Annotated in this window: 164 protein-coding genes and 1 pseudogene (1 of these 165 cut by a window edge); 119 read left to right on the forward strand and 46 right to left on the reverse strand. The window is 43.6% G+C overall.

Annotated elements, in window-relative coordinates:
* The 13 genes from AC1DE7_RS12965 to AC1DE7_RS13025 form a co-directional block, all read left to right on the forward strand.
* Positions 1-242 carry the 3' portion of a glycoside hydrolase family 43 protein gene (locus tag AC1DE7_RS12965; RefSeq protein WP_477534511.1) on the forward strand. It extends 1249 nt beyond the left edge of the window, so the window shows 242 of its 1491 coding nt (coding positions 1250-1491); the start codon falls outside the window, past its left edge; its stop codon occupies positions 240-242.
* Positions 243-394: 152 nt separating this feature from the next.
* Positions 395-940 (forward strand): GrpB family protein, encoded by a 546-nt coding sequence (locus tag AC1DE7_RS12970; protein WP_477534512.1) that lies wholly within the window; start codon positions 395-397, stop codon positions 938-940.
* A 41-nt stretch (positions 941-981) separates the two neighbouring features.
* Complete coding sequence (locus tag AC1DE7_RS12975; RefSeq protein WP_477534513.1) at positions 982-1404, forward strand: hypothetical protein; 423 nt, start codon at positions 982-984, stop codon at positions 1402-1404.
* A gap of 30 nt (positions 1405-1434) precedes the next feature.
* Entirely contained in the window at positions 1435-1956 is a 522-nt protein-coding gene (locus AC1DE7_RS12980; RefSeq protein WP_477534514.1) for a cysteine hydrolase family protein, read from the forward strand.
* 47 nt (positions 1957-2003) lie between these two features.
* Positions 2004-2438 (forward strand): hypothetical protein, encoded by a 435-nt coding sequence (locus AC1DE7_RS12985; protein ID WP_477534515.1) that lies wholly within the window; start codon positions 2004-2006, stop codon positions 2436-2438.
* Positions 2439-2450: 12 nt separating this feature from the next.
* Entirely contained in the window at positions 2451-2729 is a 279-nt protein-coding gene (locus AC1DE7_RS12990) for a hypothetical protein (RefSeq protein ID WP_036617151.1), read from the forward strand.
* A gap of 275 nt (positions 2730-3004) precedes the next feature.
* On the forward strand, positions 3005-3484 hold the full coding sequence (locus AC1DE7_RS12995; RefSeq protein WP_127549878.1) for a DinB family protein: 480 nt from the start codon (positions 3005-3007) through the stop codon (positions 3482-3484).
* Positions 3485-3526: 42 nt separating this feature from the next.
* Positions 3527-3955 carry a GNAT family N-acetyltransferase gene (locus tag AC1DE7_RS13000; protein ID WP_164783343.1) on the forward strand — a complete coding sequence of 143 codons (429 nt, stop codon included), beginning with the start codon at positions 3527-3529 and terminating at the stop codon, positions 3953-3955.
* Between the two features lie 33 nt (positions 3956-3988).
* On the forward strand, positions 3989-4861 hold the full coding sequence (locus AC1DE7_RS13005) for an aminoglycoside phosphotransferase family protein (RefSeq protein ID WP_127549880.1): 873 nt from the start codon (positions 3989-3991) through the stop codon (positions 4859-4861).
* 135 nt (positions 4862-4996) lie between these two features.
* Positions 4997-5344 carry a hypothetical protein gene (locus tag AC1DE7_RS13010; RefSeq protein WP_081746078.1) on the forward strand — a complete coding sequence of 116 codons (348 nt, stop codon included), beginning with the start codon at positions 4997-4999 and terminating at the stop codon, positions 5342-5344.
* 239 nt (positions 5345-5583) lie between these two features.
* Positions 5584-6585, forward strand: coding sequence for an endo-1,4-beta-xylanase (locus AC1DE7_RS13015; protein WP_101314526.1), 1002 nt, complete (start codon positions 5584-5586; stop codon positions 6583-6585).
* 199 nt (positions 6586-6784) lie between these two features.
* Entirely contained in the window at positions 6785-6955 is a 171-nt protein-coding gene (locus AC1DE7_RS13020) for a hypothetical protein (RefSeq protein ID WP_164783344.1), read from the forward strand.
* Between the two features lie 165 nt (positions 6956-7120).
* A complete protein-coding gene (locus tag AC1DE7_RS13025) occupies positions 7121-7939 on the forward strand; it encodes a purine-nucleoside phosphorylase (RefSeq protein ID WP_477534516.1) in 819 nt (272 codons plus the stop codon).
* A 117-nt stretch (positions 7940-8056) separates the two neighbouring features.
* Here the strand turns inward: AC1DE7_RS13025 and AC1DE7_RS13030 are convergent, their stop codons facing one another.
* Positions 8057-9133 (reverse strand): LacI family DNA-binding transcriptional regulator, encoded by a 1077-nt coding sequence (locus tag AC1DE7_RS13030; RefSeq protein WP_127549882.1) that lies wholly within the window; start codon positions 9131-9133, stop codon positions 8057-8059.
* 540 nt (positions 9134-9673) lie between these two features.
* On the opposite strand from AC1DE7_RS13030, the gene AC1DE7_RS13035 reads away from it, so the two are divergent.
* The 6 genes from AC1DE7_RS13035 to AC1DE7_RS13060 all read left to right on the forward strand — a co-directional run bounded on the left by AC1DE7_RS13035 (position 9674) and on the right by AC1DE7_RS13060 (position 16209).
* Positions 9674-10534: an ABC transporter permease gene (locus AC1DE7_RS13035; RefSeq protein WP_223200008.1), complete on the forward strand. Its 861-nt coding sequence runs from the start codon at positions 9674-9676 to the stop codon at positions 10532-10534.
* 16 nt (positions 10535-10550) lie between these two features.
* On the forward strand, positions 10551-11432 hold the full coding sequence (locus AC1DE7_RS13040; protein WP_036617174.1) for a carbohydrate ABC transporter permease: 882 nt from the start codon (positions 10551-10553) through the stop codon (positions 11430-11432).
* Positions 11433-11487: 55 nt separating this feature from the next.
* Positions 11488-13095: an ABC transporter substrate-binding protein gene (locus tag AC1DE7_RS13045; RefSeq protein ID WP_340984448.1), complete on the forward strand. Its 1608-nt coding sequence runs from the start codon at positions 11488-11490 to the stop codon at positions 13093-13095.
* 25 nt (positions 13096-13120) lie between these two features.
* Complete coding sequence (locus AC1DE7_RS13050; protein WP_477534517.1) at positions 13121-14593, forward strand: glycoside hydrolase family 32 protein; 1473 nt, start codon at positions 13121-13123, stop codon at positions 14591-14593.
* 28 nt (positions 14594-14621) lie between these two features.
* A complete protein-coding gene (locus tag AC1DE7_RS13055) occupies positions 14622-15521 on the forward strand; it encodes an ROK family protein (protein WP_477534594.1) in 900 nt (299 codons plus the stop codon).
* 244 nt (positions 15522-15765) lie between these two features.
* Complete coding sequence (locus AC1DE7_RS13060) at positions 15766-16209, forward strand: GNAT family N-acetyltransferase (RefSeq protein WP_477534518.1); 444 nt, start codon at positions 15766-15768, stop codon at positions 16207-16209.
* Between the two features lie 241 nt (positions 16210-16450).
* Here the strand turns inward: AC1DE7_RS13060 and AC1DE7_RS13065 are convergent, their stop codons facing one another.
* Positions 16451-17701 (reverse strand): MFS transporter, encoded by a 1251-nt coding sequence (locus tag AC1DE7_RS13065; protein WP_477534519.1) that lies wholly within the window; start codon positions 17699-17701, stop codon positions 16451-16453.
* A 56-nt stretch (positions 17702-17757) separates the two neighbouring features.
* A complete protein-coding gene (locus AC1DE7_RS13070; RefSeq protein ID WP_477534520.1) occupies positions 17758-18597 on the reverse strand; it encodes an ArsR/SmtB family transcription factor in 840 nt (279 codons plus the stop codon).
* A gap of 320 nt (positions 18598-18917) precedes the next feature.
* Here AC1DE7_RS13070 and AC1DE7_RS13075 point away from each other — a divergent pair, with 320 nt between their 5' ends.
* The 10 genes from AC1DE7_RS13075 to AC1DE7_RS13120 all read left to right on the forward strand — a co-directional run bounded on the left by AC1DE7_RS13075 (position 18918) and on the right by AC1DE7_RS13120 (position 31087).
* Complete coding sequence (locus AC1DE7_RS13075) at positions 18918-20114, forward strand: MFS transporter (RefSeq protein WP_477534521.1); 1197 nt, start codon at positions 18918-18920, stop codon at positions 20112-20114.
* Complete coding sequence (locus AC1DE7_RS13080; protein WP_477534522.1) at positions 20096-21418, forward strand: LLM class flavin-dependent oxidoreductase; 1323 nt, start codon at positions 20096-20098, stop codon at positions 21416-21418. The genes AC1DE7_RS13075 and AC1DE7_RS13080 overlap by 19 nt, the downstream gene beginning before the upstream one ends.
* A gap of 146 nt (positions 21419-21564) precedes the next feature.
* Entirely contained in the window at positions 21565-22392 is an 828-nt protein-coding gene (locus AC1DE7_RS13085) for a sugar phosphate isomerase/epimerase family protein (RefSeq protein ID WP_477534523.1), read from the forward strand.
* 159 nt (positions 22393-22551) lie between these two features.
* Entirely contained in the window at positions 22552-24690 is a 2139-nt protein-coding gene (locus AC1DE7_RS13090; protein WP_477534524.1) for an RCC1 domain-containing protein, read from the forward strand.
* 977 nt (positions 24691-25667) lie between these two features.
* Entirely contained in the window at positions 25668-26129 is a 462-nt protein-coding gene (locus AC1DE7_RS13095) for a helix-turn-helix transcriptional regulator (RefSeq protein ID WP_340984458.1), read from the forward strand.
* Between the two features lie 301 nt (positions 26130-26430).
* Complete coding sequence (locus AC1DE7_RS13100) at positions 26431-27378, forward strand: helix-turn-helix transcriptional regulator (protein ID WP_477534525.1); 948 nt, start codon at positions 26431-26433, stop codon at positions 27376-27378.
* Between the two features lie 67 nt (positions 27379-27445).
* A complete protein-coding gene (locus AC1DE7_RS13105) occupies positions 27446-27982 on the forward strand; it encodes a DinB family protein (RefSeq protein WP_477534526.1) in 537 nt (178 codons plus the stop codon).
* Positions 27983-28008: 26 nt separating this feature from the next.
* A complete protein-coding gene (locus AC1DE7_RS13110; protein WP_477534527.1) occupies positions 28009-28485 on the forward strand; it encodes an EVE domain-containing protein in 477 nt (158 codons plus the stop codon).
* A 768-nt stretch (positions 28486-29253) separates the two neighbouring features.
* Positions 29254-29994: a hypothetical protein gene (locus AC1DE7_RS13115; protein WP_477534528.1), complete on the forward strand. Its 741-nt coding sequence runs from the start codon at positions 29254-29256 to the stop codon at positions 29992-29994.
* Positions 29995-30493: 499 nt separating this feature from the next.
* Complete coding sequence (locus AC1DE7_RS13120) at positions 30494-31087, forward strand: YdeI/OmpD-associated family protein (RefSeq protein WP_315370892.1); 594 nt, start codon at positions 30494-30496, stop codon at positions 31085-31087.
* Between the two features lie 396 nt (positions 31088-31483).
* On the opposite strand, the gene AC1DE7_RS13125 is transcribed toward AC1DE7_RS13120, so the two are convergent.
* The 4 genes from AC1DE7_RS13125 to AC1DE7_RS13140 form a co-directional block, all read right to left on the reverse strand.
* On the reverse strand, positions 31484-32281 hold the full coding sequence (locus AC1DE7_RS13125; protein WP_477534529.1) for a hypothetical protein: 798 nt from the start codon (positions 32279-32281) through the stop codon (positions 31484-31486).
* 47 nt (positions 32282-32328) lie between these two features.
* On the reverse strand, positions 32329-33093 hold the full coding sequence (locus AC1DE7_RS13130; protein WP_477534530.1) for a hypothetical protein: 765 nt from the start codon (positions 33091-33093) through the stop codon (positions 32329-32331).
* A 135-nt stretch (positions 33094-33228) separates the two neighbouring features.
* The gene (locus AC1DE7_RS13135; RefSeq protein ID WP_477534531.1) at positions 33229-34479 is read right to left on the reverse strand and encodes a metal-dependent hydrolase family protein; all 1251 of its coding nucleotides are present in this window, start codon (positions 34477-34479) and stop codon (positions 33229-33231) included.
* Between the two features lie 452 nt (positions 34480-34931).
* On the reverse strand, positions 34932-35543 hold the full coding sequence (locus tag AC1DE7_RS13140; RefSeq protein ID WP_315371600.1) for a TetR/AcrR family transcriptional regulator: 612 nt from the start codon (positions 35541-35543) through the stop codon (positions 34932-34934).
* 197 nt (positions 35544-35740) lie between these two features.
* On the opposite strand from AC1DE7_RS13140, the gene AC1DE7_RS13145 reads away from it, so the two are divergent.
* The 9 genes and pseudogenes from AC1DE7_RS13145 to AC1DE7_RS13185 all read left to right on the forward strand — a co-directional run bounded on the left by AC1DE7_RS13145 (position 35741) and on the right by AC1DE7_RS13185 (position 47564).
* A complete protein-coding gene (locus AC1DE7_RS13145; protein WP_477534532.1) occupies positions 35741-38395 on the forward strand; it encodes an RHS repeat-associated core domain-containing protein in 2655 nt (884 codons plus the stop codon).
* A 35-nt stretch (positions 38396-38430) separates the two neighbouring features.
* On the forward strand, positions 38431-39060 hold the full coding sequence (locus AC1DE7_RS13150) for a hypothetical protein (RefSeq protein ID WP_282320521.1): 630 nt from the start codon (positions 38431-38433) through the stop codon (positions 39058-39060).
* A gap of 154 nt (positions 39061-39214) precedes the next feature.
* A pseudogene (locus AC1DE7_RS13155) lies at positions 39215-39352 on the forward strand (RHS repeat-associated core domain-containing protein); the annotation flags it as partial.
* A gap of 156 nt (positions 39353-39508) precedes the next feature.
* Positions 39509-39919 carry a PGAP1-like alpha/beta domain-containing protein gene (locus AC1DE7_RS13160; RefSeq protein WP_315371607.1) on the forward strand — a complete coding sequence of 137 codons (411 nt, stop codon included), beginning with the start codon at positions 39509-39511 and terminating at the stop codon, positions 39917-39919.
* A 32-nt stretch (positions 39920-39951) separates the two neighbouring features.
* Complete coding sequence (locus AC1DE7_RS13165) at positions 39952-40476, forward strand: hypothetical protein (RefSeq protein WP_315371604.1); 525 nt, start codon at positions 39952-39954, stop codon at positions 40474-40476.
* 93 nt (positions 40477-40569) lie between these two features.
* Positions 40570-40728: a hypothetical protein gene (locus tag AC1DE7_RS13170; RefSeq protein WP_477534533.1), complete on the forward strand. Its 159-nt coding sequence runs from the start codon at positions 40570-40572 to the stop codon at positions 40726-40728.
* A gap of 188 nt (positions 40729-40916) precedes the next feature.
* Complete coding sequence (locus AC1DE7_RS13175) at positions 40917-41954, forward strand: ROK family protein (RefSeq protein WP_315371605.1); 1038 nt, start codon at positions 40917-40919, stop codon at positions 41952-41954.
* A 307-nt stretch (positions 41955-42261) separates the two neighbouring features.
* A complete protein-coding gene (locus AC1DE7_RS13180; protein ID WP_315371608.1) occupies positions 42262-43461 on the forward strand; it encodes an MFS transporter in 1200 nt (399 codons plus the stop codon).
* Positions 43462-43775: 314 nt separating this feature from the next.
* The gene (locus tag AC1DE7_RS13185) at positions 43776-47564 is read left to right on the forward strand and encodes an S-layer homology domain-containing protein (RefSeq protein WP_477534534.1); all 3789 of its coding nucleotides are present in this window, start codon (positions 43776-43778) and stop codon (positions 47562-47564) included.
* A gap of 177 nt (positions 47565-47741) precedes the next feature.
* Here the strand turns inward: AC1DE7_RS13185 and AC1DE7_RS13190 are convergent, their stop codons facing one another.
* On the reverse strand, positions 47742-48347 hold the full coding sequence (locus AC1DE7_RS13190) for a DedA family protein (protein ID WP_477534535.1): 606 nt from the start codon (positions 48345-48347) through the stop codon (positions 47742-47744).
* Positions 48348-49054: 707 nt separating this feature from the next.
* Between AC1DE7_RS13190 and AC1DE7_RS13195 the strand changes: the two genes are divergently transcribed.
* From AC1DE7_RS13195 to AC1DE7_RS13210, 4 genes are all read left to right on the forward strand, one after another.
* On the forward strand, positions 49055-49357 hold the full coding sequence (locus AC1DE7_RS13195) for an AbrB/MazE/SpoVT family DNA-binding domain-containing protein (RefSeq protein WP_017687001.1): 303 nt from the start codon (positions 49055-49057) through the stop codon (positions 49355-49357).
* Positions 49354-49689, forward strand: coding sequence for a type II toxin-antitoxin system PemK/MazF family toxin (locus AC1DE7_RS13200; protein WP_405157717.1), 336 nt, complete (start codon positions 49354-49356; stop codon positions 49687-49689). The genes AC1DE7_RS13195 and AC1DE7_RS13200 overlap by 4 nt, the downstream gene beginning before the upstream one ends.
* A gap of 299 nt (positions 49690-49988) precedes the next feature.
* Entirely contained in the window at positions 49989-53156 is a 3168-nt protein-coding gene (locus AC1DE7_RS13205) for a GNAT family N-acetyltransferase (RefSeq protein ID WP_477534536.1), read from the forward strand.
* On the forward strand, positions 53143-54021 hold the full coding sequence (locus tag AC1DE7_RS13210; RefSeq protein WP_339186192.1) for an amidohydrolase family protein: 879 nt from the start codon (positions 53143-53145) through the stop codon (positions 54019-54021). The genes AC1DE7_RS13205 and AC1DE7_RS13210 overlap by 14 nt, the downstream gene beginning before the upstream one ends.
* Positions 54022-54198: 177 nt before the next feature.
* Here the strand turns inward: AC1DE7_RS13210 and AC1DE7_RS13215 are convergent, their stop codons facing one another.
* Entirely contained in the window at positions 54199-55155 is a 957-nt protein-coding gene (locus AC1DE7_RS13215) for a phosphotransferase family protein (RefSeq protein ID WP_477534537.1), read from the reverse strand.
* Positions 55156-55252: 97 nt separating this feature from the next.
* Here AC1DE7_RS13215 and AC1DE7_RS13220 point away from each other — a divergent pair, with 97 nt between their 5' ends.
* Positions 55253-56416 carry an iron-containing alcohol dehydrogenase gene (locus AC1DE7_RS13220; RefSeq protein ID WP_477534538.1) on the forward strand — a complete coding sequence of 388 codons (1164 nt, stop codon included), beginning with the start codon at positions 55253-55255 and terminating at the stop codon, positions 56414-56416.
* Between the two features lie 153 nt (positions 56417-56569).
* Here AC1DE7_RS13220 and AC1DE7_RS13225 read toward each other — a convergent pair whose 3' ends face one another.
* Positions 56570-56995, reverse strand: a complete 426-nt coding sequence (locus AC1DE7_RS13225; protein ID WP_477534539.1) for a hypothetical protein — start codon at positions 56993-56995, stop codon at positions 56570-56572.
* 276 nt (positions 56996-57271) lie between these two features.
* Here AC1DE7_RS13225 and AC1DE7_RS13230 point away from each other — a divergent pair, with 276 nt between their 5' ends.
* Positions 57272-59329, forward strand: a complete 2058-nt coding sequence (locus AC1DE7_RS13230) for a methyl-accepting chemotaxis protein (RefSeq protein ID WP_340984469.1) — start codon at positions 57272-57274, stop codon at positions 59327-59329.
* Positions 59330-59429: 100 nt separating this feature from the next.
* Here the strand turns inward: AC1DE7_RS13230 and AC1DE7_RS13235 are convergent, their stop codons facing one another.
* The 6 genes from AC1DE7_RS13235 to AC1DE7_RS13260 form a co-directional block, all read right to left on the reverse strand.
* On the reverse strand, positions 59430-59816 hold the full coding sequence (locus AC1DE7_RS13235; RefSeq protein WP_340984470.1) for a RidA family protein: 387 nt from the start codon (positions 59814-59816) through the stop codon (positions 59430-59432).
* Between the two features lie 19 nt (positions 59817-59835).
* On the reverse strand, positions 59836-61212 hold the full coding sequence (locus AC1DE7_RS13240) for an amidase (protein WP_405157713.1): 1377 nt from the start codon (positions 61210-61212) through the stop codon (positions 59836-59838).
* Positions 61213-61405: 193 nt separating this feature from the next.
* Complete coding sequence (locus tag AC1DE7_RS13245) at positions 61406-62437, reverse strand: ABC transporter substrate-binding protein (RefSeq protein ID WP_101314486.1); 1032 nt, start codon at positions 62435-62437, stop codon at positions 61406-61408.
* A 34-nt stretch (positions 62438-62471) separates the two neighbouring features.
* Positions 62472-63344: an ABC transporter permease gene (locus tag AC1DE7_RS13250; RefSeq protein ID WP_477534540.1), complete on the reverse strand. Its 873-nt coding sequence runs from the start codon at positions 63342-63344 to the stop codon at positions 62472-62474.
* Positions 63344-64120, reverse strand: coding sequence for an ABC transporter ATP-binding protein (locus AC1DE7_RS13255; protein ID WP_036617567.1), 777 nt, complete (start codon positions 64118-64120; stop codon positions 63344-63346). The genes AC1DE7_RS13250 and AC1DE7_RS13255 overlap by 1 nt, the downstream gene beginning before the upstream one ends.
* A gap of 242 nt (positions 64121-64362) precedes the next feature.
* A complete protein-coding gene (locus tag AC1DE7_RS13260) occupies positions 64363-66042 on the reverse strand; it encodes a PucR family transcriptional regulator (protein WP_340984473.1) in 1680 nt (559 codons plus the stop codon).
* A gap of 353 nt (positions 66043-66395) precedes the next feature.
* Here AC1DE7_RS13260 and AC1DE7_RS13265 point away from each other — a divergent pair, with 353 nt between their 5' ends.
* Positions 66396-67418, forward strand: coding sequence for a cysteine peptidase family C39 domain-containing protein (locus tag AC1DE7_RS13265; RefSeq protein ID WP_340984474.1), 1023 nt, complete (start codon positions 66396-66398; stop codon positions 67416-67418).
* A gap of 70 nt (positions 67419-67488) precedes the next feature.
* Here the strand turns inward: AC1DE7_RS13265 and AC1DE7_RS13270 are convergent, their stop codons facing one another.
* A complete protein-coding gene (locus AC1DE7_RS13270) occupies positions 67489-67752 on the reverse strand; it encodes an acyl carrier protein (RefSeq protein ID WP_340984476.1) in 264 nt (87 codons plus the stop codon).
* Complete coding sequence (locus AC1DE7_RS13275; protein ID WP_340984477.1) at positions 67749-68552, reverse strand: helix-turn-helix transcriptional regulator; 804 nt, start codon at positions 68550-68552, stop codon at positions 67749-67751. The genes AC1DE7_RS13270 and AC1DE7_RS13275 overlap by 4 nt, the downstream gene beginning before the upstream one ends.
* A gap of 326 nt (positions 68553-68878) precedes the next feature.
* Here AC1DE7_RS13275 and AC1DE7_RS13280 point away from each other — a divergent pair, with 326 nt between their 5' ends.
* The 19 genes from AC1DE7_RS13280 (at position 68879) to AC1DE7_RS13370 (ending at position 116772) form a co-directional block, all read left to right on the forward strand.
* Positions 68879-73330: an amino acid adenylation domain-containing protein gene (locus AC1DE7_RS13280; protein WP_477534541.1), complete on the forward strand. Its 4452-nt coding sequence runs from the start codon at positions 68879-68881 to the stop codon at positions 73328-73330.
* A gap of 30 nt (positions 73331-73360) precedes the next feature.
* A complete protein-coding gene (locus AC1DE7_RS13285; protein ID WP_477534542.1) occupies positions 73361-74830 on the forward strand; it encodes a serine hydrolase domain-containing protein in 1470 nt (489 codons plus the stop codon).
* A 38-nt stretch (positions 74831-74868) separates the two neighbouring features.
* Entirely contained in the window at positions 74869-75831 is a 963-nt protein-coding gene (locus tag AC1DE7_RS13290; protein WP_339283888.1) for a TauD/TfdA family dioxygenase, read from the forward strand.
* A 33-nt stretch (positions 75832-75864) separates the two neighbouring features.
* Positions 75865-76908 carry a guanitoxin biosynthesis L-enduracididine beta-hydroxylase GntD gene (gntD, locus tag AC1DE7_RS13295; RefSeq protein WP_477534543.1) on the forward strand — a complete coding sequence of 348 codons (1044 nt, stop codon included), beginning with the start codon at positions 75865-75867 and terminating at the stop codon, positions 76906-76908.
* The gene (locus AC1DE7_RS13300; RefSeq protein WP_477534544.1) at positions 76899-81272 is read left to right on the forward strand and encodes a MupA/Atu3671 family FMN-dependent luciferase-like monooxygenase; all 4374 of its coding nucleotides are present in this window, start codon (positions 76899-76901) and stop codon (positions 81270-81272) included. Before gntD ends, AC1DE7_RS13300 begins: the two co-directional genes overlap by 10 nt.
* Positions 81269-88918 carry an amino acid adenylation domain-containing protein gene (locus AC1DE7_RS13305; protein WP_477534545.1) on the forward strand — a complete coding sequence of 2550 codons (7650 nt, stop codon included), beginning with the start codon at positions 81269-81271 and terminating at the stop codon, positions 88916-88918. Before AC1DE7_RS13300 ends, AC1DE7_RS13305 begins: the two co-directional genes overlap by 4 nt.
* A gap of 101 nt (positions 88919-89019) precedes the next feature.
* Positions 89020-98358, forward strand: coding sequence for a non-ribosomal peptide synthetase (locus AC1DE7_RS13310; protein WP_477534546.1), 9339 nt, complete (start codon positions 89020-89022; stop codon positions 98356-98358).
* A 12-nt stretch (positions 98359-98370) separates the two neighbouring features.
* Positions 98371-100491 carry an HAD-IIIC family phosphatase gene (locus AC1DE7_RS13315; protein ID WP_477534547.1) on the forward strand — a complete coding sequence of 707 codons (2121 nt, stop codon included), beginning with the start codon at positions 98371-98373 and terminating at the stop codon, positions 100489-100491.
* Complete coding sequence (locus tag AC1DE7_RS13320) at positions 100484-101701, forward strand: ACP S-malonyltransferase (RefSeq protein WP_477534548.1); 1218 nt, start codon at positions 100484-100486, stop codon at positions 101699-101701. Before AC1DE7_RS13315 ends, AC1DE7_RS13320 begins: the two co-directional genes overlap by 8 nt.
* A gap of 25 nt (positions 101702-101726) precedes the next feature.
* The gene (locus tag AC1DE7_RS13325; RefSeq protein WP_477534549.1) at positions 101727-105200 is read left to right on the forward strand and encodes a condensation domain-containing protein; all 3474 of its coding nucleotides are present in this window, start codon (positions 101727-101729) and stop codon (positions 105198-105200) included.
* A gap of 110 nt (positions 105201-105310) precedes the next feature.
* Positions 105311-107176, forward strand: a complete 1866-nt coding sequence (asnB, locus tag AC1DE7_RS13330) for an asparagine synthase (glutamine-hydrolyzing) (RefSeq protein WP_477534550.1) — start codon at positions 105311-105313, stop codon at positions 107174-107176.
* 9 nt (positions 107177-107185) lie between these two features.
* Positions 107186-109045, forward strand: a complete 1860-nt coding sequence (locus tag AC1DE7_RS13335; RefSeq protein WP_477534551.1) for a non-ribosomal peptide synthetase — start codon at positions 107186-107188, stop codon at positions 109043-109045.
* A complete protein-coding gene (locus AC1DE7_RS13340) occupies positions 109017-110006 on the forward strand; it encodes a C39 family peptidase (protein WP_477534552.1) in 990 nt (329 codons plus the stop codon). Before AC1DE7_RS13335 ends, AC1DE7_RS13340 begins: the two co-directional genes overlap by 29 nt.
* The gene (locus AC1DE7_RS13345) at positions 109996-110736 is read left to right on the forward strand and encodes a thioesterase II family protein (protein ID WP_477534553.1); all 741 of its coding nucleotides are present in this window, start codon (positions 109996-109998) and stop codon (positions 110734-110736) included. Before AC1DE7_RS13340 ends, AC1DE7_RS13345 begins: the two co-directional genes overlap by 11 nt.
* Positions 110737-110738: 2 nt before the next feature.
* Complete coding sequence (locus AC1DE7_RS13350; RefSeq protein WP_127550003.1) at positions 110739-110993, forward strand: acyl carrier protein; 255 nt, start codon at positions 110739-110741, stop codon at positions 110991-110993.
* Positions 110994-111003: 10 nt separating this feature from the next.
* Positions 111004-112752: an ABC transporter ATP-binding protein gene (locus tag AC1DE7_RS13355; protein WP_282320543.1), complete on the forward strand. Its 1749-nt coding sequence runs from the start codon at positions 111004-111006 to the stop codon at positions 112750-112752.
* A gap of 12 nt (positions 112753-112764) precedes the next feature.
* Positions 112765-114486, forward strand: a complete 1722-nt coding sequence (locus tag AC1DE7_RS13360) for an ABC transporter ATP-binding protein (protein WP_477534554.1) — start codon at positions 112765-112767, stop codon at positions 114484-114486.
* A 493-nt stretch (positions 114487-114979) separates the two neighbouring features.
* Positions 114980-116368, forward strand: coding sequence for a glycoside hydrolase family 30 protein (locus AC1DE7_RS13365; RefSeq protein ID WP_340984496.1), 1389 nt, complete (start codon positions 114980-114982; stop codon positions 116366-116368).
* Positions 116368-116772, forward strand: a complete 405-nt coding sequence (locus tag AC1DE7_RS13370; protein WP_340984913.1) for an RICIN domain-containing protein — start codon at positions 116368-116370, stop codon at positions 116770-116772. Before AC1DE7_RS13365 ends, AC1DE7_RS13370 begins: the two co-directional genes overlap by 1 nt.
* A 130-nt stretch (positions 116773-116902) precedes the next feature.
* Here AC1DE7_RS13370 and solA read toward each other — a convergent pair whose 3' ends face one another.
* Complete coding sequence (gene solA, locus AC1DE7_RS13375) at positions 116903-118036, reverse strand: N-methyl-L-tryptophan oxidase (protein WP_340984914.1); 1134 nt, start codon at positions 118034-118036, stop codon at positions 116903-116905.
* Positions 118037-118167: 131 nt separating this feature from the next.
* Between solA and AC1DE7_RS13380 the strand changes: the two genes are divergently transcribed.
* The 6 genes from AC1DE7_RS13380 (at position 118168) to AC1DE7_RS13405 (ending at position 122805) form a co-directional block, all read left to right on the forward strand.
* Positions 118168-118725 (forward strand): GNAT family N-acetyltransferase, encoded by a 558-nt coding sequence (locus AC1DE7_RS13380; protein ID WP_340984497.1) that lies wholly within the window; start codon positions 118168-118170, stop codon positions 118723-118725.
* Positions 118726-118835: 110 nt separating this feature from the next.
* The gene (locus AC1DE7_RS13385) at positions 118836-119591 is read left to right on the forward strand and encodes an exodeoxyribonuclease III (protein WP_339283863.1); all 756 of its coding nucleotides are present in this window, start codon (positions 118836-118838) and stop codon (positions 119589-119591) included.
* 232 nt (positions 119592-119823) lie between these two features.
* On the forward strand, positions 119824-120807 hold the full coding sequence (locus AC1DE7_RS13390) for an alpha/beta hydrolase (protein WP_340984499.1): 984 nt from the start codon (positions 119824-119826) through the stop codon (positions 120805-120807).
* 47 nt (positions 120808-120854) lie between these two features.
* The gene (locus AC1DE7_RS13395; protein WP_340984500.1) at positions 120855-121001 is read left to right on the forward strand and encodes a hypothetical protein; all 147 of its coding nucleotides are present in this window, start codon (positions 120855-120857) and stop codon (positions 120999-121001) included.
* A 32-nt stretch (positions 121002-121033) separates the two neighbouring features.
* Entirely contained in the window at positions 121034-121615 is a 582-nt protein-coding gene (locus AC1DE7_RS13400) for a hypothetical protein (protein WP_340984501.1), read from the forward strand.
* A gap of 212 nt (positions 121616-121827) precedes the next feature.
* Positions 121828-122805: a diaminopimelate dehydrogenase gene (locus AC1DE7_RS13405; RefSeq protein ID WP_445744913.1), complete on the forward strand. Its 978-nt coding sequence runs from the start codon at positions 121828-121830 to the stop codon at positions 122803-122805.
* Between the two features lie 158 nt (positions 122806-122963).
* Here AC1DE7_RS13405 and AC1DE7_RS13410 read toward each other — a convergent pair whose 3' ends face one another.
* A complete protein-coding gene (locus AC1DE7_RS13410; protein ID WP_282320555.1) occupies positions 122964-123818 on the reverse strand; it encodes a pentapeptide repeat-containing protein in 855 nt (284 codons plus the stop codon).
* A gap of 155 nt (positions 123819-123973) precedes the next feature.
* Positions 123974-125359: an NADP-specific glutamate dehydrogenase gene (gene gdhA, locus AC1DE7_RS13415; RefSeq protein WP_174806476.1), complete on the reverse strand. Its 1386-nt coding sequence runs from the start codon at positions 125357-125359 to the stop codon at positions 123974-123976.
* Positions 125360-125747: 388 nt separating this feature from the next.
* Here gdhA and AC1DE7_RS13420 point away from each other — a divergent pair, with 388 nt between their 5' ends.
* The 5 genes from AC1DE7_RS13420 (at position 125748) to AC1DE7_RS13440 (ending at position 130219) form a co-directional block, all read left to right on the forward strand.
* A complete protein-coding gene (locus tag AC1DE7_RS13420; protein ID WP_051447473.1) occupies positions 125748-126221 on the forward strand; it encodes a GreA/GreB family elongation factor in 474 nt (157 codons plus the stop codon).
* Positions 126211-126717: a cation:proton antiporter regulatory subunit gene (locus tag AC1DE7_RS13425; protein WP_036617317.1), complete on the forward strand. Its 507-nt coding sequence runs from the start codon at positions 126211-126213 to the stop codon at positions 126715-126717. Before AC1DE7_RS13420 ends, AC1DE7_RS13425 begins: the two co-directional genes overlap by 11 nt.
* Before the next feature lie 3 nt (positions 126718-126720).
* On the forward strand, positions 126721-127926 hold the full coding sequence (locus tag AC1DE7_RS13430) for a cation:proton antiporter (RefSeq protein ID WP_076216431.1): 1206 nt from the start codon (positions 126721-126723) through the stop codon (positions 127924-127926).
* A 519-nt stretch (positions 127927-128445) separates the two neighbouring features.
* Positions 128446-129162: an expansin ExlX gene (gene exlX / locus AC1DE7_RS13435; RefSeq protein WP_036668609.1), complete on the forward strand. Its 717-nt coding sequence runs from the start codon at positions 128446-128448 to the stop codon at positions 129160-129162.
* A gap of 109 nt (positions 129163-129271) precedes the next feature.
* Positions 129272-130219, forward strand: coding sequence for an alpha/beta hydrolase (locus AC1DE7_RS13440; protein ID WP_340984504.1), 948 nt, complete (start codon positions 129272-129274; stop codon positions 130217-130219).
* 69 nt (positions 130220-130288) lie between these two features.
* Here the strand turns inward: AC1DE7_RS13440 and AC1DE7_RS13445 are convergent, their stop codons facing one another.
* On the reverse strand, positions 130289-131167 hold the full coding sequence (locus AC1DE7_RS13445) for a PhzF family phenazine biosynthesis protein (protein WP_340984505.1): 879 nt from the start codon (positions 131165-131167) through the stop codon (positions 130289-130291).
* Positions 131168-131362: 195 nt separating this feature from the next.
* Here AC1DE7_RS13445 and AC1DE7_RS13450 point away from each other — a divergent pair, with 195 nt between their 5' ends.
* Positions 131363-132289: an NADP-dependent oxidoreductase gene (locus AC1DE7_RS13450; protein WP_477534555.1), complete on the forward strand. Its 927-nt coding sequence runs from the start codon at positions 131363-131365 to the stop codon at positions 132287-132289.
* On the opposite strand, the gene AC1DE7_RS13455 is transcribed toward AC1DE7_RS13450, so the two are convergent.
* A complete protein-coding gene (locus AC1DE7_RS13455) occupies positions 132273-132908 on the reverse strand; it encodes a type 1 glutamine amidotransferase family protein (protein ID WP_477534595.1) in 636 nt (211 codons plus the stop codon). The two genes, AC1DE7_RS13450 and AC1DE7_RS13455, sit on opposite strands and share 17 nt — an antisense overlap.
* Before the next feature lie 200 nt (positions 132909-133108).
* Here AC1DE7_RS13455 and AC1DE7_RS13460 point away from each other — a divergent pair, with 200 nt between their 5' ends.
* The 3 genes from AC1DE7_RS13460 (at position 133109) to AC1DE7_RS13470 (ending at position 136268) form a co-directional block, all read left to right on the forward strand.
* On the forward strand, positions 133109-133846 hold the full coding sequence (locus tag AC1DE7_RS13460; RefSeq protein ID WP_477534556.1) for a cyclase family protein: 738 nt from the start codon (positions 133109-133111) through the stop codon (positions 133844-133846).
* 275 nt (positions 133847-134121) lie between these two features.
* Complete coding sequence (gene pyrH / locus AC1DE7_RS13465; protein WP_340984508.1) at positions 134122-134859, forward strand: UMP kinase; 738 nt, start codon at positions 134122-134124, stop codon at positions 134857-134859.
* A gap of 569 nt (positions 134860-135428) precedes the next feature.
* Positions 135429-136268 (forward strand): AraC family transcriptional regulator, encoded by an 840-nt coding sequence (locus AC1DE7_RS13470; protein ID WP_477534557.1) that lies wholly within the window; start codon positions 135429-135431, stop codon positions 136266-136268.
* A gap of 262 nt (positions 136269-136530) precedes the next feature.
* Here the strand turns inward: AC1DE7_RS13470 and AC1DE7_RS13475 are convergent, their stop codons facing one another.
* Positions 136531-137031, reverse strand: a complete 501-nt coding sequence (locus AC1DE7_RS13475; protein WP_340984509.1) for an AAA family ATPase — start codon at positions 137029-137031, stop codon at positions 136531-136533.
* Positions 137032-137262: 231 nt separating this feature from the next.
* Positions 137263-137463, reverse strand: coding sequence for a hypothetical protein (locus AC1DE7_RS13480; protein ID WP_026080945.1), 201 nt, complete (start codon positions 137461-137463; stop codon positions 137263-137265).
* Positions 137464-137673: 210 nt separating this feature from the next.
* On the opposite strand from AC1DE7_RS13480, the gene AC1DE7_RS13485 reads away from it, so the two are divergent.
* The 3 genes from AC1DE7_RS13485 to AC1DE7_RS13495 all read left to right on the forward strand — a co-directional run bounded on the left by AC1DE7_RS13485 (position 137674) and on the right by AC1DE7_RS13495 (position 140384).
* Complete coding sequence (locus tag AC1DE7_RS13485; protein ID WP_340984510.1) at positions 137674-138126, forward strand: hypothetical protein; 453 nt, start codon at positions 137674-137676, stop codon at positions 138124-138126.
* Positions 138127-138613: 487 nt separating this feature from the next.
* Entirely contained in the window at positions 138614-139681 is a 1068-nt protein-coding gene (locus AC1DE7_RS13490) for an ROK family protein (RefSeq protein WP_477534558.1), read from the forward strand.
* Between the two features lie 61 nt (positions 139682-139742).
* Positions 139743-140384: a sugar O-acetyltransferase gene (locus tag AC1DE7_RS13495; protein ID WP_340984512.1), complete on the forward strand. Its 642-nt coding sequence runs from the start codon at positions 139743-139745 to the stop codon at positions 140382-140384.
* Positions 140385-140445: 61 nt separating this feature from the next.
* Here the strand turns inward: AC1DE7_RS13495 and AC1DE7_RS13500 are convergent, their stop codons facing one another.
* The 3 genes from AC1DE7_RS13500 to AC1DE7_RS13510 form a co-directional block, all read right to left on the reverse strand.
* Positions 140446-142266, reverse strand: a complete 1821-nt coding sequence (locus AC1DE7_RS13500) for an ABC transporter substrate-binding protein (RefSeq protein ID WP_340984513.1) — start codon at positions 142264-142266, stop codon at positions 140446-140448.
* Positions 142267-142344: 78 nt separating this feature from the next.
* Positions 142345-143856, reverse strand: coding sequence for an ABC transporter permease (locus AC1DE7_RS13505; protein ID WP_076328215.1), 1512 nt, complete (start codon positions 143854-143856; stop codon positions 142345-142347).
* A gap of 36 nt (positions 143857-143892) precedes the next feature.
* Entirely contained in the window at positions 143893-145335 is a 1443-nt protein-coding gene (locus tag AC1DE7_RS13510; RefSeq protein WP_340984514.1) for an ABC transporter permease subunit, read from the reverse strand.
* Positions 145336-145485: 150 nt separating this feature from the next.
* Here AC1DE7_RS13510 and AC1DE7_RS13515 point away from each other — a divergent pair, with 150 nt between their 5' ends.
* Positions 145486-147237: an ABC transporter ATP-binding protein gene (locus AC1DE7_RS13515; RefSeq protein WP_036668695.1), complete on the forward strand. Its 1752-nt coding sequence runs from the start codon at positions 145486-145488 to the stop codon at positions 147235-147237.
* A 109-nt stretch (positions 147238-147346) separates the two neighbouring features.
* On the opposite strand, the gene AC1DE7_RS13520 is transcribed toward AC1DE7_RS13515, so the two are convergent.
* From AC1DE7_RS13520 to AC1DE7_RS13530, 3 genes are all read right to left on the reverse strand, one after another.
* Positions 147347-148126 carry a hypothetical protein gene (locus AC1DE7_RS13520; protein WP_340031002.1) on the reverse strand — a complete coding sequence of 260 codons (780 nt, stop codon included), beginning with the start codon at positions 148124-148126 and terminating at the stop codon, positions 147347-147349.
* 110 nt (positions 148127-148236) lie between these two features.
* On the reverse strand, positions 148237-148998 hold the full coding sequence (locus tag AC1DE7_RS13525) for a helix-turn-helix domain-containing protein (protein ID WP_477534559.1): 762 nt from the start codon (positions 148996-148998) through the stop codon (positions 148237-148239).
* Between the two features lie 26 nt (positions 148999-149024).
* A complete protein-coding gene (locus AC1DE7_RS13530; protein WP_477534560.1) occupies positions 149025-150089 on the reverse strand; it encodes a suppressor of fused domain protein in 1065 nt (354 codons plus the stop codon).
* A gap of 147 nt (positions 150090-150236) precedes the next feature.
* Here AC1DE7_RS13530 and AC1DE7_RS13535 point away from each other — a divergent pair, with 147 nt between their 5' ends.
* The 6 genes from AC1DE7_RS13535 to AC1DE7_RS13560 all read left to right on the forward strand — a co-directional run bounded on the left by AC1DE7_RS13535 (position 150237) and on the right by AC1DE7_RS13560 (position 158694).
* Positions 150237-150530 carry a hypothetical protein gene (locus AC1DE7_RS13535; protein ID WP_477534561.1) on the forward strand — a complete coding sequence of 98 codons (294 nt, stop codon included), beginning with the start codon at positions 150237-150239 and terminating at the stop codon, positions 150528-150530.
* A gap of 291 nt (positions 150531-150821) precedes the next feature.
* Positions 150822-152279, forward strand: a complete 1458-nt coding sequence (locus AC1DE7_RS13540) for a glycoside hydrolase family 1 protein (protein WP_036668687.1) — start codon at positions 150822-150824, stop codon at positions 152277-152279.
* Between the two features lie 150 nt (positions 152280-152429).
* Positions 152430-154097, forward strand: a complete 1668-nt coding sequence (locus tag AC1DE7_RS13545; RefSeq protein ID WP_477534562.1) for an S-layer homology domain-containing protein — start codon at positions 152430-152432, stop codon at positions 154095-154097.
* A 48-nt stretch (positions 154098-154145) separates the two neighbouring features.
* Positions 154146-155570 (forward strand): glycoside hydrolase family 1 protein, encoded by a 1425-nt coding sequence (locus AC1DE7_RS13550; protein WP_036617361.1) that lies wholly within the window; start codon positions 154146-154148, stop codon positions 155568-155570.
* A gap of 233 nt (positions 155571-155803) precedes the next feature.
* Positions 155804-156655, forward strand: coding sequence for a BglG family transcription antiterminator LicT (gene licT / locus AC1DE7_RS13555; protein WP_036617363.1), 852 nt, complete (start codon positions 155804-155806; stop codon positions 156653-156655).
* A 128-nt stretch (positions 156656-156783) separates the two neighbouring features.
* Positions 156784-158694: a beta-glucoside-specific PTS transporter subunit IIABC gene (locus AC1DE7_RS13560; RefSeq protein WP_477534563.1), complete on the forward strand. Its 1911-nt coding sequence runs from the start codon at positions 156784-156786 to the stop codon at positions 158692-158694.
* A gap of 72 nt (positions 158695-158766) precedes the next feature.
* Here AC1DE7_RS13560 and AC1DE7_RS13565 read toward each other — a convergent pair whose 3' ends face one another.
* A complete protein-coding gene (locus tag AC1DE7_RS13565; RefSeq protein ID WP_477534564.1) occupies positions 158767-159669 on the reverse strand; it encodes a LysR family transcriptional regulator in 903 nt (300 codons plus the stop codon).
* A gap of 184 nt (positions 159670-159853) precedes the next feature.
* Between AC1DE7_RS13565 and AC1DE7_RS13570 the strand changes: the two genes are divergently transcribed.
* Entirely contained in the window at positions 159854-160441 is a 588-nt protein-coding gene (locus AC1DE7_RS13570; protein WP_127550067.1) for an ankyrin repeat domain-containing protein, read from the forward strand.
* A gap of 49 nt (positions 160442-160490) precedes the next feature.
* Positions 160491-161834, forward strand: a complete 1344-nt coding sequence (locus tag AC1DE7_RS13575; protein ID WP_477534565.1) for a uracil/xanthine transporter — start codon at positions 160491-160493, stop codon at positions 161832-161834.
* Between the two features lie 73 nt (positions 161835-161907).
* Here the strand turns inward: AC1DE7_RS13575 and AC1DE7_RS13580 are convergent, their stop codons facing one another.
* Positions 161908-162285: a PilZ domain-containing protein gene (locus AC1DE7_RS13580; protein ID WP_036617371.1), complete on the reverse strand. Its 378-nt coding sequence runs from the start codon at positions 162283-162285 to the stop codon at positions 161908-161910.
* A gap of 188 nt (positions 162286-162473) precedes the next feature.
* On the opposite strand from AC1DE7_RS13580, the gene AC1DE7_RS13585 reads away from it, so the two are divergent.
* From AC1DE7_RS13585 to AC1DE7_RS13615, 7 genes are all read left to right on the forward strand, one after another.
* Positions 162474-162941 (forward strand): DUF6386 family protein, encoded by a 468-nt coding sequence (locus AC1DE7_RS13585; protein ID WP_477534566.1) that lies wholly within the window; start codon positions 162474-162476, stop codon positions 162939-162941.
* Positions 162942-162969: 28 nt separating this feature from the next.
* On the forward strand, positions 162970-163650 hold the full coding sequence (locus AC1DE7_RS13590) for a hypothetical protein (protein WP_477534567.1): 681 nt from the start codon (positions 162970-162972) through the stop codon (positions 163648-163650).
* 28 nt (positions 163651-163678) lie between these two features.
* Entirely contained in the window at positions 163679-164326 is a 648-nt protein-coding gene (locus tag AC1DE7_RS13595) for an SMI1/KNR4 family protein (protein WP_315371483.1), read from the forward strand.
* Between the two features lie 14 nt (positions 164327-164340).
* Complete coding sequence (locus tag AC1DE7_RS13600; RefSeq protein WP_315371484.1) at positions 164341-164667, forward strand: hypothetical protein; 327 nt, start codon at positions 164341-164343, stop codon at positions 164665-164667.
* Between the two features lie 36 nt (positions 164668-164703).
* Complete coding sequence (locus AC1DE7_RS13605) at positions 164704-165105, forward strand: hypothetical protein (protein WP_405157692.1); 402 nt, start codon at positions 164704-164706, stop codon at positions 165103-165105.
* 173 nt (positions 165106-165278) lie between these two features.
* On the forward strand, positions 165279-165827 hold the full coding sequence (locus AC1DE7_RS13610; RefSeq protein ID WP_477534568.1) for a sigma-70 family RNA polymerase sigma factor: 549 nt from the start codon (positions 165279-165281) through the stop codon (positions 165825-165827).
* Positions 165817-166959: a DUF4179 domain-containing protein gene (locus AC1DE7_RS13615; RefSeq protein WP_405157691.1), complete on the forward strand. Its 1143-nt coding sequence runs from the start codon at positions 165817-165819 to the stop codon at positions 166957-166959. Before AC1DE7_RS13610 ends, AC1DE7_RS13615 begins: the two co-directional genes overlap by 11 nt.
* A 123-nt stretch (positions 166960-167082) precedes the next feature.
* On the opposite strand, the gene AC1DE7_RS13620 is transcribed toward AC1DE7_RS13615, so the two are convergent.
* Positions 167083-169068 carry a beta-galactosidase gene (locus AC1DE7_RS13620; RefSeq protein ID WP_477534569.1) on the reverse strand — a complete coding sequence of 662 codons (1986 nt, stop codon included), beginning with the start codon at positions 169066-169068 and terminating at the stop codon, positions 167083-167085.
* A gap of 114 nt (positions 169069-169182) precedes the next feature.
* On the opposite strand from AC1DE7_RS13620, the gene AC1DE7_RS13625 reads away from it, so the two are divergent.
* The 4 genes from AC1DE7_RS13625 to AC1DE7_RS13640 all read left to right on the forward strand — a co-directional run bounded on the left by AC1DE7_RS13625 (position 169183) and on the right by AC1DE7_RS13640 (position 174545).
* Entirely contained in the window at positions 169183-170025 is an 843-nt protein-coding gene (locus AC1DE7_RS13625) for a helix-turn-helix domain-containing protein (RefSeq protein ID WP_477534570.1), read from the forward strand.
* Between the two features lie 290 nt (positions 170026-170315).
* Positions 170316-171359: a pectate lyase family protein gene (locus AC1DE7_RS13630; protein ID WP_036617386.1), complete on the forward strand. Its 1044-nt coding sequence runs from the start codon at positions 170316-170318 to the stop codon at positions 171357-171359.
* Positions 171360-171661: 302 nt separating this feature from the next.
* A complete protein-coding gene (locus AC1DE7_RS13635) occupies positions 171662-173140 on the forward strand; it encodes a methyl-accepting chemotaxis protein (protein ID WP_477534571.1) in 1479 nt (492 codons plus the stop codon).
* Positions 173141-173336: 196 nt separating this feature from the next.
* Positions 173337-174545 carry a GNAT family N-acetyltransferase gene (locus AC1DE7_RS13640; RefSeq protein WP_477534572.1) on the forward strand — a complete coding sequence of 403 codons (1209 nt, stop codon included), beginning with the start codon at positions 173337-173339 and terminating at the stop codon, positions 174543-174545.
* A 118-nt stretch (positions 174546-174663) separates the two neighbouring features.
* Here AC1DE7_RS13640 and AC1DE7_RS13645 read toward each other — a convergent pair whose 3' ends face one another.
* Positions 174664-175029, reverse strand: coding sequence for a VOC family protein (locus tag AC1DE7_RS13645; protein ID WP_076328197.1), 366 nt, complete (start codon positions 175027-175029; stop codon positions 174664-174666).
* 163 nt (positions 175030-175192) lie between these two features.
* A complete protein-coding gene (locus AC1DE7_RS13650; RefSeq protein WP_477534573.1) occupies positions 175193-176845 on the reverse strand; it encodes an alkaline phosphatase in 1653 nt (550 codons plus the stop codon).
* Positions 176846-177074: 229 nt separating this feature from the next.
* On the opposite strand from AC1DE7_RS13650, the gene AC1DE7_RS13655 reads away from it, so the two are divergent.
* The 3 genes from AC1DE7_RS13655 (at position 177075) to AC1DE7_RS13665 (ending at position 182316) form a co-directional block, all read left to right on the forward strand.
* Positions 177075-178988 carry a helix-turn-helix domain-containing protein gene (locus tag AC1DE7_RS13655; protein ID WP_477534574.1) on the forward strand — a complete coding sequence of 638 codons (1914 nt, stop codon included), beginning with the start codon at positions 177075-177077 and terminating at the stop codon, positions 178986-178988.
* 725 nt (positions 178989-179713) lie between these two features.
* Positions 179714-181957 (forward strand): carboxylesterase/lipase family protein, encoded by a 2244-nt coding sequence (locus AC1DE7_RS13660; protein WP_477534575.1) that lies wholly within the window; start codon positions 179714-179716, stop codon positions 181955-181957.
* Between the two features lie 146 nt (positions 181958-182103).
* On the forward strand, positions 182104-182316 hold the full coding sequence (locus AC1DE7_RS13665; RefSeq protein ID WP_036617403.1) for a hypothetical protein: 213 nt from the start codon (positions 182104-182106) through the stop codon (positions 182314-182316).
* Positions 182317-182450: 134 nt separating this feature from the next.
* Here AC1DE7_RS13665 and AC1DE7_RS13670 read toward each other — a convergent pair whose 3' ends face one another.
* Positions 182451-184037, reverse strand: coding sequence for a choice-of-anchor I domain-containing protein (locus AC1DE7_RS13670; RefSeq protein WP_477534576.1), 1587 nt, complete (start codon positions 184035-184037; stop codon positions 182451-182453).
* Positions 184038-184358: 321 nt separating this feature from the next.
* Between AC1DE7_RS13670 and AC1DE7_RS13675 the strand changes: the two genes are divergently transcribed.
* The 3 genes from AC1DE7_RS13675 (at position 184359) to AC1DE7_RS13685 (ending at position 187267) form a co-directional block, all read left to right on the forward strand.
* Positions 184359-185318 (forward strand): helix-turn-helix transcriptional regulator, encoded by a 960-nt coding sequence (locus AC1DE7_RS13675; protein ID WP_477534577.1) that lies wholly within the window; start codon positions 184359-184361, stop codon positions 185316-185318.
* Between the two features lie 110 nt (positions 185319-185428).
* Entirely contained in the window at positions 185429-186691 is a 1263-nt protein-coding gene (locus AC1DE7_RS13680) for an MFS transporter (RefSeq protein ID WP_477534578.1), read from the forward strand.
* Between the two features lie 132 nt (positions 186692-186823).
* Positions 186824-187267, forward strand: coding sequence for an Hsp20/alpha crystallin family protein (locus AC1DE7_RS13685; protein WP_036617413.1), 444 nt, complete (start codon positions 186824-186826; stop codon positions 187265-187267).
* Positions 187268-187389: 122 nt separating this feature from the next.
* Here the strand turns inward: AC1DE7_RS13685 and AC1DE7_RS13690 are convergent, their stop codons facing one another.
* The 3 genes from AC1DE7_RS13690 to AC1DE7_RS13700 are packed head-to-tail and all read right to left on the reverse strand — an operon-like array spanning position 187390 to position 189333.
* Positions 187390-188037: an Imm50 family immunity protein gene (locus AC1DE7_RS13690; RefSeq protein WP_430208231.1), complete on the reverse strand. Its 648-nt coding sequence runs from the start codon at positions 188035-188037 to the stop codon at positions 187390-187392.
* Positions 188038-188090: 53 nt separating this feature from the next.
* Positions 188091-188648, reverse strand: coding sequence for a DUF1697 domain-containing protein (locus AC1DE7_RS13695; RefSeq protein WP_477534579.1), 558 nt, complete (start codon positions 188646-188648; stop codon positions 188091-188093).
* Between the two features lie 34 nt (positions 188649-188682).
* Positions 188683-189333 (reverse strand): hypothetical protein, encoded by a 651-nt coding sequence (locus AC1DE7_RS13700; RefSeq protein WP_477534580.1) that lies wholly within the window; start codon positions 189331-189333, stop codon positions 188683-188685.
* Positions 189334-189667: 334 nt separating this feature from the next.
* Here AC1DE7_RS13700 and AC1DE7_RS13705 point away from each other — a divergent pair, with 334 nt between their 5' ends.
* Positions 189668-191302, forward strand: coding sequence for a DUF1593 domain-containing protein (locus AC1DE7_RS13705; RefSeq protein ID WP_477534581.1), 1635 nt, complete (start codon positions 189668-189670; stop codon positions 191300-191302).
* A gap of 85 nt (positions 191303-191387) precedes the next feature.
* On the opposite strand, the gene AC1DE7_RS13710 is transcribed toward AC1DE7_RS13705, so the two are convergent.
* Positions 191388-191951, reverse strand: coding sequence for a TetR/AcrR family transcriptional regulator (locus AC1DE7_RS13710; RefSeq protein ID WP_477534582.1), 564 nt, complete (start codon positions 191949-191951; stop codon positions 191388-191390).
* A complete protein-coding gene (locus AC1DE7_RS13715; RefSeq protein WP_477534583.1) occupies positions 191944-193158 on the reverse strand; it encodes an MFS transporter in 1215 nt (404 codons plus the stop codon). Before AC1DE7_RS13715 ends, AC1DE7_RS13710 begins: the two co-directional genes overlap by 8 nt.
* Positions 193159-193377: 219 nt before the next feature.
* Here AC1DE7_RS13715 and AC1DE7_RS13720 point away from each other — a divergent pair, with 219 nt between their 5' ends.
* Both AC1DE7_RS13720 and AC1DE7_RS13725 read left to right on the forward strand, forming a co-directional pair.
* On the forward strand, positions 193378-194184 hold the full coding sequence (locus AC1DE7_RS13720) for an alpha/beta fold hydrolase (protein ID WP_036617433.1): 807 nt from the start codon (positions 193378-193380) through the stop codon (positions 194182-194184).
* 25 nt (positions 194185-194209) lie between these two features.
* Positions 194210-195193 carry a sensor domain-containing diguanylate cyclase gene (locus tag AC1DE7_RS13725; RefSeq protein ID WP_477534584.1) on the forward strand — a complete coding sequence of 328 codons (984 nt, stop codon included), beginning with the start codon at positions 194210-194212 and terminating at the stop codon, positions 195191-195193.
* Positions 195194-195323: 130 nt separating this feature from the next.
* Here the strand turns inward: AC1DE7_RS13725 and AC1DE7_RS13730 are convergent, their stop codons facing one another.
* Positions 195324-196811, reverse strand: a complete 1488-nt coding sequence (locus AC1DE7_RS13730; RefSeq protein ID WP_477534585.1) for a right-handed parallel beta-helix repeat-containing protein — start codon at positions 196809-196811, stop codon at positions 195324-195326.
* Between the two features lie 102 nt (positions 196812-196913).
* Here AC1DE7_RS13730 and AC1DE7_RS13735 point away from each other — a divergent pair, with 102 nt between their 5' ends.
* Positions 196914-197570 (forward strand): DUF2625 domain-containing protein, encoded by a 657-nt coding sequence (locus AC1DE7_RS13735; protein WP_340387059.1) that lies wholly within the window; start codon positions 196914-196916, stop codon positions 197568-197570.
* A gap of 152 nt (positions 197571-197722) precedes the next feature.
* Here AC1DE7_RS13735 and AC1DE7_RS13740 read toward each other — a convergent pair whose 3' ends face one another.
* Positions 197723-199063, reverse strand: coding sequence for an MFS transporter (locus tag AC1DE7_RS13740; protein ID WP_340906282.1), 1341 nt, complete (start codon positions 199061-199063; stop codon positions 197723-197725).
* A 261-nt stretch (positions 199064-199324) separates the two neighbouring features.
* Here AC1DE7_RS13740 and AC1DE7_RS13745 point away from each other — a divergent pair, with 261 nt between their 5' ends.
* Entirely contained in the window at positions 199325-199708 is a 384-nt protein-coding gene (locus tag AC1DE7_RS13745) for a VOC family protein (protein ID WP_282320592.1), read from the forward strand.
* 63 nt (positions 199709-199771) lie between these two features.
* Here the strand turns inward: AC1DE7_RS13745 and AC1DE7_RS13750 are convergent, their stop codons facing one another.
* Positions 199772-202423, reverse strand: coding sequence for a cation-translocating P-type ATPase (locus tag AC1DE7_RS13750; protein WP_340984544.1), 2652 nt, complete (start codon positions 202421-202423; stop codon positions 199772-199774).
* Positions 202424-202732: 309 nt separating this feature from the next.
* Here AC1DE7_RS13750 and hcp point away from each other — a divergent pair, with 309 nt between their 5' ends.
* From hcp to AC1DE7_RS13780, 6 genes are all read left to right on the forward strand, one after another.
* On the forward strand, positions 202733-204025 hold the full coding sequence (gene hcp / locus AC1DE7_RS13755) for a hydroxylamine reductase (RefSeq protein WP_036617450.1): 1293 nt from the start codon (positions 202733-202735) through the stop codon (positions 204023-204025).
* A 297-nt stretch (positions 204026-204322) separates the two neighbouring features.
* Positions 204323-205732 carry a PTS transporter subunit EIIC gene (locus tag AC1DE7_RS13760; RefSeq protein WP_477534586.1) on the forward strand — a complete coding sequence of 470 codons (1410 nt, stop codon included), beginning with the start codon at positions 204323-204325 and terminating at the stop codon, positions 205730-205732.
* A gap of 226 nt (positions 205733-205958) precedes the next feature.
* Positions 205959-207584: a helix-turn-helix domain-containing protein gene (locus tag AC1DE7_RS13765; RefSeq protein WP_477534587.1), complete on the forward strand. Its 1626-nt coding sequence runs from the start codon at positions 205959-205961 to the stop codon at positions 207582-207584.
* 102 nt (positions 207585-207686) lie between these two features.
* Entirely contained in the window at positions 207687-208703 is a 1017-nt protein-coding gene (locus AC1DE7_RS13770) for an ABC transporter substrate-binding protein (RefSeq protein ID WP_036617457.1), read from the forward strand.
* On the forward strand, positions 208704-209735 hold the full coding sequence (locus tag AC1DE7_RS13775; protein ID WP_477534588.1) for an NAD(P)/FAD-dependent oxidoreductase: 1032 nt from the start codon (positions 208704-208706) through the stop codon (positions 209733-209735).
* A 173-nt stretch (positions 209736-209908) separates the two neighbouring features.
* Entirely contained in the window at positions 209909-210307 is a 399-nt protein-coding gene (locus tag AC1DE7_RS13780; protein WP_127550127.1) for a hypothetical protein, read from the forward strand.
* A gap of 420 nt (positions 210308-210727) precedes the next feature.
* Here the strand turns inward: AC1DE7_RS13780 and AC1DE7_RS13785 are convergent, their stop codons facing one another.
* Positions 210728-210838, reverse strand: coding sequence for a hypothetical protein (locus AC1DE7_RS13785; protein ID WP_477534596.1), 111 nt, complete (start codon positions 210836-210838; stop codon positions 210728-210730).
* Positions 210839-210851: the final 13 nt, after the last annotated feature.

The raw sequence follows: 210851 nt of genomic DNA on the forward strand, positions 1-210851 counted from the left end.
CGAGAGAACATGAAGTGGATCTGGGAAATAAACAGCATGCAACGCTGGTGATCCGCTCAAGCCAAGAACGCTACAGTTTCCTGTTTCAAACAGATGGTGAAGAGATTCTGCTGGGCACGGCACAGACGAGATACCTATCCTCGGAGGTGGCAGGAGGTTTTACAGGCGTACTTATTGGGTTATACGCGAGCGGGCAAGATACTTCAGCTGAGTTTACAAATTTCAAGTGTGATTATCATTAAGAAGTTAAGGGGAGGACCTAAGGGTTCTTCTCTTTTTTTAAAAAAGCTGCTGTTATCTATATGGCATCACTAAATAATCTACATGTAACAAAAGGTTAAAAGAACGTGTTATTTAAATATATAGCTTGATTGGATAACCAAGGAGGAGTTGTATGGAGGATCAATGGAGAATTGCAAAGTATGATCCGGCATGGCGTGATTTGTTTCTCGAAACGGGTTCGAAATTAAGAGAAGCGTTAGGAGAAAAGGCCGTGCGGATTGACCATGTTGGGTCCACTTCAATTGTTGGAATAGATGCCAAACCCATCATAGATATACAAATATCTGTTTCCCAGTATGAAAATTTGTTGGACTACAAACGTGAGATCGAAACCGTCGGATTTGTATTCAGAGCAGAAAATTCAGATAAAACTAAACGTTACTTTCGTGAAGAACCCGGAAGCAGAAGGATACATATACACGTTAGACAGGTAGGCAGTTTCTCCGAGCAGATGACCTTGCTGTTCAGAGACTATTTAAGGGAGCACCCAGAAGATTGTTTGAACTATGCGGAAGAAAAGCACAGACTCATGTCATTGTATAAAGATCAGCGTCCCAAATATGTTGAAGGAAAAGGACCAATGGTGTGGAGCATATTACAGAGAGCACATCGTTGGTCTCAAGAAATCGGATGGCAGCCGGCAAAATCTGACGCATGAGCACATCCAATGGATAGAGATAACTGTATTGGAGTGATGAGATGAACATGGGAAGAAAGCTGATGACAACCGTTCTAACCATCATTTGTTTTACTTTGGCTGCAAGTCTCATATCGATGAATGAAACCTACAGTTTTGATTTTTACATTCTTATTTATTCGATATACGCGACTCCCTTGATCCTGTTGATCGGGCTACCTTTATCGATATTGTTAGACTATCTGCTCAGCCGAATACAATTCCCTAATCATGTGTTGTATCTAAGTACGAGGATATTAGGCTATGCATGTGCTGGAGTTTTAGGCATGTATATTTATTATCTGGTCATGGGCGCAGGAGAAGCAATCTTGGATTTCAAAGAGACGTTAGTTCTGACCTTATTCGGCGTTCTTGCTGCTATTCTATTTGTACTGATTGATATGGGATTGGAAGTTTTGTTAAAGGTACGAAGAAGAAAGAGTTGAATTAAATTGATTTGTTAGGAGGAAAGCAAAATGACAACGCATTGTGCACTTCTAATCATTGACGTACAGCTAGTGATGTTTGATGAAGCAGATCCCGTATATCAGGGGGAACGATTGCTTCAGAAGATCCAGGTGTTAATTGCCAGGGCCCGTGAAGCAGGGCATTCCATCATATATATCCAACACTGCGAAGGGCCAGACAGTCCACTGGAACGAGGAACACAGGGGTGGGACATCCATCCGTCCATTGCACCTAGTGCTGGTGACCTTGTTATCGAAAAAGAGACACCGGATTCGTTTCACAAAACCGATCTGCATCTGAAATTGCAAGATAATGGCGTGAAGGAGTTAGTCCTTACGGGTATGCAGACTGAAGTATGTGTGGACACGACTTGCCGCAGAGCGTTCAGTCTGGGTTACACGGTCAATCTGGTTCAAGATGCGCACAGCACATGGAATTCAAAGACACTTCAAGCGGAGCAGATTATTGAACATCACAATACGGTACTGAGACTGTTTGCCAACGTGGTGGATACGGAGAATGCGCTGTAATGCTAGGAAAACGTAGGCGATTCTGGTTTTTCATAGGTGCGGCAATCATGTTTCTGTATTTTCTAATCACGAGTAACCCTGATCCAAATAAGCCGATTTCGAGAAATCAAGTGATAAGCACAGAGATGAGCATAGTCGTGTACACCAGGACAGGCGACGGTGGAGCACACGTTAGCATAGACAATGTTACGTTAAGTAAAGAGGACATTAGCCGTATAGTCGGTTGGCTGAATGCAGCCCCGGAAACAGCCAAAATACCAGTAGATGATGTCACAGGAAGTATTAGTGCAGGAATTGCTTTGAGATTAAAACATAACGCTGAAATTAAAATTCAATACAATCGGAAACAGATTATTGTATCCACAAAAAGCAGATTTAATAGAGATTCGAAATATATACTTGATCAGAAGGACTTAAGAGACTTTATGGATCAAAAGTTGGAAGGGACATATTTTGGTGAAGATACCGTTAGTGTTGAATAAGGGGGAGATGTATTGACGATTAACAAAAGAATAATGAATCTATCAGCCTGGCTTGCTGTATTAGCCATCCTATGTATTCCTGGAACTTTACATACTGAAGATGGACCGCTCCGAACAGAGTATGGTTTCCCGCTCCGATTCTTTACGGATTATCATTATGCTAATTCTGAGGGAACTATCTGGTTTATATCTGGTATCTATTTAAATGTACTTCTATATTTGTTCAATGTCCTGTTTATTTATGCAGGTATTCATGTAATCTTGTATATAAAAAAGAAATTAACTAAATAAATTGAACTGAATATTTACACGAAACGGAGAGGACAGAAAAAACCTGAAGAAGCGAAGTGTTCGCCTAAAAGCTTTCTGAAAGAAAGCTGCATCGGAAGCATAGGCTTATCCCCGGAGTTTCCCATTATAAAATGAATCAAAAAAATCTGGGGATAACAGCGATCGGAAGGTTGTTCTGTCATCGGAGTGGTAAGTGTAAATATTCGGAGGATACCTTTGCCAATACAGAATTGATCAAATCTCTATGAAAAACATCGATAAAGGGGAATATACCAATGGAAACATTCTTTCATTATAACTGGATGGTGCGTGAGCAATGGTATGTCTGGTGTGAAGATGTACCGCTTGAAGAATTGCTTCGGCCTCGTACGGGCGGAGTAGGCAACATATTACAAACATTATTTCATATCATTGATGTAGAGTGGAGCTGGCTTCAGCTGCTTCAGGGCAAACCGGATGATGCAGAAGATTTTGCAAACTACCAGAATCTTGAGGCGGTAAGGAGACTCGATCGCAAGTTACGTCCTGATGTGGAGGCATTTGTTACAGCCTGGGAGTCGAGTATGGAAAAAAGAGCTTATATTGATCATCGCTCAGCTGGCAAGGCCAGTACAGATTCATGGGGAGAAGTTATGCGACATGTGATCGCCCATGAGATTCACCATATGGGACAGCTGTCGGTATGGGCCAGAGAATTGGGCAAACAGCCAGTATCCGCTAATGTCATTGGCAAAGGCCTGATTATACCTGACTAACAAGGAGAGAGCGGCATGACATGAATGAACGGAGGAGAAGTGATGATTCATTGCAGGAGAGCTACGATTCAGGATGGCGAAGTGATGAGCCAATTATCCCATCAACTGGGTTATGTCAGCACAACTGAAGAAATCAAGGAGAGACTAACTCTTCTCTCTTCCTTACCAGACCATTATGTATGTGTGGCTGAGATTGATTCGAGGGTCGTAGGCTGGGGCCATGTACAGGGAAGACATTCCATTGAGAGTCCATCTTTTGCCGAGATTGGTGGACTAGTTGTGGATGGGATTCATCAAGGGATGGGGATTGGTAAGATAATCATGAGCGAATGCGAGGAATGGGCTCGGGTTAACGGCTTTGATAAGATTCGGGTACGTTGTAACGGAAAAAGGGAATCTGCACATCGGTTTTATATAGCTATCGGATATGAAGAGAAGAAATGGCAGAAGGTATTTGATAAACGATTATAATCTAATCTTGTGTATCATGGAAGGAGGAGAACGATGACGATTCAACTTAGCCAGGTGAATTGGGTAGAACTGGATGAACGTATTCAGCAGGTGATTAAACAGGAGTATCAGATCATTCCCTTGTCACCTGGACTAGAAGCAACTGTGATGAAAATCGAAATGGGAGATCAGCGGTACGTCTTGAAAGTCTGGGACAAGGATTCTAAACCGGATATCGCCAAACAATATCGATTATTGTCCAAGCTTTATCAAAGTGGAATTCGTGTTTCCAAACCCTACGGTTGGGGATTAGACGAGCAAGGGAATCAAGTGCTGTTAACGAGCTATGATGGAAAGCCGATTACCCAATTAACACAAACCAAACTGACACATTTGGCTGAGCGATTAATGGAGGTCCATCGTTATCCGGTGAATAAAGTGGGTACTGGAGAAGATGAAGAATACATATTCAGGTACGATTTTGTTCAATACTTTTTTCCTCAAATTGAGTTACATGACGATATAAATGATCTTCTGGCAAACTTGATCCAGCAGGTCCAGATCAGACAGGACCGCTTGATTCATGGCGATTATAATCTGGGAAACATTCTTGAGATGGACGACCAGTACACCATCATCGATTGGACTAATGGGCAGTATGGTGATCCAAGGTACGATATGGCATGGTCTGTGTTTCTGATCACCGTCTATAATGGGGATAGTTATGGCGAGATGTATCGCGCTCAATTTGCACGTTCTGCAAGTTATACGTACACGCTGGAAGAGGAGCAGGTTTTTGAAGCTGTAGCTTGTCTTCGCTGGATTCTGTTAAAGCGCGTTGGGGATGTCCCCATGGGGCCAGATGTAATGGAAAGGGTTCACAGCATGACTGTCCATAATCCGTATTTGAATGAACATCTGCTGTAATCGTAATACGGGGATACATAATGACGACAGTATACGATTAAGTAATAGAAAGACCACTTTTTTCAAATAAAATATACAGCCAGTCCTAAACTAGCGATCCTCGCATACCTATGATAGTAGAGGAGCGTGATTGATATGGAGCAGAAAGTGCAAACTTACTTTGAACTGAAACAGCAGCAAAAAGATATTGAGCAGCAGTTGTCTGTACTACGAGATGAGATTGTCGCGTATTGTGCGGAACAAGGGGTGTATGAGACGCAGGTTGGTGGTTACACCGTGAAAACAGTGCTTCAGAACCGGAAGGAATACGATGATCAGAAGCTGTATGCTTCTCTTCCAGACCCGGACATCTGGCGATTGTTGTCCAAGGTAGACAGCCATAAGCTAAAAAGCCTGATCAAGCTGAACATTCTGTCCGAGGAACAAATTAACCCGGCATGCACAGTGAAACAGGTGACCTTGTTACAGGTGGACAAGCTGTAAGGCTTCATATCTTCTTTGTATATGAGTTGAATTTAATTGAACAGCCCGATCACAAAACACCTTCCGAGAAATGTTCTGTTTAGATGAGCAGTCGGACATACGTGGAGGTGTTTTTGTTGTGCAAACAGGGCCGAGGATCATAAATAGTTAAATATGAGGGGGAAGAAGTATAATTTGTTCATTGTAAGCGTATTCAACAAACGATATGATGGATAAAAACTGGCAGGGAGGAATTGTAAATGCCAACTGAAATTCCATCATTACATGCTACGTACGCTAATACGTTCAAAATAGGTGCTGCTGTACATACCAGAATGTTGCAGTCCGAAGCGGATTTCATCGCCAAACACTTCAATAGTATCACGGCTGAAAATCAGATGAAATTCGAAGAAATTCACCCGGAAGAGGATCGTTATTCATTTGAGGCGGCGGATAAAATTGTTGATTTTGCTGTTGCCCAAGGGATTGGGGTGCGCGGACATACTTTGGTCTGGCATAATCAAACATCGAAATGGGTCTTTGAGGATACCTCAGGTGCTCCCGCTTCCAGAGAGCTGTTATTATCTCGCTTGAAGCAACATATTGATACGGTAGTAGGTCGGTATAAGGGGCAAATATATGCGTGGGATGTCGTTAATGAAGCTGTTGAAGATAAGACCGACCTGTTCATGCGGGACACGAAGTGGTTAGAGCTGGTGGGGGAAGATTATTTGCTGCAAGCGTTCAGTATGGCTCATGAAGCTGATCCAAATGCTCTTCTTTTCTATAATGACTACAATGAGACGGATCCGGTCAAACGGGAGAAGATCTACAATCTGGTTCGGTCTTTGCTGGACAAGGGAGCGCCTGTACACGGGATTGGGTTGCAGGGGCATTGGAATATTCATGGTCCTTCGATTGAGGAGATCCGAATGGCTATTGAGCGTTATGCTTCACTGGATGTGCAGTTGCATGTTACGGAGCTGGATATGTCCGTGTTTCGTCATGAGGATCGTCGAACGGACCTCACCGCGCCAACTTCGGAGATGGCTGAGCTACAGGAGCGTCGATATGAAGAAATCTTTAATTTGTTCCGTGAGTATAAATCATCCATTACCTCTGTGACGTTCTGGGGAGTAGCGGACAATTATACCTGGTTAGACCATTTTCCGGTACGCGGACGCAAAAATTGGCCCTTTGTTTTTGATCAGCAGTTGCAGCCAAAGGAATCATTTTGGCGTATCATTAACCCTATGTCCTGAACATCAGGGAAGTGGAGAGAATCGGTCACGATGTGGCCGATTTTTTGCTGTAGTCAATATAGATTATACAGTGCGGTTATCTCGTGCATGATTAGAGGCGTTGATTTGTATGGATGATAAAAATATGGTACTAAATGGGATTGTGTGATAGGGTTGAAGAAATGGTGAACCAAATTCTTTCCTGAAATGAGATGAGAAGATGGATTGCATCCGAAACTATTTAATTACTTTTGCCGGAAATTTTATATTTAGTTATTATATTTTTGAAGAAGGTACTTTTGCCAAACCGCTGATGTTTGCTACATTGATGCTGTTACTGATCATGACAATCGATTACATGAAAAGTAGAAACAAATATACATTGGATTAGGGTATGTCCATGTTTTTAAACGATTCTGGAGCATAGGGTCGTTTTTTTATTKTATATAGAACAGCTTCCATTTACATCATGACCATTGTTCATTACACTTGATGAGTAACACCTCATTAACTCAGTTTTTGTTAACTCAATTCAGATCATCAGGAGGATATCATTATGCATCAATCCGCACATATTCAGGAAGCAAGAGATTACATATTAAACCGAATCCATACCAAACCTGCCGTAGGCATGATTCTGGGTTCTGGACTGGGAGCGCTCGCGGACGAGATTGAAAATGCGACCGTTATCCCGTATACAGATATTCCGTATTTCGCTCAATCGGAGGCTATCGGCCATGCCAATGAATTGGTTATTGGTGAACTCATGGGCAAAACGGTTGTAGCGATGAAAGGCCGCCTTCATTATTATGAAGGTTTTACATTGGACGAAGTGACTTTCCCCGTTCGGATCATGAAGGCGCTGGGTGTCGAGCAATTGCTTATCACCAATGCGTGCGGAGCCATCAACACAAGCTTTGAGCCGGGTCAACTGATGCTCATTACAGATCATATTAACCTGGTAGGCAATAACCCTTTGATGGGACCGAATAATGCTGAACTGGGTGTTCGTTTTCCAGACTTATCACAGGTATACAATCGCGAACTGCGCAGCATTGCCCTTAAGGTTGCAGAAGAGCAGAATGTTGGCCTGCAGCAAGGTGTCTATGCATGGTGGAGTGGCCCGGCATATGAGACACCAGCGGAGATTCGCATGATTCGTACGATGGGTGCAGATGCAGTGGGTATGTCCACAGTACCTGAAGCCATTGTTGCCATTCATGGCGGTATGAAGGTGCTAGGCATTTCCTGTCTGACCAACATGGCCTGTGGTATTCTGGATCAGCCGTTAAGTCATGATGAAGTTATTGAAGTGGCTGCGCAAGTGAAAACAACCTTTATCGGACTTGTAAAAGGCATTTTGAAAGAGATCTAATCGCGAGATGATTTTTATCTAGGCCGCGATGGATAGGATAGAGTGCTCGTCCAACCCAATCGAAACCACAAAAAAACGTATGTTTCACGAGTTGTTACTCGTGAGACATACGTTTTTTTATTTTGCAGAACTATGAACCATCTGAGAATGATCGGCCATGATTGCTGGTGTGGACTCCCTGATGATGGGTTTGGTCACAATGTGGGAGATCTGATACGGCTGTGTCGGGCTATTAATCCGGGATAACAGCATCTCCGCAGTCTTAATGCCCATCTCATTGCTATAAATATGAACCGTCGTTAATGCTGGCTCAATAATTCGAGATTGGGGTGCATTATCGAATCCGCATATCGCAATATCCTGTGGCACAGCGACATTTCTGTCTTTTAACGCTCTAATCAGATCAACTGCTATAAAGTCATTAGCGCATACGTAAGCGGAAGGTAGGGAGGCCAGCTCTGCCACTCGCTGGTTCAACCATCCTGGCTTGGAGAAACACAGGCGATCATTATCTACGATGCAATGGGACAGGTCGACCTGCAACCCCGCCTCCAGCATAGCACGCTGATATCCAACCCATCGTTCATTAAAGCTCTTGCAGTGATTGTAATCTCCGACGAATCCAATACTTGTGTAGCCGCTCTCAATTAATTTTGTGGTTAACTGATAGATGCTATGTTCATTCTCCATGAGTAGCAGATCTGCTTTGAATTCGGGATAACATATGTTGGAAGCGCAATCGATAAAGATGGTGGGGATGCCCAGATCGGTAATCAATTGTGTATATTCCAGATCAAATAATTCAATGCAAATGATGCCGTCCACTTTGGCTATATCAAAATTGTTGGGAAGTGTAAGTGTATCTTGATCGTCTTCACGCACGATATGAATCGAGAGATTGTATCCCTCCGCACTAATTCTTTTCTCCAAACCACTGATTAACAACGAACCAAAGTGAGATGTATTAGGCAGGTTTTCAGTTAACAGGGCGATATTGCCCGGAGCCTTGGTTAGAACATGCTCATTGTCCATATAGGCAAACTGTTTATATTTAAGTTCAATTGCTTTTTTAATTACACGATTTCGGGTCTCATCCGGGATGTTTCCGCTATCATTTAATGCTTTGGAAGCCGTATTCCTGGAGATCCCCAAAGCATCAGCGATGTCTTGTATCGTGACTTTTTCCTTTGCCATCTAATGCTTCACCTCTAATCCTCAATAGTCATCCATATTCTTCTCTAAGTCAAATGTATAATAGAACGGGACAAATAGCAATCTCTGTTTTACAAATGCACAATTACATTTACATTTAGATAGTCGAATTCTATTTTCATAATTGTTCCAGAAGTTTTGTTAATTAGTGTAACAATGATAATCTATTACAGTCATGATATAGAAATATCTATGCGGGTATTAACGATTCAGTGCTGTATATATGCAAATTTAATCCTCTTTAGTTACATTAATGCAAAGATGAAATGATCAAATGCACAAATATTTTTTTACAAAACGTATTGACTAAATCCGTTGAAACCTGATAAATTGTAAATTATCAAATAGGCAATTGTAAATATTGAAAGCCCTTACTGAAAACAATTGTCAACTTCTAGAATGAACGGGGGTATCGTGTTGGATAACATAGCCGACAGCAAAAAGGGCGAAGGAAGGGTACTGAAAGTGAGGACGACAAGCGGTCATAGGTTACAGCAACTCAAAAAAAATTACTTTTTATATATGTTGCTTGCACCAGCCTTAATTTTGACTCTTATCTTCAAGTACATTCCGATGTACGGAGCCATCATTGCGTTTAAGGATTTCAGTCCGATCAAAGGCATCATGGGTAGTGATTGGGTAGGACTGAAGCATTTCGAGAAATTTATAGCTTCACCCAATTTCGATATCATTTTAATGAATACGCTTAAACTCAGCTTTTTGGGATTGATATTCAGTTTCCCGGTGCCCATTTTACTGGCACTCATGCTGAATCAGGTACGCAAAGCTGGCATCAAGAAAAATATTCAATTGTTTCTGTACGCACCCAATTTCATCTCGGTTGTTGTGGTTGTGGGTATGCTGTTCATCTTCCTCTCACCGACAGGGCCAATTAATCAATTAGCCACATGGATTACAGGTCAACCGATCATGTTCATGTCTGAACCGGAATATTTCCGCTGGATCTACATTTTGTCCGATATCTGGACCGGAGCGGGCTGGGCTTCCATCATATACGTCGCGGCTTTGGCCAATGTTGATCCGGAGCTTCACAATGCGGCTAATCTGGATGGAGCGAATCTCCTTCAGCGTATTCGCCACATTGACCTTCCAACGATTCGTCCGATTATGGCCATCGTCTTTATCCTTGCAGCTGGCGGGATTATGTCCATTGGATTTGAGAAGGCCTATCTGATGCAGACGTCCATGAACCTGCCTTCCTCCGAGATTATTGCCACGTATGTCTACAAGGTGGGACTACAGTCTGGAGATTACGCTTATTCTGCGGCAGTTGGATTGTTCAACTCGGTTATCAATGTGATTTTGCTGGTGACGGTGAACCTGATTGTGAAGAAATTGAATGAAGGCGAAGGCCTCTATTAGGAAAGGAGTATTATCCATGGTTGTTAAACACACGGGAATGGATCGGTTGATCCTCACACTCAATGCCATCTTTCTCACCTGTGCTGTACTGGTTGTGGTTGTTCCCCTGATTTATATTGTTATCGCCTCATTCATGGACCCCACGGTGTTACTGAATCGTGGACTGTCCTTTAATGTATCGGACTGGAGTCTGGACGGATATCAGATGATTTTGTCCAATCCAGCCATGATCCGGGGGTTTGCAAATGCGGTATTGTACTCGGTTTCCTTTGCACTGATCACCGTGACCGTATCCATATTTGCAGGTTATGCATTGTCAGATGATAGGCTCGCGGGACGTGGATTTTTCATGATTATCTTTATCATTACGATGTTCTTCGGCGGGGGATTAATCCCTACTTATCTACTCATACGTAATCTCGGCATGCTGGATACGGTGTGGGCGATCATCATCCCTGGAGCCGTTAACGTCTGGAACATCATTCTCTCCAGAACCTTTTTCAAAGGAGTCCCTCGAGAACTGAAAGAAGCTGCAAACGTGGATGGCGCTTCTGAGATGAAGATTTTCTTCCAGATCGTCATTCCGTTGTCGAAACCGATCATTTTTGTACTCGCACTTTATGCGTTCGTTGGGCAATGGAATTCCTATTTTGATGCAATGATCTATCTCGATAATCCGAACCTGCATCCGTTACAGCTCGTTCTGCGTTCCATTTTGATTCAGAATCAGGCTGCACCGGGCATGATCAGTGATCAGCTCGCGATGGCAGAACTGAAACGGCTCTCCGAGATGATTAAATACTCAGCGATTGTCATTTCGAGTCTGCCACTCATCATCATGTATCCGTTCTTCCAGAAGTATTTCGAAAAAGGTGTCATGGTCGGTTCCCTCAAATAGTGAACAGCCTGCGATACAGTAAGTTGATCCAATCCAACTCATGGAGGTCATTATTATGAAAAAAGTGAACAAATCCAGAAAAGCCGTTACAACGGCATCCATTTCCATGTTATCTGCAATGCTCTTTTTAACCGCCTGTGGCGGAGGTGGAGGCGGCGCGGCAAGTGAGGCGCAATCCCCTGATGGTAAGGTGACATTGAATTTTATAACACAGAGCTCTCCGCTGGCTCCCGCTGATCCAAACGACAAGTTGATTAACAAGCGACTCGAAGAGAAAACCAATGTGCATATCAACTGGAAGAACTATACGAGTGATGTGTTTGCAGAAAAAAGAAACCTGGCGGTTGCCAGCGGTGATTTGCCGGATGCCATTTTTGATGCAGGTTACGGGGATTATGATCTCCTGAAACTGGCGAAGGACGGGGCGATCATTCCACTTGAGGACATGATCGAACAACACATGCCCAATCTGAAAAAGGTGCTGGAGGAAGCTCCCGAATACAAGAGCATGATCACGGCTCCAGACGGACATATTTACTCATTCCCATGGATTGAAGAACTCGGAAGTGGCAAACAACGGATTCAGGCAGTGGATAACTTGCCCTGGATTAATGTGGAATGGTTGAACAAGCTTGGACTGAAGATGCCAACGACAACCGAAGAGCTGAAAGAAGTATTGATCGCGTTCAAAACTCAAGATCCAAACGGCAACGGTAAGGCCGACGAAATTCCGTTATCTTTCATTAACAAACCGGGCGGAGAAGATCTGACATTTCTCTTTGCGGCATTTGGACTCGGAGAGAACTGGGATCATACCGTGGTAACCAATGAAGGGAAAGTGGTCTTCACGGCAGCTGATGAAGGCTACAAGGAAGCGGTTAAATACATTCATGAGCTGGTTAAAGAAGGCCTCGTGGATGTCGAATCGTATCAGCAGGATTGGAACACGTATCTTGCGAAAGGCAAGGATAATAAGTACGGCATGTACTTCACATGGGATAAGGCTAACATTACAGGCATGAATGATACGTATGATGTTCTGCCTCCGGTTGCCGGGCCTAATGGAGAGGTCAATGTCACAAGAACAAACGGGATTGGGCTTGATCGTGGTCGCATGGTCATTACCAGCAGCAATAAAAACCTGGAATCCACAGCGAAGTGGGTAGACCAACTGTACGATCCGCTCCAATCTGTGCAGAACAACTGGGGTACCTATGGAGACGAGAGTCAGCAAAATATTTTTGAATTCGATGAAGCCAAAGGGATGCTGAAACATCTTCCGCTGGAGGGCTCTGCACCAGTTGAACTCAGACAAAAAACCAGTATCGCTGGACCATTGGCCATACTCGACAGTTATTATGACAAATACACAACCAAACCGGAAGATGCGGCTTGGCGGATGGAACTTCTCGACAAGGTTATGGTTCCACATATGAAAGCGGAGAACGTATATCCAAGTGTGTTCTTCTCCATTGATGAACTGGATCGCTTGTCCACGATTGAGACCGATCTCTTCGCCTACGTGTTACGTCTGCGTACAGAATGGTATCAGAACGGGAAAATAGATCAGGAATGGGATGCTTATTTGAAAGAGCTGGATCGCCTTGGATTGCAAGAATGGCTACAGATTAAACAAGCGGGATATGACCGTAATAACAAATAAAGAAAAGTACGGAGGAGAAACCATAATGTCGACAATTCTTAAACAAGATTACAGAAATGAATACCATTTTTCACCAAAAGAGAAGTGGATGAACGACCCAAACGGCATGGTGTTTTTCAATGGGGAGTATCACTTGTTCTATCAGCATCACCCACATGGAACTACATGGGGCCCCATGCATTGGGGCCATGCAGTGAGCAGGGACCTGATCTCCTGGGAGGAACTACCAATAGCTTTACTCCCCGATGAGAATGGCACTATATTCTCGGGAAGTGCCGTAGTGGATTGGAATAATACGACCGGATTCTTTGAGGGTGAGCCAGGATTGGTTGCTATTTTCACCCATCATCTTGAAGTTAAAAACCAAGATGCCATACAAACCCAGAGTCTGGCGTATAGCAAAGACAACGGCAGAACCTGGACTAAGTACGAGGGTAATCCGGTATTAAAGCATGAGTCCTTTGTTGATTTCCGTGATCCCAAAGTGTTCTGGCATGAGCAGACCAAGGAGTGGGTTATGATTATCGCTTGTGGTCAAACGGTATGTCTGTATCGTTCTCCCAATCTGAAGGATTGGACGCTAGGAAGTGAATTTGGAGCCGGGATTGGTTCACACGATGGCGTGTGGGAATGCCCCGACCTGTTCCCGCTTGCAGTAGATGGAGATTCAGGGCAGGAGAAATGGGTGATGCTCGTTAGCATCGGTGCAGATCCTGCTTTTATTGAAGGCTCAAGAACACAATATTTTACCGGAGATTTTGATGGAACTACATTTGTCCCAGACGAGGCATCCCAGACGATTCGCTGGATTGATTATGGTCGGGATAACTACGCAGGAGTTAGTTGGTCTGACGTTCCTGAGGAAGATGGAAGACGCCTCATTATCGGCTGGATGAGCAACTGGATGTATGCCAACCAGACGCCAACCAATGATTACCGTGGAGCAATGACCATTGCCCGGGAGTTGACACTGGAGACAAGAGCGGGAGAAGTTATATTGATTCAACGTCCTGCACGTGAACTTGAGCAAGCCCGTACGCCAGTATTGTCCCTACAGGATGCTTCGATTCAGCAAGTGAGTGAGCAGTTGAACGCATTGCAACTCGTGAACTATGAGATCCATGCAGAGTGGGCTCAGGATCAGACGTTCCATTTTGCACTAAGAAGCGGCGCAGATCACGAAACGGTCGTTGGTGTAGACTCGATCCGAAGTGAAGTGTACGTTGATCGTAGTCGATCGGGCATCGGCAATTTTCATGAACTTTTCCTGAGCTGTCATACAGCTGAGTTAAAAGAAGTGGATGGAAATCAAAGTTTGCGTATCTTTGTAGATCATTCATCTGTGGAGGTATTTGCAAATGATGGTCAGGCGGTTATTACGGATCTGATCTATCCGGATGCGGATTGCCAAGGCATCTCTGCTCATGCGGAAAATACAGATCTGGTCTTCTCTTCACTTCATATCTATGAGATATCATCAACCAAGGCTAAAGGTTAATTGTAATGAAGGAAAGGAGCCCAGAATGATGCGCATTGGAGCCATAGAAGCGGGCGGAACAAAGTTTGTATGTGGTGTAGGTAATGAACATGGACAGATTGAAGATCGGATCAGCTTTCCAACAGAACATCCGGAGACCACTCTTGCCAAGGTGATCGACTATTTCAGGGATAAAGATGTGGAAGCCATAGGGGTCGGCTCCTTTGGTCCGATTGATCTGCAACCGGATAGTCCCACCTATGGTTATATTACGACCACACCTAAGCCTGGGTGGGGAAACTGTAATGTGGTTGGAACCTTGAAGCATGAATTTTCGGTTCCTTTTGGATGGGATACGGATGTGAATGCTGCCGCGCTCGGTGAAGTGACTTGGGGAGCGGCTCAAGGGCTGGATAACTGTGTATATTACACGATTGGCACAGGAGTTGGTGTCGGACTTGTGGCAGGGGGCCAACGAGTCCACGGATTGTTACATCCCGAGGGTGGACATATTCGCACAAGACGCCATCCAGACGATCACTTTGCCGGATTATGCCCGTATCATGGCGATTGCCTGGAGGGTATGGCTGCAGGACCAGCCATTGAAGCCCGTTGGCAGATCCCTGGCAGTGAACTGCTGGCAGATCATCTGGCGTGGGAGATCGAATCCTTTTACATTGCGGAGTCGATTACTACGGCCATCTTGCTTCATTCGCCGCAGAAGATCATCCTGGGCGGTGGTGTGATGCAGCAAGATCATCTGTTTCCTATGATCCGGGAGCAGGTAGTGCGGAATCTCAATGGTTATGTAAATGCTGCCCCAATCACGCAACATATCGACCAATATATTGTGCAGCCCGGATTGGGCCAGCATGCAGGCCTATGTGGTGCGTTAGCATTGGGTCTGGAAGCATTACAACATGCGGCACAAGCTTCACATGTTTCATAGTTTTCTATAATAATCTACATCCCAGAAGGGATGGCTGCAGGTTCGCTTATTGGTATAAGCAAGACTGCACCGTCCTTTTTGGGCTTTTTTATTTTATTGAGGAGTTCAGTATGTTTGAAAAATATAGTGCGTTCTAAAATCCGATGTTGCTCAAGTGAGCTGCCAAAGGTATGATTTTTAGTGTTCTATAGTGCGATAAGACATTCAAAAATTAACGTGTCTCTAATGGAAAGGAATTCAACAAATGAACCCAATAACAATGCGTCAAGCTGTACAGGCAGACCAAGAGCAACTCGCTGATTTGCGAGCCTTGGTATTATACGATGATCTAACCAGACTGGGAAGGTACGATGATGTGAAGGTGCGTGAACGTTTCCGGAATACATTCAATCCTGCCCAGACACAGATTATTGAAGTGGAGGGTTCAATGGTAGGTTGTGTAGCGTTAAAGCCCAAGGCTGAGGCATATCTATTGGAACATTTTTACATACATCCCGATTATCAAGGCCAGAGAATAGGAACTCAGGTACTGAACATGCTGCTGGAACAGGATGAAGTTCAGGGGAAATGTGTTATTTTAAATGTTTTGCAGGGAAGCCCTGCTCGTCGATTGTATGAACGATTTGGATTTATATTGGACAGTGAAGATGAGGTCGATGTATTTATGTCGGTCCAAGTGCCGGAATAGTATGATTACCATACGTAATCAAGTTCACTTCATATTTACACGTTAATGGAGAGTATAGAAAAAAATATTAAGAAGCGAAGAGTTGGCTTTTATCTCACAATTACCTATGTCGGGATACCGATCCCGCATGTTTGGAAAGTGGGGATAGATGTTGTATCATGGCATGTTTGAAGTAAACTGCTATCGTTGTCACACGTCAAAAGCGTCGTTCCAATAAAAAGGGACGGCGCCTTTAGTGTTATTAACTACTTGTAATATGAACTTTATTGGATGGCTTATGTAGTAGAGTATCGAGGTCACCATTCAAATCTTTCAGATTCGGGAGAAATGAAGCAGCTATCGAACAAATGAAAGGAAGAAGACCTAAAGACAGAAATAGGAAGGGAAGGCCATAGACTTCTGCAACCGCTGCACCTGCAAAAGCGCCTACGGGTTGTAATCCTCCACCAATCAGAAAACGGATCGAATTAACCCGGCCTTGTAGAGAACTGGGCACAAGCGTACCGTGTAACGAAGAGCTTAGAGAACCGAAGAAAGGTCCGGCTGCTCCTGCAGCACATAAGGCAATAAGTGCAAATGGGTAACTCGGAAATAGTCCCAATAAAGCGTTGAAAAGCCCAATCACAGCTAAGCTGCACAGCATGACCGTGCGTCTTCTCTTGATTTCACCCATCCACGAGATAATAGCTAGTCCTGCTAGTGTGCCAAATGCAGAAGCGGTGGTCAGAGTGCCCATGGCGGCGGCATCCCGGTGAAGTACTTCGCGGACAAAAGGAATCATCATGGTCCAGATGGCTACGGAGGACATATTGCTGATCGAAACCATTACCATAATCGAGAGCATGGCTGGGAATCGCCGATAAAAAGAGAAGCCCTCTCCAATATCTCGGATATAAGCTTTGAGAGAAAAAGATGCTTGAGCTGCTGGTTTCTGCATTGTGGGCAGATAGAGCAGTGCGGTGATGGCTGCAATGTAGCAAATAGCGTTGATGCCAAGTGTTGGTAACGCTCCGGATGCAGCCGTTAGAGCTCCGGCAAAGGCAGGTCCCAGCAAGGCAGCGGCATTTCGACAACCATCGATCACTGCGAATGCCCGCAGAAGTTTGTGTTCGCCAGCTACACCTGGTACAACAGCCATGGCCGTTGGCATGAAGAGGGCGGAGCAGGCTCCGCTGAGTGCTGCGGCGAGAAACAGGTGCCAAAGTTGTAATTGGCCCGCAATACCCATACTCAGTGGCAACAAAAGAGCCAACAGTCGTACTGTAGCCAATCCGGCCATGAACCGTCCACGATGCAGTCGGTCGGACAGCGGTGATCCAAGTAGCCGGAAGACTACCTCAGGAATGCTGAAGCTTAGTGCCATAGCACCCATGGCTAGCTTAGAGGCAGTTAATTCATAAACAAGCCATTCCATGGCCAAAAGACCAAACACATCACCGAGAGAACTAAGAGTAACAGTAGCCAACAAACCGTAGTAACTTCGCTTCAGCATTAAGGTTCCTCCATATGATAGAATAGTGCAATTTGTGGAGAAGGAAATGCTTGAACTCAACCTTCAATATAAGCTCCAATCTGCCGTGGAAGGTTGTTTAGAGCTTCCAAGCGCAGGCTATATTCGGTGTTTTTGTAATCATAATGCACGATAATTAGCCCGGCTGCTCGCAAGGCTATTAGATGGTAATGCACCGTGCTCTTGGACAGTCCAACCTCACGGACAATTTCAGTGAAGGTCAGCTGTTTACCAGCCAGTAGTCTTAAGATGAACAGTCTGTTTTCATCGGACAGTGCCCGGGTTAGACGCAGTAACCCAGGGTCTGGTCGTCCTGGTTCTGTTGGAAGAATATCGCAAGAATAATTAGTGAAGATCATCTCGTCAAAGATCACTGAGGTGACAAATGGACGTGCATGATATTGAGGGATGAGGATTATTTTTTTTAGCGTATGGTTGGGATATATCCTCATGCCCTGTGTAGCTTGTTCATAGACCTCTTCGTCATTCGTCCCGTTCAGACTGGAACGTCTCGATTCAGCTTCCAAAAAGAGTCCCTCCATAATTGCCGGATTGATGTGCCCAAAATACTGAGTATCCCATTCTCGTAGCACTTCGGATATCCGACTGCGCAATTCGGACAGATTGGAGGGGACAGATAACTTAAAGCGAGCGGCGATGTCATACAATTGTCCTGAGGACAACTCTTCAAGCCAATTCAAAAAGCCATTCACCGAACGTTCCCCTGAACAGCTCCATATATATGGCGCAAGGCTGAAATTGTCTGTGGCTTTCATCGTATCTCGCATTTGTTGAAGTTTGGCTGGAGAGAATCGATCCTGTACATCACGAACCCACCGTTTCCCGGCATCCAGGTTAGTATGATTTTGTTTACTCATAAAAGCGCTCAGGGTGCTTACACATTCATAAATTGGCGCAAAATCAACTTCTACTATGTAGTTCATAAGAGTATAGTTCCTTTCTGGATTAGTTCTATATTTATAGAACAAGTAATTAGTTTTATATTATACGAACTTATTTGTTGTTTCAACATAAACTTTCCATGTTCATACCAAACATCCTATTTCCATAAAACCCATTCATTTAATTCTTGAATGGGTCTATTGAACTTTTCTATTATACTTTCCGATGACGTTACCCTAATATGGATAATAACCTACTTTTTATATAGGAATTATATAGTATGGAGAATGCCAAGATGCCACAATGGAAACGAAATCTGTATATTCTGTGGTTCGGCCTGTTTTTCAATCATATGGCGTACTCGCTGTCCGTCCCGTTCTTTCCTATATTCCTGCAAAATGATCTTGGTATACAGAGCGGTCTGGAAGCTTGGTCCGGTATTTCGATCTCCATCAGCTTTTTGATCAGCGGATTATGCGCACCCTTCTGGGGATCACTGGCTGATAAATATGGCAGCAAACTGATGCTAGTCCGTTCCGGAGTTGGGCTAGGCATTGCGCATCTGGCTAACTTCTTTGTTTACGATCCATATACGTTTATCGCGGTGAGGATCTTTCAGGGACTCATGGCTGGTTTTCATCCTGCCTCGATTACACTGATTGGCACCAATACTCCGGAGAAACACGTGGGTTATGCACTTGGCGTGATCTCCACGGCCAGCGCTGCAGGCGGGATTCTTGGTCCTCTTGCCGGTGGTGTGTTGAGTCACTGGATCGGACTGCGGGGATGCTTCATTGCATCAGCTGTCATTACGTTCCTCGCGGCTCTGATGGTCCTCGGTGTTAAGGAGTCACGCCAAGCTCGTACGATCGTGCCAACGAGGATCATAGGGGATTTGAAAAGAGCGGCTTCCACGCCGGGTTTGATGCGAATCTACGGTTTGATTCTCTTAGTCTCGACCTCTGTGCTCATCATCGAACCGGTGCTGACGCTCTATGTGGTCCAGATTGGCGGAGATGTTGGCAGTGCAACACTTAGTGCAGGGATTGTCTTCTCGGCGATTGGTGTGGCAACGGTCATTATGGGGCCGCGATGGGGGAAGATTGGTGGAAGGATCGGATACGAGAAAACCCTGTTTATTGGTCTGATCGGTGGCGGGATTGGTAGTCTGCTGCAAATGACAGCAACGAATCTGATTTATTTTGGTAGCCTGCGATTTGTTTATGGTCTATTCTTTGCCGCGGTTTATCCGGCGCTTAATGCGCTGATCATCAAATATGCTGATCACGATTTTCGTGGGAGGGCTGTCAGTCTGAGTCAGACGGCGAGTCAGTTCGGTATCGTGCTTGGACCGTTAATCGGTGGCTTTCTCGGTGGATGGATCGGCATTCCGTTTATTTTTCTATTCACAGGGATTGTATTGCTGGGAGCGGCTTGGGCAGTGTCATCACCACAACATAGGGAGGAATATATATGTCGCAACGACAATTGAAATTGGGAGCTAATCTGAACGGAGTGGGGAACAGCATTTCCTTTTGGCGTCACCCGGATATTCCCATTAACGCGAGCGTTAGTCTGGAGTTCTACAAAAAGCAGGTGCGTATCGCGGAAAAAGGCAAGTTCGATCTGCTCTTTATTGCAGATGGCCTCTTCATCAACGAGAAGTCCAATCCTCATTTTCTCAATCGCTTCGAACCTCTGACGCTTCTGTCCGCACTCGCCGGGGCAACTTCCCACATCGGGCTGGTTGCTACATTGTCTACTTCCTATAGTGAACCCTTCACGGTTGCGCGGCAATTTGCCTCGTTGGATCAATTAAGCGGTGGGAGAGCCGGATGGAATGTGGTTACTTCACCTCTGGAAGGTTCGGCACTGAACTTTGGCAAAGGCGAACATCCGAACCATGCGCTACGCTACGAAATTGCGGAAGAACATCTGAATGTGGTCAAAGGCCTTTGGGATTCCTGGGAGGACGATGCCTTTGTCGGAGACAAAGAACAGGGCGTATTCTTCGATCCTGCCAAGCTACATACGCTAAATCACAAAGGAACGCACTTCTCGGTACAGGGTCCGCTTAATGTGGGGCGTTCGAAGCAGGGGCATCCGGTGATTTTTCAGGCGGGCTCATCTGAATCTGGTAAAGATCTGGCCGCCCGATCGGCAGATGCCGTCTACACGGGACATGAGACACTGGAGGAAGCAAAGGAGTTCTACCACGATGTGAAAGCAAGAGCGGTGGCTTATGGACGCAAGGCAGAGGATATCCTGATCTTCCCGGGCATCGGCCCCATTGTGGGTAGAACAGCTGAAGAGGCGGAGCAGAAGTATCAGGAAATTGCCGAACTGGTGAGTATTGATCAGGCGTTGAACTATCTGGGGAGGTACTTCGATCATTATGACTTCTCCCAGCACGCGCTGGACGAACCTTTCCCCGAGATTGGGGAGATTGGCAGCAATAGCTTCCGCAGTACAACAGACAAGATCAAGCAGCAGGCGCGAGAACAAGGGCTGACCCTGCGCCAAGTGGCATTGCTGGCATCTACCCCACGTACATCGTTCATTGGTACACCGGATCAGATCGTAGATCGGATTCAGGAATGGTTTGAAGGCGAAGCGGCAGACGGATTCAATGTTCGTACCGTGGTACCCAATGGCTTGGAAGATTTCGTAGAGCTAGTTGTTCCAGTTCTGCAAGAACGGGGGCTGTTCCGTACGGAGTATGAACATGAGACGCTACGGGAGAATCTGGGTCTTAAGATCCCGCGTAATCGATATACATTAGAGCGTGTGAGATAGAGAAGCTAGAGCAGTAATGACGTTAATATAACGTTGTTGCGGCTCTTTTTTGATGGTTTCTTTTTCGGAGAGTACTGCTATTATAAAATGATAAAGAAAATGATACACAAGTTGCAATTCCAGACGAGTCACAGGAGGAGATTGAGATGATTAGAGGGTTAACGAATGCGGGACTGGGCAATATCGAGTCTGATGAACAATATATCATAGATGCGGCCAAGCACGGATTCGGATCTGTAGATTTGAATCCGCTCTCATTGATTGAAAAGTATGGCAAAGAACAGGCACAACATCTGCTGGAAAGCAATAAGGTGATCATCGGTTCATCGGGTCTGACGGTAGAGTGGCGGACGACAGATGAGCAATTTCGTGAGGGGTTGCAATCTTTGGTCGCTATGGCAGAAGCTTCTGCTTCGCTGGACTGTTACAGCTGTTGCACGTATATTTTACCCTCAACGGATCAACCGGCAGCGCAATTTATGGCAGCGGCTACGAAACGCTTGAGACTCTGCGCAGATATCTTGGATGCTTACGGGATTAAGTTGGGTCTGGAGTTTGTGGGATGCCACCATTTGCGCACGCAATGGAAAAATCCATTTATCTGGCGTGTGGAGGATACGCTGGACTGGATCGAGACCATCCATGCGCCAAATGTTGGCCTGCTCGTAGATTCCTATCACTGGCATACCAACGGTCTGGCGATGGAAGAACTGTTGAAGCTGAAAAAAGAACAGGTTGTTCATGTTCATATCAATGATGCCTATGATCTGCCTGTGGAAGAATTATTGGATTATGAGCGTTTGTATCCCGGCGAAGGGGTCATTGATCTGGGTGGATTTCTGAGAAATCTGCAGGCGATTGGCTACAATGGTGTGGTGGCTCAGGAAGTACTGGCCCCGGCATCGAATCTTGGTACGAATGAACTATTTGCCAAGTCGAAGGCTGGGTTCGATCAGGTGTTTGCCACACTTTAGTGTTAACAACTTCTGTTATCAGTGCACAAGCCATTCATATGTGTGCTGAATGACTTTTTGTTACTTTTGTAGGGGTGACAGAAATTTATGGATAGTAAAAATTACCTAGGACTGCTAGACTTGCATTATTAGTAATTTAGTACATATAAGGAGGATATAATGAAAAAGTTTTTAAAGGTTTGGTTAGTCTTAGTTCTAATTATTCTCACTGCAGCACCATCGTACACCCATGCAGCAACCTCTACTAATAAAATTCCAAAACTCCAAAAAATCATTTCATCGTCGGGTACTCAAGTGCTAACAGAAGAAGGAATTTTGATATCATGGGGTGGTTTTGGTAGTGACGAAGGTAGCAAGACGAACTATGCACAATACGTGTTACAAGGAATTAATCATATTGTAGACGTTTCTGTAGTGTACGGAGCGGCTATTGTGGTGACCCAGGACGGAACGGTATGGAAAGGAAGGGGAGTCGGGGAACTAACAGAGTATACTAAGGTGTATTCAGGAGATAAAACTCACTTCAGTGAAGATGAGAAGATTGTGCAAGTGGAGGCTACTCAAAATTATATCTATGCATTACGAAAAGATGGGCAGGTTCTGGCCTGGAAAAATTCTTATTCTGAACCAGAGTTACCCATGCTTATCCCTGGACTAGATCAGGTTAAAGATATCTTCGGGTCGTATTTCATTCGACAAGACGGTACGGTGTGGCATGTTATGCCTGGAACTTCTGTAGCAAGACAATACATAACAATAACGGATGTCAAAAAGGTAGATCAGTATGGATCTGTGTTCCTTAAAGAAGATGGCACTGTATGGACCAAGAGCGGGGACTCTGCTGTACAAATACAGCAGCTACCCAAAATTATGGACATCTCGAATTCATCTGATGCGAGTTTTGCTTTGGATGAATCTGGAAATATGTATGGTTGGGGGGACAATCGAACAGGTACATTAGGAGATGGGACAGCCAATCAAGCCACGGTTCCCAAGATTATCCTCAAGAATGTACGTTTGGTAAGTGAAGCAGACGGTGGACACATGGTTGTTCAAAAAGAGGATCTAAGTGTATGGGCTTGGGGATTTAATTATAGAGGTGGCCTTGGAATGGAGCTGCCCAACAAAAAGAAGAACTCACCTATCCCTGTTAAGGTTCCATTTCAGTGGCCAACTCTCAATGTATGGGATCAAAGCGTTCGTTTGAATTTAAATGGTAAAAATCTCTACTTTACGTCGAACAAACCTTATCTAACGATAAAACAGGAAGTTATGATCCCGTCGCTCGCTTTTGCCAAACAAGCAAAATGGGCTGCTTCTATCTCCAACGGTAAATTAAACATGAACGATTCTACCCATTCGTTATCTGTGACCAAAAGCAGTATGGTCGATGGCAAAGGGAATGTCCTTTCGTCAAATACCTCAGCGCAGTTCCGAAATGGGGAAGTCTATGTCCCCCTAAGAGTACTTTCTGAAGCATTCAATCTAACATTCAATTACTACTCATTCGATAGATCATATGGGATATATACTGCAAATTTTACTCAAAAGGATAATCTGGATGACTACGGTAAACTAATTAGAACAAAAGCTTTGCCTGCTAAAGCGTCAAAATATCCTTATGTTCTCGCGGGTATCCCTAATCAGTATTATGAGAAAGAATTTCCTAAGGCGAATTCTCTCAAAGGTTTGTCTTTGAATGCAGCGCAGCTCTACCGGTCAAAAGCCGTGGGACTTCCCATTGAGTTAACCAGTGATGACTTTGGGCGTTATGCCAATCATATTTCAAAGTACTATGAGCTATTGCTGAATACAGATTACCGCACCATCAATATGAATTGGGCACCAGCATTGGAAAGCCATGCTGGTGGTTCTACCAGCAAGATGGGTGATAAGACAGCCAGAGAGCTTCAGATGGAAGGGTATGTGAAATGGATTAAGAACAAGAAAGTGATTATTCAGGGAGATGTTCGTCCTGAACCAAGTATGGTGACATATCGTAATGGGGTATTGTATATGCGTACCTACATTCAATATGAGATTGTGCATGCCAATGCACCGAATGATTTGAAGCTTCGTAAGGATCGTGTTGTACAACTCATTTCTGCTCCTAAAGACAAGAAAATTGTAGGTAGCTATGCGATGTATATAGATGTTCCTTTAACTTCGGACCCTGTATTTAGCAATGGGAGTGCATGGGGCTCTTGGTCGAGTGGCTTGAAAGTGGACACGCGGTATAACGACATTATAAAAACGCCTTGGGAGAGTGTGTTCACGTTAACTATGTCTCCTGATTGATGAAGCATTAATTTCTAAGATTCTACAAGTACCTACGGACCCAGGACAACATTATCTTGGATGTTTCGTAGGTATTTCTCAATAACAGATACAAGTGGGAATCGCAAAGATAACGGCTAAGGTAAGTGATAGGTGATTTATAGTTTCCAAGGGAGGTGTGGGAACTTATATCGGAAACCCTGTTGGTTTTCTTTTCTCACATATATCCAAGGTGGTGGGACAGGGGTGCCTAGTGCTTTATACAAGATCGTTCCTTCATCGCTTACGGAATATACTTCGATACTATTCTGTATATCCTCCCACTTAACCTTACCTTGGTAAGACAGTGTCTGCCCTTGAACGACAACATGAGGTGCACCTGAAATGACTCTCTGCGTTATGTTGAGAACTCCAACCTTTTCTGAGGACAACATCACACATTCACTTATGAAAAGTATGATAATCAAAATGACTATGCTCACAATCCATCGCTTTTTTCTCATTTTGTGACCTCCACTACCTAGGGATCATTCCCTCATAGAGCAGTAAGATATTGTACGTTTAACCATAGCGTAATATCCTTTCCTTTTCCATGATAATGTACCATTAATCCACGAGCAAAACTCGAAATGGTTGACAAATGATGAAGGCCATTATGCGAAGGGATTTCAGATCTTATTACTTGTCTCAATCTTTTGGATAAGCATGAAAACTCAGTATCAATAACTAGGTATAATAGAGTGAAGTAATTTTGTTGTTGTAACTTTAACATTGCCGTTGGTTTCCTGTTTTTGTATGGGAACCCAGCGGCAATGTTATTTTAGGAAAGCAAAACGTGTATGTATTGTGTAATAGTATGGATTAATCCTTAAAAGGCACCCAAAGAGTTGAGGAATTTTAGAAAAATAGAATTCTATTTTCTAAAATTCCTTTATATGGACCCTATATTTGGTTTTAATTAACTTAGAAGTAAACAACAAAACAATGGTGGTGAGCAAATGACGAAGAATATATTGAGTGAAAAGTTAAAACAGTATCGTGAACAAAAAGAAATCACACAACAGGAACTTGCAGAGTTATTAGATGTTAGCGATAAATCCATCTCAAAATGGGAATTAGGAAATGGATATCCAAGCAAAAAAAACATGATGAAAATTGCTGATCTACTTGATGTTTCTTTGGAGGTTATGTTAATTGAGGAGAAGCAAGAGGAAAATAAATTCAAAAAAAGTTTGAAATATGGATTATTTAGTTACTGCATTATATTTGCCGTGACAATATTGATTAAAGGGTGGAGAGAGCAAGAGCGCTATCAAGATTTGTGGAGTGAGAATTTAAGTGAAGTGGTTAAATTAGTATTTATTACGTTCGGGCAAAACATATTTACTGCGTTAATTCCATCTATGATAATTGGTTTAGTTTTTTATTTTTATATCATTCCACGACAGGAAGTTGATTAAATGGATTGATGTTGAAAATGTAAGTGTAGTTGCAATCAATTGAGTAAAAGCAAGAGCTATCCGGGATAGGGGTGGCCTTGCTTTTATTTAAGGTTTAAATTAAGTAAGACAAGTAAATTGGGGTAAGTGGTTCTATATAATCCTTTGTAAACCAGAACAATCGACGGTTGGTACGCTCAAGGAGAAGGAGTCAACTTTTTATGACCGTATATCCAGATGGGATGATAAGGAACTGGAGCGTTTCACCACCATGTTAAGGCAGTTTAACGGTTTGGATGATGAAACGATGGGGGCTTAGAGAATGAACAAAACGGAGCGGCAGCTTGCGATTACGCTTGAATTGCAGCGAAGAAAGATGTTACGAGCAGAAGATTTAGCAGCTCAATTTGAGACAAGTGTACGTACGATATATCGAGATATTCAGGCATTAAGCGAAGCTGGCGTTCCGATCATGGGTGCTCCGGGTCATGGGTATTCTCTCATGGAAGGATATTTTCTGCCCCCGGTAAGCTTCACCGCAGAAGAAGCCGTATCCCTGCTCATGGGAGCTGATTTTATCGAACAGAGAATGGATACAGAATACGCGATGGAGGCTAAGTCGGCTCAACGAAAAATTGAAGCAATCTTACCAGAATCCGTTCGTAATGAATCCACACGTGTTCGGGAAACGATGCGACTGCTTCATACGGTTGAACCTTTAACCCGAGCGCGGGTGAAAACATACCTCAACCAGATACGTAGTGCCATTCTGGATCAACGTAAAATCAGCTTTATGTATCTGAAAAAAATGCCAGGAACGGATGGAAATCGGTATAACATGCGAGAGGTTTCACCCTATGGCCTCTCACTTGTTCAGGAGAATTGGATGTTAATTGCACGTTGTGATATGCGACAAGACATTCGTCATTTTCGTTTGTCACGCATGACTGAACTTTCCGTGCTGGAGGATCAATTCCTTTTGCCACCCGATTTTGATCTAAACAGTTATCGACCTCCTGACGACCGTAACGAACAAGTATTAATCAGAGCAAAACCTGAAATTGCTGACAAAGTTATGGAGGCCCTGCATTTTTATATGGATGCATTTGAGGAGCAAGAGCAAGGTGTCATTTTTCATTTTCGTGTCCGCTACCCGGAGGAAATCTTTCATTATTTACTTGGTTGGGGTGGAGATATCGAGGTCTTGGAGCCGGAGTCTTTACGCTTCCGAATGAAGGAAGTAGCCAAAAACATCTTAAAACACTACTGACATACACCTGTCAGTAGTGTTTTTTTATACTTTGATATATCACAGATCAAGAGGAGTGGGTTGAAGGATGAGAAGTACAACGGAAGTATTGAAATCATTTGAAAAGGCTGTAGAACGATATTTGGCAGAACTGAAAAATTTGGATATGTCTAGCTTACTTAAAAAACAAAGTGAAGAGGAATGGTCCATTGGACAGATGTATGTACATTTGATTCAATCAGCGCTTTTCATGCATCTGCATAATATTGAGCAGTGTTTGAGCAGCGGGGATTCAACATTAAACTCGGGTGAGGAAAAAACAGAACTGGGTAGGCAAGTGTTTGAATTAGGACAATTCCCTCCCGTTCCAATTAAGGTTCCTGCTTCCCCGCAGTATACCCCGCAACCACCCGAGAGCATGGAGTCCTTGATTGATGGGCTTCACATGGTCGTGGACCGGATGAGGAGTACAGAACCTCTTGTATACCAAGCATCGGTAAATAACAAAATACATCATCCAAGGCTTGGCGCTCTAAATGCTCAAGAGTGGTTTTTGTTGATAGAGATGCACTACAGACATCATTTTTTGCAATTAGACCGATTGAAATCGAATCTGGAAATGTAAATGAGAGAAGGGAATGGGATGTATCCATGAAACCAAATCAGGACAGCAGATATTGGGTTGGCGTTGTATCTGCTTCTCATGTAAATGTAGCCGTAGAGGGAGGGTTTGCGCAATTGTGCCATGGCAAGTCAGCACTGTTGCGACAGATGTCCGCGGGTGACTGGATGATATACTACTCTCCACGCACAGACATATCAACAGGCAAGCCACTTCAGGCTTTTACCGCTATTGGTCAAATTATCGACGACAGGATATACCAATATCAGATGTCGGAATCATTTGTACCCTTTCGCCGAGATCTTCGTTATCTTCCGTGTAAAGAAGTGAAGATCGCAACGTTGTTAGACCAACTCAGTTTTACACGCGGGAATCGCAATTGGGGGGTTCCGTTTCGTAAAGGTCACTTTGAAATTGGGGCTGAAGACTTCATGATGATAGCTTCCTCCATGTTGGAAGATGAGACACAGTCACTACTGGCTATTAGCTTAAGCCATAAATGTTAACCAAACCAAAAGGCCCATAGACAGTCTATGGACCTTTTTGCTTTATGCATAATCATAAAAAGCTCTGCGATCATTACGGATGTGTGAGACATCCATGAGTAACCGTTGTGTACATGTTATAAATAGTCGGTTTGACATCAACAGACCAATAGTGAGTGAGCGTAGGAGAATTTAAGAATGCACGACGAGCCGCTAATCATGCGGCTTTTTTTCGATTTCAATTGAAGAACCATAACTCTAAAGATGAAACTAAAACCATATCGGGCTTCTTATGGGAATTATCTACGTAAGAACATATTATTTAATATTTTATTACAAAATGTAACATTTTTTTTGGTTGGATATGGTAGATAGTTTTGAATAAAATATGGATTTGGATAATATTTGTAGTAAAATTGAGCAGTGTAAGTAGTAAGTATTTTGTCTTATTCGTATTTGCGATCGTATTATTCTATATCCCGACAGGAAGATCTTTAATTATTATTACACATCGGTTGCTTAAAACAAGTAGAGTGACTCCAACGTATTCTAGCTCTTGTAATAATTTGTCTGGTGTAATGAAAGGGCTGCAGTCTGACTATTATATGCAATCTATTGATGCTGAATTGAAGGCTTCTACATGTATCCAAATGCGTGGAGGTTGCAGGATCACCAAGCAGGATCTAACTCAACAGGATATGTTGATAGTGGATATGTAAATGGCTGGACCTAAAAAGCAGAATAAAGCGTTAGGTATATATACTGACTAAATAAGAGGAGGGTCTACCTGTGAAGAAAAAAACATTGGTTTCAATCCTCACCATAACACTGGTAGCTGCATCTGTGAGTGGCTACATGTACTTGAATGAACCATCTGTAGTTAGTGCTCAAAGCGATGTTGAAAGCGCAGCACTGAAGGCGACTCAGGGTAAGGTCGATTACATTAAAGAATCGTTTGAAGACGGGTCATACATCGTTCGCTACCGGGACCGTGTGAATTTGACAGAAATCACTGAGGAATACCGTGATAATCAGCTTCATAATAAATTGATTGTTGAAGATGGTGGTAAGAAAATCACTTCGTATGGTCGAGATTTCGAGACAGGGAAATTGGTGGGGAATACCTGGACCATGCCGGACAACATAGCTGCTGAAAATGAGAAGTTGCTACAGATCTCGCTCTTGGAGAATGCTAAAGAAGAATTACGGAGTCAGGATTGGACAGTACTGGAAGCAGCGGGCTCACAATCCCGTTCTGCTACACAGAGTAACGAGCAAAAAGCTGTTTCGGAGGATAACCTCCACAAGGAAGTTGTAACCATTGATGTAAATACGGGTTTACCGACAAAACGTGTGATTTATCAGAAAGACAAAAACGGTGAAATTGTAACTAGCTCTACCAAGACCGAAGAGTACAAGTACCTGGATTCCATGCCGATGAAGATCCAGAGTTTTGCTCCGGAAGAATCCGAAGAGATTAAAGAAATACCGGCGCCTGTAATTGAAGATAAGGTGCTTGAAGGTTCTTAAGATTTTCTGTTCCATCAACAAGTAGAATTAAATAAGACAGCCAGCCCCCGTACTTGGGAGCTGGCTGTCTTATTTCTTATCCGTAGCCGGAATTAACTTGATGGGATTTCAGATTGTTCTACGAGTTTATCAAACAGTTGTGGGTCCGTCTTTTTAAAGAATTGAAGTTGATCATCAGTTAGTTTGCACATAGTTCCTTTTGCTGAGTCATTATAAACATTGAAAAAGATAGTTGTTTAGTTGGGGAAAAGGGTTTTAGAATCAGGTCCGTTGCTCTCCATAAATAAGTAATCCCAAATAATTCAAACCAATTAATACGTCTTCTTCTTAAATCACTTTCTTTAATTATAGACCATCTAACAGGATGGTCCTTGTTGCTATTAAGGTTTAAATTCAAGTAGAAAAGTCAATAAAAGCTCTGTAAGCAACGCTGTACAATCTACTGAAAACCAGTACAATTGAACCTATAAGAACATGAGATAAAGAGAGGTATTTCTCCATGACGGATACAAGTGGGAATCGCAAAGTTGACGGTTATCTAAAGAAACTCAAAACGTGGAAGGAAGAGTCCACAAAGCTGAGAGAGATTATTCGGGATTTTGAACTGACAGAGGATATGAAATGGATGCATCCTTGTTACATGCTGGATGGAAAAAACATCGTTTTAATCCATGGATTCAAAGAATACGTGGCCATTCTGTTTTTCAAAGGTGCTCTGCTGAAGGATACACACGGCATTTTGGTCCAGCAAACGGAGAATGTACAGGCAGAACGCCAGCTTCGCTTCACCAGTCTGGAGCAGATTGTGGAGCAGGAGGCTATGATCAAAGCCTATATCCAGCAAGCGATTGAAGTGGAACAGGCCGGACTGCAAGTAGAAATGAAAAAAACTGCCGAATATAGCGTTCCCGAGGAACTTCAGCAACAGTTCGATGAGAATCCTGCTTTCCGAGATGCATTTGAAGCACTGACACCCGGACGTCAGCGGGCATATCTCTATTATTTCTCACAACCGAAGCAATCCAAGACAAAAGTGTCACGAATCGAGAAGTACATGCAGCCGATCCTGGAAGGTAAAGGATTGAATGATTAATCTTCCAAATTTCACTCATCCACGGTTCATCCTCTCTGCTGCTCCAAACCCTAACGAACCTGAGAAGATCTGTGATTTGTTACATTTCTTAACTTCACGAAAAGAGAAAATAGCGTGTCCTCGGTTCGTTAGAATAGAGTAAAGCCCAAAAAGGCTAATCCCTGTCATCCACATGATGTTGGGGAATGACCTTTTCGCTGATAGATCCTATATTGCACCGTAAACACGGACTGTGTCCTCCGCAATTTGATATAAGGACACCTTAGGATGTATTTGAAGCGATTATTCACCGAGCCGAGCGTACGGGGAAAAACATTTGAATTCTGCCGCCATTACTAGCACGAATTCATCCTCTCCCCGCTCTATGAAATAAGCCGAAAAAAGACACCATGTTTTTTAAGGTGCCTTCGAATCAAATTCATCTATATTTATAGGGATAAATGACTGAAATATAGTTTTTCTGGAAGATTTATAAAGTTGGTCTGCTTTTAATTCGAGATTTAAATTGGTGATCTTCTGTTGAATTAAATAGTCTTCAGGGATCTCAATGTGGAACTCATAAGTTTGGCTATCTGGTGTTTTTGAAATTGTCTTTTGTTCAATTAAAGTAGCTATTTTTTTTATAGACTCAGGGACTGAAAATTCGACCGTTGCTCCTTCAACATTTGTGAAATCAATAGTGTATATTAGGGTTCCATTAGTTTGTTTATAGTGTTTATTACGAATAAATATTTCCTTGTCGGCTGAAATCGTATCATCAGCAATTTGACCTTCGTAATAGTAGTCACCGATAGAAATTTTTATATTATTTTCTTGATCGTCTTTTAATACTACAGTATCAAAATGGTTAAATCGCTGATTAGAATTGAGAATAAGAATATGTTTGTCTTTAACTACGATATTCTCTTTACCAGAGATTTCAGTAACAAGGGCTCCATCAGAGAGTAACTCTATTCTATGGATATCTATAAAATCTATTGCATAAGGAAAATAAATGCTAAACTCTTTGGATTGAAAAAAATAGTTCTCTTCTTGAGAGAGTGTTTTTTCAAGTAACGTAATTCTTTTTTTGTATTCAGTTTGTACTTCTTCAATATTCTGAGTAGGATTTTCTAAAGGAACCGAAGAAGAATCATCTTGAGAACAGCCGTATAATAAAAATAAGAGTGAGCAACTAATTAGAATTTTTTTCATTCTGCCTCCAAATAACGAAGGGCGGCTTATGCCGCCCTTGTTTTTTATTAAATAGGGTTGGACCAGAGCCAAGTTTCAAAACCTCTGTAGTCAAATGATGACGCATTATACTGAGTATCCCACAATAATCCTTTATTTGTATATCGATAGTCTTCCTGAAGCACTCTGATAGCACTCTTTTGTTCATACACCCAACCGGCAGGAATTTTATACTTTTCTGTCAATGATTTCTCGAATTTTTGTCCAATTGTTCCAGACAGTTTAAATCCCACTACATCTTTAAAACCAAAATTCGTCTCACCACTTACTGTAATTGTAAATTCAGATTTAGTTGATAGCGTTCTCTCTACAGAACTTGCTGCAATATTGGAATAGCGATCCCAATCATAACTAGTGTAGTAATTTGCTTCAGCTACTTTGGTCCATGAATTTATCCCCATTGTCCCCACATCACCTGAACTAGGAACAGTAACTGGTTTCAAGTTTTTTCTTATGTTATCTTTTAGATCTTTTTCAGTAAGTAATTGTACCCCATCAATGAATTGTTTTCCACCTTTAAACTCTTCAACTGGTGGTCGATTGTTAACGGTGATTTCTGAATCTGAAGCAAGAACGGGAAGGGCTACCGACAAGGACATTACTGCGACTAAACTTAGAACTTTTATGATTTTTTTCCCAAACAAAAAATTACCTCCCAAAATATATTTAGATTCATATGTAATATTATTACTTTTATGGGTGGTTAGTATATAGTTATTAAGTACTAATTTTACCATATAATATGTTTTTTTACTATTTAATTTGATATTCACATGGATCGACGAGGGATGGTGGACATGCTACTCAGCATTATACTTATGAGAATGATGAGCTTGCTGATCCCAATAACCTGATTCAAAATGGAAAAACAATTAATTAATATACCAAGCATGATTTCACTCCTGAATTTACCAAACTGAGTTTAGAACATCGTCCACTTCTTTGATTCTTGTGACAGATGGTGTTTGAATTAGATTTCCTTTGACCATGACCATAGAGATGTCTGACAAGGCTTCGATATGTTCAAGCGGATTTTGCTCCATGATAATCAGATCGGCATGTTTCCCGATATCCACCGTCCCTGTAATATCGTCAACACCGAGGATCTTTGCATTGGTTTGGGTCACCATGTCGATGACCTGTTTGTTGTTCAGGTTGGCCTGTCTCATGTAGTGGTCCATCTCTCTCCACATATCATAGTGAGTCACGTAAGGCATAGCGGCATCGGTGCCAATCCCGATGGTGATGTCGTTTTCGATCGCTTGTTTTACACCTTTGAGCATGGAATCGTAGACGAGTCTGGAATTCTCTTTTACCGTTGTACTTACCTTCGTTACACTAGTATCCAGTGAAGCGGAGGGATAAGCGGCTTGCAGGGTGGGGATGAGTGCGGTGTAACCATTCAGGGCATTGGGATTATTTTTGTACAAATGAATGATTTCGTCGTCCATCTCCGAACCGTGCTCGATCGTATCAACCCCACCTTGTAACGCAACTCTTACGCCTTCCGTGCTCTCCACATGCGCTGCCACCCGCAAACCAATCTTATGTGCTTCGTTGCAGATCGCCGAAACTTCGTCCACCGTCATCTGTAAACGTCCAGCTTCGCCAACCATCTTCGCATCCGTCACGCCACCCGTCACACAGATTTTGATTAGATCCACGCCGTGTTTCACATTGATCCGCACATTTCTTCTGCCTTCCCATGGGGAGTCGCCCATCAGAGCGAGAAATGGAGCACCATGTCCGCCCGTGACACTTAGGAAAAATCCGGATACTAGCAAATTGGGACCGACAAAGTCACCGTTGTTAATCTCATCCCGTAGCTGGACATCGGTGTAAAAGAATTCACCCACACTGCACATCGTTGTTACACCCGCATGGAGTGCGGTCAGTGCATTGCGTTTCATGCGTTTTTTCAAAACGTTTCTGCCAAACTTGGTGTTCAATATCCGATCATAGGCAAACTGCAACATGCCTTCACTGACCGAGAGACTGAACGGTTTTCCATCTGCAAAGAGGTGTACGTGGGCATTGATCAGTCCAGGCATAATGTATTTTCCTGAGAGGTCGATGGTTGTGTAGTGACTAGGGATATGCAACTCGTGATCTCGGCCGATATCCTGGATAAGTCCTTGTTCATTGACGAGAATGGTCATGTTTTTTTTGCAGATTACGGTTCAGATCACCGTGGATCAGATGGACGTTTTTCAATGCGTAAGCGGTGTTCATGTTGTGTTCCTCCTTGGAATGGTGGGTGAGGCTATATAAGTTGAATAATGGGTATGTACACTTATCACTCCGATGACAGAACAACCTTCGGATCGCTGTTATCCCCAGATTTTTTTGATACCCTCTTATTAGGGGAAATCCGGTGATAAATGCGAACGCTTCGCTTCCTCTGGTTATTTCTGTCCTCTCCGTTATCGTGTAAATGTAGGTTCAACTTAAATAGTTTGGGAAATAGTAAATTACCAACTTAAAAATGAATGATTAATTCATTTTTGGATCAAAAAAATAGAGCGACTTAATGTTAGATATTTTTTTGTGTGCAAACCAAGTGAAAATGACCTGATCTGCACGCTTTGTCTACCTGTGATGAGATGGAGCGTTATTCGTTTAGACTCTTCATACCGTACAATCTGTATACATACAACGCTTCGAATATTTGCTTCCGGCTGTCCTCACTCATATCCCGCTTCAATAGATCCAAATTCATGTCGATCACGTTATGTGCGAGGATGTTCAGCAAGATCAAATTCTCCTCGGTACCAATCTCATACCGTTTATATTGGTTCTTGAGATAGGCCTTCTTGGTCTCGATCATCAGGTCGACAAGTTCATTCTTGGCGTTGGTGTAGATGGTTCCTTTATTCTTTTCAAAGATGATGACAATCTGATTCCGGTATTTACGTAACACATCCACTTGTTCCTGTAACAGCGCCGATTTTCGCTCGCTATCCGTTTCCTCGAACAAGGTCTGATTATCAAAGTGAATCGTCTCCACCAGTACATTTTTCAAATAATCCACCAGATCCGGCGGCACGACGGCGTAGAAGAGTTCTTTCTTGTTCTTGAAGTAAGTATAGATATTGCCCACGGAAATATTGATCTTATCCGCGATATCGCTCATCTTGGCATCCACATATCCTTTTTCAAAAAAGACTTTGAGCGCCGCGTATTCAATCTCTTTCCTGACTTCGTCTTTCTTGGATTGCACCATCGGGAACGACTCCTTAATAGTGAATGGTTGGTTCGTTATTAAGATAGACCTTTTTGAGGGGGGTGTCAAATGTGAAAATGTTGAGAATATTACATGAACGTTGGAAATTTCGTGTCAAGTAATAGAAGAGTTAATCATTACAACTCGAATTGACTCCCATACGAAAACTACTAGATTAGATGATAATGAGGTCAGCTATGATGATGTTAAACAATGAATTTTACAATGGATTCGGTAATGGAGTTCTACTAGGCCAACTTGACAATTTAGCAGGAAATGAACTTGTTCTGGCTCAGTATCATTATGATTCTATGTCTCGCCCGATATATGTTATTGATACTAGTGGGAATGTATCAACAGCAGCCTATGATAAATGGGGGAGGGCATTTGAATCTACAGATGCTTTTGGTAACCTGTACCGTACGGATTACGATATTATTGATCGGAAGAATACCTCTTATCTGGTTGCGGCCAGTGACGTTACCGCTTTCCGCGCTAACGCTCAGGACAGTCTGAAACGGAATGTACTTGAAACATTTAGTGATCAATGGGGGAGAGAGATCGCAAAGAAAGGATATCCGAATTGGCCGAATCGAAATGCCACAGTTGTTCAAGAGGATTACACTTATGATCATTTGGGTAATGTATTAACCTATGTGGATCCGAATCGGAATACAACACGTTATCAATATGACAGATTAAATCGACTAACTTCCGTACAGGATGCATTGAATCAAACAACGTCGTATAGCTATAATAAGCTCGGGCAGTTGCAGAGTACAACTCAAACTGACGGAACGAAGAGTTGGGTGACAAACAAAACTTATGATGAAACAGGACTTTTGAAAACAAGTACTGATCCAGGTGCTAATCAGGACGTATTTAATCGCAATAAGCTTGGACAAGTCTCTGTCCGCAAAAATCCCAACAATACTTCGATCTATTATTTGTATGATGAAACGGGTCGAAGTACGATGAAGATTGCAGGATCGAATACGATAAAAAATGTATATCAGTTCCGTAAATTTGGTCCATCACGTCAGGAAGAACAACGGAATGGTTCAAGTGTTATAACTACCTATAGTGATTACAGTATATATGGTGCGCAAAGGTATAAAGGGACGATATATGATGGTGTTGTCACAGTTGTACGACATGAGTATGACGATCAGAATAGATTGAAAAATATTGCTGATGCGTTTGATTATTTTACACACTACAAGTACGATAAGACACGAATTAGTAAAGTACAGACGAATGGAACATATCAGGTATCTGCAGCAGATAATGCCAATGCTCAGTATATCTATGAACCGGATGGTAAGATAAAGAGTATTATCTACCCGAGACTATCGGACGGTAGTGTGTTAACTACAGATAACCAATATGATGCTATTGGTCGGTTACTGAAAGTTACCAACAAGAAAGGTACTTCGGTACTATCTCAGTACCAGTACAGTTATGATAGTAATGGGAACATCACTTCTGTAACAGATGCATCAGGTATAACTGATTATAAATATGATAAGTTGGATCGGTTAATTCAGGTGAAACGTCCTACAGGTGAGACGATAGACTACACTTACGATGCCCGAGGTAATCGTAAGACACTAGTAGAAGATGATAGTTTATTGCAATTCGCTAGAGAACTGACGTATACATTTAACCTGTGGGATCAGCTAAAGACTATCACCGAAGGTAATGTGACCACTGAGTTCGAATATGAAATGCAAGGACTACGTCTATACAAGAAGACAACGACTGGAACGACAAATGGAACAGGGAATCAACCAGTAACAGAGAAAGTTCGTTACGCTTATAACAATAACGGACAGGTGATCTCAGAAGCTAATGAATCGAATCAGGCCATAGCCAGTTATGTATGGGGACCGGATAGGATGCTAGCAAAAAGAGATGCTAGCACGAACCAAAAGTATTATTATCTCTATAACGGACATGGCGATGTTGTACAGATTGTCAACGAGAACGGTACTAAAGTAAATAGCTACCAGTATGATGAATGGGGGAATATCCAGCAGCAGACAGAAGGGATTAAAAACTCATTCAAATATGCGGGTGAAATTCAGGATGAAGAGACAGGACTCTATTATCTGCGGGCGAGATATTATGATCCTGGGGTTGGACGGTTTATAAGCAAGGATACGTATGAAGGACAAATTACGAATCCGTTGAGCCAGAATTTGTATTCGTATGTTCATAATAATCCGTTGAAGTATGTAGATCCGAGTGGTCATAGGGTCTGGTTAATTCACGGAACGAATCTTTCGGGTGCCGAGCATCCAGAAGATACATGGACTCCGGATTTTGTGGAGTATGTGGAAGGACTTTTTAATGAGTCAAGTAAAAAGATGAAATGGACTGGTGGCAACTCAACTGGTGCTCGCTCAGAAGCGGCGAAGGATTTTGTGACAGAAGTATATGAATGGCATTCTAAAAACCCTGATGATCCAATAAGATTAGTTGGTCATAGCCATGGTGGGAATGTCGCCATCATGTTAGCTAATCTTTTAGATAAAAAAGGAATGAAAGTAGACACTTTGATTACAATAGCTACCCCAGTTAGGGGTTACAACTTAGACAAAAATACTTCCGTTGGCCAACACATTCATGTATACAATAAAAAGGACCAAATCCAGGTAAATGGAGGGCCTCTGTGGGCTTTGGGCGCTACTAAAGGGCGTACATTTAAAGGTGCCGAAAATGTGAGGGCCAAAGATGCTGAAAAGCCAGGCGTCTTTAGTCCGAACGGTGGACCTATTGATTCTCATTCGAGTATGCATAGCAACAAATCTATATGGGATAAATATATTAAACCGAAGTTGAAAAAGTAGAACTGAGCTGTCAATAATCAAAGAGGAGGGCGTGTATGGCAATATGGTTAAGGCTTTTAATCATAGTAATAATAATATTTAATGTTTCATCATTTGTATGGTTACTACTTGGTTCAACAGCCTATTTTCAACGAGAAATGGATATTGTTGGTACATTTTATTTATTAATCGTTGGTATTCCCGTTCTTTTGTTGGCTATATTATTTACTGTATTTCTCATTAAAGGAACTGTTCCAACAAGTGGAGTACACTACATTGGAATTTGTCTGGGGCTGATACTGTCATTAATACTCTCTGCCATCCTGATTCATGGTGTTAACTCCAGTGGGTGGGCAAAAGAGAAGTTAGAAAGCGATTCACCAAAGATTACGGCTGATGGTAAGTATGAATATCACATTGACTTAATTAATTTGTTTCAAAGGAACAGTAAAGCGCGTCTTTATCTAAGGAATGTAAGCACCGGAGAGGAAAAGTTTATCCCTATTAATATCCAGACACGCAAAATTAAAACTCTTGCGGTTGGTAAGGTTAACCATTGGGTATTACTTGAACCAACGGACATTGACTCTCAATATATTCTGTACACGACAAAAGACCTTGGTCGCTTGCCCGAAGAAAAATTCAAAATAGACATTTTAGCAGGAACATCAAGTGGAGTTAAATAAATTTCATTAACCACAATGCGAATAGATTTCGTGTTGTGGTTTTTCTTTCATCGGGGGGGCATGTATTTCCCACCTAGTGCCGAATGAATTAGGTGGCAATCTTAATAACCTATAACCTTAGAATACCAGTGCCACCGATGCTTCAATTTGTTGTACGCGCTGGTACAAAACGGCCGAAGGGCGGTTCATTAACGAGGATACTTATGAAGGGAAGATTACGAATCCGTTGAGTTTGAACTTGGATACGTATGTGCATAATAATCCGCTGATTTATGTAGACCCTAGTGGGCATAAAGTTTGGCTGATTCACGGTACTTTCTCAACCGGGGATACATGGACTCCGGATTTTGTGAAATATGTGGAAGGTCTATTTAATGAATCAAGTGAAAAGTTAAATTAGACAGGAAAGGACAGTACTGGTGCTCGTTCAGATGCGGCGGAAGAATCCATAAATAAAGTGTATGAATGGCACAGTAAAAATCCTGACGAACCTATTAGATTGGTAGGGCATAGTCACGGGGGGAATGTAGCTATCTTGTTAGCTAATCTTCTTGAGAAAAAGGGAAAGAAGGTCGAGATATTAATAACTGTAGCGACTCCAGTTAGGGAATATGAGCTTGATACAAAGGTTGGGCAACACATTCAAATGTATAACAACAGAGATTCCGTCCAAATGGATATGGGAGGAAAATGGTGGCGATTAGGGTTTGGTTCTACATCTACGAGGAAGTTTAAGGGTGCAGATAATGTGCGTGCGAAAGACGGAGAGACTGGCTCGAAAATTGAAGCACATTCTACGATGCATAGTAATGTAGACATATGGAAGAAGTACATCGAGCCAATATTAAAATTAAAATGAAAAAGATGTTTACATGAGAGAGGAGGGTTATTTTGGCGATCTGGTTAAAATTAATATTGATATTACTAATGATTTTTAATCTGTCATCATTGGTATGGTTTCTCCTCGGTTCTACAGCGTATTTCCAAAGAGGAATGGATATTATGGGAACAACCTATTTATGGGGAGCTGGTATTCCTGTACTATTAATTACGATTGTATTTACTATATTTCTTTTTAAAGGATGGATTCCAACGAGCAGGGGAGATTATATTGGAATTGGTGTGTGGATGGTATTATCCATTTTACTCTCTTTCGTATTGATTCAAAGTGTGAGTACTCACGGTTGGGCAAACGAAAAGATCAGTAGTGACTCATTGAAGATTACGTCGGACGGAAAGTATGAATATCGAGTAGACTTAATCAACTTATTTCAAAAAAACAGTCATGCTAGACTTTATCTTAAAGATGTCCATTCGGGGGAGGAAATATATATATCGACTGGGATTCAGACTCGTAAGATTGTAGGACTCGTGACATCCCTTCTTCCTCCGAAAGAGTCTTGTAATGGGAAATAATTTCACATTAAGAAGAATGTCTTTTTTGATTAACGAAACATAGACGATTATATCGATTAGCTAGTAACATGCAACAAACTCATCCTGGACGCCATGGACATTATCGCAAAGCAGGCAGGTGTGCTAGACATGGATACCGTGAAACAGGTAGCATATCACCTACATGCCATGGAACAGGATCTAAATCGAAAGTTATTTAAAGTCCGACTGGAGAAGAGCATCTTGGCAAATCAAATGAGCCAGTCTACATAAACCACCTTAACTAAAGGACAGTGCAGGATCATATATGGTGATCTTGAACTGTCCTTTTGCCTCTACATCCATACGGTTATTAAGCATTGACTTTCCTCCAAAATCCCCCTACACTTCAATTATTAAAATACTTTTAAAAACATTCATTGAATGGTTCGAAATGAACGAAAGGAGGCATATAACTTACCATGTTACCCACATCACACAACACCCAGCAGGTGAAGCGCATTAACGTTGAACTTGTGAAGAACACGCTCCGATCCATGGGCGTAGGCACGAAAGCTTCCATTGCGAACCTGACTAAACTCAGTGTGGCGACATGCGGCACAATCCTTAACGAATTACTCCAAACGGGTGAGATTATCGATCTGGGTCCAGACGAATCGAGTGGGGGAAGACCGGCGAGTCAATATCAATTCAATGCGGACTACGCCAGTGTGCTGTGCCTAATTATTCGAACAGAGGGCGGCATTCACTCAATCACACATACATATGCCAATCTGAACGGAGAGATGGCGGACGAACAGACGCTCATTTTGGAAGAAATTAATGTAACGGTGGTAGAGGATCTAATTGCGAACCTGATTGAACAACACCACAATGTGCAGGCGATTGGGATCGGTATACCTGGTGTGGCACACAACGGTGTTATTGGGATTTGCGATGTACCGGAACTGATGTATCAGCCACTCGGGCCAAGGCTTAAGGAGCAATATGAAGATGTAGAAGTGGTCATTGGCAACGACATGAACCTGACCGTCTACGGGCTGTATAACCAGCAGCAATTTGAGGAAGAGAAGAACTTTGCAGTGGTGACGTTTCCCGAGAATCATTTTCCGGGTGCAGGTTTTATCATTGACGGTCGTCCGCTGACCGGGAACACGCAATTTGGGGGTGAGGTGTCTTTCTTACCTTTTGGTGTGTCACGGGAAGAGCAACTGCGAATGTTGAAAACGACAGAAGGTTTGCAGGAACTCGTCGTACAAACGCTTGTATCCATCATCGCGATCATTAACCCGGCCACGATTGTAGTTACAGGGGATACGACGGACCCGGCTATGCGGGATGGCCTGACGCAAGGCTGTCTGAATCATCTGATTCCACAGGAGCATATGCCTGAGTTGATCATCCAAAGAGACACTCGGCGCGAATATGTGACTGGGCTGGTCGCGGTGACGCTGGAGAGCCTGACCTACCGCATTCAGGTGGTTGAGAAGCAGTGGTAAAGGAAAAAGGAGCTTTTACGAGTATTCTATTTTTAGGAATAAAGCTTAACCATGTTTCCTGCCTCAAATGTACAAATTATTGACACGATAACGTAGAGAGCAGAACCAATCTGAAGAACGCCTTTATCACTGTATTTTCACCTTTAGGAACAATTCAAAAAAATACAGGGATAACAGCGGTCGGAAGATGGTACTGCAATCGTAGTTATAACGTGCAATCATTTTCCTGAACACACTGGAGGAACTTATTTTGAATCAGCAAGCAGGTACGCAAGGGAACAAACGAAAGTTTAACAAGCTGTACGCCATGCAACTGGCAACGATCTTTCTGGGATTTATCGTATTTGGCATATCGGAAAATATTAAGGGGCCGGCCATCCCGCGCATTCAATTCGACTTTAATCTGGATGAGAAACAGCTCGGGACGTTATTGTCCCTGAATGCACTGGGGTACCTGATCGCATGCTCCTTCACGGCTATTCTGGTTCGCAAATGGGGTATCAAGGCGGTTAGCATCATTTCGTTTGCATCGATGATCCTCTCGGGTGTGTTCATTTATGTGTCTCATACCTATCCACTCTTTGCTTCATCATACTTCTTCATGTACATCGGTAACGGCATGCTGGAGATTGCTTTGGCGATTCTGGGTGCACGGATTTTTGTGAAAAACACAGGCACGATGATGAACCTGTCCCATTTCTTCTATGGGCTTAGTTCAACGGTAGCACCTTTGCTGGCGACAGGTGTCATGTCCTTGACGGTGTTTGGACACGAACTGGACTGGCGCGGCATGTACCTGGTGATGTTGTCACTCTGTCTGCTGCCGATCGTTGCGGCGCTGCGTAGCAAATTCCCGGGGGATGATCTTGCTCATGAAGATCGGACATCACTGAAGACGTTAACACGTGATCCAGCCCTATGGCTGATGGTGCTTATTCTTTCTTTTGGCGTGGTATCGGAGCTGGCGGTTGGGGGTTGGCTGGTTAATTTCCTGGAAAAAGCCTACACGTGGGACACGGTCAAAGCCTCCGGGTTATTATCTGCGTTCTTCCTCACGTTCTCGCTGGGACGCCTGCTGCTTGGACCATTGACGGACCGGATCGGATTTGTATTGTCACTGATTCTGTTCTCGGCTTTCTCGGGAGTATGTACGTTCGTAGCGCTTGCAGGGGGAGAGCGTCTTGCGATTTTCTTTGCGATATCTGGTGCGGGCATAGCGATGATCTATCCAACAGTTATGGCGTTTATCGCACGCAGATATCCGAATGGCAGTGACACCGCGATTACATTCACGGTTACCTTGATGGGGGTTGGTAGTGTCATCGGTAACTATGTGATTGGCTGGGTGATTGAGGGCGTGAAGAATTTGTACGGTTCAACGACTCAGTTGGGACTGCTGCGCGGACTTCAAGCGGGATATGGATTCATTGGTTTATGTGCTGTGATCTGTGCGGCATCTGGCGTAGTGTTGTATGTGTATTTGAAAAGACGACAGGAATTGATCTAGTTGATACGTAGCACCAAGCTTCATTAAGAACTCTTTAATAGCTCTTTCTCACCTGAACTATGGAGTGAGAAGGAGCTTTTTTTCAGTTTTTATTTTGCATATGAACGGGTATCAAATTAGCAAATGGTACGATATACACCTTCGATCGGATAATCTGAGCAAAAGTTACGGAACAGTTACTAGTTTACTTTAACAAGCTGAACATTTTGGAAATTAATATTGTTATAAGCTAAATTACATATTATGATGTATAGGTCTTTTGATTCAATATTATACAAAAATCAGGAGAAAAGACTTAATCATTAGGAGGCAATATGGATATTTCGAAAAAACTGGGTGTAGCAGCTATGGCAACGATAGCTCTTACGCTAAGCACGGCAATTCACTCCAACGTGTCGGCAGCATCCGATCCGTTCAAAGATGTTGCACAGGCATCGCCTTGGGCAAAGGGACTTATTCAAGAAGCTCAAGAGAAGATGTTCATGAATGGAGATCGTGAGGGTTATTTCCATCCCTTACAAGAGGTAACTCGTCAAGAAGCAGCAGTCGCGCTTGCCAAACTAATGGGCCTTCAATTAAGTAACAATGTGGTTTCTTCATTTACAGATGTTGCTCCTGGTTCATGGAGTGAAAGTGCGATTAATGCGGTACAAAAAGCAGGATGGATGAATGGAGATCGTAATGGAACATTTCGTCCTAAAGCAGTAATTACAAGAGAAGAATTAGCTTCCATTTTGGCCAGAGCTACACAAGTAGATGCAGTGGCAGTTCAAGAAGATGAGCTTCCAGCTATTAAGGATAATCAGAAAATATCCGCTTGGGCTAAAAACTCAGTTTCATCCGTTGTTTCATCAGGTTTGATGACAGGAAGTAATGGAAGCTTTCATCCACAGAAACCAGTACTTCGGCAGGAATTGGCAGCTATTTTAGTAAGAATGGATTCTAAGACTACAAGCAATAAACTTCAAACGATCAAGAAAATAGAAAATGGAATGGTGACGATTGGAAATACCAACTATAGTGTGACGGAAGCATTAAAACCACTTTTCTCGGAAAATAATGTAGCTGCACTTGCTAACGCGGAAGTTCGTGTTGAAACCGTAGATGATCGTATCACCAAGGTATTTGAACTAAAACTTCTTACGCCAGGTCAGGGAGCAGAATCGGGTAAAAAAGAGTTCTCAGGTAATACCATACTAGATGGCGGACAAGCAGTCATTGAAGGCAATGTAAAAGTTGCAGCTGACTACATAACGATTAAGAATATCAACATTAGTGGCGATATGGAAATTACGAAGGAACTCGAAAATGACTTTTACGCAGAGAAGATTACGGTAAAAGGTACAACATACGTTAAGGGCGGAGACGATAATACGGTCGTATTCGACCATTCGTCACTCCAAGGAATGAATATTACCAAGGAAGATGTTCGGGTAGAAGCAGTAAACAAAACGGTCGTTAAAGAAGTCCATATTGAGTCGAAGCTCTCCGGATTGTGGGGGGATGAATCCATTACATATGAGAGTGTAACTGTAGGAGAAGGTGTTCAAAATGCTTCTTTGTATGCCCGCATCCAGAACTTGGAGATCAATACAGGTAATAAAGAAACAACAATTTCTGGAACAGGTCATATCGAATCGGTGACCATTAAAGGTTCTGGCACAATTGCGCTACAAGGTACCGGCGTAATAGGGTCCGTAACGATTACAGATAGTGCCAGCCAAGTGTCACTCCCAGCTAACGGTTCCATTCAACGTCTAGTGCTTCCAGACGGAATAGCACCAGAGAGAGTGATTGCAAACTACGATAAAGTAAAAACACAGATCGCTACGATTAACGGAGCATCGAATCCAGCTTACGTACTCCCAAGTTCAGGAGGCGGTAATTCTTCCAATAGCGGAGGTAATGCGGGGAACTCCGGAGGAGGAACGCCCTCTAATCCGGGTACAACACCAACACCAACGAATCCGAACCCAATAGCATGGTATCCGTACACTTACAAGAGTTATCAAAACCGCACAGAAACTTCGGCTGATGGTTTGATGACCACGAACAAAACGGGTACGGTCTATTACATGGCTGTTCGTTCAGGTGATAATGTACGTCCTACAACTGAACAAGTGAAGAGTGGAATACTTCCTAATAACCTGCCTTCAACACATGGTGCGTTTTCTATAACCGCTAACCAACCTGTAACCTATAAAATTGAAGGCCTGGAACCGACCAAAGCATACAGCATGTATGCCATTTTCAAAAATGGAGAAACGGGTCAGGAAACGCAGCCAATGTTTATCCATTCCGTTATGAATTATATTGCGAACGACATTAGTGTACTTCCTTATGAGAATTCAAACTTAAGTCAGATTAGAATTCAGTTCACTGGTGTACTCACTCCTCCGGCCACAAGTACAACCAATCCGTCTGCCATCATTAAGGATGGTCATCTGCGAAACTATGGCTACGGATTTATTGAGATTAATTCAATAGATTGGGATCTAACCATTCCCGAAATGCCTATTATGAATCTAAATTTTGACCCTGTAACATTGGGAGATGGGACATCCTATCGGTTGGATTGGACCTATGTAAAAAATGCTTTAACGATTAAAAATACAGATGGAAATGGTTCCCGTTCGTTCGGCGGACATGGAAGTTACTCAGGTCCGGAAGTTGTTTCATTAATCACGAAGCAATTATTCATAGAAACGGGCAACATGATCGATCCTTTAAAGGGAGAAGCAGTCATGCGCATTCTTGGAGTGTATCCTTCTCCGTTGAAAGAGGAACTGGAATTGGTTGAATTCAATGGACAACATTATCAGAAAGCTCTGGCAGAAAAAGCAGGCCAATATACGACATTCAGTGATGTCAAACAGATTATTCATGCTACAAACCAGCAATATCCTGCTCCATCCAGCACTGAAGCCAGTGTGATCCGTAATATCAATAGTGCAGCAACCGTTTCTATTATGGAATCTTACCTGAAGAGATATGCATCCACATTAAATATTGATGCAACGGCATACAGCAATATGAATCAGGCTGCTCGAGCAGAAGTTGCCCAAACAATTATTAATAATCGAAGACTTCTGCCTGATAACAAATTCACGAGCCTTGAAGAAATTCGTACTACTTATGAACTTGCATACGTCAAGGCTGCTTCTATACCGATGAGCATTTCTTTTGTGGATACCGATACGGCTGCAGGCTTTATTGGGGGAGATATTAGATGGACTACAGGTACAGATGATAATTCAGTCATTTCTTATGAGATACTCTGGGGAGATGCTGGGCTAAGTCTTTCGAGCATTGCAACAATCGACAAGGATGAAGAGAATAGTTATACCTTACCACAAGGAACGGCTATTCCTTACGGATCGACTCAACTACTTGTACGAGCCGTGCTTCAAGATGGATCTCAAACAGCTCCAATATCCATTGCGATCAAAGATACATTGCCTTCGGCTCCTGAGGAACCAGCAATTAAAATCAATGATGAAAGAAATATACTGATTGATGCGAATTCAAGCATGGAGTTTTCGGTGGACGAAGCTCAATCTTGGATTTCATATAATGATGTAGATCCGCCGATTTTCCCTGGTGATGTATTTGTAAGAGTGCGTGTTAAAGCTGATTCAGCGAATCAAGTTCCAGCAGGGAACTGGTTAACAGTTAGTTTTGTAGATAATGTAAAAATGTATGTTGGTCATAATGATGCCAGTAATACGTTCTATACAGACCACATGACCTCAGCAATGGAGTATTCTGTGAATGACGGGGAAACGTGGACAACGTACAACGAAGAAAATCCACAACAATTTCCTGGGGATCTAACTGTTCTCGTTCGCGAGAGAGGCGGTCAATACTTGGAGGCTGCACCAGCTAAAAGCTTCACATTTACATCGGAAGTTCAGGTTTGGAAGTCAAATAATTCAATTATGGCTTCTTCATCGATACTTGAATACTCCAAGAATAATGGAGAATGGATTCCATTAATCAGCGAACAAACTGTTCCTTTCCAAACAGGAGATTCGGTTCGAGTCCGGGAAGCAGCACAATATCCTTTTCCGGCTGGCGAAGCAACGACATATAATTTCGAATAAATAGAAATATCAAAGGGAGAATCTCTAAACGATTCTACACCCAACAATCACAATAAAGCCCCGCTGATTTTTTAAATCAGCGGGGCTTTACATAACATATAAATTAGATGAGTTTTAGCATACGACTATTTCAAAAAAACATCAAACTGCACATCTCTTTTCCTTACTTCAACAAGACTATGACTTGTTCAAAGCCGTTCTTCTTTTCCAACGTTTCAAAAGCACGTAAAATCCAAAAGCACCTAAGAAAATCACCGCTGCCGGAACGATATAAGGTTTAATAATCTCATCCACATGCTCCCATTGAGAGCCTAATTTGAAGCCTAGGTAGATATACAATGAGGTGATCGGAAGCATGGCCAAGAAGGTAAAGATACTGAACTTAAACACATTCATTTTCGCCATTCCACATGGGATGGAGATCACGGTCCGAATGCCGGGTACAAAACGTCCATAGAATGCTACCCCGCTGCCATATTTCTCGAAGAACTTATCGGAAGCGTCCAGATGGTGGGGGCGAATCAAGAAATATTTGCCGAATTTTTCGACCATCGGTCTGCCGCCGTATCGTCCCAGGGCATACAACGTCAGAGGTCCAAACGTACCACCTACGGTACCAGCGAGTATAGCCAGCCAAAGCTTCATATCCCCAAGATACACCCAATATCCCGCCATGGGCAGTACAAGTTCAGCAGGTACGAATTCAAACGACAAGGCAATAACCAGACCTGCGTATGACAAATCTTTAAAAAAGAGTATAAATTGCGTGATCCATTCTGTCATGCTTTCCCTCCATGAATCTATCTTTTTTATATATAAAAGAAACACTCCTGTACAAAGAGTAACAATAGCGAATAGAGCTTGTCAAAGTTCACATGTATGTCCATTTCAGGGCACACTGCGGCAATATGTTTACCCATACATAAGGGTTGAATGAATTCATTGACACTTCATACGGAAGTGGGTACCGAAGCAATGATATCCTCTGAAAATGATTCCAATTATAGTATGATGAGACTATAACTGGCTTCTTCACCATCCTGTACATAAAGAGAAGGAGATCAGAACATGACCGTAACTTCGATTATCGACCAGATCCATATTATTGAATACGCCCCCTCTTACGCTGCTGTGCGCAAGACCGTGGAGGCCGGATGGCCGACGGGAGTGTGGTTTTGATTTCTTTGACTATACGTGGAAAAAGGGAGATGTCTCCCTGCGGGCTGCATTTGAAAAGTCGGGTCGCGGGCTGACTGCCCTCGAAACACCGGATTACGAAATCTCTACAGAGGTCGATGATCATGATCTGGTTTTCGGTTCCAGCTATAAGGTTCGCTATCGCATTAAGAACACTTCTGCGTCCGAACTGGCAGTCGAGATCAAGGCACATTATACAAGGGTAAGCTACCGAGGGACTATAGCTCCAATGTATCCTTTTATTGTTTCATGTATATCATATAGATATACAACTGTAGGGAGGTGAGGTATAATTGGAGCATCAATCAAACGAAAGGCGTGGGATTGCCATGACTACAGCCACACTTAGCAAATGGGGAAATAGCAGTGCAATTCGCATTCCTAACCAATTGCTTAAGCGTCTTAATCTGGAAGAAGGCTCGGAAATCGAGATTTTGGTGACAGAAGATAATGAATTGTTGTTGCGTCCAAAAACCAAGCCTGTAGAGTCCAATGAGGAACTACGTAACCATCTAAAGACTTTGCTCTCTAAAGTGAAACAGGATACAAGACATGAAGAAATAGACTTTGGTACTGAAGGGAACGAGTTACTTTGATTATTCCCAAACGAGGCGATCTGATATGGCTTGACTTTGATCCTCAAGCGGGTCACGAGCAAGCCGGGAGACGACCGACTATTGTTCTATCGGAACTTGAATTCAATGAAATAACGGGTTTTGCCGTTGTATGTCCCATAACGAGTCAAGCCAAGGATTATCCTTTTGAAGTTACACTACCAGAAGAGCTCCCATTTTCAGGTGTTGTTTTGACGGATCAGTTGAAGAGTCTTGATGTGCGGCAACGACGTATCCAAATTGCGGGGCATGCCGAACCAACCTCTGAATTTATGAAATCAGTTCTACGCAATGTCCGTTCTATATTGGCATAATTGAAAATTAGTAGCTGATCATATTCCTAAATCCACGTCTAACTAAAAGACGTGGATTTTTTCTTTCATGCCTAAATAGATTCGTCCATCCTTGACGCTTCTAACAAGAGCTTCCGAAAGGCACATATAAGTTGGAAAGAAAGATTTTTAATTCTCTGAAAATGCTTCCATTTATAGTATGATAAGACTATCGCTAGCTTCTTCAAACATGGCCTGTATTATCTCTGCGGCTATCGGGCAAAGGCCATATCGAAAGTTCACAAAGACCATCCTATAGATAAAGATAAGGAGATCCAAATATGACAGTAACTTCGATTATTGATCAAATCCATATTATTGAATACAATCCCTCTTACGCTGCCGCACTCGCGGATATGTGGAACCGTAGTAATGAAAGCTGGGGAGGTGGCACCAACCTTAGAACAGAGGAAACAGTTCGCCGGGAGATGGAGAGTTCGTCCAATCTTTATGTGTTTCTAGCCGTTCATGAGAAAGAGGTTGTTGGCTTCTGCAGTTTTGCCCATTACCGCTATGACGAGAGAGCGCTATATGTACCGCTACTTAACGTACGCCCCGACTATCACGGGTATAAGGTCGGACGTAATCTGATCCTGAATGCTGTGCGCAAGACCGTGGAGGCCGGATGGCCTCGCCTGGATCTGTTCACATGGGCAGGCAATACAAAGGCTGTACCGATGTACAAGAAATGCGGATTCTTCTGGGAGAAAAAAGATGATAATGTGCATCTGATGAATTTCATCCCTACCATTTTGCAGACCGAAGCACTCGCTCCTTATTTTGAGGAGTTGGATTGGTATGCAGACAGCACGCGTGAACTCGTGGTCGAGCCGGATGGCCGACGGGAGCGCGGTTTTGATTTCTTTGACTACACGTGGAAAAAGGGAGATGTTTCCCTGCGGGCTGAATTTGAAAAGTCGGGTCGCGGGCTGACTGCCCTCGAAACACCGGATTACGAAATCTCAACAGAAGTTGATGATCATGATCTGGTATTCGGTTCCAGCTATAAGGTTCGCTATCGCATTAAGAACAATTCTGCGTCCGAACTGGCGGTTGAGATCAAGGGTGAGGATAACAAAAACATTCGATTTGCGCTGGACATTGCACAAGCAGTCGCTCCGGGAGAAACCATCATCGTGGAAGGTGAGTTTCACCTTGATCCAATTACAGAGGAACAGAATACCAATAAGACTCATCCCGTGGTTGTCAGCACATGGTTGATCGGCGGTAAGAAAGCGGAGTTCAGGTTAGGTATTGCCCCGAAATTCCCGGCCAAAATCAAGACCGTTTTGCCTGTGAAGGAGCTCTATCCAGGCGTCTCGGCTGAGTTGGTTCTGAACGTGGAAAATAATGTGGATGCCGAAACGGAGTTCAGCTTGGACCTGCGAGAGGATGAATTCCTTGAATGGGCGGAGCGTTCGGTGCGCTTTACGGTGCCAGCCAAAGGTAAAATGTCTGTGCCAGTGCCTTTCACCTTGCGTTCGTATGGTCTCTATTCCCAAGAAGTTGAAGTGACGGCTGTCCCAGTGGGGAACCATGCGATCTCTTTTACAAGTAAACTTTCTGTACTGATGAAGGGAATCGAAGGGAAATATGGTGGGCAGATTGAGGATCAATGGGTGGCTGTGAATGGCGCATTCTCGCTCCATATGAACAAACATGATAATGTCATGTGGATTGAATACCCGGGCTCCCGTCATTCGTTCTGGTGGACTTATCCGAAGCTGGGTAAGCCGTTTGCCGAAGAGTTATCCAAGAAACAAGCAAAAGAAGTGAATATTTATCCCGAAGGGGAACGTCAGGTTCTTGAAGCACTGTATGACTCGGCGGATTTCCCTGGCTTGCAGATTAAGTCTGTGGTCAAGCTGTCTGCGAATGGAATCGCCGAATTCCACCATGAGGTTGAAAATACACGAGATACCGCCTGGGAAGAGGACCTGTATCTAATGAACAACTTTGGGTTCTATGGTAGCAGGTTAATCCTTCCTTATCAGGGGCGCTTCGTGGATATGGGGGATTCTTACGCTGGCGATCCGAACCATTGGAACAGTTCACAGATTACGGAAAACTGGCTGTTCTGTAAGGAGGAGTATGGTGCCAGCGGTATCTATTGGGACCCTTCTCTGAAGTTGCTTCGTCCGGAATACACGCTGGGGTTTCAGCATGAGCTTGGCCGTATTCCCGCAGGAGCCGTTGTGCGGACAAAAGCAACTGTATATGCTCTGAACACGTTTGCCAAATGGTCGGATTTCCGTGCGTTTGCACGGAAGCAGCGTAACCCGGTCATTCCGTTGCTGGACAGTCATCTGGATCTGACACTGAGTGAGGGGAATCCATTTGCCCCGGACGTGCTGCAAGCAACGTTGACTGAACACAAACTGGTTCCGCTTGCGGGCAAGCTGGAACTATATGTGCAGCAGGGTGGCAAACCGGAGGTTAGGGCCAATGCGAAGGAATTCAATCCGGAGCAGAATCTAAACTCAGCCAAGCTGACATTCTCACCAGACGAAGCGGACCGAGACCAGCACGTGAGTGGTTGGAAAGTTCGTGGGCTATACCGGGGCGAAGATCGGATTCAGGAGCGAACTGCCCTTTGGTTCCCGCAGAGCGGAACAGAGGTGAAGCAGATGATTGAAGAAGGTTCTGCTGGACCTTTGTACACTGTAGACAATGGAGTGTTGTCGATCGCTGTTGCTCCTGAATTCGGAAGTGTAGTACACTCCCTGAAATATGCAGGAGGAGAATGGCTGGATAGCTCATACCCTGAATCGGCTCCACGCTCGTGGTGGAATCCGTGGTACGGCGGACTGGGTGTGGGGGTTCCGGGCATGAATGGTTTCAGCCGTCAGTTGGAACAAAGAGTCGCTTCCTGGACTGAGCACAAGGATCAATACGGCAACGTCTGGAAGGGTATAAAGCTGACCACCCGGATTGAGAAGCATGAAGCGAATCGTGGAATCACGATCCACCAGCATTATCTGATGCTGCCCGGTGTTCCTGTGCTATGCACGCTGCTTGCCGTGACAAACGAAAGTGGCCTGACGCTGACGGATTACTCGCTTGCGGAGGAACGTTTCCTCCAGCCTTCATCTGTATTTGCGGAAGGTTGGATAGAGCAACCGGGTAAAGATCGATTCCCGCTGGGCAAGGTGGATGTGGGCCTGCCACTTGAAGATCTTTTGCGAGTAGGATCGGTTTCGCGTGAAAACATGCTACATGCGGTCCATCGTTACCCGAATCAGAGTGCGTGGGGGTTTGCTAATAATCAGGTGACGGGTCTGAACGTTCATCATCATCTGACACTCCAGCAGGGGGAGACGGTCTGGACGGAGCCGACATATCTGGTTCTGGGACAGATCCCGCTGAGTTCAGCGGATGTGCATGACCTTCTCAAACTGAATTTTACAACTTCTAACGATGAAAAGGAGGCTGCACATGTCGATCATTGATATTCACATTCATCTGTCGGACATCGACAGCTTTCACCGAACAGCGATCGATCTGTCTAAAGTGGAATACTCTGCCGCTGGTCTTAAAGCGGAGTTTGATAAAAACGACGTCATTATGGGTATCGGAATGGGGGTTACGGAGCAGACGAAGGGAGCGTTCCCGGATTCCAGTTCCCCTAACCCGATGGGACTTGATCTGGAAGAGAAGGTCCCATCATTCCTGATGGAATGTGTGGGGATCAATCCCAATGCGCTAGATGGTAAAAACGCTCAGGACGAGCTTGATCGGATTGAATCAAGACTGCAATCCCCTGAAGTAGCCGGAATCAAACTCTATGCCGGATACTATCATCACTATGTGTATGACAAAATCTATACTCCGGTCTATGAACTCGCAGCCAAGTACAACCTGCCTGTCGTGATTCATACGGGTGACACGTACTCCATGAATGGATTACTCAAATATTCGCATCCGTTGACGGTGGATGAATTAGCCTTACAGCAGCGCGGTGTGAACTTCATGATCTGTCATTTGGGTGATCCATGGGTGATGGATGCAGCTGAAGTGGTGGCGAAGAATCCTAACGTGTACGCGGATTTGTCTGGTCTTGTGGTGGGGGATCGGCCCCATTTTGAACGGTTCATGAACGAGCCTTTGTTCATGGATCATTTCCGCCGGGCCTTGGTCTATTCGGATCATTACGAGAAAATGCTGTTTGGCACCGACTGGCCGCTTGCGCCCATCGATCTGTATGCCGAATTTGTTCGCCGACTTGTACCGGAACAGCATCATGATAAAGTCTTCTATGAGAATGCCTTCGGGCTGTTTCCGCGTATTGGACAGCGGATTGCCGATCTGGGGTAGAACCTAAGTACCGAATTATTAATATCTGAGGGGACGTATAGCATGCCTGTCATGAAAGCATGAATCATGTGATGTTCATGCTTAATCCCTGTCACGTAAGCTCCTGCCACTGTGCTGGCAGGAGCTTTTTTGTCCAGGAGAACAAGGCATTCATCGTACGTCTAATCTGATGAGGGATTAGGAGAACAAAGGTTGAGTCACCATTTTCATATACCTTTTTAAGTCGTTTTCTGCATGTGGGTATTGTTCCCAAACCCCAAGGTTCCAACTCATATAACGGATGCCGAGATATCGGGATGCCAGAGAGAAGTACTTCTCGAATTGATGTTGTGAAATATCGTATCCGTGAGAACTTAGGGACTCCCGATAGATATCAACTTGTTTCAAATGTGTACAGCGCAGAGGGATATCAAAGAACAGGGAGCCATACCTTGCTTCCTCCCAATCGATAAAATAAACATCCTCATTGTTGTGTACCAATACATTGCCAGGATTCAGATCATTATGAATCATCGTATGTGTGTGCTCATCTTCGATGAGAATTTCAAGATCAGCTACAATATGACCTGCTACAGCTTCAATTTCCGAAATGAGCGGTGATCCAAATTCCTCAATGAATGATGGACGTTCTATGGCGGTGTTCCACAACGGTCTCCAGCGTCTTTCCATCATTTCGATGATATGAGATCGATCCACAATAGGTATCCATGGCAGTTCTTTTTTCGACCCCATATTCGTCCCATGTATGTAAGCCAGTGCTTGTAATTCTTTATTCTGAAGCAGGTCTATATCCAGATGACTATAATCGGTTTGGTAGTCCACATCCTGAATGCAGATCAGACTGCGATCTTGAGTATGAACTTCATTTGATAGACTATAGGGTACATTGGCTCCCTGTAAAAATAATCTGGACAAGGCAGAGTGTTCAATGAACGTGGCCTTCTTTGTTACGTAAGAAATATCCTTTTTCACTCCATTTATAAGGAATTCAATGTGATGTCGAAGCAATTCAACGGCTTGAGATCCGGCACCGATTGGGTTAGTTTTGATACTTAGAATGTGAATATCCGAGGATACATATTGATTAATGGTTTGTTTTATTAATTGTTGTAATGTGACAGACTCCATACTCATCTGTTATCTCCTTCTTGCCTGTATTTGTTTTTACGAATAAAGAGAACTATAATGGTGGATGCACAAAATTTCAGATTCCTTTGGAGGAACATACGTTATGAGATCTTTTCAGTTTTATAATCCGACCCGGCTGATTTTTGGCAAAGGGCAACTTCAAGCACTACAAACCGAAGTTCCAAAATACGGAAAGCGTATTTTGCTTGTATATGGTGGCGGAAGCATCAAACGTAGCGGGCTGTACGATCAGGTAATCAGCCAGTTGAATGAGATCGGAGCAGAGGTTACGGAACTGGCCGGTGTGGAACCTAACCCGCGTCTGTCTACGGTTCATAAGGGTGTAGAACTATGCAGAACACATAACATTGATCTGGTTCTTGCGGTTGGCGGCGGCAGTGTACTAGACTGCGGGAAAGCCATCGCAGTAGGAGCCAAATACGATGGAGACATGTGGGATGTTGTTGTGCGCGAAGCAACCCCGGAAGGCGGACTTCCACTGGGTACAATTCTAACGATGGCAGCGACAGGCTCCGAGATGAACAACGGTTCAGTAATAACCAATCAGGACACACAGGAAAAATGGGCATGGTTTAGCGAGTATTCTTTCCCGGCGTTCTCCATTCTTGATCCGGAGTACACATACACCGTGCCACTGGATCAGACTGTATACGGCATGGTGGACATGATGTCTCATGTGTTTGAACATTATTTCCATCTGGATACGAATACACCAGTTCAGCTTGGATTCTGTGAGACGATTCTTCGTACCGTCATTGATACGGCCCCTCGTCTGATTAAAGATCCAGAAAACTATGAACTGCGCGAAACCATTCTCTACTGCGGAACAATGGCGCTTAACGATGTCCTGAATATGGGTCTTGCCGGAGATTGGGCTTCTCACAATATAGAACATGCCGTGTCGGCCGTGTACGACATTCCGCATGGGGGTGGCCTTGCAATCCTCTTCCCACACTGGATGAAACATAATCTGGATGTGGATGTAGATCGATTCAAACGTTTGGCCGTTAATGTATTTGATATTAATCCTACTGGAAAGTCGGACAAACAAGTTGCTGAAGAAGGCATTGAAGCGCTGCGTACATTCTGGACTTCGATTGGTGCCCCTAGCCGTCTGGCGGACTATGACATCGACGACAGTCAGATTGATGTAATGGCTGATAAAGCGATGCGATTTGGTCCGTTCGGATTCTTCAAAAACTTGCAGCGTGAAGATGTAATACAAATTTATCAAGCTGCACTGTAATTGTAAATCTCACAATCACTTTGTATAATGAGTCACATTAAACAAGGACCTTCCTTTAATACTAAGGAACGTCCTTGTTTTTTTATTATGACATCATATCTTGTGCGCTCCACCGTTTATCTGGACTTCAATGTCATGTGATCCCTTTTCGAATTAATTCTTCGGTTCAACTACGGCTTCATTGACAGGGGTATCCTTTCGTTTCAGATACAACTTGCTTGGACGATGCAAGAGCACGATAAGCAGGGCAAAGAGATGAATCAGGGTGAACAGGTTACTCTCATTTGGAATGGAAACGAATAGCGCCAGACTCAGAAACGTCACGGTGAGCTTGAACTTTCTCTTGGTGATGAATATAACAGCAAGCAGGCTGGGACCGATGATAAACAACATTCTGGCTAAGATTACGCCAGAGGCGTAAGCCAGATCATCTCCTTTGCGTAAGAAACCCAGATAGGTCTCCATGTTCTGGTTGAAGTCAATGAGGAACACAATAAAGGACACAATCACGTAGATCAGTTTTACACTCAATAAAATGCGCACGACATTTAATAGCGTAGGTAATGCTGTTTTTGCCATATCACTTCTCCTATTCGACATTTAATAAAGTAGGCATTTTTGGATTCAATGCGTTGTCCCTCTTCCTGCATGATATGTATTTCATATATTATACGATGTTGATGTCATATTTTGTATTAACCCAAAGTCTTCATTTTCCAATCGTTTGCAGTGGCCTTTGACCTAGAATAACTGGGGAAACAGCTTACAGATTATTTGATATCGACCGATATAAAGTAGATACATAGAATTTGGACTTCATAATGATGAAAATGAAAATGGATGGTGAATGTAATCATGGTATTTAGCAAGGCAAGAGAACGCATGCGCAACATGTCGTTCAGAGTCAAACTGCCACTTATGATCAGTCTGCTGGTGTGTATCGTACTGGCGGTAACTGCAGTAGTATCCTACACTGTAGCGGCTGTCATCACACTCGACAAAAGCAAAGATGAGATTAAAGCAACCTCGGACCGGGTGGGGGCAGGTCTGTATGCTTCACTAAGTTTGGAAGAACAATCCACCTTTCTGATCACAACACATCGGACCTTCCAGGATCTGCTGGAGATTCGGAATACGGATGGACAGGAAGGGGAGAATTTTTTCTCGGAAAACAATGAACTGCTGGATAAGGCAAGTGGTATTCTCGCGGACAGTCTGGCAGGTATGGAAGGTAACAACAGTCTGATTTTGTTGGATCGAAATGGCATTATTATTGCAGCGAATGATCCGGCAGTTATCAAGGCAGAACGCGGAGATCGGGCATATTTCCAAGAAGCAATTCAGGGTAAAAACGTGATTAGTGAAGGGATTGTAGCCAAGTCCTCAGGACAACTAGGTACGGCTTTTGCCATGCCAATCTACAATGAGAGTCAAGAAGTACAGGGAGTGCTCGTATCAGCGGCATCCACCTCGTTCTTCGTTAATCAGCTACAAAATATCAATATAAATGATGAGGGAAAAGTGATCATTCTGGACCGTGTAGGTACGGTTATCTACGATTCAGCGGATGAGAAGTTGGCAGGCCAGAAGATGGAGTCCGGCGAATACCAATCATTGATAGATCTGGCTCCTGGCGCTGAACTACAGCAAGGGGATATTAGCACAGATGAGAAAGTGGCGTATTACTCCAAAATACCAAGATCAGACTGGACCGTCGTTGTTGAAGATAAACTGAGTGATGTGCAGAAACCTTTGCGTGCGATGGCAAAACAGATGTATATTGTTCTGTTTAGTGCTATTGCGGTTTCCGTCGTAGCGGGTATTCTGATCTCTTTGCTGGTAACCAGACCAATTACCAGACTAACTGTGTTGTTCAGACAGCTTGCTGACGGCGATCTGACGGTGCAGGCTCAAGGTAAATATAGCGGAGAATTCAAACAATTGGTGGACAGCTTCAATACCATGGCAGCAGGCAATAAACAGCTGATCTCCAGCATGAACCATTCCATCGGCATCCTGAAAACAAGTACATCCGAGCTGGAACAGTCCACTCAGCAAACTTCGACCACGATTGCCGAAACAACGACAACAGCATTTGAGATTTCACGAGCGATGGAGTCCCAGGCGAACGATACGGAAGCCATTGTGGACAAATTCATGAATGTTGGTAACAAGATTGCCAATGTGAATGGAATGTCGCAGGCAGTGAAGTTCAAGGCAGATGAAATTACGGATGCATTCAAAAATAATCATGAAGTTATTGATGCACTCATTGCGGTGAACGGCCAGAACGAGATTGAAGTTGGCAACATCTCCAAAATTACAGTGCAACTCGCCGAAAGCTCCTCGGGCATTCACCAGATTACAGGTACGATTGCCGAAATCGCAAATCAGACGAAATTACTTGCGTTGAATGCTTCGATCGAGGCGGCGAGAGCTGGTGATCAGGGACGTGGCTTCGCAGTCGTTGCTTCTGAGATTCGCAAGCTGGCAGAGCAGACGACAGCTCAATCGGAGGATATCAACCGAATTGTGATGCAGACCATTGATCACGTGGAGCAGAATAACCGAAGTGTTCAGGCTATTGAAGCGATTGCGGAACAGCATAAGAGCAGTGTTAGCCAGACCAAGGAGACATTCAATTTTGTCACCGAGAATATGAATGAGATGATGAGCCAGGTTCAGGCTATTGCCACGGAGATCGAATCCATTGAACGTGATAAGGATGACGTCATTGGAGCTGCACAGAACTTGTCCGCTTCGGGTGAAGAGGTGTCGGCTTCTGTTGAGGAAGTCACAGCAACAATGCAGGAACAGTCCGGCATGACGGAACATTTGACAGATATGGTGCAGAGAATCGATGGACTGACCAAACAACTGGCCGAAGAAGCATCTCGCTTTAAAACAAAATAGGAATACGAAAAGAAACCCGTTTTTCAAAAGAAAACCGGGTTTCTAGAACAAAAAGAGCACCTGTACCCATCTATGGCTACAGGTGCTCTTTGGTGATGTGTTACTCTCCTCGAATGGAAGGCGCATACGCCAGCACTTCCATTTCAATTAAATAAGGGCCTAACCCGCTGAATACGGTAATACGGGCGGGATAGGGCTGTTTAATCATCTGCGCATACACTTCGTTGTATTCGGGCTGATCCTCGACTCTGGCCAGATGAGTGGTTACCTTCACAATATGATCAAGTGTAAGTCCGGCTTCTTGCAGGATCACCTCAATATTACGAATGCACTGCTCAGTCTGCTCCTTAATGCCGCCGATAGGCTCAAGCGTCTGTGGATCAACGCCTACCTGACCTGCGACGTAGAGGAAATCTCCTGCGCGGACAGCATGGGAGAAAGGAAGCGGGAACTTGGGTGCTGCACTTGCATGTATGATGGTAGACATCGTAGCTGTCATTCCTTTCCTAATGAGTGTGTATGATTGGTGTTAACTGATGCCAGTTCGTAGCCTGCTGATAATGATGAGCAATGGACAACAAGCGGTCTTCTCTCATGAGTGGACCGGCAAGTTGCATGCCGATAGGCAATGGCTTCCCTGAGGTGGTATCAAACCCGATGGGTACGGTGATGGACGGTAGTCCTGTATTAGTAAACGGTCCGTTAAAAATCGGGCTCCCCGTCTTATAGCCATGTGGGGCCACATAGGGTGTTGATGGAGTCAATAACACATCCACTTCATCGAAAAGCATCATCATCTCGCTCCGGAATATCGTTCGGATGCGTTGTGCCTGCAAATAATCAACGGCACTCGTCTGGTAACCGAGTTCAAGCTGCTCCCGCATCGTGTGGCCGTAACGATCAGAGGCTTCCGCGAAGCGTTCCTGATGGAAGGCGGCAGCTTCTGCCCGCATAACCGTACGATGAGCAGCCATGGTCTCTTCCATATAAGAAGGCAGGTCAACTTTCTTCCATTGCATGCCCAGCTTCTCAAGCACAGCGATGGCCGACTCTACCGCTAACAAGATCGCCGGTTCATCGGTTTGGAAGAAGCTGCTCGGTAGCCCGACCATCATTTCTGAAATAGGATGCTCAAGAGCATTTGTTAAATCTGGCTTGCCATGAGGGAGCGTGAAGGGGTCAAGCTCATCTTGCCCGGCCATTGCTTCCAGAACGATTGCGTTATCTTGTGCCGATCGAGTGAAGGCGCCAATATGATCCAGGCTCCAACTGGCTGTGATGACACCATTACGGCTAACCCTGCCGTAAGTGGGTTTCATACAGGTTAATCCGTTGTAAGCTGCGGGTCTAAGCAGAGAGCCAAAGGTCTGTGTTCCGAGTGTGAAGGAAGCCATGCCAGCCGCTACTGCAGCGGCAGAGCCGGAGCTGGAACCGCCTGGGGTATGTTCTAAATTCCATGGGTTGCGGGTTGGCGGTTCTCCTCCCTGAAAGGCGTATTCCGTCGTTGTTGTCTTGCCGAGCAGGATAGCACCTGCAGCTTGCAACTTATTAATTACAGTTGCATTCGTTCCAGATACGAAGTCTGGAAAGGTACTTGATCCAGCCGAGGTGCGTATGCCAGCGGTATGGATAATGTCTTTGGCTCCATAGGGAATACCATGCAGAGGACCGAGATATTCGCCATTCATCAGTTTTTGTTCAGACTCTCTTGCGGCCTGCAAAGCCTGTTCGGCGGTGACTGTAACGAAGGCTTGCACAGCAGGCTCTACTTTCTCAATGCGATTCAAATAGGATTTTGTAAGCTCGACAGGCGATATCAACTTATTTTTAATCAGTGTTGCGGCTTCAGCAATCGTCAGCTCGTTAAGTGGTTTCGTAATCATCGCAGAGGCACGCTCCTATGCGGGGGATTGGGCCCTACTTCTTCTGGCAACTTGAAGTTTCGAATCAGCTCCAAGTCTGTTGTAAATAGGGCAAGCTCCTCGCTTGTAATAACTCCGTCCGCATATTTGGCGCTTTCTGTACGGCGGTGTGTGAGATAGTCATCCTGGTTCAGAGTAATCACCCTTTCTCTCTCTATTTGGTGGTGAAGCTTGAATCGATAATCTCCTCGTAAGCGAGGTCTTCCTTCAGATTGCCGATGAAGCGTTGCATATCGATTGCGGTCTCGAATGCTGATTCATTGATGAGTCCTTCCGCAGGATATACCTTGCTGTCGATCATGCGTTGTACCGCTTGCTCCACGACGTTTTTGTCCAAATTCGGGAATTCCTTCACGGCAACTGCTTTTGCGCCTTCAGGATTCGATTGAATGTAGTCCAGGGCTTGTTCAATAGAGGTGACAAAGCGCTGGGTGAGATCAGGATTCTTTTCAATGAAACTTGCGGTTGTATTCATCGTTGCAAAGGCAAAGTCAGGGTAATCCTTTGTGAAATCATGGACAATATGCAGTCCTTCTGCAATGCCTTGATCCAGCTGAGGTTCGTAAACGATAGCAATATCGGCTTTGCCAGCTAATACAGCACCAAGCTCGGAGCCATTCTGAACCTCGGTGATCGTCACATCCTTGTCGATATCGATGTTATTGTCAGCGAACAGCTTCCGCAGTAAGCTGTTCGAACTTGTAGGTGCCAAACCCACCACGATGGTTTTACCTTTGAAATCCGCTGTCGAGTTCACGGTTACTCCTTCTCGCGCAACTGCCCATACTGGAGCACTGCCGGATAGAAGGACCAGGGAGCGAGCATCTCCGCCCTTTGCATTAGCAAATGCGACATGCTCAGGACCGTGGAAGGAGAACGCCGACTCGCCTGAGATCACCGAAGACAATGCTGTTGGACCGCTTCCGGCAGCACGGATGGAAGATAGCTCAATGCGATTCTCCTTTAGAAAACCTTGGTTGTTCGCTACATACAAGGGAAGGTAGAGCAGGTTGTGATACACCTCGGAGACCATAATTTTGTCCACCTGCGTATTTGCTTGCCCCCCGCTATTAGATGCACCTGCACCACTCGCGGGTGTTGTGGAATTGCTTCCGCATGCACTGAGCAGTGTAGTCAAAATAACCGTCATCGCTGTTAGAAAAGCTATCTTTTTGAATGTACGCATTAGTCATCAGTCCCCTTTAATCGTTGTAGGTCAGCTATACAGATGTGGATTTGCTGCTGGTCTTGTTGTCATTCCATGGAAGGAGACGGGATTCAATATAACCGACACAGGTGTAGAGGAGCATGGCGACCAGCATAAGCATGAACACGCCGACCCATACGGCCGGAAGGTTGAACAGGTTACCTTCGACGAATACCATGTGTCCAAGTCCTTTATCTGAAGAGATGAATTCTCCACCTACAACAGACACCAATGCCAAACCGATATTGATCCGGAAGGCTGAGATGATCCATGGCAGAGAGGAAGGAACGATAATTTTGCGGAAAATTTGTGATTTCTTTGCACCGAAGGATTTCATCAGATTAATCTGGGATTCGTCGATTTGATGAGTCGCTTGGTAGGCGGATAATAGCGCTACGATAAATGTTGCTACGGAGGCCAGAGCAATCTTGGAGAAGATGCCTGAACCAAACCAGATGATAATCATGGGAGCAAGTGCGATCTTCGGAATACCGTTCATCGCTACAATGAATGGATCGAGCACACGGGCAACGGACTTGGAATACCACATGAGTAGTCCTGCCAATGAGCCAATTAAGCTTCCGGCTACAAAGCCGATAACGGTGGCATTTACCGTTGCAAACGCGTCTGTAAGCAGTTGTCCTGAGCTAGCCATGGTGATGGCGGCATCAATAATGGCGCTTGGTGATCCCATGAGGAATCCGTTAACGAGTTTCAAGCGAACAGCGGATTCCCAGATCACCAGGATGACTGCTACAATAATGAACCGCCACAGCATCGTCATCAGCCATTCTTTGGAGAAGGTGGACTGTCTGCGTTTACTCTTACTCTTCGTAACTCCAGCAGGCTTTCCAGCAAGAGTAACTTCAGGTGATGTGCCCTTCATTAGCTGATCCTCCCCATTTGGATATCAAGCTCTGACCAGATCGATTCAAAATACTGTTTGAACTTCTGGTCGGAGCGGGCTTTCAGTGCTGAGCCATATTGCGAGGCGAGACCAATGTCATACACCTGCTTCACAGTTGTTGGTCGTTTACTCATAACGGCAATGCGGTCGGAGATGGCGATGGCTTCCTCAATGTCATGCGTGATCAGGACGCCTGTCTTGCCCTCGGATTTCAGGATAGACAAGATCTCATCTTCCAGAATGAGTCTGGTCTGATAATCAAGTGCGGAGAAGGGTTCATCCAGTAATATAATATCGGGCTGGGTAACGAGGGTACGAATGAGGGCTACACGTTGGCGCATACCACCTGATAGTGTGGAGGGATAGGCTTCTGCGAATGAGGCCAGGCCATAGCGATCCAGATAATCCATGGCAATATCGCCGCGATCCTTTTTGGACATGCCCTTCACTTCCAAGCCTAACGTGACATTGTCCAGGATGCTTCTCCAAGGAAGTAACAGGTCCTTCTGCATCATATAACCGACATGTCCGGTGGTCTGATCGATCTCTTCGCCACAGACGATAACCTTGCCATTTGTTGGCTTAAGCAGACCTGCGATAATATTGAAAATCGTACTTTTGCCACAACCGCTCGGTCCCACGATACTAAAGAACTCCTGTTTCTTGATTTGCATCGAAACCTCAGCCAGGACCTGAATATCTTCTCCGGTTGCACTGACAAATGATTTGGATACGCCTTGTATCTGTATAGCCATGATAGGTAGCCCCTTTCCTACAGCCTGATGTTTTTTCGTTTCTTGATGTAATTTGATGTTAATTAACATGACATTAATGAATATATTCCTAATCATATAGACTGTTTGCATCATTGTCATTAGTTACTCTGAACATAAAAATAGAATTAAATCAGTTAAAATGCACAAATGAAGATTGAACATGAATTGAATATGAAAAGAAAAATTAAAGAACGTGTCATTAAATATGACACGTTCTCGATTTAAGACGTATGATTAGCTTCACTAGGGGCTGGATTAACATTCAAAAGGGACTCAAGTGCGAAGGCAAGTCGAAAGCGCAGGCTCTCCATCGGGTCTTTAATGTTCCTGCCAGTCAGTTTCTCGCATTTCTCCAATCTGTAGATCACTGTATTGCGATGTACGAAGAGCTCTTTCGCCGTATCAACGATCTGGCAATGATTCTCATAGAAGGAGGACAAGGTTTTCATCAGTTCGTTGCGCTCGTTTGGATCTCGGTCGTTGAAGGGTTTAAAGGTTTCTTGATGGAACTGCAGCATCTCATCGTGGGGAATCATGCGCAGCAGACGGCTTATATCCATGGTTTGATAGGAATGAGCGAAGCGGGTCTTTCGCATCTGATAGCCGGACTGGAGCGCCTTGACTGCTTCTTTATAGGAGAGTCCAATATCCAATACATTGGTGTAGGAATTACCTATGCCGAAGGATAGGCTGAGCTGCGACTCTGTATACAGATTGCTCGCCATCCGCTCAAGCTGCTGAACAACGGTGTGTTCGTCCCAAGACGATTCGGCCAAAAAGACGAGTATGCCGAACTGGTCGTTCTTAGTGAACATGACAAAGGAGAGATCCAATCTGGCGAATTCCTGTTTAATCAGCTCGTAATTAGCGTCTCGTTCCGAGATGAATCGCTCTTCCCCGGAGGAAGTAGAGTTCTGCTTAGGTATGCCCGCTAAGGATTCATCCTTTTTGGCGATGATCAGAACGGAACTTCCTTTGGCTTGTAACCCATATTTCTTGCCGCGATGCAGTGCTTCTTGTTCCGAACGAATGAAACCCTGAATGAGATCGGAGAAATATTCATTTTTGTAACGGCGGGAACGCTCTTTGACGGCTTGCTTCTTGGTTAACTCCAGGCCGATCACATTGACGGCTTGCTCCAGTGCCAGAGTGGAGAGCTTAGAGCTTGCGGAACTGTCATATAGTGCGATTAAATAGCCCTCGTGCCGATCCGTGAAAATGGGATGAAGCTCGGCGTGTCGATATTTATCAGTAGTAAGTAGACAGATCGAGATTGCGGTTTGGAAGGAAGGATGCTCATCTATAAATGTCAGTAAGGGGGCGGCGAGAGACTGGTCATCCAACTGTTGTACATAGTGGGAACTTGCCGTAATCTGTTTCTTCGAGCCAAGTAGAAGTACAGGTGAGGATAGCAACTGAGACAACGTATCTACGATGGATGGTATGCCTTTTCCCTGCATCACCATCGTGGAAAATTGTTTGTGAATAGATAAGGCGTAGTGTAGCTCATGGGTTTTGTTTTGAAGGATGGCACTGATCGAATGTTGAAATATTTCACCAAGTGTATTGTCTATCTCAGACAGTTCGATGATCGGGAAGCCCAGTCTGTCGGCTGTTTCAAGCAATTGCGGAGATAATTCAAGAGAGAAACGCTGTGTCTTGACAGCAAGCGCTGCACAACCAATTGCATGCATGTCTGTAATGAATCCAAGATGAGCATCAGGGCGGTCTTTCAGGATATAACCGTTTGTCAGCAGCATATCTCCCGACTTCAGGAATTGTACAATATCTGGTGCGTCCATAATATTAATCGATTGCACCAAGCGATCAAGGCCACGATGCCCGGCAATAACCTTTGCTTTGGAGAGAATGGGGATAGTCAATAACTGTTGCAGATCCATCTTCAACCCACTCGCTTTCATAATGATATGTTATAAAATCTAACATTAAGTGAGGTGGACGTAAAGAAGAGTTTGGATAAAGCGGCTAAAAGATAACGGATTTTAAGCACATTGTACAAAGTGCTGAGGATATTTTTTTGTAAATAAAATGTACGGTTTCGGTTTGAAAATTCTCTGGTAGTATAACTGCTCGAAATACGATGATGACAGATATCTAATGTGCTACACATGCGTTTTAGTTGTTCCACTATGAAAGCCTTTTCATTATAGAGTGAATTCTGATATGATAGAAAAAATTGGTCTAAATTAACTATTAAGTAATAAATCTAGCGATTTAAGAAAGGAAGATAAGGATGCCAACAGAAAAAGGATTACCGATTAAATATCCAATGATTACTTCACTTCCTGCGTTTGCAAACATGACTGCTATTCTTAGCACTCAAGAAGATGTTTTTTTTCCGTGGTTTTGTCATAATCATGTCCAGCTAGTAGCCTGGGAGACTCCAGAGGTTTACATACAATTTTATACGCCTGTTTTTAGAGAGTACTATCGATTATTTGAATTACACCACTATCATAAGAAGGTTTTAGTAAAGTGGTGTGACGATATAACACAGTTTATTATTGATGCAATTGATGAAGAAAATTATGTATATTTAAGCATAGATCAATACTACATTGCAGCCTATGATAATTTTGGAAAAGTGCATGCTCCGCATGATATGTTGATCTATGGATATAACAAAGAAAATCAAATGTTTTACGTAGCTGATTTTTTTAATTCCAAATATTCCTTCTCGACAGCAAGTTTTGATAGCGTTAATGAAGCATTTGTAAGTCCTCATTCTGAGGGAGAGTGGTTCAGAGGTGTTCAGCTTTTGCAATTCAATGAACGAAAAAGTGAATTCAAGTTAGATCTGGGTTATCTGATTAAACAGTTGCATGACTATATAAATGAAACTAAATCCTCTAACGATTATAAGTTGGTTGAAGAACCTGGCAAAGATACGGATGCTTGGGGAATAGGAGTTTATCGTTTTTTAAGAGAACATATTACAGAGACTGCTTTATTCGAATTTAGTCTGATTAGATCTCTCCATTTGCTCTTTGACCATAAGGAAGTGATGTTGAAAAGTTTGGTTTATCTCGATGAGAAAAAGTATATTACTAGATTGGATATTCATGAGAAGGCTTACAGAGAAATTAAACAGCTGTGCTTAATTCTTAGGAATTGGTGTATAAAGCACAGTATGTCAGAAACGACAAATGATATAGTGAAAATAGTTGAATTGATCGAGAAAATGGAGAAGCAGGAACGGTCGGCAGTTCAGGAACTGTTATCAGATCTTGAGGAAGTGAGATTAACCTATCTATAGTAGATTGAATTAAACGTATACCGATAACTACAAAGAAAGGTGAACTCTGTCATGCAGAGATCACCTTTCTTTATTGTTCATAATCAAACTCATTTAACTTCAACTGAATGATGTTGAGTATATTGGATAACGTGTTAAAGTTTTCGACTAACAACTCTTCATCATTAAAAGTGATATCAAAGTGTTCTTCTAACAGTACAATCAGTCTTATCACTTTAATGGAACATATTCCTAAGTCATTTAAATTATCTTGCACATCAATTACTTTGATGTTAGTAACCTGCAGGCACTGAGCGATCATTTTCGTAATGGTATCTTTGAGATTGTCGGTCAATGAGTTACACTCTCCCCTTCGTTACAGTTCATACGGATGAATCTCCGATATTCGGCTGGAGTACAAGAAAAGTGCTTCTTAAAAATACTCGAAAACTGAGAATTTGAAATATACCCGATGGCAGTCGTGAGTTCTTTGATATTCAGATTGGACGTTTTGAGAAGATCACAGGCACGTTTCATCCGGACTTGTTGTAAGTACCTCATAGGTGATACATCGAATATTTTAGAGAAACTATTGCTTAAATAAACTGGATTGCAATAGATTAATTCAGCAAGTAATTGTAACGTAAGTGGTTCTGCATAATGTTTGCGGATATAGCGATGTACCATAATCAAACGATTATCAATTGTTCCTGTCTGTGCTTTGGTATTCGCCTCATGAGAGCGCTTACTGAAATTGTCATGATTTGCTCGAAGAAGGGTTTCAATTTGCTCTTCTGTTTCAGCAATGTAGCGTCCGATTAACGGCCCGCATATTAATTTGGACAATTTGTTTATACTTCTCATTGTCTTAGAAGAAGCTTGGATGACCAAAGGATATTCTTCTAGGTCAGTAAACGAATGATTAAAAGTGATCTTGCGAATCTCTACATAAGAAGAACCTAAGTTCCGCAAACTGAAATTATTACCTATTAGTATGCTCATTTTATTTATAAGTAGCTCATTACCATCGTAAGATACGAAAGTCGAAGAAGGAACAATAATTGCGTAAGCTTGATGGTGTATAGAGGAACAAAATATTTCGGTCTTAGGCAAAAGATGTTCGACACTATATGCAGAAACCGTAACAAACTTCATACATGGGTACTCCTTTACAAGTTTAATAGACCTAAGAATCCGCAACATTATTCAAATTACATCTACATAATTTCAAATAATAATGGTAATTAATTGCCAATCATGGCGTGATATATAGATTAAAATAACATATCTTAAATTATGTATCCAATTTTACATAAAAGAAAAAAAAGCATTTTTTTTGAAAAAAGTTGGTTTATAATATCTCCTATAGAAGAAAAATGGGAGTTATTATTCCATTATAATCAATTTTACGACAAATAACACCATTATCTGATTATAATAACAAGTTATAATTAACAATCGTTTATAAATAAGGGGTGTTTATGTTGCTATATCCATTGTCTCATCCACAAAAAAGAGTATGGATCATAGAGAATATATATTCAAAGAGTTCTCTGTATAACTTGGGCGGCGCATTTTATTTCAAACAAGCGATGGATCTGACTTTACTGAAAGATAGCATTAAGGAACTGATTGATAACAATGCTAACTTGCGTATTCGTCTGAAGCGAAGTTCTAATAACGTATATCAATATGTTGATGAAACAGAACATGAAGTCTCCTTCATCGATTTTAGAGAGATACAGATAGATTCTGAAACGTGGTTTACCAATCACTTTAACGAACCTTTTGATTTGATTGAAAGTTCACTCTTTTGTTTTATCGTTTTTATTGATCAGTCTGGAAATGCCGGATGTTATTTTAAAGTGCATCATCTGATTGGCGATGGTTGGTCTGTGAAGCTAATCGCAGAGTCAGTCGTTGATATATATCAAAGCAAATTTTCTGGGAAAGAAGTTAAATCAGATCAATTATTATTTACTGATTATCTACATAGGGAAGAAAAATACAAGAACTCTTCGAGATTTTTAAAGGACAAAACCTTTTGGACGAAACGTTTCGAAGATTTGACCAAGGTTGCTCAAACGAAAAGCAGCGAGAACACGCAAGCTCGTAGGTTAACAACGATCATTGATGCTAACCGTTCAAACAGCATTAGGAACTATATCCAAAATCAAGCTATAACAAATGCAGCATTTTTCACTGGTGTATTGTTTCTTCACTTGTCCAAAATGGATAAGACAGAGGAACTCATATTGGGGACTCCTGTGTTTAATCGTTCTGGACGCAAGGAGAGGGCAAGCTTTGGGATGTATACCAGCACAATGCCCTTAAAAATGAACATTGATCCAGAAATTCAAAATTCGACATTTATGATTCAGGCCCACAAAGAACTAAATGATTGTTATTTTCATCAGAAATATCCTTACGATATTTTAATTGAAGATATTTTGCTCAAGCAACAAGGTAAGGATCAACTATTTCAACATTGTATCAATTACAGCAATGCAGCACTTCCTGAGCATTGTGCCGGAATTGACATTAAAACGTTGGACTTTTTCTCCGGTCATCAGATTTATTCACTTCAAGTTTTTGTTAAAGACTGGTACCAGGATGGGCATATCCGACTCGACTTTGAGTATAAGACGGACGACTATACAGACGCTCAGATTCAACACTTCTCATCTGTCTATCTATATTTGATAGAGCAGATCATCTTAGATAATGGAGCAAAGGTAAAAGATTTAAGAATTATGGAGCCAGAGCTTGAAAAAGAGATTATTCATCAATGGAATGATACTGAGGATCACCAGATAGAAGGAAATAGTATTGTTGAATTATTCTACAAGCAAGCGGCAATTCATCCAGGACGAATTGCGCTTGAGTACGGTGAGACCAGGTTGACATATGAGGAGCTTAATCTAAAATCCAATGCATTAGCACGTAACCTTTCAAGATATGGCATTGGATCAGAGAAGGTTGTAGCTATTATCTCAGAACATTCTCTGGAAGCCATTATAGCGATATGGGCTGTATTGAAGGCTGGAGCGGCATTTTTACCCATCGATCCTAAACTTCCTTCAAAAAGAAAAAGATATATGCTTGAAGATAGTAATGTTAGCGCTATCTTAACTAATTTAGGTGGAATTGATGAATATTGTAATAATATCAATGTGATTGATATTTCTTTAGAAACAACATATGAGGGAACAACAACAAATAATTTAACGGTTATTCCAGCCAAAAACCAACTTGCTTACATTATATATACTTCTGGCTCAACGGGTATTCCTAAAGGAGTCATGGTAGAACATGGTGGATTGTTTAATTACACGACGTGGGCTTGCTCAACATATGTGGACGAAATTGAAGTGTTTCCGGTCTATTCGTCATTTTCTTTTGATTTAACTTTAACTTCGATTTTTACACCGTTAATTTGCGGAAGCAAAGCTGTTATTTACAGTGAATCTGATAGTGGGTTTGTGTTGGATAAAGTCATAACGGATAACCAATCCACCGTAATTAAGCTTACTCCATCTCACCTAAGACTGCTGATTGAACATGGGCGATATGGAAATTCACTCAGAACGTTAATCGTTGGAGGGGAAGATTTAAAAGTACAGCTTGCCGAAAATGTGCTTGAAATGTTTGGCCAGGATATCAATATATTTAATGAATATGGGCCGACAGAGACTGTAGTGGGATGTATGATTTACCGATACGATAGTGCTACGGTTAGAGGCGGATCCGTAAGTATTGGTAAACCTATACAAAACACTCAAATTTATATTCTGGATGGTGAGTTACAACCGGTTCCTTTGTATACAAAAGGTGAAATGTTTGTTTCGGGAGCTGGTGTTGCTAGGGGGTATTTAAATCAAGGTGATTTAACAAATGAAAAGTTTCTACCTAATCCATTCGTACTCGGTCAAAGGATGTATAAAACGGGGGATATAGGTTATTACGTCGAAGACGGAAACTTATTTTATGTAGGCCGGGCAGACGATCAAGTGAAAATTAATGGTTATCGGATCGAAGTGTTAGAAATTGAAAATATCATGTGTGGACTTGAAGGCGTTAAAGAAGCGGTAGTAACGAAACATTCATTACCCAATGGCTCAGATATGCTGATTGCACATTTGGAGTTGCTAGAATCCATTTCTACTAATCAGTTAAAGAGATCGTTATCGCTTCTCTTGCCAAGTTATATGATTCCTTCGCATTTTGAGATAATGGAACGTTTACCTGTCACGACAAATGGAAAGATAAATCGTTCACAACTACCAATGCCTAAGTTATCACAGGGTGTTGAGAATCGCAGTGGCCCATCTGAAATGGCAAAACAGGTATTGAGAGCATTGGAAGAAATCTTAAAAACAGAAAATATATCTCTGGATGACAATTTCTTTTTTATCGGAGGGGACTCCATCAAAGCCATACAGGTTTCCTCTCTGCTTAACACGCAAGGAATTGAATTGAAGGCCAAAGATATACTTTTATTTCCAATTGTTGGAGAGCATGCTGAGATGGCAGAGAAGCGTGTTACTGAACAAACAACTCAACCAGCCCAGTGTAAGGGAAGTATTCCTCCTTCGCCGATCAATCAATGGTTTCTTAAAGGCAGTATAAGTAACAAGGATTATTACTTGCAATCCGTCCATATCAATCTTAAGGAAGATATTTCTTACAACCAATTTTGCCATGCTATTTCTCAATTGGTTGATGTTCATGATTCTTTGAGAATTACGATGGACAAAGAAACAATGCAGTTAAAATATCAAGATGTTTTTCCCTTGACATCCGTAATGAAATACATGGATCTACGCTTAGAAGAAGAGGGAGATTATCTGGAAAGTATGATCAAATACGATAAGGAGATCAAAGAGAGTATTTCAATGGATTCACCCTCCTTATTTTATTGCGTGTTTTACGATACTCCGCATGGTATTAAGGTATCGTTCATTGCACATCATCTGATTGTAGACGGAATATCGTGGAGAATTCTACTGGAGGATCTGGATTCATTGATTAGGGAGGGGGAACAATCTCATATTTCTCGGATATCCAAAGGAAGCTCTTATCAAGAATGGGCTGGTAAACTATTGGAATACGCTGAGAGTCCTGCTGCCAGGAAAGATAGAGAGTATTGGAGCAAAGTTGTTTCCATAATTCACTATATAGATTTAAAAGATAAGCTACAGACCGAACGATCTCACTCACCAAGTGTTCAGGAACAAAGGATAGTTCAAGAAAGTATAACAAAACTCATTATGTCCACGGTGAACAAAAATCTGCAAACAACATCAAAAGATTTAATTGTTGCAGCTGTTGTTCTCAGCATATGGGAGCTAACGAAGGAGAGCAACATCTCTGTAATGCTGGAAGGCCATGGCAGGGAAATGTTCGATCATACGCTCGACATTAATCGTACAGTCGGATGGTTCACCAGTTTGTTTCCCGTTAACTTCTTTGTTGAATCGGGAGATTTAACAGATCAGATTATTGCTATTTCCAATGAACTGAACAGTATACCTCTCAATGGAATGGGTTACGGAATACATTATTACTTAAAAGATGTATTAGGGGTGGAAGAGAGACGATTAGTCCGACTGAACTATCTTGGTGAGATGGACAATGGCCTTGCTGGTACGTGGTTTACACCCTCAGATACAAATACTAGCGCCGATGTTTGTCCCTACAATGATTTAAACTGTTTGCTGGACATCAATATTTATGTCATGAGTGGACAATTGTATATTCAAATCAACTATAAAGAAGATGATTTTTCTGTAAATACCATTCAACTATGGATGAATAAAATACAAAATAAACTAACAGAGATTTCTCTCATCCGTTCAGTTGTAAGCGACCCTATTGTAGATCTTACAGAACATAAATTAAACCAGGAGGACTTGGATGCATTATTTTCTTGATGAGCCAATAAAAAGAGAGAGGTTCTATATATGAAATTCCGTCGTATGTTTACCTTACTAATTCTAGTTGTATTTTTGAGTAATAACTATGTTGGGTATGCTGAATCCTCAACACATAATCTTGAAAAATCTATTGATATGTTTATTAATATGGAAATGGAAAAAATGAAAATTCCTGGATTAGCAGCTTCTATTGTTCAAGATAAGTTTGAATATAGTGCAGGTTATGGATTTCGTAGTTCTGGGAACAAAGCCGTTGATGAAAGGACGCTTTTTGAACTTGGTTCCAATTCCAAAGCTTTTACCGGGCTTGCATTACTCCACATGGTTAAACAGGGCAAGCTCAGCCTGGATGATAACGTAACAGAACATTTGCCTTGGTTCACGGCCGTTTTGGATGGCACCGAATCAGACATTAACATTCGGCAATTGTTACACCATACAAGCGGAATTCCTACTGATTCCATAACTCTAATCCCTGAAAGCAATGATGCTGATGCCTTGAAGCAAATGCTGATGGAAATGGTACCTGTACAACTTGTCAACAAGCCAGGACAAATGTTCGAATACGCAACCTTGAATTACGATATTATCGGTCTCATTGTTGCAGAAGTTTCGGGGATGAGTTACGAAGAATACATGATAGAAAATATATTCAATCCGTTGGGATTATTGAATACTTTTCCTAAGGCACAAGTTCAGTCAGAGGAAAATATGGCTTCTGGACATAAGTTAGGTTTTTTCGGCGCAGCATCCTATGACGGACCATCCTATCGCGGGAATACGCCTGCTGGATACATTGTGTCCAATGCTGAGGATATGCGTCAGTGGATGAAGATCCAATTGGGGATGGTCAATGTACCTGGTTTTGGTGAAGTCATTTTGGAATCACACATGAAGGATAGCACTCTGGAGGGGATACAAGAAGGAGCGCCATATGCCGCTGGATGGGAGATTTATTCATTTGAAGGTGAGCAACTTGAACATTCAGGAGCAAATCCGGGATTTTCATCTTACATGTTATTGAATAAAGGAAAAAAAATAGGGGTAACCGTGATGGCCAACCTGAATTCAGAGGCTGTATTTTCAATAGCTATGGGAATTGAGCAAATTTTATTAGGGAACACGCCGACTCCATCCGAAGTAGATCTATTTCTGATATTGAATAATGTGATGAGAGTGCTTCTTGTATTGAGCTTGCTTGTGATCGCGCTGTCATTATTCTTCTGTTCTCGAATGTATAAGGACAAGCATAGATCTTTCCAAAAACCATCCTTGAATGCGAGAATTAAACTGACGTTGTTATCTGTTGGATATGCAATTTTCACTGTGGCTATCTACTTATCTCCTACTGTTTTATATCACGGGTATCCCTGGAGTTTCCTGAGCGTTTGGGCTCCTTCAAGCTTGGTTGTGGGTGCAATCTTCATGGTCGTAGCTGCAGGGGGATGTTTCCTTTGCGGGGGATATAGCATTCTATTTCCAAAAAGAAAAGATTAAGTTCTCCAAAAACGTATGAAATCAGGAGGTTTATCATTATGAAAAGCATTGGTAATTCCATATTAAATTACACTGCAGGATCACTCTACACATATACTCCCACGGATACAGAAATCAAATTGAATCAATGGGTTACAGAGAACAAGAAGGAATTAGAAGAGGTATTGCTACAAAGAGGAGGCGTTTTGTTTCGGAATTTCCCCAAAGCATCGATCTCAGAGTTTAGTGAAATCACGCAAATCTTCAGTTCAGAATTGTTAGAGTATAAGGAACGATCTACACCACGAACTGAGGTTCAGGATAATATCTATACTTCCACTGAATATCCTAAGGACCAGTGTATACCTATGCATAATGAAAGCTCTTATTCAAAAGTATGGCCTATGAAGATATGGTTTTCTTGCCAGATCAATGCCGAGGTAGGTGGGGAAACGCCGATTGCAGACAGTAGAGAGTTATTGCAGAAGCTAGATGCATCCATAAAAAAACAATTTATCGAAAAGAAAGTAATGTATGTAAGGAATTTCGACGGTATCTTGGATTTGTCTTGGCAAAATGTTTTCCAGACAGAAGACCAAAAGATCGTAGAACAGTATTGTCAAAAAAATGGGATTGCATTCGAATGGATATCTAAAGATCATTTGCGGACGCGAACCGTTCGTGATTCAGTAGCCATTCACCCCCTCACTAAGGAAAAGGTTTGGTTCAATCAAGCTAATTTATTTCATGTCTCTAGTCTGCCTTTAGAAGCCAGAGAATGGCTTATAGAAGAACGGGGTTATGACAATCTTCCTCGCAATACGTATTTCGGAGATGGTAGCACAATTCCGGACTCTTTAATAGATGAAATCCAAGGACTGTACGAGGAGATCAGTATAGTCTTTCCATGGCAAGAGGGAGATGTCCTCATGTTGGACAATATGCTCATGGCGCACGGCAGAAAAACATTTAAGGGAGATAGAAAAATTGTCGTTGCGATGGCTGAACCCTATAACGTATAAATCCAGGACCTAATCAAAGGAGAGATGATAACAATGAACAGGTATGTTCTTTCGGCTAGTGAGCTCAATGAGATCTATGAACTCGTTGAATCTATTCCCGCAGACACGGATCTTGAGACGGATCGTTACTTAATGGAGGCAGGTCTATGGGGATATAATTTACCTTCTGAACTAAAGAAGAAATTAATTGATTTTAAACAATCGGAACAACAATCTCATCTCGTTATATCCGGATTCCCAGTTAATGATGATGATATCGGTCTGACACCCTCCCATTGGAGAGAACGGCCAGATCCTAAATTGACACGAAAGGTAGAAATCTTTTTTTCGTTATGTGGGTCAATTCTAGGAGATTTGTTTGGATGGGGGACCCAGCAACAAGGATATTACATTCACAATATACTTCCTGTAAAGGGAGATGAGAATGAGCAGTTGGGCTCAGGGAGTAATTCGTTACTTTGGTGGCATACAGAAGAAGCCTTTCATGAATATCGGGCTGATTATCTCGGTTTGTTTTGTTTACGGAATCCGGATTCAGTTGCAACAACTTATGCATCTATAGATATGTTAAATCTGGAAAAGAAGTACAAGGATGTTTTGTTTGAGCCTAGATTTTATATTTTGCCTGATGAATCTCACTTTAGCAAAAATAATGTGGGACAAGATTCATCAGAGATTTTTGATCAATTTGAAGCTAATTATTCATCGAAGCAGCCTTTATCTATTTTATTCGGTAACTACGACTCTCCCTATATAAGGCTAGACCCGTTTTTTATGGGAGTTATAGATGAGAAAGATGACTTAGCCAGAGAAGCTATGGCACATATCGTATCCCAGATAGAAGATTCAATTATGGATATTACACTGAAACCGGGAGACATGTTGTTTGTTGATAATTATCGTGCTGTCCATGGAAGAAAACCATTCAGCCCCAAATATGCGGGCAGAGATCGTTGGCTCAAACGAATCAATATTACACGAGACCTTCGAAAGTCGAGAGATAGTAGAAAGAGTGCTGAATCTAGGTTGATACAGCCTAAAATGAAAAATAATGTAGGTGTTTCAACATGGACATGAAGATTTCCAAGCAAAATGTGGAAGCGGTCACAGATCTATCCCCTCTGCAAGAAGGGATGCTTTTTGAGCATATGATTAATCCACAGCAGCATCATGTAATATACCATTATCACATCAAAGCTACATTCCTAGACGAAGAGATTCTTCGCAGGGCATTAGATCATGTAACAGTTCAAAATGACACGTTGAGAACAGTTTTTCGGTGGGAAAAAATAGAAAGACCTATACGTATAGTGTTAAAGGAGTATCATGTGCCGTTCCATTTCACCAATTTATGGAGTGGTCAACTCGGTTCTCAAGATCCACAAGGTGTTGATGAACTATTAGGGTCATTGCGCGAAAAAATTGATATTATGCATGCCCCTCTTCATATAGGTCTGTTAAAAACCTGTGAGGAAGAATGGCATATCGTCGTCGCATTTCATCATATTCTGATGGATGGTTGGTCCAATATGCTGTTTATGGAGCAATGGTTAGAAATATATAAACATCTGTTAAAAGACGACACCTATTCCGTAGTTCAAGAAAAAGCAAAATACAGCCAGTTCATTGAAGCCTTAAGACATACGAGCAGTCATTCGGAAAGCGTTTACTGGACGAGCTATTTAGATGGAGCAGTTAAGACCTCCTTATTTAAGAAACATAATCAGAATATAGATTCCTTCACAAACTACAAAATCAATCTTGGCGAAAATAATAAAGATTCGATTATGCATAACATTTCTACCATTCAAAGTACACTGGCCATGGCTGTTTATTCTACATGGGGAATCTTGCTTCAGAAATATGCACAAAGTGAAGATGTGCTGTTTGGGGTGGCTGTTTCCGGAAGAAATATGGAAGTCGAAGCTATTGATGAAACAATAGGACTTTTTATCAATACAATCCCTTTTAGGTTCAAACACAGTTCTGATACTAGCGTACAGCAGGTATTACAGGAGTGTGCCGGTCGCTTCCATGATGGCATTACATTTGAACACACACCTTTGACTCGAATTCATGAATGGTCAGGTTTTGGGAAGATAAATCGTTTGTTTGACACCGTTGTGGTCATTGAAAACTACCCTATGAATATAGAAAGTATGGAGAAAAATCATAACATTTCTATCCTGAATTATGAGGTTCATGAGACTAATCCATACGATATTACACTAACGGTTACGCCATCGGAAAGAGATGTTGAGTTTAATTTCAGCTACAATAGAGAGATTTTTGAAGATGAATTCATAAAAGGATTATCAGATCAGTTTATCCATATATTAAACCGAATGTTGAGCAACCCTCAGATGAAGTTGGAGAAGCTCTGGTATTTACCTGATGTGACAGCAGAGAATCTGGATCAGAAACCTTTATCAGACCTAGAGTCGATTCGTGCTTACAAGGAGAAAACACTAGATTTAATCTTCGATGAAATTTGCGTGGAGAAATCAGGGGATGTAGCGTTGGTATATAAGAACCATATTCTTACCTACGCAGAATTAAAAGTAAGGGTCGATTCATTTGCTAACTTCCTTCACAATCAATTGGATATTAGAGCAGATGACAGGGTAGGAATATGTTTACCACGTTCGGCTGAGTTAATTATTGCTATTTTGGGTGTGTTAAGAGCCGGTGCAGCTTATGTACCAATTGACCCGACATTGCCCGAAGAGCGCATTCAATACCTTGTTGAGGATAGTGGTATGATCGCCTTGGTAACGGATACAATCCCTGAAAATTATGACTTCCCCATGAGGCTTATTACATTAGAAGACTGGCATTTTTCTTCGAGTTCGAGTTCTATAATCATGGATTCAAGAATCCATGATGTCAGCTCACTAGCTTATGTCATCTATACGTCTGGTTCAACAGGAAAACCAAAAGGCGTTATGGTCGAGCACCGAAACGTTATTCAGTTTTTTGAGAGTTTAAATGATTACTTTAAACCGAGTACGAAGGATGCTTTACTATCGGTTACGACCGTTTCATTTGACATTTCCGTTCTGGAGTTGTTATGGACTTTATGTAACGGGATACAGGTTGTATTAAAAGTAGATGACCATGAACAATTTGAAAGTTACGACGCTTACTTAAATACGTCCCGCAAACTAGATTTCAGCCTCTACTTTTTTGGTAATGCGAATCGGGATAAGCAGCCTGAAAACGAGTATCAATTGTTACTTGAATCTTCCATTTTTGCAGATAAACATGATTTTGAAGCAGTATGGACGCCTGAACGTCACTTTCATGAGTTCGGTGGGAAGTTTCCTAATCCAGCGATAACCAGTGCTGCTATAGCAGCTGTCACTCAAAAAATCCATATTCGAGCGGGCAGCATTGTCTCCCCTTTACAAGACAGTTTGCATATCGCTGAAGACTGGGCCATGATTGACCAGCTTTCCTCTGGTCGAGTAGGAGTATCTTTTGCATCAGGATGGCATGTAGACGATTTTAGCTTGGCACCGGAACGATTTGAGAACAAAGAGGAACACATGTACAAACAAATAAAAGAAGTCAAAACATTATGGTGTGGTGGAGAGATTAGTAGAATCAATGGATTAGGTCAAACCACATCACTTCGTGTATATCCCAAGCCTGTTCAGGAAAACTTGCCGATCTGGATCACATCTGCAGGAAACCCAGATACATTTCAGAAGGCTGGGCAAATAGGTGCTAACGTACTTACACATCTACTAGGACAAGACTTGGAAACGTTAAGGAGTAATATCGATATTTACAGGAAATCCCTGTTGGAATCGGGATTTTCTCCAGATACAGGCAAGGTAACTCTGATGATCCATACTTACTTGGGTGATGAACTTGAGGAAGTAAAGAAAATAGTTAAAGAGCCGTTTTGTAACTATTTGCGTTCTAGTGCCGGACTTGTTCAAAGATTGATTGATAAACTCCACGAGGATTTTAACATTGAGTCAGAAGATGAAATGTATGAATTTGCTTTTGAACGATATTGGAATAAAGCAGCATTGTTTGGAACGGTAGAGACATGTCAAGTCATGGTAGACGAGCTTGTTCATATCGGAGTCAATGAAATTGCAAGCCTAATTGATTTTGGAATTGATTCTGTAAAAGTCTTGGAAGGGTTAGAACGATTAAACGAATTAAGGATGAAGAGTTTCAAAGAATACGAGAAGCTTCAAGTTCATAAGGAGAAGATGAGACCCATTAATTATTTTCAAACCACTCCTTCTCGGCTACAACATATTCTAAATGATTCATCCTCACACGAATTTTTAAAATCTCTGACAACAATCATTATTGGTGGGGAAGCATTTCCAGTGGAAATGTTCCACAAGCTCCGTCATATTACGGATGCCCGAATCGTAAATGCTTATGGCCCTACGGAGACAACGATCTGGTCGGCGTTATTGGATGTGGAGCAGAATAAGCGTGATTTTATACCGATCGGAAACCCATTACCCGGCGAAATGATCTATGTGGTGGATGAAAAACTCAGACCTTTGCCCCCTTACATTCAAGGTGAAATTGTAATTGGTGGAGGTGGGGTTTCGAGAGGTTACTTGAACAGAGAGCAACTAACGAACGAAAAATTTATTTACCTTCCTTCTGACCTGCGACAACAACAAGGAAAGTTCTTTAGAACTGGAGATCTTGGAGTCATACGGTCCGATGGATCGCTTGAATACCTCGGAAGAAAAGATAATCAAGTGAAAATTTCTGGATATCGCATCGAGTTGGAGGAAATAGAAGCTTTCATCCGTGCGATTGAGGGAGTTGTGAAAACCGTTGTGTTCGAAGGTGAATTCCAGGAAGGGTCAGATGCAGTGTTGCACGCCCTAATTGTTGTTCAACCACCTCTTAACAAAGAGTATATTCGTGAAATATTATATCGGCGGTTACCACGGTATATGGTTCCAAGGAACATTGTTCTCGTTGATGATATCCCCCTCAACACAAGTGGCAAAATTGATCGGGGTGCAGCAAAAAAAATGGATTTGCGGCAATTTTATGTGGAGGAAGAGAACGTTCTTCCCCAAAGTGAGGAAGAAATATTAGTCGCTGAAGTCTGGAAGCAGGTTCTTGCCCGTGATGAAATCAGTATTTCTGATGACTTTTTCTCACTCGGTGGAGATTCTATCAAAGCTATGCGCGTTGTAGCACTATTGAAGAAAAAAGATTATGAGATTGATGTGAAAGATATATTCCAACGCTCTACCATTAAAAGTCTCATTGCGAGCAAAAACAGTATTGGACGGAGTACGATACCTAGCGTAGATACTGGCAAAAAAGTGCCTTACAGCAAGCGGAGAAGTCATTATCAATATGGTCAATTAAATAATGAGCAATTGCAACAGGTGGAACATATCATTCAAGAAAATAAAAAAATGGGAGGTTCACATCCATGAGTGATGTTCAAAGAATAGATGTTGTCCCCCCAATACAGGCAGGATTGATGTTCCATCTTATTAACGATGAACATCCTGATGGGACATATGTTGAACAGTTTGTTGTTCAGATCGAGGGACTGTTCCAATACGATAAATTTATAGAGGCTTTGCACGGCATCACGAAACGCTGTGAAGTAATGCGAACTACTTTCTTACATGAAGATCTTGATCAAGTGGTAAGGATAATCAGGAAGGAAGGATTCACAAGAGTGAATCACATGGATGCTTCCAAACTGGAGGGAGACGATGTTGAAGACCTCTTATGTAAGCTGCTGGTTGAAGACCGTACAAAGCCTTTTGTGGTATCAGAAGAAGCGCCCATACGATTTTCTATCCTCTCGACCAGCGACAACTCATTTAAACTGATTTGTAGTTATCATCATATACTCATTGATGGTTATTCCTTCAAAATTTTGTTGAGGGATCTTTTGGTTAATTATGACAATGTGTTGCATGCCCGTGGAACGGATATCCAGCTGTTGGGTATGCCAGATGCCCATTTCATTCAATGGTTGAATGAGCAAGATTGGATGGGAGCATCCGATTATTGGAATTCTTATTTGGCCAATTACGATTCCAATTATTCAATTCCAAAGAGAAATTATCAAGATGTTATATCCGAGTATAAAGAATTGAAACTTGTAGTTGATCCAGAATTGTTCAAGAACTTAAAAACCGTTGCTGCTGCATATCGTGTAACGATTAACGTAGTGTTCCAAGGAATATGGGCAATGATGTTACAACGATACGCTAATTCGGAGGACGTTGTATACGGATTGGTCACTTCACTTAGAGATCCCGGAATTGAGAATATCGAACATGCCTTAGGGGTATTCTTAAACACGATTCCAATGCGAGTGATATCAACCTCAAATACAACTCTGGTAGATTTGCTTAGAAACATTCAAAATGACATGTTCAAATCGAGAGAGTTTTCATATTATCCGCTGCACCAAATCCAGGGGGAAAGCGAAATTTCTCAGGATTTAATTGATCACATCTTAATTTTTAATAATCATGGGGATATTCCTGCTGAGGATCAACTTTCTTTTGATCTGAACGATCAAATTACAGGAATGAATGTGAGTAATGTGACATTTGCTTCAAAATCACACTATCCATTAGAAATGATATTTGATATATATACTAACCATGCTGAGGTATCCATTATTTATGATCGTAACCGTTATGATTCGGAGTTGCTCAACTTGTTTAAAGGCCACTTCCTTCGAATTGTCCAATTGGTAGCTGACCAAAAAACGGAATTGATCAGAAATTTTGATATGTTGACTGCTGAGGAAAAAGGGAAGTTATTGAGTAGGCAGGAGCTTACTAGCATGCCGGAGTTCTCATCCGTTTTTCATATGTTTGAACAACAGGCTAATGCTCATCCTAATGAAACTGCTGTAGTCAGTATACAACGGACTATGACCTATAGAGAACTTCTAAGGGAATCAACCAATCTCTCCAATGAAATGATTTCAATGGGGTTGCCTAAGGGAACGGTAGTGGGTTTGTTGTTTGATCGTAATGAATGGTTCATCATTGGTGCTCTGGCAATATTAAGATCTAACTTACGTTATGTTCCTTTGGATCCGGAAGCGCCTGAAGATCGGAATCTATATATTATGCAGGATAGCGGTATTCAATTATTGCTTTCGGAGAAGAAACTATGGGAAGCACAAGACAGGAATTATGAAGGAATGAACTGTCTGTTTATTGACAAAGCTTCCCTTTCCGATTCGGACCAAAAACCGAGCGCTTTAACTTATCCAGTTCTGTCTGATGACGGAGCTTACATTATCTACACTTCCGGAACAACAGGAAGGCCCAAAGGGGTTGAGATGCAACATAAGAGTATTATCAACCTAGTAAGAGGTCTATCTCTTGAAATATATGCACCCTTTGAGAAGAAACTAAATGTGGCTCAGCTTGCGCCATTTTTCTTCGACCAATCCATAGAGGAGATTTTCGGTTCTTTATTGCTTGGTCACACCCTATTCGTTGCGACAAACGAAGAACGTTTGAATCAAGAGCAATTACTTCACTTCCTTGATAATCATGCAATTCAAATGATGAATGGCAGTCCAAGTTATATCAGATCTGTTCTTTTTGAAAACAAACAACCACGATTTTTGCGCCGCTTATTAATTGGTGGTGAAAAGGTGCCTCATCAGTTGCTGGAGGACTTGTTTCAATTATACGGGCAGGAAGATCTGGAAGTATTTAATGTATATGGTCCAACGGAATGTTGTGTGGATGCAACGTACTACAAAGTAAACCTGAATGAGATCAAGAGTTGGCAAACTACGCCTATCGGTAAACCAATGATGAATAAAACGGCATATATTCTGGACAAATATGATCGTTTGCAGCCAGTTGGCATTTCAGGAGAACTCGTAATTGGAGGAGAGGGCCTCTCCACGGGTTATATACGCTTGCCGGATATGAGCCGGTCCAGATTTGTGCCGAATCCTTTTTTGCATAATGAACAAATGTATCGTACAGGAGACCAAGCTAAATGGTTATCGAGCGGTTATATTGATTTTTTAGGCCGTAACGATCGAATGGTAAAGCTGCATGGTTATCGAATTGAATTGGAAGAAATCGAAAAATGTCTGTTATCTCATAGTGCTATAGAAGAAGTCGCTGTCTTATTGAAAGATACCGAAGATCGAAAATTTCTATGTGCATTTGTTGTTGTAACTGAGGCGAAAGAGATATTGGACCATGACTTGAAACTATGGGCCTCACGGACTTTACCTCCTTATATGGTGCCAACAAAAATAGTCTTTTTAGAGGAGTTTCCTCTCTCTGATCGTGGTAAGGTGGAACATCATCTACTAGAGCGAATGAATGTAACGGGTGGTAGTTCAGAACAAGTTACTCGAGATCCTGAAGTGATGAAAATCATTCATCTATGGGAGGGGATTTTTAAGTTTGAGGGCATTGGGCCACAGGATCACTTTTTCGAGCTTGGAGGGCATTCTCTATATGCGGCTAACTTCATTTCTAAGTTGAAAAAAGAGATGGGAATCAATGCAACACTCAAAGAGTTATTTCTATATCCTACACCCGCCGATTTTGCAAAATTAATCAAACACAAACTTGTTCAGGGTTCCTCTGTTGAAGAACTCGAACCGATGTTTGAAGCAACGTCTACGCAATATTCGTTGACACCTGCTCAGACACGTATGTTCCTAATGCACCAAATGAACATGAACAGTACAAAGTACAATATCTCTGGGAAATTTAGGATTAATAAACCGTTGGATACTAGTAGACTTCGGACTTGTTTTCATCGTTTGTTGAAAGAACACGAGATTCTAAGAACACGCTTTTCGATCGTGGATGGGACCATCATGGCAAGCATATTGCAGGAGTGGAATTTCAATGTACATGTGTGGCAATCTGAGCCAGCTGATGACGAATGGATAACAAGTTTTGATTTGAATGATGCTCCTTTGCTGCGAGTCTCTGTTTTTGAAGTAACCGAAGAGTGCTTTGACTTATTTATTGATATGCATCATATCATAACTGACGGCATATCAAACTTGAATTTAATCAATCAATTCATTCTTTTATATGATGGCGAGCCTGTAGAAGCAAATTACAGCTCTTATAAATATTATGCCTTATGGTTTGAAAGTTATATGAAATCGCAGAAATCTCGGGACGATCAGGCGTACTGGTATGGAAAACTAGAGGCTGAACGAACAGATTTCACTTTATTACCTGACTACTCAAGAACATCGGAACAAGATGGAAAAGCCGAGACTGTTTGGATTGAACTGAACGCTGCGATGACTGCTTCACTTCGAGAGTTGGCGAAGGGGCAAGACGCGACCTTATTTAGTGTATTGCTGGCCGCTTATAACGTGATGATATACAAGTATAACGGACAAGAAGATGTATTATTGGGTACAGCTGTGTCAGGACGGACTCAGCCCGGCTTTGAAGAAAGTGTGGGCTTATTTGTAAACACCATCGCTTTAAGGAATTACCCATCTGGTGGGAAGACATTTACCGATTTTTTGAATGAAGTAACGGATTCATTAATGAATGATCTTGAACACCAGGATTATCCGTTTGATCAGCTTGTTGACGATCTCTCAATCAAGAGGGAGCAATCCCGCAATCCTATTTTTGACGTCATGTTTATTATGCAGAATAGGACACATGCAGACAATCAAATGAATGAACATGATGATATTGTTGAACACGTCGTTGCGAGCGGTGATGCCAAATTCGACTTATTGATCGAAGTATTCGAACATACAGATGACATGTTAATCAAACTTGAGTTTAATAGCAGTCTGTATACAAAAAATACGATTGAAAAACACGGTGAATATCTCGTTCATTTAATTGCAGATATCTTGTCAAAACCTCATGAGAAACTTGCTAATCTTAACTTTATGAGACAAGTAGAGGTGGACGAGATCATTCAAGCGTTTGATCGTACACAGATGGAATTCCCTGTTGACAAGACGATTCAGCATCTTTTTGAACAACAGGTTGCAGCAGTACCTGACCATATTGCTGTTAACGATCAAGTTGAAGCGCTTACGTATCGTCAACTGAACGAACGTAGCAACCAAGTGGCCAATGCTTTACTAAACAGGGGCGTATCTGCTGGGCATTTCGTTGCCTTGCATATGGACAGATCTATCCATGCAATCGTCAGCATATTAGCCATCCTAAAGGTCGGGGCAGCATATGTACCCATTAATACGAAGTATTCCGATGATTTGATTCGGTACATTATGGAAGATTGCGGCGCAGAATTTGTTATCGCTGACTTACCATCTGACGTATGGGATGCACTCGATACATCCGGAAAGAAAATAAGCTTGAGTGATCTGGTTGAGATCTATGAGACCGGAGATACAACAAATCCGGGGATAGCCCTTACACCTGAACATCTCGCATACCTAATCTATACATCTGGAACTACAGGCAAGCCTAAAGGAGTTATGATCACGCACGCCAATATCGTTAGATTGTTTGAGAATGAAGCACCGTTCTTCCCATTTCATGAGCAGGAAGTCTGGACCCTTTTTCATGCATTGAGCTTTGATTACTCAGTATGGGAAATGTACGGGGCTCTTCTCAAAGGTGCCAGATTGGTCATTGTTCCAAACGAGGCTGTGTACGATAATCGTGAATTTTTGGAGTTGCTAATTCGGGAGAAGGTAACCGTGCTTAACCAGACCCCGGGAGCATTGTATGCATTAATTAAGGTCATTTTGGAGCAAGACGTGGATCTGCCTTTGAGATATGTTATTTCTTCAGCAGAAGCGGTTCACCCGATAAGATTGCTTGCTTTTCATGAAGCTTATCCCGAAATAAATATCTTAAATATTTACGGGATCACGGAAACAACCATTTTTACAACATATAAGGAACTTCGACATGAGGAGATGGCTAAGGATAATCGGAGTGTTGGAAGACCAATTCCTACTCTAAGCACGTATTTGCTGAATAAAGATGGACAGCTTTCTCCACAAGGTGGAATAGGCGAACTTTATGTGGGTGGGGCAGGTGTTGCAAGAGGTTATTTGAACCGAGAAGAACTGAACCAAGAGAGGTTCCTGGACAACCCATTCGCTGCGAACCAAAAAATGTACAGGTCCGGAGATTTAATGCGTATGTCGTCTGCGAAGGAGCTTGAGTATGTTGGTAGAATTGACGATCAAGTGAAAATAAGAGGATACCGCATAGAGTTATCAGACGTTGAAGAAAATTTAATGACGTATCCTGATATTGACGAAGCTTCGGTTCTGTCCCTGGGAGAACACCCAAATAACTACTTGTGTGCTTTTTATGTTTCACAGAGCCAGCTGCCAATCGAGGAGCTGAAAAGTCACCTTAACCAAAAACTTCCTTCTTATAGTGTGCCCTATAAATACGTACATCTAAATACCTTTCCCCTTACATTAAACGGGAAAATAGATCGTCGAAAGCTGATTGAGTTAGCCGAGCGTACGGAAGCGAATCCCAAAACTTTACCAAGGAACGAAATGGAAATGAAGATAGCCACGTATTGGTCTGTTCTCTTGGAGAAGCAAGGATTCGGGATTGAGGATGATTTCTTTGAATTAGGCGGAAATTCGTTACAAGCTATGCAGTTGGCGGATTATTTGCAGAAGAAATATCAGATCAACTTCACAATCAAAGATGTATTTGATAATCCAACGATTGTTTCGTTATCAAATGAAGTTGCTAAATCGGCCAGAAGGAATAGAGATGACCTTATAGCGACGAATGTAATTACCGGAGCTCGGTATCCATTATCTCTAGCCCAAAACAGAATTTTTCTACTGAGTCAACACCCTAATATCGGGATGTCATATAACATTGTAAGTAAGTTTGATTTGTTTGGGACATTTGACTTTTTACGCCTTGAATCTGCTCTCCAAACAATCATAGAGCGGCATTCCGTATTGCGTTATCGTTTTGGATATCACAAAGGCATGCCTGTGCAGTTTATGGGCGATTACGATAATTTCTTATACTGGTTTGATTCGACACTCGAAACGCGAGATCAGTTAATGGCTCAGTTATTGCAACCTTTCGATGTTGTTGGGGAAGAACCTCTCTTCTCAGCAGCAGTCATACGGATGGAGAATCATCATCATATATTGGTTATAAATATTCACCATCTGATCAGTGATGGAATCTCTATGGGGATTTTGGAACGTGAGCTGATGGCGTTGCTTAGGGGAGAAACATTGCCATCCATTGAATACCAGTATCATGATTATGTGATTTGGGAAACGGAGCGTTACAAGCGACAAATGTTGGACATTGACAAAAACTATTGGCTTACGACCTTCAGCGATTTTAAGCCTACTATCGCCTTGAATACAAATACTCATGTTCAGTCCTTTAGAGGCGGAGCGGTTTCATATAGCCTGCCCCAATCCCTCCTCGAAGACTTGGCAACTTTATCAAACGACAAGAAAACAACCTTATTTAATGTGCTGCTTACCTTATACAAATGTACCTTGCATTTACTATGGGGATCTGAGGACATCGTTGTAGGAACACCAGTCTCAGGAAGGGTGGACCAGGAATTTTCCGATACCATGGGTATGTTTGTTAATACATTACCTGTACGCAGCAAGCCACATGGAAGCATGAACTATAATGACTACTTGAATCACATAAAAATGGTTATGCAGGAGGCATTGAAACATCAGCTTTATCCGTTGGATAAGTTGGTGGAAGAGCTTGGGATTGCCACCGTTCCGGGACGATCACCTTTATTCCGTTTCATGTTTGCTTATGAAGTATGCCGGCCTTCTGTGTTCTACATTGACGAATTGAAGATCGTCGCTAATGAGACTATGGATGATGGAAGCGCCATGATGGATCTTTCATTTGTAATCCTGGAGAGCCCTACAGGGACGGAAATTCAGGTCGAATATGATACCTCCCAATTCAGCAAGGATATGGTCGAGTATATAGTTGAAACTTTCGTTGAGATTGCGGGCCAAGTTCGAGATGATCATGATATTAAATTGAATCAGATTAAAATTAGGCAGCAGAACGAGAGTGAAGGCGGATGGAATACGCAGCAGTTCGAGTTTGATTTTTGATCTACTGATCTACTGTAATTGTAACAGTCGTCGGCAATATGATTGTCGACGACTAATCAAATGGGAGAAAGCGAGGGATTATGGTGCCTACTGAAAAGAACATGGATGAAGCAAAACAGTTTTGGGAAAACGTGCTGGGGAACGAATCATATCCAGCTACAGATATAACCATGCGAGTACACCCGTACACCTTGTCAGAAGGACAAGGGATGGTTCGAAGAACGGTGGATCAACAGACAGCCGATCTTTTGAAACAAAGATGCAAGCATAATGATTCATTAATATTTACTTATCTTCTCACCATATGGAATACGATGTTCGGCCAGTATACAAGAAGCAGACGTATCGCTGTTGGTATTCCTAATATGAAATCTAATTACAGAATCCCTCAAGTGAGCCTGACATTACCTTACTTTCAAGACTTGAAGCCCGAGGCTAGTTTAAAAGAAATGTTGATTGAGACCAAGAGTAAACTGGATACTCTGTATGCACATGCTTCAATTCTTCCATTCGTTGAAGAAAATAATCAGCCTATGGACACACTGTACAATGTAATTATCGGCTATAAGCCTCTTCATGGAAGCCACATCATGGATAGTCTCTCACGACAGTATCCGATCGTTCTTTGGATGAGTAGCGCGTTGGACGAATTGGAAATAAGCGCAGCTTATCAAGCCGATTTTAGTGAAGAGCAAGTGCGAGTGATGTTGGGTCATTATGAACAACTACTTAGTAATTCACTTAAAGGTTCATCGGACGTCAAAATAAGTGAACTGTCAATGTTATCGCAGGAAGAACATACACAAATAGCTTACGTGTTCAACGAAAGAAAAATAGTGGAGGAACCAGAATTACCGCTACATAAGTTGTTTGAGGAGTATGCTCTTAGGTTTTCTCAGCGGAGAGCCGTACAAGATTCATATGAAGCATTAACTTACGAACAGCTGTCTGAACGCTCAGATCATATCGCTTATGCTTTGCTGGCTCAAGGCTTGAGACCAGGAGAGGTAGTTGCTTGTATCTGTGAACGATCTGTTAATACCATTTCCAGTTTGTTGGGGATACTGAAAGCGGGTGGCGTCTTCTTACCCATTGACCCGTCATCTCCAGCAGGAAGAATGGAATACATGTATAGAGATAGTGAGGCTAGAATGGCACTTGTCACGGCAACAATGGTTTCCAAAATGGAAAAATTTGAATCTGAGATCCTCGTCATAGAGGATGTAATACAGTTTGCTTATGAAAAAAATCAAGAATTCCCCTCTATTCCAATTCAGCAAGGTGCATGCATTGTATACACATCTGGAAGTACAGGAGAGCCGAAAGGCATTTTGTTCGAACATCAGATGTTACTGCATCACACTAGTGCTTTTGGTAAATATGTCGTTTCATACGAAGAACCTAAACATATTGGTTTGATTGCACCTTACTTTTTTGATGTTTTTTTGGAAGATGTATTCTATGGTTTGTTTAACGGACATACCCTCATTGTCATATCTGATGAAGCTCAACGAGACGGTAGATTATTAATGGAATACTTAGGTGATAACGAGGTTCATACATTGAATGCTACACCTACTCAGATTCGCATATTAATGTCTTCCCCCCCTCATTTATTTCAGAGGTCCCATGTAGAATTACTTTTAATTGGGGGAGAGCCCCTAAAGGAATCTTTAGTTCATGAGATTCGTGCAGTTTTTGGACAAACTGCACCAACCATTATCAATTGTTATGGACCAACAGAATGCTGCATTGATGTGACGGCTTATAACGTGGTTGAGACATCGGACTTACAGGGTGGCGCCATCCCTATAGGTAGACCTATCAAAAACGTAGGTGCATACATTCTTGGGTCGAACAATGAAATCTTGCCTGTTGGGGTGATAGGTGAACTCTGCTTTAGTGGAGACATATTGGCCAAAGGGTACATCGGAAAACCTACGGAATCTGACAGGGTCTTCATGCCTTCGCCATTTGTGTCAGGTGAAACATTGTACAAAACCGGTGATTTAGCGATGTGGCTCGCTGACGGTAACATTGTATTTATGAATCGGATGGATTCACAAGTCAAAGTCCGGGGTCATCGAGTCGAACTCAACGAAATTGAATGGGTTATTCAACAGCATAGCCAGGTTAAAGAAGCAGTGGTATTACATCAGAATGAGGAACTTTTTGCGTTCCTTGTTATGAAAGATGACTCTGCATTGATGGAGCTTGAAAAGGGAATTAAAGAAAAATTGCCATTATATATGCAACCTAAAAACTTTACCTTGTTAGAGTCTTTCCCCACAAATGCCAATGGAAAGTTGGATAAAAAGGCATTATATCCGTTGGTGAAATCAGAAGTTTCGGATAGTGGGCGTTCAGAACTCATAACAAATACCGAGAAAGTGCTTGGAACGATATGGAAGAATGTACTGGGTATCGAAACCGTAGGCAGAGAGGATCACTTCTTTGAGCGGGGTGGACATTCTCTAAGTGCAGCTGTATTGAGCGGTCAAATATATAAACAATTTCAGACAAATGTATCGATTAAACAATTGTTTGCGACACCTGAGCTGTATCATTTGGCCAAGTTTATTGATGACAGCGAAAAGGAGCAGAATACCCCAATATCGCCGGCTCCTGTGGCAGCGTTCTATCCATTATCGCTGGTCCAAGAGAGACTATTCACCTTACACTCAGCCCATCCTGACAGCACGGCATACAATATGCCAGGGATCATTGAAATAAAAGGTGCTTTGGATCGTCAGCAGTTGGATATGGCCTTGGAAAGAATAATTCAGAAGAATGAAATACTCCGAACCAAGTTTGAGGTGCATGATTACGAACCTGTTCAACGTATCTTGGATATTACCAAGTTCAGTTTAGACTGGCATCAGCTTAACTATGATAAGCTTCAATCTTTCATTGATTCATTTGTGAAGCCCTTCGATTTGGCGAATGCTCCGCTATTCAAGGTAAGTGTGGTCGAGTTGGATAAAGATTGGTTCTATGTACTGTTTGACATGCACCATATTATCGCAGATGGACGAACCTTCGAGATTTTAGTTCAAGAAATATTTGATTTTTATAATGGCACAGATGTTCCAGAAAAAACGATCCAATACAAAGACTTTGCATATTGGGAGAAAGAGCATACGAATAGCTCCGAGTACGTCCATTTGAAGGATTTCTGGATGAAATACATGGGTGGAGATCTTCCCCAATTGTCTTTACCTTATGATTATGATCGTAGCGAACATCAAACGTTCACAGGCTCCGTATGTTTCAAGGAGATCAAAGGCGAGACCGTACACATGCTTAAACAGCTTTCCAAGAAAAATGAGACCACGATGTTTATGAATATCCTTGCTGCTTACTATGTATTATTGAACAAATATTCAGGAGATCAGGAATTTATCGTAGGAACAACTTCATCTATACGCGATGATAGCAACCTGGATATGGTTATGGGACCGATGATTAATGCCATAGCTATCCGGCAAAATGTTGATCCCGAGATTGCCTTCTCGAAGTTGCTAGACCAGGTGAAGGAAAACGTGGTGAATGTATATGAGAATAAGAGCTATCCATTCCACCAACTGGTAGAGAACATTTCATTTGATCGGATGAACAATCAGAATCCTATATTTAATACCATGGTCATTATGCATCAGTTTAAGGAAGACTTTGATACCGTGGTCGAAGAGATGACGATCAAACCTGTAGCATTCGAAAATAAAATTTCAAAGATGGATCTTTCATTGGAGTTAACAGAACATCAAAATAGCATGACAATCTGCTTTGAATATAACACGCAGTTGTTTGCTCAAAGCACTATAGAAAGATTAGCCTATCATTTTGTTGAACTTTTAGATTGTATTGCGCAAAAACCTGATGAATGTATCAAAACATATAACCTTCTTTCTACAGATGAGCAAAATTGGCAAATCTACGAATTGAACCGTAACGAAGTTTCATTATCATTCGAGAAACCAATACATCATCTGATTAGAGAGCAGGCAAGGATAAATCCTGAACGAATTGCAATACGAGAAGGAAATGAAAACTGGAATTACCGGGAGCTGATGCAGCAAGCTGATGGTTTAACCAATAAATTGGTAATGAGGGGCGCTAGTGCTGGGAAAGTTGTCGGCATCATGATGGAAAGATCCTCTTCATTGATTGCAAGTATTTTGGCGGTGCTTCAAACGGGAGCAGCCTATTTACCAATAGATCCAATGTATCCTGAAGAGCGAATCAGTTACATTTTGGAAGATAGTCGATGTTTTGCATTAATTAGCGATAAACCTGTTGAGAAATTAGTAGGTGAGTGCAAATTCAACTTGGTTGTAAATTCAGAATCGGAACCTTTCGTGGAAACCCAGTGTGATGATACACCCGAAATTAGCATTCTCGAACCGGCGTACATCATTTATACATCAGGTTCTACTGGACAACCCAAAGGCGTAACGATTAGCCACCGGTCATTGTTGAATTATTCTTTATGGGCTGCCAAGGTGTATATAGGCGGAGAACAGGATGTAGCCTTCCCTTTATATTCTTCCATCGCTTTTGATTTGACGATCACCTCTTTATTTACACCATTGATCACAGGAAATAGCATCGTCGTATACAACGATCCACCCGAGGAGTCTCTCAAACGGATCATTCAGGATAACTTGGTCGATATTATCAAATTAACTCCGTCCCATCTGCGGCTAATGAAAGAAATGGAACTTGAGGGTAATCGCATTAAACGTTTCATTGTCGGGGGAGAAGCTCTGGAAACCAAGTTAGCTCGTGATATTGAGTCGATATATGGTAAGGGTACAATTAAAATATATAACGAATATGGCCCAACTGAAACAACCGTAGGTTGCATGATCTATGAGTTGGAGCCTGATTATGATTCACCATTCGTATCTATAGGTGTGCCAGCGGACAATACAAGGGTCTATGTTTTGGATAAGTATCTCAAGCCTTGTCCTTTAAGCGTGATTGGAGAATTGTACATCTCCGGTATGGGAGTTGGGATGGGGTATATTGGACAAGAAGAACTCACTAAAGAGCGCTTTATTCCAAATCCATTTGAGAACGGAGAATGGATGTATAGAACAGGAGATTTGGCCAAGTTAATGCCGGATGGCAATCTTGCATATGTGGGCAGGATAGATACCCAGGTCAAAGTAAGAGGATATCGTATTGAACTAGGCGAAGTGGAGCATTATTTGAATCAGAACCCAAACATTAAGGAGTCAGTAGTATTCGTTGAGAATGATTCTATTGGTGGATATGCATTAATAGCTTGTGTAGTACCAGCTAAATCGAACTCTCCCGATGGATTGAAAAACGTCGAAGAAGAGTTGCAATTGTATTTACCCCGGTACATGATACCGGACCAAATATATATTATGGATGAAATTCCGTACACTTTAAATGGAAAAGTGGATCGTAACGCTCTCGCCAAAAAACAGATTTCCACCAATCTTAAAACGAAGGAAAGCACAGATATCTCTGATCCAGAACGTATGGATACGTTGACAACGGCATTATCTGAGATGTGGACTCCTTTATTAAATGTTTCGGAGATAAGCATCAATGATAATTTCTTTGATCTAGGGGGGCACTCGCTTAAAGCAATCATGCTCCTTTCCAGAATCAAAAAGAAATTCGAAGTTGAGATTAGTTTGGAATCGTTCTTTGCCAATCCAACGATTGAGATGTTATCGGAACTTGTTGTGAGCCGCCAAAAACCAGTTATCCCAGCAATTAAACCTGTCGAGAACCAAGGTCATTACCCGTTGACATCTGCACAAGTGAGATTATATTTTCTTCAACAATTCAATAATGGAACCGTCTATAACATCGTTGAAAGCTTTGTTATTGAAGGTAACTTAGAGAAGGAAAAGTTCGAGTTTGCCTTGAGAAAAATGATTGAACGACACGAAATCTTACGAACCAGTTTTCATTTTACAGAACAAGATGGTTTGGTACAAATTGTTCATGATCCAGATCGTGTTCAACCACTTTTGGAATGGTGCAACTCGGCGTTGGATATCTCTGAATATGTACAACCGTTTGATTTATCTGCTGCGCCATTATTTAGAACAAGAGTGGTCCGATTGGGAATGGAGCGCCATGAAATAAAATTTGATTTCCATCATATTATTTTTGATGGCATTTCTATGGAATATTTCATCCGTGACTTTGTGAGTTTTTACAATGCAAAACATGAACTTCCTCCACTTAGCATTCAATATCGGGATTATTCCGTATGGCAGGAAGCGTTTTTACAAACGGAAACCTATGCTCAACAGGAGAAGTATTGGTTGGAACAATTGTCTGGAGAACTGCCTGTTCTTGCTTTTCCGACAGATTTTCCAAGGCCAATGGTAAAAAGTTTCAAAGGATCAGCTTTTCGATTCGAGGCAGATTCGTCCGTATCATCCCAGTTTTCACAGTTGTGTAAACGGAACGGAATTACATTATATATGGGACTGATTAGCCTCTTTGGATCGACCCTGTACCGCTACACTCAACAAGAAGATATTTTAATAGGGACACCTCTAGCTGGAAGAAAGCAACAGGAATTGGAAGGCCTTATAGGGATGTTTGTAAATACGACAGTACTTCGTCTTGCACCTTCAGGAGAAATGACCTTTACACAACTGATAGAAGCAGTCAAGAAAAATACTGTTCAGATGTTAGAGTACCAGGATGTTCCTTTTGAACAATTGGTTGAACGTCTCCATGTGGAGAGAGATACTTCGCGTAACCCCATTTTTGATGTTATGTTTGCTTTGCAAAATTATGATGATGGGGGCCTTGCAATTCAAGACTCCATAACGATTGTACCTATAAGTCCAGAAATGGAAAGTTCAAAATTTGATTTGACACTGTTTGCTTGGGAAGAGAATGAACAGATCTCGTTCTGTTTTGAATACAGTACTGATCTTTTCGAAGAACAAACGATTAAACGTCTCTCGACGCATTTTATCAATTTAATGCTCGATGTCATTGGACAGCCCAATGCGCCTATAGCACATTTAAATATGCTTGCAGATCATGAGAAGAGACATTTGAATGTGGATATTCGTTCTAGTTGGAAGGAAACCCAACCCATAACACTCTATCACTGGTTTGAACAGCAGTGTGAGCATACGCCAGAGGCTGTTGCATTAATTCACGATGACATTCAACTTACGTATTCCGAATTACATCGGCGTACTCAGACGGTGGCCGGAGCGCTTGCTTTAAAAGGAGCTGAAGCAGGGACGATTGTGGGTGTGATGATGGAGCGTTCCCCAGAAATGATTATCTCGATTCTGGCGGTGCTTCAAACGGGAGCAGCTTACTTGCCATTAGATCCCGAATATCCCGATCAACGTCTGCAATACATGCTGGATGATAGCATGACGGATGTGTTGATGACGGATAATCAAACCAACACAAAGATGCTTGCAGATTTTCAGGGACAGCGCTTTAACGTGCAGGATATCGAATACGATTATGTATCGGAGACTATTTCTGGAAGTTATCCGGACACCGAAGCATTAGCCTATGTCATCTATACTTCTGGATCAACAGGAAATCCAAAGGGAGTCAAGGTAAGCCATGCAGCCATTTGTAATACGCTGAAATGGAGAATAAACCATTATTCGTTTGGGTTAGGTGATAATACGCTTCAAGTACCTTCTTTATCCTTTGATAGTTCTGTAGAAGATATTTTCTGTGCATTATTGTCAGGAGCAACGTTGACATTAATGTCGTCGAAGGATCGATTGGATGTTACAGCACTAACTAAAATTGCAGAGCGACATAAAATTACTCATTTTCTGATGGTCCCTAGTATGTATGCCGCTATATTGGAAACTAAGCCGGATTTCAATTATCTTAAATCGGTAACTGTAGCTGGAGAATCAGTTCATGCGCATCTCGTAAACAATCATTTTGCATTATTCCCTGACGTGAGGTTGTTTAATGAATATGGGCCAACCGAATGCAGTGTTTGTACGACAGTTCATGAATTCAAGGCAGAAGATACACAAATTCGCATTGGAAAACCTATCGATAACATGGAAGTTTATATTCTGGATAACCATGAAAGAATAGTACCCATTGGAGTACCTGGAGAACTGTATATAACAGGAAAGGGCCTTTCCAAAGGTTATTTGAATGACGATGTAAAAACGAGTCAACGTTTTGTTCATGTAACCGAATTGCCAAATCAATTATTGTATCGTTCGGGTGACCGGGGGAGATGGTTATCAGATGGTACACTGGAATATTGGGGTAGAACTGACAATCAGGTGAAAATCAGGGGATATCGGGTTGAGCTTGAAGAGATTGAACGCAGTGCAATGCAGATGGACTGTGTTACACAAGCTGCTGCAGTAATGAAGAAAACCGATGACAGCCAACGTCTTGTTCTTTATGTCATCATGGATGCGAGCCAACCAATAGAAGATTCACAATTAAAGAAAGAACTTGCTCAGAAATTACCACCATTTATGACACCCGAAGATGTGATATTCCTGAATGAATTCCCTCGAACGGCTAATGGGAAGATTGATAAGTTGGAGTTGTCCTTGCGTGAGGATCTTACGGGTTTGATTGATCGTCCAATGGAGAATGAGTCGTTGAACCAAACGGAGGCTGTTTTGTTTGATGCATGGAACATTGTATTAAAACATCATCATATAAGCAGACATGACAACTTCTTTGAGGTTGGTGGTAACTCGCTCCTGCTAATACAGTTGCATGCCAGACTAAATGAAGCATTCTCGGGATTGTTGACGATTACGGATTATTTCACTTATCCAACCATTCGAGAAATGGCTCAATATCTGGATGACACAGTTACGGGTAAGGAAGGGTCCCGAACCAATGAGGCAAGCAGAGTTACTTTGGGAAGCGACCTTGCCGCTATGGGATTATCGGATGGAGCAATGTATCGGGTGATTTTGGCTGAGGAGAAAGTAAGTATTTTGAATGAAATGGCTAAAAGCATGGCTGTGGATATTCAAGATATTACGTTTGCTATTTGGGTATATACACTGAATCAGTATGCTCAATTGGAGAATATCTCCATTGATTTAGGGGTTTCCGAAGATTCTATCGTGCATTGTGATGTTCACTTGCCTGAATTTGAAAGCTTGGAGGAATTGGTGAGCTATCTCTATGAAAAAAGATATGATCCGAAGTCAAACAAACATGACTTTGAGATGCATTATCCAGATGGAGAAGCCAGTATTTTATATACATGGAAATCGTCCAGTTCCTTGTATCAAAAATACGATATTACATTGTTAGCACAAGAAAATGAAGAAGGACTAACCATTCAATTTATCGGCAGCTCCAGAATACGTGAGCAAACAATACAAGAGATTACCGAACTCTACGTCGCTATGATATCGGCTGTTTGTGACCAGGTTTCTAACAACACAACAGTTTGAGGAGGGGTTATATTGACAATTGCAGAAGAGAACACTCGTAAATTAGTGATTACATCGACTTTTGAATCGGACCCTATTGTGCCGCATATGGAATGGTGGGCAGAAAGAATGTTACCTTTCAAACTGAACGTTACGCTCCATAAGCAGCGGATGTTACCTGATTTGTTATACCCTAGAAGTCAGTTCATGAACTCATTCGATTATCGCGTTGTTTTTAATAGATTTGAGGATTGGATTCGTGACGATGACCACATGATGGAACCACAAAAATGTGAAAAGTTAGAGTATGCCTTTAAAGAAACATTAAATGCTATTGAGAGTGCCTCCCAAAAGGAGGCGCTCATCGTAGCCATCTTCCCTATATCCACCGAAGCAGGTTTAAGTAACACGCTATTTAGCTATATTACAGAGTTGAACCAACGATGGAGAAATGCTCTAAGTGGCATTTCCGGTGTTCACCTTGTGGATTTTGAACGCAGCCAAAAATTGTATGTCATTGAGAATCCGTTCGATTATGTCAAGGATAATCTGGCGCAGATGCCATTCTCCCAGTCGTTTGATGCAGTAATGGGGGCTTATCTCATAAGACAATTGCACGCTTTGAATAATCAGAAATTCAAAGTCATTGTGCTGGATTGTGATAATACCTTATGGGAAGGTATATGTGGTGAAAACCAGACAAATGTAGGAATAGATAAGCCGTTCCAATCACTTCAGCAGACCATGATTTCCAAAATGGAAGAAGGTATGCTCTTGTGCATAGCCAGCAAAAATAACGAATCAGATGTGTGGAATGTGTTCGAAAACCATAAGGATATGTTACTGCAAAAAAAACATTTCGTAAGTTGGAGGATTAACTGGAAGAGCAAGGCAGAAAATATTCGCGAGATTGCCCAAGAGTTGAACCTAGGAATGGACAGCATCATTTTCATAGATGATAGTCCACATGAGTGTTTAGAAGTTATGAATCAACTGCCTGAAGTTTTGACTCTAAAACTGCCAAAAGATAAAATGCAAATTCCTGCATTTTTATCCCATGTATGGGCATTAGACAAGTTGTTAATTACAAATGAAGACCGAAAACGCACCCAAATGCAGCTGACCAATGCACAGCGGAAAACATTGGAAACAAAGTCGCCGGAAGATTATATGAATGAACTGGGTCTCCAATTGTATATGGATGTGGCCGACTCTAGTATGATTCCAAGACTGGCACAATTGACTCAACGAACCAATCAATTCAACTCAACCATTATCCGAAGGTCGGAAAAGGAAATGTATGGATTGATGCAAGATCGGAATTATGTCTGTTGGGCGATTGAAGTTACAGACCGTTTTGGATCATACGGCCTTACGGGGTTAATCATTACGAAAATGATGCAAGAAGCATTGATTATTGATACCTTTTTGCTGAGTTGCCGAGTCCTTGGAAGAGGTGTTGAGGTTGCAGTATTCTCTTTGTTGAAAAAGTTTTGCTTGGAACGGCAACTAACCAAAATTGAACTTGTATTGATTAACGGAGATAAAAATAAGGCCATCCAACAATTTATACGAGATAACGATTGGATGGAACATGAGGTAGTGCACGAAGGAGAGCGAGTGATTACGATACCTGTGTCACGTATACCCGATGAAGTAAGCCATATCGTTTGTGTATATGGACAAGGTCTGGACGACGAATACTTGGAGAATGAAGAGCCAGCAAAGGAAACTGAAAGCAAAAGCGAGTGTATCGAATCTGTGGGTGAGTGGGATATATTCATTAATAATGAGAAGGAACTAACTCATGCTGAACAATATATCCCGCTCCTACATAGTCAACCAGCTGAGTTGAAATTTTTGCCTATGCAATCCAGGAGAGTAGAGCACGTTCAACAAGAGGGACTTTCTGAACTTGAAAAAATTGTGGAAAATGCCATATACAACGTTTGGGGAGAAAACGCCGTTTCTTGGAATGACAGACTTAATCTGAATAGTGAGGAAGTTTGGCATAAGTTTGCATTCCTATCTGAAATCTATCAAAAATTCGGTGTTGTCTTGCCAGAAGAAAAATGGGAAGAGTTCATCACGCGAGGTGATATCATCGATTTCCTCAAATTGGAATTGAGAGGAATGAACCCGTATTATGCATAAAACAATGATTCTTTTTCCCGGTCAAGGAGCACAGTTTACCGGTATGGGGAGAGCCCTTTATGACCATTACCCCATTATAAAAAGGACATTTGATGAAGCAAGTGATATCCTGGATTTTTCAGTGTCTAATCTATGTTTTAGTGGAACGTCAGAACAATTAAAGAGAACAATAAATGCCCAAATTGCTATTTTTGTGTTAAGTGTCGCAGCATACCGTCAACTTCAGAACATGCATCAATTGGCTCCCGAAATTATGGGGGGCCATAGTTTAGGAGAGTATTCTGCACTTGCATCTTCTGGAGCCGCATCGTTCGAAGACTTACTTCGCGTTGTACATTATCGCGCGCAAGTCATGGAGGAAGTAGCCGACTCGGGGAACGGAGCCATGTTTGCCTTAGAGTACGAAGTAAAAGACTTGCAGCATATTGAACAGGAGTGCGCTGATTTACGTTTAAACGATATGCAGATTTGGATTGGGGCGTACAATTCGGATAATCAGATTGTGCTGACAGGTAAGAGAAGTGATCTTATGAGTGCAGAGACGAAATGGAAAGAGAGAGGTTATAAGGTAATTCCTCTTCAGGTTTCCGGTGCTTTTCACAGTCCGTTGATGCACGAGGCAGGAGAACTTCTTGGAAGGCGTTTAAGAACAGTAGAATGGAGCCCTCCACGATGCACAATTATCTCTAATGTAACGGGTCAAGCTTATACGGGCGCTGATTGTATCGTGGAAAACTTGGAAATGCAACTGACCAGACCTGTGTTATGGACAAAATCGATGGAAACGGCCATTAGGCATGGTGTTACACACCTAACGAGTATGCCGCCTAAAAATATTTTTCAGAAGATGCTTCAATATATCGAAGGTGTAAACGTACATGCACTATCGAGCGTGGATGATTTCGAAAATTATCAAAAGAATGATGAATCAGAGATTTATAATCATCTATTGTCTATTGCAGCTGGTACTCGGAATTACAATAAAGATGTAGCTGAATATGATCGGACAGTTGTGCGAGCATACAAAGAGTTAGAGGCCATAAAATACAGCTTTTCAAGTGCACCGGGAACTGCTGAAGATCGAATCCATCGAGCGGGTCTATTGTTCTTAACTATTCTTGAAAATAAGAAGATACCTTTGGAGAGTAAAACAACGATCCTCCATGCCCTCTATCGCAAATATAACTTGAGAATAGAAAGCCAGGGTTAAACATCGAGCAGAGGAGGAAGCCACGATGATTAAATTGACTGACCTTAATATAAAACCATCTAACGCCCCATTCAATGAAATGACCATTCAGAAAATGGATAATAAAGACATTGCTATTATTGGGATGGAAGGATATTTCCCAGGCGCGGATTCCTTAGATGAATTCTGGGCAAATCTTCGTGAAGGCAAAGATCTGATCGGTGAGTTGCCGGAATACAGAAAGAAAGATGTAGACGACTATTTAAAGTATAAGAACATCGAGAATCCCCAGTATGTAAAAGCTGGGTTTCTAAATCAAATTGATAAGTTCGATTATCCCTTTTTTGGACTATCGCCAGCTGAAGCAAAAGCAATGGACCCCAATCAAAGGTTGTTTCTCGAGGTAGCATGGAGAGCTATAGAAGATGCGGGGTATGGAGGAAGGAAGTTGAGAGGAAGCGAAACCGGAGTGTATCTCGGTTTTAGCAGCAACGCTGGAGGGCTATATCAAGATTTTGTGCAGGATATCGCTCCTGAATTAGAAAATGTCGCAGGTAGCCTGAATGCGATCATCGCCAGCCGAATTTCCTACGTGTTGGATTTGAAGGGACCAAGTATGGTAATTGATACCTCTTGTTCATCTTCACTAGTTGCAATTCATACTGCAGTTCGAGCGATAAGAAACGGGGATTGTACGGCCGCTATATGCGGCGGAGTGAATCTGAGTATTTTACCGACAGAAAGTCAAAGCCAGATCGGTATAGAATCCTCTACGTCCCGGGTTCGTGCTTTCGCGGAGGGGGCAGATGGAACCGTGAGTGGGGAAGGAGTAGCTGCCCTTATATTAAAGCCGTTACTTGCAGCTAAAAATGACGGTGACCATATCTATGCGATTATCAAGGGAAGCGCAATAAACCAAGATGGCAGATCCGCTGGAATAACGACGCCTAATGTAACAGCGCAGGAAGAAGTGCTGATTAAAGCGTGGAAAGATGCTCGAATCGATCCGAGTACCCTATCTTATATTGAAACTCATGGGACAGGTACAAAGATCGGAGACCCTATTGAAGTTGAAGCTTTGACAAAAGCAATGAGAAGATTCACAGATCAAAAACAATTTTGCGCCATAGGATCTTTAAAATCTAATATTGGTCATTTGGATGGAACGGCCGGAATTGCAGGAGTCATTAAAAGTGTGTTGTCTTTGAAAAGGAGAGCGATTCCTTCTTCTCTACACTTTGATTCTCCTAATGAACTGATTGATTTTATTAATTCTCCCTTCTACGTGAATCGGGATTTCTCTTTATGGGAAGCAGGTTCCGGCATCCGGCGTTGTGGAATCAGTGCCTTTGGTATGAGTGGGACGAATTGTCATCTTGTCCTTGAAGAGTATGTGGAGAACGAACAAAAGAGTGCAATTATCGAAAAAACAAGTCAAACCTCGTTTGAGTTTTTAACTATTTCTGCTCACAATTACAGCACACTAGTTGAACTGATGAACGCCTATGCTTTGTTTTTGTCTTTAAATCCAGATGTTGACTTGAAAGCGCTGTGTTATACAATTAATACGGGCAGGGGACAGTATGCGGAGCGAGTATTAATTATGTTCCATAATTATGAAGATCTTGTCCAGAGATTGGAGTCGATCCGCTTAAATCCGCAAAACAACGAGATAGAGCATGTGTACTATACTAATCCTGCGGCGGAAGCGCCGTTACTGTTTCATCCGTTAGCGTTATCGGACTCAGTAAGTACGCTCTTGCATAGCTACTTGCAAGGTGACCAGGTTCAGCTTGAAAGTCTGTATGAGAAACCGGTGCCTAAAATATCATTGCCTGTGTACCCATTTGAAAGAATTCGATGTTGGTTGGATGTAACAAACCAATCTCTTCTGAATAATTCTTCCAATGCAGGAGACGCCGATACCATTCAACAAAAGGTGATCCAAATTTGGAAAGAGGTCTTAGGATACAGCGAAATCAATGTAGACGCAAATTTTTACGATTTGGGTGGAGACTCTATATTTGCTTTGAAAATCATCAATAAATTAAGAGAACAACTTCATATAGATCTTGAAATTAGCCAATTATTAGTCAGTCCGACACTTTACGAGTTCGCAAGTTATATAGAATCACAATGGGACAAGAAACAGATGGTATCCCTCGACCATATTCATCGAACCCATAAAAAAGAAGAATTTATACCTCTTACGTATGCACAGAGAGGGATATACTACGCCCTTCAAAGAACAAAGATCAATACAAGCTACAATATGCCTGGCTCCCTGGACATTTATGGGACCTTGGATGTAGAGAGAGTGGAGCGCTCTCTTCAAGAACTGGTTCTTCGACACAGCCAACTACATGCATCGTTCCACTATATTAATGATATGGCTATGCAAAGGATCGAAAAACACGATTTGGTCATTGAATACTTACATTTGGAACCCCAATCGACCATGGAGTCATTATATAGAAATTTTGTACGTCCATTTGATATTACGAGCGATTTTTTGTTTCGGGTGGCTATAGTAAAATGTGCGGCGACACATCATTGCCTCTTTTTCGATGTACATCACCTTGTATCAGACGGTGTTTCTATGAATATTCTAATGGAGGATTTTGTTGATTTATATCATGGTCATCCGATTGAATCTAGCAGGTATACCTATGAGGATTATATAAACTGGCAGAAAGGTGAAGAAGGGAAACAGACGCTAAGGAAACAACAGCAGTTTTGGAGAGGACAATTCAAGGACGGAGTCCCTCTTCTTGATATGCCCACAGACTTTAGCCGTCCGAATGTAAGAAAGGGTACCGGGCAAGATTTACGAATGGATATACCCACCTCTTTAATTAGAAAAATTAAGGACATTGCCCATGAGGAGCAAACGACCTCGTATACTGTGTTGCTCTCAATATATGTATTGTTATTACACAAGTATGCAGGGCAAGAAGACTTGGTTGTAGGTACACCGACTTCGGGGCGATCCCGTAGTGAGTGGGATAGAATTGTTGGAATGTTCGTTAACACGCTAGCACTTCGAATGAAAATAAATAAAGAGAATACATTTAGGGTGTTTTTGCAATCTATTCGTAAAACAGTTCATGATGCACTCAATAATCAGAGTTACCCTTTTGAACTCTTGGTTGAAGAGATTGATTACTCTACTCCATTAAATCGAAACCCGCTATTCGATACGATGTTCATCATGCAAAACAATAAGTCTAGCATTGGAGACATCGAGGATTTATCTTTTATAAGCAAACCTTTTGTCAATGATACTGCTAAATTTGATTTCAAAATGGAAATCTATGAACAAGATGAGCAGATGGCGATTGTATTTGATTACAGCACAGAGTTATATCACGAAGCTACTGTGAAAGCATGGTTAGATGATTATATTTTCTTAATAAATCAAACATGCGGAAATATGGATCAACGCATTGTTGAGCTTGAGCTAACGGGAAGTGAGAAAAGTAAACAGACCATGATCAATTTTAATGACGATCTGACCTAGTGATGGGTCATAAGCAGCTACATTGGATTAGAATTCACTTCTGATTGAATCGTTCTCATTGATGTGGAAGTCTCATCGAAGAAACTATGCAAGAATGTGTGGAGGGTCATATGTGCGGAATATGTGGAGTATATAACATGCGTTTTAAAGAACAAGTCATCGTTCCAGGTACGTTGGAACAAATGACGCAAGTTCTTCATCATCGGGGCCCTGACGATCATTCTAAATATATTGGGAATCGAGTTGCTTTTGGATTCACTCGCCTTAGTTTGATGGATTGGGAACATGGTCAGCAACCGTTCTCTAATGAAGACGGCACAGTTATTGCTATATGCAATGGTGAAATTTTTAACTATGAGAGCTTGAAAAGCTCCTTACAATCTGAGGGGCACGTTTTACACACAAAATGTGATATGGAAATCATTCCTCATCTATATGAAAAATATGGTATGAAGTTTATGCAATATATAAACGGGCAATTTGCTATTGCATTATATGATTCAGTTCGAGAAGAGATGTATTTGATTCGGGATCAGGCAGGAATATGCCCTGTGTTCTACACGGTGAATAACGATGACTTTATTTTTGGATCGGAGATCAAATCCATCCTCCATCATCCATCTGTGGAAAGAAAAGTAGACTTGGTTGCTTTAGATCAATTACTGACTTTTCCCAGTATTATAGCTCCCAGAACATTATTTCATGGAATTTCCAGCTTGGAAAGCGGACACTATTTACATATTACTGGTAACCGCATGGAGAAGGTTCAATATTGGGATCTCGTTTATCCCAAGTCGCACGAAATAGAAGATTCATTGTGCGAGGAGCAGGATTACATTGAAGAACTGGACCATATTTTTTCCGAGGCTGTTGGAACTCGGCTAACGGCTGACTTCCCGGTAGGACTTTATGTCAGTGGGGGGTTGGATTCTTCCATGATTGCTTTGAAAGCTTCTCAACTTTCACCATCGCCAAGGAAGTCGTTCTCCGTTACATTTGCTGATAAAAGTATGAATGAGTCTATCTATCAGAAGTTAGTTGTCGATGAGATTAAATCGGAACATTTCCAACACGAATTCGATATTCGTGATATCACTGAACATTTGAAAAGTGTGGTTTGGCATTCGGAAACAGCACTTAAGGAGAGTTATAATACAGCGTCCTATATGCTGTCCAAGCTGGTGAACCGTGAAGGTATTAAAGCGGTCTTAACCGGTGAAGGAGCAGATGAGCTTTTTGCAGGCTATGTAGGCTATCGGTTTGATCAATTTAACGCCAAAAAGGGGACTCACTCCATCGCTGAAGAGGAGGTTGCCATACGAGAAAGGTTATGGGGGGATGGCAGCTTTTTCTATGAACGGGACTATAGTCAACTGAGACAATTGAAGTTAAGGCTATATGGGGAGAAAATACTTCCTGACATTGAATCCATAGATTGTCTCCGGTATCCTGTAATCTCTAAAGAGAAGATTGCGGATATCCACTTGCTGCATAAACGTTCCTACATTGATTTCAAGTTGAGACTACCGGAACATCTATTGGCAGGTCATGGCGATCGCATGGCATATGCGCATTCGGTTGAAGCGCGTTACCCTTTTCTGGATTATAAGTTGATGGAATTTGTCTCCCGAAAATTGCCACCCCACTTAAAGCTTAAAGGGTTTAATGAAAAATATATTCTCAAAGAAATAGCACGAAGTATGGTTCCTAACGAGATTATCAAACGGCCGAAATTTGCTTTTGTCGCTCCCGGAAGTCCCGACTTAATTAGAGAGGCAGACGAGTATTTGATTAACCTCCTCTCTAAAGAGCGATTAAAGAAGCAAGGCTACTTCAATCCAGATTTTGTGCATGAATTGGTGGAGCAGTATAGTCGTAATGATTTCAAATTAAACCTCCCTTACGAAAGTGACATACTTATCATTATAATTACTTTTTGTGTATTTTTAGATGTGTTTGATATGCATGATTTATAAAAGAAATGGGTGATTGGATTGGATGACAAGGTTCGGAATACGATTCAGAACAGAATATCAGAAAGTTTCGCACAATATAAGGACTACTGTGCGGTGGAATATTTAAGTCGTCATATCACGTATTCAGAGTTATATAAGGACATGAATCGAATCACACAGTGGCTGCACGTGAACAATGTTGAGAAGGGCACATTTGTTGGTGTGTGCTTCCAGGATCGTTATATGGTAATTGCATCTATGCTTGGAATCTGGCAAGCCGGTTGTGTATTTGTGCCGCTTGATGCAGACTATCCAGACCAAAGATTGTTGTCGATGGCGGTCGCTTCCGATTTGAAATTGGTCATTACAGATTCTATGCCTGGACTTGTTTCACTAGAGCAAGCTGGGCTTAAGGTTCTAACGCTAGATCGAAAGCAATTGGACGATTTGTTATTTTCCGAACCAATGGAATCCGTTGAATATGATGAGGATGATGCAATATATATTTACTTCACATCGGGAACAAGCGGAACTCCCCATGCCATACTCGGTAGAAACAAAGGGCTCACTCATTATGTAGAGTGGGAAACTAGTGAATTCAAGTTATATAGAAAAAAGGTAAGTCAACTCACTTCTCCAGGTCATGATCCATTCCTTAGAGATATTTTAGTGCCCTTGTTATCAGGGGGGACAATCTGCATTCCCGAATCTAGGATGACTCTTCTGAACACCAATCAGTTAATGGATTGGCTAGAAAATAGAGGAGTTCAGTTAATTCATTGTACACCAAGTTTGTTTAAGAACATGACTTCTTTCAAGCCCAACAGAGAGCATTATAAGAGTTTGGAATATATCTTTTTGGCAGGAGAAGAGATCGTTCCGCAAAAGTTGAAATCTTGGTATGAGGCCATTGGAGATCGGGTACAGCTTATTAATCTGTATGGACCTACTGAAACGACGTTGGCTAAATTGTTTTATAGAATCAAACCCCAAGATGTGTATCGAGCTAGTATACCCATCGGTCAACCTATATCCGGAACTCGTGTCATTATATTGAATGATGATTTGCAGATGTGTCCAGTTGGAACAAAAGGTGAAATCATTATACGTACTCCGTATCGAAGTTTAGGGTATCTCCATGAGGAAAGTCTCAATCGCGAAAAATTTATACAGAATCCTTTTTCAGAGCGCGACAACGATTTGGTTTACAAAACTGGAGATATTGGAAGAGCATTACCCGACGGGAATATTGAGTTTTTAGGGCGAAAAGATAGACAGGTCAAAATTAGAGGACATCGGGTTGAATTAGCTGAGGTTGAGCGAGTGATCATGGCTTCCGGTCTTGTGAAAGACGTCGCTGTTATAGTGAAAGAAGCACCTTCCGAGGAGTTAGTTCTCATTGCTTACGTTATTCCAAATACGGAAATTAAAGCAAATGACGAACCTGTGTATCCATACGAAACCTATATCCGAAAAGTTGAGAACCATTTATTAGAACCAATGATTCCTTCGTACTTTATTGAGCTTTCTAAATTCCCTATTAACGCGAATGGAAAGATTGAGTATTCAGCTTTGCCTGAGCCTGAGATGGTTGAATATGTTTCGCCAGTCGGTCGCTTTGAACAAGAAATCTCCGAGATCTGGACGGAAATTTTGGGGGTTGAATTCATTGGAAGAGAGCATCACTTTTTACATTTAGGCGGAAACTCTATCAATATTATGAATATGATTGCTAAAGTATACGAAAAATACGAGGTGGATTTAACACTGGAAGTTATTTTTGAAAATTCTCGCCTCTCTGATATTGCTCGGTATGTAGAAGCGGAATATGTGGAAAGAAAAGAGGCGGGAGAGGAAGTACATGGCATTAAAAATCATTCAGGAGATTAAGCCGTTCAACCAATTTTTTTACAAAAGCTGTTTTTATAACGCCCTTTTCTCCGTGCTGGAATGGATGGATAGAAGCATCTATCCACATATTTCTAATGATATTATGTTTTATAGTCAAGACGAAGAAGTGCCTGGCATGCTGGATATGACATATTATCCTTTTCGAGATCCGGAATTAATATTTAAGGAAGAAAATTATGAAGTCTGCACAAGCCGGCGACAAGAAAATATTATAGAATACCTTGTCAGTTCAATACATCAGAATAAACCTGTTATTATATGGGTCGATTGTTTTTATGAAGATATTCGATTGGATATGTATCACAAGGAACATTGGGCCCACACGTTATTGATTGTGGGTTACAACGATGATACGAAGCAGTTTGCTATTATGGAACACTCCAACAAAGAATCCCTGAATTATGGATTGAAATGGATTTCTTATTCCAGTCTTAAAGAAAGCTACGATGCTTTTTTTCAACTGGATCATGCGGATGAGAATCTTATTTCCACGTATAGGTTTGAATCGAAGCAAGAGCCTTTTGTCTCTGATTGGATCGAAACATATGAGTACAACATATTTAAACATCGCGCTAAGTACACAGAGGGTATCAAACAACTGGAACAATATTCGGCTTGGTTTGGCGAAAAATGTCTAGAAGAAGGTGAGATACAGGCATATGCCGAGTCCATATTTCTAGGATTTAATCGCATTGTTGCAGCCAAACAAGTAGAGTGTGCGAGGTACTTTTATTTTGATAGTAAACCAGATCGGCTTCAGACAATAGGGGAAATATTGGATGCATGGAAGAATATCCGGGCAACTTGGGGCAAATTATATTTTTCCGATATGTACTCTCCTAATCAATTGATGGCTACCAAAGACATCTTAAACAGAATCATGGAAATGGAGAAGAGACTGATTAAAATTAATGGATGGGAGCACATCAATGAATACTGAAATGAAACCAGTATTATTTTGCATTCCTTATGCCGGTGGAAGCTCCTCTATTTATTATAAGTGGAAAAAGGAATTAGAGAGTACTATAAAGGTTATTCCGCTGGAAATGAGTGGTCACGGAAGCCGTCTAAACGAACCACTGTATTCCAATATTGATGAAGGTGCGCAAGATTTGTTAAGTCAATTAAAGAGAGGGGATATAGATACACCTTATATTATATTCGGCCATAGTTTGGGAGGAATGTTGGCTTACGAAGTTTCTAGAAAAATTCAAATATATGGTTATCCTCCACCAACTCGCATCATTATATCAGGATGTTTACCACCAGGTAAATTCGGGACTTCCAGGCAAGAAAAAGTCAAGGATATGGACGACGATCAACTAATAGAAACACTAAGGGATTTGGGAGGCACTTCGGAAATGTTGCTTGAGGAACCAGAGCTCCTTCGTTTGTTTTTACCCATTATCCGCAATGATTTCCATATAGTTGACAATTATCAGCATATACCAACAGAACCTCTTAATATTCCATTGTCGGTGTATATTGGCGAGCGGGATGTACCTTGTGACCTGAAGTCGGTGATGGAATGGCAACATTTCACTACGCTTCCTTGCACGGATGTTAAGGTTTTTCGGGGTGGTCACTTCTTCATTCATGAAGATGAGCAGTCAGTTCTCCAGCAAATCTCAGTTAAAACAAGTAACTTATCATGTACAGGGAGTGAATAAATATGAAGAACATAGAGCAACGTTTTTTCAATGTGATCCAAAAAGAATTTCCGGAGGCAGATATTGAATTTTCCATGGATACTAACTTGATCGACGCAGGAGTAAATTCAATCAGTTTTATTAAGCTTGTAATTCTCATCGAAAATGAATTTGATATTCAATTCGAAGAAACCAAATTAGACTTAAGTTACTTTCCAACGATTAGAGAAATCTTAGAGTATATTGAACAACAATCCAAAAGTGAAGACACGAACTAGAGGAGCCGAGATGGGAAAGACAGCCGTGTATTCGACACGTAAAACTTTTGCCAGACTAATCAAACATTCTAAAGCCTATGTTTTTCATTATCTTTGTTTATTGCTTATCATCTCATGTTTAGCCTTTGTTAACATAGGATATCTTGAATCTATCCGTAGAATCATATCAGGTGCAACTACAAAATCTCTTGATAGCGTTTATATGGGTGCCATTTTGGCGATAGGTGCAACCATTTTACAAGTTTTTTTAGGTCTTTTACAGGGTAGAGTCATGATTCGAGTGAAGAATAAATCTGTAACCGATATGCAACATCGTGTCTTGAATCAATTGCACGGTAAACAGCATGAATCCTTAGAAGGCTATCATAGTAGCGATCTTGTGGGTAGATTACTTCATTCTGTCGATAAGGCTCAATCAGGTGTAAATGAAAAATTTCTGGTTTTTTTCCAAAATGGCTTGCAAGTAATTTTAAGCTTAGCCTATTTCAGTTGGCTTAACCTTCCACTGACGATTGGATTGATTGGCTTTACTTTACTCTACCCGATCATCACGTATCCCATTTCACGTGTTCTGCGAAAGAATTATGACCATCAGGGGGATGAGATTGCTCAAAGAGATGTAGTTTTGCAGGAAGCGGTTCAGGGAGTTGAAGAAGTTCGCACATATCAATTGCAAAACTATTTTCGATATGTACTAGAAGGCAGGTTAAACAAAGTTTTAAGGCGGACACTTAAAATTTCCTTGTACGAGAGATCTGTCGATTCTCTGAATCGATTTGCTACCTTTGGTGGTATGATTTTCACGTTGGGTTTCGGTGGGTATCAAGTCATTCAAGGGGAGTTACTTGCAGGGACATTAGCTACATTTGTAGTCACCAGCGGTCAACTTATCAATCCTCTATTGTCCATATCCAGTTTGTGGACTGAGATGATTCAATCTATAACACAAGCACAGCGAGTTTTCACCATTAGTGATCTGCCAGAGGAAAATAATAAAACTTTTACTGGAAATTCGAGCTCCGTTTCTCAAACTTCCCATTCTATTATGTTTAGTAACGTAGGTTATCGTTATTCGAACGGAAATAATGGGGTGAAGAATATATCTTTTCAAATAGAAGCAGGTCAGATGCTGGCCGTTGTCGGACCAAGTGGAGCAGGCAAATCGACTTTGATGAAGTTGATGTTACGACTGTATACTCCTTCAGAAGGAGTAATAAAAAGTGGTCAAGTGTCCATAACAGATATGGATCTTAACGAATGGAGATCTAGTCTGGGTTATGTCTCCCAGGATGCAATCGTTTTTAGTGGTTCTGTTAGAGAGAATATCTGCTTTGGACTAAGCGATATATCTATGACCGAAGTGGAGAATGCAGCGAAGCTTGCACATTTGCATGATCGAATATTAATGCTCCCTCAAGGTTATGAGACATGTATTGGAGAGCGTGGAGTTCAGCTATCCGGAGGAGAGGTTCAGCGGCTTGCACTTGCAAGGGTATATTTACGGAAATCACCTATCCTGTTATTGGATGAACCGACTTCCGCATTAGACCTCGAAAATGGAATAAAGTTCAGGGAATCACTGGATCGTTTAGTTCAAAGCTGTACAACGATTGTCATAGCTCATAATTTGGATACAATACGCTCTGCGAACAAAATTGTCTACATGAACGAAGGAACTATTGAAGAAATGGGGAGCCATGAAGAACTGATGAATAATAAAGGGAAGTATTATCAACTTATACAGAGCAAGGTTTTGTGAGGGGGAAGGCACTTGGAACTTCGTTTTAGCACACGACAGACTGTATCTCTTATATGGTCTTACACTAAGAAATACGGAATTTTGCTTGTGTTTCTTCCTTTTTTAATGTTAGTTGATGTCATTTTTGAATTAGGCGTTGCGAAAATCCAGGGATTATTTATTGACACGGCAACCACCAGTACTAAAGAGCACTTATTTTATCTTGTTCAAATTGTGGTCGCTTTATTAGTTGCAGGTATCCTGTTATTGGCTGTGCATCGTCATATTATTGTCAAAGTTTTGGGCAATGTCCATCGTGATTTAACGTTGAAGTTGTTTGCAGTACTAAATCATATGCCTTATGAAGAAATAAAGAAATATCATTCTGGCGAACTCACTTCACGCTTAAAAGAGGATATTGAACATGGTTCGCAAATTATTGAAGCTATAATTGAATTTATCACCGTGTTGTTGCTTATTATCTTATCTTTTGTTTACTTGATTCGGATTGATCTGGTATTGGCATTGTTGGGGGCAGTGGGTTCCCCGGTTCTTTTTCTGATTGGTCGTATATTTGATCGGAGGATTCGATATCAGGCTAGTCGTGTACAGGAGGATGAAACGAAGTTAAGAGAAACATCACAAGAATTTATTCAAGGTTTGCCAGTTATCAGAATGTATGGTGCCAAATCTCTTTACCTTAACCAATTTATGGAACAAAGGAGAACGCTTAACCATTCCCAAACAAAGCTTGCCATGTCCAACGCGATGAGCCGGATTTTTACGGAAAGTAGCTTTCAGCTTGTGTATGTAACCGCTCTGATCTTTATTGCTATTGCGGCTTCCAGAAATACGTTAACGCCAGGAAGCATAGTGACATTCAGCGTTCTATTTGAATTAGTGATATGGCCCGTAATCGGGTTGTCCGATCAGTATAGTCGTTTGCAAGAAGGAGTAGGAGCCTTTCAACGCATTAATAAGTTTTTAAATACAAAGAGTAGCACAGATGAGATCGAATCCGTTCATTCGAATGATAGGAAACCAGTTCAGGAAGATACGATAATCTTCATGAGAGATGTCTCTTATCAGCCTCAAAATAGTGAACAAACGATTCTAAGACATATCAATTTTGAATTGAAAAAAAGAGAGAAAGTTATTGTTATAGGAAGTAGCGGTTCGGGTAAATCGACATTTTCGAAAATATGCTCTGGACTTTACCAACCTACCAGTGGCGAATTCAGATCAGCAATTGATAAGTCCGTTTACGTTGGTCAATCCATATTCTTGTTCTCGGGTACAGTAGGAGAGAATATTAAATTAGCTATGGACGAAGCCACGGAACTGGATATTCGTCATGCAGCCTCCTTGGCGGGAGTAAACGAAGATATTGAACGGTTGCCTCTATCTTATGACACATCCTTAAGTGAGAAGGGAGACAATTTCTCCGGTGGGCAGAAACAGCGTTTAGGCTTGGCAAGGGCATTTATTCATCAGAATAGTCCATTGATAATTATGGACGAACCCACATCAGCATTGGATCAAGGGAAAGAACAAATCATAATAAATGCCTTGGAGAATTTCCTGCAAAATAAAGCTGCAATACTGATTACCCATCGTTTGAATCTAATTCCTTTGGCAGATCGCATTATCCTCATGGAAGATGGTCGAATTGCTGAGGATGGGACTCACGACGAACTAATGAAGTTAAATGGTAAATATCGAAAGCTCCAAGACATAAACAATACAGATGAATGATAGATTGTTAACTTCGAATGTGCATTGACTTAATGAATTTCTCCTAATCTTCTTGGCTGGTGGAATCGCAAGATTCGTTGATTTTCGATTCAGTTTGATGAGGATCGGGCTAAGAGGATGGGGGATGTTAGGGAGGCTTAGAACAACGAAATGTTGAGCAGACATAATAAAAGATTTTTATAATATGTAACCGTTTACATAAAATACTAATGTTCATCCATGATCTGTGAAGGGAGTGAAGCTTCATGTAAGTGGAATTCGAACAGATGGTCTATATTATGTCGTCTATACCACGAACTGGTCAGGTAATACCATCGGGATACCGGGTTATTTCCTGCGCAATAATAATTTTGTGTCCCGAAAAGTCCAAGGATAACAGCGATCGGCAAGTTGTTCTGACATCGGAGTGCTAGATACAAATATTCTTTAATTGAACTTATATCGTTGTGTTCATTCAAAGGGACTTAATCATATCCCGTAAGGAGTGAAGTGCATGAAGGGGTTGAAACAAATGAACGCATATGCTGCAGGAGCCTATACGGCTGTTGCCGATCCATCGAAGCAATATCAGACGATGGAAGGATGGGGAACATCCCTCGCGTGGTGGGGCAAAGTGGTTGGAGAATATTCCAATCGGGATGAGTATGTGGAGAAAATGTTCAACGCTAATACCGGACTCGGGCTGAATATCCTGCGGTACAACATTGGAGGCGGGGATAATCCATCATCCAATATCCTTGAATATCGCAAAGCCGTTCCTGGTTACCAGCCTTCTCCGGGCGTGTATGACTGGAATGCAGATGAAAACCAACGATATATGCTGCAAGCTGCCAAAGCTCAAGGCGTGAATGTCATCGAAGCTTTTGCGAATTCCGCACCTTACTGGATGACGATCAGTGGTAATGTGTCCGGTTCGGCCAATGGTGGTAACAACCTCAAGCCTGATTACTACGATGATTTTGCCGATTACTTAACCGAGGTTGTAAAGCATTTTCGGGATAACTGGGGGATCACATTTGATAGTGTAACTCCGCTGAATGAACCGATCTCGACGTGGTGGAAGCAGGGCAATGACCAGGAGGGCATGCACTTTGACCGGGCGGATCAGAACACAATTCTGAGTCAGGTACAAGCTTCGTTGAATGCAAAGGGCCTGTCCACAAAGCTGAGCGCACCGGAAGAATACAGTATCGATGATACCAATGTGTCGTTCAACAGCTACAGCAATGCGGTTAAATCAGCGATCACTCAGATCAACACTCATACGTATGGCGGAAGCAATCGTACTGCTTTGCGCAACACAGCGACGTCTGCGGGCAAACATCTGTGGACCTCGGAATATGGAGATGGGGATGCAAGCGGACTTACGATGTCACGGACCATCCTCAAGGATATTCGCAATATGGGCGCAAGTGGATGGGTGTATTGGCAAGCCGTCGATAGTGCAGAAGGATGGGGATTTTTCAAGAACGTGTTGAACAATACGCAAACGACCAGTTACACCGTGAACCAAAAATATTATGTTATGGGCAATTACAGTAAATTTATTCGTCCTGGATACAAGATTATCGGCATGAGTGATGCCAATACCCTTGCAGCTTATGATGCAGCTTCCGGCAAAGTTGTGCTGGTTACAACCAATTCGGAGTCGACGGATACAACGGTAACCTATGATCTCAGTCGTTTTACTAACACAGGCACGTCTGCTCAAGTATATCGGACCTCTTCAACAGAGAAGTTGCAGCAACTGACCAATATTTCAGTGCAAAACAAAACCTTTACCGCTACGGCCAAGGCCAATTCGGTCACAACCTACGTCATTTCCGGTGCAACTTACAATGGCGGTGTACAGGATATGAATCCGGGGCCATCTACAAATTAATCAACCGCAACAGTGGACTTGCACTCGATGTTAACGGTGCTTCTTCTACGGGTGGGGCAACAATCATTCAGTGGAATGATAATGGAGCAGCCAACCAACAGTGGAAGCTAGAGTCCGCAGGTAACGGATATTACAACATCCGCAATGTGGGCAGTGGGCTTTTGCTGGATGTGAATTCGGGTTCTACACAAGGCGGAGCCGCTCTGATTCAGTGGCAGGATAACGGGGGCAACAATCAACAATGGCTGCCAATTGATGTGGGAGGATATGTGGTACTTGCGAATCGAAACAGTGGCCTGACGGTTGACATCAATCAAGGTTCTCTGACCGCAGGTGCCTCCACTATTCAGTGGGCCGACAATGGCGGGGCCAATCAGCAATGGAGCCTAGTCAAAGTTAATTAGTGTGAGTACACATGAATTAAACGTTATTACGTGTCCTTTTTTCTTGGAGGTGCAGTGCTCTAAGCAACACTGCACCCTCAAGAAAAGTAGCTATTTTAGACATACATATATTCATCCACCCAGCTGGTACTTAACGAAAACGGGATAGGGTGAACCTGCTAATATCCTGATCCGTGTGCCCCGTTTGCACCAAGTCGGATAGAATCTGCCCAACGGCACTTGCAAACTTGAAGCCATGGCCGGAGAAACCGCCTGCGAGCCACACACGTTCATGGGCAGGGTGTCGGTCGATAATAAAATCTTCATCCGAAGTGAATTCATACTTGCACACACTACCACGTTTCAATTCTCCAGCTGCCTGAGGCATATGAAGTTCGAGCAGCCTGCGCAGATCCCCCTCGTCCGTTTCTTCCGTACCAAAAGGAGCCATTGTACTTCCTGGTGTCCACACCTGGCCCGTATCATGACGACCCATCTTCAGACCTGATCCGCCAATGCTTGGAAATCCATAATATGTACCTTCTTTTCCTGCCAGTGTAAAACCGGGGAAGTGCTCCTCGCCGTATAAAGCTTCTGGTGCATCAAACCATCCAACCGTTTTACGCACTGCCTGAATGGGGAGATCCACGAAAGGTTTTAATGTCTGAAACCAAGCGCCAGCGCTCAGGATGATTTGATTTGCATGGTATGTCTCACCACCGGAAGTCTGAACTGCCACGGAATGTGGTCCGTATTCGATATGCTCCACCCGAGTGTGTGTTAACAAGGTGGCACCATGAGCCTCGGCTGCTTTGCGAAAGGCACGAATACAAGGTTCACTATACAAATAACCCGCATCCGGTTCATACATGCCCTCGTAATGTTCAGGTATTGTAATACCTGGCCAGCGTTTCATCACCTCGGCTGCATGCAACGTTTCATACCGAATACCTGCATCATCTGCATGGCTCAATCGGTTGTGGAAGGAATGAATCTCCGGATCAACCACATTTATTACACCGGAAGGAACAAACAGTTGGTCTCCGGTCGTTTCCTCCAGCTCGTGCCATAACTTCTGTGCAAGTAATGCCATGGCAATATAGTCAGGCCCACCACTGTACACATGGCGCATCAGTCTGCTATCCCCGTGATGACTTCCTTCCGTATGCGGAGGATCAAAGGCATCGATTAATAAAGTTTTGTATCCACTGCGCGATAGATAATACCCAGCACTCATACCCATGGAGCCGGCTCCAACGATAATAACGTCATATGATTGTGTGATAATAGCACGTCCTCTCCTATGTATCCTTTTCTACAGTAATGCCTTAATAGAACATATTAATAGTAAAAGCTTGATGAAGGCAAGTGTAGTAAAATGGACTTCTACAATGAATGTTGCAAAGGAGACTTCGCATGAGTGAGCAATTTAGGTTTGATCTATTTCCATTAATTCAGACAGAACGATTCATCCTCCGGTCAGCTGTGGCTGGAGACAGCCATGATCTGCTCGCGTTATATTCCGATGAAGCTGTGGTTCAATATATGCCATTCACTCCCTTTGAATCCGTAGAGGATGCACAGGGTGAGATGAATTGGTATACGAAGATTTTCAAGGAACACACGGGTTTACGCTGGATGATTGAAGACCGTGAAACTCGTAAAGTGATCGGAACCTGTGGGTTCCTGAACTATGAAGATGTACATAACCGTGCAGAGATTGGATACGATTTGCGTTCCTCTTTCTGGGGCCGCGGTGTTATGACGGAAGTGGCCCGTGCTGTGTTACATTTTGGATTCACAAGCATGCAGCTCAACAAGATCGAAGCAAAGGTTGAACCGGAGAACGAGGCGTCAATTCACCTGTTACATAAACTTGATTTTCAACAGGAAGGTGTACTGCGGCAGCATGAGTTTGAGAAAGGCAGATATATTGACCTTGCGGTGTTCTCTAAGTTACGAAGCGAAATATAGGCAAGCTAGCCCCATAAGGATTCCAATGACTCCATCTCATTCCAGAGCCGTAAGGCTTGTCCCTCTGAATGAGCCCATGCTATATTGGAGGGATGTGAGGAGATGAGGATATGAAGCTGGTGTCCTGGAATGTGAATGGCTTAAGGGCATGTGTGACCAAAGGATTCATGGATTATTATCGGGAGAGTCAGGCAGACATTTTCTGCCTTCAGGAGACCAAATTGCAAGCCGGACAGATTGAGATGGACCTGGGGGAAGATGTTTATCAATATTGGAATTATGCGATCAAAAAAGGTTATTCCGGTACGGCTGTATTTAGCCGAATCAAGCCTTTATCCGTTCGTTACGGGATGGAGGAGGACAGCGAGCCGGAAGGACGGGTGCTTACACTCGAGTATGATGAGTTTTATCTGGTGAACGTCTATACCCCTAACGCGAAGCGGGATCTGACCCGGCTGCCTTACCGTCTAGAATGGGAGGATCGATTCCGGGGGTACATTCTGCAATTGGAGCAGACTAAGCCGGTTATCGTCTGTGGTGACCTGAATGTGGCTCATCAGGAGATTGACCTGAAGAATCCGAAGCCCAATCTGGGCAATTCCGGATTTACCCTTGAAGAGCGTGGCAAGATGACTGATTTGCTTGCTTCCGGGTATGTAGACAGCTTCCGCCATCTGTATCCGGATCGTACGGATGTATACAGCTGGTGGTCTTATATGCCTAAGGTTAGAGAACGGAACGTGGGCTGGCGCATTGATTATTTTCTCGTATCCAATCAATTGGCACCTAAGGTGGCAGATGCGCATATCGACTGCCACGTGATGGGCAGTGATCATTGCCCGGTGGGTCTTACGTTGCAACTATAGGTAAGGATCATCATGAGATAGATTGAGGTAAGAGTTTTAGAATACAAGTATAGATGAACTGCAAGTTTCCTGAATGGGAGATTTGCAGTTTTTTTGCGTCACAGGTAGGGGAGGGACACTGGACTTTGGTTGGGGAAAGAACTGGACTCGGGATTGTTTCAATCCCGCTATTTCTTGGGTACGATTGAAGCATACATATATAGATGAACCTTTGGGGTAAGGGGTAGAGAAGATGAAGAAGGGGTTACGGAGAGGGTTAAAAGTGCTGGGAGGCATCATGCTTGCCACAGGACTTTTGCTGCTGGCAGGTACAGCGTATGAAGCGTATCAATCCACGCAGGATATGAAGTCCTATCCCCCGCCAGGCAAGTATTATGAAGTGAGTGGTCGCAACATGCACCTCTACTCTGCTGGCAAAGGAGAGGTAACCGTGGTGTTTGCCTCAGGCTGGGGTACACCTAATCCGTATGTAGATTTCAGTCCGCTATATGACAAGTTGAAATCACAGGTGAAAATTGCGGTATATGATCGGTTCGGGTACGGATACAGCGACTATACGGATGACCCTCGTGATGTTGATACCATCTCGGAAGAGATCCACCAATTGCTGCGCACATCCGGTCAACGTCCCCCTTACATCATGGTCGGTCACTCCCTGGGGGCGCTGGAGACACTGCGGTTTGCGCAAAGGTATCCTGATGAGGTGGCCGGCATGGTCATGATCGATGGCGGAAGCCCGGAGTATTACAGTCGTACAGGCTTGAATACACCAGAATGGATGATGGATTGGTCCCGTTTTCTGGTGAAAACAGGCATCGCACGAACATTGCTGCAATCGGATCGCATGATGGCATCTCTGGTCATTGACCCAAATCTGGTAACGGAACCGATGAAAAAAGCCGTCACGATATCCACGCTGAGACATGCGTACAATGACAATGTCATGGAAGAGGTTCGAAATTCCAGAACAAATGCAGCGTGTGTGCTTGAGAACAAAACGAAGTTTGGCTTCCCCCTGACGATCCTCACAGCCGGTTCGGAGGAGTCGGATGAGGACAGTCATGCTTGGCAGGCCGACCAAGCGAATTTTGCTTCATGGTCAAGACACGGAACACAGCTGACAGTTCCACAAGCGACACACAGTATCCACAACAGTCAACCGGATATTGTCGCCGCCGAGATCATGAAATTAGTGACACCGTCCAGTGACCTATGAGTAACATGATTCCACAAATACATGATGAACAGGAGGAGGAGGGATGGATGAAAAAGTTTAAAGTAATCACCCGCTTCCTGTCCATTCTTGTAGTCAGTTGTCTATTGTCTCTAAGTGTATTATCTGTATCTGTGATATGGGTTAAAAATAACGTTCATGCGTTGCCTGTGATCCAGCCGTTTGAACGTGATTAGCACATGAAACTAAGAAGAAGGAGTGGTAACGGATGGTAAAGAGAAGGAAATATGTGTTGGCCTGTGCGGCATTAGCGATGATGGTGGCCTTGAGTGCTTGCAGCAGCGCGGCAGACGAACCGACAGGTGATACTGAGAAGGTGGACACCGAAGTTACCTCCGGAACTGGTGAACAAGCGACTAATGAAGGTGCAAGCGAAGCAACAACAAGTGCAGTGACCGAAACGGAGGGTACGACTGCGCCAACCGATTCGGATTCAGAGCGTGGTGAGGAAGCAACTGCTGGAACCAATGAGTTGCCGGAGAACTTGCCAAGTGATTTCCCGTTGCCGGAAGATGCTACGATTCGTTTAGCCAATTCTGGTGAGAATGAAGGCAATCAATCGGCCATGGTGATTTTCTCCACTGAACAAGATATGAAAACCGTATCCCAGCTGTATAAAGATTACTTCAACGCCAAAAAGTTGACCGATGCAGGTCAGACGATCGATGACAAAAATATTATCATTCAGGGAACCGATCCGGAAACGCAGGATGCCTGGTCCTTGATTGGAGGAACATTGGCGGGACAGGAAGGCGTCATTGAACTGACGTTGACCTGGACAGAATCATAAGCAGAAGATAAGGGCTATTTTTCTTTCCTGCTAACTTTCTTCCTAAAATAACGAATGAACGCCATAATACCTTGCATACGGAGCCGCATTATTGCTGCACCGCTGCAAGGTATTTTTATTTCGAACTGGAAACCTGACAGGTTACATGATATGTTATATCATTATAAACAGAGTAATAGACAACTATAGAAGAAGACAGGAGAGGATTGAACATGATTAGAGTGGGTATTGTTGGTTACGGTAACTTGGGTAAAGGTGTAGAGAAAGCCATTTCCCAGAACGAGGATCTGGAACTGATTGCTGTGTTTACACGTCGTAATCCGGAGCAGATGGTCGCTGAAAGCACAGAAGTACGTTTTGAGCATATCTCTGTAGCGGAGCAATACATAGGCAAGGTTGATGTTATGATCCTCTGTGGTGGTTCTGCAACCGACCTTCCAGAGCAGACACCAGCCATCGCCAAGTTGTTCAATACGGTAGATAGCTTCGATACACATGCAAAGATTCCTGAATTCTACAAGGAAGTTAATGCTGCGGCAGAGCAAGGCGGTCACGTCAGTGTCATTTCCACAGGTTGGGACCCAGGCTTGTTCTCCATGAACCGTCTGCTTGCACAGTCCATCCTGCCAGAAGGAAAAGAGTACACGTTCTGGGGCAAAGGTGTGAGCCAAGGCCACTCGGATGCTATTCGTCGTGTTCCAGGCGTTAAGGCGGGTGTACAGTATACTGTACCTGTTGAAGAGGTGATCAACCGCATTCGTGCAGGGGAGACACCAGAGCTGTCTACACGTGAGAAACATCTGCGTCAATGTTATGTGGTAGCAGAAGATGGTGCTAATCAGGATGAGATCCGTGAGACGATTGTGTCGATGCCTAACTACTTTGCAGATTACGATACAACTGTAACGTTCATTAGCGAAGAAGAATTGAAATCCGAGCATGAAGGTATGCCGCATGGTGGATTTGTAATTCGCAGTGGGGTTACAGGTGCTGGTCAAAAGCAAATTATTGAATTTGGTCTGAAACTCGACAGCAATCCTGAATTTACAGCAAGCGTACTTGTAGCGTATGCAAGAGCCGCACAACGCTTGAGCGTGGAAGGACACAAGGGAGCGAAAACGGTATTTGATATTCCGCTCGGTCACTTGTCTCCAAAATCTGCTGAAGATCTTCGCCGCGACTTGTTATAATTCTGATTCGTTCCAGTGATTTTATAGAAACAGCTCGTCCTTGGATGTATAGGACGAGCTGTTTTTTTGCTGTTGCTGTATACGATTCATACATTCATATGAATTGGCAGGTACTATCCTGCTTGTATCCCTGCCCGTGCTCTTGTGGAAATGGCACCCTACACCCAGTGTGAGGGAATGTTAAGATGATCCGGCAACTTGGTATTCACATTACCTTTGGCTGCATTAATCTGGGATTGCGTCAGGAAGATGCCACCTCTCAGGTCTGCATCGCCCAGATCCGTATCCCGCAAGTCCGCGCCAATCCAATCCGCATTTCGTGTATCTGCATATCGGAGATCGGCTGCGATCATTAAAGCCCCTCGGAAGCTTGCACCCCGCAGGTCAGCCCCTTTTAAATTGGCACCAAAAAAGTCACTTCCGGTACGTTTTTTACTCTTCTTCGACTGTCCTTGTCCTTGAGCGGTGGGTGGCACATTCGCGCGTACCATCTCACTTGCCTGGACCAAGAGTTGATTCACACTGGACCGATAATTGGCGATGTCCAGACGGAGGAGTGCCGCAGGCTCCAGATTGCTCAAGCGCTCAACCTCCTCATATAACTCACCAAATGCCGAGTGAAGGGATGACGTCTCCGGTCTCATCATCATTTCCTTCATATAACTGAGCAACTCGTGAAGTTGTCGCAAGGCAGGCAGACAATCGAACATCTCGTTTGCAGACTCTGGATGATCACGCCAATCTTTGCCCGCGTAGGTCACTTGGGACAGCTTCTGTCCAGCTCCGAAACAGTCGTATACCGTGCAACCTTTGAACCCTTTCTGCCGAAGCTGGGTATGGATACCGCAGCGATTGTCCGTGCGCAGATTGGGACAGGGTGTGCCGCTGGCTTTATCAAAAGCAAAGTCAGATGACTTGCCATAGGGCAAGGCAACACAGCACAGGCCAAAACATTGCTCACAGTCTGCGCTAAGATGAGGACTCGCAGTGCTGGCAAATGGTTGGTTAGACAATGTAAACACTTCCTTATAATAGTACAAATAGATGGAATTACGTCAGTACCACTTTACCATTGCATTGCGATTAGAGCAATTGAAGACAAGGAAAAAAGGGCAGTTACCCAAATGGATGGGAACGCCCTTTGATCGTGGAGAATCACGTATTTAAATTAAACTACACCTTGAGCAATCATGGAATCCGCTACCTTGAGGAAACCGGCGATATTCGCTCCGGCTACGAGGTTGCCTTCACAGCCATACTCTTCAGCAGCTTCTACACAGCTGGTGTAGATGTTCTTCATGATGTCATGCAGCTTGGCGTCTACTTCTTCAAATGACCAGGACAACCGCATGCTGTTCTGTGACATTTCAAGAGCAGACACGGCTACACCTCCGGCATTAGCCGCTTTGGCTGGACCGAACAGCACGCCTGCACCGTGGAAGACGTCAATGGCAGCCAGGGTGGAAGGCATATTCGCCCCTTCGCCAATGGCCTTCACGCCACCTTTGATTAGAAGGGCCGCAGCTTCTTCATCGATCTCATTTTGCGTTGCACATGGAAGAGCAATATCACAAGGGATAGACCAGATGCCTTCACAGCCTTCGGTATATGTAGCATGCGGGTGTTCTTTGATGTATTCGCTGATGCGAAGACGATCAACCTCTTTCAGACGTTTCACAGTATCCAGGTTGATTCCTTGTGGATCGTGTATGTAGCCACCTGAGTCACTACACGCCACGACTGTAGCTCCAAGCTCCTGTGCCTTCTGAATGGCATAGATGGACACATTACCAGAGCCAGAGACAACGACTGTGCTGTCTTGGAAGCTGAGCCCCTTGGATTGCAACATCTCCTTCACGAAGTACACACAGCCGAAGCCAGTAGCTTCCTTACGTGCCAAGCTTCCTCCGTACAGCAGACCTTTTCCTGTCAATACGCCTGCCTCATGCCCGCCATGAATACGTTTGTATTGGCCGAACATGTAACCGATTTCCCGTGCGCCAACACCAATGTCACCTGCCGGTACATCCGTATCGGAACCGATATATTTGTACAGCTCTGTCATGAAGCTTTGCGTGAAACGCATGACTTCCAGATCCGATTTTCCTTTGGGATCGAAGTCAGAACCACCTTTACCGCCGCCAATGGGCAGACCGGTCAAAGCATTTTTGAAGATCTGTTCGAAGCCAAGGAACTTGATGATGCCCGAGTATACAGAAGGATGGAAGCGAAGTCCGCCTTTGTAAGGGCCAATGGCACTGTTGAATTGCACCCGGAATCCACGGTTAACCTGAACTTTGCCCTGATCATCTACCCATGGGACACGGAATGTGATTACACGTTCAGGTTCAACAAGCTGTTCCAACAGACTATGGTTCTTATACTTGGGGTGTGCTTCAATAACAGGAATAAGGGAATCCAGAATTTCTTTGACAGCCTGATGGAACTCATCTTCGTGCGGATTTCTGGCGACAACCGACTCGTAAACGGAATGAACATATTCTGCGGCAGTAACTTGAACGGACTCTGTAGTTTCTTTTGTTATCGTGGACACTTTTTCGATGCACTCCTTTATTGTGTTAAAGTCTGTAGAGGCTTGTTTGCATAAATTGAATAAAAGTTTGTAGTTAAATATACAGGAAAGCAAATAAAAATACGAGATGAAAATTCATAAAATGTTTTTTATGCAGTAATTAAAATGTTCTATGGATCTATCATATGATGTGAAGAATTAAGTTATTAAATGGAAGATATGACCACAAATGATAATAAAAAAGCAAGTTAGACGAATATACTGGATTAAAATATTAGTTTTGGTAAGATGGTAAGAAGGTCTCGTATTCCGGGATCTTTTTAAAATATAAAGGAGGAAAACAAGATGATGAAGAGAAACATGCCAATCAACATGGAGAACAAGGCTTGTATAGGGGGTGAAATTTATTATGAACCATAGGACCTCCCGCCATAATTGCAGAGAGAAGCTGGTGAGCCAGCTATTTACATTCGGTGAAGAGAAAAGAACATTTCTCGACGCCTATTTCGACGCGCGTGATCCAGAGCGGATACAATTGGAAAAACAATTGTCCGCATATACAGAGTATGTGGAAAAACTGCTCCTGGGTCCTGATGAAGATCTGGACTCAGCTGTATTGATCGGCAGTCATATTGATTTTGAATATCTCGATTTTCATACGTCAGATTCTTTCATGATTGTCATGCCAGAGGATACTAATCCTGATGAGGGTCGTATTTCCTTCCTCTCTCCAGTAGGGAGTCAATTACTGCTTGGCAGTAAAGGGGAAGTTAAGTCTGTTCATACACCATCAGGTTCCATGAGAATCCGCATTACGGGGATCGAGCTGAAAAGCGAAACCTTGAACGAGCCGGCGCTAGGGGGTGCAGATCATGCACTTTAAAGAGACGGACTTACCAGGGATTGGACGTAAATACTGGCTGCATACCCGTAGTGGTGAGCATTTGGTCATAGTGATTCATAACGACGAGCGACGTGACCTGTTCCATATGGAGTCGGGAGATACACCTGAAGAGGTGGGTGATATGGTATCTCTTGTCACCCTGGACGATGATGAAGCCCGGGCGGTAGCCGCTATTGTTGGTGGTATGACCTATAAACCGAAGTTTCAGGATGAGCGTGAAGTGATGCTTGAAGGGCTGTTAATCGAATGGCTACGGATTGAGCCTCACGCCGCAAGCGTAGGCATGACGATTGGTGAACTGGATATCCGTCAGGCCACGGGCGCCGTAATTCTCGCTGTTGTGACCAAGGATAAGGAGAAGCATTTTAATCCAGGCCCGGATTATGCTTTTACCGCTGGAGCTACAATTGTAGTTGCCGGTGAACGGAATCAGATCAAACATCTCAAACAATTGTTAACTGATGGACGGACTTAGCCTATGGATATGCTCATATTCGAAGTGGGAATTGCCGTTGCGCTGATTACACTTACTGGGCTGATATCTTCACGATTACGATTTTCGGTCATTCCTTTCTATATCCTGATTGGTATGGCTGTTGGACCACATGCACCACAAATTGGCATAGTGGATTTACGTTTTATCGAAAGTTCGACCTTTATTGAATTTATGGGCAGGCTTGGCATTTTGTTTCTGCTATTTTATCTGGGTTTGGAGTTCTCGGTCTCCCGGTTATTAAAGTCTGGCAAAGCCATTCTGACCGGGGGCATGTTCTATGTGGGCCTGAATTTTGTCTCTGGATTGCTGTTGGGGTGGTTCATGGATCTGCCCCTTCAGGAGACACTTGTTGTCTGCGGGATCATGACCAGCTCTTCTACAGCCATTGTAGCTAAAGTGCTCGTTGATCTGAAACGCACGGCAAACCCTGAAACAGAGATTATTATGGGCATGATCATGTTCGATGACTTGTTCATCGCGATTCATATCTCTATCCTGACCGGGCTTGTGCTCAGCGGGGCAACTTCATTCTTAAGTGTTCTGTTAGTATCGCTGTCTGCCCTGCTGTTTATTGTGCTGTTCCTGATTATTGGCAGGAAAAGCATCAAATATATTGATAAGGCACTGAATATCAAGTCATCAGAGTTGTTTCTGCTTACCGTCATGACACTGCTCTTCCTGGTAGCAGGTTTCTCGGAGACGCTGCACGTAGCGGAAGCTATTGGAGCGTTGATGATGGGGCTTGTCTTAGGCGAATCAAGACATGTGAGTCGGATTGAACATCAGATCATGCCTTTCAAAGATTTTTTTGGTGCAATTTTCTTCTTCAGTTTTGGCCTGACCATCGAGCCGGCTTCACTTGGCGGAGCTGTTGGGATGACGATTATTGCCGTTATTCTGACGATTGCCAGTAACTATGGTGCAGGTATGATCGCTGGCAGACTGGCTGGAATGAGCCCTAAGGCCTCATTGAATGTGGGCTTTACCCTGGTCTCGCGGGGCGAATTCTCCATTATCATGGCGAACATCGGCAAGGCCGGAGGGCTGATGGCATCTATCCAATCGTTTGCCGTGTTGTATGTGTTAATTCTGGCTGTGCTGGGGCCTATCCTGACCAAAGAATCTCCGCGGATTTACGCATCGTATGAGCGACTAAGGAAGCGGATGAAACGAAGGGAAACGGGTTGAGTCAAACGCTGTCTGTCCTAGGACAGACAGGTTATTCTGACCGTAGTGTTTAATAGGCGCCACACCATTTGGAGAGCGAAATTACTCCAGGGTGTGGCGTTTTTTTATTACTGGGAACCCATCCAATACAGCCTTGTTATTATACCTACTTCACCCAATTATGTTATGTATCCATATCTTGTGCGTGGTCGTGAATGTTTAAGTCCACGGGCAGGACTATAGATGTGATTTGGTAGAGAGGGATTGAAAATAAGAAGTTATTATGTAAAATAATGTTATATTCAAATCTAGTAGTTGAACCAACCATTTACACGAGAACGTAGAGGACAGAAGAAACCTGAAGAAGCGGAGCGTTCGCCTTTATCAACAGATTTTCACCTTTGTAAAATTGAATCAAAAAATCTGGGGATAACAGTGATCGGAAGGTTATTCTGTCATCGGAGTGGCAAGTGTAAATATTCTTTAGTTCAACTTATGTTTCAATGTAACAGAAGGTAGAATGACGAGGAGGAATAGCTCATGAACAAGAAAAGTAGATTTCAACGGTTAAAATGGGCCGGTACAGGGATGTTGCTCAGTCTCGTATTATTTGCTCTGCCTGCATCTGCTGCATGGAACGATACATATCAGGGTTACGCGACGTATACAGGCTCAGGTTACTCGGGAGGTGCAGTGTTGCTTGATCCCATCCCGGCGGACATGAAGATTACTGCACTTAATCCGTTTCAACTCAATTATAACGGTGTCAAAGCTGCTTTAGCGGGAGCCTATCTCGAGGTGCAGGGCCCTAAAGGCAAAACAACCGTCTATGTAACAGACCTTTATCCAGAAGGCGCCAGCGGAGCGCTGGATCTCTCACCGAATGCCTTTAACCTGATCGGTGATCCAAAGGCAGGTAAAATCGATATCAGCTGGAAAGTGGTCAAAGCTCCAATTCAAGGCAACGTCTCTTATCGGATCAAGGAAGGCAGCAGTCAGTGGTGGGCAGCCATTCAGGTTCGTAATCACAAATATCCGGTGCTGAAGTTCGAAGTGAAACAGAAGGATGGTACGTGGCTCAATCTTGAAAAGCAAGACTATAATCATTTCCTCGGAACTGGACTGGGCAAAGAAAAACTAAACGTTCGTATTACCGATATTCGCGGTCAGGTATTAAATGACACGATCCCGGCTCTGCCTAATGATGGGTCAGGCGGTGCATATATCGTACCGGGCAATGTGCAGTTTCCCGATTGACAGATATACGAAGGTGTTATAAAAAGAAGTATGGTCATAGACGTATTCTTAACGAAAAGTCGTACACTGTACGGCTTTTTTTGTATACGAGAAGAGGAGAATGTAACGTATGAAAAAAAGTTTGCCTTCATATCAGACAACACATCCCTATTGGAAACAGTATCAGGGCTTTTTCCCGGAAGAAGTGAGGTTAGGGGAGCATACAGCTCCTGAGGAAGAATGGTGGGAGTCAAATGGGGTTCATCTGCATATCGATCGCTTGCCTGCGCCGGAGTCTTCAATCAAAATTCTGTTCATTCATGGTGCGGGAGGCAATGGCAGGTTGCTCGCTCCGTATGCCCGCATGTTGCAGCGACATGGATACGAGGTGGTATCGCCAGATCTTCCGCCATATGGGTTAAGTTACGCAATGTCTGGTACACGTATTAACTACGAACTATGGATAGAGTTGCTTGTGTCACTCATCGAACGGGAATACAAGAATGATGGCAAGCCAATCGTTGTATTGGGAAGTAGCATCGGAGGTATGCTTGCCTATCACACCAGTGCACGCAGCAAGCGTGTTAAGGGTTTGATCGCAACTACATTTGTAGACACGAGTAATCAGGAAATGCGAGATCAGCTTGCACCGAATCGTCTGGTAAGCCGGGCGGGAAAACGGATGATGGATCTGTTCCCTGGTCTGCTGAATCATGTACGTATTTCGGTCAAACAGGTATCCCGAATGCAACTGATTACTAATAACCAGGACTTAACCGGGCTTATTATGAATGATCCACAAGCGGCAGCTACACGTATTCCGTTGGAATTATTAAGAACATTCCTTAATAAAAAACCGGAGGTAAGCCCGGAACAGTTCAGCCAGTGTCCGGTCCTGTTGGTTCACCCTGAACTGGACCCCATGACACCGATCAGGTTCAGCCAATCTTTTTTTGATCGTCTGGTGGTGGACAAGGAATGTGTGATCTTGGAAGGGGCAGGTCATTTTCCTATAGAGCAGCCAGGGCTGAACCAGTTGGAGGTAGCGGTACTACGATTTTTACAACAAATTCAATGATGAACACAGGCTACTACACTGCTTCGCATAAGATAGTTTACATATCCTAAGTACGTAAAACACCTCCCACTAAGGGAGGTGTATTTGAATGTTTTTGATATGAATTGCACTACCGCCAACCTGAATCTGTGTGATTTCATTAGAGCTGTCCAGTGTTAATCTGGATCGGATCTCAGAGGGGCGGTTCATGGTATACCCTTGTCTGATCGTGTACGTGTGAAGATGAGGATCTGTAAGCTGGTTGTATTGGGATAAATAACAGAGCATGGCACCATTGGATGTGCCTGTCGCGCTCTCTTCCGGTATATCATAAAGCGGTGCAAAATTACGGCATTCTGCCAGAACGTCCTCAGCATCTGATTCGAGTGTAAACACATGATAACCTATGGCATGATGAGCCTTGCATATTTCAGTGATACGCTGGAAGTCAGGGTCGATTTTGGTCAGAACATTAACATCTCTAACAGCTATCAGGATATCGGGTAGCCCGGTAGATACGATCTGTACAGGTAGTTCGGCGTTCAAATCCTCCATAGAAATACGTAACGAATCGGCAATCTGCTGTCGATCCACGATCTCCCCAAACTCCGGCAACGTCTGAGACAGATAGACTTCTCCATTGACTTCGATATCAACTTTAAGAATTCCGGCCAGTGTCTCCAGTGTATATGTACCAACATTAACGAGATGTTGTGTCTTCATTAGATAAAATAAAGCAATTGTGGCATGTCCACATAGATCGACTTCATCACTTGGGGTGAAATAACGTACTTTGAAATCAGCCTGATCCGACGGCATGACAAACGCAGTCTCTGAAAAACCGACTTGTCTGGCAATCTCCTGCATCTGGGTTTCAGACAAATGCGCTGCTTGTAAAACAACACCTGCGGGGTTTCCGCCATGAGCCTTGTCCGAAAATGCATGTAATGTACTTACTTCCACTTCCATCGTGTTACCTCGCTTGTTAAGTTATTGGGTTAAGATTTAACGTAATCGATAATCGATATTATATCACGATTGTTGAACGGGCTTGTGAATCCCAGATTGCTGTGAATTTTGAATGAATAGGTCAAGTGACGGCAGGGAAAGGGTAATGAAGGGAGAGAGCATAACGATAATCCATTGGAAAGGCTGGGATCTCTAATGAAAGCAATTGTGATTGAGGAATTTGGTGGAGCGGAACAATTGAAGGAAAAGGAAGTAGCCAAGCCAGTATGTGGAGTGAATCAGGTGTTAATTCGAACACATGCCACGTCGGTGAACCCGGTGGACTTCAAAATCAGACAAGGTGATATGAAAGAAGCAGCGGAGAATTTTCCGTTGATTCTGGGCGGCGATGTTGCGGGTATTGTGGCTGAAGCAGGTTCAAATGTCACGCGGTTTAGAGAAGGTGATCGGGTATTTGCGCGTCCGCGTCAATTCGGAACTTATGCAGAATATGTTGCTGTTGATGCAGACATTATTGCCCGTATACCGGAGAGCTTGAGTTTCGAGGAAGCGGCAGCGATCCCCCTGGCAGCGATGACGGCTTGGCAAGCCCTTGTGGATCATGGACGTTTAGGCAAAGGGCAGAAGGTACTCATTCATGCTGGTGCAGGTGGTGTGGGAACGTATGCCATTCAGATTGCCAAGTCCCTCGGCGCTGAAGTGGCTTCCACGGCAAGTGAATCAAACGAAGCGTTGCTTCGCTCGTTGGGTGTGGATCATTTTATCAACTATAAAAAAGAAGATTTCTCGGAGATTCTCTCCGGTTATGATGTTGTGCTGGACACCATGGGCGGTGATATTCAGCGCGATAGCTTCAAGGTGTTAAAGTCTGGCGGGCATCTGGTATCCTTGGTGGAAAAACCGGATGAGAAGCTTGCCAAGGAAGCCGGAGTAACGGCCAACGTCTTCATGATGGAGCCCAAAGGGGATCAACTGGATCAGCTGGCTGAACTGGCTGCGGAAGGCAAGCTCAAATCGATTATTGATGGAACGTACCCGCTAACTCAACAGGGAGTAAGGGAAGCACATGAGAAGAGTGAAACCCATCATACCCGCGGGAAACTGGTTATTCAGGTGCAATAGAATTCATTAACTCGTAGAAGTATTTGGACTCATGAGTCTGATATAGATTGTACCAGGCCTGTAAGGTTTCTGGTGCAAAGACATTCAACAGCTTTAACACATGCATTGTAAATTCTAACGGAGCTATTCCAGATGCAGTAACTAGATTTCCATCGGTTACTGCAGGCTCCGTTACATAATAGGTTTCTCCTGTATAATCTGGGCATATCATCTTCAGGTATTCTAAATCATTGCTTGTATGCTGTCTGGAATCCAGTATCCCTATTTTTGCAAGTGCAACTGTCGCACCGCAAATCGCCGCAATAACCGTACCCTCTTCTATAGAGGCAGCAACTTTTTTCAATAGGGGATCATGGATGGTATCCATCCAGGTGTTTCCTCCTGGAAGAATGATGACATCGTCACCTTTCAATGTACATTCATCAATAGAAATATGAGGAAGGATGTTCAATCCGCCCATGGTAGTTACCGGATGTTTATCCACGCCTACGGTTACGACCTGTAAAGGCTGGATCTCTTTCCTGAAATACCTTCCCGAGTTCAATTCAGCAGTTAGATAGCCTACCTCCCAATCTGCCATCGTATCAAATACATATAGATATACGTTCTTCGTTTGCATCATACATGCTCCTTTTGTTTTCATGATTGAATGGATTACTCTTGTATTATAAATTAACTTCACTGACATCTACGGTCAGTGAAGTTTTTAAATTTGAAAATTAACAGCCCTAAGAACCAATATAGGGACTGCTCCCCAATTGTAGTGGAATAAGATATAATAGGAGAAATTTATTCCATTTTGTGCATGAGGTGATTAGGATGTCCAACGAACTCATTCAAGCCATTCAATTGTTAAAAGAAAAGAAATGGGTGGATTTGACCCATACGTTTGGTCCAGGCTCTCCACATTTTTCAGCTTTTGAGGCAGCACAATTCGATACACTGTTTGATCACGATCAAGGTTTCTTTGCCCAGAGCTTCAAGTTCCCGGGTCAATACGGGACACATCTTGATGCGCCGATCCACTTCGTTCGGGATACCCGGTATCTGGATGAACTAGGTTTGAAGGAGCTTGTGCTCCCGCTTGTGGTCATTGACCAGTCTGCCAAAGTAGAGAACAATCCGGATTTCACACTGGATGTGGAGCATATTCTTGAATTTGAAAGAGAGCATGGCCTGATTGAAGCTGGAAGCTTTGTGGCCTTACGTACCGATTGGAGTAAACGCTGGCCTAACCATGAAACATTTGATAACAAGGATGATAAGGGCAACAGTCATGCACCCGGATGGTCGGTTAGTGCGCTCATGTTTTTATTTGAGGAAAGAAAAATACAAGCGATCGGTCATGAAACCTTTGACACGGATTCAGCGGTGGATTATCAGAAGAATGGGGCACTTCTGGCAGAATATTATGTACTTGCCCAGGATACATACCAGGTCGAGCTGTTAACAAACCTGGATCAGATGCCGGCTAAAGGCGCGGTAATCTTCAACATTGTACCCAAAGCGGAGAGAGCTTCTGGTTTTCCAGTTCGATCCTTTGCCATTCTGCCGTAATACGGGGTAGATCAAAAGCGTAGCTCTTTGATACGGCTCATCGTAAATCATTCTATAGCTTATTGAAATTGCTTGCAGATTTAATATTGACGGTAATTGCAATTTAGCCTCACGTAATGTAAAATTACTTAACGGAAAAACATGGAAGGGGTGGGGGTATGAGGTGGAAAAGTAAGACTTATATTCAGTCGACTTGTGTAATTTCATATTTCCATTCCATTAGGACACTAAAGCATTTATTGCTTTAGTGTTTTTATTTTATGGGGGTGTATTAATTGTCAAGGTATAAAAGAGTTCTCGTTAAGCTAAGTGGCGGAGCAGTCGCCGGAAACTCTGAATTTGGTTTTGAACCGGAAAGATTGGACCAAATCGCTGATGAAATTATGTCAATAGTAAACTTAGGAGTTGAAGTATCATTAGTTATTGGTGGGGGTAATATTTTTCGAGGTAATATGGCGGAAAGCTGGGGGATAGAAAGGGCAGAAGCTGACAACATTGGAACACTTGCGACTGTAGTAAATAGTTTAATGCTTCGTGGAGTTCTTAAAGCCAAGACCAAAAAGGAAGTACGGGTAATGACCGCTATACCTATTACTTCAGTTGCAGAACCATACATCCGTCTAAGAGCAGTTCACCATCTAGAGAAAGGCTATATTGTAATTTTTGCAGGAGGGAACGGTCAACCTTACGTTACAACAGACTATCCTTCAGTACAAAGAGCCATTGAGGTTAATTGTGACGCCTTATTAGTTGCAAAGCAAGGTGTTGATGGTGTTCTTAATGCAGACCCTAAATTTGATAAAAATGCAAAGAAATTTCGTTCGCTTCATTACAACGACGTTTTAGAACGCAACTTAAAGGTAATGGACCAATCAGCTTTCATTTTGGCAAGAGACTACAATTTGCCAATGCATGTGTTTAACTTCGATAAACCAGGTTCGATGAAAGAAATCTGTGAGGGTAAGAATAATGGTACGATAATTAGTGGCGAATCAATTTTAGAGTTGGAATGAAGTATGTTAGAAATACTACTCTTCCTTGATTTAGCGGAACGATAGTTCCACAAAAGAGAAGTTCTATTCAAAATCCCACTCGGCCATGGAGTGGGATTTTGTTTATGTTGATATGTATATCTTGTGATCAAAAGATACTTTATGTTTTGATTCATTACGGTGATCCGTATCATAGGTAGAAGTACAGAACGTTACGCTAACGGGAAACGATAGCTCAATAAATCCAACAAAGCATCTGACCAACGTGATCGGCTGCTTTAGTTCAACTAACGGGCAGGATAGTTTAGGAATAGTCCAAGAATAGTTTGCCACCACAGTTGTTTTTCTTAAGCTATTGGGCAGAACTCTTTCAATATGTGTTAATATAAATCAAAATATGGGTTGTTAATCGGTCAGGAATGCTACATGCTGAAGCATTACATACAAAATTTCTCGTTTTGTACTTGAATTTCTAGACAAAATAGAGCATTTCTAAACAAGAAGGTGTTTAACGGTTCTTTTATACTGTAGGAGAAAGGAGATGAGAGATCCTGGAGATGCTTAAGCAGCTTAGTCAATCCATTGATTATGTGGAGCAACATCTGCACTTGCCGATTGAGATTGAGGACATTGCTAGGTCAGCAATGAGTTCAAAATATCATTTTCAGCGAATGTTTCATGCAGTAACCGGTGTTACCGTGACTCAGTACGTGAGGAATAGGCGGCTAACGCTTGCGGCGCAGGAGTTAGCGGGAACGGATTGTAAAGTCATTGATGTCGCGCTTAAGTACGGTTATGACAGTCCGGCGGCATTTACAAAAGCTTTTCGGCGGATGCATGGGGTAACACCTCTTGCGGCTAAGAAAATGAATGTGAAACTTAAAGCATTTCCTCGAATTTCCTTTCAAATTCAGATTAAAGGGGAAACCGAGATGAATTATCGAATCGTGGAGGAAATGGAATCAACAGTATTTGGTAAGAACGTTACTATCCATAAAGATGCCTATGAGGAGATACCCGTGTTTGTGGAGGTAATTTGGAGGAATGGTATTCATGATCAGATTAACGAGTTGGTAGGGAGACCAGCGGGATCATTGCTGTACGGTTATCATTTCGACTTTGACGAGGATGGGTCAAAGTGCTATTTGTTGGGAGCGGAACTGCCGGAAGGAAAACAGGTTCCAGATGAATTTACCGTCCTTAATGTTCCTAGTCAAACTTATGCGGTATTCGATAGTCGTGAGACGATTCCGAACGATGTAGAAATCGGATTGGGTATTCAAAATATCTGGAAACGCATCTACACAGAATGGTTCCCCTCGGTGAGTTTTGAACAAGTTGAAGGGCCATGTATAGAGAAGTATTACTGGGTTGATGACACGCACAAAGATTCAATCTGTGAGGTATGGATTCCGGTTAGTAAAAAGTAGAGACGGTTTCTTCCAGTTATTGGTCACCATTAGGTGGCCATTTTTTAATTAATACAATCAATGTCAAGTGTTTGAAGGACTTTGATGAACGATAAGAGTAAACTAATTATTATAATTAGCTCCAATATTTCTTTATTAAACTAACGGGAAACGTTAACTCAATAAAACTAAGAAAGCAGCCGATCATTGTGATTGGCTGCTTAGTTTGACAAGGTACTTAGATTGGTCGAACTGGGCGGTTTTGTACAGTGTGAGGAAGTGATCAGCTAGTGGAGTTGGCAATGAGCTCAAGCTCGGTTACAACTTCATCAAGCGGCTTCCTGATATCGATCTCAACAGTAGCTCCAGCACGTAAGAGAGGCTCAACACTAGCGACGTTTTGTATAATTTCTTCACGTTGATCGACGGTTTTTCCATAATCGTTCGTCTTACGGGAAGCTACACGTTCAAGGATTACTTCGAGGGGGGCACTTAACAACACTACTGCATCAAACAGCGGGTAAAACTTCCCCTGATTTGATACACAACCCGAAATGAATAAAGTACCTTCGCTATGTTCAGTGAGCAGCTCATCAATTCGATTCTCGTGCCATAACCACCCAGAACCATCCACATTCTCACTCCAACCATCATAATCGGTATCGATAATTCTATGCCCCCTATGAGCAAGTTCGCTTAGAACCGTTGATTTACCTGTACCCGACATCCCTGTCACCAGAATTATCACCTTCTTTTTTGATACTGAACCCGAAGTATTTGTCATATTTTCACTCCCTTTATAAGAAAGTCCTTTGGACTAGATTAACACATAAAGGCAATAAACTGGCAAGAGGCAAGTAAGCTTATCAGGAACCAAGTTCAGCTAGGATTTGACCTATTGGAAGCATAAATGTTTACTTTGGCAAACTTATGGGTTGAGTCACAACTAATGAATTCTAAATAATTCACTTATGTAAATAGCAAGGGAGGCGTATTCCGCCTCCTTTTTATGTTGTTACTTTTGATCCGAGTGAGGATCTTGATTAAATCTTTGAGAGATTTTTTTCTCTGTTTTCTTACGCCGTATCCAGCGCTTGAGTATGCCTTCTTCTTTGCGTTCTTGCAGTGTTTCCTTCAAACCTTGAATCATAAATTCCGATCTTCGTCTGTCATCCCGACTAATCTCGCGTAATTCCTTAATAAATTTGTCGTCCATATCTGCCTCTCGCTTATTCAGGATAATCCCATTATACCGAACGTACGTTCTTTTATCAAGTTTTTCCATTACGAATGATTTTCGAGACCAATATAGTGAAAAGAAGCACAGGAACAATACGCGGCATGTGTGAGAATGGTACTAGAGGGTTTGAGCATAATCCTCCATATATGAAGTTGAGAAACGAGAGAACGGAAGGAGCCATTCATGATGAAGCAACGTATAGGCAGATCGTGGTTACTCATGTTGATGCATGGAATGCTGGGGATTGGGGCGATCATTGGAGGCATCATTTTAATCATAGACCCATCCGGAAGTATGGTGAATTTGCCCGCATCTTTGTTAGAGAATTCTCCGTTTGCCAGTTTTTTGTTCCCGGGGATCATCCTATTGCTGGTTCTTGGCGTGATGCCTACAACGATTGCTATTTCGCTCATCCGCTACGTTCATTGGGGGATGGGTGAGAGAATGAATCTCTATCCTGACCGCTATTGGGCTTGGACTTTTTCGTTGTATACGGGGTTTGCTCTCATCATATGGATTATGGCGCAGGTGTACTGGATTCAGGATGTCTCTATCATTCACTTGGTCTATTTTGCATGGGGAGTGGGTATTCAAGTTGTGACCTTATTGCCCGGGGTACAGCGAATCTATTCAAAATAAACTGCTTGTATATTGAACAAACGGCTGCCGAAAGAATCGTTGAATGATTCTTTCGGCAGTTATTTTTTATAAGCATCGAGATAATACGTGTTGTTGTAGTCATGTTGTCCACATGTTCCTTGGACTGAAAAGGGCTCGGATAATTCTAAATCATATTGACAAAGAACCATTATTCTCGCATACTTACGTAATATACTTTATAAAGTCTGTTTATTAACTAGAGGAATAGTCACATGTGGTAAGTATCGCAAAATCATAATCCGCATGAAACAGGGAGGTAAGTATGGATGGTCTACGTTATTATGGCAGTTATAATTTGGGCAGGTACCTATGCAAGTATGGCCTTGTCAAATCAGCCGATGGAAGTGAAACCTGTGAAATCGATGGATGATTTGTTTGAGTGAACAAAGTAGCTCTGCCGATTTCGATCCATTGCCAGCACGATGGAACTCATGTGTTCGGGTAAGGCATTATGTTATGATATGGTGTGAATGACATCCATACCATTGCTTTGGCTCAATTGAACCAGAGTAGAAACGAGAGGGTTATGAAAAAAGCCAACGCTACAATGATGAAATACATCAATTTGAATAATGTGCGTGAAGTCATGCAGCAGATTGAGACGGCGACCAAACCGCAATTAGCTTTATTAACCAATCTTAGTGTTGTTACCATTAATGCGCTGATTCAGGAATTATGTGATGGCGGAGAGTTGTTTCAGGATAAAGTGGTTCCCTCTAACGGCGGTCGTCCTGCTCAGGCATATCGATATAATTATAACTTCAAGCTTGCTTTGGTTCTTTACATCAAAGAGATGAAAGGCCAGGAGTTGATTTCGGCGACGGTCATGAATCTGGAGAATAAGGTTGTGTTGAAGGAAGAGCGCATCTTGCCTGCTTTTGATAAACAGCATATGCTGCAACTTATCGCGCGTTTCATTAAGGAATATCCCTCCATTGATATGATCGGCATCGGTATTCCGGGGCAAGCCGTGGATGGGGACATCACGGTGAGCAGTCATGAAGAGCTTATCCATTCACATCTGATACGGGAGATCGAAAGCGAGTTTCAATTGAACGTTCTCGTGGAGAATGATGTTAATGCAGCGATTAGCGGATACTGTACACAGCATGCGGATATGAAGGAACAGAGTGTAGCAGGAATTTATTTTCCGAACCGATACCCGCCGGGTATGGGGATGATGTTGAATGGACAGATGATCCGTGGGAAAAACGGGATGTTTGGTGAGATCAAGTATCTTCCTTATTCACCTGATTGGCACCGTGACATGAGCAAAGATGATTTTGTAGTGAACGTATGTCACATCTTGCAAACGATTAATGCCGTCGTTGCCCCGCACCAGATTGTCATTTATCAGGAACGGGTGGAGAGAGAAGAGCTGGATTTGGCGTGGAAACAATACGGGAAGGATCACCCCATGCCGTCGTTGCCCGAGATTGTACATCAGGATTCGTTCCAACATGATTTTGATGCTGGGTTACGAGGAATGGTGCTTCAGGCGTTGAAGTCAGGCATTCTATCAGAAGCCTTATAACCCACAGTTCATGTCTGTGGCTTTTATTTTATAAGCTAACCCTTGTAGAGGAGGATTCATGATGCGTGAAGAAGAGAGAATCATGAAAGGCGTGTTGTTCAGTCCAAGTGATCCCGAATTAAAGATCATCAAAAGGCGGGCCCATAATCTCAGTCAGCGTTACAGTCAGACCTTTGAAGAACAGACTGAGGAAAGGGATCAGATATTACAACAGTTAATGGGGCAGATCGGTGAAGGTGGATTCATGCAAGGCCCCATCTTCTTTCATTATGGTGTGCATACCCGGATAGGCGAGCATTTCTTCGGTAATTACAATCTGACGATACAAGATGACGCACAAGTGACGATCGGGGACTATACCAGTTTTGGACCCAACGTTACGATTGTTACCCCCATTCACCCCATGATTGCCAGCGAGCGGAGACAGATGGTGGACCAGAACGGTGATGTGAAGTCGCTATGTTATGCCAAACCGGTCACGATTGGTAACGATGTATGGATCTCGGCAAACGTCACAGTGTGCGGGGGCGTAACGATTGGAGACGGCTGTGTGATTGGAGCAGGTAGCGTGGTGACTCGTGATATTCCACCGCATTCTTTTGCAGCAGGCGTACCGTGCAAAGTTATTCGCAAAATTACTGATGCGGACAGCATGCGAAATTATCCCGATGTTCTGGCAGATTGCCGTGTGCTGGAAGAATAAAAAAGGCTACTATCAGGATCAAACACATGATTCTGATAGTAGCCTTTTTGTTGGTATGCGTTTACTTGGAGGCGTTGTAGTTACTCAAGAATTCTTTTACTTTTGCAGGATCAGCTTTCAATTCATTCCCGGTCTGAACGAGCGGGCTTACTGTAGAGTATGCTTTGAGTTTGTTGTTCTTGTAGAAACTCAAAATCTCATCCTGATTAATGGAGTACAGCACGGCTTTTCTCAGGTCACTGCTCTTGGCAACTTCACGATTGGCCGTGTTAAACAACAGATAGGAGACAGCGTTACTTGGCAGACTTTGCAGTTTCAGTTTGCTGTCATTTTCGATGATGTCATACTTGGTTTCAGGTACACCGTAGTATAAGTGAATTTCACTGCTACGAAGAGCAGAGAGGGCGCTGTCTGCATCCGCGATGAATCGGACGTTAACCTGAGCAATTTTCGGCTCATCTTCCGTGCCTTTACGGTAAGCCGGATTTTTTAAGAATACACCTTCATAGTCATTTTTATAAGACAAAATATAAGGTCCGCTAGTATAAAGGGTGTTATTGTATGCTGCGCCTTCAGTCACGGTGTTCTGATCACCGTAAGGAATATCTTTGTTGACGTCAAAGGAATCTACATCATATGTGTTGATGCTCTCCACCTGTTTTTTGGACACGATACCCGCAGATTGGTGAGCTAGGTAGTTCAGAACTTGCGGGAAAGGTTCAGTTGTTGTCAGTTTAACGACCTGATATTTACCTGCGCTATTATCTGCTTTGGTTTTGTCCGTCACGAGTTCTGTAATTTTGCTGCCCAATCCTTGTTCCAATGCTTCGAGGATTGTGCCGTTACCGCTGGATTGTTTAATGGATTGTAATGCACTCAGATCCGTTACAACCTCAGCTTCTTTGATGTGTTCATGCAGACTGTACGTCCGGTGATCCGGAACGGAATCTTTATTTTTAGCACGATCCAGGGAGAAGATCACATCATCTGCACCGACACGTTCTCCTGTATCTACAGCTTTTTTGTTATCAATCTTTGCAAAGTTGATATCGTCTCTGAGAATGAAGTAGTAGTCCGAATTACCTTCAGCAATACTGAAGTTATGGGACAGTGATCCATCTGCTGTCAGCTGATCGTCATCTGTCAAGTTAACGAGACGTACATACATATTGGTGTTCAACTGGTTGATGGAGCCGTCGTTTCCTTTGATTGGATCAAGGGAAGTCAGTACGGATGCACTTTGCGTCAGAATCAACGGATCTTTGGCATTTTTGGAGCTGTCCTTGAACTCAATCGGTTCCCAAGCCATGGCGCGGGATTTGGAGAGACGAACGGTGTCGACATTCAGAATGTCTTGGTTCACAGCCTGACTTTTCAGGGAAATGTACAAAGGAGCGATATACGCCTGATCCGTTACCAAGCGATCTTCCAATTGTTTGTACGTGTCTTTGTACTCATCTGGAGTTTGAGTAGCTGCCTGATCGATGAGCTTATCAAGTTCCCCATCGGCAAGGATACTGTAATCTCCACCTGTTTTGAAAAGGGAACGCACCGCATAATCGGGATTTCCCGTTACCGTTGTCCAGCTGGACAAGGCAATGTCATAATTCCCTGCATCCTGCTGGGATTTGAAGCTGCCGTAATCCGGCTGCAGGTTCAACTTCACATTGAAGCCGTTTTTAGTCAGCTGGTCGCGCACAATGTTTACATCATTTTCGGAAGAACTCATGGCGAGCAGTTCAATGTCAGCCGGTTTTTGTGCAGTTTCAGTTGTGTCCGCTGGTGCGGTCTCCGCCTGGGATTCAGTTTTCGTTTTTACACTGCAGCCGGAAATCACAATGACGAGAATTAATAGTAATGAGATCAGTGTACGTTTTTTCATGGGATTACCCTCCATATCTTGAATGTGTGATGTGTGATTTCTTTTTTTTCTATATCATTCATTTCAATGACGAATCAGTTATGCCTTTTCCAGCTTGGGATCAAGCGCATCACGCAGACCGTCACCGAGAAAGTTAAACGAAAGAACCAGCAGAATAATAGCCAAGCCTGGATAAATCGCCAGATAAGAGTGGGTCTCCAGGTATGTACTGCCGAGCTTCAGAATGTTACCCCATTCCGGAATATGCGGCTCCACGCCGAGTCCCAGATAACTCAAACTGCTGGTAGCGATAACCGCTCCACCAATCGTGAGTGTGGACTTGATAATCATGGGCGCAAGGGAGTTGGGAATAATGTGTTTGAAAATAATCGTACGATTGTTGTACCCCAGTGCACGTGCAGCTTCCACAAATTCAAAAGTAGATACATAGAGCACACTGGCTCTCATGGTACGGGCGTAAGTTGGAATCGAACCCAGACTCAGCGCCAGAATAAGATTGACCGTATTGGCTCCAAACGCCGCAATAATGGCAATGGCGAGCAGAATTCCCGGAATCGCATAGAGAATATCCAGCAGCCGCATGATGATGTTATCCGTATGCCTTCCGTAGAAACCGGAGAATGCTCCGAGGACTCCACCGATCAACACAGGAATGATGGTCGACATGCAACCTACGATTAAGGAGATCCGGGCACCAAATACAATCCGGGAAAACAAACATCGTCCGAAGTCGTCCGTTCCCAAGGGATACGCAAGGGAAGGGGGTTGAAGCAGAGCGGAGTAGTTGTTTTCCACAGCCATGCTGTAATCAAAAGTAAAGAAGCTGCAAATCGATATCGAGAACAGAAAAATGATAAAAAACAAACCGGACATGGCAGTCATATTCGGAGCAAGTCGCTCCCACAGATCATTCCAGAAGTTTGATTTTTGTTTCCCCTGTCTGCGAATGCGCCCAATAATGGAAATGCCGAGCAATAGGGCAAATACATTACCTGTGATTGAGGTCAGAATCAGTACTACACTGACACCGATCATCCAGCGAGGGAGGATAGAGGTCGCGTTATATCGGGATACGATAATCAGTACGACCAGGTCGATGACCAGAATAAATATGAGCACCGCCATAGCTGGCAGAAAGTTGTCAGCCACATAGGGTTTGAAAACATTTAACGCGGATACACCGATGACGAACAGCTGGGTTAACAGCATATATACCGCAAAGGTGTACTCCACATTCCTGGCTTTTCGAATCAGATGAAAGGCTGCCGTTACGATAAATATGTTGCCAGAAATGATGGCAAGTAGCTGAACCCAGGCTAACCTGCGGGTCAAAGTAGAGATCGTACCTGTACGGATCAAGTCTTTTCGAATCCGAAGGGTGATGACACTTTGGACCAGTGTGAAGAATACATAGATCCCAAGTATCGTTAGCAGAAATGGTTTGAACGTCTGCCCGCTCCAGTCATAACTGTTGAACAGCAACAAGGCAGTCAAGAGAAGGGACGTGATCCAGGCGAAGCTTGCCTGACTGTATTCTCGAGAAGACTTAAGCCGGAAACGCATTTCTTGTGTTAAGGACGAGTTTGTCATAATACACCTGCTTTAAGAGGTAGTTCAACACACACTTTAATATTGTTTCATCTTGGAGCGCACTCTTGGATCAATAAAAGCGTACAGCAGATCAACCGCTACATTGATAATGGAGATCGTAATTGCTGTGTAGATTACTCCGCCCATGATACTCGGAATATCGGGGATGAATTGTTTATCCACAATATAGCTGCCGAGACCGCTGATATTAAACACTTTCTCTGTCACTGCTGCCCCGCCAAGCATGGCTCCGAATTGAAGTCCAACCACAGTTACGATTGGAATCAATGCATTACGTACAGCGTGTTTCAGCATGACCTGACGTTCGCTTAACCCCTTGGCGCGGGCGGTCATCACATAATCCTCATGAATGACTTCCAGTGTAGAAGACCGGGTCATCCGTGCCACCGCAGCCGTAAGTCCTGTGCCCAGCACAATGATTGGCATAATGATCGACAGCCAGTTCTGCGGGTTGAAGGTGGCGGGAAGCCACTGTAATTTGATCGAAAAGTTCAGAATGAAAATAAGTCCTTGCCAGAAATTCGGGATCGATAATCCAATCAGAGCGATGAACATAAACGTATAATCGAACCATGAATTAGGCTTAATCGCTGAGATGATACCGATGGGCAATGCGATGACGAGTGCTAGCAGCAGGGAGATAACCGCCAGCGTCAATGTAATTGGAAACTTCCTTGCAATCGTTGCTGTTACGTCTTCATTTCCTGCAAAAGACTTGCCAAGGTCGAAGAGAGCAACTCCCTTAATATTGTTCCAGAGCTGTGTAAGATAAGGCTGATCCAAGCCATACACCTGATTGAATGCTGCAATCTGTTCCTGCGTTGCTGTCTCTCCGAGAATGTTAGCTGCCGGGTTGAACGGAGACAGATACAAAATCGTAAATACGAGTGTGGCTACGCCCAGAATGACAAATACCGTCATCAGTAATCTTTCAAATATGTACTTTAGATAAGGATTTCCATACAAAAAGAGGATGCCATACATCAGACAGCCAGGAATAATCGATATCGCGAAAAACCACGGTTTGTCGATAAGGGTGTGGAATGTATCGGCCATCGTAAGACGTTGACTTCCCTGTTCCTGAAGTATGCGAGAAGTCCGCTCCTTCAACTCTTTCTGAACCGTTTCTTCTAACCATTCCTCGGTCTGACGTCTGAATTCTTCCTCACTGACCTGCTGCTGGAAAAAACGATGTTTGCGTCGTAGCTGTACTTCGACTTCCAACTTCATCTTGTTCCGATAGGAAGAAGCGAGCAGTTCTTGCTCAGCCGTCTGCCTGGCGGCTACCCAGCCGTCATTTTTTCGATTCGAACGCCATATTAGAAACACGACCAGATTGATCGGTAATCCAAGAATGAACAGAACATATCGGTAGGAAGGATGAAGCAGCATTTTGCCATAAATAAAACTTAAATTGTGCACCAACCGCGAGAGTCTGTTGCTTTCTGCAAGATTCAAACCAAGCGTGCCTCCTTTCATTCAGGTTTAAATTGCATTATTCCGATTGATATAGTATATATTATTTAGGGTCTAAACAATTGTCAAGGAATTAAATGGTATACATATGAGATAAGTGAATGTGAAATACGGATGAGAGCTGGTGATAACATGGAACCTTTATTGAAAGTTAATGATCTATCGGTCTCTTTTCATTCTGGAGAGAGTGAGTTTCATGCAGTACGAGAGGTAAGTTTTGAAGTGCGCAAAGGAGAGACACTAGGCATTGTAGGCGAATCGGGTAGTGGCAAGAGTGTAACCGCACGTTCCATTATGAGGCTGCTTGCATCGCCGCCTTCACAGATGAAAAATGGAGAGATTCTGTTCAAAGGGGTCGATCTGGCGAATAAAACGCAGAAAGAGATGGAGAGCATTCGTGGGCGTGATATTGGCATGATCTTTCAGGACCCAATGAGTTCTCTTAATCCGACTATTAAAGTGGGTAAACAGATCTCCGAAAGTCTAATCAAACATCAGAAGGTGTCCAAAAGGGAAGCCAAGAAACAGGCGATTGCCATGATGGAGCGGGTGGGGATAACTCGTAGTGAAATACGCTACAACCAATATCCACACGAATTCTCCGGAGGCATGCGCCAGCGGGTCATGATCGGTATTGCACTTGCTTGTCGTCCTGAATTACTCATTGCCGATGAGCCGACAACCGCACTTGACGTTACGATTCAGGCACAAATTCTTAATTTGATGAAAGATATGCAGGACCAACTGGGCACATCGATTATCCTGATCACGCATGATTTGGGCGTAGTAGCAGGCATGTGTGATCGGGTTGTTGTTATGAAAGAAGGACAGATTGTGGAAACCGGGACAACAACAGAGATTTTTGCTAATCCCAAACACCCGTATACGATCAGACTTCTGAATGCATTACCACGTCTGGATCAGAAGAAAAAGCCCAAACCGGTATCGTTGGTCCCGAGAGATCTGGAAGACGATCAGCCGTTGCTTGAGGTGAAATCACTCAGACAACATTTTAATCTGGGCAAAGGTAACACCTTAAAGGCGGTTAATGATATTAGCTTTCATATTCGTCAAGGAGAGACGCTTGGCGTTGTAGGGGAATCCGGTAGCGGAAAATCAACCACGGGGCGTGCCATTCTGCGATTGCATGAGCCAACAGGTGGAGATGTACTGTTTAAAGGAGTCCCGCTCAATCGCTTGTCGGCTTCGGAGATGAAAACGATGCGTAGACATATGCAAATCATCTTCCAAGACCCCTATGCATCTCTGAATCCCAAAATGAGGATTATGGATATCATTGGAGAAGCGCTTGATATTCATCAACTTGCAGGCACTGCCGCTCAGCGGGAAAAGCGTGTGGAGGAATTGCTGGAGATGGTGGGTCTTGATCCCACCCATGCGCAGCGTTATCCACATGAATTCTCGGGTGGACAGAGACAGCGGATCGGTATTGCACGAGCTCTGGCTGTGGAACCTGAATTCATCGTATGTGATGAGCCATTGTCTGCACTGGATGTGTCGATACAGGCTCAGATCGTACAATTGCTTGAAGAGTTGCAGCAGCGACTCGGATTGACGTATCTCTTCATCGCGCATGACTTGTCCATGGTTAAACATATCAGTGATCGAGTGGCGGTGATGTATAACGGGAAAATTGTAGAGCTGGCCGAGAGTGAAGAACTCTATTCCAACCCGCAACATGCCTACACCAAGGCTTTGCTATCTGCTATTCCCGTGCCTGATCCGGCGGTAGAAGCGAAGAAAAAGAGACATGTTGTCAAAGAAACAACTAAAGAAAATGTTGAAGTAGAGGACCGTTATAATCTGGAACATTCCAAGTGGGTAGAAGTCACGGAAGGGCACTGGGTAGCCATATCTAGCTAGTGCAATATATAGTCTTTTTAACTACAAAAGAACCCCGACGATGATCTCCACAGATCGTTATCGGGGTTGAGTTATATGTTCTTCGTATAATGGCAGTAATCAAAAGCGATTATTTGAATTGAACCGATTTCTTGATGGTATCAATCTCGGCTTTGGTCTTATCATCCACGTAAGTGAATATGAAGTTGAAAGCATATCCTTCAATAATTGTACTATAGTAATCTTGAGTAACGGTTGAACCGTCACCTGGATCCATCGTGATTTGCATCAGATCCATCTCTTTACCACCGATGGTTTCCGTTGTCATTTCCTTATAATCGTAAGGGAACTGGCTATCCACCATGAATTTTTTGGTTGCTTCCAGGTAGTCTTTACCTGTACGAATGCCTTGCAACAAGCTTACTTTCTCAGCAACCGCAATTGCGGAAGGACCAACTTGGCCTGCATCTAATGGATACTTTGAAGCCATAAGCAGATTCAATGTTTTGGTCTGAGACAATTCAATTTGTTTTTTCTTTGTTTCATCATCACCAGCAATCGCTTCGGATGAAGCACTTGTCAGCTCATTCATGCCTGCAGCATCCTGGAACTCCCAAGCTTCCGGAAATTTCAGAGATACGCCAAAATAGTCATTGGTGTAAGAACCTTTTTCCGTAGTCCCCAGCTCAACGTCTTGTGAATTATCAGTTTCCTTGGATTCTTCGCTTGCTGGTTCTGTGTTCTCTGTTTCTTCTGTATTGGCTGTATCAGAATCAGTACCCGTCGTTGTTTCTGTCGGGGTAGGCTCTTCTGTTGCGGCTGTGTTATCTGCTTTGTCACCGCAAGCGGCTGCAACCAGCATAATCATAATGAGCATGGCGAATAAAGAAGCTTTTTTTGGAATTGTCATATTACCCTCCTGAAATGTGTGTGTTTGTTTCTCTCTCTACATGTTGCCTGCTTCCTAAATTGTAGCACAAACGTTCTCATATACTACCTATAGGAATCTATAGGGGTCTTCTATACATAAGACATTCGGCTGGCAATTGAAACAGCTTCTGTGCTGGATTGCACACCTAATTTGTTAAAAATCACTTTTTTGTGATGATTCACGGTGCATTCCTTGATCTTTAATTTCAAAGCAATGGCTTTTACCGTGAGGCCTCCGGCTATCATCTCCAGAATGGTTAACTGACGCTCGGTGAACTCCACCGCCGGTTTGTCGCACACTTCAGCAGTCTGTTGACTCTGATAACAGTTCTGCATGTACGCTGGAATTAGCTTGGCAATGGCAATCAGTTCACCTTGCATATCTGCATTAATGGTGGACACATCCAGATAACCGACATGTTGGGATGCAATGAACAGAGGTGCGGCGTAACAATGCCAGCTTTGAAAATAAGGACTTTCATGCTGCTTGGGCAGCAGCACTACAGGCTCGTTGCTGTCCATCGTTACAGATATGGCGTTAACTCCACAGCTCTGTGCAGTGAAGAACATGCCCGGACGAATGGGGGAATGTTCTACTACAGCTTTAAGATCTGAACTGTAATTCATCGAGAGGAGCACACCGTTGCTATCTGCGAGTAAAAAAAGATAAGTGCCCGTTAAATTCTCTTGGATAACCGAGATACTGTTCTGGAATGCATGAATCAGGAAATGATTGATTTTACGAAGCCTGTCCAGACTGGATTCTGGTAAATAGTCGAACGGAGCCGTTCCTGCTGCATGCGAGCAATTCGGAGACTCTTCGTGTCGTGAGGCAAATGTAATGGCAGGCATGTTGTTTCCTCCTTGCTGCACAGTTCTCATCCAATCGTTTGAATGACGTGTCCTTCCTGGTCCTTGATTTCTGTTCTAACAATCTGAACGATAATATGATCCAATGAAGTTATCTCAAATGTCCCTTCAACCGGACGAAGGTTCTCTGCCAGCTCCTCAACAATTTGTTTGTTCACCGTCAGGGTAACTTGTCTGTCTGATTCCAATACGGCTGGCTGTTCTCCTGCTTCGAACAGAATATTAGTATCCGGTCCGATTAAGGATAGGGAGGCACCTTTCGAAATTCGGCTACGAAGGATGGTGCCAACTAATACGGCTTGTTTGGCTCCAAGCTGGAGTTTGGCCGGGACCGATTTTTGCAGCAATCTTTTGCGAGGAGACTCCCAAGCCAGTTGTTGTATGAATAAAAACGCTGTACTGGACCCGTCCTGTTCCATTCCATCCTCAACCGCTTGTATAACCGAAGGAATATCTGCGTACGAATTTCTCATCAGATCCGTCACATATTTAGGCATGAACATGGAGGAGGCAGACAGGAATCCACGAGCATTCCAGCTTTGAATCATTTCCAGTTCCCGACCTGTAATGCCAACCATCTGAATAAATTGCACTGAACCATTAGGCGTAGAGATTGCGGGTAGATCCGGGTCTTCAATAAACGAGAGAGCTGTCAGCAAAGTATCGGATTCCAGACAGATGGGGCCATTGGCGTCCATGTAATCTCCTGGCTGAAAGATATTTCCGCTGTTGAACACGTAACGTCCTACATTCTGTAGCAGATTCAGTGCCCAGGCTGGCGGATCCGTCTCTGCTTCACTGCGTGTAAGCCGAAAGGTGAGCTCAAAACCATACCCGCTCTTGGATGCATCCTGCATCTCTTTTTCATATAATTCTGAGAAACCGTAGGTGACAAAATGCCAGTGAGGCATAGGGTTATCGACAGCATAAACGCTAATGCCATCGAGTGGATCGGGACCTCCAAGCATATACGGAAGGGCAGTGCCGTAGTGTTTTGGCTCTTGTTCCCCATACAATTCACGCATGGATTGATCAATTGCATCCCAACCAGATGTGTTTTCTTCCTGCGTCATTATTGAATCCTCCTTGACTGTTCTTTCCCCCGAAAAACATTTAAAATTAAGTCTACCTGTTACAGAAACGGATTCAAGCGGCTTAAGGATGAATTGTGTTAAATAGGACCACAGGGTTACAAATGGCGATATGGGGAGTGAAATTACATGAGTATGAAAGGTATCTATTTAAAGGAGTTTAATCAGGCAAGCTGGGACTCATTTTCCGAATTTTTCGAAGAACTTGGACAAAAGATGAACCCCGCGTGGGTAGAACGAGCGCGACTACAAGGGATTCCGGCGGATATAAGTCGGGTGCTTTTGTGTGAAATGGGGGAGTACGTTTTTGAATGGATAGCGAAAGATATCCCGGCTTTATGGGACCAAAGTCCCGCTGTTTACCTGGAAACGGAGGAAGGAGTGCAGGCATTAAGGGCGGCCATTATGCGTATGCCACGTTAATTTTTTTGATGGTGAGAGTGTGCGAGCGATCAGTTGATCCAGTGAAGTTGATTTTGCAAAATAGATATGTTACGCTTACATTACAAGAGCAAACACAACAGAATATGCAATAACATCTTTTGATGGATTGTAACTGTGAAGACAGGCAAAACCTAAACTGATGGTGAAATGAAAGCTCCTTTTTTTGGTGCTATTTTACCTTGAGTTTAGGTTTTTCTTGTTTTCTGCTCTAAATTACACCATTTTTCACCTGGAAAAACCAAAATAAATTTCGAAAAGAGGTTGTTGTTCATGACCACGGCAAAAAAAGGATTCCCCGAAAACTTCCTATGGGGCGGCGCTACAGCTGCCAATCAATTGGAGGGTGCATTCGATAAGGACGGCAAAGGCCTCTCCACAGCGGACATGATCGCTCATGTTCCCAAAGAGAAGCGTACAGGCGGACATGCTATGGAAATTTCCTCTTCCCGAATCGAAGAGATCCTCTCCGGCAAATTTGAAGAACGTTTCCCGAAACGTTTTGGTATCGATTTCTACCATCACTTTAGAGAAGATATTGCATTGTTCGCTGAAATGGGCTTCAAAGTATTCCGTTTGTCCATTCACTGGGCACGTATTTTCCCGAACGGTTATGATCAAGAGCCGAATGAAGCAGGCTTGAAATTCTATGATGAAGTATTCGACGAATTGTTGAAATATGGCATCGAGCCGCTCGTTACATTGTCTCACTATGAGACACCGCTTGGCTTGACGCAAAAATATAACGGCTGGGCTGGCCGTGAAGTAATCCAGCACTATGTTCGGTATGCAGAAACGGTGTTCAACCGTTATAAAAATAAAGTGAAATACTGGCTGACGTTTAATGAAATTAACGTAATGCTGTTCAGCCCATACACTGGCGGCGGCATTCTGATCGATAAAGTGGACAACAAACTGCAAACCACTTATCAAGCGCTGCATCACCAATTTGTAGCAAGTGCATTGGTAACGAAGCTTGCTCACGAGATTATGCCTGGTTCCCAAGTGGGTTGTATGCTTGCTCGTATGGAAACTTATGCAGCAACATGTAATCCGGTAGATGTTCGTCTGGCTCAACACGAGAATCAGATTAACCTCTTCTTCACGGACATGCATGCTCGTGGTAAATACCCGAACTACATGGCTCGTTATTTTGAAGAAAACGACATCGTGATCCAAAAAGAAGCAGGCGATGACGAGATCTTGCTGAACAATACCGTTGATTTCATCTCCTTCAGCTACTACATGTCCGTAACCAAATCTGCATCTGCAGACAAGGAAGAAACATCGGGTAACCTGACTGGCGGCGTGAAAAACCCTTATCTGGAAGCATCCGACTGGGGCTGGGAGATCGATCCGATCGGTCTGCGCGTAACCTTGAACAACTTCTGGGATCGTTACCAGAAACCATTGTTCATCGTAGAAAATGGTCTGGGTGCATATGACCGTGTTGAAGAAGACGGTTCGATCCATGACTCCTATCGTGTGGATTACCTGAAAAAACACATCGAACAAATGAAAGAAGCCATCAAAGATGGCGTCGATCTGATTGGATTTACAGCATGGGGCCCGATTGACCTTGTGAGCATGTCCACTTCCGAAATGTCCAAACGTTATGGTTTCATCTACGTGGATCTGGATGACGAAGGTAACGGAACACTCAAACGTTCCAAAAAGGATTCATTCGACTGGTACAAAAACGTAATCTCCAGTAATGGTGAGCAACTGTAGTTCTCACGTTTTCTGAGCGGGCAAACCTGATATAACAGTTAGTGTTTAATGGAATTTAATGTTCCTGAGGGCCTGCTGATTAGCGTTTGTCCGCTTTTTTATGTGCTGCAAACATTACATATGGAGGGATATCTTTTGAAAAGATGGAGTATGAACACAAAAAGTATGGGATGGATGCTTGCCCTGACACTAAGTCTGAGTGTGATCTGGCCAGCAACCGTTGGTGCGGAAAGCACCCAGGTTACTCAAATCCAGGCCAATACCTATGTTGGTGATCCTGGAGAGATGGTAGAGTCCTTTGACATTACTGTAGCGAATCCGGAGAAATATCAGAATCTGAAAGCTTCAGACTTCGAAATTACTGGCAATTATGATGGCTATCCTTTAAATGAAGTGGAAGAGATCATACAAAATGAGTATGAAGATGACGGAATAAAATTGACAATTACGGATCATACCATCCATATGGCGGTAAAGCCTTTTAAATATCCAGGTGGATTTAAGTCAGCATTTGCAGTCAAAAGCAAGGCGTATCCTGAACTTTCTTTTGACGATAAAAATGTAAATGTAGTCAAAACGCGTACGGTCGATGAGTTTGAAAAAGGACAATTTACAGGCAGTAATGGTGCGAACTTGTCCTATCAACTGAAACGAAGCACGTCCGAAGAACCGAAGCCGCTCATGGTATGGCTCCATGGTGGTGGCGAAGTTGGTACGGACGGGCGCAGCCATCTTACTGCAAATCGTGGAGCTGTAGTCTGGACGGAATCGGGGTATGATACTTCCGTACTGGCCGTACAGTATCCTGAGAATTACAGCTTCAAAATCTATGATAACCCGGAGCAACTGGCCCAGATGCAGGCGTACTTCGTGGCGCAGTATGAGTTGATTCAGAAGCTGGTTGCTGAAGGTGAAGTTGATCCGAATCGGATCTATCTGTCTGGTGTTTCCAGTGGCGGTGGTGGTGCCTTCCGTTTCTTGACACAATATCCCGATCTGTTTGCTGGAGCGATTATTGTAGCGGCCAAGGATACGGTAGCGGATTACACCGGATCTGTTGAAGCATTCAAAAAAGAACTGAAAGATATTGTGGATGTCCCAGTATGGATTATGCATGCCAAAAATGATCCAACCACTGACAGCCGGACAAGCTCTTTGGCTTATCAGGCTTTGACTGAGCTTGGAGCCAAGCATGTCAATATGACGCTGTATGACGATGCATACATGGATAGCCAAAGACTGTACGGTGGCATGAAGCATTGGTCATGGGTACCGGCTTTTGACAACAAAGAAGTACTTGCCGACCTGTTCCAACTAAGCAAAGGAACTTCAGGGGAACAGGATGGAGGTAACATAGAGCATGGAACAAAACCAACTGAGCCTGTGACAAGAGCGCAGATCGCCCTCGTGCTTGCCGACAAGTTAAATCTTCCTAAAGTATCCGAATCTGTTTACCCGTACACAGATTCTGCCCCTGAATGGGCTCGTCAGGCCATCGCAACAGTGACTAAGGCAGGATTGATGAAAGGTGTCAGCAATCAGATATTTGCCTCGGGAGAGGAAGTAACACGTGCACAGATGGCAGTGATCGTAGACCATATTTTGACGAGTCGCGGCTGGAATGATGCAGACGAGTCAACTGTAGTATTGTTCAAGGATTTGAATGATAAGCATTGGGCTTATGAAGCCGTTCAAAATAGTGCCAAAGCCGGTATTATGTCCGGTATGTCCAAAGATCAATTTGATTCATCGAAGTCGGTTACAGGTGCTCAGCTGGAGCTGATTCTGCAACGATTGGAACAATTGCCAACAAACTAAGTTCAATAACCAACTTTATAATGATAAATAATGAGAGGAATGATTGATATGACTACACCATTTCCGAAAGACTTCCTATGGGGCGGCGCTGTAGCAGCCAACCAACTTGAAGGAGCTTATAATACAGATGGCAAAGGTCTGTCTGTTCAAGATGTAATGCCACACGGGATTACAACGCCTAGAACGGAAGCACCTACAGAAGATAACCTGAAACTGATCGGTATCGATTTCTACAACCGCTACAAAGAGGATGTTAAATTGTTTGCTGAAATGGGCTTCAAAGTGTTCCGTACATCTATCGCTTGGTCCCGTATTTTCCCTAAAGGTGATGAATTGGAGCCAAATGAGAAAGGTCTGCAATTCTACGATGACCTGTTCGATGAGTGCCACAAATATGGTATTGAACCACTCGTAACGATCTCTCACTATGAGACACCGCTGCATCTGTCCAAAACATATGATGGCTGGGTTAACCGTAAAATGATCGATTTCTACGAGCGTTATGTAACAGTGCTTTTCAACCGTTTCAAAGGCAAAGTTAAATACTGGCTGACGTTTAATGAAATCAACTCCATCCTGGAGGAACCATTCATGAGCGGCGGCATCTATACGCCAAAAGCTGAACTGTCCAAACAGGATCTGTACCAAGCGATCCATCATGAATTGGTAGCCAGTGCGTTAGCTGTGAAACTGGGTCATGAAATTATGCCTGAAGCCAAAATCGGCTGTATGGTACTGAGCATGCCTACGTATCCGTTGACTCCGAATCCGGATGATGTGGTTGCAGCGATGCATGCGGAACAGCGCAATGATATCTTTGCTGATATCCATGCACGTGGATACTATCCAAAATACATTAATCGTTATTTCAAAGCGAATAATATCAATATCAAGTTTGAAGATGGCGATGCTGAAATTCTGAAGCATACCGTAGACTTTATCTCGTTCAGTTATTATGTAAGTATCTGTGAGACTGGTGATCCCGAGAAACGTATCGAAGGCAAAGGAAACCTGTTCGCAGGTGTGCAAAACCCTTATCTGAAAGCGAGTGAGTGGGGCTGGCAGATCGATCCGCAAGGACTGCGCGTAACCTTGAACAAATACTGGGACCGTTATCAAAAACCATTGTTTATTGTCGAAAATGGTCTGGGCGCAGTCGATGAGCTGATTACGGACGAAAATGGCAATAAAACGGTGAACGATGATTACCGTATTCAATACTTGAATGACCATCTGGTACAGGTTGGCGAAGCTCTTGAGGATGGCGTAGAAGTGATGGGTTATACGTCATGGGGCTGTATTGACCTGGTAAGTGCTTCAACAGCAGAGATGAAGAAACGTTATGGTTTCATCTATGTAGACCGCAACAATGACGGTTCAGGAACATTGGATCGTTACAAGAAAAAATCATTCCATTGGTACAAGGAAGTTATTAGTACAAATGGCGCAAGTCTTAAGAACAACAACGAGTAAATACTAGTTCTATAAGCATAGTTGTGCAAGCACCTTCTGATGTCACATTAACGCACATTAACCGCTTTCACAAAAACATTGTCATATGGATAATTATATGGTAAGATGGGCCTAAGGCTAATGAATACTGGATTGTTACTGTTCAATCAGGCAAAACCAGAAGCGGGGCATATTTCGTGACCTGCTTTGGTTTTGCCTTTTACTACTTTGACGGTGCAAGGTGATGTGAAGAAATGAAAATTGAGAAGGTGCTGAACAACAACGTAGTTACCGTAATTGATCCGGGAGGAAACGAACTGGTCGTTATGGGACGTGGAATTGCCTTCAAAAAGCATACTGGTGAATCGATTGACGAGAGTCTCGTCGAAAAAATATTCTCGCTTGAAAGTAAGGAAGTATCACAGAAACTTAAAACACTTCTGTCTGATATCCCGGTTGAATATGTCGAGTGCTCGGATGAGATTATCCGTTATGCCGAGACGGTGTTAGGTGAGAAGCTGCATGAAAGCATCTACATTTCACTGACGGATCATATTCATTTTGCCATTGATCGACATCGTCAAGGATTGCAGATCCGTAACGCATTGTTCTGGGAGATCAAGCGCATGTACCGGAAGGAATATGCCATTGGACTCAAGGCGCTACAGATTATTGAGGAAACATTAGGTGTCCTGCTACCCGAAGACGAATGCGCATTCATTGCAATGCATCTGGTTAATGCCCAGATGAACGGTGAGATGAGGGAAACGATCAGTATTACGAACATCGTTAAGGACATACTTAACATCGTAAGACGTAGCTTTGTGATTGAACTTGATGAAGATTCATTGAGTTATTATCGATTTTTAACTCATCTGAAGTTCTTTGCCCAACGTGTGTTGCAAGGAACGGCGATTGAAGATAAAGAAGTAGATAATCCGCTTCATGACTTGGTGAGCAAGCAGTATCCGGAAGCACATGCATGTGCAGTAAGGATCAGTGACTATACGCGTAAGATCTATAATCGGGTGTTGTCCAAGGAAGAAATACTGTATCTGACCATTCATATTGAACGAATTGTCAGAAATGAACAAACAATTGAATAAAGTTGGGATTGTTACTGCTAAAAAGGCAAAACCTAAACGTTGAATAATGATAAGCTTTTCTGCTTTGTCATTATTCAGTGTTTAGGTTTTTTTTTAACCTTCATTACACATAAAAGGAGCAAAACACAATGGATAAACAACAATTGTCCAAGGATATTTTGAAGCTTGTTGGTGGCGAAGAGAATATCGATCAAGTCACACACTGTATGACAAGACTCAGATTTAACCTGAATGACAACCAAAAAGCGGACAAAGCGACGCTGAAAAATACACCAGGCGTTATGGGCGTTATGGAGAACGGTGGACAGTTCCAGGTTATCATCGGTAACGATGTGCCTATCGTGTATAACGCACTCGTTGGCAACATGTCCAAATCACCAAACGCAGATAATGCAACCTCAAGCGCTTCAACTGGAGAAAAGAAAAAGAGAAATCCGATAAGTGCGTTGTTCGACTTCATCTCAGGTATGTTTACACCAATCCTGCCTGCGATTACAGGTGCAGGTATGATCAAAGGGATCGTGGCTATCCTTGTCGCACTTGGATGGTTGTCCAATACTAGTTCAACCTATATCATTTTGTCGGCAATTGGTGACGGTGCCTTCTACTTCCTGCCAATCATTCTGGCGATCAGTGCTGCACGTAAGCTGGGTAGTAATATGTATATTGCCGCGGCGCTTGCTGCGGGCATTATGCACCCGACCATTACAGCATTGCTGGCCGATGGTCATAACTCATCCTTTATGGGGATTACAGTCATAGCGGCTACGTATTCTTCTACAGTTATTCCAATTGTTCTGGCCGTTTGGATTGCTTCATATGTTGAGAAAGCCGTTGATCGTGTTATACATGCTTCACTTAAGTTACTCATTGTTCCAACAGTTACCTTGTTAATTATGGTTCCACTGACGTTGATGACAGTAGGTCCATTGGGTACGGTTCTTGGTAATGGTTTGTCCGGTGGTATTTCATGGCTGTTCGATAACATGTCCATCTTCGCAAGTATCCTGATTGGTGGTACGATGTCACTGCTGATCATTACAGGTATGCACTATGCGTTGCTGCCAATCGTTGTTGGTTCAATGACAACACTGGGTTACGACTTTATTATTCCACTGATGTTTGCAGCTAACTTGGCACAAGGTGGTGCAGCATTTGGTGTAGGTCTCAGATCGAGAAATAGCAAAACCAAATCCCTGGCCTATTCCACAGGTCTTACGGCTATTATGGGGATCACGGAACCAGCGATGTATGGTATCAACATGAAGTTCAAAAAACCATTTATCGCAGCTCTCAGCGGGGGTGCTATTGCTGGTGCATTCATGGGAATCTTCAATGTTAAATCGTATGTTATTACAGGACTTGCAGGTCTGCCGAGTATTGCGGCATTTGTCAGTCCAGCAATTAGCACATTGATTTATGCTTTGGTTGGTGGTTTGATTGCCATCGTAGCGGCAGCAATCATTACGTATATCTTGGGCTTCCAAGAAGAAAATGCATCGGAGCCAGTAGCTGCACCAGCAGCTGAGCCGGCAACACCACCAGCAACAACTTCTGCTGCTGTAACTGAAGAAGCAAAAGCACAAGATGAGCAAGTATTCAGCCCGATTACAGGTGAAGTTAAACCGCTGAGCGAAGTTCCAGACCCTGCGTTCTCTGAAGAGATTATGGGTAAAGGATTCGCGATTCAACCATCTGAAGGTCGCGTCGTATCTCCGATCAACGGAACCGTGTTCTCGTTATCGAAGAGTGGACATGCCATTGGTCTGGTAAGTGATACAGGCGCAGAGATGTTGATTCATATCGGGATTGATACCGTGAAGCTGAAAGGTCAATTCTTCTCTCCTAAAGTTCAAGCAGGTGCGAAGGTTGCTGTAGGTGATGTACTGATGGAGTTTGACCGGGAACAGATCGAAAAAGCCGGTTACACAACGATTACACCAGTCATTATTACAAATATGCATCAGTATGAGTCGATTGAGTCTGCTGGTCGCACTACGATCAAAGAAAAAGACTTGTTGTTCACAGCTAAAGCTTAACTATAAAAATGAAACAGCAGCTTCACTGGAATGTAATCCGGTAAAGCTGCTGTTTTTTTTGCTTATAGCCTTTTACACGGGAAGCATACCCTGCACCAGTTGCACAAAGTGTTGTGCAGGCTTGGACAGATAACGGTTCTGCAGCCAGACCAGCGCCGAACCGACCGTGGAATGCTGATCCTGGATGCGATATACGTGGAATGGGTGCTCGTGATATAGCTGTAGTACCGTGTGAGGCACGATGGAACTGGCGAAGCCGAGTCGGACCAGCTCGAGTAACATATTAATGTCTGAGCACTCACCCATGATGGAGGGGGTAACCTGATGCTCCCGAAACTTGTCCAAAATTAGCTCGAACATACCGAGTCCTTCTGTGCTTGGAAGCAGTAGAGGGATACCTGTAAGCTGCTCAAAATAAGTCCCCATCTCCACTCCTGGTCCCATCTCTGTCGGACTATCAAGCGGTGTTGAAGAAATGTAGAAAAGGGGTTCCTGTGGCAGATGCAGCACCTCATAACGTTCAGTCTGGACAGGCATGCGTACACAGGCAAGTTCAACTTTGCCATCTTCCAGCAATCGGCATAATTGCGCAGATTCATTTTGTTGAATTTTATAGGTAACCTGTGGGTGGGTGGTGCGAAACTGTTGCAGTGCTTGCGGGATCAGGCGATCCGATATGGTATTGATGCCGATGGCGAGTTTGCCCCGTATGCCGTGACGGAAACTTTGCATCTCCATTACAGCTTCCTCCATATATTTGGTCAAGGTAACCGCATAATCATAGAAGCTGCGACCCGCCTGCGTTAGCTCCATTATACGTCCTTTGCGTTCAAACAAAATTACGCCAAGCTCTTCCTCCATTAACTTTAGCTGCTGACTTAAGGGTGGCTGAGCCATGTGCAGTCTTCGAGCTGCGGCTGTAATCTGTTTCTCCTCAGCAATGGCAATGAAATAGCGACATTGTTTGATATCCAAGTGGTTGTTCTCCTTCGCCTGCAATGTATATGTAATTCATATGGAAAGGCAACAAAACATGTATTTTTAATATACTACGATCTTATGTTACCATACATTAGATTTGCATACCTGACTAACAGGGTTTGGTTTCTATATGAATATTACTGCATGAGAAAGACCTTGAATTGGAGGATAAAACAACGTGGTTAGAACAATACATGATGCTGCTCAAGCGGGCCATACCGATGAGGTCATTCGATTTATCACACAACAGGGTAACCGGTTGAACGAACGGGATACATTGGGGCGGACACCTCTGCTGGCAGCGGTGCACGGTAACAAGATAGACACGGCAAGGATGTTAGTGGACGCCGGAGCCGACATTAATCTTCGGGATGCACGATTGGACAACCTGCTGTTATACGCGAGTGCTGAGGGTATGTATGACATGGTCGAATTGGCGATTACAGCAGGTGCAGATACGAGGTTAACAAATCGTTTTGGCGGCACAGCTCTTATCCCAGCAGCGGATCGGGGCCATGTGGACATTGTGGAGCTTCTGCTGACACGCAGTGATGTGGATGTGAACCATATCAACAACCTGGGGTGGACAGCCTTGCTGGAAGCGGTCATTTTGGGAGATGGTGGGCCGCGTCAGCAGCAGATTGTTGCCTTGCTTTTACAATATGGTGCAGATCCAAAGATTGCGGATCGGGACGGGATTACACCGCTTGCACATGCGAGCCGGCATCGGTATGCCGAGATGGAACGACTATTAACCCAAGTCTGAAAAGGCTATACATTTATGATACAGAACAGTGAAAGGATATTCCAAACGAATGAACAGACATCAAGAGCATTTTTTACAAAAGAATATGAAGGACGTATCTTCACTGATTTTGGCAGGTATACAGTGGTTTTTCTTCCTGTTTACCAATACCGTTGTTGTTCCGCTATCCATTGGACATAATTTTCATCTGTCTCCGGATGCCATCGCTACCTCCATGCAGCACGCATTTATCCTTACCGGAGCAGTGTGTATTCTTCAAGCCGTATTTGGTCATCGATATGCGATTATGGATGGTCCGTCAGGGTTATGGTGGGGATTGACGCTAAGTTTGACGGTATCTGCTTCATCGGCCGGTATGAGTCTGGAGCGTATTGGCGGTGGACTGGCTGCAGGTTTTTTGTTAGCGGGATTAACGATGGTGATTCTGGGCTGGCTGGGAGCGGCGCAAGTGCTGCAAAAGCTGTTCACACCTATGGTGAAGAGTGCCATGTTGTTTCTAATGACGATTCAATTAACGATGAATTTTTTCAAAGGTATGATTGGATATACGGAGTTTGGCCGTTTCGATCTGCCTGTTGCCGCATTATCCGTTGTCATTGCATTTTTGGTGGCATGGATTCAATTAAAGGGTAGGGGGAAACTGGGGAACTACGCGATCCTGATTGGGATTGTGGCAGGCTGGATCGCTTATAGTCTATTGTTTCCTGGACAACATGGCGGACAGCCTAATCAGGCCCCGGCTGGTCTCGAACTGTTTCCGTGGGGAGCACCCAGATGGGAACCGGGTATTGTCATTACTGCATTTTTCGTGGGACTGGTGAACATGACGAATTCGATCACCACATTAAGCACAGTTGAGAAACTATACCGGACAGAAACAACAAGCCGTCAGTATAGGCATTCCTATGCGCTAACGGGTCTGTTCACGATGTTGTCAGCCTGTGTAGGTGTGCTGCCCTTTGGTTTATTTGCATCATCGATCGGATTCCTGGAGAGTACTCGCATTCTGCGTCGTGCTGCCTTGATTATTGGAGCGGGGATGTTATGTGTGATCGGTCTTACACCTTCAGTGACAGCATTTTTTGCACAAATACCACCAAGCGTCGGCAGTGCGGTTTTGTTCGTGGCTTATCTTCAGATGTTTGGCACGGCACTTAGAACGCTTGAAGGTACAACGTTTAATTCTAAAACGATCTATCGTGTAGCGCTGCCGGTCCTCACGGGAGTTGCGGTCATGAATATTCCTGCGGAGGCCTTTCAAACTTTGCCCATGTACCTCATTCCGATCATAAGTAATGGTCTCGTCATAGGGGTATTGGTCTCACTGGTTCTTGAAAAAACCGTGAACTGGTCCAAAATGGAACAACCAGCGACAGTTAGTAAAGCGGCATAAAGAGTTTCATCTTGCGACAGTCCAATTTGATTGGGCTGTTTTTTTGTTTTGTTACAGGTTTAAGGCTATTTAACTATTTCACGATGATTTTGCCTTGTCCTGCAAGCATTCGCATCTCTCTAGAGAGACGGTCCTGGTTCCCATCCTGCATTTCGAGTTGAACCCCATAGTGCCATGAGGTATTTTTTTCTTGACCCCAGCGGAGAGTGCCTTCCATATATAGAGGGTCTTCAAAAAGCAACATATTCATTCCAATCCGAATATCGTTATTCTCTACAGGAAGGGATAGCGGAAATGACAGCTGACAGCCGGATCGACTGATGTCACAGAGTTCAGCCTGAATGGGCTTGGCTGGTGCGTTAACCCCGTTGATGCTGAGAATATAGATCTCAAAGTGGATCGGTTCCTTCAATGTGTATCGAAAGGGTTCTTTTCTATTGTTAATTGACATGGCTTGGCTTCCTCCATCAGGTTCAAAAAAAGTCAGTTATGCTTATATCGACCATTTGGAGCGAGAAATGAAGAGTTGCGCAAGCAGAGATGGTCCGAGGGTTCCTTTTACACGTGTATCAGGCTTGATATAATGATGGAATATATTTCTGAGGTCAGACTTGGATCAGACAGAAGGGACGGGTGAATATGAGAGGAACATTTCAAATGGTTACAGATACGGCAACATTGTGCCTGTATGATCTGGCAGCGTTGAAACATCGTGCCGAGGATACTTCGGACTGGTGGTCCATTCCAGTGGATGAGCTGGCTGAGGTGAACGCAGGTCATTGTCTGTTCCTGAATCTGGGTGCGGATGGAGTGTATGAGGTGGAATGGAGCCTGGAGGATGTAGAGGAGGATTCAGATCCAGATCACGGAGCGGAACGGGAAAAGGTGTATCATCTGCAAGTTCCGTCTGGGCACGTCTATCTGGGAGCGGCGGATGATGTCACTGGAGGTGAATTGGAGCCGGATGAGACGTGTGAAGGGGTTCTGTTCCAGTTAAAGCCTGGAAATTATGCGTGTATCATCTCCAGAGAAGCCAGTCGGATCACCATTGTCATGACACCAAGTATTCAGGGAAATAACACGCTGGATGAATTAATCCGGATATAGTGTACATATACGAACAGGAGGGATTCATATGCAGGAATGGAACGAGATAACGATGATGAATGCAGATGCCCTGCGTAAACAAATGAGAATGCTCGCTGCTTTGGATATCATCTTTTCGGAGGAAAAATGGTTACGCGTACATCATTATGAAGCTGAACTTCAGCCAGGTGTGGCATGGGGAAACATCAATAACGGCGCAGGTGATCATCTGCATGTCTTGTTTACGGATTCGGGCACGTTGATCAAAGGATTCGATCATGAGTCACCCTTGAGCCCACATGCTCGTGAGGACGGAGAAATCTATCCGGGCATGTACGATGAAGTGCCGGAGACGTTGATGGCTGTTCTGCGAGATCAGGAGGAAACATTGGATCTGGAGGATGTGACCTTTTGCCTATGGAAGGAAGGGAACGACTTGCCATGGAAGGTTGGTAACTGGATTCAGCTGGCGATGGCCGAGGAAGACAAAGCGGACGCCAGAGGTGGCGCAGAATTTTTACTGGGATATTTGGAGAAGAACCCGGTAGATTACGTTGATTGGGCCAAAGGGTACTATGACTTGCCGGATCTGCCGTTGGAAGCCGTAGCTGAAGTATATGAAGGAAAACCGGTGACCGTCAGCCTGATTAAGCAGTTGTGTCCTGAGCGAGATGTGGCAGCCACACTGGGTGAGTTGCAGCAACGCGGGTACCCCGTCGAACAAACTTAACAGAGTAAAGAAGGGAGGTAGGGAAGCCATGTACAAAGTGCAACTGGAGCGTATGCGTGAAAAGTTGATCACTCTCCGAAGTCTGGACCCGGATCTGGAGCTGTTTGGTGCAGAAAACCATGAATATGAAATGGCACCTGTATGGACGCAGGAGGATATTACGCAATTTGAACAGAAATGGCGAATTGAGTTGCCGGAGTACTATAAGGTATGGCTTCTTCATATGGGAACGGGTGGTACAGGACCTTATTATGGTCTGGAAAACCCGGATGACGGCGTATACGCTGTGCTGGGTTATAACGATGAGCTGAACGCGGTCTCGGACCCTTTCCAATTCACGGAAGCATGGAACTGGAACTATGACTGGTTCGATGACAGCAAGGAAGAAGAGGAATGGGAAGCGCTGGAACATGAATATTTTGATCCAAAATGGTCGGCAGGCATGCTGCGCATCAGTGATTTTGGCTGTGGCATCTCCATGAATCTGATTGTTAAGGGAGCCTCCTACGGAGAGATCTGGGTTGATGACCGGGCTAACCGCAATGGAATCTATCCTGATCAGTATTGGGGCAATACGAATCGATTACATTTTCTGGACTGGTACGAGTTGTGGTTGAATCGTTCGATCCATCAAATGCATGAACAAAAGCAACAATCTGGAGCGAACGAAGTCTGAAGGAGGTTGTACATATGGGCTGGGAATATGGGATTAGAACAACGGAGCCTGCGATTTTACCTGAAGTCGTGAAGCGTTTGGCAAATTCATTAAAATTTACCGAAGTGTATAGTTTGGAACACCAAGCCAACGGCTTTGTATTGAAACGTGAAGATCCTTCCTGGCCTAGAGCACTTGAAGTGTGGATAGAAAAAGCTTCCGGGTTTGAAGAGATTGTGGATGGGGATTCGTATATATACTGTTTGTTTCATATCTGGGGTGAAGAGGCGCGGAGCTGGATGCATCAGATGGAGCAAGAAACCAGACAGGTTGATGGTGGTTTAATCTGGTTTGAACTCTGAGCGGTAAGAGATTTGCCTGAAACAGGAGGAACATATATGGCTAAAAAATCAAAGAGAACAATTCCTTCGCTCATATATCAATATCAAGGTCCACAGCGAAATGTGGGTTTTGTTTTATCCCCTTTATACATAGAAGAATCGGTTGAAGTAGAGATGGAAGACATGCTGTTCATATATAATGAAGACTTTGACTATATTTGTCCTGCATTGGATCGTGTATTTCCCTTAACTGACCCGCGAACTGGAGAAGAGATGAAGGCACTTGATCCCTGCTGGGAGAATCCGATTACGAAGGATGTGTGGGTGGGGATTTTATCAGAGCTGGATCAACAGGTGGTTGCAGAGCCAGAATTACGGAATTTTTTGAATCAGTTCACAGCTTGGGTGAGAAATCATCTGCAATTGGCCGACGGGATCGAAGTCACCGGCAATTTGTAAGTTAGTTGATCTTGGATTGTTCATTTGTGTACGTAATTCAGTATATCGGCGGCCGAAGTGCTATGTAATCAAGCTCCCTCATGATGATGGCGGAGCTTTTTTTGATGAATAAAAACCGTTTGCTTCACTCACCCGTCTTATACCACAGAAAGAGAGAGAAGGAGGGATGCGGGGTGGAAACAAAAGCAGAGATAAACCAGAGGATCTATGTGCAGACCGAAGACGAGACGGCATTTGTGCAATCTATTATGGAACATCAAGATACGCTCATTTCTATTGCCTATAGCTACCTGCGTAACCGGCAAGATGCGCTGGAAGCTGTGCAGGAGATGACGTGCCGGGCTTGGATCAAACGTCGTACGCTGAATAATGAGAAGGCGTTCAAGTCGTGGATGATTCGGATTCTCATCTATGTCTGCATCGATGAACAGAGGCGCCGCAAGCGGGCGACACCTCTGGCGAAGGAGGATATGGAGGACAGCATTCCGGCATCTTGGATGATTAGTGTTGACGATAATCGAATCGCTATGGAATCTCTTTTGCAAAAGGTGAAACCGAAATATCGCCATGTACTACTGCTGAAATATTATAACGACATGACACTGACGGATATTGCCTCGATCCTTGGCAAACCAGAAGGGACGATCAAGACCTGGCAGCACAAGGGACTCCAGCAGTTGCGCAAGTTGATGAAGAACAGGAGGGATTGGCATGACCACTAACCCGGAGGAGAAAGCACTTCTTGCAGACGCATATCAGGTGAAAAGAGAGAAACAGCAGTGGAATCCGGCGGACACGACTGCTGCGATTCAACGTGGTATCGCAAAGGCCAGAACAAGACGATCAGGTAGGATCGTTCGTGTCAAATGGATTACGGCAGTGCTGGTCACGGTCCTTGCTGCAGGTTGGTTTCTTACGGGCCCGCTTGGAAACTATGGGCAACAACCGGCAACATATACTGAGCCTGTCACCCATTGGGGTGTACTAGAGCCCTTTCGTGGCCTGCTAACTTCGGATATGGATAGTGCCACGATTACTTCAACGCTAAATCATGATTATGTGCAACTCGTGGATCGGACGGTTACATCGGGCATATATCAGTTTACCGTGAATGCGGTTCTGGCAGATGAGAACAGGATAACGGTATTGTATACCGCCAGAACGGATGCTTCGCAAGAGATTTATTCGATAGTCAATACCAAGATGACGGATGCAAGAACAGGTTATGTCCTTGATAACGGAAATATAGGAGGTATGCATTTTTCGAAGGATAAGCATACCATTTATGGCCGGAATACAATTGAGCGTAATCGAAATAAACCGCTCCCTGAGCAAGTGAATCTTCAGTTCCAGCTTTCTTCCGTTGTTCCAGATGTGGTGGGAAATTCAGAAAAAGGGGAAAAGGAACGGAAATATAAATATTCCCAAAAAATGAATCTTTCTTTTGCACTGGATCCCAAATTCTCTATCCCCAAAACGGAAATCATCAACGTTAATCGGACCTTTACCGTTGGAGGCTATGAGGTCTTATTGTCGGAGGTGGAGATGTCTCCGCTAGTAACGCGGGTCAAATTTGTCCATGCACCTGATCAAGAGATGGACTACAAAACGAAGTTGTCGCTCAACGAGATCGTTTGGCCTATCGAAATCATTTCGATCTCCAGGAATGGGAAGCAGACCAAGTTATCCATGGTAGGCGGGAGCGGAACGGAAGACGGAATGATGTATTCTTTCAGCAGCAATCTGCTGGACAATCCGGAGTCAATGATATTAATACTTCGTGGCAAACCAGATAAGGTCTACGATGATTTACAAGAAGCCAAGAAGGATGAACTGAAAATCAAAATCAAATAAGATGAACTAACTGGAATAACTCTTATTCGAATTGGTAGACGTTAGTGAAGTAAGTGAAGGGATGTCCCGCAAGGTCGTAAGCCTTGTGAGACATCCCATCTTAAATATGACAAGCTGCTGATCTTATACAGTTAAAATATCTACTCCCAGAGCTGGAAGGGTCAACTTCTGATCCAATCTCTCGCTGGTCAACAAGCTGCGATAAGGAACGTCCAGCGTAATCTCTCGTTGCTCATTCGTCAAATTGATCAGAAATAGGAAGTTTTGCTCCCCCTTCGTTCGAATCGACAGCTCGACACCTTCCGGCAGCTGGATTTTGGGCGCCAAATCCTTTTCCTTCAATATGCCTTCAAACAACTGATAGAAATACGATGGCTCCGGCCAAGTGCCGACATAATACACTTCACCTTCACCAAACTTATTGACAGTAACCGCCGGTACACCCTCGTAAAAGTCGTTGTCATACCAGGCGATTGGCTCTGCCCCTCGCAGTTCCAGTAGATCACACCATTGCTTCGCAGCGAATGTCTTGCCCTCAGCGTTCCGTATCCGATGCTCACTGTTGCCGATGGCATCATATTCACTTACGACAACACCCGCCGCTTCACCCAGTAGCCCCGGCAGAGGCAGCATCTCACATACATTCCTCATGTTCTTCACGCCAGTCCGATTGGTAAGAACAACCGTACCACCCTTGGCTGCGAATCGCTCCAGCCGCTGTGCTACTTCTTCACTTAACAGGAAGAGGGAAGGGGCAATGACCAGCTTGTACCCATCGAGCTCCTCAGTCCAGTTGATAACGTCTGTACCGACGCCCATTTTCAGAAATGCATTATGCATAGAGGACAAGTTGTCTAAGTAGTGCATTCCCCCTTCCGCCTGCGGCTGAAGGGAAAGCGCTGTGTGCTGATCATGCGAATGCAGAATCGCAACCTGGGTAACAATGGTTGAGTCGGCGAGCATTTCTCCTAACCGGTTCACCTCGCGAGTAAGCTCAGCAAACTCCCTGAACCTGCGTCCAGGAACATTGCTGTGGTCGATCAGCCCATGCCAGAACTGTTCCGCTCCGACGGTAGCACTCCGCCAGCGGAAATGTACGACCATATCGGCACCGCGAGCGATTGTCTGCCAAGAGCGAGCTCGGATCAGTCCAGGATACGGCGTGCGCTGAATCGGCATCCAGGCGCCCTGCGCTCCGCTGAGCTGTTCCATTACCCAGAAATTCCGACGTTTGATACCGCGAACCAAGTCCAGCGTAAGCGCTCCGTTCCTCGGAAACAGATCGCCATAATCGCGATACAGCTCATTCGGATAATAATCGACAGAGACGAAGTCCAATTCGTTGTGCATATCATAATAGTCCAGGCTATTCGGATATTGCCACATGTTATGCGTCACGAATTGATCTGGACAGTTGCGACGTAAAATCTCAAGCTGCCATCCCAGCAGATAGCCTACGCTGTCAGAACAAAATCGTTTGTACTCCAGAAGATAGGAAGGATTCATCGGTTTGCTGGCACCGAGTGGTGTTGTTACCTCAGCCCAGCTACTGTACTCACCACTCCAGACGACCGTACCCCACTCCCGGTTCAACTCCTCCAGTTTGGAATAACGCTTTTGCAGCCAAGCAACAAATGCACGATTACATGTATCACAATGGCATTCTTGGTAGTGCATCTCGTTATCGATTTGCCAGCCTATGACGGCGGGATGCTTACCATAGCGCTGTGATATCGCTTCCACAAATTTGGAGCCCAGCATTCTCAAGGAAGGGCTGTTGTTGCAACGATGTCCACGCACACCTGGCCGAATGATGTGGCGTTGTTCATCCATGGGCAGCACATCCGGATAACGGGTTGTCATCCAGTTTGGCGGGGTATTGGTGGGGGTGCATAACACAATTTCCATACCACGCGAAGCGAATACTTCTATGGCCGCATCCAGCCATTCAAACTGATAATTCCCCTCAGTCGGTTCCATTCGGCTCCAGGCGAACTCCGCCATTCGCACAACTGCAACCCCTGTCTGTTGCATAAGTATGGCATCTTTCTCCCATAACTCCGGGGTCCATTGCTCTGGATAATAATCAATTCCGATCTTAATTGTCATCCTGTGATCTCCTTTATTTATCAATATATTGCGATTATATGTTATATTAATTCGAGTGAATATCTTAAATAATTAATATGATATAACAATATTAAGATTAGGAGAGTTAGCCGTATGCCTCATCCCAATCGTAATTTTCCGGTGTTATCTTCCCGAGACAAGCTGCTCCCTTTTTATTTACTTGGCATCGGCCTGCATCATGAACAGGAGCATATCCGCCGAGACCAAGGCATTGAGGATTATCAGTGGATACAATGCCGCAGCGGTGTGGGTAAGCTCAAGCTCAGTGAAACGGAACATATCGTCAAGCCAGGTATGGGCATGCTGTTATTCCCTGGACAGAAGCACGAATACTATGCGCTATCCGGCAGTTGGGAAGTCGACTGGATCATTTTCGATGGCAACGGGACAGCAAGCTTGTTTGAAACCGTTGGCATTGTCGACACATGCGTATACACGCTTGCACAGCCTGAATACCTTCTATCCCGAATGCGGGAGCTACTACAAGCTGCCTTAACACCACAAGAGCAGACATTAAGCAATTACGCCTGCTCCGCTGTCCTCTATACCTTATTGACAGAGATTATTCAACGCGTATCTGTTGAGGGCAGCGATACTGTCGGACAGCAGTATGAGCGAATAAAGCCGGTTCTGGACTATATTGAACAACATTATGCTGAAGAGATTACTTTGCCAACGCTTGCTGGATTGATCTGTGTTACACCAGAATATTTCTGTCATTTGTTTAAGAAAACGACAGGTATTCGTCCCATCAGCTATGTTAATCAGGTAAGAGTCAACAAGAGCAAGGAACTGCTGCTCGATAATGTGCAACGCGGGATGGAGGATATCGCTCGTCAAGTCGGTTTCGAATCGGCCAGCTATTATGGAGCCATCTTCAAGAAGCTGGAACGAATCACACCTGGCGCCTTCCGCCGCAGCTATCAGAAGTCGTGACATATTATTATTCGCAAGCGAATGGTTTTTCGTCAGAGGCTTTAGGAACTGATCCAAGGGTGGATCAGTTCCAAGTTGGATCACATAGTACTCGTTAATAGAGCCGCTAATTAGCGGCTCAATTTTGTGTGAACGAATAGCATGGTTTTATGTTTTTTCACTATATCTGATCTGCTGTTGCATAAAAATGATAATTGTTGTCTTTTTGCAATTTTTGTATTGTCACAGCCAAAGTTACACGATATAATCGAGTTGTCTTTGAGGATAATATTATAAAGGATGGTGAAATTTTGAAGAAATTTTCGATGCTTTTACTCGCTGTAACTCTATTGTTGTTAACTGTCTCCACAGCCCCGTCTACATATGGTGCGGCCAGTTATCCAAACACAGGTACGAACGGGTTGACTGGTTTTGCAGGCAGTGCCAAGAATGAAAATGGTGTATCCAAGTCAGCTACGACAGGTGGCAAGAACGGTCAGGTGGTTTACGTTAGTAATCTCAATGACTTGAGAACACATATGGCGGGCTCTACAGCCAAGATTGTCGTCGTCGAACAGAATATTTCTTCCTCCACGCTGCAAAAGGTTGAATTTGGAGCGAACAAGACACTTGTAGGTTCCTTTGGCAAACATACATTAACGAATATTCATTTCAGATCCACAAGCAGTTCAAGCAATGTGATTTTTCAGAATCTGACTTTTGAACACGCTTCCAATATTAATGCCAATGATGATATCCAGATGTATATCACTTCAGGCTCCAATTACTGGATTGATCATGTGACGTTTGCTGGTCACAGCTACAGCTCTGGCGGTAGTGATCTGGACAAACTTCTGTATATTGGCGATCGCGCCGACTATATTACGATTAGCAATTCCAAATTTGCGAACCATAAGTATGGCGTCATCCTCGGTCATCCGAATGATGGTAACAGCAGTTACAATGGAGTACCTCATGTGACGATGTCCAACAATTACTTCGAAAACTTATATGTACGTGGTCCTGGGCTTTTAAGATATGGTTACTTCCATCTCAAAAACAATTATGCAAACAACTTTAATCAGGCCATCACAATTGGTGAAAAAGCACGGATTTATTCTGAAAACAACTACTTTGGTGCTGGCGCTGAAAAGGGTGGCATCTTGGATGACAAAGGAAAAGGTGAGTTTACGGATACGGGAAGTACACCAGCGCTTAATAGTCCGACTTCTCCTAAAACGAACTGGAGACCAAGCTCCAATTACAGTTATCAGGTAGAAAGTGCCAGCTACGCGCGTGAGTTCGTCACCAAGTATGCAGGCTCCTCCAATACGACACTTGTATTCGGAAAGTAAGAGCTTGTCCCGTATATTCGCATTATGCCAAAAAGTCTGTCCTATACGCCAAAACGTATAAGACAGGCTTTTTGTTTATAAAATGATATGTCTACATATCATTTTATAATTCATATTCATTTTAAATGTTGAATACCGATATACATAAAGTAGCGCTGGTTTCATACTTATGAAGTTAATATGTACTATGCTAAGGCGCTGCGTATTTGCGATTTGCACATAAGCAGGACCAAAGACTACTAGATGTAGTACAGAAAGGCCCTACAACTTACATTTAACCTACATAAAAGGACGGGGTATGCATGGATCGTATGGACGAAATTATTTGGAAAAGGAACAAATTAATCGGTATCATTTTGTGGATTATTATTGCCATTGGTATGGGGCTGGCCTTTACGATGCCGAAGTTACTTGTGTCCAATGGAGTAGCTCTGATCTTTGTAGTTTGGATTACATACGCTAATGCGAAAAAGAAACATATTCATCTCATTCCATGGCTGATTACTGTATTACTTACAATATGTGGAGTCTACGTCGGTTGGGGAACGGTCAATTTTGCGTTAAGTTTGGTCATAACCGCAGTTCTACTGTTATTTCCTAACAAGAAATTTTTTGTGGTTGGATTTTCGGTATTACTAGTCAACAGTGTTCTTCAATTATTTGTTATGAATACCGTTGACTCTGTTGAGCTAATAGGTAATATCGTTAATGTGGGACTATTCGCTCTCACCGGAGCTATTCTGATGCTGGTCTCACAGCTGAATCAAAGGCTCTTCCATGAAAGTGAAGTACGCCAGAATGAGGTGGAGCATTCTAAACAAAGAGTGGAAACCATGCTGGAGCGTGTGAAGGAATCGGTCGAAGGTTTATCACGTTATACGGATCAATTGAAGCAAAAGGTAAATGCGACTGGCTCTATCACCAATGAGGTGACGCTTGGGTTCAGTGAGGTTGCAAAAGGTGTTGAGTTCCAGGCGACCAGTGTGGCCGAGATCTCGGAATCCTTATCTGTGTCGGATCAGCATATCAAGGACGTTGCTTCGTATTCCCAGCAGATGAAAGACTTGTCCGCAAGTATGGCAACGAGCACGCAAACAGGAAGCACACAGATGGACCAGCTGAACATCCAGATGCAAGATCTATATGAGATAATCGATACAACTGCAAATGACATGCGAAAGTTCAACGAGGAAAGTGAATCCATGACGCTTATGCTGAACAGCATAGCGGATATTGCGAGTCAGACCAACCTGCTCGCGCTTAATGCAGCCATTGAAGCCGCTCGTGCGGGTGAGCATGGACGCGGGTTTGCCGTTGTATCAGAGGAAGTTCGCAAGTTGGCAGAGAACTCGGGTCAGTCCGCAAGTGATATCGGAACCATCCTGTCTCGATTAAAAGGACAAACGCAGGCACTGACAGATCGATTCGAACGTATTCGTCTATCGTTACAACAAGGAAGAGATAGCGTCCATACGGCAGAGGAAGTATTCCGTACGATCAACAGCAACTCTCAGCATGTGTTGAATCAAGCGACAGATATCGAGACTAGTTCGGCGACCATGAAGGAATCTTCCACCAGAGTTGTGAATGAGGTTTCCGAGATTTCGAGTGTAACGGAGCAATCCAGTGCAGCGACAGAAGAGATTCTGGCGAGCATGGAAGAACAACGTAACCTGACACAGAAGATGGTAGAGAGCTTTGGAGAATTGGAGCAACTGATTGTAGACCTGAATGAGTTAGTCTCGGATCATCAGGTTTCTTCCGTTGAGAATAAACTTTAATATTAATAGTTGAGGGCCTGTCGGTACGTATTTAGCGTACTAGACGGGCTTTTTTCATCTGGAATACAGCTTGATGCCGACATTTTTTTCCTATACAGTGATGTGTAGAGTATGAAGAGCGTAGAACTGAAACTGTAAATGGTAGTTAAAAGAAGATGTAACCTCATGGGGGAGTAGAAGGTTGAAGGATAAAGGAATGAAAGATAGATTGGACTGTGATGACAGTACATATGAGGTTAAGAATGATAATAGGGCTGCACGCGTACGTTTTTATGATCAGCAATCGTTCAAAGACATGGACTGGCCCGATACGGAGGATGGCAGATATGCCAGAGTCTATCTGGAACCTATGATGCTGGACGGAACCCAAAGCTTTATGTCCAATGTGGAAACGACATTGTTGCTCACCCGGATTGATGATCTCGTTATTCCGCTGACGGTGAATGATACAGAGTATGATAATGCTTACGTTTGTTCGCCATATACGCATTATGTGAGTTACGCCAAGCAGGAATTGACCATGTTGCAGAAGCCCGTGTTGGAAAAAGGTCTTTCTGTGCTGCTCAGTCTAATAGGTTGGGGAATGAAGCAATCGCAGATCAACAAAGTTGTGCATGTGAACAACTGGTTGTTGTCCACCAATCTGTATCCCGCCATGTCCGGTGAACAAGCAGAATGTTTGCTTGCAGCGGTACAAGAGCGATACCCTGAACATGTCATTGTATTTCGCTCCTTGTGTCAGGGACTTCATCCCGATCTGACGGCGAGGCTAACGGAAGTGGGGTGTCGACTAATTCCGAGCCGACAAATCTACCTGTACCAAGCGCATGATCCGAATTTTGGAAACTCGAAGTCACGCTGGCTGTTGAAGCGGGATTACGAATTATTGGGCAAGCATGGATACGAATTCGTTTCCGAATCAGATATGACGGATGCAGATATTCCGCGAATCGCGGAGTTGTACAAGCTGTTATACCTTGAAAAGTACTCCTATCACAATCCGCAATTCACTGAGCGGTTCATTGCTGCTGCGATGGCATCAGGGACACTCAGGCTCTATGGATTGCGGAAGGAAGGGCGCCTGGACGCGGTCATGGGTTATTTCTGCCGCAATGGAGTTATGACAACGCCGCTGTTCGGTTACGATACAGCGGTGCCCCAATCCGTCGGACTATACCGCATGTTATCAGCTTGTCTGATCGGACAGGCTCGCGAGAACGGCCATCTGTTACATGAGAGCGCCGGGGCTGCGCAGTTCAAGCGCAATCGCGGTGCTGTGGCGGATTTTGAATATTCGGCTGTGTATGAGCGCCACCTTCCATGGGGCAGACGCTGGTGCTGGCTGCTGCTTGATCGGTTGTTGAATTGCGTAGGTGTGCCGCTGATGCGCCGCATGAAGCTGTAAACAGACAAAAAACGTGCTTGCGCTGCCCGATGTAGGTGTGAGCTTGCATCTGATTTGACTGCACACTTGCACACACAACTGATCATCGTGATACGCACAATTATGTGCTCTCGCCTAATTAGACATGCTCTGCGAGTTGTACCTCGAAGCCATCTGGATCTGTAATGTAAATAAACCGCAGATGCGGATTGGGCTGGATGGGGCCACGCACAATCGGAATATTCAGCTCTGCCAATCGTTCCATGGCTTCATCCAGCGAGTTCACCTCATAACCGATCGACACGCCGGCCTCAGGTTTAAGAATCGATTCACTGCCCTCAATCAGTTCCAGTTTGGCTTCATTCTCCATGCCCAGCATGGCAATCTGCCGTCCTCGGCTTTCGAATCTGCGCTGAATGGGAAGTCCAAGCATATCGTGGTAGAACCCGAGTGAAGCTTCCAAATTACTGACCCTCAGCGTAATCCAGTTTAATTTGATCAACATGGTGAATCTCTCCTTTTTCTTGCATCATATGTATTTTTGTTACGTTCATTATACGATAGGCGCTAGCAGGAACCTACTCCTTAATAATAAACAGTAAAATAGCTGCCGAAATATTCGGCAGCCAAATGGTGTAATCTCCTGTAGTCCCAGTAGTTCTAACGAATTATTGAATCAGATCAACGGCCGTTTGTGGTACAAATGCCTCTACGCCGTTATAAACAATGACACCCTCCAAAGTTGTCTTTTTGCCGTTCACCAGTGCAATATTTTTGTAGATTTGCAGTTCCAGTTTGGTGTTACCTTTTGTAACGAGAATCTTCGGATTTTTGGCGTCCGTCAGGTCCAGTTTGTACGTCGCGCCTTTGGCCGTAAATGCTTGTTTGGCAGGTACAAACAATTGTTTGCTCACGCTGTCGAGATCCAGATCCAGTACACGTGCCATATACTTTGCTACATCCGTGTTGTCGATTACACCGAATGGACGGTCATTGTTCGGAGCATACGTGTACAGCACAACATCTCCACCTGTATGACCACCGGTTGTCCAGCCGATCCCTGCACGTTTGCTAATCATTGGACCGATTGCATAGTTAAGACTGCCCGGCTCGGCCGCTTTAATGGTGGCAATCTCCTCGGAAGTCAGGTCGGTAATGCCATAGTATTGTTTCATCACTGCTTTGATGTTTGTACGCTTGGCATTCAGCTTCGCTTCAACGCCCTCGCCTGTCAGTTTGGCCTTTTTCAAAGGTCCGATAAATGTGGACAACGGCTCTTTGTCATAAGTGCCGGAAGTTGCGTTGTTACCAATGGTGAGTCCACCATTACCATGGTCCGTAACAGCCACAACGGCAGTCTCTCCATCCGCTTTAGCAAAATCCATGGCTACTTTTACGGCATCGTCAAAAGCCAGTACGTCACTGATAATACCAATCGGATCATTGGCATGAGCTGCCCAGTCCACTTTACTGCCTTCGACCATCAGGAAAAAGCCGTCTGTGTCTTTGGACAAAACTTCAATGGCTTTGGATGTCATCTCGGCAAGGCTTGGCTGCTTCGCAGGATCACGGTCCATATTATAAGCCATGCCTGCGGGTGCAAACATACCCCACAGCTTGTTCGAATCGGATGCTTTCATTGCAGCTGGTGTAGTGACGTAATCGTAACCCAGTGCCTTGATGGACGAAATCAGATTCTCGCCGTCTTTACGTCCGGCTGGCTCAAGATATTTGCTACCTCCACCCAATACAACATCCATGCCATTGTAGACTTGCTGTTTGCTGAGTGCATCATAGTTTTTACGGTCCGGATAGTGAGAGGAGAAGTCCGCTGGTGTGGCGTGCATAATCTCGGATGTAGCGATAATGCCAGTTGCTTTACCCGCCAGTTTGGAAGCTTCCAGTACAGAAGCGATCGGTTTTCTTTCGTCTCCAGGCGCAATAGCCTTTTGCCCAGGCATGGTAGCCTTGTCCGGCAGTACACCGACAAATCCGGTATGAGATTTATAACCTGTAGCAAAAGCAGTTCCGGCAGGGGCCGAGTCCGCAATCGGCGCATCGGCGGAGTGTGTCCGAACCATGCCGCTTGCCATGGAGTCCAGTGTCAGGGACGAGCCCTTATACCAGCGAGCCAGAGCGGTAGCATCGTTAGCCATACCGTCAGGAATCAGAATAATCACATTTTTAATCGGTGATGCAGATGTCGTTGAGGTGGTGTCTTCCACAGCCCACGCTGCACTGCTACCTCCGAGTGTAGCCGTAATAATTGTTGTCACCGCGAGCATCATTTTGGCTGCACGGACATTAAACCGGTTTAACATGAATGCATCCTCCTAGAATATATGTATAGTTTGGTATCTCAAACCAAGTGTATACAACAATTGCTAAACTAACGTATGAAATGGGTTAACTATATGTAAAATTTACGATTAGTGAAGGGTGCTGGAATTCAGGTGAACTGGACAAAATGAGGACCACTCTTGTATGTTAAGGAGAAAATCGGGCTAGGGAATGCCCCTCGTCTAATGATCGGCTTTGAGGTGGTTTGTAATGAAAGAATGGTCAGAAGCCATTCAGTGGTGGAATAAAAATCAGGTGAAGCTCATGGACATTCGTCATCTGGTCTTGAAGCCGGGACAGGCAATTAAGCCGTATGTTTTGCCAGCCCATGCTTTTTTGCTGATGGTCAGAGGAGAAGCCATTGTTCATTTGGGCAAAGAAAAGCTCAGGTCCAACCAGACGCAGGTTCTGCATGGTGGCAAAGGCACAACTATACATATCCATTGTCTGGATCTCCCCTTGGAATATTATCTGATTCTATATAAACCCCGGCCAAGCTCCACTGGTACCGACCCGTCAAGAGCGGAAAACGTACAACAGGAGTGTGGAATTTCCCCGCAACAGTATCATTTTGCAGCAACATATCCGCTGTCGCTAATTCCCATAATGGAGAGAATGCATGAATGCTGGGCAAGCGGCGAAGAATTGGACAGGTTGCAGGTTACAGGACTGTTGTATCAGTTTGTATACGAACAGTTTCGTCAATGGAAGCAGGCGAGTGATCAGGTAGTTGAACCTCCGGAATTGGCCGAGCAGATTGCAGCATACATTCAAGAACACTACGCATATCCCGTATCCATGGAGGAGATGGCGTCCCAATTTCATTACAGCAGTCATTATCTGGCACGGGTATTCAAGCGCAAGTTCGGATGCAGTCCGATGGATTACGTCATCCAAACCCGGTTGAACCGAGCTAAAGTATTGCTAACAGAGACAGATACTCCGATTCGTGATGTGGCTGAGAGCGTCGGATATAAAGATTTGTACTACTTTAGCCGAATTTTCAAACGAATGATGGGAGAAGCTCCCGCTCAATATAAAATGCACAGTCATCTGTTTAAAGGTTCAAATCGTACTAATAAGAAGTCGGAATCGTTCATTGCTGGAGAACTCACACAACGCTATATTGATAATAACGATAATCATTATCAACACAACACTTGGAGCGTGAATGACTTGAATGTTCGTTTTAAGCCTACTTTGGCGGTCAGTTTATTATTTAGTTTATCCCTGCTATTAGCAGCTTGCGGGGGAGGAGCTGATCCACAGTCAACAGCAAATGAAGATGCTTCACTGCCTGTAACCAAAATGTATACCGACGCATCGGGGAGAACGGTTGAGATTCCAGCCCAATCTGCCAAACCGGTTGTGATCACATATGGGGGGTATTTGCTGCCACTCGGAATGAAGCCGGCGGGTGCCAACAAGGAAACACTGGATCTGTACCCGGAAGAGATGGCTAATGTACCGGATATCGGATCAGGAACGGGGAACGTAGAAGTGGTCTCGGATCTAGAGCCAGATCTGATCATCGTACCTGATTATACAAGCACGGAAGTGATCGGCACCTATGAGAAAATTGCGCCTACGATTACGGTAGCCTGGGGCGGTGACCCAGATGTCATCAACACCCTGAGAACGATGGGTGAGATTATGGATAAAAAAGAGGAAGCAGAGCGATGGATTGCTACTTTCGAAAGTAAATTGAATGGGATCCGGGATGAACTGAACATCAATATTGAACCGGGAACAACGGCCATGTCCTTCGTTATCTACAATAAGGAGGTATTACTTGGGGGAGAAGGCGGCACATTGGGCAAGTTGATATACCAGGATTTCGGTTTTGTTATGCCTGAACAGTACAAAGCCTATGCAGATGGTGGAACCGTGCTCTCATTGGAGAAGTTGGCGGATAAACCTGCAGACTACTTCTTCACTCAGATGGACGATGAAGAGATGGAGCAGATGATGGAGCTATTCAATGAGCCGGTGTATCAGAGTATTCCTGCGATCAAAAATCATCGGATCATTAATGTTTCTCGCAACTATTGGAATTATGGACCTTATCTGGTCGACAAGGGGCTGGATAGCCTGATTGAGCAAGTGAGCAAGCTACAGGAATAAAAAACATTTCATTCTACAAATTTGACGCAAATCACGTTATATCAGAGCAGGTTCATAGGTGGATGCGCCTATGGCCTGTTTTGTTATGTCGGCGGTTCTGTATGATTAAAGCTTACAACCGCTGGGCGCAGCGACCGCCATGCTCAATATTTATGGGCTTTTGGCTAGGCAGATACCCGAATCAATGTAGGTTCCGATTCGATATGATATGGAACTTGCAGAGCTTGTTTTTAATGTTACCCATTCAGAGATATATATTGACGATAAAAAAAAGATATTGCGAACGCTTACATTATGTGCTAACATCACCATAACAACAGGATTGTAACCGTGTTTAGGGCAATACCTGTGTCAGTTCATTCGTTGGTTGTTTGTTCATCAAACGATTGATTGCGTTTACATTTTCATATGGAATGAACCTCATTCCTCAGGGTTGTTACTGATTGCAGGCAAAACCTGAATTGAGGGCAGTAGACCACGCTAAAGCGATGTCTGTTTGCCTTCGGTTCAGGTTTTTTTATATAAAAAAATGCCTGATGGCATGACCGCAAGCGCCGTAGCAGATATTTCGAGCAGAAAGGAGCGCAGCAGATTTAATTTTTTCATAAATAGAGATATAGACTCATCCAGACATTGGAATACTGATTCTTAGATACGCAACTCAAATGGACATTCCAATGAACTTATCCCATCACACACTATTCGACAGCGAGGAGATTTATGACATGAAAACCATTAAACGTTCGATTGCTGTAGCAACAATTCTGGGGTTATGTGTATCCGCTCTACCAGCTTATGCAGCAGGCAATACAGGACCTTCTTCTTCAGCAGCGATGGACAAGCTGATCCAATCCGAGCTTATTCGCGGTAGCGGTCAAGGTGTTAATGCAGCTTATCTAAACAAAAAGGCAACACGTATTCAGGCCGCAGTACTTTACTTGCGTTTGTCCGGATTGGAGAAAGAAGCACTCGCTTATCAGGGATCGGAAACGTATGACGATGCGGCTCAGGCAGGCAAAGTATTACAACCGGTCGTTGGTTACTTGAAGCAGCATCCGTATGTGTCTGAGATAGTAACAGGAACGGAGAAGTTTGAACCTAATGCACCCCTTACAGCGGAAGGTTATGCCGAAATGCTGCTGAAGGTGCTTGGATATGAAGCAGGTACGGATTATGAGCAGGGATCTGCTTCCACCTATGCGGCTGGGAAAGGAATCATGGCGCTTCAAGGGAAGGGAGCGAGTCAACTTACCAACCGCCTGATGGTAGAGGCAACCGCACAGGCTTTGCAGATACAGCTCAAGAATGGCAGTGGAACCTTGGAGCAGAGTTGGTTGAAACATAAAGAAGCTGGAGCGTTCAAACCTCAAACGGTGCAACAGACCAAGTATGGCACAATTGATGGCAAAACCTATGAGCAATATGGCACGCTCGGTTGGCTTGGTGTTCCTTACGCGGCACCTCCGGTAGGGGAACTGCGCTGGAAAGCCCCGCAAGAACCGGAATCATGGACAGGAACGAGATCGGCTAAGGAATTTGCAGCGAACAGCTTGCAGATCTCCGGCAAGACTACAGCGGGAAGTGAAGATTCGTTGTATCTTAATATCTGGCGTCCCGACACAACCAGTTCGAAACTTCCGGTTATGGTGTTCCTGCACGGCGGCGGGAATATGACCGGATCAGGTAAAGATTTTCAAGGTGAACAGCTTGCACGGAGCACCAACAGCATTATCATCTCAGTGAATTACCGTTTGGGAGCCCTTGGATTCTTCGAGAATGCAGCGCTGAAAACAGGGAATGCCCTGGATGACTCAGGTAACTATGGTCTGCTTGACGCATTCCGTGCATTGGAGTGGGTGCAGGATAATATCGAAGGATTTGGCGGAGATACAGGCAATGTTACATTAGCCGGACAATCTGCTGGTGCACGTGATGTTCTGGCAACTCTGATCTCGCCACTTAGCAAAGGACTGTATCAAAAAGCAGTTGCTTTCAGTGGAGGATTGACGACAGCATCACCGGAAGAAGGCGAGCAAAAATCCGAGGATGTACTTGTGAAGCTACTCGTGCAAGAGGGGAAAGCGGCTAATGCAGAAGAAGCAAAAGCATGGATTGGCAAGCAATCTCAGGCACAGCTGGAGAGCTATTTGCGTGAACTGCCTGCGGACAAGCTGGTCACAGCGTTTGGTGCAACCGCAATCCGTATGGACCCATTCCCGCATCTGTTCCGTGATGGCACAGTGATTCCAAAAGAAGGATTTGACGCCATCAATAATGGCAATTATAAAAAAGTACCTGTATTGCTCGGCAGCTTGGAAACGGAGTTCTCCGGTTTTGCCTTCGGTGATCCAAACTTCTCTCCGTCGATTACGGATGAGACTCTGTTTACTGATAAAACCAAGGCGGAACAATATGCTGCTGCGTTGAAATATGGTAGCGAAGCTTATGCAGGCTTTAATGCAGAGCGTGTAGCGGAGCAATTGACGAGTGAAGCAGGTCAACCACCAGTATATGCGTATCGTTTTGCATGGGGCACACAACCTGGAGTCATCTCTGAGCGTTTGCTCACGTTACTGGGCGCACCACATGGTGCGGATATGGACTTCTATACAGGACACGCAGACGGAATTGCTGCTTATTTCCCTGATGGGTACTTTAGCGATACAAACAAACCAGGACGTGATCAGTTGTCCGCCGCGATGGCAGCTTATCTGAAGCAGTTCCTGTACACAGGCAATCCAGGTACGGGTGGATCACCTGATCTAGCGGCATGGACACCTTGGACGAAAGATGCTCAAGCCCCAATCATGCGTCTGGATGCAAGCAATACAACGGCAGAAATTGGCATGTCCACACAATATAATCAAGGCAAAGACGCCGTTATGGCAAAGATGAAAAAAGAATTGCCTGAAGAAACGTATAAACTGTTGACGGAAAAAGTGTTCGCAGGCCGTTTCTTCTGGGAATAAGGATCACCGGATAGGAAGGTATATATAGATATAATGTAAGCCAAGGGAGCATGCTCTCTTGGCTTTTTGTACTGTTCGTTATACTTAAATATGGTATTGTTGTAAATATAAATTAATAGGATATGGGAAAGGGGAAAACGTACATTATGGATGGAGTTAGTAATTTTGGTATTGCAGGTATTATAACGCTATTAATTTTCTTTATTATGATTGGTCTTGTATTATATCTGGTTTTCTATCTTGGGATGAAGAGGTCTGGCGTCAAAGAGGAAGTATCCGCATTAAGGATGGAAGTACGAGTGTTACAAGAGGAAGTAGAGCGGAACAGGAGGGAATTGGAAAATATGAAGCGTCGATAACCTTTGCAGCATTATATGTGGGTACGTGGAATAGCGCGTACAATAGTATGAGAGGATAGGGGCTTTTCGCCCCCACCTACTCAATACAACGTGACACCGCTCAGTTCAGCCTTTACATACCGAGGGCACTCGAACTATTTCTTGGCAAAAAAACTAAGTGTTCCCGTGCTTTCATCTGCACTCACAAACAGGTTGCGTCCGTTAACACGATGAATTCCCTCTGGTGATTCTCCGGCTGTAGGAATCAGACCCAGGTAGTCCGGATTGACTGGATCAGCAAGATCAAAGAACAAAATGGCATCTGCCCGTTCAGAAGCTACGGCTGCATACGTAGTGCCATCTACAGTAGCAACGGTCAGGTTCTCGACTTCGCTGCCTTTGTTGGGACTGCGATCATCCGGATACAAGCCAACCATAGCGGTTGCCTGGTCAATGAGGTTCTGACTATCGTACATCCGCTGGCCTTGCAGATTCCAGACAGCAATATTACGTCCGCCTGCTTTTACACCATCCTCAAATTCATTCTTGCCTAAGTCCCCTTCATTGGCTGTCAGCAGGTATTTACCATCTGCCGAGAAAGCAATCCCATCCGGTTCATAACGAGCGCTCAACGTCTCTTTAAACTGAACGATACCGTCATCCTTCAGATCCGCTTGATGTGAAGTGGTACCCAGAGCGAAGATTGAGCTGATTTTTTTTGTCTCCAGATCTACAATGGCAACGACATTGTTTTCCTGTAGCGTGATGGCTGCTGTTTTACTATCTGGACTAATAGCAACATACTCTGGTTGTGGATCATTAGGATAGATGGCACCTTTTACATTGTCCAGAGAGACCGGTAAGTTGGTGATCTCACCCTCCAATACGTTCCCGCCAGCAAAAGATACTACCATAATGCTACCCGGACGTTTGGTGTTGGCATAGTCAATTTCATCCGCAGCTGTATTCAGCTCCTCATCCTCTATCGCGATCACCGCATGCAGACCGTCAGGTGACAGTGCAATCGAGTCAGGACCAATACCCAGTTCATACGTTTTGACGGTTTTGTAGGTTGTCAGATCCACAATGGCAAGCAATCCTTTGTTTGCTTCACTGTCCGTATCACCTGTGCGAATAACTGCAAGACCATATTTGCCATCTTTGGATACGGTTACGCTCGTGACTTCAGCTTTGGCGGAAAGGTCATGGAAGCTAACCGTCTTCAATACGTTGATGTTTTTCAGGTCAGCAATGTCCAGTACGGAAATGCTACCATTGTCCGCTTCGGTTACGAGCAGGCGCTGTCCATCTGGCGTGGAGGCTGATATTTCTGCTTTGCCACCAGGCATCTGAAACGATGCGGTCTGTTCAAAACCGGTTTTATTTTGTTTCAGGATCAGTTGATCCGTAATTAATTTTAGCGTTTGGGAAGATACATACGTTGTACCTTTGGTAATGTAGCTTTTACTGTCCAAAGGAGTTTTCACACCGTTGATGGTGGCTGAAGACGTTCCTATTGGAAGTTGTACTTTAGTATCTGCGATCTGGATATCAACACTGCGACTGCTTCCGTTCCATGTGACCGTACCCTGCATATTTTGGATGGCTGTACGCAGTACGATATGATCGTTGGCAGATTTAATTGTGTCAGCGGCATGAATCATGGATGTGTAGCTGGTTGCTCCTGCGGTAAGAATGGCAGTCATCGACAGAACGGCGAGCCATTGATTTCTCTTTTTCAATGTTCCAGATCCCCTTTATCGTTTCGTGTGTAATGAGTTATACAATTGTTTTAGTATAGGGAGCTAATGTTAAGGTAAGGTAAGAGAAGTCTGCGATTTGTGTAAAAGGTTAGATAAGAGATATTTTTCCGAATTGGATATGTAAGTTAGTGTATAAAATTATGTTGCCGCATGAAGAAAAAAGCAGACGTGAACCTTCATATATATAGGACTGGTCGAACGGGAGAAAATACGCTAGAATTATAATTGAGAATCATTATCAATTAATTCAGACTTTCTTTACTGACAAGTCTGATCAAGATATAGGCGAGGTGAATACCCATGCGCACGGATGATGCATTAGGCGTAGTATATCAGCATTACCTGACCCAGGAACCTTACAGTCAGCAAGATGAACACACGTATCTGCTCTCTCCCAAGGCGGGTAGCGGTAAGGTCAAAAGAGTGACAACATACAGTGGCATTGAGATTTTATATTCCCAGGTTGAATATCATCAGCCTTATCCTACGTATTTTGCGTCGGAGACACCCATCGTGGAGTTGCAATTTGCCTTGTCAGGAGAGCGACATGTGGATATATCCGGTCAGGATTATTCATTATCGATAGGGCAAGGGGCCCTTATTTTTATGCATGATTTCGAAGCGTGGTTCCATCCTCCGACAAGGGAGCTGTATACGTCTTTTTCGCTGGGGATTCCAGTTTCTCTGTTCAATTATGCTGCGGCGCAACTGGGCAGTTTTAAGCCGATTGCGTTTAATCAGGTGTTAGGGCGAAAGGTGTTTAAGCCGATTGTCTTTCAACTGGATAACCGGATACGAACGATGATTGACAGTCTGATTGTGGAATTAAACAACAGTTATCGATCATCCTTAATGATGGAAGCGACAGCGTTGGAAATCTTGAATCGATTTATGATCCAATTGTTTGATCTGGCGCCAACCCCCGCGGGATTCTCCAGAGAGGACATCCGGAAGTTACATACGGCACGGGAGATTATGGAGGCCTGTATGGTAGATCCTCCATCTTTGCTAGCATTGTCCAGACAAGTAGGACTTAACGATTTTAAATTAAAAAAAGGATTCAAGGCACTTTTCGGAAGCACGGTGTTCGAATATTTGCGTCAGGTTCGTCTCGACAACGCCATGAAGTTGTTGCGCAATCAGGATAACAACGTCACCGAGGCCGCGATTGCGGTCGGTTACAGCAATGTCAGTGCCTTTTCGCAGCAATTTTATCGCAAATTCGGCGTGAAGCCCTCCGAGATGAAAAAAATTTATTAATAATCCGGTTTGCCGTGAATTGTTCCGTATAGAGGCAGTGGGAATTCTCTCAGCCTTGTATACTCCAGGTACAGTGGGTACTGTACTGAAATATAGAGGAGTGTACAAACATGAATAGAATCAGAGGAAGTATTTTTTTAAGCGTATTTGCAGCCATGTTGGGTCTGATGCTGATTGCACCCATTATGCCACCACTTATTCGCGAGTTGGGCATGAAAGAAAGCCATTCCGGTCTTATTATCTCGCTTGGGTCCATTATGATGGCTGTCATGGCTCCGGTATGGGGCAGATGGAGTGATATAAGAGGAAGAAAACCAATTATATTGATTGGATTCATAGGTATGTCCGTGAGCTGTGCATTATTTGCACTGGCATTGTACGGGGGATTAAATGCATGGATCGGAGGGGGGCTCCTGTTAACCCTTCTGATTGTGACGCGCAGTCTGATCGGCATGTTCATTCCGGCAGTGCTGTCTTCTGCCCAAGCCTATATGGGTGATGTGACAGAAGGGGAAGAGCGGGGAAGTGGAATGGCGATTATCAGTGCTGCGAATGGACTTGGCCTTGTATTTGGACCTGCGATTGCAGGAGCTTTTACCCTTATCGGTCTGCTTTGGCCGCTTTATTTTGGCATTTTTATAGCGATAGCTGCGTTTATTATTGCCTTGCTGTTAATCCCGTCAGCGAAACCGGTTATTCAGGCAAAACCGCCTAAAGTCAACCCGTTCCAACACGGTTTACGAATGTACCTTGCTGCCGGCTTGGTCACGATGATGGGTATCATGACACTACAGGTTGTAGGGGGATTTTATTTTCAGGATCAACTGGCTCTATCCTCAGCGGCGACGGCCCAAATGGTTTCGTTTGGACTCATGTTCTCTGGAGCAGCGATGTTGATCATGCAGGTCATTCAGATGAAATGGTTGAAATGGCAGCCACGCCCAATGATTTTGCTCGGGTCCCTTTTCCTGATCGCAAGTATGATCCTGTTTTTGGTCTTTAATGTGTTATCCATGTATTATTTCTCGTTTTTCCTGTTTGGCATGGGGTCAGGTCTGATGATGCCGGGGTTCATGGCAGGTGCTTCGCTGGCAGTTAGCAAAGAACAGCAGGGAGGTGCAGCGGGATTGGTAGCAGCGATTCAGGGGATATCCGCCGTCATTACGCCTTTACTTACAACGACACTTTATCAGGTGGACAAACATGTTCCATTTATGCTCGTAGCTGTTCTGGTTGTCTTGCTGGCAATCATGATGCTAGGAATGAGGAAGAATCAATCCAATACTGTAGCGGACCCCCATTCATTCGTTATAGTCAGACAAAGTCAGAAGATCAAACAAGGTCAAAATAAAAGAAAAAAGGATCTATTTTAAAATAGTGAACCATGATGAAAGAAAATCGGTTTTTTTGGTCTTTTACAGACTTTGAGCCTTATTTGCAAGGGTATTATAATAATCAATGTAAGCAACACCAATAAACCAACCACACAAAAGGAGATGATTTTCATGTTTGATCTGATTCCGTTTCGTAAACGAAATGAAGACCCGTTCGGACACATGTTGAAATCCTTCAATGACATGGTTGAGAACTCATTCCTCTCCCCTTTTGGAACTGGCTCCCAGCCATTCCGGACTGACATTCGTGAGGAAGAAGACAAATATTCGGTAGAAGCCGAGCTTCCGGGCATTGCCAAAGAGGACATAGACATTCAGGTTCAAGGTAATGAATTGATTATTCGTGCCAAACGCAATGATATAGTGGAGCAGAAGGATGACTCCAATCGAATCATACGGCAGGAGCGCCGTTCCGGCGAATTTATCCGGCGATTCTATGTTGATCATATTGATGAGGAGCATATTAAGGCCAAATTGGAAGAAGGTGTGCTGAAGCTCGAGATTCCAAAACGTCCTGGTGATGATCAATCTCGCAGACGCATTCAGATTGACTAAACCAGATGCAAAATGTGTAGCTGAAGAAGTTGAGCTATCCCTTTATGGTAATAGGCATGGAAGAACATCTGTAAAGATGTTTTGTCATGTTGTCCCATGAAGGGATTTTTTACATAACCGGGTTAATGGAATTGAATATGAATTGTGCTGCATAGGAATGTAGCGGAGAAGCCGGATACGGCATCCAAGTTAACACGAATCTGATCGGCTGCATTAGTGAAACTTAGCTGTAAACAAACGTTAGATGCCTCCACAGGGGAGAACATCTCTTGCTGAATATGTTCAAAATGGAAGTGCACCTGCTGTTCCCATTCCTGATCAGCATTATGCGTTAGCACAAGAGAGAGGGATTGTATATTTTGGACTGTTTCCAGCTGCACATCCGTAATTTCGTCATAATGGAAGGGAGGGAAATAGCCCAGAGTTTCGATTACATGTTGCGCTCCGAGAATGGAAGCCAAAGGAGAAAATTCACGTTCCAACCTCCGAATATCCATTAACTGTGCCTCGTACTGAGGACTTGTATAGAGCAGGAGAGAGTCTGGTTCGCATTCCACGACTGTTCCGATAAAAGCAGCCCAGTTCGCGGTACCTTCCTCACCAACGGTAACAAGCAGTTGATCTTGAGCAAGCAAGTCGATTGCCCTATTGGTATAGAATTTCACTCGAAAACCTTGTCCCTGTATCTGCCAGGGAGTCTGGGGTGCATACCAGAATGGTTCCCGCTCTACGGATCGGACGCTGACGTTTAATGTCCATGCTCTGTTCATTAGACTACCTCCAATTGCCACAAGCTGCGTGGCATCATCTCCACCTGTCTGTATTATTTCTCTGCTGCTGCTTGCATCAGGGCATAGATCTTACGTGTGGTATTCACATTTCTAACCGTCATATAGGCATATACTTTGGATCCCACAAGCTTGTTCATGCCACTTTTGGATGCATCTTCTCTGCTGACTGAGTATAAAATCGCTCCGGGAACATAGATCAGTGTGCCGATTTCCGGTTTGATGGGCAGTTGGTTCAGCACGGAGGGATCATTGATCTCATCCCATAGGAACATCACATCACTTTTGGCTGTGTCATCATTAACCCATTCTTCTGGCAGCGCCTGAATAACGCTATGGATTTCATCCATATTCCGCACCATTACCCTGATCTGTAAGCCAAAATCGGCGGCGATGGCCTGTTCTAACACATGGGATATCTCCACATTCGCATTGGCACGTTCCTGATGATCGGCAAAAATAATATTGCCAGAGTTGATGTAGGTAACAACATCCAGCATGCCTACTTGTTCAAACGTTTCTTTCAGTTGCTTCATATTGATTTTATTGTTTCCGCCTACATTAATGCCTCGTAGCAAAGCCACATAGATCATATGGGCGCCCCTCCAATTCCTTCAATTCACCGTTTTAACAAAAGGACAGATACTCGAACAGATGAGCGGTATACTCTTCTCCCAACAGATCTTGCAATAAAGGTTCCACTTGCTCCAGATACTCGGGCTTGGTTTCATAGGTTTCTTCATCTTTTACTTCTCCGGAATAGGTGCGCGCCGCTTCAATCAGGATGGCTAGTGCACTGAAAAAGTCTGACAACGAATCAGCAACACGGTTTGGTTCTCCACCTGTAAAAGCGGCATATACGGGAGAGTTTGGTGCTTCTACATCTACAATTAACGGATCATCGTTAAAGTTTGCGATGACAACGTGATTTTTTGGCCAGGTGGAGGACTCCTCATAAGGTTCATTCATGCCAATCCAGCGGAATCCCAGTTGCTGACGAAGCAGATGTTCAGGTGCGACAAAGGAGATCAGCGCTGCATCACCGATTTCGACGGCGGCATTTTTCATTTTGAGTGTACCTTCCGCATCCGCATCCATCATTTCATAATGACTGTACAGATACTGAAGTTCTGGAGAAAGAGCTATTCGTGTATCCACTTCCGGCTGGTGATGTTGTTCGCGTGGACGCAGATCATGATTTTTGAAAAGTCCATAAGCTTCATTATATAAATCCTGCTGTTCCACCAAACGGCTCAAGGCCGCATCCAGTTGTTGCATGATGTCTGAGTCCTCCTAATAACATTGATATAATAACAGGCCGATTCGTTTGATTCTTGGCTATAAGCATTATACTATATCAAAGATAAATTCAAAAAAACATTTGAATACGTTTACATTAATGAGTGGACATGATATACTTTCACTCAAATAAGGATTGTTACTGCTTCGGGCAGGCAAAACCTGAACATCACTATGCGTGGACTTTGTTCCATTCATAATGTTGTTCGGGTTTTTTTGCATTCTACGGTCCATATTAAGGATAGAAAAACAGAAGAACGTACTTATTTCCAACCCAACTAACATCACGCTGTACAGAAGAAAGGGGAGCATTATGAACAAGAGAAAATGGTTAAATGGTTTTGCCACAGGTTGTCTCAGTATCATCCTGGTGATTAGTGGATGCGCATCCAAAGCGCCACAAACCGCGAGTGACACACCGAATCAGGCGACAGAGCAGACAGAGAATGAAACCCAGGAACCTGCAAACAACCAAGCTGCCAAAGGCAGAACAGTGATTACAACTGACGGTGAAGTGGATGATATGAACTCCGTCATTCGTTTCCTCTTATATTCGAATGAAATGGACCTTGCCGGAATTGTACTGACCAGCTCGGTGTATCATTATGCTGGAGACGAGGAAGCAGGGATCAAGCCGTTCCGCTGGACAGGCACACAGTGGGTGTACGACATGATCGATGCCTATGGCGAGATTTACCCAAATTTGTCCAAACATGCGGATGGGTACCCGGAGCCGGAACAGCTTCGAGCGATGACCAAGATCGGTAATATTTCCGATAAAGGGGAGATGGAGAAGGAAACCGAAGGTTCCGAATTCCTCGAAACTCTTTTCCTTGATGATGATTCCCGAGACCTGATTGTTCAGACATGGGGTGGTACCAATACCACAGCCCGAGCGCTGAAATCGATTGAGGAACAGTACAAAGATACGGCCGAGTGGGATACGATTCGCAAAAAAGTCAGTGACAAACTGGTCCTGTACATCATCCTCGATCAGGATGACAGCTACAACGAATACATTGCGAAGAATTGGCCGGATATCCGCATTCTCAACGACCAATCGAACTTCTGGCATTTTGCCTATGCATGGAAGATGCATGCCGAAGAAGTGAACAGTAAGCTTCATGGCGACTGGATGGTCAAGAATATCCTGAACGGACATGGCAAGCTGATGGATATGTATGCATCGATGGGTGACGGCAAAATGATCGAAGGCGAACTGGCCGAAGAACAACGGGGAAGTGCTGAATATCTCAAGAACAATCCGCAATATGACAAGTACGATTTTATATCTGAAGGTGACTCTCCTTCCTTCTTTTATCTGATCGATAATGGGCTGCGCAGTATGGAAGACCCTTCCTACGGCGGTTGGGGTGGACGCTTTGGCGTTGTGAACGACAAGTTATTTAGAAACAATGTGCTTGATTACGATCCGTACACCAAACGCTATGAAGCCGAATACTCTCTGATGAGATGGTTTGACGATGTGCAGGATGATTTTGCAGCACGTGCAGACTGGGCCGTTGCAGACACTTACGAAGGTGCCAACCATAATCCGTCTTTAACGATTAAGGAAGGGGTGGATCTTAGTGTTAGTCCTGGGGAGGAAGTTACTCTTCACGCGGAGGGTAAAGACCCGGATGGAGATCAACTGACCTATACGTGGTGGAGATATTTCGAAGCGGACACTTATGAGGATTCCAAAGTAACACCGAACAAAGTTCAGCCTGAAATGGCGGGTGACTTGCAGCTTGGATTGCATCGTGAACTTGCCAAGGATGAGCAGGTGGATACGATAAAATTACAGGGCAGTGACACCGAAGCGGTGACATTTACCGTTCCTGACGATGCCAAATCGGGTGATACCCTTCATATCGTTGCCGAAGTACAGGATGATGGAGAGCATCAGTTGAAGCATTATCAACGTGTGATCCTAACCGTAAAATAAAGAAATAGAGGGGCTGTCCCAAAAGTCATCAACATGGCTGGTGGGACGCCCCTCTTATTTTTGTAGTCTGATCGTAATTGATCCGTTAACGCTGGATGCCTGACCAGAAGACTTTCCAGGTGATCGCCAAAGCTTGTTCATAGGATTGCCGTGTCTCATACACGAGCTGTATATCCAATCCATCCATCACGGTGACAAAAGCTACGGTGGCTTCTTCCGGACTCAGGCTTATATCGGAATGTCTGGTGAATACGGCTGCCAGCTCTTCTTTCAATGTCCCGAGGTACGTTCGATACTGGGCTAGCACAAAATCATGCACCTCCAGCGGTGTGATAAAGGACAGGATATACATAAAAGCGACGTTTGGATGAGTCAGAAAGCGATTTTTGTGTTCATGCAAAAAGGCATATAGCTGCTCATCCAAAGTTTGGGTAACAGACTCACTGAAAAATTGGCGTACAAACTGTTGTTCCTCCTGCACAACTTCCTCATATAACTCCAGCAATAACGCTTTTTTGGATGAATAATGATAAGCCAGGGATTGCTTGCGAATGCCTGCCTCTTCGGCAATCTGCGCCATCTTGGTCCCCTCGTAACCCAGACGATTAAAATGTTGAATGGCAATTTCTTTGATTCGTTTTTTACTCAATGTCTACCTCCAGTTGGCGAACTGTATACCTCTGCTGTTTTTGGGAGTATACCAAATATAACAAGATATATACCACAAAAATGCCTATAGAGATAGCATACACCACCGTATAGGAAAATGCAGAAGCCACAACGCCCAGGATCAACGAACCACCGCCAATTCCGAGGTCAAAGAAGTTAAAGAAGGAAGCCATCGCACTTTCGTGCTCATGTTCTTCTACAAGATTCACACACCAGGTCTGAATCGCCGGGAATATGGCACCAAAACCAAAGCCGTATAACGCACCGGCGATCAGGAATTGCACATCACTCTGGGCGATAATCAGAACCAGTAGCCCCGCGATTGCAAACACGGCAGAAGGTAACAACACGGAACCTGGTCCCCATCGATCAAACATTTTCCCCGAAAACAGTCGAACGGCGAAGCTGGCGATGGCAACGATGAAGAAAAACCAGGCTATATTCTCGAACCCTCTTTCGGCGGCAAATAAAGCCACAAAGGACATGATTGAACCCGCTGCAATGCCAACGAGCATAATGAGAAGGGAAGGGAAGAGTACCTTCTTTTCAATCAGTTTCACCGAAGGGACATGAGTTTGCATAGACTCGCTACTACCTTCTGTTTTCGGCTTTCTGGATACAAACACAGTCATCAGGAGAGCTAACAGCAAAATGCACATACCTCCCATAAACAGGCTCTGGTAGTCGTACCTAAACAACAGGCTTGTTCCAATCAAAGGACCGATGGATATAGCGACCGTCTCCCCTACGCCGAAATACCCCATACCTTCTCCCCGGCGATCTCTTGGTATGTTTTCAGTGGCAATCGTTGCAAAATATGTCGTTGCCAAACCAAATCCGAATCCGTGGATCACTCGAAATACAAGAATCATCCAAATACCTGACGATAGGTAGTATGCGCCTGTCATTAATGCACAGATAGTGATGCCGATAATTAACAGATACTTTTTATCTATTCGAGCTGCCAAAACAGATGTGAAGGGTCGAATCAAGATGGCAGAAAACATAAATACGCCGGTAACAAGCCCAATTTGGGAGGCTTCGCCACCAAGACTTGAGACAAACAAAGGCAAGGTGGGAAGCAACATTTCAAATGCCATAAACAATAATGCGTTGGCTAACATGATAAATAGGAATGATCTTCCCCAGAGTTGCTGAGGTGTAGAGCTATGTGTTGAAGTACTCATGGTTTTCCTCCGTAATATTGATCTCTGTCGCGCGACATGTTGAACTGATTTTACCTGACGATAGTCAGATTGTAAAGCGCGTATTCAGAGCAGGGGTTCATGATTTTTTGGTGGATGAGAGAAGTTATTAATTATTTTTAATTCATATCCCAACATTTTCCGGTATACTAATCAGATAAAATGATTCAAGTGAATACTACCTCGGAGAGGTGATATGCAATGACGGTTGATATACTTGTAAGAAATAATGTTAAGGTACTTGGCTCGGGTAGCCAAACGATTGTATTTGCTCATGGTTTTGGATGTGATCAGGATATGTGGCGTTACATTATTCCAGGTTTTATGGAGAACTACCGAGTGGTGTTGTTTGATTATGTTGGATCTGGCGAATCTCAAATTAACTATTATGATGCTATCAAATATAGCAACCTTCAAGGATACGCCCAGGATGTGCTGGAAGTTATGGAAGCGCTCGAACTAAAGGACACCATATTTGTCGGGCATTCCGTCAGTAGTATGATTGGTATGCTGGCATCGATTCAGAACCCCAAATATTTCAAAAAAATTATAATGTTAGGGCCCTCCCCACGTTACGTGAATGATCTGCCGAATTATTATGGAGGTTTCGATCGGAATGATATCGATGAATTACTTGAGATGATGCAGATGAATTTTATTGGGTGGGCGAGTTATCTGGCACCCATTGTGATGAACAATCCGGAACGGAAAGAGCTGACGGAAGAGTTGGAGAAAAGCTTCTGCTCCAGAGATCCGCATATTGCGAGACAATTTGCCGAAGTGACGTTTTTATCGGACTGTCGTATTGATCTGGAGCAGGCAACTGTGCCAACATTAATTCTTCAGTGCTCGGATGACAGTATTGCCCCGGTAGAAGTAGGGGATTATTTACACGCTCATCTGAAGAATAGCCGATTGCAACAGATGACGGCCAAGGGACATTATCCGCATCTAAGTCAACCGGAAGAAACCATCCGAATGATTAAGGATTATTTAACGAGCGCATAAAACGCGGAAGAAAGGCAGTTATTCCATGGATATACAATTAGATCTGGCTCCCTGTGGATACTTCTCTATCTCTGATTCGGGCGTCGTACAGTCGATTAATCAAACTATGCTTACGATGCTTGGATATGAACGCGATGAGCTCATAGGGCAACATATTGAATCCACCATGTCGGTAAGCAACAAGGTGTTTTTCCATACGTATTTCTATCCCTACATCCAGTTATATGGACATGTGGACGAGATGTACTTCACGTTCCGTACCCGTGATCAGCAGGCTGTTCCTGTTCTGCTTAACGGTGTTCGTCAGACACGTAACGGGGAAAGCGTGGTAGATTGTGTCGTTGTAGTCATGCGTAAGCGAATTGAACATGAGAAGGATATTTTGCATACCAAAACCAAACTACAGGAGTTGTATCAAGCGACGCAAGAAGCGAACAAGGAGCTTGAACGACTGCATGAGGAATATAAAATTAAAGAGCAGGCGTTAATCAAAGTGAATGATCAGTTGGAGACACTGGCCTCCACCGACTTGTTGACAGGATTGAAGAACCGGAGGTTTTTCCAGGAAAAAATGCTTGAAAGTTTAATGATGTTCCAGGAGAAACAACGTTATTTCTCCCTTCTCGTTGTGGACATTGATCATTTCAAAAGCATTAATGATACGTACGGACATCCGATCGGAGATCTGGTGCTCGGCAATCTGGCAGGGCTGCTGCAATCGGTATCGCGAAGTACGGATGTGGTTGCACGTTACGGTGGGGAGGAATTTGTTGTCATTCTTCCAGATTGTGAAGAGGAGAAGGCGATTGGTATTGCAGAACGATATCGTTCACAGGTTGCTTCAGCCGACTGGGGTGAATATAACATTACTGTGAGTATCGGTGCGGCCACTGTAGTAGAGGAAGATACGGAAAAGTCCTTGTTCCAAAGAGCGGACAACGCCCTGTATGCCTCCAAAACCGGAGGACGAAACCGGGTGACACATGCAGCTCAGGTGGTAAAAAGTTAAGAATTGGATTGCATCAAAAGAAAGCAAAAAAGAGCCTGTGCATGATGAGGGAGATGATCCCACATGCACAGGCTCCTTTTATTTGCGTGACGCAAGTTGACTAAGTTGAGATGGCAGACTCAGGGTTAATTTATCGCGGAGCAAGGTAACCATACGCCTTAGCCGGAGAGTTCGCCTGAGGACGAAAATCTTCGCTCGGTTCATCCATAAATGCCGGGTTCACATATATGGAGTGTGCATCATTGCCAGATCCCTTGATGTAGGCGGCGATGCCGGAGTAGGCTTTATTTTTCCAAACCCACAGGGCATCTTCCTGCTCACCTGGTGAGTAATAGACATTATGGTCAAACACATTGCCGGTATTGCTAGTATATTCGTTGTATATCAGTACTTCCGAACTGCCCGATACGAGAATGTTATGCATGAACGTATTGTTCTTTGTCCGTGACTGCATGAATAACTGTCCATTGCCTGCATTCAGGGTATCATTTCCCACAAGTGTATTGTACATAATCTTGCTATCCTCGGTAGCTCCTCGTTCCTCGTCATAACCTCCCATGGCAATACCCGTCAATCTGTTGGAATAAATCAGGTTATCACGCACGGTAATGTTGCTGGTTGAACGTCCGGCATGCTCTGAGGCAATCTCAATTCCGATATCGCTCCGATATACCCGGTTCTGGTCGATGATATGATCTTTCCCGCCATCTACATAGATGCCGCCAGCCGAGTTGGTATCATTGGGCAGGTCTGTACCGTAGGAGGGATTGTTATTGGACGTAATATCGTATACTTCGTTGCCTCGTACAATGCCGTTCCGAGCCTGATCGTACGTGTCATCCTCGGACGTACCCTCGTACCCGATCAGATCAATACCAATATTGTCGGAATCATGGATGATATTGTCCTGGATGGCAAAGGTATCAACATTACCGTTGACTGCGAGTGACTCGCTTGAACCAAGTGTAAGATCATACAATTCATTATCCTTGATGATGATATCGCGTAAAGCTTGAGGGTGCTCTGTGCCATATATGGCAATACCGTGGGCATCCCTGCCCCGCAAATCGGGACCTTCAGGAGTTGCGTAACTAGCGATCGCGTGTATGGTGTTGCCTAACAGCTGAATATGCTCACCTGCTCCGTGGACATAAATCCCGGTTGGAACTTGGCCCCCAAGTGTGGTTGTGAAATTACGAATTTCGAGATTTTGAATCGTGATATAACTGGCATTTTCAATTTCAATTAACCCTTCAATGCCCCGGACAGATAAACCGTTACCATCAATGATAACCTGCTCCTGAGGATAACTTGAAAATAGGGTTGGATTAGCGGAAGAATTACCGCTCCGGGTGATTTTGACTTTCTGATGATAGACACCTTCACGCAAATAGATCGTGCTTCCTGGCGAAGCATGGTCGGCTGCGTGCTGCAACGTTTTCCAAGGAGATTGAATGGTTCCTTTATTCGAGTCGTTTCCTTGGGGTGATATGTAATGGATGACCTGGGGATCAGACTTTTGAACAGAAACGGGTTCCTTCATGGCAGATGTATGATTCTGACAACCGGATACCAGCAACATCAGAATCGGAATCATAAGTATAACTACGCGAATCAAATCGTTTCCCCCTTGAATTTAGCTTTGAAGATAGATTATAGCAGATTTGAACGGGTTAATAACCCATGATATGCTCTTATAAAATCAGCGAGGAGACTGCTCATGAATACATTAACGATAGCTGAATTAGTAGATCGGGAGAATCACGCATGGGAAGAACTCAAGGAACTCCTGGATAGTGGGCAAAATACATATGTGTATGTTCCAGCAAAACAAGAGGCTGGAGAGGATACCCTCTATCGTCTGCAAATAAGCACCAAATCCTATTTGGGGGCTGTTGCTTATGAGACAGAAGGTATTGTACTGGACCATGGCTGGATCACGTTGCTTGGTGCGGGTGGTGACAGTACATCTGGGAGTCTCACCAGTTGGAATGGTGTGAGTGAGCAACCTTGGGTAGATGTGCTGGAAGGTATGATGGTCGTTGCATATGATGCGGCAGGTGGTTTCTTTGGACTGGATACAGGCAAGTATGGCCGCACGGGACACATATATTATTTTGCACCGGATACACTCGAATGGGAATCGACAGAACTGGCATATTCAGGTTTCATCAACTGGCTGGCGAATGGTGATCTGGAGCAGTTCTATCGGACCTTTCGCTGGAAAGGCTGGCAAGAGGATATGTCTCAGCTCCAGACAGGACAAGTATTTGCGTATTACCCACCACTTTGGACGCAGGAAGGTGAGGGCGAGAGCAGTAGTAAAGCCCCAATTAGCATAATGGAGGCCTGGAAGTTCGCACTGGACGGTAAATAGTTGGCATGCTGCTGTAGGATGAAATCAGGAAAGTAACCGGTAAGTTCAAGTTCATTGAGTGATCTACTTTAAAAAAACGGTATTCTGTTCCAAACTAAAAAAGGCTCGCGCTTGGTGCGGGCCTCTTTGTTCTGAACTTTAAACCTCAATTATCAATTGTCCAATGTAACAGGTTTAATGCCTGAGCGTGAAGCTCTGCTATGCCAGACGGTCAACCCGAGTGAAACAACGCAGACGAGCAACAGACAAGCATACACCACATGATAAGCTTGCTCGACCGAGACTCCCGGAATACTGTGCAGTAGCAGCCCACACACGGCTACAGACACCGAACCACCGAAGAACTGAATCAATTGTAACATGCCCATACCGGAACCGATTTGCGCTTTGGGCAGCACACGTGACGCTTCATTATTCAGTGAAGCCATGGAGGCAGACAGTGCCGGTGAGAAAAAGAGATAACCACTGGTAATGATCAAGGCGGACTGATCCAGTCCGAGCATGAATAAAGCAAGTACCGCTGCGAGCAGAGTGTGTCCGATGATCATAAATCGCATATTGCCATAACGGTCGATCCAGCGTCCAACAAAACGGGTGCAGAATGCTGCAACAATTGCCCCAGGAGCAATCAGCAAACCAATGGCGAGCGAAGAGCGTCCATATAAATCAGCGAGCACAAGCGGCATCAAAAACAGATTTCCCAGATTCACCACCAGCACGCAGAATCCGATAAGGATTAACCGGGTGTATCCTGGCGTTCGGAATACTTGTGGATTCACAAACGGAAGACTCGCTTTTCGAATATACAGGAGGTGTGCAACAAGTGAAATAACGCCCACGGCAAACCATAACCAGGATTGCTGGGTGATCGCGACGAGAAGTGTAGTGGCATTAATGACGGTTAGTATGGCACCAATAACATCGAACGGCTGATCTGTTTTGACTGTTTCCCGTGGAAGGAAATAGAGCAATACAGGCAGGGCGAGCAAGACAAGCACCGTTATGGCAAAAAGTCCGTTCCAGCCCCAGTATTCGCTAATGAGTCCGCCGACAATGGGGCCAAGTCCAAAAGCCATGGCGCTACCTGATGAGATCAGCGCGATGGCAGCTCCGCGTCGTTCCACCGGGATGTAACGACTTGCAATGACGAGACCCAGCCCGGCCATAACTCCTGCACCCGCAGATTGCAGAATACGTGTCAGTAACAGGATTGCAAAGTTATGCGCGAACAACCCTAGCAATGAAGATAACCCCAGGATCAGAAGCCCGACCGTTAACAGTTTGCGTACCGGGATACGGTCTGACAATCGACTGTAAATCACCGTCGATAGGGCGTAACCAATCGAATAACTTGAGATGACCCAAGACCCCAGGTCCGAGGTAATCTGTAGATCTTGAATAATGACTGGCAAAGAAACATTGAACATGGTGGTATTCATCACAACGATGAACAAGCAGCATGTCCAGAGTGGCATGACAATTTTATCTTTCACGGTACCATTCCTGTCTTGGGTATGAATATGAATTCGGATAGAGCTTTGATGAAAATGTGATGAAAAGCAATATATCATTTTACACCCCATTTCATCATATGGCAATAATGTCATACTGTATATTACGCAGTATAAGTGAAATTTAAGAGACGTAGAATCGGAATTTATAGACTAGTTCCCTGAAATTGGGTAAAATGGTGGTTGGAATAAATAAGTTTGAAAACATAACTGGATTTGATTATATTTTAAGGAGTTTACAGTATGAATCATTTATTATTAATGTCCCACAGCGTATTTCCGACTCTGGATATGAAGCGAACGGCGCAGTTTTATGAAGAAAAGATGGGCTTTCGGGTGGTCGAATATCTTGATGCCACGGAACCTCATATCTGCCTGTATCGTGATCTTACCGAGATTATTTTAACCCAAAGCAATGGACAGAAAGTTATACCCAACAGAGAATTATATGGCTATGGATATGATGCATATTTTATTACCCAGAACCAGGAAGAGCTTCAGCAGGAATTGATCAACGCAGATGTGAAAATCGTACGTGTCCTCAATCATACAGACTATAATAACAAGGAGTTTGTGATCGAGGATATCGATGGACGCTGGATCGCTTTTGGCATCAAACAGGGGTAATTAGATACAGAAACAGGCGCTCCGATAACGGGCGCCTGTTTGTGCATGTTATATCTACAAATCTTACGCCGCAGTAACTTGTTTACCGCGATTACGAATCCACTTGATGACATCCATCAGAATGACGGCGACAAGTGCAAGTCCGCCTGCAATCAGGAACTCATTCCAGCCGAATGTATCCGGGATGGCGAAGACACCGCGAACACCTGGAATCAGTGTAATTGCATAGAGACACAGACATACCAGAATGGAGCCAAGCACGAATTTATTGGTCATAAAGCCCACCTGGAAGATGGTTTGTGTGTTGGAACGTGCTGCAAATGTTTGCAGACTACGTGCGAGAATCAAGGTTGTGAAGGCCATAGCCACACTGATTTCCTCCGAGATGCCAAGTCCGATATATTGGGACACGATAACAGCCGCACCAATCAGGACACCACGCGTAATCACGGCCTGCAGGGTTCCACCTGCGAAGATGCCTTCGTTAATGTCACGGGGTTTACGCCGCATGACATCTGGCTCGGGTTTCTCTGTACCCAAAGCAATGGCAGGCAGGGAGTCGTTCACCAGATTGATGAACAGTAGCTGAAGGGCCGTAAATGGATTAACCCAGCCGACGATCAAGGCAAACAAAATGGCGATAATCGCGCCGAGGTTACCGGCAAACAGGTATGCGATGGCTTTTTTGATGTTATCAAATACCATCCGTCCAACACTGACCGCATTCACGATGGAGACAAAGTTATCATCCGTCAGAATCATGGCAGCCGCATCCTTGGCGACATCTGTTCCGCTACCCATCGCTACGCCGATGTCGGCCTGTTTCAGCGCGGGTGCGTCATTAACTCCATCTCCGGTCATGGCTGCCACTTTGCCTTTACGCTGCCAAGCACGAACAATCCGGATTTTGTTTTCAGGAGATACCCTTGCGTAAACCGAGATATGTTCGAGTTGTTGATCCAGCTCCTCATCAGACATTTTGTCCAGTTCGGCTCCGGTAATGGCGAGGTCATCCGGTTCGGCAAGGCCGATATCCACACCGATCGCCTGAGCCGTCGTTTTGTGATCTCCAGTGATCATGATGGTGCGAATGCCCGCTTTTTTGGACTCTTCAATAGAACCGTATACCGCTTCACGCGGTGGGTCAATCATCGCTGTCAAACCAACCAGTGTCAGATCATGCTCGTCATCAATGGTGACCTGGTTTTTATCATCGAACTTTTTGTACGCGTAGGCCAGCACACGGAAGGCACGTTTGGAGAAGGCCTCATTTTTTTCTTCAAATTGTGTACGAATCTCGGGTGTTAGGGGCTGAACCTCACCGTTGATAAACACATGACTACAGCGGCTGAACAGCACATCCGGTCCACCTTTGGTCAGCAAAGCCGTCTGTCCCTCGAAGGTATGCACCGTACTCATGAGCTTTCGATCCGAGTCAAAAGGAAGCTCAGCTTCACGAGGGAACTGGTCACGGATTTCATTGTAATCCTTGTTCACCCGGTTGCTGAAGGCAATCAGGGCCACTTCGGTTGGATCACCCAATTCCTTGCCTTCCTGGTTAATATTCGAATCATTGCAGAGCACTGCAATATGTAACAGACGCCGTTCCTCTTCCGACCACTGATCGGGATCATCGGGGAATTCGTCCTTGGTGCCATGGGGAATGTAATAATCCACGACAGTCATCTTATTCTGAGTTAGCGTTCCGGTTTTATCCGTACAGATGATACTGGCAGAACCGAGCGCCTCAACAGCAGGCAGTCTGCGAATGATCGCATGTTGTTTGGCCATCTTATTTGTTCCGAGTGACAATACGATAGTCACAATGGAGGATAACGCCTCAGGAATGGCAGCAACGGCAACAGCTACGGCAAACATCAGTGCATTTACGATGGAAGGCCCGATATTCTCCGTACCTTCGGTCAACCATACACGACCGGCTTCGATGCCAAAGATGAGAATCGACAAGCCTAGGATGAAAAAGCCCAGTTTTTTGCTGAATGATTCCAACTTGCGCTGTAATGGTGTGTTCTTGGCTTCGGCATTTTCAATCAGTTCGGCAATTTTGCCGATTTCGGTTTTGAGAGCCGTACCTGTAATGACAAGCATGCCCCGTCCATATACGACGAGTGAGCCACTGAAGGCCATATTGCGACGATCTCCAATAGGCGCTTCATCCGGAATGGCATCGGCGTGTTTCTCCGCAGCTTCGGATTCTCCGGTCAACATGCCTTCGTTGATTTTCAGACTTCCTGATTCCAGGATACGCCCGTCTGCCGGGACATAATCACCTGCATCCAGCATAACAATATCACCGGGAACGAGTTCCCTTGCTGGAATAGTCTTTTTCTGCCCGTCACGAATGACCTTGGCTTCGGGTGCAGACATTTGTTTCAGCGCGTCAAGCGAACTCTCGGCTTTTTTGGTCTGAACTACACTGATCACTGCGTTGAGCAAAATAACCAGGAATATGATCAATGATTCAATCAGGTGTCCAAGTACAACCTGTACCGCGGCTGCAATCAGCAGCACGATGACCATCGGATCTTTGAAATTTTCGAGGAACAGTTTCCAAACTGGTGTTGCATCTTTACCTTTTAACTCGTTATATCCTTCCGTTTCAATTCTCTTGGCAGCTTCGGAGGTCGTAAGTCCCTTGGAGGAACTCTGTACATCCTGAAGGGTTTCCTCCGCACTGTGTCTGTAATGTTGCAATTGACCAGCTCCTTGAATATTAGATTTCTCTGTGTATTACCCTTACGGGCAAAATCTAGAATCGTTTCATTTTCGTATTTTTTTAAGATTATGGATTTATACGTTTTTAGCTGTACACAGTATTTTTCATAATGATCCGAGATATGCCTTTTTTTGAATGTTATTATTTCCAGTTTGGATGATAATCTGGAGAACCAAATATAGATGTTGGATCAGAAACTGTGTGCACCATCACACTAGCTCATATCAGGGTCTGTTACGCTATTACATAACGAACTGCGTTTAATCTAAGTTTGGAGGGGAAACCATATGTTTTGTTATCAGTGCGAACAGACGCCGAGTGGCGGGTGTACCGTGGTAGGGGTATGCGGCAAAAACGAAACAATCGCAAGTTTGCAGGATACGATGATTTTTGCGTTAAAAGGCATCGCTGCTTATGCGACACATGCACGCCAGTTGGGATATTCTGATCCTGAGGTGGATCGGATTACACATGAGGCATTATATATGACATTAACGAACTCGAATTTTAATGTACAGGAACATCTGGAGATGGCGATGAAGGTAGGTAATGCAGCAATCCGCATTATGGATGTGTTGGATCGTGCACACACGGACCGCTTTGGTGTACCGCAACCGATTACGGTTAGCCAGAACCAGATTGAAGGACAGTGCATCGTGGTAACGGGACATAATCTGTATGCATTGGAGGAGTTGCTTCGTCAAACTGAAGGGAAAGGAATCAACATCTATACCCACTCGGAAATGTTGCCTGCGCACGGTTATCCTGCGCTGAAGAAATACGCCCATCTCAAGGGTAATATCGGCAAAGCCTGGTACGATCAGAGAAGACTTTTCGAACAATTCCCGGGTGCTATTCTTGCAACGACGAACTGTGTTATGCCGATCAAAGGCACCTATGCAGACCGCTTTTTCTCCTACGAAGTGGCGGGTCTGGAGGGTGTGGCCAAGATTATGGATGATGACTTCTCACCGCTGATTGAACGTGCATTGTCTCTGCCTGCGGCTAATGTACAATCGGAGCAAGTCTTAACGACAGGATACCATCATGAGACCGTGATTGGGCTTGCGCCCGAGATTATTCAAGCGGTGAAAGACGGGCATATCCGTCGATTCTTCGTTATTGCTGGTTGTGATGCGCCAGGCAAAGGTGGCAACTACTATCGTGAACTCGCGACATCCTTGCCGAATGATACCGTAATTCTGACGACTTCCTGTGGCAAGTTCCGCTTCAACGATGTGGATTATGGTACGGTTGGAGACACGGGTATACCGCGTTATATCGATCTGGGTCAATGCAACAATTCCGGTTCTACGGTGAAAATTGCAATGGCTTTGGCGGATGCTTTTGGCTGTACCGTGAACGAGTTACCTGTCAGCATTGTGCTGTCCTGGTTTGAGCAAAAAGCAGTTGCGATCCTCCTTGGCCTGTTCAGCCTCGGCATTCAGGACATTCGTATTGGACCAAAACCGCCTGAGTTTATATCGGAAGGTGTCTTGGATGTACTCGTAGATATGTTTGGTCTGAAGTTAATTACAACGGCAGAAGAAGATATGAACGCGATGTTGGCACTGTCATAGGATGAGGATGTATATTTACGTGCATCGCCATCTGATGACTGCGAATGTCGGTTGTGAGTATGAAGAGTATGACTCATAAGTACAGATGGATAAGAGCCTACATAAAAGTAGGCTTTTTTGCTTTTTCGACTTTCATAGGTCCATATACCTTGTATAAATGAACATGAAATGTCAGGGAAATTAGTTTTTTTATCCTATTGAAGTTTTTTCATGGAAATGTGTATATAGATAGAGGCATATTAGATCATAACACATCACAAAACACGGGTTTACCGTAATATGAGGAGATCGTACATAATGCATAACACACAGATTGAAGATTGGTTGAAACTCGCAGGTGGCAAGGAGAACATCAAGCTCGTAGAACACGATAAGGGTACAACGACGTTGGCGCTGAAGGAAAGTACAAAATTGAACATGTCGGCTCTTACCTCCGCAGATGTTGTAGCAAATGTTCGGGTAACAGGTGAGCAGTGCCATCTGGTAATAAGAGATGAATCTTCACTCATCTACAATACGTTACTGGGTATGGACGCTTGGGAATCTACAGGGACAGCGTTGCAGGAAGAAGGACACACGAAGAAGAACAGATTCTCGATCTTACATTTTGTATCCGATGTGTTCAGGCCCTTGATGCCTGCTATTCTCGGAGCCGCTGTTATTAAGATTTTACTTGCTATAATTACGTTAATGGATACGTACGGTTCAGCGGATTCTTCTGCACTGATGGACAGCCAGACCTTTACGATATTCAGTATCATTGGAAATAGTGTTATTTATCTACTGCCTGTATTGGTAGCAATCAGCACAGCTTATCGGTTGAAGAGCAATATCTATGTTGCAGCATCTATTGGTGGATTGATGTACCATCCGGAGATGACCATGATGATGTCAGGTGAACAAGACGTCCATTTCCTGGGCTTGCCACTCGTGTCCCAGCCTGCTTTTTATACTACTGCGATCTGGGTCATTCTAACGATCTGTGCAGCGGCCTACCTGGAAAAAGCCGTTGAACGATGGAGTCCAAAATTCTCCAAAGGGATGGTTGCCCCATTCCTGACGTTACTGATTCTTGTTCCGTTAGTATTGATGATACTTGGTCCAGTTGGCACTTGGATTGATGAATATCTGCCGGAAGCATTGGATTCACTAGTAGCTAATGCTCCAGTGGTGTCGGTGATGTTACTGGGAGCTGTCTTCTCACTGATGTTAATTATAGGATTACACTACTGGCTGATTGCCATCATCATTAATGAAATGGTTATGAATGGTGGTTCTATGGTGATCGCTGCCATGTTAGTGGCGATTGTTGGACAAGCGGGGGCCGCGTTCGCAAACGGAATCCGCTCGAAAGAGCCAACATCCAGAAGACTTGCTTTCTGGGCAACGGGAACATCCCTCCTTGGAGTTGTAGAGCCTGCATTGTATGCGGTCAACTTGAGAAAAAGATCCTCTTTCTACGCGGCATTGCTGGGTGGAGCTACGGGTGGACTATATTTCGGATTGTTATCTGTCAAGGCATTTGCTATGGTGGGGAATCCGAGCTTGGTCAGCCTCCCGCTCTTCATCGAAGAGGGTGGCTTGAATCTGTTACACACTTGCATTGGTGTGGTTATTGCGTTTGGTGTCTCAGGTGGACTAACGTATTGGATGGCAGGAAAAGGACAGAAACGGGGACAGGGGTCACCGAAAGCTAGTATTGATTAATACGTAAAACGTACTAATTGAAAAAGTAGTATTAAAGTTGTAATAAAGAGCCTGTACCTGATGGTACGGGCTTTTTTGTTGTGTTTTTCTGATTAAAGTAATGAGATGTACAATCGCTGTCCACCATTTTATTCAAGCCATAGCTTGTTGGTTATGGAGTTGTCATGTATTTTGATATAGTGAAACCTATAAATCTGGATTACTAATCCCTTTGAAAGGATAACCTATGTCTGACAACATGGAATGGATTGCTCAATGGAAGTCAACGAATGCACTAAGCAACACATGGATAACGAAAGGCGAGCAGCATCACTTTTTCAGTCACACCTTGATATTTATCATTGATGGAAAAGCGATCTGGAATATAAATGGACACCGAGTTCACGTCTCCTATGGAGAATTAATTGCGGTTGAAGAGAACTCCGTAATGGAGGTCATTGAAGGTGGCAACCTGGATCTGGCAGGCTGGCATGTTCAGTTCGATACATATTCGGTGCTGCATGATAGACGGGAAGCTGAGAAGTTCGAATGGCGGTTACCGTCAGGAGAGGCGTATCAGAAAGTGCAACTGTCCGGTGGAGGTCTGGCAAGTATCATTCAGCATTGGAGTGAAGTGCATACACCGGATCAGAGTGCAGAAAGAGTTGGCAATCAGCATTTGTTATATGAGTTGTTAAGTAATCTATATCGGAAACAGCCGGATAACGAGTTGGAGCCAGAACACGGTATACTTCGCTCCATTGACTACATGCAGCAGCATTATGATCAGGTCATTACACGTACACAGTTAGCTCAGATTGCCGGTATTAGTCCATGGCATTATTCCCGCAAATTTAGTGAGCGATATGGTAAGCCACCTCTGGATTATCTTGCACACTACCGGATCTACCGTGCGCAGGAAGAACTGATATTAACCGCTGCAACCTCACAGGATATTGCCAAAAAGTCTGGATTTGAAGATGCTCATTATTTTAGCCGACGCTTCAAACAGTTGACTGGCGTATCACCTAAGATATATAGGCAGACGATGACGCAGCGCAAGATGGTGTCACTTTCTCCAATCTGTGCAGAAATTATGATTCATCTGGGTGTCATCCCCCATGCCGTAGTGGTCACCCCAATCCTGCTGTCCCCACATCACCATGAACAATTTATAGCGCATGGAGTGCAGATGCTGGAGGTAACACAGTATGAGGTGGAGATAGAACTTGTTCGACAAGTTCAACCGGAGATGTTGATAGGAAACGTATTGACGGAAGAGGTCAAAAGGGAACTGCGCACAATTGCACCGATTCTAACCGGACTTCATCAAGATGTAGAACCAATGCTCGATCAATTGGCAGCCTGGTTTCTTAAAGAAGAAGATGCTCATAGACTGCATCAGCAGATGAAACACGAAGTCAGCGTAGCTAAGCGACAGTTGCAACCCATCATCCAATCCGCGGCCACAGTCATGTTGCTGAGGGTAGAAGCGTTTGGTTATCGATATCTGGGGGGGAATTCACACGGGGTATCACACTTGTTATATGAACAGCTTGGATTAACACTGCCGCAAGCACTGGATTCAGGTACAGCATGGTTTAACCCATGTTCGCTTGAACTACTCACACAAGCCAATCCCGATTATCTGTTTGTGGAGAAGCGGATCATGCAGCACTTCAGCGCTGAAGAGAATATGAGGAAACTATGGGAGAGTCCGCAATGGAATGACCTCAAGGCTGTGAAAAATAATCGGGTATTTTACGTAGATACTCACCTGTGGGTAGACGGTCACGGAATTACGGGACACACTCTGATTCTGAATCAGATCGTTCGCAATCTTACGGAATCTTTTCATGAGAGAGCACAATAATCCAACTGATTACGCACGATATGCTATGGAAGCAACACTTCTTATTTGATACTATTTGATAATAATTATCATTATCAATATACATAAGGGGCGAAGTATATCATGTCACGAAGATTTAAAGGGTTGGGTATCATGCTGTTGGTGATTAGTGTAATGCTGGCGGCATGTTCCGGTGGAACCAAGGAAGAGAACGCTACAGCTGGAACAGCAGGCGCTCCAACTGAAGGAGTAGCGAGTACTGCAGAACAAACAGCGACTGAAAGTGGGACTAAGGTGGTGAAGGATCAGTTTGGAGAAGTAATGATTCCAACTCATCCTCAAAATCTGGTTGTGTTTGATTCGATTTATGCCGAGTATCTGATTGAAATGGGTGTTACACCCCAAATCGTTTTGTTAACTCCAGAAGTTGAAGCGGAATACCGCCCTGAGTATTTGAAAGAACACGGGGTCCAAATCATTGAAGTCGAGCAATATCAATATAATTATGAGCAGTTGCTTGCGTTGTCACCGGATATGATCCTTGCAGCTGGCGAAGGAATGGAACAGGGCGTATATGATGAATTGTCCAAAATCGCTCCTACAGTGGCACTTGATGCCAACAGTGAAATGAAACGTGCTATGCCAAAGCTGGCTGCCATATTTGACAAGAACGAAGAATCTGCCAAAGTACTGGCTGAATTCGATGAGAAAGCCTCACAAGCGAAAGAGAAAATCGCGGCAGCCTTGGGAGAAAAGACCGTATTGGTTCTCCGGGTTGAGCACAATCGTTACCGTTTCATGGGTCCCAAAGGAGGAAGTAGCAGTGTTTTCTTCTATGATATTCTTGGTCTGAATAGTCCTGATGCTATTAAAGATTCTACAGATTGGTTTAGCCAGTTCTCTCTGGAATTCTTGCCTGAGATGAATCCGGATTATATTTTCCTGGAAGACAGAACCCTCGTAGGTTATGACACGAAGAAATCTATGGAAGATCTCAAAGCAAGCCAGGTGTGGTCTAATCTGGAGGCTGTGAAGAATGATCATGTCTTCCCGTTGAAGACAAGCCAATTCGTATCGGGTGTGGGTCCAATTGGCTCTGTAAAATTGATGGACTATGTTGTTGAAAAGTTGGTGCCTTAAATGACAACCGAGACACAATTGGATATCTACGATATTACGATCATTGGTGGTGGACCTGCTGGCATGTATGCCTCATTTTATAGTGGTATGAGAGCCATGCGTACCAAGATCATCGAAGCCAAACAGGAACTCGGTGGATTCATGCGTACTTACCCGGAGAAGCTGATCTGGGATGTAGGCGGGATTGATCCGATTCGCTGTGAGAAACTGATTGAATCGCTGGAAAGACAGGCGAGAACGTTCGATCCAACGATTGTATTTGGGCAGGAAATAGCCGAGCTTGAACGACGTGAGGATGGTGTATTTGTACTCATTTCCAAAACAGGCGAACGTCACTACACACGTACCATCCTGTTATGTGCGGGCAGAGGTATGACTCAGGTGCAGAAGCTGGATGTCGAGGGTGCCAATCGGTATGAGCTGACAAATCTGCACTATACGATAACCGACCTGTCCCGATTTGCCGGGAAGCGTGTTCTGATCTCGGGTGGCGGCGATTCCGCAGTCGACTGGGCGAATGAACTGGGCAAGATCGCAAGTGAAGTTACGGTAGCACACAGACGTCATGAGTTTACCGGACACGAGTCGCCAGTTGCTCAGATGAAAGCTCAAGCGAGCGTCATGACGCCATTTAACATCTCACGCTTATACGGTACAGGTGACAAAATCGATCGTGTTGAGCTAGCCCATGTAGAAACTGGTGAGATCACACTTGTTGAAGTGGATGAAGTTGTCGTAAGCCATGGGTATGATCGTGATTTTGGTAACCTTGTGCAATGGGGACTGGCGCGTGAAGATTACGGCGTATCCGTTGATCAGCGCATGCGTACCAACATTCCAGGTATCTTTGGAGCGGGTGATTTCATCACTTATGGAAGCAAAGTCAGGCTGATCGCAGGTGCTTTTAACGATGCGGTGCTCGCAGTCAACAGTGCCAAGACGTATCTGGAACCTGCTGCTTCCGATATGGCGGGTGTCTCTTCCCATAATGCCCGTTTTTATGAGAAAAACAAAGCGCTCTCCAATACGTAGATAGGTTTTGCACGGAGGGAAGGCAATCTGAAGAGCCCGAACAAGTTCGAGATTTACTCGAAATTGTTCGGGCTTTTTTCAATAGAATGATGAAGTAAGGAAATGAAATACAAGTTGAAGAAATGATATAATCATAACAAAGAAATATGAAAGATCACTATGGGAGGTAGCAGATGAAAAATATAAACAAATTTATATCTTCTCCTCTTGAATTTGAGGTCTTGGAGCATGACCAGGTGATTGCCAAAGTGAAGTTGGATTATAGCAATCAAACGGTTGATGTATGGCAAGATCACAATGTATCGCCTGTGTTTCTTCCTTTTCCAAACAAGTCCAAGGTGACCGTAGGGGATGTACTAGATTATTTCGAATCAAGATGTTTCCCTCGCACCAGACATCATGCCGATAAAATTTTGCAATCATTAGGTCTGAATGATTATGTAGCTTCGGAGATCGTAAAACAAACACATGGTGTGTTATATGATGATTATGTCTGGATTAGATTTTCTAATGAGGAGTTGTCTTGTGCTGATGTCCATCCCCGTTTTGCAGGTGAGCAAGGATTCTCGTAAGACTTTTGTCAGTAGTAGCAAGATTTTGAGATAGTTGCTCAAATTTTAAGATCCCAGATTCGAAAGTATGAACACTTATTTTTGTAACTAGATATTTATAGTCTTTCGGCTTATGATCATTGACGACAGCGAGATATTCATACCAAATAAAACAGCGCCACCTGAATCGTTCTGGTGGGCGCTGTTTGTGTAACCTTTTTTGAGATGGATAAAAACTTGAATCCCCAGACTGCCGATCTTGGCGAATGGAAAGAGGATTTTCTAAGGAACTCAGGACATCTTATTTGGCCTTCAGCTCCTCTTCTTAAATTCTAAGGAACCTCAGACACGTTATCTACCAAAATGCCCTTATAAAAACACTGAAAACGGCTTGTTAATCGGATATAGAGTGTCTCTGGACCTATGTCAAAAAAGTAGACACTACGCTACGGATTTGTCCGTAAATTGCATCGCAAAACGAGCAGGAGAAAGATACCCTAGCGCGCCATGCATTCGCTTGCGGTTGTAATAGAACTCGATGTACTGGTAGATGGCAGTATAAGCC

Source organism: Paenibacillus sp. 10L310, from assembly GCF_056395745.1.

Excerpts from the sequence above, each read along its gene's own strand:
- AC1DE7_RS12970 (WP_477534512.1), top strand. The coding sequence starts at position 395 with ATGGAGGATCAATGGAGAATTGCAAAGTATGATCCGGCATGGCGTGAT.
- AC1DE7_RS12975 (WP_477534513.1), top strand. The coding sequence starts at position 982 with ATGAACATGGGAAGAAAGCTGATGACAACCGTTCTAACCATCATTTGT.
- AC1DE7_RS12980 (WP_477534514.1), top strand. The coding sequence starts at position 1,435 with ATGACAACGCATTGTGCACTTCTAATCATTGACGTACAGCTAGTGATG.
- AC1DE7_RS12985 (WP_477534515.1), top strand. The coding sequence starts at position 2,004 with ATGTTTCTGTATTTTCTAATCACGAGTAACCCTGATCCAAATAAGCCG.
- AC1DE7_RS12995 (WP_127549878.1), top strand. The coding sequence starts at position 3,005 with ATGGAAACATTCTTTCATTATAACTGGATGGTGCGTGAGCAATGGTAT.
- AC1DE7_RS13000 (WP_164783343.1), top strand. The coding sequence starts at position 3,527 with ATGATTCATTGCAGGAGAGCTACGATTCAGGATGGCGAAGTGATGAGC.
- AC1DE7_RS13005 (WP_127549880.1), top strand. The coding sequence starts at position 3,989 with ATGACGATTCAACTTAGCCAGGTGAATTGGGTAGAACTGGATGAACGT.
- AC1DE7_RS13010 (WP_081746078.1), top strand. The coding sequence starts at position 4,997 with ATGGAGCAGAAAGTGCAAACTTACTTTGAACTGAAACAGCAGCAAAAA.
- AC1DE7_RS13015 (WP_101314526.1), top strand. The coding sequence starts at position 5,584 with ATGCCAACTGAAATTCCATCATTACATGCTACGTACGCTAATACGTTC.
- AC1DE7_RS13020 (WP_164783344.1), top strand. The coding sequence starts at position 6,785 with ATGGATTGCATCCGAAACTATTTAATTACTTTTGCCGGAAATTTTATA.
- AC1DE7_RS13025 (WP_477534516.1), top strand. The coding sequence starts at position 7,121 with ATGCATCAATCCGCACATATTCAGGAAGCAAGAGATTACATATTAAAC.
- AC1DE7_RS13030 (WP_127549882.1), bottom strand. The coding sequence starts at position 9,133 with ATGGCAAAGGAAAAAGTCACGATACAAGACATCGCTGATGCTTTGGGG.
- AC1DE7_RS13035 (WP_223200008.1), top strand. The coding sequence starts at position 9,674 with ATGTTGCTTGCACCAGCCTTAATTTTGACTCTTATCTTCAAGTACATT.
- AC1DE7_RS13040 (WP_036617174.1), top strand. The coding sequence starts at position 10,551 with ATGGTTGTTAAACACACGGGAATGGATCGGTTGATCCTCACACTCAAT.
- AC1DE7_RS13045 (WP_340984448.1), top strand. The coding sequence starts at position 11,488 with ATGAAAAAAGTGAACAAATCCAGAAAAGCCGTTACAACGGCATCCATT.
- AC1DE7_RS13050 (WP_477534517.1), top strand. The coding sequence starts at position 13,121 with ATGTCGACAATTCTTAAACAAGATTACAGAAATGAATACCATTTTTCA.
- AC1DE7_RS13055 (WP_477534594.1), top strand. The coding sequence starts at position 14,622 with ATGCGCATTGGAGCCATAGAAGCGGGCGGAACAAAGTTTGTATGTGGT.
- AC1DE7_RS13060 (WP_477534518.1), top strand. The coding sequence starts at position 15,766 with ATGAACCCAATAACAATGCGTCAAGCTGTACAGGCAGACCAAGAGCAA.
- AC1DE7_RS13065 (WP_477534519.1), bottom strand. The coding sequence starts at position 17,701 with ATGCTGAAGCGAAGTTACTACGGTTTGTTGGCTACTGTTACTCTTAGT.
- AC1DE7_RS13070 (WP_477534520.1), bottom strand. The coding sequence starts at position 18,597 with ATGAGTAAACAAAATCATACTAACCTGGATGCCGGGAAACGGTGGGTT.
- AC1DE7_RS13075 (WP_477534521.1), top strand. The coding sequence starts at position 18,918 with ATGCCACAATGGAAACGAAATCTGTATATTCTGTGGTTCGGCCTGTTT.
- AC1DE7_RS13080 (WP_477534522.1), top strand. The coding sequence starts at position 20,096 with ATGTCGCAACGACAATTGAAATTGGGAGCTAATCTGAACGGAGTGGGG.
- AC1DE7_RS13085 (WP_477534523.1), top strand. The coding sequence starts at position 21,565 with ATGATTAGAGGGTTAACGAATGCGGGACTGGGCAATATCGAGTCTGAT.
- AC1DE7_RS13090 (WP_477534524.1), top strand. The coding sequence starts at position 22,552 with ATGAAAAAGTTTTTAAAGGTTTGGTTAGTCTTAGTTCTAATTATTCTC.
- AC1DE7_RS13095 (WP_340984458.1), top strand. The coding sequence starts at position 25,668 with ATGACGAAGAATATATTGAGTGAAAAGTTAAAACAGTATCGTGAACAA.
- AC1DE7_RS13100 (WP_477534525.1), top strand. The coding sequence starts at position 26,431 with ATGAACAAAACGGAGCGGCAGCTTGCGATTACGCTTGAATTGCAGCGA.
- AC1DE7_RS13105 (WP_477534526.1), top strand. The coding sequence starts at position 27,446 with ATGAGAAGTACAACGGAAGTATTGAAATCATTTGAAAAGGCTGTAGAA.
- AC1DE7_RS13110 (WP_477534527.1), top strand. The coding sequence starts at position 28,009 with ATGAAACCAAATCAGGACAGCAGATATTGGGTTGGCGTTGTATCTGCT.
- AC1DE7_RS13120 (WP_315370892.1), top strand. The coding sequence starts at position 30,494 with ATGACGGATACAAGTGGGAATCGCAAAGTTGACGGTTATCTAAAGAAA.
- AC1DE7_RS13125 (WP_477534529.1), bottom strand. The coding sequence starts at position 32,281 with ATGAAAAAAATTCTAATTAGTTGCTCACTCTTATTTTTATTATACGGC.
- AC1DE7_RS13135 (WP_477534531.1), bottom strand. The coding sequence starts at position 34,479 with ATGACCATTCTCGTCAATGAACAAGGACTTATCCAGGATATCGGCCGA.
- AC1DE7_RS13140 (WP_315371600.1), bottom strand. The coding sequence starts at position 35,543 with ATGGTGCAATCCAAGAAAGACGAAGTCAGGAAAGAGATTGAATACGCG.
- AC1DE7_RS13145 (WP_477534532.1), top strand. The coding sequence starts at position 35,741 with ATGATGATGTTAAACAATGAATTTTACAATGGATTCGGTAATGGAGTT.
- AC1DE7_RS13150 (WP_282320521.1), top strand. The coding sequence starts at position 38,431 with ATGGCAATATGGTTAAGGCTTTTAATCATAGTAATAATAATATTTAAT.
- AC1DE7_RS13170 (WP_477534533.1), top strand. The coding sequence starts at position 40,570 with ATGGACATTATCGCAAAGCAGGCAGGTGTGCTAGACATGGATACCGTG.
- AC1DE7_RS13175 (WP_315371605.1), top strand. The coding sequence starts at position 40,917 with ATGTTACCCACATCACACAACACCCAGCAGGTGAAGCGCATTAACGTT.
- AC1DE7_RS13180 (WP_315371608.1), top strand. The coding sequence starts at position 42,262 with ATGCAACTGGCAACGATCTTTCTGGGATTTATCGTATTTGGCATATCG.
- AC1DE7_RS13185 (WP_477534534.1), top strand. The coding sequence starts at position 43,776 with ATGGATATTTCGAAAAAACTGGGTGTAGCAGCTATGGCAACGATAGCT.
- AC1DE7_RS13190 (WP_477534535.1), bottom strand. The coding sequence starts at position 48,347 with ATGACAGAATGGATCACGCAATTTATACTCTTTTTTAAAGATTTGTCA.
- AC1DE7_RS13205 (WP_477534536.1), top strand. The coding sequence starts at position 49,989 with ATGACAGTAACTTCGATTATTGATCAAATCCATATTATTGAATACAAT.
- AC1DE7_RS13210 (WP_339186192.1), top strand. The coding sequence starts at position 53,143 with ATGTCGATCATTGATATTCACATTCATCTGTCGGACATCGACAGCTTT.
- AC1DE7_RS13215 (WP_477534537.1), bottom strand. The coding sequence starts at position 55,155 with ATGAGTATGGAGTCTGTCACATTACAACAATTAATAAAACAAACCATT.
- AC1DE7_RS13220 (WP_477534538.1), top strand. The coding sequence starts at position 55,253 with ATGAGATCTTTTCAGTTTTATAATCCGACCCGGCTGATTTTTGGCAAA.
- AC1DE7_RS13225 (WP_477534539.1), bottom strand. The coding sequence starts at position 56,995 with ATGGCAAAAACAGCATTACCTACGCTATTAAATGTCGTGCGCATTTTA.
- AC1DE7_RS13230 (WP_340984469.1), top strand. The coding sequence starts at position 57,272 with ATGGTATTTAGCAAGGCAAGAGAACGCATGCGCAACATGTCGTTCAGA.
- AC1DE7_RS13235 (WP_340984470.1), bottom strand. The coding sequence starts at position 59,816 with ATGTCTACCATCATACATGCAAGTGCAGCACCCAAGTTCCCGCTTCCT.
- AC1DE7_RS13240 (WP_405157713.1), bottom strand. The coding sequence starts at position 61,212 with ATGATTACGAAACCACTTAACGAGCTGACGATTGCTGAAGCCGCAACA.
- AC1DE7_RS13245 (WP_101314486.1), bottom strand. The coding sequence starts at position 62,437 with ATGCGTACATTCAAAAAGATAGCTTTTCTAACAGCGATGACGGTTATT.
- AC1DE7_RS13250 (WP_477534540.1), bottom strand. The coding sequence starts at position 63,344 with ATGAAGGGCACATCACCTGAAGTTACTCTTGCTGGAAAGCCTGCTGGA.
- AC1DE7_RS13255 (WP_036617567.1), bottom strand. The coding sequence starts at position 64,120 with ATGGCTATACAGATACAAGGCGTATCCAAATCATTTGTCAGTGCAACC.
- AC1DE7_RS13260 (WP_340984473.1), bottom strand. The coding sequence starts at position 66,042 with ATGGATCTGCAACAGTTATTGACTATCCCCATTCTCTCCAAAGCAAAG.
- AC1DE7_RS13265 (WP_340984474.1), top strand. The coding sequence starts at position 66,396 with ATGCCAACAGAAAAAGGATTACCGATTAAATATCCAATGATTACTTCA.
- AC1DE7_RS13275 (WP_340984477.1), bottom strand. The coding sequence starts at position 68,552 with ATGAAGTTTGTTACGGTTTCTGCATATAGTGTCGAACATCTTTTGCCT.
- AC1DE7_RS13280 (WP_477534541.1), top strand. The coding sequence starts at position 68,879 with ATGTTGCTATATCCATTGTCTCATCCACAAAAAAGAGTATGGATCATA.
- AC1DE7_RS13285 (WP_477534542.1), top strand. The coding sequence starts at position 73,361 with ATGAAATTCCGTCGTATGTTTACCTTACTAATTCTAGTTGTATTTTTG.
- AC1DE7_RS13290 (WP_339283888.1), top strand. The coding sequence starts at position 74,869 with ATGAAAAGCATTGGTAATTCCATATTAAATTACACTGCAGGATCACTC.
- gntD (WP_477534543.1), top strand. The coding sequence starts at position 75,865 with ATGAACAGGTATGTTCTTTCGGCTAGTGAGCTCAATGAGATCTATGAA.
- AC1DE7_RS13300 (WP_477534544.1), top strand. The coding sequence starts at position 76,899 with ATGGACATGAAGATTTCCAAGCAAAATGTGGAAGCGGTCACAGATCTA.
- AC1DE7_RS13305 (WP_477534545.1), top strand. The coding sequence starts at position 81,269 with ATGAGTGATGTTCAAAGAATAGATGTTGTCCCCCCAATACAGGCAGGA.
- AC1DE7_RS13310 (WP_477534546.1), top strand. The coding sequence starts at position 89,020 with ATGGATGAAGCAAAACAGTTTTGGGAAAACGTGCTGGGGAACGAATCA.
- AC1DE7_RS13320 (WP_477534548.1), top strand. The coding sequence starts at position 100,484 with ATGCATAAAACAATGATTCTTTTTCCCGGTCAAGGAGCACAGTTTACC.
- AC1DE7_RS13325 (WP_477534549.1), top strand. The coding sequence starts at position 101,727 with ATGATTAAATTGACTGACCTTAATATAAAACCATCTAACGCCCCATTC.
- asnB (WP_477534550.1), top strand. The coding sequence starts at position 105,311 with ATGTGCGGAATATGTGGAGTATATAACATGCGTTTTAAAGAACAAGTC.
- AC1DE7_RS13340 (WP_477534552.1), top strand. The coding sequence starts at position 109,017 with ATGGCATTAAAAATCATTCAGGAGATTAAGCCGTTCAACCAATTTTTT.
- AC1DE7_RS13345 (WP_477534553.1), top strand. The coding sequence starts at position 109,996 with ATGAATACTGAAATGAAACCAGTATTATTTTGCATTCCTTATGCCGGT.
- AC1DE7_RS13350 (WP_127550003.1), top strand. The coding sequence starts at position 110,739 with ATGAAGAACATAGAGCAACGTTTTTTCAATGTGATCCAAAAAGAATTT.
- AC1DE7_RS13355 (WP_282320543.1), top strand. The coding sequence starts at position 111,004 with ATGGGAAAGACAGCCGTGTATTCGACACGTAAAACTTTTGCCAGACTA.
- AC1DE7_RS13365 (WP_340984496.1), top strand. The coding sequence starts at position 114,980 with ATGAAGGGGTTGAAACAAATGAACGCATATGCTGCAGGAGCCTATACG.
- AC1DE7_RS13380 (WP_340984497.1), top strand. The coding sequence starts at position 118,168 with ATGAGTGAGCAATTTAGGTTTGATCTATTTCCATTAATTCAGACAGAA.
- AC1DE7_RS13385 (WP_339283863.1), top strand. The coding sequence starts at position 118,836 with ATGAAGCTGGTGTCCTGGAATGTGAATGGCTTAAGGGCATGTGTGACC.
- AC1DE7_RS13390 (WP_340984499.1), top strand. The coding sequence starts at position 119,824 with ATGAAGAAGGGGTTACGGAGAGGGTTAAAAGTGCTGGGAGGCATCATG.
- AC1DE7_RS13395 (WP_340984500.1), top strand. The coding sequence starts at position 120,855 with ATGAAAAAGTTTAAAGTAATCACCCGCTTCCTGTCCATTCTTGTAGTC.
- AC1DE7_RS13400 (WP_340984501.1), top strand. The coding sequence starts at position 121,034 with ATGGTAAAGAGAAGGAAATATGTGTTGGCCTGTGCGGCATTAGCGATG.
- AC1DE7_RS13405 (WP_445744913.1), top strand. The coding sequence starts at position 121,828 with ATGATTAGAGTGGGTATTGTTGGTTACGGTAACTTGGGTAAAGGTGTA.
- AC1DE7_RS13420 (WP_051447473.1), top strand. The coding sequence starts at position 125,748 with ATGAACCATAGGACCTCCCGCCATAATTGCAGAGAGAAGCTGGTGAGC.
- AC1DE7_RS13425 (WP_036617317.1), top strand. The coding sequence starts at position 126,211 with ATGCACTTTAAAGAGACGGACTTACCAGGGATTGGACGTAAATACTGG.
- AC1DE7_RS13430 (WP_076216431.1), top strand. The coding sequence starts at position 126,721 with ATGGATATGCTCATATTCGAAGTGGGAATTGCCGTTGCGCTGATTACA.
- exlX (WP_036668609.1), top strand. The coding sequence starts at position 128,446 with ATGAACAAGAAAAGTAGATTTCAACGGTTAAAATGGGCCGGTACAGGG.
- AC1DE7_RS13440 (WP_340984504.1), top strand. The coding sequence starts at position 129,272 with ATGAAAAAAAGTTTGCCTTCATATCAGACAACACATCCCTATTGGAAA.
- AC1DE7_RS13445 (WP_340984505.1), bottom strand. The coding sequence starts at position 131,167 with ATGGAAGTGGAAGTAAGTACATTACATGCATTTTCGGACAAGGCTCAT.
- AC1DE7_RS13450 (WP_477534555.1), top strand. The coding sequence starts at position 131,363 with ATGAAAGCAATTGTGATTGAGGAATTTGGTGGAGCGGAACAATTGAAG.
- AC1DE7_RS13455 (WP_477534595.1), bottom strand. The coding sequence starts at position 132,908 with ATGCAAACGAAGAACGTATATCTATATGTATTTGATACGATGGCAGAT.
- AC1DE7_RS13460 (WP_477534556.1), top strand. The coding sequence starts at position 133,109 with ATGTCCAACGAACTCATTCAAGCCATTCAATTGTTAAAAGAAAAGAAA.
- AC1DE7_RS13475 (WP_340984509.1), bottom strand. The coding sequence starts at position 137,031 with ATGACAAATACTTCGGGTTCAGTATCAAAAAAGAAGGTGATAATTCTG.
- AC1DE7_RS13480 (WP_026080945.1), bottom strand. The coding sequence starts at position 137,463 with ATGGACGACAAATTTATTAAGGAATTACGCGAGATTAGTCGGGATGAC.
- AC1DE7_RS13485 (WP_340984510.1), top strand. The coding sequence starts at position 137,674 with ATGAAGCAACGTATAGGCAGATCGTGGTTACTCATGTTGATGCATGGA.
- AC1DE7_RS13495 (WP_340984512.1), top strand. The coding sequence starts at position 139,743 with ATGCGTGAAGAAGAGAGAATCATGAAAGGCGTGTTGTTCAGTCCAAGT.
- AC1DE7_RS13500 (WP_340984513.1), bottom strand. The coding sequence starts at position 142,266 with ATGAAAAAACGTACACTGATCTCATTACTATTAATTCTCGTCATTGTG.
- AC1DE7_RS13505 (WP_076328215.1), bottom strand. The coding sequence starts at position 143,856 with ATGACAAACTCGTCCTTAACACAAGAAATGCGTTTCCGGCTTAAGTCT.
- AC1DE7_RS13515 (WP_036668695.1), top strand. The coding sequence starts at position 145,486 with ATGGAACCTTTATTGAAAGTTAATGATCTATCGGTCTCTTTTCATTCT.
- AC1DE7_RS13520 (WP_340031002.1), bottom strand. The coding sequence starts at position 148,126 with ATGACAATTCCAAAAAAAGCTTCTTTATTCGCCATGCTCATTATGATT.
- AC1DE7_RS13525 (WP_477534559.1), bottom strand. The coding sequence starts at position 148,998 with ATGCCTGCCATTACATTTGCCTCACGACACGAAGAGTCTCCGAATTGC.
- AC1DE7_RS13530 (WP_477534560.1), bottom strand. The coding sequence starts at position 150,089 with ATGACGCAGGAAGAAAACACATCTGGTTGGGATGCAATTGATCAATCC.
- AC1DE7_RS13535 (WP_477534561.1), top strand. The coding sequence starts at position 150,237 with ATGAGTATGAAAGGTATCTATTTAAAGGAGTTTAATCAGGCAAGCTGG.
- AC1DE7_RS13540 (WP_036668687.1), top strand. The coding sequence starts at position 150,822 with ATGACCACGGCAAAAAAAGGATTCCCCGAAAACTTCCTATGGGGCGGC.
- AC1DE7_RS13545 (WP_477534562.1), top strand. The coding sequence starts at position 152,430 with ATGAACACAAAAAGTATGGGATGGATGCTTGCCCTGACACTAAGTCTG.
- AC1DE7_RS13550 (WP_036617361.1), top strand. The coding sequence starts at position 154,146 with ATGACTACACCATTTCCGAAAGACTTCCTATGGGGCGGCGCTGTAGCA.
- licT (WP_036617363.1), top strand. The coding sequence starts at position 155,804 with ATGAAAATTGAGAAGGTGCTGAACAACAACGTAGTTACCGTAATTGAT.
- AC1DE7_RS13560 (WP_477534563.1), top strand. The coding sequence starts at position 156,784 with ATGGATAAACAACAATTGTCCAAGGATATTTTGAAGCTTGTTGGTGGC.
- AC1DE7_RS13575 (WP_477534565.1), top strand. The coding sequence starts at position 160,491 with ATGAACAGACATCAAGAGCATTTTTTACAAAAGAATATGAAGGACGTA.
- AC1DE7_RS13580 (WP_036617371.1), bottom strand. The coding sequence starts at position 162,285 with ATGTCAATTAACAATAGAAAAGAACCCTTTCGATACACATTGAAGGAA.
- AC1DE7_RS13585 (WP_477534566.1), top strand. The coding sequence starts at position 162,474 with ATGAGAGGAACATTTCAAATGGTTACAGATACGGCAACATTGTGCCTG.
- AC1DE7_RS13590 (WP_477534567.1), top strand. The coding sequence starts at position 162,970 with ATGCAGGAATGGAACGAGATAACGATGATGAATGCAGATGCCCTGCGT.
- AC1DE7_RS13595 (WP_315371483.1), top strand. The coding sequence starts at position 163,679 with ATGTACAAAGTGCAACTGGAGCGTATGCGTGAAAAGTTGATCACTCTC.
- AC1DE7_RS13600 (WP_315371484.1), top strand. The coding sequence starts at position 164,341 with ATGGGCTGGGAATATGGGATTAGAACAACGGAGCCTGCGATTTTACCT.
- AC1DE7_RS13605 (WP_405157692.1), top strand. The coding sequence starts at position 164,704 with ATGGCTAAAAAATCAAAGAGAACAATTCCTTCGCTCATATATCAATAT.
- AC1DE7_RS13615 (WP_405157691.1), top strand. The coding sequence starts at position 165,817 with ATGACCACTAACCCGGAGGAGAAAGCACTTCTTGCAGACGCATATCAG.
- AC1DE7_RS13620 (WP_477534569.1), bottom strand. The coding sequence starts at position 169,068 with ATGACAATTAAGATCGGAATTGATTATTATCCAGAGCAATGGACCCCG.
- AC1DE7_RS13625 (WP_477534570.1), top strand. The coding sequence starts at position 169,183 with ATGCCTCATCCCAATCGTAATTTTCCGGTGTTATCTTCCCGAGACAAG.
- AC1DE7_RS13635 (WP_477534571.1), top strand. The coding sequence starts at position 171,662 with ATGGATCGTATGGACGAAATTATTTGGAAAAGGAACAAATTAATCGGT.
- AC1DE7_RS13640 (WP_477534572.1), top strand. The coding sequence starts at position 173,337 with ATGAAAGATAGATTGGACTGTGATGACAGTACATATGAGGTTAAGAAT.
- AC1DE7_RS13645 (WP_076328197.1), bottom strand. The coding sequence starts at position 175,029 with ATGTTGATCAAATTAAACTGGATTACGCTGAGGGTCAGTAATTTGGAA.
- AC1DE7_RS13650 (WP_477534573.1), bottom strand. The coding sequence starts at position 176,845 with ATGTTAAACCGGTTTAATGTCCGTGCAGCCAAAATGATGCTCGCGGTG.
- AC1DE7_RS13655 (WP_477534574.1), top strand. The coding sequence starts at position 177,075 with ATGAAAGAATGGTCAGAAGCCATTCAGTGGTGGAATAAAAATCAGGTG.
- AC1DE7_RS13660 (WP_477534575.1), top strand. The coding sequence starts at position 179,714 with ATGAAAACCATTAAACGTTCGATTGCTGTAGCAACAATTCTGGGGTTA.
- AC1DE7_RS13665 (WP_036617403.1), top strand. The coding sequence starts at position 182,104 with ATGGATGGAGTTAGTAATTTTGGTATTGCAGGTATTATAACGCTATTA.
- AC1DE7_RS13675 (WP_477534577.1), top strand. The coding sequence starts at position 184,359 with ATGCGCACGGATGATGCATTAGGCGTAGTATATCAGCATTACCTGACC.
- AC1DE7_RS13680 (WP_477534578.1), top strand. The coding sequence starts at position 185,429 with ATGAATAGAATCAGAGGAAGTATTTTTTTAAGCGTATTTGCAGCCATG.
- AC1DE7_RS13685 (WP_036617413.1), top strand. The coding sequence starts at position 186,824 with ATGTTTGATCTGATTCCGTTTCGTAAACGAAATGAAGACCCGTTCGGA.
- AC1DE7_RS13690 (WP_430208231.1), bottom strand. The coding sequence starts at position 188,037 with ATGAACAGAGCATGGACATTAAACGTCAGCGTCCGATCCGTAGAGCGG.
- AC1DE7_RS13695 (WP_477534579.1), bottom strand. The coding sequence starts at position 188,648 with ATGATCTATGTGGCTTTGCTACGAGGCATTAATGTAGGCGGAAACAAT.
- AC1DE7_RS13700 (WP_477534580.1), bottom strand. The coding sequence starts at position 189,333 with ATGCAACAACTGGATGCGGCCTTGAGCCGTTTGGTGGAACAGCAGGAT.
- AC1DE7_RS13705 (WP_477534581.1), top strand. The coding sequence starts at position 189,668 with ATGAACAAGAGAAAATGGTTAAATGGTTTTGCCACAGGTTGTCTCAGT.
- AC1DE7_RS13715 (WP_477534583.1), bottom strand. The coding sequence starts at position 193,158 with ATGAGTACTTCAACACATAGCTCTACACCTCAGCAACTCTGGGGAAGA.
- AC1DE7_RS13720 (WP_036617433.1), top strand. The coding sequence starts at position 193,378 with ATGACGGTTGATATACTTGTAAGAAATAATGTTAAGGTACTTGGCTCG.
- AC1DE7_RS13725 (WP_477534584.1), top strand. The coding sequence starts at position 194,210 with ATGGATATACAATTAGATCTGGCTCCCTGTGGATACTTCTCTATCTCT.
- AC1DE7_RS13735 (WP_340387059.1), top strand. The coding sequence starts at position 196,914 with ATGAATACATTAACGATAGCTGAATTAGTAGATCGGGAGAATCACGCA.
- AC1DE7_RS13745 (WP_282320592.1), top strand. The coding sequence starts at position 199,325 with ATGAATCATTTATTATTAATGTCCCACAGCGTATTTCCGACTCTGGAT.
- hcp (WP_036617450.1), top strand. The coding sequence starts at position 202,733 with ATGTTTTGTTATCAGTGCGAACAGACGCCGAGTGGCGGGTGTACCGTG.
- AC1DE7_RS13760 (WP_477534586.1), top strand. The coding sequence starts at position 204,323 with ATGCATAACACACAGATTGAAGATTGGTTGAAACTCGCAGGTGGCAAG.
- AC1DE7_RS13765 (WP_477534587.1), top strand. The coding sequence starts at position 205,959 with ATGTCTGACAACATGGAATGGATTGCTCAATGGAAGTCAACGAATGCA.
- AC1DE7_RS13770 (WP_036617457.1), top strand. The coding sequence starts at position 207,687 with ATGTCACGAAGATTTAAAGGGTTGGGTATCATGCTGTTGGTGATTAGT.
- AC1DE7_RS13775 (WP_477534588.1), top strand. The coding sequence starts at position 208,704 with ATGACAACCGAGACACAATTGGATATCTACGATATTACGATCATTGGT.
- AC1DE7_RS13780 (WP_127550127.1), top strand. The coding sequence starts at position 209,909 with ATGAAAAATATAAACAAATTTATATCTTCTCCTCTTGAATTTGAGGTC.